Origin of the sequence: Pseudomonas sp. ok272 (assembly GCF_900109995.1) — a bacterium.
In the GTDB taxonomy this organism is placed as follows: Bacteria; Pseudomonadota; Gammaproteobacteria; order Pseudomonadales; family Pseudomonadaceae; genus Aquipseudomonas.
The window spans coordinates 57,672-286,524 of sequence record NZ_FOCB01000005.1; the positions used below are offsets into that span (position 1 = coordinate 57,672).

Here is a 228,853-nt window from a genome sequence, read left to right on the forward strand (position 1 = left end):
GCGAATACCATTACCGTGGCCTGGTAGAAAGCCTATCCGCGATTGCCTGGGAAGCGCGCATCAGCGATTTCACCTACAGCTACGTTTCCCCCCACGCCGAAGACCTGCTGGGTTATCCCCTGTCCCATTGGCTGATTCCGGGCTTCTGGCGCAACATCATTCACCCCGCCGATCTGACGCGCGCCCAGAGCTTTTGCGATCACGAGGTGCTCGCCGGGCGTGACCACAGCCTCGACTATCGAGTCATCACCGCCGATGGCCGCTGCCTCTGGGTACGCGATATCGTCAGCCTGATCGAGCACGGCCACGAACCGGTGCTGCGCGGGCTGATGATCGACATCAGCGATGCCAAGCACACCGAGGAAGCCCTGCGCCTATCGGAGCAAAAGTTCGCCTCGGTGTTCCAGCAATGCCCGGACATCCTGGTGATCGCCCGCCTGTCCGACGGCTGCCTGCTGGAGGTCAACAAAGCGTTCGAGGAGCAGATCGGACTCAGCGCCGAACAAGTCATTGGCCGGACAGCCACCGACCTCAACATCTGGGGCATCGCCGGCGTGGGTCCTGGCCTGCTGCAACGCCTGCAGGCCGGCAGTATCCGCAACCTGGAGATGCCCTTTCGCCGCAGTAATGGCCATGTGTTCACCGGGCTGATTTCCGCCGAGCCCTTCGAGCTCGACACCACCCCGGCCCTGGTGGTCGCTGTACGCGACATCAGCCAGCTCAAGGAGACCCAACAGCAGCTGCAGACCTCCGAGGAGAAGTTTGCCAAGGCCTTCCACGCCTCGCCGGACGGCTTGTTGCTGTCACGGGTCAGTGATGGCCTGCTGCTGGAAGTCAACGAAGGCTTCAGCCGCATTACCGGCTTCAACAGCGCAATGTCACTGGACCGCTCCACCCTGGACCTGGGCATCTGGGTCAATCTCAACGAGCGCAAGCAAATGCTCGACCTGCTCAAGCGCGACGGCTTTGTCCGCGACTTCAGTTGCCACATCCGCCGCAGCGATGGGCAGGTTCGCTTGTGCGAAATGTCCAGCCGACCGCTGCCTATCGGCGATGACGAATGCATGCTGACCATCGCCCGGGACATCACCGAGCGCCACCTGATGCAGGAAAAACTGCAACAGGCCGCCACCGTATTCGAGAGCACCGCCGAAGGCGTGCTGATCACCGATACGCAACAGCACATCAGCGCCGTCAACCGCGCATTCACCGAGATCACCGGCTACAGCGAGACCGAAGCCCTGGGCCATACCCCCCGACTACTGGCCTCAGGCCTGCACGACAGCGCCTTCTACGCGGCCATGTGGCATCAGTTGACCGACGAAGGCCATTGGCAGGGCGAGATCTCCAACCGGCGCAAGAACGGCGAGGTCTATCCCAGCTGGCTGACCATCAGCGCCGTGCGCAACAAGGACCGCTTCATCACCCACTTCGTGGCGGTGTTTGCCGACATCTCCAGTCTCAAGCACGCCCAGGCCAAGCTCGACTACCAGGCGCACCACGACCCACTGACCGGCCTGCCGAACCGTACGCTGTTCGAAAGCCGCCTGCTGGGCGCCCTGAACGCCCAACAGGACAACGGCAGCCAGGGCGCGGTGCTGTTTCTCGATGTCGACCGCTTCAAGCACATCAACGACAGCCTTGGCCATCCGGTGGGCGATCTGTTGCTCAAAGGCATCGCCGTGCGCCTCAAGGAACAAGTGCGCGACATCGATACCGTCGCCCGCCTGGGGGGCGATGAGTTCATTATCCTGCTGCCCGGCCTGCAGCAGGCGAGCGATGCCGACCATATCGCCAACAAGTTGCTGAACTGCTTCGGCGCACCGTTTCAGGCCGGCGAACACGAGTTTTTCATCAGCGCCAGCATCGGCACCAGCCTCTACCCCAAGGATGGCCGCGATGTCGCCACCCTGGTCAAGAACGCCGATGCGGCGATGTACCGCTCCAAGGCCAAAGGGCGCAACCGTGTTGAAAGCTATACCCGCGACCTCACCGCCCAGGCCAGCGAACGTGTCGCCCTGGAGCATGAACTGCGCCGCGCCATCGAACGCAATGAACTGACCCTGTTCTATCAGCCCAAAATCAGCCTCATCCACCCACAACTGGTCGGAGCCGAGGCCCTGATCCGCTGGCATCACCCCGTCTTTGGCGATGTTCCGCCCGAGCACTTCATCGCCCTGGCCGAAGAGAACGGCATGATCCTGCAAATTGGCGATTGGGTGCTGGAACAGGCTTGCCTGCAAATGCAGGCATGGCAAAGGTGCTACGAAGGTTTTGGCTCACTGTCGGTCAACCTGGCCGGTGCACAGCTACGCCAACCCAATTTGCTGGCGCGTATCGAGCAACTGCTCAAGGACAACCACCTCAATCCAGGGCTGTTGCAACTGGAGATCACCGAAAACTTCATCATGAGCCAGGCCGAAGAGGCCCTTGAAGTCCTGCACCAACTCAAACACCTCGGGGTACAACTGGCGATTGATGACTTCGGCACCGGCTACTCGTCCCTGAGCTATCTCAAGCGCCTGCCGCTGGACTACCTGAAAATCGACCAGTCCTTTGTTCGCGGCCTGCCGGATGACCCCCACGATGTGGCGATCGTCCGCGCCATCATCGCCCTGGGCCGCAGCATGCAGTTCACGATCATCGCCGAGGGGGTCGAGAGCCAGGCACAACAACAATTCCTGGCGGGCGAAGGCTGCGAACAGATCCAGGGCTACATCGTCAGCCTGCCACTGCCCGCCGACGAATTCGCCGCAACGTTTCTTCGTATCGCAGTTTCAGACTTTTCGGATAGCACAGCCGAGAAACCGTCGCTATAATCCGCGACCTACTGAGGGCCTATAGCTCAGTTGGTTAGAGCAGAGGACTCATAATCCTTTGGTCCACGGTTCGAGTCCGTGTAGGCCCACCACATTGAAAGCCGCGCATTGCGCGGCTTTTGCTTGTCTGACGGTTCACGTCTCTAGCCCCACCTCCAGAAAGTGTCCACCGCCCCATTAATAACAAACCCGGCCAAGGGCTGGGTTTGTAGAGAGTGGTATGGACATCGGGCGGTGCGGCTCAGTCAGCGAAGTTCTCGATCTTGACCTGCCCTTCGGGGAAGGTCGCGATGATTTCCAGCTCGCCCCCCATGGCGCGGATGTAGTTGCGCAGGGTGCTGATGTACATGTCAGTGCGGCGTTCCATTTTGGAGATCGCCGCTTGGTTGATGTGCAGGGTTTTGGCCAGGGTTGCCTGACTCAGCTCCTGAGCCTTGCGCAACTCATGCAAAGGCATTTCCTTAAGGTGTTGCTGGAACAGTTGCTGCGCCTCGGCGCGGGACTCTGGTGACATGCGAGCTTGAAGTTCAGCAAATTTCTTAGCCATTGTTACGGCCCTCTTTACGCAGTGTTTCCAAGTGTTCGTCGTACAACTTTTCCGCCAGCGGGACATAGTCCTCATACCAGCGGCCTTGACCCGTTTTATCGCCGCCAATCAGCAGTAACGCACAGCGGCGTGGATCAAACGCATACAGCACACGATAAGGCCGGCCTGCATGTTGCACGCGCAGCTCTCGGAGGTTGCCATGCCGCGAGCCTCTGATGTCCGAGCAGTGGGGATAACGCAGACCGGGGCCAAGCACGCCCAGCAGGTCTACGCTAGCCGACACGCTGGCCTGCTCTTTGGCCTCCAGGCCTTCCCACCAGCCTCCAAATTCGTCGGTGTACTCAATATCCCAACTCACGCCAATATTCCACCCAAGGAATATGACCTCAAGGGAATTATTCTATGAGCTTCAGCGGCCGCCCTACCACGCCGGTTAGCCAGGAAATTGTTAACGGTGGTTTCTGGCCAAGGCAGCCCCGCACACTATTGGACAGCTTTTGTCCTGCTGCCAGCAGGGCAGCGCGGACCGTCACCCCAACCTAGCAACGCGCCGGCGACGGTTCTTCACTTCGGATTGATCATCGTGACATGCCGGGTATAGCAACTGCTGTTATCCGGGATGTCCTTGTTGATAAAGGCCATCGCCCCGACGGTGACATTGTCGCCAATGCGCAGGTCGTCGCCGATGATGCACACGTTGGCGCCCAACTCGACGTTGTTACCGATGTAGATCAACCCCTTCTGGCCCGTAGCCCTGACACCGATGGTGGTGTTCTGGCGGATAAACAGGTTGTCACCGATGCGCGCCGCATCCGCAATAACGATCCCGACACGGTGCGCGAAGTTCAGGCCGGGGCCTATCTCTGCTGCCAGCATGATGTCGATCCCGTGGGTACGTACCAGGCGTGCGTGGATCCGTCGGGCGAGCTTGGGGTAGTTGAGCAGTCCCTTGGGACGCCGGTAGAAGTGCTGGGCCAGCCGGAACCAGAACAGGTAGTGCTCTTGTTCTTTCAGGCGGATCCGGTGAAGCATTTTCTTGAGCTTGAGGGGCTTGTGCTCACCGCCCATTACTTCGATGCGCCAGAATCTTTTTAGATTCTCCCAGTCCATGTATTCCACTTGCGGCGTTCTCCTGGATGGATGTGCAGCCCATCCGTTTAAGCTGTTTTAAAGAAACATGACACCACTCGGCGCGACTTGCATTGAGTCCAGCTAAATGGCTAGCGTTGCTCACGAGCCACCAATAATACGTGCAAATACGGCAGCGGCCGCATAGCCCCTCATTTCTGTGCTCGCATCACTGAGTCATCAGGATCACGCGGGCAGCAGGCGAGTCAGGTCGGATGCATACGCCCACCCCCAACCTGACACGACCGTCGCGAGCGCCAACCCGGATGAGTCTGTAACATGCTCGCCCATTGACGCCCGCGCCGGAGAACACCTTGCCCGCCACACGCCCGCCTGTCCTCGATGAAATCGACCACCAGTTGATTGCCGCCCTGCAGCTCAACGCCCGTGAAAGCGTGGCCATGCTGGCTCGGCAACTGGGCATCGCCCGCACCACAGTGACCTCTCGCCTGGCCCGGCTGGAGAAGAGCAAGGTCATCACCGGCTACGGCGTACGCCTGGGCCAGCGCGTGGTGGATGGCGGCTTGCAGGCCTATGTCGGGATCACCGTGCAGCCGCGTTCGGGCAAGGAAGTGTTGCGCCGGCTCAGCACCATGGCCCAGGTCCAGCAACTGTGCGCGGTGAGTGGCGAGTTCGATTACGTGGCCTGGCTGCGCACCGACTCACCGGAACAGCTGGATCAACTGCTCGACCAGATCGGCAGCGTCGATGGCGTGGACAAGACCACGACCTCGATCATCCTCAGCAGCAAAATTGATCGCGGTCAGCCAGTCTGACCACCAGCTTCGTCATATCGCATTAAAACCACACAAAACGACGACACATTGCGTCTTATTAACGTACGTAACGCTCCCTAGAATGGCGACAGTCTTTTCCTATACTCAGCACCTCGGTGCCAGTCGCCAGCAAGGTCAGCCATGAACAACAATAATCGCCATCCTGCAGACGGTAAAAAACCAATCACCATCTTTGGCCCGGACTTTCCTTTCGCCTTCGACGACTGGATCGAGCACCCGGCCGGCCTGGGCAGCATCCCCGCGCACAACCACGGGGCGGAAGTGGCGATTGTCGGGGCTGGCATCGCTGGGCTGGTCGCCGCCTACGAACTGATGAAGCTGGGCCTCAAGCCCGTGGTCTACGAGGCCTCGAAAATGGGCGGGCGCCTGCGCTCCCAAGCGTTCGAGGGGGCCGAAGGGATCATCGCCGAGTTGGGTGGCATGCGTTTCCCGGTGTCCTCCACCGCCTTCTATCACTACGTCGACAAGCTGGGCCTGGAGACCAAGCCCTTCCCCAATCCGCTGACCCCGGCCTCCGGCAGCACGGTCATCGACCTCGAAGGCCAGACCCATTACGCACAAAAGCTCGCCGACCTTCCCGCACTGTTCCAGGAAGTGGCCGACGCCTGGGCCGATGCCCTGGAGGACGGCTCGCGCTTTGGCGAGATCCAGCAAGCCATTCGCGACCGCGACGTGCCACGCCTCAAAGCGCTGTGGAACACCCTGGTGCCGCTGTGGGATGACCGCACGTTCTACGATTTTGTCGCCACCTCAAAGGCGTTCGCCAAGCTGTCGTTCCATCACCGCGAAGTGTTCGGCCAGGTCGGTTTCGGCACCGGCGGCTGGGATTCGGACTTCCCCAATTCGATGCTGGAAATCTTCCGCGTAGTGATGACCAACTGCGACGATCACCAGCACCTGGTGGTCGGCGGCGTCGAGCAGGTGCCGCTGGGCATCTGGCGCCATGCGCCGCAGCGCTGCGCCCACTGGCCTGAAGGCACCAGCCTGAGCTCGCTGCACAACGGCGCGCCACGCACCGGCGTCAAGCGCATCGCCCGCGCCGCCGACGGGCGCTTCAGTGTCACCGACAACTGGGGCGACACCCGCGAATACGCCGCCGTGCTGACCACCTGCCAGAGCTGGCTGCTGACCACCCAGATCGAGTGTGAAGAGTCGTTGTTCTCGCAGAAGATGTGGATGGCCCTGGATCGCACCCGCTACATGCAATCGTCGAAGACCTTCGTCATGGTCGACCGGCCGTTCTGGAAGGACAAAGACCCGGAGACTGGGCGCGACCTGATGAGCATGACCCTCACCGATCGCCTGACCCGTGGCACTTACCTGTTCGACAATGGCGACGATAAGCCCGGGGTGATCTGCCTGTCGTACTCGTGGATGAGCGATGCGCTGAAAATGCTCCCGCAACCCATCGAAAAACGCGTGAAGCTGGCCCTCGACGCCCTGAAGAAAATCTACCCGAACGTCGACATCGCGGCGCGGATCATCGGCGATCCGATCACCGTGTCCTGGGAAGCCGACCCGCATTTCCTCGGCGCGTTCAAGGGCGCCCTACCCGGCCACTACCGCTACAACCAGCGCATGTACGCGCACTTCATGCAGCAGGAGATGCCGAGCGAGCAACGCGGGATCTTTATCGCCGGTGACGATGTTTCCTGGACCCCGGCCTGGGTCGAGGGTGCGGTCCAGACCTCGCTCAACGCGGTGTGGGGCATCATGAATCACTTTGGCGGCGCCACCCACGCCGAGAACCCCGGCCCGGGCGATGTGTTCAATGAGATCGGGCCAATTGCCCTGCCCGAGTAAGAGGAGTCCGACATGCGCGTAGCTCTTTACCAATGCCCTCCGTTGCCACTGGACGTTGCCGGCAACCTGCAACGCTTGCAGCAACTCGCGACCGAGGCCAGCGACGCTGACCTGCTGGTGTTCCCGGAGATGTTCCTGACCGGCTACAACATTGGAGTCGAAGCGGTCGGGGCCTTGGCCGAAGCGCAAGACGGCGACTGCGCGCAACGCATCGCCGACATCGCCAGGGCGCACGACATCGCCATTGTCTACGGCTATCCGGAACGGGCCGAGGATGGGCAGATCTACAACGCCGTGCAGTTGATCGACCGCCATGGGCAGCGCCTGGCCAATTACCGCAAGACCCACCTGTTCGGCGACCTCGACCATTCAATGTTCAGCGCCGGGGCCGATCAGTTCCCGCTGGTGGAGCTCAACGGCTGGACCCTCGGGTTTCTGATCTGCTACGACCTGGAGTTCCCGGAGAACGCCCGGCGCCTGGCGCTGGCGGGCGCCGAACTGATCCTGGTGCCGACGGCCAACATGATCCCCTACGACTTCATCGCAGACGTCACCGTGCGCTCGCGGGCCTACGAGAACCAGTGCTACGTGGCCTACGCCAACTATTGTGGCCACGAAGGCGATATCCACTATTGCGGCCAGAGCAGCATCGCCGCCCCCGATGGCACTCGCATTGCCCAGGCCGGGTTGGACGAAGCGCTGATTGTCGGCACCCTCGACCGGCAGGCAATGCGCGATTCCCGCGCGGCCAATCGCTACTTGATCGACCGCCGCCCAGCGCTCTACGGCGCGCTGAACAAGCACTGACCCGGGCTTTTCGCTAGCATGAGCGCTTCCTCTGTAGCGGAAGTGCTCATGCCTGCGCCGACCCACCTTCATCCCCACACCGCAACCCTGGCCAACGGCCTGCGGGTTGCCCTTCGCCATGCCCCCGGTTTGAAGCGCTGCGCCGCCGTGTTGCGCGTGGCCGCCGGCAGCCACGACGCCCCACACGCCTGGCCCGGGCTGGCGCACTTGGTGGAGCATTTGCTGTTTCTCGGCACCCCGCGGTTTCCCGCAGGCGATGGACTGATGGCCTACGTGCAGCAACACGGCGGGCAGTTGAACGCCAGCACCCGCGAGCGCCACACCGACTTTTTCTTCGAACTGCCACCCCACGCCTTCGCCGGCGGGCTTGAGCGTCTCCAGGACATGCTCGCCCAGCCACGCCTGGACCCGGACGATCAACGGCGCGAACGGGAAGTGCTGGAGGCCGAATTCATCGCCTGGTCCCAGGATGCCTCGGCGCAGCAGCAACACGCGTTGTTCGCGGGATTGGCGGCGGATCATCCGCTGCGCGGCGTGCACGCCGGCAACCGCGACAGCCTGAAAGTCGAGCAGCCCGCGTTTCAACAGGCGCTACGGGCCTTCCACCAACGCTTCTACCACAGTGCCCGGATGAGCCTGAGCCTGGTCGGCCCGATGCCGCTGGATGAACTGCACACCCTGGCCAACAGCTTTGGCGCCGCCTTCATCAGCAAAGAGACGTCAGCCCAGGACACGCCACCGGCGCTGATGACCGGCGCCAGCGCTCACTACCAACAGGCCAGTGAGCGTCGCCTCGACCTGCTGTTTACCCTGGAAGCGCTGCCCGATGCCTCCCGCGAAGCCCTGGACTTTCTCTGTACCTGGGTCAACACCACAAAGCCCGGGGGCCTGCTGGCCGAACTGCGCCAGCGCCATCTGATCGAACAGCTCAAGGCCACGCCGCTGTATCAGTTTGGCGGACAGGCGCTGCTGCACGTTGCCTTCACCCTGACCGATGCCGCAGCCGCCGCGCCAACCATCACGGCGCTGTTCCACGACTGGCTGCACTTCTTCGCGCAGCAGGCCGACTGGTCGGCACTGCGCGCGGAGTACGCCTTGCAGCAACAGCGCAAGCGCCAATCCAGCCAGGCCTTGACCCTGGCCCGACTGGACAGCGAGTCATTGGCGCCCCAACTGCCGGAGTCGGGCGTGATCGCCCTCAAGGCGATCTTGCAGCAAATGGCCGCCCCACCAGCGAACCACCTGGGGGTCGCCTGGCAATTGCCCGCGGCCAACCCGTTCCTGCGCAGTGCCGAAGAGCCGGCACCTGCCGGGCTGATCCGTGGGCAGACCAGCGCCCACCGCGGCCTGCGCACCTTCGCCCAGGATCGTACCCGGGGACGGCGCGAGCGCTCATCGATGCAGTTCAGCCAGGCCTTGAGCGACAACTCGGGGGACTCGGTGCTGTGCCTGCGCTGGTGCCTCGACGCGCCAGCCCCCGCCAACCTGGCACCGGTGCTGCGCCGCAGCCTGCAGAGCCTGAGTGACGATGCCCTACAGGCGGGTGTCGCGTTGTCCTTCAACGAAACCGGCAATCAATGGCGGCTGACACTCAGCGGCTGGCATGAGCCGATGCCGGCGATTCTCGAACAGGCGCTGCACTGCCTGGCCAGCCCACAGGCCGAGGCCTGGCAAGGCGGCGATCGGGCGACGCCGCCGATCGCCATCCGCCAACTGCTCAAGGCGCTGCCCGTCCATTGCCTGGGGCAAAGCTCAGCCCCGGCACTCGGCAGCGCCACCCTCGAGGACCTGCAACAACGCTGGGCCGGCGCCCATTGGGACGGACTGGCCGCAGGCCTGTCCGCCACCGCGCAGAGCGCCATCACCCGCGCCCTGAGCCGAGCGCCGGGCAGCCCCGACGGCCCGTTCAGCGCCCCCTTGTCGATTGCCGGCTGCCGACTCTGGTCGCACGTGCCGTGCACCGGCAGTGAGCATGCCGTGCTGCTGTTCTGCCCGGCACCGAGTCTGGAACTGGCCGACGAAGCCGCCTGGCGCATGCTCGGGCATATCTGCCAGACGCCGTTCTATCAGCGCCTACGGGTTGAACGGCAACTGGGCTACGCCGTGTTCAGCGGTATCCGACAGATCAACGGGCAGACCGGGATGCTGCTGGGCGTGCAATCGCCGCACGCGCCGGTCAAGGAACTGCTTGAGCATGTGGAACGCTTCCTCCAGCAACTGCCCGAGCTGATCGCCGCCCTCGATGACGCGACGCTACGCCTGCAGCAACACGCCCTGGCGCAGCAACTCGACACCCAGGCCATGCCACTGCCGCAGGCCTTTGAACTGCTTTGGCAGGGCAAGCTGGCGGGCCATTCGTCGGATTACCTGATTGAACTGCAGCAGGCGGTGTCACGCCTGGACCGCCGTGCCTTGCTGGAGGCGGCAAGCCGCTTGATCCAGCTGGACGGTGGCCGCCGGTGCCTGGCCAACAGCCCTCCAGAGGGCGGCTGGCAACGGGCCGATTGATCATTACCGGGGCTGTAATGGGCTTTCTTCAATCGATATCTCCTTTTTGCGGAAACGTTTCAGTAACATAGTCCTCCCCGCACCTGACCACCTCCCCCGGGGAGGTGGACTATATGTATAGGGTGAATGTTCTCACCCACCCGAAGGAGGTTTTCTATGACGTGGTCCAAACCCGCTTACACCGACCTGCGCATCGGCTTTGAAGTCACCATGTACTTCGCCAGCCGTTGATTTTGCCTCCGGGTAAAAACCGCAGTGCAACGCCTCGGCCGGTCCGGGGCGTTTTTATTTTCAAGCGTTGAGGTAAGGGAGCAGACATGTTCGTCCAGATTCTAGGTTCCGCCGCCGGCGGTGGTTTTCCGCAGTGGAACTGCAACTGCGTGAACTGCGCGGGGTTTCGTGATGGCAGCCTGAACGCCAAGGCACGGACCCAATCGTCCATCGCGATCTCCGATGACGGCGTGAACTGGATCCTGTGCAACGCCTCGCCCGACATCCGCGCCCAGCTCCAGGGCTTCGCGCCCCTGCAGCCAGGCCGCGCCCTGCGGGACACCGGGGTGCAGGCGATCATCCTGATGGACAGCCAGATCGACCACACCACCGGCCTACTCAGCCTGCGCGAAGGCTGCCCGCATCAGGTGTGGTGCACCGACATGGTCCACGAAGACCTGAGCACCGGCTTCCCGCTGTTCACCATGCTCAGCCACTGGAACGGTGGCCTGCAGTGGAATCCCATCGAACTGGACCAGCGCTTCAGCATCCCGGCCTGCCCGAACCTGCGCTTCACCCCACTGCCGCTGCGCAGCGCGGCACCGCCCTACTCGCCGCACCGCTTCGACCCGCACCCCGGTGACAACATCGGCCTGATCGTCGAAGACCTGAACACCGGCGGCAAGCTGTTCTACGCGCCGGGGCTGGGCAAAGTGGATGGGCCGCTGCTGCAGATCATGGCCGGCACCGACTGCCTGCTGGTGGACGGCACGCTGTGGGACGACGACGAAATGCAGCGCCGCGGCGTCGGCACTCGCACCGGCCGGGAAATGGGTCACCTGGCACAGAATGGCCCCGGCGGTATGCTTGAAGTGCTGGAGCAACTCCCCACGCAACGCAAGGTGCTTATCCACATCAACAACACCAACCCGATCCTCGATGAAGACTCGGCCGAGCGCGCCGAACTGGTACGACGCCAGGTTGAAGTGGCGTATGACGGCATGAATCTCGTGCTGTAGCCGATCCACAGGGATTTGCGAGCGCCATAGATCCCATGTGGGACTGGCCGCATTTGAAAGGTCGTACCCAGGAGAGCCCAGATGACCCACACCCCAATGTCCCCCACCGAGTTCGAAGCCGCGCTGCGGGCCAAAGGCGCCTACTACCACATCCATCACCCCTACCACGTGGCGATGTATGAAGGCCGGGCCAGCCGTGAACAGGTCCAGGGCTGGGTCGCCAACCGCTTCTACTATCAGGTGAACATCCCGCTCAAGGACGCCGCCATCCTCGCCAACTGCCCGGACCGGGAGATCCGCCGCGAGTGGATCCAGCGCCTGCTCGACCACGATGGCGCACCGGGCGAGGACGGTGGCATCGAGGCCTGGCTGCGCCTCGGCCAGGCCGTGGGCCTGGACCCGGATCAGCTGCGCTCTCAGGAGCTGGTGCTGCCCGGCGTGCGTTTCGCCGTCGACGCCTACGTCAACTTCGCCCGTCGCGCCAATTGGCAGGAAGCGGCCAGCAGCTCGCTGACCGAGTTGTTCGCCCCGCAGATCCACCAGTCGCGCCTGGACAGTTGGCCGCAGCATTACCCGTGGATCGACCCGGCCGGCTACGACTACTTCCGCACCCGCCTGGGCCAGGCCCGGCGCGATGTCGAGCACGGGCTGGCGATCACCCTGCAGCACTACACCACCTACGAAGGCCAGCAGCGCATGCTGGACATTCTCCAGTTCAAACTGGACATACTTTGGAGCATGCTCGACGCCATGAGCATGGCCTATGAACTGAACCGCCCGCCTTATCACAGCGTGACCGGGCAGCGGGTCTGGCACAAAGGGATCGTCCTATGAGTTTCGACCGCAGCAAGACGCCACGCTGGCGCCCCGGCTACCGCTTCCAGTACGAACCGGCGCAAAAAGGCCACGTGCTGCTGTACCCCGAAGGCATGATCAAGCTCAACGAAAGTGCCGCGCTGATTGGTGGCCTGATCGATGGCCAGCGTGACGTTGCGGCGATCATCGCGGCGCTGGATGCCCAGTTCCCCGGCGTGCCGCAGTTGGCTGAAGACATCGAGCAATTCATGGAGGTCGCCCGTGCAGAGCACTGGATCGAACTCGGTTGAGTCACCGCACATCCCGCCCACGCCCGAGACCGGCCTGCCGCTGTGGCTGCTGGCCGAGCTGACCTACCGCTGCCCGCTGCAATGTCCGTACTGCTCCAACCCCCTGGACTTCGCCGCGCAAGGTCAGGAACTGACGACCGAGCAGTGGTTCAAGGTGTTTCGCGAGGCCCGGGAAATGGGCGCCGCGCAACTGGGCTTCTCCGGCGGCGAGCCGCTGGTGCGCCAGGACCTCGCCGAGCTGATCGCCGAGGCCCGCCGGCTGGGGTTCTACACCAACCTGATCACCTCGGGCATCGGCCTGACCGAACAGAAGATCAGCGACTTCAAGCAGGCCGGGCTCGATCACATCCAGATCAGTTTCCAGGCCAGCGACGAACAGGTGAACAATTTGTTGGCCGGTTCCAAAAAGGCCTTCGCGCAGAAGCTGGAGATGGCCCGTGCGGTGAAGGCCCACGGCTACCCGATGGTGCTGAACTTCGTCACCCATCGGCACAACATCGACAAGATCGACCGGATCATCGAGTTGTGCATCGCCCTTGAGGCCGACTTCGTCGAACTCGCCACCTGCCAGTTCTATGGCTGGGCCCAGCTCAACCGGGTCGGCCTGCTGCCCACCCAGGAGCAGTTGATCCGCGCCGAACGCATCACCAACGAGTACCGCGCCAAACTTGCGGCCCAAGGGCATCCGTGCAAGCTGATCTTCGTCACCCCGGACTACTACGAAGAACGCCCCAAGGCCTGCATGAACGGCTGGGGCAGTGTGTTCCTCACCGTCACCCCGGACGGCACCGCGCTGCCGTGCCACGGTGCGCGGCAGTTGCCGGTGCAGTTCCCCAACGTGCGCGAGCACAGCATGCAGCACATCTGGTACGACTCGTTCGGCTTCAACCGCTTTCGCGGCTACGCCTGGATGCCCGAGCCCTGCCGCTCGTGTGACGAAAAGGAAAAGGACTTCGGCGGCTGCCGATGCCAGGCATTCATGCTCACGGGCGACGCGAGCAATGCCGATCCGGTGTGCAGCAAGTCAGCCCATCACGGCGTGATCCTCAAGGCCCGCGAAGAATCCGAGCATGCCACCCAGACCATCGAACAATTGGCCTTTCGCAATGAACGAAACTCACGCCTCATCGTTAAAGGCTGAACCCCTGAGCGCCCTCAAGGCCGTGGCCGCCGGCATCGATTTCACCGACCTGCAGGTCGGCGCCCACGGCCTGTTCTGGAACGAGTACCGCCCCGAGGACGGCGCCTGCCGGATCTGGCACTGGCGCGACAACGCGGCTCACTGCCTGACCCCCGCGGGGTTCAGCGTCAGCAGCCGGGTCTATGAGTACGGAGGTCGATCGTTCTGCCTGAGCGATGACGGCCTGGTTTTCGTCAATGAGGCCGATCAACAGCTGTATCGACAAGCCCTCACCGGCGCGCCCCAGGCACTGACTTCGGGGGATTGCCGCTATGGCGACCTGCAATGGGCCAACGGCCAGGTGCTGGCGGTCGAGGAACACGGCGATCAACACCGGCTGGTGGCCATCGACCTGAACGACGGCCAGCGCCATTTGCAGGTGCAAGGCGCGGACTTCTACGCGGCCCCGACCTTGAGCCCGGATGCCACGCGACTGGCCTGGATCGAGTGGAGCCGCCCCCACCAACCCTGGACCGCGACGCGCCTGATGGTCGCCGAGCGCGACGACCGGAGCGGTTTTGCCGCGCCGCGCTGCGTGGCCGGTGACGACCTGGAGGAATCCCTGCAACAACCGCGCTTCGACGCGAACGGGCGCTTGTACTGCCTGACGGATCGCGGCGGGTTCTGGCAGCCGTGGGTCGAATCCGCCAGCGGCCTGCAACCCTTGCCCAGCGCTCGCGCCGATCATGCGCCGGCGCCCTGGCAATTGGGCGGCTGCACCTGGCTGCCGCTGGGGGATGAGCGCTACCTGGCGAGCTGGACCGTGGACGGATTTGGCCGCCTGGGCATTTGCGCAGGCGCGGCGGTGGAAGATTTCACCGGCCACTACAGCCGTTTTCGCGGCCTGGCGTTCGATCAACAGTGCATTTTCGCGATTGCCGCCTCACCGAACGCACCCTCGGCGGTGATCGCCATCGACCGTCGTACCCATCACGTCAACGTCCTGGCCGGCGGCATCGCATTGCTGCCCGCGGATCAGATCAGCCAGCCACAACCCCTGCGCTACCCCAGCGGCACGGGCGAGGCCCACGGCTTCTTTTATCCGGCCTTGGGCAACGTCAGCCAACCGCCGCTGGTGGTGTTCATTCATGGCGGCCCCACCTCGGCCTGCTATCCGATGCTCGACCCGCGCATCCAGTACTGGGCGCAACGTGGCTTTGCCGTCGCCGACCTCAACTACCGTGGCAGCAGCGGCTATGGCCGGGCTTATCGACACGCCTTGCACTTGCGGTGGGGCGAGGTGGATGTCGAAGACGCCTGCGCAGTCGTCGCCCACTTGGCCGGGCGGGGTTTGATCGATGGCGACTGCGCGTTCATTCGCGGCGGCAGCGCGGGCGGCTACACCACCCTCTGCGCCCTGGCGTTGCGCGATGTGTTCTGCGCGGGCGCCAGCCTGTACGGGGTCAGCGACCCACTGGCGCTGGCCCGCACGACCCACAAGTTCGAAGGCGACTACCTCGACTGGCTGATTGGCGACCCGCACGTCGATGCCGAACGCTACGCGGCGCGCACGCCACTGCGGCACGCGAGCAACATCCGTGTGCCGGTGATCTTCTTCCAGGGCGAACTCGACGCCGTCGTGGTCCCGCAACAGACCCGCGACATGCTCAAGGCCCTACAAGACAACGGCATTGCGGCCCAGGCCCATTACTACCCGGACGAACGCCACGGCTTTCGCAAGGCCAGCAACCAGGCCCATGCGCTGGAGCAAGAGTGGTTGTTCTATTGTGGGGTGATGGACCGCCAGGGCAACTGAGCGGCGCAACGGCGGCGTCGCCCAGCAGCGCCCACGCAAAAAAACGCCCCATGCCAAAAGGATCAGGCATGGGGCGCTGCGTTATACCGCGAGACGGTTCGGGAATTCAGTGAGAGGGGGTCGTTCAGACCGCGATGCCTTTGCGGCATTGCAGTTGCGCCGTGCGCACCCGGGAGAAGGCACGGGCCAGGCGCAGCAGCATTTCGTCGACGTTGGCCTGGCTGACCGTCAGCGCCGGGGTAAACCGCAGGCAGTCCGGTTGCGTGGCGCTGAGCAGCAGGCCTTCGTACAGCGCGGCCTTGATGACTGCGTCGGCCGAGTCGTCACTGAGGGTTAGTCCCCAGAGCAATCCTTGGCCTCGCAGCTCGCCATGCCCGTAGCGGTTGGCCAGGCGGGCCAGGCCTTCGCCCAGGTACTGCGCGGTTTCGCCTACGTGTTCAAGGAAGCCGTGATCCAGCACGCTGTCGAGTACCGCAAGCCCTGCCGTGGCCATCAAGGCATTGCCATGATGGGTGCCGGCCAGCTCGCCCGGCTCGAAGCAACAGGCGTAACCACGAGCCAGAAGCGCCGCGACCGGCAAACCGCCACCCAGGCCTTTGCCCAGCACGACAATGTCGGCCCGCACGCCGTAATGCTGCTCGGCGAGCAAACGCCCACAACGGCCGATGCCGGTTTGCACTTCGTCGAGGATCAGCAGAATCCCCAACTCCCGGCACAACCGCTCGACGCCTTTGAGGTAATGCTCGGTCGCCGGCACCACCCCGGCGGCGGACTGGATCGGCTCCAGCATGATCGCCACGGTCTGCTCATCCACGGCCGCATGCAGCGCCGGCAAGTCATTGAACGGGACGTGGCTGAACCCTGGCAGTTGCGGCTCGAAGCGATTGTTCTGACCGTCCGAGGCGGACAGGGCCGCAAAGCCGTGGCCATGACAGCTACCGCCTGCGGTGATGATTCGCGAGGCGCCGCCGCGATGCAACTGACCCCACTTGCGCGCCAGCTTGATCGCCGCTTCGCATGCCTCGCTGCCACTGTTGAGCAGGTAAGCCTGGTCGCTGCCGGTGCTGTGGCACAAACGCTCGGCCAGGTTGAGTTGGCCACGGTTCAGCAGACCTGCCCCGGGATTGATCAGCGCTTGTGCCTGGGCCGCAATGGCCCTGACCAGCGCCGAGGGGCTATGGCCAAGGCTGTTGGCGCCGGCGCCCTGGGCAAAGTCCAGGTAGGCGCGGTCGGCACTGTCCCACAACCAGGAGCCCTGGCCACGGACAAAAATCTGTGGGGGTCGCTCGACACTCGGCATCAGGCACTCACTGGAAAGGTTGTCGTGCCGTGTTTGCTGGCGATGATCGACGGTCAGGTCATCCAGGTTCGGTGGCGGGCGACGCAGGTTGAACAGGTTCATCCGCGCAGTCCCTCCAGGGCCAAGCCCGGCAAGCGTGACGAGCAATCCTCGACCCGACCGGTACATGTCCGCTCTTTGTCGCTATTGCCGATCAAACCCTGCCCAAGGTTTTTTGACTTGCCTATGTAAACACCTTCGAGGTAAACGGTATTCATCGCGTTCTCTGGCCCTGTAAGCCCTGTGAATACGGTTAGACTAGGCTTCTGCCAGGCGCTCAGCCATTTCGATTTCCCAGCTTTTTCAATAAGAATTACTTATGGATTTTAAGCAACTGCGTTATTTCGTCGCGGTGTACGAAGAAGGCCATGTCGGGCGGGCCGCCGAACGCTTGTCGATCTCCCAACCGGCCCTGTCACAGCAGATCCGCCACCTGGAACAGCACCTCGACGTGAACCTGTTCGAGCGCAGCAGCAAACGGCTGCTGCCGACCCTGGCCGCGCACACGCTGTACAACCACGCCTTGCCCCTGCTCGACGGTATGCAGCGGGCACGCGAGGCCCTGGGCAACTTCAAGGGCCAGGCCCTGCGCACCCTGGCCATCGGCGTGCTGCAAACCGTGCACACCAGCCTTGTACCGAAAATGCTTGAACGGGTTCGCACCGCACAGCCCCACCTCGTCGTGCAGATCTACGAACTGACCGGACTGGAAATCGAACGGCGCCTGCTCAATGGTTCACTGGACATTGGCATCAGCTATCTACCGCCGCGCCAGCCGGGACTCCATGGTGTGCTGCTGTACGAGGACGAACTGACCCTGGTCATCCCCGCCGATCATCCCTTGCGCGAATTCAAGAAGGTCTCCATGAGTCAGGCCGCCGAGTTGCCCATGTTGCTGCTGGGCGAGGAGTTCCAGATCCGCCAGATCTGGCAGGGGCAACTGGCCAATCTCGGACGCCGCCCGCAGGTACAGGCGGAACTGAACAATATGGCGGGGATTCTCGACAGCCTGCCGCACACCCGATTGGCCACGGTCCTGCCCGGTCGCTCGCAGCAGGCGCACGGCAACAAGGCACTGTTGTGGAAACCCTTGAGTGAGCCACGGGTGCCACTGAAGGTTGGGTTGGTGTGTCGAGACGTGCAGCGCCAACAGGCAACGCTGGAGTTGCTGCGCAATCTGCTGGAGGACGTGATGAATGGCCCGGATGGGCGGCTGACAAGCCCCACGGTACTGGATGTACAGGGCTGAACGGCAAAAAACAAAAAACGCAGGCAAAGAAAACCCCGCCGAAGCGGGGCTTTGCAGACTGTTTCCCTGACATCCATTTCACTCCGCCATCCTGGCAGAATCCTACGTGTCCATGTTGTAGCTTGGCGCTTCCTGCGCGACGTCCATGGGCAGTAGAGTAGCCGTGGATCCAATCCTGGCATAGGGGAGAACAGCAGCACGCCCTGTAAGCATTTGCTTACAAAACGTGACAATCATCAAAATTGTGCGGCATCCAGCAGGAACAACGACTCGCTACCGGCCTTCACTGAAGCACTCAGCGAATGAATCCGCGGCAGCAGACGGGCGAAGTAGAAGCGCGCAGTCCCGAGTTTGCTGGCATAGAAGTCGTCCTGCGTTTCTTTGCCGAGCGCAGCCTTGGCCATCAGCGCCCACATGTAGGCGTAGGACACGTAGCCAAACACCTGCAGGTACTCGACCGAGGCCGCACCGATTTCGTTCGGGTTGCCTTGCACTCGATCCAACAGCCAGGCGGTCAGTTCGTCCAGCGTATCCACCGCACGGTTCAACGGGCGGACGAATTCGCTCAATTCAGCACCGGCGGTGGCGGTGAAATGACGAATCTCATCGGCGAACAGCTTGTAGTACGCCCCGCCACTGCCCACGATCTTGCGCCCGACCAAGTCCAGCGCCTGAATGCCGTTGGCGCCTTCGTAAATCTGCGTGATGCGGATGTCACGCACCAGTTGCTCCTGGCCCCACTCGCGGATGTAGCCGTGGCCGCCAAAAACCTGCTGGCCGTGCACCGTGGTTTCCAGGCCCAGGTCCGTGAGGAACGCCTTGGCCACCGGCGTCAGCAAGGCCACCAGGTCCTCGGCACGCTTACGCGTGGCCGGCTCTTCGCTGAACTTGGCCGTGTCCAGTTGCATCGCCACATAGGTGGAGAAGGCTCGGCTACCTTCATTCGAAGCCTTCATGGTCAACAGCATGCGACGCACATCCGGGTGGACGATGATCGGGTCGGCGATCTTGTCCTTGTACTGCGCCCCCGTCGACGAACGGCCTTGCAGGCGATCGCGGGCGTACTCGACAGCGTTCTGGTACGAACGCTCGCCCGTGGCCAGGCCCTGGATACCAACGCCCAGGCGCTCGTAGTTCATCATGGTGAACATGGCCGCCAGGCCCTTGTTCGGTTCACCAACCAGGTAACCCACCGCGTCATCGAAGTTCATGACGCAGGTAGCCGAAGCCTGGATGCCCATCTTGTGTTCAATCGAGCCGCAGTTGACCGGGTTGCGCGCACCGAGGCTGCCGTCGGCGTTGACCATGAACTTGGGCACCAGGAACAGCGAAATGCCTTTAGGGCCCGCCGGGGCATCCGGCAGCTTGGCCAGCACCAGGTGAATGATGTTTTCGGTCAGGTCGTGTTCGCCACCGGTGATGAAGATCTTCGTGCCGCTGACCTGGTAGGAACCGTCCGCTTGCGGCTCGGCTTTACTGCGAATGATCCCCAGGTCGGTGCCAGCATGGGGTTCGGTCAGGCACATGGAGCCCGCCCAGAGACCGGCATACATGTTCGGCAGGTAGGTCGCCTTCAGCTCTTCGCTGGCGTGAGCATTGATCGACAGGCAAGCCCCGGCCGTCAGCATCGGGTACAGGCCGAACGACAGGCTGGCGGAGTTGACCATCTCCTCGACCTGGGCCGAGACCACCTTGGGCATGCCCATGCCGCCGAACTCAGGATCACCACCGACACCGACCCAGCCGCCTTGCGCATAAGTCTGATAGGCCTGTGGGAAACCGGCAGGCGTCGTGACGACACCGTCGTGCCAATGGCAGCCTTCTTCGTCGGCAGCACGGCTCAATGGCGCGATGCTTTTGCTGGTGACTTTACCGGCTTCCTCAAGGATTGCCTCGACAGTCTCGGCGTCAACGGTGTCAGCCAAAGCCGGCAGTTCAGCCCAAAGCTTGGCCACCTCAAAGACTTCGTTGAGGACGAAGCGCATATCGCGCAGGGGCGCTTTGTAGTCAGCCATGGCAAACCTCTGAGAACGTGAAAAGTAATTCGTGGGATCGAGCATCAGCAAGCACTCGAGTGTACCCGAACAACTTTTGAGACACATAGCGTCAGCTCATGACTTATTTGTTATTTTTAGTCACAAAGGCAATCATCCTGACATCATTCGATGATCACTGACCGCTTCGCTGGGCTCGCTCACTTCACCACTCAGACGCCAAATGCGCCATCGTCCTTAACCCGCCGCCTCTTCCATGCGCACCGCTCCCCGGCGGTTCTGCCCGTATGCCATCACACAGTTTCGTCCCGCGCCCTTGGCGCTGTAGAGCGCCTGGTCGGCGGACTTGAGGACTTCTTCCGGGGTGCGCTGCTCCAGGCGCTCGGCCACGCCGATACTCATCGTCACCGAGACACTTGAAACCCCTGGACCTGAGCGACGCTGACGACCTTGCTGGTCGTCCTGCGGCCGGTTGTCCCGATTGCGCAACTGGATGTTGTACGTGGCAATCGCCTCGCGGATGACCTCCAGGTGCGGCAGGCACTCTTCCAGGGTCTTGGCGGCGAACACCAGGGCAAACTCCTCGCCCCCATAGCGATAGGCCCGGCCACCGCCACCGATCTTCGACAGTTTGCTGGCAACCAAGCGCAACACCTGATCGCCCACATCGTGACCGTGGGTGTCGTTGAATTTCTTGAAGTGATCGACATCGCCCATGGCCAGCACGTAGTTGCGACCCAGGCGCTGCATCCGCTCGTTCAACGCACGACGCCCCGGCAAGCCGGTCAACTCATCACGAAACGCCATTTGGTAGGCCTCATGGGCAACCGCGGCGGCGATCATCAGCATCACTTGGCTGCACATGATGTTCAGGGTAAAGGGCAGGATGAAGGTCTTGGGCAACATCCAGAACAACCCGAGCAGGCCCACCAATTGCGCCGCATGCAGGGGCCGGGGGTTACGCCAATACTGGTAGACCAGCAACAGGAAAGCCCCGATGAACACCGGGTATGACAGCTGGATCAAGCTCATCCACGAACCGTGCAGTGCCGGCCAGCGGATCTCTGCCAGCCAGTTCAGGAGCGCCTGGGGATAACTCTGCTCCAGCCCCAAGGCGACACTGCCAAAGGCCAGCAACACGGCGAAGCGCGCAACCATGTCCTGGAACAGGTGCGTACGCTCCTGCCACGCAGCGAACAACCCGTACAACAAGGGCAGCAGCAGGCAGCACAGATGGAAGATGACGGCGGCGTCATCACGCACACTCCCGTTATCACGGTAGTAATCGGTCTGGGTATCGAGCAAAAAGTAGGCGATGTACACCGTGACCATCAGAAACAGTTCGCGCTGGCGTCGGTAAACCGCGCAATACGCACCGCCGAGCAACAGCACCAAGGTGGGAAGCACGTTGAACAGCGAGGTGAAGAAGACGTTGAGGTCCTTGACGTAGGCAGCCGCAAGCCCCGCGAACAACAACAGCAGTGAAGGTACAAAGTGACTGAAACGTACAGCGGACGAACGCGGCAAGGGTAGAGCTCCGGCCTGGCAAATCAACGAATGGCATTGTGCCTGCATTGTGAGCAGTTAAGCACACGCAGTGTGATGCACATCACACTGCACACTCTTTAACGGCAGCAAAGGCGTTCTACTTAGCGTTTTAGTCGGGAATATTTGTTTCGGTTTGCGCCAAACAAAAAAAGCCGCTGTTCCCGAAGGAACCGCGGCTTTTTCAAGAGATAACGCGGGGGTTTAGTAACCCAGCGCGAAGTCTTCTTCTTTCATGTCCATCAGGTTATTGGCGCCCGACAGCATGGTTGCCACGTGGGTGCGAGTACGCGGCAGGATGCGCTGGAAGTAGAAGCGCGCGGTCTGCAGCTTGGCGGTGTAGAACGCCTCTTCGGTGGTGCCGGCAGCCAGCTTCTCGGCAGCCAGGCGTGCCATGTCGGCCCAGAAGTAGGCCAGGCAGGCGTAACCGGAGTACATCAGGTAATCCACGGACGCCGCGCCGACTTCTTCGCGGTCCTTCATGGCGGCCATGCCGACCTTCATGGTCAGTTCGCCCCATTCCTTGTTCAGTGCCGCCAACGGCGTGACGAACTCTTGGACCGCCTCATTGCCTTCGTTGGTCTGGCAGAACTTGTGGACGATCTTGGTGAAGCCTTTCAGGGCCTCGCCTTGGGTCATCAGCACTTTGCGGCCCAGCAAGTCGAGTGCCTGGATGCCCGTGGTGCCTTCGTACAGCATGGAGATACGGCTGTCGCGTACGTTCTGCTCCATGCCCCACTCGGCGATAAAGCCGTGGCCGCCATAGATCTGCACACCGTGGTTAGCGGATTCAAAACCGACTTCCGTCATGAAGGCCTTGGCAATCGGCGTCATGAACGCCAGCAGTGCGTCGGCTTTCTTCTTCTCTTCTTCGTCCACGCCGTACTTGACGATATCGACCAGCTTGGCGGTGAAGTAGACCATCGCACGGTTGCCTTCGGCGAAGGCCTTCATGGTCAACAGCATACGACGTACGTCAGGGTGCACGATGATCGGGTCTGCGGCCTTGTCCGGCGCTTTCGGGCCAGTCAGGGAACGCATTTGCAGGCGATCACGAGCGTATTTCAAGCCGCCCTGGAAGCCGATCTCGGCGTGAGCCAGGCCTTGCAGCGCCGTACCCAGGCGGGCGGTGTTCATAAAGGTGAACATGCAGTTCAGGCCTTTGTTCGCCGGGCCGATCAGGAAACCAGTGGCCTCGTCGAAGTTCATCACGCAGGTGGCGTTACCGTGGATGCCCATTTTGTGTTCCAGGGAACCACAGGTCACGGCGTTGCGTGCACCTACGCTGCCATCGGCGTTCGGCATGAACTTGGGAACGATGAACAGGGAAATGCCTTTGGTGCCAGCCGGTGCATCCGGCAGGCGGGCCAGAACGATGTGGACGATGTTATCGGCCATGTCGTGCTCACCGGCCGAGATGAAGATCTTGGTGCCGGAAACCTTGTAGGAACCATCAGCCTGAGGCTCGGCCTTGGTGCGCAACATGCCCAGGTCGGTGCCGCAGTGAGGTTCGGTCAGGCACATGGTGCCGGTCCACTCGCCGGAAACCAGTTTGGTCAGGTAGGCGTCGCGCTGCTCTGGGGTGCCGTGCTCGGAGATGGTGTTCATCGCGCCGTGCGACAGGCCAGGGTACATGCCCCACGACCAGTTGGACTCGCCGACCATTTCGCTCACCGCCAGACCCAGGGACTCCGGCAGGCCTTGGCCACCGTGCTCTACGTCGTGCGCCAGGCTAGGCCAGCCGCCTTCTACGAATTGCTTGTAGGCTTCCTTGAAACCGGTCGGCGTCTTCACGCCCGACTCACTCCAGGTACAACCTTCGATGTCACCCACGCGGTTCAGCGGAGCCAGCACCTGCTCACAAAACTTGGCGCCTTCCTCAAGAATGGCGTCAACCATGTCCGGGGTAGCGTCCTGGCAAGCCGGAAGGCTCTGATAGTGCGCTTCGTAGCCGAGCAGTTCGTCACGAACGAAGCGAATATCACGCAAGGGGGCCTTGTAGTCAGGCATAGCGATAAACCTCTGCTGATGTAACCGGGAATGAGCGACCGCAAAAAAATTGTTGTGACGGTCAAACAGTTGTTTGAAACATACGTTTACGCCGAAATCTTGTCAAGCATCGTTCCGTCACCATTCGTCATCAACTGCGTCAAAAGCGCACAGGCACAGCTTCACCGCCGATGCACAAAGCATCAGAGTGATCAGGAAAGATTAGTTGAGCGAGCAGGATATGCCTGAACGCCACATGGGTGGCGCTCAGGCACAGGGATCAGCGAGGAATCAAGCGTAGGTGTCGATCAACGTCCCGAGGGCTTCATCAGAGGCCTTGGCGACATTGACGCCCAGTTCCACCTGCAGTTTGCCCTGGGCCATTTCGACCCGGTTACTGGCCACGTCCGACTGTTGGCTGCGATCAACCGAACGCATGCGATCGACCTGAGCCTCGGAAGACTGGCTGCTGACCGCGCGTTCGACGGTGGTGTTGGCGATCTGGCTAGCGGCCTGATCGACACGGCTCTGACCGGCACTCATGGTGCTCAAGCCAGCGTAAAAAGCGGTGCTTCCCGAGATTTCCATGGGATCACTCCATCCTGCAAAGGGTAACCAGGGCTCATTGAAGCAGAGCCCCCCGGAAAACACCCGACAAAAACACTAATGGCACAGTGCCTTGCCATAGGCAAAACCTAGTCCAGCAAATCCAGTTCAAGGTATTCGGCCACTGATTGTGCCGTGACTGCCTTGAGTTTCGGTACCCGGCCCAGGCACGGCGCCGGCAGACGCTCGGCCAGGGTCGCCAGGTTCTCCTCCAGCCGCGATGTCTTGGGATCGATGATATTGGCCACCCACCCCGCCAACTGCAGACCATCCCGGGCAATCGCCTCGGCGCTGAGCAGCGCATGATTGATGCAGCCCAACCGCATGCCGACCACCAGGATCACCGGCAACCCCAATGCCATCGCCAAGTCCGAAAGGTTGTCCTGACCCGCCAGCGGCACTCGCCAGCCACCGGCCCCTTCGATCAAGGTGAAATCGGCCTGCTTGTCCAGGATGTGGCGCATCGGTACCAGCAACGACTGCACCGTCAGCGCGACGCCCGCCTCACGGGCCGCCAGGTGCGGGGCGATGGCCGGCTCGAACGCCAACGGATTCACCTCGGCGTAGGTCAGCGGCAACGAACACTGCGCCAGCAACGCCAGGGCATCGCTGTTACGCAGCCCTTGGGGGGTCATCGCGCAACCCGAGGCCACGGGCTTGCCGGCCGCGGTACTCAGCCCCGCCATCTTCGCGGCGTGCAACAGGCCTGCAGCAATGGTGGTCTTGCCCACGTCGGTATCCGTGCCGGTGATGAAATACGCTGCGCTCATCATGGTTTCTCCAACACGGCGTAGACCACCTGGTAAGTCGCGGGCAGCCCTTGCGCCTGACGAAACTGCTCATAGGCGTCGATCAACGCCAGGATCCGTGCCCGACCGGTCAACCCTCCCGGTCGCCCAGGATTCAGATTGTGTGCGCCCAGGGCCTTGAGTTCATGGGTCAGGCCACGCACATCCGGATAGTGCAGGACATGCGGGCAGCGCTGCAGGCTCAGGACCTTCAGACCACTGTCCGCGCACAGCTGTTGATAGGTACTGAACCCGCGAAAGCGATTGACGTGGACCATACCGTCCACCTCACGCCAGCTGTCGCGCAACTCATACAGCGTCCCCGCGCACAGGCTGGCAAACGCCAGCACGCCACCGGGCTTGAGCACCCGATAGGCCTCGCTCAACACCGCGGCAAAATCGACACACCATTGCACTGCCAGGCTGGAAAACACCAGGTCGCAACTGGCATCGCGCAACGGCAGGCTCTCAGCGTCGCCCGCCATGAAATGGTGCGCGCCGCCCAGGGGCCGAGCGTGATTGAGCATGCCTTCGGCGATGTCCAGCGCCAGCCCTTCACTGCGCTGAAAGCGCTGCGCCAAGGCCCGACTGAAATGCCCGGTGCCACAACCCACATCCAGCCAGCGATCAGGCGCATGCCCTGTTGGCAGCCGCGCCATCAACTCCGCGCCGACCGCCCGCTGCAACTCGGCAACGCTGTCATAGCTGGCCGCCGCCCGGGAAAAAGACGCCGCCACCTGGCGCTTGTCGGGCAGGCGATTGGGCAAGGGAGGAAAAGACAAATCAGTCATCACGGCACTCATGCAAAAAGGCCTGGATCGCCCCCGCCACTCCATGGGGGTCTTCCAGAAGAAACGCATGGCTGGCCTGTTCAATCAGACCAACTTCGATATCGGGGAGTAACGCCAGCAGCTCACTGGCCGCCTCGGCAGGGACCAAGCCATCAAGCCCGGCGAACAGATGCAACTGTGGTCCGCGAAAAGCCAGCAAGGCCTGGCGGGTGTCGAGTTGGGCCAGCAACTCCAGGCCGCTCATCAGCACCGCGCTCGCCGTATGGGGCGCACCGCCCAGCAACAGCCGCGCAAGCCCGCGCGGGTCTTCGGCGCCCTGGGCACACAAGAGACTGAAGCGCTTGAGGGTCATGCGCGGGTCGGCACTGCAGCCCGCCAGAAAACCATCGAAGGTTTCATTCGGCATGGCGCATGCCCACGGGTCCTGAGCAACAAAGGACGGATTGCTCGCCAGGGTCAGCAGCCCGCAGCAGCGCTCGCCCCGGCGTGCCGCCAACTCGGAGGCCAGCATCCCGCCGAGCGACCAGCCGCCCAGCCAGGTGTCGGGCGGCACGCGGGCGTCCAACTCATCGAGCCATTGCTCAAGGTCGCTCGACTCCAGTTCCGGCAACGGCTCGATCTCGACCCGCAGGTGTTCGTCCAACCCTTGCAAGGCGGCGGCCAGGGGCTCCAACGGCGATACGCCGAGCCCCCAACCCGGCAACAGCATCAGACGATTACGCATGGTTCGGCACCGCCCTTAGTTGCTGAACACAATCGGCCAGACCTTCTAACAATAGCTGCACCTGAGCTTCGCTGTGGGCGGCGGTCAAGGTCACGCGCAACCGAGCACTGCCGGCCGGCACGGTGGGCGGACGAATGGCCGTGACCATCAGCCCGCGCGCGCGCAGCATCTGCGAAAAAAGCACGGCACGCCCGGCATCGCCGATCATGATCGGTTGAATCGGCGTGGCGCTGTCCATCAGCGCCAGGCCAATCTGCTCGGCGCCGTGACGGAACTGGCGGATCAGCGCCTGCAAATGCTCACGCCGCCAATGTTCGGTGCGCAGCAGTTCAAGGCTTTTAAGGGTGGCACAGGCCAGCGCGGGGGGCTGGCTGGTGGTGTAGATGTAGGGCCGGGCGAACTGGATCAGGCTCTCGATCAGGTCATCGCTGCCCGCCACAAATGCCCCAGCCGTGCCGAACGCCTTGCCCAGGGTGCCGACCAACACCGGCACATCCTCCAGGCTCAAGCCAAAATGCTCGACGATCCCGCCACCGTTGGCCCCCAACGGGCCAAAACCATGGGCATCGTCGACCATCAGCCACGCGCCCTTGGCCCGGGCTTCCAGGGCCAAGGCCGGTAGATCGGCGATATCGCCGTCCATGCTGAACACCCCATCGGTCACCACCAGCGTATTGCCGGTGGCGTTCTCCAGGCGCTTGGCCAGGCTGACGGGGTCGTTATGCAGATAACGCTGGAACCGCGCACCGGAGAGCAAGCCGGCGTCCAGCAGCGAGGCGTGATTGAGGCGGTCTTCGAGCACCGTGTCGCCCTGCCCGACCAGCGCCGTGACCGCGCCGAGGTTGGCCATGTAACCGGTGGTAAACAACAGCGCCCGTGGGCGACCGGTCAGGTCGGCCAAGGCCTCTTCAAGGGCGTGGTGCGGGCTGCTATGGCCGATCACCAGGTGCGAGGCGCCGCCGCCGACACCCCAGCGGGCAGCGCCGGCACGCCAGGCTTCGATCACCTGCGGGTGATTGGCCAGGCCCAGGTAATCGTTGTTGCAGAACGCCAGCAACGGCTGGCCATCGACCACCACCTTCGGCCCCTGGGGGCTTTGCAGCAAGGGCCGTTGGCGATAGAGGTGTTCGGCACGACGGGCAGCAAGGCGTGCAGCGAGATTGAAGGACATGCAGGCCTCGGCAGTCAGATCACATAAATCGGGGTAGGCACACAATCCAATGTGGGAGCGGGCTTGCTCGCGAAGACGGACTGACATTCAACATCGATGTCGACTGAACCGACGCTTTCGCGAGCAAGCCCGCTCCCACAAGGGGTTGAGTCCATCCACTCAGAGGAATCAGTGGATGGGCTCAAACCGCAGCGTTATAGAACTGCTCGCTGCTCTTTTGCTCCACCAGCGCCTGCTCAATGGCCGCCTGGTGCACCTCATCGGCGTGACCTTCGCCCGCTTCGGGCTGGATACCCAAGCGCGCGAACAGTTGCATGTCCTGGTCCGCCTGAGGGTTGGACGTGGTCAGCAACTTGTCGCCGTAGAAAATCGAGTTGGCACCGGCGAAGAACGCCAGGGCCTGCATCTGCTCGTTCATCGCTTCGCGGCCAGCGGAGAGGCGCACGTGGGATTGCGGCATCAGGATCCGCGCAACCGCGAGCATGCGGATGAAGTCGAACGGGTCGACGTCGTCGGCGTTTTCCAGCGGTGTGCCGGCGACCTTGACCAACATGTTGATCGGCACCGACTCCGGGTGCTCCGGCAGGTTGGCCAACTGGATCAGCAGGTTGGCGCGGTCGTCCAGCGACTCGCCCATGCCCAGGATGCCGCCCGAGCAGATCTTCATCCCCGAATCACGCACGTACGCCAAGGTCTGCAGGCGCTCGCCATAGGTGCGGGTGGTGATGATGCTGCCGTAGAACTCCGGCGAGGTGTCGAGGTTGTGGTTGTAGTAGTCCAGGCCAGCGCTGGCCAGCGCCTCGGTCTGGTCCTGGTCGAGCCGGCCGAGGGTCATGCAGGTTTCCAGGCCCATGGCCTTCACGCCCTTGACCATCTCCAGCACGTAGGGCATGTCCTTGGCCGACGGATGCTTCCAGGCCGCGCCCATGCAAAAACGGGTCGAACCAATGGCCTTGGCACGCGCGGCCTCTTCGAGGACCTTCTGCACCTCCATCAGCTTTTCTTTTTCCAGGCCGGTGTTGTAGTGACCGGACTGCGGACAATATTTGCAATCTTCCGGGCAAGCGCCGGTCTTGATCGACAGCAGGGTCGACACCTGGACCCGGTTTGCGTCGAAATGCGCACGGTGCACCGTCTGCGCCTGGAACAACAGGTCGTTGAAGGGCTGGGTAAACAGCGCCCGTACTTCGGCCAAAGACCAATCGTGACGCAATTTGGCGGTGATGCTGGCGCTCATCGGCTAATTTCCTTTCTTATGCTTGATACACGCTCGGGACAATGGCGTTCCCACAGGCGCTACACGGATGTTTCGGCATATTTAAGGAAGAGTCATGCGCTGTCAACCACGATACGAAGGACCGGTTTACATCTGGCTAAAAAACATACAGCAGTGTTTGCTCTGCGATGAAGCCACCGACACCCCTCAGCCTATTTGCACCCCCTGCGAGACCGAACTGCCCTGGCTCGGCGATCATTGCCAGATATGTGCCGTGCCGCTGCCCATGTCCGGTCTGACCTGCGGCCAATGCTTGAAGGCGCCGCCGGCGTTCGAGCAGGTGATCGCGCCCTGGACCTACAGCTTCCCGATCGACAGCCTGATCACCCGCTTCAAGCATTCGGCAAACTGGCCCTACGGCCACCTTTTGGCCGAACTTCTCGCACAATCGCTGCAACATCGCTTCAACGAAGGCCTGGCGCAGCCCGACGCGCTGGTGCCGGTCCCGCTGGCCCGCAAACGCCTGCGCGCGCGGGGTTTCAATCAAGCGGCGATGCTTGCCCATTGGCTGCGCGAGCGGTTGCTGATCCCGTGCGACGAACACCTGGTACAGCGCATCCACCACACCCCCACGCAACAGGCCCTGACCGCCGACGCTCGCCAACGAAACCTGCGCAACGCCTTCGCGCTGACGACCACCGCCCAGGTTGCGGGGCGCCACCTGGCGCTGGTCGACGATGTGCTCACCACTGGCGCCACCGCCCGCAGCCTCGCCCGCCTGTTGTGCAATGCCGGCGCGGCGCGGGTCGATGTCTATTGCCTGGCCCGCACGCCAAAAACCGCCGCCTCGACTTGACGCAAGCCAACGAAGCCGCCAACGTCCACTTCCATCACCCCCGCTTGCAGCCCCGACCATGCCCCTGTCCAGCTTGTTGTCCCAACACATCGTCCGGCGCCCGCAACGCATCGCGCTGCTGCAACACATCGCCGAACAAGGCTCGATCACCCGTGCCGCGAAGAGCGCCGGGATCAGCTACAAAGCGGCGTGGGATGCCATCGACGAGTTGAACAACCTGGCGCAAAAACCGCTGGTGGAACGCAGCATCGGTGGCAAGGGCGGCGGCGGCGCCAAGCTGTCCGCTGAAGGGGAGCGGGTGCTGCGCCTGTATCAACGTTTGCAAGCCTTGCAGGCCCAAGTGCTGGAAGCCGCCGAAGATGCCAGCGATCTCGACCTGCTCGGCCGCCTGATGCTGCGCACCAGCGCCCGCAACCAACTGCATGGCCAGGTCACCCACATCGAAGCCCAAGGGCACAACGACCTGATCACCCTGACCCTGGCCGGCGGGCTGGCCCTGCACGCACGGATCACCCACGACAGCACCCAACACCTGGAGCTGCGCCCCGGCACCGAAGTGGTGGCCTTGATCAAGGCCGGATGGCTCGAACTGCTCGGCCCGGACCAGGCGGCCAGCGCTGGCTACAACTGCCTGCAAGGGACGGTCGATGAAATCCTCGATGCCCAGGACGGTCCCAGTGAAGTGCGTATCGCACTGCCGTCGGGCCAGACGCTGTGTGCGCTGGCCGAGCCCATCCAGTTGAGAACCCTGGGCCTGGACGCGAAAAAGCCCGTCCGGGTGCAGTTCGCCCCGACCAACGTCCTGCTCGGCACGCCGCTGTAGCTGCCTCGCGCCCAGGTGCAACATAAGCGTCATAAACCCGCTTTAAGGTGACTGCAAAAACCAGCAGGAAGCCTGATGTGAGCCTATTAGAAGAAAACCAAGCCACCGACCTCGAAACCATGGTCGGCCTCAGCCGCCGTCGCTTCATCAGCGCCGGAGCCTTGTGCGGCGCCGCGATGTTCCTGGGGGGCAACCTGCTGAGCCGCAGCGTGCTGGCCGCCAGTGTCAGCGCCGCCAACAGCAACCTGCTGGGGTTTGCCAGCATCCCCGCTGCCACCCACGACACCCTCACCTTGCCGCCCGGCTACCGCGCGTCGGTGTTGATCAGTTGGGGCCAGCCGCTGCACGCCCAAGGTCCGGCCTTCGACCCCAGCGGCAACGGCAGCGCCGAGCACCAGGAACTGCAGTTCGGCGACAACAACGACGGCATGAGCCTGTTCCCCTTCCCCGGCGACGACAACCGGGCGCTGATGGCCATCAACAACGAATACACCAACTACCGCTACCTCTACCCTCATGGCGGCATGCCGCAGTCGGCCGCCGACGTGCACAAGGCACAGGCCTGCGAAGGGGTGTCGGTGATCGAAGTACAGCGCAAGGGCGACCAGTGGCAGTTCGTCCAGGGTTCGCCCTACAACCGGCGCATCCACGGCAACACACCGATTCGCGTCGCCGGCCCGGCCGCCAGCCATGCGCTGCTCAAGACCAGTGCCGATCCCAAGGGCCAGACAGTCCTGGGCACCTTCCAGAACTGCGCCAACGGCAAGACGCCGTGGGGCACTTATCTGACCTGCGAAGAGAACTTCACCGACTGCTTCGGCAGCAGCGACCCACAGCAAACGTTCGATGCCGCGCAAAAACGCTACGGCGCCGTGGCCACCAGCAAAGAGATCAACTGGCACCCGCACGACCCGCGCTTTGACCTGGCGCACAACCCCAACGAGCTCAACCGCCACGGCTGGGTGGTGGAGATCGACCCGTTCGATCCAACGTCGACGCCGGTCAAGCGCACCGCCCTGGGGCGCTTCAAACACGAGAACGCGGCCCTGGCCGAAACCCATGACGGCCGCGCCGTGGTGTACATGGGCGACGATGAGCGCGGCGAGTTCATCTACAAATTCATCAGCCGCGACAGAATCAATCACACGGATGCCAAGGCCAATCGCGACCTGCTGGACCACGGCACCCTGTACGTGGCGCGCTTCGACGCCGGCGACAACAACCCCGACCACCCCAAGGGCCAGGGCCAGTGGATCGAGCTGACTCACGGCCAGCACGGCATCGATGCCAGCGCCGGCTTCGCCGACCAGGCCCAGGTGCTGATCCAGGCGCGCCTGGCCGCCAGCGTGGTCGGCGCCACGCGCATGGACCGCCCCGAGTGGATCGTCGTCAGCCCCACCGACGGCCAGGTCTATTGCACCCTGACCAACAACGCCAAGCGCGGCGAAGATGGCCAACCGGTGGGCGGCCCCAACCCTCGGGAGAAAAACGTCTACGGGCAGATCCTGCGCTGGCGCACCGAAGGTGATGACCATGGCGCAGACACCTTCGGCTGGGACCTGTTCGTGGTCGCGGGCAACCCCGCCGTGCATGCCGGCACCGCCAAGGCCGGCTCGTCGAACATCAACCCACAGAACATGTTCAACAGCCCCGATGGCCTGGGCTTCGACGACGCCGGGCGCTTGTGGATCCTCAGCGACGGGGACTACAGCAACGCAGGCGATTTCGCCGGCATGGGCAACAACCAGATGCTCTGCGCCGACCCGGCCACCGGCGAAATCCGCCGATTCATGGTCGGTCCGGTCGGCTGCGAAGTGACCGGCATCAGTTTCTCCCCGGACCAGAAGACCCTGTTCGTCGGCATCCAGCACCCGGGTGAAAACGGTGGATCGACCTTCCCCGAACACTTGCCCAACGGCAAGCCGCGCTCTTCGGTGATGGCGATTTCCCGGATCGATGGCGGGATCGTCGGCGCCTGATACGCCGCCCTTTCGCGAACGGGCTCGCTCCCACAGGGTCATGCGGTTCACTTAAGCTCGCCACGGACTGTTTGAATGTCGAGATGACCTTAAGTGAACAGTATTGCGTTCCCACAGGGGGTCTGTGACACAAGCAGAGGCTGTGTTCACTGAAGATCCAATGTGGGAGCGAGCCTGCTCGCGATGACGTCAGCGCAAACGCCTCCCAGCTCAAGCCGAGCCCCTTAATCCCTGTCATCTGCGCTACCATGCCCGGTCGGACGCGGCAGCCTGCTGCGCGCAGGAGTCAGCATGTCCCACCCGTTTGAAACACTTACCCCCGATCTGGTGCTCGATGCTGTCGAAAGCATCGGCTTTCTCAGCGATTGCCGTGTCCTGGCGCTCAACAGCTACGAAAACCGCGTCTACCAAGTGGGCATCGAAGACGGCGAACCGCTGATCGCCAAGTTCTATCGCCCGCAGCGCTGGACCAACGAAGCGATCCTCGAAGAGCACCGTTTCACCTTCGAACTGGCCGACTGTGACGTGCCGGTCGTGGCGCCGATGATCCACAACGGCGAAAGCCTGTTCGAACACGCCGGCTTTCGTTTCACCCTGTTCCCCCGCCGTGGCGGCCGGGCGCCGGAGCCGGGCAACCTCGATCAACTCTATCGCCTGGGCCAACTGCTCGGCCGCTTGCATGCCGTGGGCGCCACCCGCCCCTTCGAGCACCGCGAAGCGTTGGGCGTGAAGAACTTCGGCCATGACTCGCTGACGACGCTGCTCGAAGGCAATTTCATCCCGCGCAGCCTGTTGCCGGCCTACGAGTCAGTGGCACGCGACCTGCTCAAGCGTGTGGAAGAGGTCTACAAGGCCACGCCCCACCAGAACATCCGCATGCACGGTGATTGCCACCCCGGCAACATGATGTGCCGCGACGAAATGTTCCACATCGTCGACCTCGACGACTGTCGCATGGGGCCTGCCGTGCAGGACCTGTGGATGATGCTGGCCGGTGATCGCCAGGAATGCCTGGGCCAGTTGTCGGAACTGATGGACGGTTACCAGGAGTTCCACGACTTCGACCCGCGCGAACTGGCGCTGATCGAACCGCTGCGCGCCTTGCGCCTGATGCACTACAGCGCCTGGCTGGCCCGACGCTGGGACGACCCGGCGTTCCCCCACAGCTTTCCGTGGTTCGGCACCGAGCGTTACTGGGGCGACCAGGTGCTGGCCCTGCGCGAGCAATTGTCGGCGCTGAATGAAGAGCCGCTGAAGCTGTTTTGACTCAGCCCGCACCCCACCATTCCCTGTGGAAGCGAGCCTGCTCGCGATGAGGCCGTCTCAGTCAACATCTATGCTGACTGAGATGTCGCCTTCGCGAGCAGGCTCGCTCCCACAAGGTTTGCGAACACACTTGGACAAATCTCCTTACAATCGCCCTTTGTTAGCTGCCTAAGCAAGGACTCTGCATGCAAGCCGCCAACCCCCGTCGCGGGTACATTCTGGGCCTGAGTGCCTACATCATCTGGGGATTGTTCCCGCTCTACTTCAAAGCCATTGCCAGCGTCCCCGCCGTGGAAATCATCATCCATCGGGTACTCTGGTCCGCGCTGTTCGGCGCGTTGCTGCTGATGGTCTGGAAGCACCCCGGCTGGTGGCGCGAACTGCGTGAGAACCCGCAACGCCTGGCCGTCCTCGCTCTGAGCGGCACGTTGATCGCCGCCAACTGGTTGACCTACGTCTGGTCGGTGAACAACGGGCGCATGCTCGAAGCCAGCCTGGGCTACTACATCAACCCGCTGGTGAATGTGCTGCTGGGCATGTTGATTCTCGGCGAACGCCTGCGCCGCTTGCAGTGGGTGGCGGTTGGCCTGGCGACCGTGGGTGTCGCGCAACAGGTGTGGCAAGTCGGCAGCCTGCCGTGGGTGTCGCTGGTGCTGGCGCTGACGTTCGGCTTCTACGGCCTGATCCGCAAACAGGCGCCGGTCAAGGCCCTGCCAGGGCTGGTGGTGGAAACCTGGATGCTGGTCCCGATCGCCGTCGCCTGGTTGCTCTTCAACCCGACTGCCAGCACTGCCCAGGCCGAATTCTGGACCACTTCCCAAGCCTGGTGGCTGGTGGCCGCCGGGCCGATTACGCTGGTGCCGCTGGTGTGTTTCAACGCCGCTGCCCGGCACTTGCCCTACACCACCCTGGGCTTCCTGCAATACCTGGCACCGACCCTGGTGCTGCTGCAAGCGGTGCTGTTGTTCGGTGAACACCTGTCGTCCAGCACCCTGGTGGCCTTCATGTTTATCTGGGCCGGCCTCGCGGTCTACAGCATCGATGCCTGGATGAGTTTGCGTCGCCGTCGCTGATCAAAAAACGCACAACTGCGTGCAGGCCCTGCCCCCCGTGGCCTGCACGCATCCTTCCCAAGGTTATCCACAGCCTGGTCCCCACCGTTTGTGCACAACCCCTTGAAACTGCTGGTTTTTTGATCAAGCGCTGAAGCGCTATGCGCCCCGTGGCCTGGCGCACTGTCTCTACAGGTTATCCACAGGCAGGTGCACGCTTTACTGGGATAACCCGTCAACGCCCGGCGGGTCGCTGCGCAGCACCAACTCCACCATCAAATCATCGGCCAGGGTTTCCAGGCGCGCCTGCAAGTCATCCAGGGACAAGGTCAGCGGCACCGCGAGAATCGCTTCGGCGTGGAACAGCGACTCGCTGCTCATCGGTGCCAGGCGGACCTCGGTCACCAGGCGCTCCAGGTTGACCCCTTGTTCGCTGAGCAGGCGGGTGATGTCGCGCACGATCCCCGGACGGTCGTTTCCCACCAACTCCATGGCAATCGGCTTCCACGTGCAGGCTTGCTCGATGCCACTTTCGGCGATCAACACGCGAATCCCTTGTGCGGACAATGCCTGCAGCGCCGCCACCAGTTCGTCATAAGCCTCGGCGGGCACGCCGACGCGCAGGATCCCGGCGAACTGCCCGGCCATGCGCGACATGCGGCTCTCCAGCCAGTTGCCGCCATGCTCGGCAATGCATTGGGCGATGCGCTCGACCTGCCCTGGCTTGTCAGGGGCAAAGACAGTGAGTACGAGATGGTCCATGGCGCAGCCCTCTTTGTGATGAGAGAAGCAAGTATAGGCAAGGGGTGGAGGGTCACCGGCTGGCGTTGGTTTCGATGTTGACAGAACCATCGTTTTCGCGAGCAGGCTCGCTCCCACAGGGACAGCGGATCGTCTGTGGGAGCGAGCCTGCTCGCGAATGGCAGCACCACCGCTCGAGCAAAACCACAAATTGTGTACAAGCTCCAAGATTTATATGGAACAACCCATTGGTTTTTTGAGAACATCCAGGCCCGCAATATGACCGCAATGCGTCATGAGGTCGCAGAGCGACGCAATTAGTCTGATGTTCACAACCGCAACTCATCATGTAGTATGCCGCCGCGCGCACTACATAAATGTGAATCGATGTCTGCCCAGGCGCCATCGCAACCTCTCAAAGCCCCGTCAGCAAGGCTCTTGTCCGTTGATTGGAACAACCCAGGCGCCCGTGATGGCATGTACTGGCCGAGAGGTTTGTGGTTTAAATGGCCAGAGGTTTCATTGTCATAAATACAAGAGCTGAAAAGCGATTTAGCTGAGCAGAGTGAGGCAAGCAATGACTGAACACGTTCAAGTCGGTGGCCTGCAGGTCGCCAAAGTCCTGTTCGACTTCGTGAACAACGAAGCCATTCCCGGTACCGGCCTCACCGCCGATAAGTTCTGGGCCGGTGCCGACAAGGTCATTCACGACCTGGCTCCGAAGAACCAAGCCCTACTCGCCAAACGCGATGACTTCCAGGCCCGTATCGACGCCTGGCACCAATCGCGTCAAGGTTCGGCGCATGACGCCGTGGCCTACAAAGCCTTCCTGCAAGACATCGGTTATCTGCTGCCAGAAGCGGCCGATTTCCAGGCGACGACGCAAAACGTCGACGACGAAATCGCCCGCATGGCCGGTCCCCAGTTGGTGGTGCCGGTGATGAATGCCCGCTTCGCCCTCAACGCTTCGAACGCCCGCTGGGGTTCGCTGTACGACGCGCTCTATGGCACGGATGCCATCAGCGAAGCCGATGGCGCGGAAAAAGGCAAAGGCTACAACAAGGTGCGCGGCGACAAGGTCATCGCCTTCGCCCGCGCCTTCCTCGACGAAGCCGCGCCACTGGCCGCGGGCTCCCACGTCGACGCCACCAGCTACAAAATCGTCGGCGGCAAGCTGGTCGTCGCGCTCAAGGGCGGCAGCAACAGTGGCCTGCGCAACGATGCGCAACTGATCGGCTTCAACGGTGATGCCACAGCCCCCACCGCGGTGCTGCTCAAGCACAACGGCCTGCACTTCGAGATCCAGGTCGACGCCAGCACCCCAGTCGGCCAGACCGACGCGGCCGGTGTCAAAGACGTGTTGATGGAAGCCGCGCTGACCACCATCATGGACTGCGAAGACTCGGTTGCCGCCGTCGATGCCGACGACAAAGTGGTGATCTACCGCAACTGGCTGGGCCTGATGAAGGGCGACCTGAGCGAAGAAGTGTCCAAGGGCGGCAAAAGCTTCACCCGCACCATGAACGCCGACCGCACCTACACCGCCCCCGACGGCAGTGACGTGAGCCTGCACGGTCGCTCGCTGTTGTTCGTGCGCAACGTGGGCCACTTGATGACCATCGACGCGATCCTCGACAAGGACGGCAACGAAGTCCCCGAAGGCATCCTCGACGGCCTGATCACCAACCTGGCGGCGATCCACAGCCTCAACGGCAACACCACCCGCAAGAACAGCCGCACCGGCTCGGTCTACATCGTCAAGCCGAAGATGCACGGCCCCGAAGAAGCCGCGTTCACCAACGAGCTGTTCGGGCGCATCGAAGAGGTCCTTGAGTTGCCGCGCAACACCCTCAAGGTCGGCATCATGGACGAGGAGCGCCGCACCACAGTCAACCTCAAGGCCTGCATCAAGGCCGCGAGCGAGCGCGTGGTGTTCATCAACACCGGCTTCCTCGACCGGACCGGCGATGAAATCCACACCTCGATGGAAGCCGGCGCCATGGTGCGCAAGGCTGACATGAAGGCCGAGAAGTGGATCGGCGCCTACGAGAACTGGAACGTCGATATTGGCCTGTGCACTGGCCTGCAAGGACGTGCCCAGATCGGCAAGGGCATGTGGGCCATGCCTGACTTGATGGCCGCCATGCTGGAGCAGAAAATCGCCCACCCGCTGGCCGGTGCCAACACCGCCTGGGTGCCGTCGCCGACCGCCGCCGCCCTGCACGCGCTGCATTACCACAAGGTCGACGTGTTCGCCCGCCAGGCCGAATTGGCCAAGCGCCCTCGCGCTTCGGTGGACGACATCCTGACCATTCCACTGGCGGTCAACCCGCAGTGGAGCGCCGAGCAGATCAAGAACGAACTGGACAACAACGCCCAGGGCATTCTGGGCTACGTGGTGCGCTGGATCGACCAGGGCGTGGGTTGCTCGAAAGTGCCGGACATCAACGACATCGGCCTGATGGAAGACCGTGCGACGCTGCGTATCTCCAGCCAGCACATCGCCAACTGGCTGCGCCACGGTATCGTCACCGAGGCGCAAGTGATGGAAAGCCTCAAGCGCATGGCGCCGGTGGTCGACCGCCAGAACGCCAACGACCCGCTGTACCGTCCGTTGGCTCCCCACTTCGACAGCAACATCGCCTTCCAGGCGGCGGTCGAGTTGGTGGTCGAAGGCACGAAGCAGCCGAACGGCTACACCGAGCCGGTCCTGCACCGTCGTCGTCGCGAGTTCAAGGCCGCCAACGGCCTGTAACCGAGCGCTGGCGCCGGACATGAAAAAGCCCTGATCGAAAGATCAGGGCTTTTTCGTTTCAAGGCCCGGCGAGTGCGATTCAGTCGTCCATGCCCAACTCATGCTTGACCAGCGCCAGTAACTTCTGGGTATCGATGGGCTTGAGCAGGAAGTCCACCACGCTCAAGTGCATGGCCTCAATCGCGTCCTTCACCCCGGCATCACCGGTAACAATGATGATCGGCAGCGCCGCCCAGACCGATTCGCGCACCTGGCGAACCAGCTCCAGCCCATCGACATGGCCCATGCGCAGATCGGTGATCACCAAGCCGATCGAGGGTTTGCTCGCCAACAGCTTGAGTGCACTTTCGCCACTGGCCGCCGTCATACAACGCACACCCCCCAGCGCCAGCACCTCTGACAGCAACTCCCGGGCATCCTTGTCATCATCGACGATCAGCACCCGCTGAGGTGGTAGATCTGGTGCCTGCATGATGGTGCTCAATGCTTCACGTTCGGCATCGCTCAAAATATCGTGGTCGGACATAGGTCTCTCTACAGGTCAGATCAATTCCCTACCTACGTCAGACATCACTAGGCAGCGCGTAAATGTGCACTTCGTCGGATAGTTTTCCAAGGGGGCGAACTATCGGCGTTATGGACGCGTCGCGTAGGGCATCTCCTAAATTTGATTGCAGCGCTACTCACTAGACTTACGTCCAATGGGCACCCCGCGCGTGGGGGCCGACCATGGTCAACACTCCTACAACAACAAAATGAAAAGTCTGCGGTCATGGTTATGAGTAAAACGGATGCCTTCACCCAGGCAGGAAAAACCGCGGTGTTGCAGAACATCCAGGGCACCTTGCAGTTCCTGCAACGGTTCCCGCCGTTCAACCAGATGGAACACGCTCACCTGGCGTACCTCGTCGAGCAATGCCAACTGCGCTTCTACGGCCCGGGCGACAGCATCATCAAGCCCGCTGACGGTCCGGTCGAACACTTCTACATCGTCAAGCAGGGCCGGGTGGTGGGCGAACGCCCGCACACGGCCAAGGGCGGCACCGAAACCACCTTCGAAATCACCACCGGCGAGTGCTTTCCCCTCGCCGCGCTGCTGGGCGAGCGGGCGACCCGCACCGAGCACAAGGCCGGGGAAGACACCTTTTGCCTGCAACTGCACAAGCTGGCTTTCATCAAGCTGTTCGCGCTGTCCAGCACCTTCCGCGACTTTGCCCTGCGCGGCGTCAGCAGCCTGCTGGATCAGGTCAACCAGCAGGTCCAGCAAAAAGCCGTGGAAACCCTCGGCACCCAGTACTCGCTCAACACCCGCCTGGGCGAACTGGCCATGCGTCACCCGGTGATGTGCCCTCCCGCCACCGCGCTGCGCGAGGCCGTGAGCCTGATGCACGAGCAACAGGTCGGCAGCATTGTGGTGGTCGATGAGCAGCAGGCGCCGCTGGGGATCTTCACCCTGCGTGACTTGCGCCAGGTGGTGGCCAACGGCAACAGCGACTTCACCCAGCGCATCGAACAGCACATGACCCCGGCGCCGTTTGCCCTGACGCCGGACCACAGCGCCTTCGATGCCGCCATTGCCATGACCGAACGGCACATCGCCCACGTCTGCCTGGTCAAGGACCGACGCCTGTGCGGCGTGGTGTCCGAACGCGATCTGTTCTCCCTGCAGCGGGTCGACCTGGTGCACCTGGCACGCACCATCCGCAGCGCGCCACGCCTGGACAACCTGGTGGCGCTGCGCGGGGAGATCGGCCAACTGGTCGAACGCATGCTCGCCCACGGTGCGTCCTCGACCCAGATCACCCACATCATCACCCTGCTCAACGACCACACCGTGTGCCGGGTGATCGAGCTGACGCTGGCCGACAAGGGCGACCCCGGCATCCCGTTCAGTTGGCTGTGTTTCGGCAGCGAAGGCCGCCGCGAACAAACCCTGCACACCGACCAGGACAACGGCATCCTCTTCGATGCCCGCGACGCCGCGCATGCCGCCGAGATTCGCGGCCAGCTACTGCCCATCGCCCAGCAGATCAACCAGAGCCTGGCGCTGTGCGGCTTTACCCTGTGCAAGGGCAACATCATGGCCGGCAACCCCGAGCTGTGTTTGTCGCGGGCCGAATGGGCACGCCGCTTTGCCGCGTTCATTCGCGAAGCCACTCCGCAGAACCTGCTGGGCTCGAGCATCTACTTCGACCTGCGCGTGGTGTGGGGCGATGAAACAAGCGCTGAGCAACTGCGCCGAGGAATCCTCGAGCAAGTGGCCGACAACCGGCTGTTCCAGCGCATGCTGGCCGAGAACGCGTTGCGCCAGCGTCCACCCGTGGGGCGCTTCCGCGACTTCGTGCTGGCCAGGAAGAACGGCGAAAAGGCCACCCTCGACCTCAAGGTCCAGGGCCTCACCCCGTTTGTCGACGGCGCGCGTTTGCTCGCGCTGGCCAACGGCATCGACAGCAACAACACCCTGGAACGCTTCCGTCAACTGGTGGCCAAACAGGTCATCGACCCGCTGGATGGTGCCGCCTATGAAGAGGCCTACCACTTCATCCAGCAAACTCGCATGCAGCAACATCAACGGCAAACCCGCGAGAACCTGCCCTATTCCAACCGGGTCGACCCCGACAGCCTGAACCACCTGGACCGGCGCATCCTGCGGGAATCGTTGCGCCAGGCCCAGCGCCTGCAAAGCAGCCTGAGCCTGCGGTATCAGCTATGACGTGGTTTGCCTGGCTGCGCCCGGCCGCCCGCCCGTCCCTGTCCAGCGAGCAGCAACAGCGCCTGGACCAACTGGGCGCCGCGCCAGCGCTGGGCGAATCCAGCCTGCGCGAGCAACGCTGGGTGGTCCTCGACCTGGAAACCACCGGGCTGAACCTCAATAAGGACCAGGTGCTGTCCATCGGCGCGGTGGTCATCGAAGACGGCGCCATCGACTTCAGCCAGCAGTTCGAACGCACCCTGCACCGCCGCGAACACACCTTGGCGCCTAGCGTGTTGCTCCACGGCCTGGGCCCCAGCGCCATTGCCGCTGGCACTGACCCGCGGGACGCCCTGCTCGACTTCATGGCCTTCGTCGGGGACAGCCCGATCCTCGCGTTCCACGCGCCGTTCGACCAACACATGCTGATGAAGGCCCTGAAAGACAGCCTGGGCTACCGCCTGCAGCATCCATTCCTCGACGTGGCCGACATGGCGCCGCTGCTGTGCCCGCAGGCCAACATCCGCGAGGCCGGGCTGGATGACTGGATCGACTGCTTCAAGCTGCACATGGGCGAGCGCCACAACGCCAGCGCCGACGCCATGGCCACCGCCGAGCTGGCGTTGATCCTGTTCCATCGCGCCCGGGCGCAGCAGATCCACAGCCCACGGGACCTGCAACAGCGGTTGAGCCAGTGGAAGCGGCGGCAGCAGGTGCATTCGTTCTAAAACACCACAAAACACTGTGGGAGCGGGCTTGCCCGCGAAAGCGTCGGCACCGCCAGCGCTGATATTGAAGGTGATGGCCACTTCGCGAGCAAGCCCGCTCCCACAGTGGTTGCTGGTGCTTGGAAGAAAGTCCCCACCCGACCAACGCCAATTGCGCAGACTCCCGGCCTCTGACACAATCGCGAATAATTCTCGTTAGTTTAAACATCTGGTCGGTGAAACCCCTTGTCGTCAGTCCAAAGCCCGCACACTGAGTTGGTGGGCGCGTTGTATCGCGACCATCGCGGTTGGCTATTGGCCTGGCTGCGGCGCAATATCGCCTGCCCCTCCAAGGCCGAAGACCTGAGCCAGGACACGTTCCTGCGCCTGCTGGGCCGTGACGAACTGAAGGCGCCCCGCGAGCCGCGCGCATTCCTGGCGGCCATCGCCAAGGGCCTGCTGTTCGACCATTTCCGCCGCGCCGCGTTGGAGCAGGCCTACCTCAGTGAACTGATGCTGATCCCCGAAGCCGAACAGCCGTCGGTGGAGGAACAGCAACTGATCCTCGAAGACCTCAAGGCCATCGACCGCCTGCTCGGCAAGCTGTCGAGCAAGGCCCGCGCCGCCTTCCTCTATAACCGCCTCGATGGCCTGGGCCACGCCGAAATCGCCGAGCGCCTGGGCGTCTCCGTGCCCCGCGTGCGCCAGTACCTGGCCCAAGGCATCCGCCAGTGCTACGTGGCGCTGTACGGCGAGCCGGTATGAACCCGGCCAGCAGCAAGCCCGTCTCGGCGCGGGTGCTGGATGCCGCCATCGCCTGGCAACTGTCCCTCGACTCGGGCAGCGACAGTTCGCTGGCGCGCGAGGAGTTCGCCCAGTGGCACGCCGCCGACGAAGAACACGCTCGGGCCTGGCGCCAGTTGGGCATGCTCGATGCGCGCTTCAGCATCGCCACCGGCCCCGCCCGCGTGGCCCTGCTGCAATCGCGCGAAGGCCTGCGCCGGCGCGTGCGCCAGCTCGGCAGCGGCCTGGCCAGCGTGATGCTGGTGATCGGCCTGGCGCTGTTCACCGGCGAGCGCTACCTGCCTGTCGATTACTGGCTCGCCGACCACCGCACCGCAACCGGCGAGCAGCGGACCCTGCGCCTGGCCGATGGCACGCTGATCAACCTCAACACCCACAGCGCGCTGGATGTGCGCTTTGACGAGACACAACGGCGGATCGTCCTCCAGGAAGGCGAGATCCTCATCGAAACCGGGCACAACGACGCTCGTCCGTTCATCGTCGAAACCCGTGACGGCCAGATGCGTGCCCTGGGCACCCGCTTCGTGGTCCGGCGCGAAGACCACGGCACGCGGCTCAGCGTCCTCCAGTCCGCGGTCGCCGCCCGGCCGCAGACGCGCCCCGACGAGCAGGTCCTGCACGAAGGCCAGCAAGTGTTGATGCGCCGCGATGGCCTCGGCCCGCTGCTGGCGACCAACGCCGCCACCGATGCCTGGACCCGCGGCATGCTGGTGGTGGACAACGCCCGCCTGGAAGACCTGATCCACGAACTCGGGCGCTACCGCCCGGGGCACCTGGGCGTCGACCCCGGCATCGCCGACCTGCGCATCACCGGCAGCTTCCCGCTGCACAACACCGACCTGGCCCTGACCGCCCTGCTGCCAACCTTGCCGGTGCAGATCGAGAAGCACACGCCGTGGTGGGTCAATGTGGTGGCCAAGGCCGATCCCCAACCGTAAAACCACCGGTATCCCCGTGGGAGCGAGCCTGCTCGCGAAAAAGGTGTGTCAGTCGCCATTGATGCTGCCTGATAGACCGATTTCGCGAGCAGGCTCGCTCCCACAAGGGTTCTGCGGCCTTCATCGCTTGTGAATCGAAATTATTTTCATCCAGCCCTATCACTTTTCAACTCTCATTCGGCACATAGGCAATTGAGAAATATTTCCATTCAGGAGACGCCATATGTCCCGTTCGCTAGACACCTTGTTGCGCCCCCGCCTGTTGGCTCTCGCCATTGCCTTCGGCCTGCCGCTGACCAGCACCGCGCTGATAGCCGCCGAACAGACGTCCAGCGTGCGCGCCTACGATCTGCCGGCCGCGCCGTTGGCCAGCACCCTGAACCAGATCGCCAGCCAGGCCGGCCTCGCCATGAGCCTCGACCCGGCGCTGGCAGCCGGTAAGACCTCGGCCCCGGTCAAGGGCCAGTTCGACGCCCCCGGCGCCCTGCGCCAAGCCTTGCAAGGCACCGGCCTGCAACTGGAACAAAGCAGCGCCGGCACCTACAGCCTGGTGGGCACCCCCGATGGCGTGATGGCCCTGCCGGAAACCAACGTGATCGGCGTCGAGAACAGCGAAAGCGCCTGGGGCCCGGTGGATGGCTACGTCGCCACCCGCACCGCGTCGGGCACCAAGACCGACACCGCCATCGTCGAAGCCCCGCGCTCGATGTCGGTGATCACCCGTGCGCAGATGGAAGACCGCGGTGTGCAGAACCTCGACGACGCCGTGCGCTACATGCCCGGCGTGATCGCCAGCAGCTACGGCAGCGACTCACGCGCCGACTGGCTGCGGGTGCGCGGTTTCGAACCGAGCCAATTCCTCGACGGCTTGCCGTTGCCCAAGGGTTCCTACGCCAACCCGAAAGTCGAAACCTGGGACCTGGAGCGCATCACCCTGCTGCGTGGCCCGGCCTCATCGGTGTACGGCCAGACGCCGCCCGGCGGCATGCTCGACATGGTCAGCCGCCGCCCGGAGGCCTTCGCCAGCCACGAAGTGCGCGCCGAGGCCGGCAGCAACAACCGTCGGCAGATCAGCTTCGACAGCACCGGCAAGATCGACGACGAAGGCCAGTTCCTGTACCGCATCGACGGCGTGGTCCGCGATGGTGGCACCCCCATCGACCATGTCGACGACAAGCGCTACAACATCGCCCCCAGCCTGACGTGGAACATCGGCGACGACACTCACCTGACCTTCCTCTCGCAGTTCACCCGCGACGATACCGGGGTCAGTGGCCAGTTCCTGCCGTTGCAGGGCACCAAGCTGCCTTCGCCCAATGGTGATATTTCCCACCACAAGAACCTCGGCGAGCCGGACCAGGACTACTACGACCGCACCTATTACGCCCTGGGCTACGCCTTCGACCATCGCCTCAACGATGTCTGGCAGTTCAAGCAGAACCTGCGCTACACCAAGAGCGAACTGGCCTTCCACACCACCTATGCCAGCTACGGCGACAGCGCCGTCAGCCCCGACGGCATGCTGGCGCGGATCTACGACAAGGTCGACGAAGACATCTCGCAACTGGCCGTGGACAACAACTTCCAGGCCGACTTCCAGACCGGCGCCCTGAGCCACACCCTGTTGCTGGGTCTGGATCACCAGCGCAGCGACACGCGTTACCACTGGATCGAAGGCTCGGCGTCGAGCATCAACCCCAACCACCCGATCTACAACCAGCCGCGCCCTAACGAATCGTTCATGACCTTCTACGACTACAACCAGAAGACCAACCAGACCGGCCTCTACGTCCAGGACCAGATCGCCCTGGATCAATGGCGCCTGACCCTCGGCGGGCGTGAGGACTGGATTCACACCGGCACCACCTTCTTCAACAACAAGGACGCCACCAACACCCAGCGCGACAAGGCCTTCAGCGGCAACGCCGGCCTGAGCTACGTGTTCGATTCGGGCATCACCCCGTACATTTCCTACACCGAGTCGTTCCAACCGAGCGCCGGCGCCAACGCCAGTGCCACCGAGTCGCTCAAGCCCACCGAGGGCAAGCAGACCGAAGTCGGCGTGAAGTACCAGCCGCCGGGCAGCAAGACCCTGCTGACCGCTGCCGTCTTCGACCTGAAGCAGGAAAACGTCTCCGTCAGCCAGAACAACATCACCCGCCAGATCGGCAAGTTGCAAGTGCGCGGCCTTGAGCTGGAAGCGACCTCCGAGGTCACCGACAACCTCAAGCTGGTGGGTTCCTACACCTACACCGACACCGAAATCCTCAACGGCGACGACAAGGGCAACCGGATGAAACTGGTGCCACGCAACCAGGCCTCGTTGTGGTCCGACTACACCTGGCGCGCCGGCCTGCTCGACGGCTTTGGCGTCGGCGCGGGCGTGCGCTATGTCGGCGACACCTACGGCAACACCAGCAACACCGCCAATGGTCACGTCGGTTCCTACACCGTGTACGACGCCGCCGTGCACTACGACCTCAGCCGCGTGAACCCGGCACTCAAGGGCGTCTCGGTGGAAGTGACCGCCAAGAACCTCTTCGACAAGGACTACCTGTCGACCTGCGACGGCGCCTGGTGCTACTACGGTGACGAGCGCAACGTCGTGGCAGCGGTGAACTACAAGTGGTAAACGACTGACCCCCGTCGGTTCGAAACAAGGGTCACGGTAGAGCCGTGGCCCTTTTGCATTTGGATGATCCATGAAAAGTAAAACCATCCGCCGCTGGTCCTTCGTCCACACCTGGACCAGCCTGATCTGCACCGTGTTCCTGCTGATGCTGGCGCTGACCGGCCTGCCGCTGATCTTTCATCACGAAATCGATCACCTGCTGGGCGACGCGCCGCAACTGGCGCAGTTGCCGGCCGACACCCCGCAACTGGACCTGCAGCAACTGGTGGCCAAGGCCCAGGCCCATCGCCCCGACGAGGTCATGCAGTACCTGGCCTGGGACGAAGAGGACGCCAATGGCGTGATCGCGATCATGGCCAGGACCGCCGGCACCGAGCCCAACTCGTCCTACACCTTCATGCTCGACGCCCGCACCGGCGACGCCCTGCCAGTGCCCTCGGCCAATGGCGGCTTGATGATGTTCATCCTGCGCCTGCACGTCGACCTGTTCGCCGGCCTGCCGGGCAAACTGCTGTTGGCGTTCATGGGCCTGCTGTTCGTGGTGGCGATTGTCTCCGGCGCGGTGCTGTACCTGCCGTTCATGCGCCGGTTGAAGTTCGCCACCGTGCGCCAGGACAAATCCACCCGCCTGCGCTGGCTCGACCTGCACAACCTGATCGGCATCGTCACCCTGACCTGGGCCTTGGTGGTGGGGGTGACCGGCGTCATCAGCGCCTGCGCCGACCTGATCATCGCCGCCTGGCGCAGCGAAAGCCTGAGCGCGATGGTCGAACCCTATCGCGGCGCGCCACCGCTGATCCACCTGGCCCCGGCCAGCCGCCTGATCGACATCGCCCAGCACGCGGCGCCCGGCATGCAACCGGACTTCATCGCCTTCCCCGGCACCCGCTTCTCCAGCGAGCACCATTACGCGGTGTTCATGAAAGGCAGCACCCACCTCACCTCGCACCTGCTGACCCCGGTGCTGATCGACGCCAGCACCCTGCAGGTCACGGCCATCGGCGAACGGCCGTGGTACATGGACGCCATGGGCATGTCGACGCCGCTGCACTTCGGCGACTACGGCGGTATGCCGATGAAAATCCTCTGGGCGGTGCTGGACGTGCTGACCATCATCGTCCTGGCCAGCGGCGTTTACCTGTGGATCGTGCGGCGCAAGGCGGCCAAGCCATGAGGCCCCGTCAGTCGAGCTTCTGGAAAGTCTTCGCCACCCCCACCGTCATCGCCCTGCTGAGTGCGGCGGGGTTGTTCGCGGCGTTGCTGGGGGATGGGCTCTGGGATGGCCTGAGCTGGATTGGCCTGGGTGTGCCGGCGGTGCTCGGGGTGTGGGGGTTGGTCAAGCGGGGTTGAGGGCCTCGTTGTCTGGGCGGACGCGTTCGCGGGCAAGCCTCGCTCAGATGATCGTATTGTTCCTGGAGGAACTCGGTCACCACAAGGAGCGAGGCTGCCCGCGAAGGCAATCTCATGACCTCACCCTACCCCTCGCCAGCCACGGTGAAACTGATCTAGGCTAAGCCCCTGCTCTTTCGCCGACTGCCGAGGAATGCCCATGTCCACGCCCAGCATGACCCTGTTCCACAACCCGGCCTCGCCCTTCGTCCGTAAAGTACGGGTGCTGTTGCACGAAACCGGGCAGCAGGACCGCGTCGCCCTGCAACTGAGCCAGCTCAGCCCCATCCACCCCGACACCGCGTTGAACCAGGACAACCCGCTGGGCAAGATCCCCGCCCTGCGCCTGGCCGATGGCAACGTGCTGTACGACAGCCGAGTGATCCTCGACTACCTCGACCAGCAACACGTCGGCAACCCGCTGATCCCCGCCGAAGGTTCGGCCCGCTGGCGACGCCTGACCCTGGCGGCACTGGCCGACGGGATCATGGACGCCGCGGTGATGATCCGCTACGAACTCGCCTTGCGCGCCCCGGAGAAACACTGGGAGCAGTGGCTCGACGCCCAGCGCGACAAAATCCGCCGCGCCCTCGCGGTGCTGGAAGCGGACGCCATTGCCGAGCTGACCTGCCACTTCGACATCGCCGCCATCAGCGTCGCCTGCGCCCTCGGTTACCTGGACCTGCGCCACCCCGACCTCAACTGGCGCGAGGCCCAGCCGCAACTGGCCGCCTGGTACGCCGAGGTCAGCCAGCGCCCGTCGATGCTGGCGACCGTGCCGAAGGTCTGACACCGCCCCCACTCTGTGGGAGCGAGCCTGCTCGCGATGACGTCCTGTCAGTCAACGCTGAAGGTGTCTGACTCAGCGCTTTCGCGAGCAGGCTCGCTCCCACAGGGGACCTCCGGGGTTTTGCACGCGCCTACCCGCTACAGCCTCGCCCCGGTCCAGGGCAAACAACCCGGCGATCTGCCGCGCCAGCCGTTGCCCCTGACACCGATCCTCGCGCAACCCCAGCGACCTACTCACCGGCCACCGCCACCGTGCCCCGGCCAATCCCATACCAGTCCAACTTGCGGGTCAGCACCATGAACACGCCCAGCAGGCCGAACAGCAGCACGGAACCCATCAACAACGCATAGTCCTCGGCGCTCAACAGCCCGTAGAGCAAGCCATACAACGCCGCCAGCCCAGCCGAGAAACTCAGCCCGTGCAGGGCACTGTGCAACACGTGACCCACATAAAAACCGACCAACAGCACACAGGCACTGGCCGATATCAGGTACGCCAGGGCAAAGCCGATGTGCTCGGACAGCGACAACAGCAGCAGGTAGAAGAACGCCAGCGCCACCCCGACCAGGGCGTATTGCACCGGGTGCACCGCCAGGCCCTTGAGCACCTCGAAGAGGAAGAAACCGGCGAAGGTCAGCACGATAAACAACAGCGCATACTTGATCGCCCGATCGCTCTTGAGGTACTGGTCCACCGGCTCGATGAAGCTCACACCGAAACTGCGACTCTTGAACTCCTCGCAGCTCGAACGCTCCAGGCAACTGCCCAGGGCTTCTTCCAGGTTGGTGGAGAAAAATGACGTCTGCCAGTGCGCGGTGAACCCACTCGCGCTGACCTCGCGCTGCGCCGGCAGGTAGTTACCGATAAAGCTGGGGTGCGGCCAATTGGCCGCCAGGCTCACCTTGCTGGCCTTGCCCACCGGGGTGATCGTCAGTTGACCGGTGCCCTGCAAGCGCAGGTCGAAACCGAAGTCCACCTCAGAGGCCTTCAGCGCATTCAACGCCGGCAGCACCACGTGCACCCCCTCACCCAGCCACTCCTCTTGCGTACCGGGCTCGAAGTCCAGGCGCTGGCCATTGAGTTCCAGTTGCAGGGCGTTTTCGATGCCTCGAATATCACTGATACCCACCGCCAGGTAAGGCGCATCGAACGTGTAATCGGCAAAGTCCTCCTTGATGCCCAAGTGCTCGGGAACCGAGAACCCGCCGCTGATGCGGCTGTCGGCATGGAACAAACGCGCCTGGTAAATACCCCGCGTCCGCAACTCGGTTTGCGCTTTGCCGTCCAACTCGAAACGGTCGGGCAGGAAGTACAACTTGCCCCGCTCCTGGGACGTCACCTGATACCGCGCGTTGGTCTTTTCATTGAGCTTCCAGCTCCGCACCACCTTGCGGTACGGCACCACCATCAGCGGGCCGGTCACTTGCTGGCTGTAGCTGGAACTGCGGGCAATGTCCTCAAGGACACCGTCACGCAACTGCTGACGGTCGAAAATCATGCTGCCAATCATCAGCAACGGAATCATCAACAACACAATCAAGAGGGCAATCGCCCCTAGTTTTATCGCCAAGCTTCGGTTCATGGGTCTCTCCCTGTTCGAATGAGAGAGAGTCTGGGGCCGGCCTGTGGAGGGTTTATGGGGACAGCATGGAGAGTGTGTGAAGAATGGAGTTTTTCGCGAGCCCGCTCGCGAAGCACTAAGGCAAGCACACCTTCGCTTCAACGCCGCCCGGTACATTGCCGACCACCAGCGAGCCACCGTGCAACTTCACCACCTCTTCGACGAAGTTGAGCCCCAGCCCCGTGCTCTTGCGCCCGCTGTCAGGCCGCGGCAGGGAATAAAAACGCTCACTCAAGCGCCCCAAGGCATAGTCGGGAATCGGCTCACCCTGATTGAACAACCGGCACTCAACCAGCGTCCCCACACGCCCAGCACTAAAGCGCAACACACCGTGGGACGGGGTGAAATCCAGCGCATTCTCCAACAGATTGCCCAACGCCTGACGCAGCAGGAACGGCTCACCCGTCAGCTTCAGATCGGCATCGATGGATTTTTCGACCCGTAACTGCTTTCGCTCAATGCGCGCCTGTTGCGCATCAAGCAACTCATCCACCAACGCCGCCAATGGCACCGCCACCCGCGCCTCCAGGCCCTGGCGCTGCTCGACCTGGGCCAGGGTCAGCAGGCGCTCGATCAACTGCTGCATCCGCGCACTTTCAGCGTCGATATTGCTGACAAAACGCTGGCGCTGACCCTGTGGCATCTCATCCTGGAGCAACTCGGCGGCACCACGGATCGCCGCCAGCGGGCTCTTCAACTCGTGGGTCAGGGTGTGCACATAACGCTCGACGTAAGCCTTGCCTTCCAACTGCGTGCGCATGTGCTCCACCGCCGTGGCCAGTTGGGCCAGCTCGCCGCCGCGATAGTGCGGCAACTCGGCACGGCGGCCCTCGCTGACCGCCTGGGCGTAGGCGGTCAGCCGCCCCAGCGCACGACTGAGCCACCACGACAACAGCGCGCCGAGCAACAAGCCCAGGCCAATGAAACCGGCGCCGAACCACAGCAGCCGGCGCTCGATCCGATCGACATACGGTTGCAACGAGCTATTGGGCTTGGCCACGGTCACCACACCGATGATCGTGCCGTTGTCACGAATCGGCGCACCGACGTGCATCACCGATGAACTGGCGTCGGCGAGGTCACTGCGGGTCGAGCGCGCCCCGTACTCACCGCGCAAGGTCAGGTAGACGTCATTCCAGCGCGAGTAATCCTGGCCCACCGCCGTATCGCTGGAGTCCAGCACCACGATGCCTTCGGCGTCGGTGACATAGATGCGGTGGTTGACCTGATTCTTCGGCAAGCCCCAGATCGTCGCCTGCGGTTGCCGCTCGCCATAGGCCTTGAGCAACTGCGGCCAGTGATTTTGATTGAGGGTGCCGGCCTTGAAGTCATCGCGCAGGATCTCGGCCAGCAGGTTGGCGGTGTCCACCAGGGTTTCTTCGGTGGACTGGCGCACACCGGGGCGGATCTCTTTCATCACCGTGCTCAGCACGAAGTAACCGGTCAGGCCGATAAACAGCGCATACACCAGGAAGATCCGCAGCCCCAGGCGCATCAGCTATGCCCTGGGCTGTAGCTGTAACCCAGGCCACGGTGGGTCTGGATCGGCTCGGCATTCGCCGCCACCAGCCGCATCTTGGCGCGCACGCTCTTGATGTGGCTGTCGATACTGCGCTCATAACCGGCGTCGCACGCCACGCCCAGGGCATCGAGCAACTGCTCGCGGCTGAACACCCGCTCGGGCTGCTCCAACAGGCAATGCAGCAAGCGGAACTCATGACGGGTCAGGCTCAGGGCGTGGCCACGGTAGGTGATCAGCACCCGTTCATTGTCGACCACGAACAGCGCGCTGGTGGCCTGGATCCCCGGCCGGGGTGCCATGCGCTTGAGAATGGTGCGCACGCGCGCGACCACTTCGCGCGGGCTGAACGGCTTGACCACGTAATCGTCGGCGCCGATCTCCAGGCCCACTACCCGGTCGATCTCCCCGTCGCGGGCGCTGAGAAAGATCACCGGCACCTCGCTGAAACGGCGCAACGCCTTGCAGGCCTCAAAGCCACTGATGTCCGGCAGACCAATGTCCAGGATGATCAGGTCAGCCGGCGTTGCGCGCTGATACTCAAGCGCGGCTTCGCCCAGGCTCACCCAGGTCGTGGTGAAGCCATCGCCTTGCAAGGCAAAGATCAACGTATCGGCAATCGCCGCTTCGTCTTCGACAATCAGAATATGAGGCATCAGCAGAGTCTGGCAGTTAAGTGCGCAAACGGTGCACCAGGGCGTAATCACCGTCAATCTGACGTCAACGAATCAGAGGCGTTTTCTGTAGTCCCCAAGCACACCGCCCCGTAGGCAATGGATGAAACACACCGGAGCAGAGTGTTTCCACGTGTTAACAGTCCGGTTTGTCCGCCACAAAGCGCCGCGCCGGGTTCACCGCCGCGCCAAATTCACGCAGTGCCTTGGCACCGATCAGCAACGGATAGTTGAAGCTGCTGCGGTCGGTCAGGTTGACCTCCACCGTGCGCTTGATGCTACCCAGGCACAGCTCCAGATCAACCACCGGGCGCTTGGCGACTTCGGCCACGTCTTTCTCGTCGCCCTCGTCGGCCCGGCCCTTGATCTTGCTGATGCGCGAGACCTTGTGCTCATACACCTTGTCGCTCGCGTCCTTGGTGCCGAGGCGAAAGCGCACCCACTCCTCGCCATCGCGGGTGAACGTCTCGATGTCCTTGGCCGACAGCGACGCCGTCAGCGCCCCGGTGTCCATCTTGGCCTTGAGCACTTGCCCGCCGATTTCCGGCAGCTTGATGTATTCGTAACGGCCATACAGGGTCGGCTCGGCGGCCATGACCGGCAGGGCCAGGAGGGATAACAGCGCCAGGACGGATTTCACGTGGACAATTTCCTTGCTTGAGTAGGACAGCGGAATTTTAGACCGTTAGCCGGCAAATCGTTCGGTCTTCAGATAGCAATCGCGGGCAAGCCCACCCTGGTCCACGACGAACACACCTCCAGTGCCAAGCCCGGATCTGTAGGAGCGAGGCTTGCCCTAATGCCAGTCAGTTAAGCGAAACCCACGTGGGAGCGAGCCTGCTCGCGATAGCAGTAGGTCAGTCAACGGAGATGTTGGCTGTGTTGCCGTCTTCGCGAGCAGGCTCGCTCCCACAGGTTTGGCGCCTTAACTGACTGGCATTAAGGCTTGCCCGCGAACGCGGTAAGTCTGGCGACATCGATGTTGAATGGGCTGGCCTCTTCGCGGGCTTGCCCGCGATGAGGCCAGAACCTTCAACTCATAACCCCACAGGACAGCCACCCTACCGCGCCACAGGTGAAACATTCGTCACCGTCGATTTGGCCTTCACGCCGAAGCTGCTTATCATGGCCCGTCCACCTGCTTGCAAGAGTTCCTTATGCGCCGCCTGCTCACCGGCTGTTTCGTCACCCTGCTGCTGTTGCTCAACACCCTGGTCCTGATCGGGCCATTGATGGTATTCGCCCTGCTCAAGCTCCTGCTGCCGGGGCGCTATCGCGACGCTGCTAGCCGGGCCGTGATGTGGATCGCCGAGACCTGGGCCGAGATCGACAAACGGATCTTCGCCCTGTGCATCCCCACCCAGTGGGACATTCGTGGTGGCGAAGGCCTACGGCTCGACACCTCGTACCTGGTGGTCAGCAACCACCAATCCTGGGTTGATATCCCGGCCCTGATCCAGGCCCTCAACCGGCACACGCCATTCTTCAAATTCTTCCTCAAGCGCGAGCTGATCTGGGTGCCGTTCCTGGGCCTGGCCTGGTGGGCGCTCGACTACCCCTTCATGAAGCGCTACAGCAAGGCGTTCCTGGCCAAGCACCCGGAACGGGCGGGCCAGGACCTGGCAATCACCCGGCGCGCCTGCGAGCTGTTCAAGCGCCAGCCGGTGACCGTGGTCAACTACCTGGAAGGCACCCGTTTCACCCAGGCCAAGCGCCAACACCAGCAAGCGCCGTTCAAGTACCTGCTCAGGCCCAAGGCCGGTGGCGTGGCGTTTGTCCTGGCCGCACTGGGCGAACAGCTGGACGCCATGCTCGACGTCACCGTGGTGTATCCACAGGAGAAGATTCCGGGGTTCTGGGATTTGATCAGTGGTGCGGTGCCACGGGTGATCATCGACATCAAGACCCGCGAGCTGGACCCGGCCTTGTGGCAGGGCGACTACGAAAACGATCCGCTGTTTCGTCAATACGTCCAGAGCTGGGTCAACCAGCTCTGGACCGAGAAGGACTCACGCATCGACGCCTTGCGCGCCGGGCGTGATTGAAGGCGCGTTAAGCGCCCCAGATCCCGCCCAGGGACTTGAGCAGTGGACCGCCAACACCCTGCTCGCCCAAGTACTTGAGGATCACTGGGGCAAACTGGCCGACCATGCCGCTGTCCATGCCCAGGGCCCCGAAGGCGCTGTCCAGGTCGCCGGTGGTCTTGACGTTGCTGCCCAGCGAGTTCTGCAGGCCCGACAGTTTGTTCGACGAACCGAGCAAGGCGCCCAACCCTGACAGCTGGCTGCTGTCCGTCAACTTGTCGACCCCCGGCACGCTCTTGGTCAGCGCCGAGTAATCGGTGCCGCTCAGTTGGTTCTTCGCCAGACCCAGCATCGCACTGGCGCCGCCAATGGCTTGCTCCGGCTTCACGTTCAACTTGTTCAGGTCGCCCAGCAGGCCGATCGCTTGGGAATTGGCGGAGTTCCCACCCTGCATGCCGGACACCGCGCCGGCAACCTGGCTCAGGTCAAAACCGGCGAACACCGGGCTGGCTGCCAGGGTCATGAGCGAAGCCAAGGCAAAACCACGTGCAATTTTCATCGAAAAACTCCTGAGCTATAAAAACCACCCGCAACCGGGCGGTGAAAACCAGCCGTTTGACTGGCCATGTCCCTCATTGTTCCCGGCCAGGCTTCGGCACACCTGTGTGCGTGCCCCCGGCAACAAAACAATTGTACTGCGCTGCATCCAATCCTTGCCTGTCTGCGTATACCCCACACGGACAGATACTCCTGGCCGATTCCTCACAAGGACCCTCACCATGAAGCGCACTTCGATGAAAACCCCGTTGATCGCCACGCTGTTGAGTCTGGCAGTAACCTGCGGTTTTGCCCTGCACACGGTGCAAGCCGCCACGATGAGCCACGACGATGTGGTGGTCGGTGGCCAGGCCATGATGCCCAGCAAGGACATCATCGACAACGCCGTCAACTCGGCCGATCACACCACCCTGGTCGCTGCCGTCAAGGCCGCGGGTCTGGTCGATACCCTCAAGGGCAAAGGTCCGTTCACCGTCTTTGCCCCGGTCAACTCAGCGTTCGCCGCTCTGCCGGCCGGTACGGTCGACACCCTGCTCAAACCCGCCAACAAGGCAACCCTGACTCACATCCTGACCTACCACGTGGTGGCCGGGAAACTCGACATGATGACCCTGGCCGAGAAGATCAAGGCCGGCGGCGGCAAGGCCGAACTGACCACCGTCGCCGGGGGCAAGCTGTGGGTCATGATGAACGGCCCGCACAACATCGTGATCAAGGATGAAAAGGGCAACGTCGCCGACATCACCACCTATGACGTGTACCAATCCAACGGCGTGATCCAGGTCATCGACAAAGTGCTGATGCCAAAAGGCTGAAGGCCTGAACCGGCCCCGCGCACCGGGGCCGGTGTTTGCCAGAGGGCCTGTCACCGTGAATGGAACAACCGCCCAGCGTGAACTACCCTCAGCCTGCGTTCGGCACATTATCGTGCCGGGCACTGCCTGGAGCACGGTCATTTCCACCGCCGACACCGATCCCCTCAGACAGCTGCTGGCCCAGTGCGCCCTGGGCGAGCGTCGTGCATTCGAGACCTTGTACCGCAGCGTCGCACCACGCCTGCACGGTGTGGCTCTGCGCTTCATGGGACGCAAGGACCTGGCCGAAGACGTGCTGCAAGAGAGCTTCGTGCGCATCTGGAACAACGCCTCGCGTTACCAGCCGCACTTGTCGGCACCCATGACCTGGATGATCAACATTACGCGCAACCAGGCCATCGACCAGTTGCGCCGGCAGCGCGACCGGCCCCTGAGTGACCTGCAAGCGCAAGCCCTGGAGGACACCGCTCCCAGCGCCCACGAACAGATGAGCCGCGAGCGCGAGGCCAGTGCCCTCAACCGCTGCCTGGACAGTCTGGAGGATAGGCAGCGCCAATCGATCACCGTGGCCTACTTCCAGGGCCTGTCGTGCTCGGAACTGGCGCAGCACCTGGCCGCGCCCCTGGGCTCGGTCAAGTCGTGGATCCGTCGTGGCATGGAGCGCCTGCGCAGGTGCCTTGAACCATGAACTATCAAAACCGCCGCCTGCGCCGGGCACTTGCCGCCGACTATGCCATCGGCCTGATGTCCTCCGCCGCCCGCCGTCGCTTCGAGCAGCTACTGCTGGACGATGCCGACCTGCGCCAAGAGCTGGCCATGTGGCAGGAAAGCCTGGCCCGTCTCAATGAACCGCTGGTGGAGGTGCCCGTGCCCGATCGGGTGTGGACCGCCATCACGGCGCGCATCGAGCCGCAAGCACTGCACGTGCCCGCCAAGCGACCGTTCTGGAACTGGCTGCGCATCACCGCAGCCGCGTGCTCGTTGCTGGTGGCCCTGACCCTGGGCATCCTCTACCAGCGCGACAGCGCCCAGTACAGCGCCACCCTGCTGGCCGTCGACGCGCAACCGGCGCTGCGCATCAAGGCCCACGATAACTACCTGCAAGTCGAACCCCTGACCCTGGCCGCCGTCGACCCGGGGCGCAGCCTGGAACTGTGGGCGATCCCCGCCGACGGCAAGCCGGTGTCCCTGGGCGTGATCCCGGCCGGTGGCAAAGGTCGAGTCGCCTTGAGCCCGGCGCAACACGCCCTGCTGGGTCAACCGATTGCCCTGGCCGTCAGCCTCGAACCCGAAGGTGGCTCGCCCACCGGCCAGCCGACCGGGCCGGTGCTCTACCAAGGGGCGTTGGCGGGGCTCTAACTCACGACACGCTCCCACAGGGATTTCAGGGATTTGAAGCACAAAAAGGGCGACCTCAAGTCGCCCTTCTCTTTGCACTGCCTCGCTTACCCCGCACTGAACATCTTGTGCGGATCGATCACAAACTTCTTCGGCACGCCGGCATCGAACTCGCCGTAGCCACGTGGCGCGTCGTCCAGGCTGATGACCTCGACCCCGACGATGTCGGCAATGTGAATGCGGTCCCACATGATCGCCTGCATCAACTGGCGGTTGTACTTCATCACCGGGGTCTGGCCGGTGTGGAAGCTGTGGGACTTGGCCCAGCCCAGGCCAAAGCGGATGCTCAGGCTGCCCATCTTCGCGGCGGCGTCCACCGCGCCTGGGTCTTCGGTGACGTAGAGGCCGGGGATGCCGATCTTGCCGGCCACCCGTACCACGCCCATCAAGGAGTTGAGCACGGTGGCCGGGGCTTCGTGCTTGACCCCGGCGTGGCCGTGACCACGGGCTTCGAAGCCCACGGCGTCGACGGCGCAGTCGACTTCCGGCTCGCCCAGCAGCGCGGCAATCTGCTCATGCAGCGGGGTGTCCTGGGACAGGTCGGCGATCTCGAAGCCCTGGGCCTTGGCGTGGGCCAGGCGGACCGGATTGACGTCACCGATGATCACCACCGCCGCGCCCAGCAGGCGCGCCGAAGCGGCTGCAGCCAGGCCGACCGGGCCGGCGCCGGCGACATATACGGTGCTGCCCGGCCCGACGCCAGCGGTCACGGCGCCGTGGTAGCCGGTCGGCAGGATGTCGGAGAGGCAGGTCAGGTCGCGGATTTTCTCCATCGCCCGGTCACGGTCCGGCAGCTTGAGCAGGTTGAAGTCGGCGTACGGCACCATGGCGTACTCGGCCTGGCCACCGGTCCAGTCGCCCATGTCGACGTAACCGTAGGCGCCGCCGGGGCGGGCCGGGTTGACCGACAGGCAGACGCCGGTGTGCATCTCTTTACACGAGCGGCAGCGCCCGCACGCGACGTTGAACGGCACCGACACCAGGTCGCCGATCTTCAGGTTCTCGACGTCACTGCCCTTCTCGATCACTTCGCCGGTGATCTCGTGCCCCAGCACCAGGCCGGTCTGGGCCGTGGTGCGGCCGCGCACCATGTGTTGGTCGGAGCCACAGATGTTGGTCGACACCACGCGCAGGATTACCCCGTGCTCGATCTTCTTGCCGCGTGGGTCCTGCATTTTCGGATAGTCAATCTTTTGCACCTCGACCTTGCCCGCGCCCAGATACACCACACCACGATTGCCAGACATGCTTGTCACCTCGTTCGTTGTTGTTATGAAAGCGCGTTGCCCAGGCAGGCAGCGCGTTGATTGCTCCGATTGTTGCCTGTGTGTCCTGTGTTTTTTGTTCTGGCCTCTTCGCGAGCAGGCTCGCTCCCACAGCTCAATCGCGCTCCCCTGTGGGAGCGAGCCTGCTCGCGAAAGCGATCTAGAGCACAACGGTGCGATTGGCATTCAAGAACACCCGCCGCTCAATGTGATACCCCACCGCCCGCGCCAGGGTCTGGCCCTCGATGTCGCGGCCCTTGGCGATCAAGTCCTCGGGGTAGTGGCTGTGGTCCACCGCCTCCACGCCCTGGGCGATGATCGGGCCCTCGTCCAGGTCGTTGTTGATGTAGTGCGCCGTGGCGCCGACCAGTTTCACGCCCTTGTTGTAGGCCTGGTGATACGGCTTGGCCCCCTTGAAACCGGGCAGCAGCGAGTGATGGATATTGATCGCCTTGCCGTCCAGCTTGCGGCACAGCTCGGGCGACAGCACCTGCATGTAGCGCGCGAGGATCACCAGCTCGGCGCCGCAGTCTTCGATCACTTGCCACACCTGGCGCTCTTGCGCGGGCTTGTCGTTGGGGTCCAGCGGGAAATGGTAGTAGGGAATCTGGTGCCAGTCGGCCAGGGGTTTCAAATCCGGGTGGTTGGAGACCACGGCCGCCACGTCCATCGACAACTGGCCGATGCGCTGGCGATAGAGCAAGTCGTTGAGGCAATGATCGGCCTTGGAGACCATGATCACCACTTTGGGCCGGTAGTGCGGCGCGGTCAGCTCGAAGACCATGCCGAAGGCGGTGCCGCGCTCCTCCAGGCCGGCGCGAAAGGCCTGCTCGTCGAAGCCTTCGGGCTGGCGGAACTCCACCCGGATGAAGAAGCGGGCCGACAGCCGGTCGTCGAAGGAGTGGTGCTCGGTGACGTAGCAACCCTGCTCGAACAGGAACCGCGTCACCGCGTCCACGGTGCCGAGGACGCTGGGGCAGTCGGCGGTCAGAATCCATGTGTCTGGGGCGCGGCTCATTGCGGTGACTCCTTAAACATTCGTCGGCGAAGTGGTCTCTTGTGGGAGCGAGCCTGCTCGCGAAGAGGGTGCCTCAGCCGACATTGATGGCGCTTGATACATCGTCTTCGCGGGCAAGCCTCGCTCCTACAGTTTTGGGGGCGTTCGCGAAGGCGATCTCACGCCTGCACACTCAACCCATACTCACCCGCCGCATCCTGTAACCACAGCCACCAGTAATCGGAGAAGCTGCGGCGGATCAGCAGCTCCCAGGTGTCCTCGGCGGTGTGGCGAATCATCAGCTGGGACTTGGCGAACACCGTGCCCACCGCCTTGCCCACCGGGAAGTTGTTGGGGTGCACGTCGTAGCTGGTGGATTTCATCAGCACCTGGCGCACGTTCGGCCCGCTCAGTTCGAGCAGTTGCTGGCCGCCGCTGACGTTGATGATCGCAACGTGCAACTCGCCCAGGGCGGCTCGCAGCTTTTGCTCGCTCGCCAGCTCTTCGCCGCCGGGCACGATCAGCAGCCACTCGTCCGGCCCCATCCATTGCAGGCTGGTTTCACCCTTGACGATGACCCGCAAGGCACCCGGCAATTCAATACCCAGGGCCTTGTGCACGCCCTCGGCGAACGCCGCATCGTGGCCATCGCCACGGATCGTCAAATGGCCCAGGAGTTTCTTTTCGCGCACGGTGACACCGGCGTTCTTGCGGCCCTTGCCCACCAGGCTGGCGAGGTCGGCATGCTGCAGCGACGACTCGGCGCGAGCCCCGGTGGTGGGGCGTTGTGGGTATACGTTGGCTGTGGTCATGTGGAGCACCTGTTCTAAATTCTGATGTGCAATTAACCTCAATTTCAGTGGTGACCGAACCGCCGTCTTCGCGGGCAGGCCCGCTCCCACATGAATTGATGCCTGACTCAAATCCCCTTGGCGACTTCGACCCTGTGGGAGCGAGCCTGCTCGCGAAAGCGACAGCCGCCACCCCACAGGCACTGCAGCCCTCAAACGTTCTGGCGATCACCCTTCGGATCAAAAAACACCGAAGACACAATCTCGGCCTCGATCACGCGGCCATCGGCCAGCGGCGCGAACACCCGCTCGCCGATGCGCTTCAAGCCACCCTTGACCACGCCCATGGCAAACGAATAGCCCAGGGAGTTGTGGGCATAGCTGGACGTGACGTGGCCGACCATCTTCATCGGGATCGCCTGCTTGGCATCGAACACCAGCTGTGCGCCTTCGGGCAGCCACACCGTTGGATCGAGCGGCTTCAAGCCCACCAGTTGCTTGCGCTCTTCACGCACGCAGTCTTCGCGGTTCATCCCGCGCCAGCCGATCCACGAGAACGGCTTGGTACGGCCCACGCACCAGCCCATGTTCAGGTCGTCGGGGGTCATCGAGCCGTCGGTGTCCTGGCCGACGATGATGAAACCCTTCTCGGCCCGCAGCACGTGCATGGTCTCGGTGCCATACGGGGTCAGGTTGTAGGCCTTGCCCGCCTCGACGATCTGTTCGAGCACGCCCATGGCGTAGTCGGCCTGCACGTTGACTTCGAAGGACAGCTCGCCGGTAAACGAGATGCGGAACACCCGCGCCGGCACGCCGCCCACCAGGCCTTCTTTCCAGGTCATGAACGGGAACGCTTCATTGCAGAGATCGATGCCGGTGACCTGGCTGAGCAGCGCGCGGCTGTTGGGGCCGGACAGGGTCAGCGTTGCCCAGTGGTCGGTGACCGAGGTGAAGTACACCTTCATCTCGGGCCATTCGGTCTGGTGGTACAGCTCCAGCCATTGCAGCACGCGGGCGGCGCCGCCGGTGGTGGTGGTCATCACGAAATGCTGGTCGGCCAGGCACGCCGTCACCCCATCGTCGAAGACCATGCCGTCTTCCTTGCACATCAGGCCGTAGCGGGCCTTGCCCACGTCGAGCTTGGTCCAGGCGTTGGTGTAGACGCGGTTGAGGAATTCGCGGGCGTCCGGGCCCTGGATATCGATCTTGCCCAGGGTGGACGCATCGAGCAGGCCGACGCTTTCGCGCACCGCCAGGCACTCGCGCTTGACCGCCGCATGCAGGTCTTCGCCGTTGCGCGGGAAGTACCACGGGCGCTTCCACTGGCCGACGTCTTCAAACTCGGCGCCGTTCTTCACATGCCAGTGATGCAGCGCGGTGTGGCGCACCGGTTCGAAGATGTGCCCGCAGTGCCGGCCCGCCACCGCGCCGAACGTCACCGGCGTGTAGTTGGGGCGGAACATGGTGGTGCCCATCTGCGGGATTGTCACGTTCAGCGAACGGGCCGCAATGGCCAGGCCGTTGACGTTGCCCAGCTTGCCCTGGTCGGTGCCGAAGCCCAGCGCGGTGTAGCGCTTGACGTGTTCCACCGACTCGAAGCCCTCGCGGGTCGCCAGTTCGATGGCGGCGGCGGTGACGTCGTTCTGCAGGTCGACGAATTGCTTCGGTGCCCGTGCCGTGGCTTTTTCGTGGGGCACCTGGAACAGCGCCAGCGTTGGTTCTTCATGGCGGCTCAGGGCCTTGGGCAGCACGCCTTCGACCACGCCGAAGCCGGCTTCACTGGCCGCGCGGGCGCCGCCTTCAAAGCCGTCGGCCAGGGAGTCACCGAGGCCGTAGACGCCGTTGATGCCCCCCACGCACACGCGTTTCTGCGGCGCTTGGCCGGGGACAAAGCCGAGGATGTCGTCACGCCAGGTCGGCTTGCCGCCCAAGTGCGAGGCCAGGTGCACCACCGGGCTGTAGCCACCCGAGCTGGCAACCACATCGCACTCCAGCCATTCGCCGGGACTGGTGACGGCATGGGCCTTCACATCGATCGCCGCGACGCGGGCAGCGGTGACGCGCTTGCTGCCACGGGTCTCGATCACCGCGCTGCTGGTGAGGATGCGAATGCCCTTGGCCCGCGCCTCTTCCACCAGCGCGCCGCGCGGGTTGCTGCGGGCATCGGCGATGGCCACGACCTGCAGGCTGGCGTCGAGCCAATCCAGGGCGACGCGGTAGGCATGGTCGTTGTTGGTCGACAGCACCAGCTTTTTACCCGGCGCCACACCGTAGCGGCGCACGTAGGTGGAAACCGCGCCGGCCAGCATGTTGCCCGGCACGTCGTTGTTGCCGTAGACCAGCGGACGCTCGCACGCGCCGGTCGCCAGGACCACGCGGTTGGCGCGCACCCGGTGGATCCGCTGGCGCACCTGGCCAATCGGCGCACGGTCGCCGAGGTGATCGGTGAGGCGCTCGTGAATGGTCAGGAAGTTGTGGTCGTGGTAGCCGTTGACGGTGGCGCGGGGCAGCAGCAACACGTCCGGGGTGTCCTTGAGTTCGGCAATGACGCTGGCGACCCACTCTGCCGCGGGCTTGCCGTCGAGGCTTTCACGCGAATCGAGCAGGCTGCCGCCGAACTCTTCCTGCTCATCGGCCAGGATCACCCGCGCACCGCTGCGCGCCGCCGCCAATGCAGCGGCCAGGCCAGCAGGACCGGCGCCGACGATCAGCACGTCGCAGTGCTGGTTCATGTAGTCGTAGGTGTCCGGGTCGTTCTCGGTGGGCGAGCGGCCCAGGCCCGCGGCCTTGCGGATGTACTTCTCGTAGGTCATCCAGAACGACTGCGGGTACATGAACGTCTTGTAGTAGAAGCCCGGCGGCATCAGCGTGCCGCCGACCTTGCCGAGGATGCCCATCACGTCGTTGTTGACGCTCGGCCAGCCGTTGGTGCTGGTGGCGACCAGGCCCTGGTACAACGCCTGTTGCGTGGCGCGCACGTTGGGGATTTGCGTGGCTTCGGTGGCACCGATCTGCAGCACCGCGTTGGGTTCCTCGGCGCCCGCGGCAAAGATGCCGCGCGGGCGCGAGTACTTGAAGCTGCGGCCGATGATGTCGACCCCGTTGGCCAGCAGCGCGGCGGCCAGGGAGTCGCCTTCAAAGCCTTTGTAGGCCTGGCCATTGAAGGTGAAGCTCAACACTTTGTTGCGGTCGATCCGTCCACCGTTGGACAGGCGATTGATCTGGCTCATACCTTGGCTCCCAGCGCCTGTGGGGTGGTTTTCGGGCTGTCAGCCTGATCGGTGAACTGCGGCTTGGTGCCGATCTTGTAGGTTTCGAGAATCTCGTAGGTCACGGTGTCGCGGGTGACGTTGAAGTACTGGCGGCAACCGGCAACGTGGTCCCACAACTCGTGGTGCAGGCCCCGTGGGTTATCGCGGAAGAACATATAGTCGCCCCACTGCTCGTCGGTGCAGGTGTTGGGGTCCAGGGGCCGCGGGATATGGGCTTGGCCGGAGGCATGGAATTCCTCTTCGGAGCGCAACTCGCCGCAGTGAGGACAGAAGATATGCAACATAGGAATTTCTCCTGTTAGTGGGCGACGGCCGCAGCGCCGTGTTCGTCGATCAGCGCACCGTTGTGGAACCGGTCGATGGAGAACGGCGCGGCCAATGGGTGCATCTCGCCCTTGGCCAGGCTCGCGGCAAACACGTTGCCCGAACCCGGCGTGGCCTTGAAGCCGCCCGTGCCCCAACCGCAGTTGAAGAACATGTTCGGCACCGGGGTCTTGGAGATGATCGGGCAGGCGTCGGGGGTGGTGTCGACGATGCCGCCCCACTGGCGGTTCATCCGCACGCGGGACAGCACCGGGAACATCTCGACGATGGCCTGGATGGTGTGTTCGATCACCGGGTAGGAACCGCGCTGGCCGTAGCCGTTGTAGCCGTCGATGCCGGCGCCGATGACCAGGTCGCCCTTGTCGGACTGGCTGATGTAGCCGTGCACCGCGTTGGACATGATCACGCTGTCGATGATCGGCTTGATCGGCTCGGACACCAACGCTTGCAGCGGGTGGGATTCGATCGGCAGGCGGAACCCGGCGAGCTTGGCCATGTGCCCGGAGTTACCGGCCGTGACCACGCCGACGCGCTTGGCGCCGATGAAGCCCTTGTTGGTCTCGACGCCGATGCACACGCCGTTTTCCTTGCGAAAGCCGATCACTTCGGTCTGCTGGATCAGGTCCACGCCCAAGGCATCGGCGGCGCGGGCAAAGCCCCAGGCCACGGCATCGTGACGGGCCACGCCGCCCCGCCGTTGCACAGTGGCGCCCAGCACCGGGTAGCGGGTGTTCTTCGAGCAATCGAGGTACGGGATCTCGTCGGCCACTTGCTGGGCGTTGAGCAATTCACCGTCGACGCCGTTGAGGCGGTTGGCGCTGACCCGGCGCTCGGAGTCGCGGATGTCCTGCAGGGTGTGGCACAGGTTGTAGACCCCACGCTGGGAGAACATCACGTTGTAGTTCAAGTCCTGGGACAGGCCTTCCCAGAGTTTCATCGCGTGTTCGTACAGGTGCGCCGACTCATCCCACAGGTAGTTGGAACGCACGATGGTGGTGTTGCGCGCCGTGTTGCCACCGCCCAGCCAGCCCTTCTCGACCACGGCCACGTTGGTGATGCCGTGCTCCTTGGCCAGGTAGTAGGCGGTGGCCAGGCCATGCCCGCCGCCGCCGACGATGATCACGTCGTAGACCTTTTTCGGGGTCGGCGTGCGCCACATCTTCTGCCAGTTTTCGTGGTGGCTGAGTGAGTGCTTGAAGAGGCCGAAGCCCGAGTAGCGTTGCATAGTCATTACTCCAAAACCGCGCTCAGCGATAAACCGGGAAGTCCGCGCACAGGGCCGTCACGTGCTTGGCGACATTGGCCTCGACATCGGCATCGCCGAGGTTGTCGAGGATGTCGCAGATCCAGCCCGCCAACTCGCTGCACTGGGCAACCTTGAAGCCGCGCGTGGTCACCGCCGGGGTGCCGATGCGCAGGCCCGAGGTGACGAACGGCGACTGCGGATCGTTGGGCACGGCGTTCTTGTTGACGGTGATGTGGGCACGCCCCAGGGCGGCGTCGGCGTCCTTGCCGGTCAGGCCCTGGCGGATCAGGCTGACCAGGAACAGGTGGTTATCGGTGCCGCCGGACACTACATCGTAGCCACGTTTGATAAAGACGCCGGCCATGGCCTGGGCGTTGTCGATCACCTGTTGCTGATACGCCTTGAAGCCGGGCTCCAGCGCTTCCTTGAAACACACGGCCTTGCCGGCGATCACGTGCATCAGCGGGCCGCCCTGGCCGCCGGGGAACACCGCGGCGTTGAGTTTTTTCTCCAGGGTTTCGTTGGCGCGGGCCAGGATCAGCCCGCCGCGTGGACCGCGCAGGGTCTTGTGGGTGGTGGTGGTGACCACGTCGGCGTAAGGCAGAGGGTTCGGGTACAGGCCGGCGGCCACCAATCCGGCCACATGCGCCATGTCAACGAACAAATAGGCGCCCACCTTGTCGGCGATTTGCCGGAAGCGTGGGAAGTCCAGGGTCTTGGAGTAGGCGGAGAAGCCGGCGATGATCATTTTCGGCTGGTGTTCCACGGCCAGGCGCTCGACTTCGTCGTAGTCGATCAAGCCGGTGGCAGTGTCGATGCCGTACTGCACGGCGTTGTAGAGCTTGCCGGAGAAACTCACCTTGGCGCCGTGGGTCAGGTGGCCGCCGTGGGCCAGGCTCATGCCCAGCACGGTATCGCCGGCATTGAGCAGCGCCAGGTAGACCGCGGCGTTGGCCTGGCTGCCGGAGTGCGGCTGGACGTTGGCGTAGTCGGCGCCGAACAGTTGCTTGGCGCGCTCGATGGCCAGGGCCTCGACCTTGTCCACGTGTTCGCAGCCGCCGTAATAGCGCTTGCCCGGGTAGCCTTCGGCGTACTTGTTGGTCAGGCCGCTGCCTTGGGCCTGCATCACGCGCTTGCTGGTGTAGTTCTCGGACGCAATCAGCTCGATGTGATCTTCCTGGCGTTGCTCCTCGGCATTCATCGCCGCCAGCAATGCATCGTCGTAGCCCTGGATCTGGTCTTGCTTGCTGAACATCGCGTCTCTCCCAGCGGCGGCGGTGCGCCATTCGTCTCGGTCAGGCAGTTGCCCTTTGGATGCGATGGTAGGGCCGGGGCAGACCGGCCAAATGCCTATGGGCGCCACGCAAAGGTGCGTTTACGACATGGGCACAAAGAGTCAGCTTGATGAGGATCTCTGCGGCATCGCGAGCAGGAATCTGGGCTGAGCCCGTAGGAGCGAGGCTTGCCCGCGAACCGGCCAGCCCATTCAACATCGATGTCGTCAGGCTTACCGCCTTCGCGGGCAAGCCTCGCTCCAAGGAATTGAGCTGGTCCCCGGATGTGTGTTCGCCGTGGACCAGGGTGGGAGCAACTGTCTTAACCCACCGCCCGTCAGCGGCAGTGATGCCGACTGGCACGACCTCATCGCGGGCAGGCCCGCTCCCACAGTGATCGCCAGTGGGCACAAGACCTGTACCCAACCCAAATCCCCGGTGGGCACAAGACCTGTGTCCAGCCCACAGGGACAGCTGTTGTGTGGGAGAGTGAGTGCATAAATCGCCAGCAAACTGGTAACGTCCTGAAAACGACCGACCGTGTGCCCGGCGAATGATCTTCGCTAAGGTGCACCTCACATTGACCAAGAAGCGCCACAAGCGCCTCGACCACGGAAAACCCGGGCCATGACCGACAAGAGCCAACAATTCGCCAGCGACAACTATTCCGGTATCTGCCCTGAGGCCTGGGCCGCCATGGAGCTGGCCAACCAGGGCCACCAACGCGCCTACGGCGACGATGAATGGACCGCCCGCGCCTCGGACCATTTCCGCCAACTGTTCGAAACCGACTGCGAAGTGTTCTTCGCCTTCAACGGCACGGCGGCCAACTCCCTGGCGCTGTCGTCGCTGTGCCAGAGCTACCACAGCGTGATCTGCTCGGAGACCGCCCACGTCGAGACCGACGAATGCGGCGCGCCGGAGTTCTTCTCCAACGGCTCCAAGCTGCTGGTCGCGCGCACCGAAAACGGCAAGCTGACACCGGAGTCGATCCGCGAGATCGCCCTCAAGCGCCAGGACATCCACTACCCCAAGCCCCGCGTCGTGACCCTGACCCAGGCCACCGAAGTCGGCAGCGTCTACACCCCGGAAGAAGTCCGCGCCATCAGCGTCACCTGCAAGGAACTGGGGCTGAACCTGCACATGGACGGCGCCCGCTTCTCCAACGCCTGCGCGTTCCTCGGCTGCTCGCCGGCCGACCTGACCTGGAAAGCCGGCGTCGATGTGCTGTGCTTCGGCGGCACCAAGAACGGCATGGCCGTGGGTGAAGCGATCCTGTTCTTCAACCAGAAGCTGGCCGAAGACTTCGACTACCGCTGCAAGCAGGCCGGGCAACTGGCGTCGAAGATGCGTTTCCTCTCGGCCCCCTGGGTCGGCATCCTGGAGACCAACGCCTGGCTCAAATACGCCCGCCACGCCAACCACTGCGCGCAGTTGCTGGCCGAGCTGGTCAGCGACATTCCGGGCGTCGAGCTGATGTTCCCAGTGCAGGCCAACGGCGTGTTCCTGCAACTGTCGGAATCGGCCGTCGCCGCCTTGACCGCCAAGGGCTGGCGCTTCTACACCTTCATCGGCAAGGGCGGCGCACGCTTCATGTGCTCCTGGGACACCGAAGAAGAACGGGTGCGCGAGCTGGCGGCGGATATCCGTGAGGTGATGTCGGCCTAAGGCGCGTCACCCCTGTGGGAGCGAGACCGGCTTGCCGGCAATGGCGTCGGCACAATCAACCTCAAGGTTGACTGACCTACCGCTTTCGCGAGCAGGTTCGCTCCCACACAGTCGTGGGCCCTCGCCCAAACAACACTCAGCAGGAGCTCGCGCATGTCACTCAAAGGTAAAACCCTGTTCATCACCGGCGCCAGCCGCGGCATCGGCCGTGAGATTGCCCTGCGCGCCGCGCGGGATGGGGCCAACATCGTGATCGCGGCCAAGAGCGCCGAACCCCACGCCAAGCTGCCCGGCACCATCTTCAGCGTTGCCGAGGAAGTCCGGGCCGCCGGCGGCCAGGCCCTGGCCCTGCAACTGGACGTGCGCGAGGAAGACGCCGTGCGGGCCGCGCTGGCCCAGGCCAATGAACACTTCGGCGGCATCGACGCGCTGGTCAACAACGCCGGGGCGATCAAGCTGACCGGTGTGGCCCACATCGAGCTCAAGCGCTTCGACCTGATGCACCAGATCAACACCCGCGCCGTGCTGCTGTGCAGCCAGGCCGCCCTGCCGTACCTGAAAAAGTCCGGCGGGCACATCCTCAACCTGTCGCCGCCGCTGAACCTGGCGACCCAGTGGTTCGCCCAGTACAGCCCCTACACCGTGACCAAGTACGGCATGAGCATGCTGACCCTGGGCATGAGCGAAGAATTCAAGGCCCACGGCATCAGCGTCAACTCGCTGTGGCCACAGACCATGATCGCCACCGCCGCCATCGAGTTCCAGCTGGGCAACCGCGAGTCGTTCAAACATGCGCGCCTGCCCACGATCATGGCCGACGCCGCCCACGCGATTCTCAGCAGCAGCGGGCGCAGCATGACTGGGCGCTTGCTGATTGATGAGCAAATACTTCGTGAACAGGGCATCACCGAGTTCGCGCACTACCGGTTTGCGCCGGACAGCGATGCGCCGTTGATGACGGATTTGTTTGTCGACTGACCGGTGACCCCGCCCGGGTAGATACCGCTGTGGGAGCGAGCCTGCTCGCGAAGGCGATGGGCCAGTCAACATTGATGTTGAATGTACCGTCCTCTTCGCGAGCAGGCTCGCTCCCACACGCCTGTCAGAACTCAATCCGCACATCGCCCTTCGGCACGCTGCAGCACGACAGGATGTACCCCTCGGCCTCGTCGTCCTCGGTGATCCCGCCGTTGTGCTCCATCTCCACTTCGCCCCCCAGCTTCAACACCTTGCACGTCCCGCAGATGCCCATGCCGCAGGCCTTGGGGATCAACAGGCCGAGCTTGGCCGCGGCGGCGTGCACGGTTTCGCCCGGGGCCACGCGGATGCTCTTGCCCGAGGCGGTGAATTCCACCTGGTGCAGGTCGGCCACGTCGATTTCCGGGGCCTCGGCCGCTTGCTCGGCTTGCTCCACCGCATCGGCGCGGGCTTCGGGGGGCGTCGCGCCGAAGGATTCCTCGTGATAGCGGGTCATGTCGAAACCGGCCGCTTCCAGCAGGCGCTTGACCGCCGTCATGTACGGCGTCGGGCCGCAGCAGAACACTTCGCGCTCGAGGAAGTCCGGGGCCATCAGCTCGAGCATCTTGTGGTTCAGGTAGCCACGATAGCCGGCCCAGGGTTCACCCAGGCCATGCTTCTCGCAGATCAGGTGCAGGCTGAAGTTATCGATGCGCGAGGCCATGTGTTCCAGCTCGCGGTGGTAAATGATGTCCTTGGGCGAGCGGGCGCTGTGGATAAACACCATGTCGACATTGCCGTTGGTGTCGTAGAACCAGCGGGCCATCGACATCACCGGGGTGATCCCCACGCCGCCGCTCAAGTACAAGACTTTCGGCGCGGTGAAGTCCATCGCATTGAACAGCCCGACCGGCCCGTGCACCGCCAGTTCCTGGCCTTCCTGCAGGGTGTCGTGCAGCCAGTTGGAGACCTTGCCGCCCGGCACGCGCTTGATGGTCACCGAAAAGCTGTAGGGCACCGACGGCGAGCTGGAGATGGTGTACGAACGCATGATCGGCTGGCCGTCGATTTCCAGCTCCAGGGTGACGAACTGCCCCGGTTTGAAGAAGAACATGATCGGCTGGTCGGCCATGAAGCAGAACGTGCGCACGTCCCAGGTTTCCTGGATGACTTTGACGCACCGCACGATGTGCCGGCCATTGGCCCAGGTCTGGGTGCTTACCGGGTTCAGGAAACTGTTGGACATGCTGATCTCCACGGCCGACGGTCGGCCTCATGCTGGCGATTCTGCGTATAGCGCAGGGCGCCCATTTACCTATCTGCGACATTCACATGCTTATCGCGACCAGCCCCCTGTTACCGGGGCTGGCGCGTCGGGAACAGAGTGGGCCATGTCGCCCATGGATAAGGTTCCCGCCCGCATCGGCCCCACACTCGCTGCACATGAAGACGCTTTCTTTATGCCTTGCGTAGTAAACCTGATCAGCCACTTTCGCGGCCACGCAGATGGCCATGAGGACACACACGATGGACGTCACCACCCCCCTGAGCCTGGGCGATCCACTGGAACCCGCACGCAAGGCCACCGCCCAGATGCTGCAGGAGCGCGAACGTACGTTCTCGCTGCCACAACCGTTCTACTCCGATGAGCGGCTGTTCGATATCGACATGCAAGAGATCTTCCAAAAGGAGTGGTTGATCGCCGGGATGACCTGCGAGATCCCGGCCAAAGGCAACTACCTGACCCTGCAAATCGGCAAGAACCCGATCATCGTGATTCGGGGCGCCGAGGGCGTGGTGCATGCCTTCCATAACGTCTGCCGGCACCGTGGCTCGCGCCTGTGCACCAGCGACAAGGGCAAGGTCGCCAAGCTGGTCTGCCACTATCACCAGTGGACCTACGAGCTGGACGGGCGCCTGCTGTTCGCCGGCACCGAGATGGGCGCCGACTTCGACATGAAGCAGTACGGCCTCAAGCCGGTGAACGTGAAGACCGCTGGCGGCTACATCTTCATCAGCCTGGCGCAAAACCCGCCGGCCATCGATGACTTCCTGTCGACGCTCGACCACTACATGGAACCCTACGACATGGAGAACACCAAGGTGGCGGTGCACACCACCTTGATGGAGAAGGCCAACTGGAAGCTGGTGCTGGAGAACAACCGCGAGTGCTACCACTGCAACGCCTCGCACCCGGAGTTGCTCAAGACCCTGCTGGAGTGGGACGACGTCACCGACCCGCGCGCCGACCAGGCGTTCAAGGACCACGTGGCCGCCTCCGCCGCCGCCTGGGAAGCCGAGAAGATCCCCTACGCCCACGCCAGCTTCGGCCTGCGTAACCGCATCGTGCGCATGCCGCTGCTCAAGGGCACCGTGTCGATGACCCTCGACGGCAAGCAAGGCTGCAAGAAACTGATGGGCCGGATCCAGAACCCCGACCTGGGTTCGATGCGCATCCTGCACCTGCCGCACTCGTGGAACCACTGCATGGGCGATCACATCATCGTGTTCACCGTGTGGCCGATCAGTGCCCAGGAAACCATGGTCAGCACCAAGTGGATCGTCCACAAGGACGCGGTCGAAGGCGTGGACTACGACGTGGAACGCATGCGCGAAGTGTGGGATGCGACCAACAACCAGGACCGCCGCCTGGCCGAAGAGAACCAGCGCGGGATCAACTCCGATGCCTACCAGCCCGGGCCGTACTCCAAGACCTATGAGTTTGGCGTGGTGAATTTCGTCGATTGGTACAGCGAACGGCTGCTGAACAACTTGGGGGCCGAGCCTGCGCCGTACCTCAAGGGCGTGCCGGTCTCCGGATAACCGACACAGCGCCGAGGTGGAGCGGGCTTGCTCGCTCCCACACCAAGGCCCACGGATGTACAAAAAACATCCAACCACCGTGCAGGCCGCCCCGGGCCTGCCCCGCAGCCATCGCCTAACAACTTATCCACAAGACAGCCCACAGTAAATGTGCGCAAGTCGTCCATCGCGCTGAAAGAAACTGAATAAAAACCGTGACTTATTCAAATCGGCCGATCCCGCGCAAGCCTGATCAATATTTGATCAAGCTCTTACAGATCACGGTCTACGTGGCCTGCAGCGGATAGCGAACACCTTATCCACAGAAGCACCAACAGACTTTGGGGGCAACTTGCGCACAGCCCACCGGCACTGTGGAAAACCACCTGAAAGCCGCTTATTTCCTGGCATTGAGCGATCAACCAAGGAGCAACAGGCTGATTTGGTTAATTATTGATCAGAAGCCCGCACGCACCGTTCTATAAGGCCTGCAGCCGACAGCAAACATCTTATCCACAGAAGCGCCAACAGAGATTGGGGGCAAGTCGTGGCCTCACCCTCGTAAAAACCCCAGTAAAAACCGTAGGTTAGGTTGGTTGTTTTTTGTACCAGGCCGCGCAGGGCTTGCCGGGCGGGGGCTGTAGCGATGGGCGAACACGTTATCCACAGAAGCACGCACAGGGATTGTTGATAACCTTCGCAATCGCCACCTCGCTCCTACAGGGGCTGTTTCAGCGCACGCCACCTTGTGGGAGCGAGCCTGCTCGCGAAGAGGTCCTGCCAGCCGACATCGAGGGTGACTGACCCACCGCGTTCGCGAGCAGGCTCGCTCCCACAGGGCAAATGGGTTCGACGTCTCAGCGCACCACACCCTCTTCGATCAGCAGCTTGAGAATCGCCTGGGCGCCCTCCTCGGCGCTCACGCCCTTGAGCACGTGCCCCGCACCGCCGCTGGCCTTGGCCGTGGCGGCTTTCATGCGGTCGGCGCCGTTCTTGGCCTTGATCACTTTCAGGCGCTTGGGCCGGGGCTTGGCCGGTTGCAAGGTGGCGACGGCCAGCAACTCGTCGTCGACCACTTCCACGTCCTCGGCCTGCAACACCCCGCGCCGGGCCGGGCCGAACGCGCTTTGCCGGGGCTTGGGCGCGGCGTTATCCACCGTGGCCAAGAACGGCAAACGCACCTTCAGGCGTCGACGCTGGCCACGGGGCAACGCTTGCAGCACCAGCGCCGTGCTGCCATCAATGGACTCGACCTGCGCCAGCCCCACCACCAGCGGCCAGCCGAGGCTCTCGGCCAGCAGGAACGGGAGCATCCCCGACCCCTCGCCGGTTTCCGCCTGGGTGCCGGTCAGCACCACCTGGGCCCCGGCATCGCGCAGGTACTCGCTCAGTGCCGGCAATGCGTCGGCGCCCGCCGGCTGTTCCAGCACGTGCAGTTGCGCCAGGCCCATCCCCAGGTAGGCCCGCAGCGCCGGCTCGGCGATGTCCCCGGCGTGCAGCACGCGCAGGTTATCCCCCGCCAGTTGCAGGCCCAGCTCCACGGCGCGGGCGTCCTGTTCGGCGCGCCGTGGCCGACCCGAGGTCGGGTGGGCGCCGATGGACACCAGGCTGATGACGTGTGTATTCATGAGCGTTCCCTTCCCTTAAGCCGCATCGCGCTTGGCATCGTTGCGGTACGCCTGGACCGCGTCGATCAAGGCTTGAAGAATCCCGGCACTTTCGCCGATGACCGACAGGTCGGCCCGTTTGATCATGTCGCAGCCGGGGTCGAGGTTGATCGCCACCACCTTGTCGCAGGCGCCGATGCCTTGCAGGTGCTGGATCGCCCCGCTGATCCCCACGGCCACGTAGACCCGCGCCGTGACCCAGGTGCCCGACGCGCCCACCTGGCGGTCGCGGGCCATGAAGCCGTCGTCCACCGCCACCCGCGACGCGCCTTCGGTAGCGCCCAGGGCCGCTGCGGCCTGGTGGAACAGCGCCCAGTCCTTGACCCCGTTGCCGCCCGAGACGATGAACTCGGCCTCGGCCATGGGAATGGCTGCCGGGTCCACCGCCACCGCGCCCAAATCCTCGATCCGCGACAGACTGCGGGCCACGGTTGTGGATAACTCCACGGGCAAAGCTGCATGCCGCGTCTCGCTGACCGGCTCGGCACACTCCACCGCCGCCAGGATCAAGCGCGCCAATGGCCGCGCCAGGTCCTGCAAGCCGGCGCCGGCACGGCCGATGCAGTGCTCGTCGGTGACCTGCCAGACCCGTGTGGCCGGGCGTTCGCCCAGGGTCGCGGCGAAGCGCCGACCCAACTCACCGCCGCCGGTGCGGCTGTCGGGCAGCAACCAGTGGCGTGGGGTGAATTGGTTATCCACAGCCCGCAGGCCCTGCACCCGTTGCTCCGGTGCATAACCGTCGAACTCATCCCCCGTGAGCACTAACAGGCGGTCGACGCCGGCCGCGCTGAAGGCCGTCTCCTTGTGTTCGCCAAACACCACCGCCAGCACCGCGCCGTCCTTGCCCGCCAATTGGTGAGCCAGGCCCAGCAGGTCGCGGTCGTGGCTGCTCAGGCGCCCGCCGACCATGTCCGGCACCACGCCGATGTAGAACGCCGGCGCCGGCACCTGATGCAACGGCAGTTGCACCGCAACCGCCGCCGTACGCTTGGCCGCCCCGCCTTGCTGGGCGCCGCTGCGGTCGATGCGCTTGAGGCCGTTGGGGCCGATGAAGCCGACACCGTGGACGTTCTTGCGCAGGACGCCGTTGGGCCCCATCCAGCTCTGTTGGTGTGGTTGCATGGCCGCGTGCAACGGGTGCAAGCGGTTGCGGGCGATCCATTCGGCCCGCGGGTCGCGGCGGATTATGTCGCTCATCAGTGCACCTCCACGGTTTCACGCGGGTTGGCGGTCTTGGCCGGTGAGGCCTCTTCCAGCAAGGCATCGGCCACTAGCTCGGCAATGTCCTTGATCAACGGCCGGGGCTCGACCACCCCTTCGAGCATCGCCGTGCACTGTGGGCACCCCACGGCCACCAGTTCGGCGCCGGTCTCGCGGATGTCGTCCATGCGCATGTCGGGGATGCGTTGCTTGCCCGGGATGTCGGTGATCGGCGCCCCGCCCCCGCCCCCGCAGCAGCGTGAACGAAAGCCCGAGCGCTGCATTTCCTTGACCTCGATCCCCAGCGCGCGCAGCACCTGGCGCGGCGCCTCGTATTCGCCGTTGTAGCGCCCCAGGTAGCACGGGTCGTGGTAGGTCACGCTGCTGCCAGTGTGCTGGCCGAGGTTGAGGGCACCGGCCTCGATAAGTTGCGCCATGTAGGTGCTGTGGTGCTGCACCAGGTACTGGCCATCGAAGGCGCCGTATTCGTTCTTCAGCACGTGGAAGCTATGGGGGTCGCAGGTGACGATGCGGTTGAAGCGGTACTTGGCCAGGGTCTGGATGTTGCGCCGGGCCAGCCGCTGGAACGTCGCCTCATCGCCCAGGCGCCGGGCGACGTCGCCGCTGTCACGCTCCTCAAGCCCCAGCACGGCGAAGTCGACCTTGGCCGCCTTCAGCACTTTGACGAAGGCGCGCAGGGTCCGTTGGTTGCGCATGTCGAAGGCGCCGTCGCCGACCCAGAACAGCACGTCGCAGGCTTTCTGCTCGGCCAGCAGCGGGAGGTTCAAGTCCGCCGCCCAGTTCATCCGTCCGCCCGGCGCAAAGCCGCCCGGGTTATCGGTGGCGATCAGGTTCTCCAGGACTTCGGCGCCCTTGTTCGGCGTCGCGCCTTTCTCCAGGGTCAGGTGCCGGCGCATATCAACGATGGCGTCCACGTGCTCGATCATCATCGGGCACTCTTCGACGCAGGCCCGGCAGGTGGTGCACGACCACAGTGTGTCAGCGTCCACCAGGCCGTTGACGATCGGTTGATGGGGATTGCCCGCGTGCTCGCCCACGGCCTTGCCCGGATAAGGGCTGCCGGCGAACGCGGCATCGGTGCCACCGGCCAGGCCGACCACCATGTCCTGGATCAGCTTTTTCGGGTTCAACGGCTGGCCGGCGGCGAACGCCGGGCACGCGGCTTCGCACTTGCCGCACTGCACGCAGGCATCGAAGCCCAGCAGTTGGTTCCAGGTGAAATCCTTGGGTGTCTCCACCCCCAGCGGCGCACGCGGATCATTCAGGTCCAAGGGCTTGAGGCCGGTCGAGCGACCGCCACCAAACCGCTCGGCACGGCGGTGCCAGGCCAGGTGCAGGGCGCCGGCGAACGCGTGTTTCATCGGCCCGCCCCAGGTCATGCCCAGGAACAGTTCCGACACGCCCCACAGCACGCCGACCCCGAGGATCGTCGCCAGCAACCAGCCGCCGAAGTGCTCCGGGAGCAGGCCGGCGACCGGCAGCGTCACCACAAAGAAACTCGCGGCGAACGCCAGCAGGCTCTTGGGCAGGCGCATCCACGGGCCTTTGGACAAGCGCGCCAGTGGGTTGCGCCGGCGCCGGTAGACGAAGACCGCGCCGACGAACATCACCGCGGTCATCAGCAACAGCGCGTAGCCGAGCCAGCGGTTATGCAGGCCGAAACCGTGCACGACAATCGCCAGCACGATGGACGCCACGGCCCCGCCCGCCGTGGCGACGTGGGTGTTGGCGATGTACCGGTCCCGCGCCACCACGTGGTGCAGGTCGACCATGTAGCGCTTGGGCATGGCCAGCAGGCCGCCGATCAGATCGACCGGGGACGCTCGGCCCCGACGCCACATGTTCATCCGCCGCAGCGCGCCGAGGACCGCGAGGCCCAGGGCGGCAAACAGCAGGAGGGGAAGCAGGGTGTTCAACATAGGTGAAGCTCCCAAAGACCTCGGGCTTATGCCGGTCTAGATGCCTGACTCGGTCCCTGTGGGAGCGGGCTTGCCCGCGAATGCATGCTGTCAGCCACCGTTGAGTCGACTGATCCACCGCTTTCGCGGGCAAGCCCGCTCCCACAAAGGTTGTGTGCAAGCCGTTAGAAGTCTTTACACAGTCTGAGTGCGTCATAGATCGCCGCGTGGGTATTGCGCTGGGCCACGCAGTCGCCGATGCGGAACAGCAAGTAGCCCTCGCCCTCCTCGCTCAGGCACGGTTGCGGCTTGATCGCGAACAGCGCTTCGACGTCCATCTGGCCCTTGTTGCGCGAGCCCGGCTTGAGCGCGTAGTAGATCTCCTCGTCCGGGCGCACGCCGTTCTCCACCACCACCTGGTCGACCACCCGTTCTTCCTGGGCGCCGGTGTATTCGTTCTCCAGCACGGCAATCAGCTTGTCGCCTTCGCGGTAGACCTTTTCCAGCATCATGTCGCCGGTCATGATCACTTCCTTGGGGTACATGCTGCGGTAGTAGGTCGGGAACGAGGTGCCGCCAATGGCCACGCCCGGCTTGATGTCGTCGGTGACGATTTCGACCTGACAGCCCTTGTCGGCGAGGAAGTCGGCCACCGACATCCCGGTGAACTCGCAGATGGTGTCGTAGACCAGCACGTTCTTGCCGGGCGCCACCTTGCCGTCGAGCACGTCCCAACTGCTGACCACCAGCCCTTCGGCCGCGCCCCAGTGTTCGTTCTGCTCCACGAACGGATGCCCACCCACCGCCAGCACCACCACGTCGGGGCGCAGGTCGAGGATGGTCGGCGCATCCGCCGCTACCCCCAGGCGCAGGTCGACCTTCAGGCGCGCCAGCTCCAATTGATACCAGCGCGTGATACCGGCGATCTGGTCGCGCTGCGGGGCTTTGGAGGCGGTGGTGATCTGCCCGCCGATGAAGTCCTTTTTCTCCAGCAGGGTCACGTCATGCCCGCGTTCGGCGGCAACCCGCGCCGCTTCCATCCCCGCGGGACCGGCGCCGACCACCACCACCTTGCGCTTGATGCCGGTGGTTTTCTCGATGATGTGCGGCACGCCCATGTACTCGCGGGACGTCGCGGCGTTCTGGATGCACAGCACGTCCAGGCCCTGGTACTGGCGGTCGATGCAGTAGTTGGCGCCGACGCACTGCTTGATCTGGTCGATCTGGCCCATCTTGATCTTGGCGATCAGGTGCGGGTCGGCAATGTGGGCGCGGGTCATGCCGACCATGTCGACATAGCCGCCTTCGAGGATGCGCGTGGCCTGGTTCGGGTCCTTGATGTTCTGCGCGTGCAGCACCGGGACCTTGACCACTTCCTTGATCCCGGCCGCCAGGTGCAGGAACGGCTCCGGCGGGAAGCTCATGTTGGGGATCACGTTGGCCAGGGTGTTGTGGGTGTCGCAGCCCGAACCGACCACGCCGATGAAGTCGAGCATGCCGGTGTCGTCGTAGTACTTGGCGATCTGCTTCATGTCCTCGTGGGACAGGCCGTCCGGGTGGAACTCATCCCCGCACAGGCGGATGCCGACGCAGAAGTCCGGGCCCACTTCGGCCCGTACCGCCTTGAGCACTTCCAGGCCGAACTTCATCCGCCCTTCGAAACTGCCGCCCCATTCGTCGGTGCGCTTGTTGACGCGTGGGCTCCAGAACTGGTCGATCATGTGCTGGTGCACCGCCGACAGCTCCACGCCGTCCAGCCCGCCGGCCTTGGCCCGGCGCGCGGCCTCGGCGTAGTTGCCGATCACCCGCCAGATTTCTTCCGGCTCGATGGTCTTGCAGGTGGCGCGGTGCACCGGCTCGCGAATGCCCGACGGCGACATCAGGGTCGGCCAGTTGAAGCCGTCCCAACGCGAGCGGCGGCCCATGTGGGTAATCTGGATCATGATCTTGGCGCCATGCTTGTGCATCGCATCGGCCAGGTTCTGGAAGTACGGGATGATGCGGTCGGTGGACAGGTTGACCGAGGCCCACCACTCCTGCGGGCTGTCGATGGCCACCACCGAGGAGCCGCCGCAGATCGCCAGGCCGATGCCGCCCTTGGCTTTTTCTTCGTAGTACTTCACGTAGCGGTCGGTGGTCATGCCGCCGTCGGTGGCGTAGACCTCGGCGTGGGCGGTACTGAGCACGCGGTTGCGGATGGTCAGCTTGCCGATCTGGATCGGCGCGAACATTGCTTCGAAAGCCATGGCAGGATCCTCGACTTACAACGGCTTGACGATGAACAAACCGTCGTCGTGGCCTGCTTCGGAGCCACCGTAGACTTGTTCGGCAACGGTGCGGATCTGACTGCCGCGGGCGGCCAGGATCTGGTCCATGGCCCCGGCGAACCATCCGGTGAACATGTAGTCGACCTTGCGCCCGACCTTGCCGTAGACGTAGACGAACGCCGAGTGTTCGAGCTTGATGCTGGCGGTGCCTTTATCCAGGTCGATGTCCTGGATCTTGAACAGCCCCCAGCCACGTTGCGACAGGCGCTTCATGTAGTGCTCGAACACCGCGACCCCTTCCAGGCCGTGGCATTCGGCTTCTTTTTCGCACCAGTGCCACGCGGACTTGTAGCCGGCCTTGTAGAGGATCGCGGCATAGGCCTCGGCCCCCAGCACTTCCTCGATGCCCATGTGGTTGTTGACGAAGAAATGCCGGGGCACGTAGAGCATCGGCAGGGCGTCAGAGGTCCAGACACCGGTCTCGCTGTCGACTTCGATAGGCAATTGCGGGGCGATCTTGGCCATGGAAACTTAACTCCGGAAAAATGTAGATTCAGTGTTGGCCGCAGCCCTCACCCCAGCCCTCTCCCACAGGAGAGGGGGCAGATCGGCGGCGGTCTTGAGTCCGCGTTACTCGCCCCAGACGTCCTTCAGGACATTCACCCAGTTCTCGCCCATGATCTTGCGCACCACGCGCTCGGGATGGCCGCGCTTGAGCAGGGTCTCGGTGAGGTTGGGGAACTCGCCCACGGTGCGGATGCCCAGCGGGTTGATGATCTTGCCGAAACTGGTCAGGCGGCGGGCGTAGCCCTTGTCGTGGGTCAGGTACTCGAAGAACTCCTGGCCATGGCCCTGGGTGAAGTCGGTGCCGATACCGATGGCGTCTTCGCCGACGATGTTCATGGTGTACTCGATGGCTTCGGCGTAGTCGTCGATGGTCGAGTCGATGCCCTTGGCCAGGAACGGCGCGAACATGGTCACGCCGACAAAGCCGCCGTGGTCGGCGATGAACTTGAGTTCTTCATCGGACTTGTTGCGCGGGTGCTCCTTGAGCCCCGACGGCAGGCAGTGGGAGTAGCACACCGGTTTCTTCGATTCGAGGATCACCTCCTCGCTGGTCTTGGAGCCGACGTGGGACAGGTCGCACATCACGCCCACCCGGTTCATCTCGGCGACGATCTCGCGCCCGAACCCCGACAGCCCGCCATCACGCTCGTAGCAGCCGGTGCCCACCAGGTTCTGGGTGTTGTAGCACATCTGCACGATGCCCACGCCCAGCTGTTTGAACAGCTCGACGTAGCCAATCTGGTCCTCGTAGGCATGGGCATTCTGGAAGCCGAAGAAGATCCCGGTCTTGCCCTGTTCCTTGGCCTTGCGGATGTCCGCCGTGGTTTTCACCTGGAGCACCAGGTCGCTGTTGTCGCGGATCAGCTTCTGGCTGGAGGCAATGTTGTTGGCCGTGGCCTGGAAGCCTTCCCAGACCGACACGGTGCAGTTGGCGGCGGTCAGGCCGCCCTTGCGCATGTCTTCAAACAGCTCACGGTTCCACTTGGCAATGATCAGCCCGTCGATAACGATGCTGTCGGCGTGCAGTTCGGCTGGGCTCATCAGGCGGTCCCCTTATGGTCGATTCATGCGCCGAATCGTCTGCCGGCGCTTTGGGGCCAGCATATGCTTCGGTGCCCGGGCAGCCGGGTGCAAAAACGACAGGGGGTTTGCCGAAAGCGTCAAGCAACGACAAAGGCTTACCGCCGGTGCCTCCCGCCCGCCTGTTCTTTAGTGCGCGCTTGCGCCAGAATCCGCCGCATCATTGGATGCAGGGCGGCGCACATGAAATCGATCCTCTTGGCTTTGGCACTGGTTGCCAGCGGCGTACAGGCCGCTGAAGACACGGACAACAACCCGTGCGACGCGGTCGAAAACGACATCCAGACCCTGACATGCTCGGTCTACAGCAAAACCACCGCCGAACAGTTGCTCAAGGACAACCTCGACGGTCTGCTTGAGCGCGTCAAAGCCCAGGCCGGCAGCGACAAGGCCAAGCTCGCCGACATCACCGCCAAGCTCAACACCGCCCAACAGCTGTGGGTGGCCTCGCGCGACGCCGATTGCGCGATTGCGCCCTTCCCCGCCGCCGTCGGCAGCAAGACCTACGCCATCGACCTCAACGACTGCCTGGCGAGCAAAAGCGACGAGCGGTCGGAGTTTCTTGAGTCGATTGCCCAGGACTAAAGTGCCCGCCAAGACACTGAACCTGTGGGAGCGAGACCGGCTTGCCGACGGAAGCGATAGCCGCGTCGACCGTGGACGTCTTCGCGAGCAGGCTCGCTCCCACAAAAGCCGCGCATCGTGATGGCTTACCCTCTCCTTATTTCCCCCAAGGCATCTCCCCATGAACATCTGCGGTATCGAAATCAAAGGCAGTGAAGCGATCATCGCCCTCGCCTCCCTCGACGGCCAGGCGCTGGGCCACCTGCCCCTGGCCACCAAGAAAATCGCCCTCGACGATGACGATGACGCGAACAACGTGCGCCGCTTCGCCGCCCAGGTCGCCGCCTTTGTCCGCGAACAAGGCATCGAGCGGATCGCCATCAAGAAGCGCAGCAAGAAGGGCGAGTTCGCCGGCGGCCCGACCACGTTCAAGATCGAAGGGGTGTTGCAGTTGCTGGACGGCTGCGAGGTGAGCCTGCTGTCGCCGCAAACCCTCAACGCGCAGTACAAGAAACACGCCTTTGACCTGCCGGCGACGCTGAACAAGTACCAGCATGAGGCCTACAAGACGGCGTGTGCGGCGTTGATCAAGCAGTAAACCCGCTCGCCCAGCCACCACTCCCCCTCTGTGGGAGCGAGCCTGCTCGCGAAGGCGTCGGTACATCCACCACCGTTTTCGCGGGCAAGCCTCGCTCCTACGGGGCCGGGGTGCTCAGGCCAGCTCGCGTCCATCCCCCAGTCGTCGCCGGTCCTCGCGCGGGCACTGGGCAAACTTCGCCCGGTAGCTGCGGGTGAAGTAGGACGGTGATTCAAAGCCGCAGGCGATGCTCACTTCCAGCACGCTCATGTCGGTCTGGCGCAGCAGTTTGCGGGCCTTTTCCAGGCGCAGGCCGAGGTAGAAATTGCTTGGGGTGGCGTGCAGGTGCAGGCGGAACAGGCGCTCCAGCTGGCGACGCGTGACCTTGATCGCGTCCGCCAGCGCCAGGGTACTCAGCGGCGGCTCGCTGTGCTGCTCCATCTCGCCGATCACCTGCACCAGTTTCTTGTTGCGGACGCCATAACGCGTGGCGACCTCCATGCGCTGGTGGTCCTGGCGCGGGCGGATGCGCCCGAGCACAAATTGCTCGCTGACCTGGATCGCCAGTTCCGGGCCATGGGCCTGGGCGATCAGGTCGAGCAACAGGTCGATGGAGGCCGTGCCGCCCGCCGAGGTGATGCGCCGACGGTCGATCTCGAACAGTTCCTGGGTCACGCTCAACTGTGGAAACGACTCCTTGAACGCATCGATGGCTTCCCAGTGCAACGTCAGCCGATAACCCTCGAGCAGACCCGCCTGGGCCAGGACAAAACTGCCGGTGTCGATCCCGCCCAGGGTCACGCCCTCGTGATCCAGACGCCGCAGCCAGTGCACCAATGGCGGATTGACGAACTTCAAGGGTTCGAAGCCGGCGACCACCAGCAAGGTGGCGCCTTTGTCCAGCGACTCCAGCGCCGCATCGGCGTTGATCGACATGCCATTGCTGGCCAACACCGGGCCGCCGTCCGCACTCAGCACATGCCAGCGGTACAGCTCGCCGCGAAAGCGGTTGGCCACCCGCAGCGGTTCGATCGCCGAGATAAAGCCGATGGCCGAGAACCCCGGCATCAACAGAAAGTAAAAATCCTGGGACATGGAGCGCACTCCGAAGGACGGGCAGCGTGGGGACGTTGATAGCGCACTTGCAGGCCCCGGACAAGCGCACAGGTCGCTACTGTGCAAGAGCGGGTCGCCACTGTGCGCTTTCTGGCATGTTGACCTGCGTAACGTGACAGCACCGACGCAACAGACGCCGGAACCGACAATAACGACCTGCCGAGGAACCCACCATGAAACGACTGTTCAGCAGCTGTGTTCTTGCACTCAGCGGTACCGCTTTCTTGAGCTCCGGCGCCATGGCCGCCGACCCTGCCGCCTGCCAGAACGTGCGCATGGGGGTGGTGAACTGGACCGATGTCATCGCCACCAGCGCCATGACCCAAGTGCTGCTCGATGGCCTCGGCTACAAGACCAAACAAACCAGCGCCTCCCAGCAAATCATCTTCGCCGGCATCCGCGACCAGCGCCTGGACCTGTTCCTGGGCTACTGGAACCCGCTGATGACCCAGACCATCACCCCGTTCGTCACCGCCCAGCAGGTCACCGTGCTCAGCGCGCCCAGCCTCAAGGACGCCCGCGCCACCCTGGCCGTGCCGACCTACCTGTACGACAAGGGCCTGAAGACCTTCGCCGACATTGCCAAGTTCCAGAAGGAACTGGGCGCCAAGATCTACGGCATCGAGCCAGGCTCGGGCGCCAACACCCAGATCAAGGCAATGATCACCAAGAACCAGTTTGGCCTGGGCCAATTCCAGCTGGTCGAATCCAGCGAGGCCGGGATGCTCGCGGCGGTGGATCGCGCGGTGCGCCGCAACGAGGCCGTGGTGTTCTTCGGCTGGGCGCCGCACCCGATGAACGTCAACGTCAAGATGACCTACCTCACCGGCAGCGACGACGCCCTGGGCCCGGACGAAGGCTCGGCGACCGTCTGGACCGTGACCTCGCCCAACTACGCGCAGCAGTGCCCCAACATCCACACGCTGCTGACCAACCTGACCTTCACCGCCGAGGACGAGAGCCGGATGATGCAACCGCTGCTCGACCACAAGGACGCCTTCGCATCCGCCAAGCAGTGGCTCAAGGATCACCCACAGGACCAGCAGCGCTGGCTGCAAGGCGTGACCACCTTCGACGGCAAGCCGGCCGCCGAGCACCTGCAACTGACCAGCCAGTAACCCTGCGCACACAACACCGCGCAGCCAATTGTGGCTGCGCGCTGAATCACTACGCCTGAAGGAAGCCGCCCCATGAACCACGACGTCATCATCACCTGCGCACTCACCGGTGCTGGCGACACGACCGCCAAGAGCCCGCACGTACCCATCACCCCCAAGCAGATCGCGGCCGCCGCCGTGGAAGCCGCCAAGGCCGGGGCCACCGTGGTCCACTGCCACGTGCGCAACCCCGAGACCGGCCAGTTCAGCCGCGACGTGGCGCTGTACCGCGAGGTGATGGAGCGCATTCGCGAGGCGGACGTCGACATCATCGTCAACCTCACGGCCGGCATGGGCGGCGACCTGGAGATCGGTGGCGGCGAGCACCCGATGGAGTTCGGCCCCAACACCGACCTGATCGGCCCGCTGGCCCGCCTGGCCCACGTAGAGGCCCTGCTGCCGGAAATCTGCACCCTGGACTGCGGCACCCTGAACTTCGGCGACGGCGACACCATCTACGTGTCCACCCCGGCCCAACTGCGCGCCGGCGCCAAGCGCATCACCGAACTGGGGGTAAAGGCCGAGCTGGAGATCTTCGACACCGGCCACCTGTGGTTCGCCAAGCAATTGATCAAGGAAGGCTTGCTGGAGGACCCGCTGTTCCAGCTGTGCCTGGGCATCCCCTGGGGCGCGCCGGCCGACACCACCACCATGAAAGCCATGGTCGACAACCTGCCCGCGGGCGCGGTGTGGGCCGGCTTCGGCATCGGCCGCATGCAAATGCCAATGGCCGCCCAGGCCGTGTTGCTCGGCGGTAACGTGCGGGTCGGGCTGGAAGACAACCTCTGGCTGGACAAGGGCGTGCTGGCCACCAACGGCCAACTGGTGGAACGCGCCGGCGAAATCCTCAGCCGCCTCGGCGCCCGCGTCCTGACCCCCGCCGAAGGGCGGGTGAAGATGGGTCTGAGCAAGCGCGGCTAACCCACACCGAACACTAAACCTGTGGGAGCGGGCTTGCCCGCGAAGCGGTGGTTCTACCCCTGAAGAAGCGTCGAATGTACCGGCCTCTTCGCGGGCAAGCCCGCTCCCACAAGGGATCATCGACCTCTTTCAGGACATCACCATGAGCTTCATCACCGAGATCAAAACCTTCGCGGCCCTGGGCAGCGGTGTCATCGGCAGCGGCTGGGTGTCCCGCGCCCTCGCCCATGGCCTGGACGTGGTGGCCTGGGACCCCGCGCCCGGCGCCGAAGCGGCCCTGCGCAAGCGCGTCGCCAATGCCTGGAGCGCCCTAGAGCAACAAGGCCTGGCGCCCGGCGCATCGCAGGACCGGCTGCGCTTTGTCGCCACCATCGAAGCGTGCGTTCGCGAAGCCGACTTCATCCAGGAAAGCGCCCCGGAACGCCTCGATCTCAAGCTCGAACTGCACGGCAAAATCAGCGCGGCGGCCAAGCCCGACGCACTGATCGCCTCCAGCACCTCGGGCCTGTTGCCCAGCGAATTCTACGAGGGTGCGACCCACCCGGAGCGCTGCGTGGTCGGGCATCCATTCAACCCGGTCTACCTGCTGCCACTGGTGGAAGTGGTCGGCGGCAAACACACCGCCCCCGAGGCCGTGCAGGCGGCGATCAAGGTCTACCAATCATTGGGCATGCGACCTTTGCATGTGCGCAAGGAAGTCCCGGGGTTCATCGCCGACCGCCTGCTCGAAGCCTTGTGGCGCGAAGCCCTGCACCTGGTCAACGACGGCGTGGCCACCACCGGCGAGATCGACGATGCGATCCGCTTTGGCGCCGGCCTGCGCTGGTCGTTCATGGGCACCTTCCTCACCTACACCCTGGCCGGCGGCGATGCCGGCATGCGCCACTTCATGGCCCAATTCGGCCCGGCCCTGCAACTGCCCTGGACCTACCTGCCGGCGCCGCCACTGACCGACAAACTGATCGACGATGTGGTCGACGGCACCACCGAACAACTCGGCAGCCATAGCATCGCGGCGCTGGAGCGCTATCGTGATGATTGCCTGCTGGCCGTGCTGGAAGCGGTGAAGACCACCAAGGCCAAGCATGGGATGAGTTTCAGCGAGTAGCCTGGCCAGCAGCGTTGGCGCCTTCGCGAGCAGGCTCGCTCCCACAAGGAATCTTCTGTGTACGCACGATATGTGTACGACGCTGACCTATTGTGGGAGCGAGCCTGCTCGCGAAAGGAACAGACCCGTCACCCCCTTTTCTGGATCACTCTTGATGCCCACCCTCACCACCTACCAAACCACCATCCACCCCGACTGGGTCGACTACAACGGCCACCTGCGCGATGCCTTCTACCTGCTGATCTTCAGCTACGCCACCGACGCGCTGATGGATCGGCTAGGGCTCGACGCCCACCACCGCGAAGCCTCAGGCCACTCACTGTTCACCCTCGAAGTGCACCTCAACTACCTGCACGAAGTGAAGCTCGGCGCCGAGGTCGAAGTGCGGACCCAGATCATCGGCTTTGACCGCAAACGCCTGCACCTCTATCACAGCCTGCATCGGGTGGGTGACGACCAGGAACTGGCGGGCAACGAGCAAATGCTGCTCCACGTCGACCTCGCCGGACCGCGCTCGGCACCGTTCGGGTCGGTGGCGCTGAATGCCTTGCAAGCGATCCGCGAACAACAGCGGGACTTGCCGGTGCCGGCGTATGTGGGGCGGGTGATTGCCCTGCCCGTGGAAAAGAACTAGACCGCGTCATCGTTCTTCGCGAGCAGGCTCACTCCCACCGGTACTCCCATGTGGGAGCGAGCCTGCTCGCGAAGGCACCCGCCCAGGCACCCAAAAAACACCTGCCTCACACAGCAAAAAAAGCCCCGATCCAGCCGTGACGGGAGCGGGGCACAATGTACGCTTGAGGAGCCCATGCACGAGGGCGACCAAACCTTCGCCATGCGAGCTGGGACCAGTGTGCCCACTCACCCACCGGGCCAGTTAGCCGAAAACGACCTGTTCATAGGTATCGCGGACATCCAGGCAAAACATCCTTGCCCCCGCCCCGCCCCACCACCAGAATCCAGGCAGACACCATTCCCTTGAAGAAGGATTGCGCCATGATGTTCGCCGACTTGATCGACCAGGAAGACCTGTTGGGCCAGCTCAAGGCGCTGGGCTTCGACGTGCCCAGCGGCGCCACCGCCGAGCAAGCCTGCGAGTGCGCGGTACGCGGCTTGAACGACGTGCGGGCCAACAGCCTGCGCACCCTGGTCAAGCAGATGTACACCAGCAGCGCAACCATCTTGCCGGCCGTGCGCCAGGCCATCGACAAGCAGCTGTTGCCGGCGCTGGCGCAGTACCAGCAATCGCGTAGCGCCTGAGAGAACCCTTTCGCGAGCAGGCTCGCTCCCACGGGAATCCAGGGTGTTCACACCTGTTGTGCCCACCAACGATCCCCTGTGGGAGCGAGCCTGCTCGCGAATGAAGGCGCCTGGGTCTACAACCTCACACTGGCAAACGTCGACTCATTGCGCGCCTGGCTCAGCGCCGACATCGGCCCGGACAATGGTGCCAGCACCATGGCCTGCGGGATCGGCATCATTGCCACCTGCTGGGAGTTGTTGGAGCCCACGCGCTCGTCACGCGGCGGGATGCCGAAGTATTCGCGGTAGCACTTGGAGAAGTGCGGCGTGGAGACGAAGCCGCAGACCGACGCCACTTCGATGATCGACATCGGCGTTTGCTTGAGCAACTGCCGGGCACGGATCAGGCGCAGCTTGAGGTAGTAGCGCGACGGCGAGCAGTGCAGGTACTTCTGGAACAGCCGCTCCAACTGCCGACGGGACACCGCGACATACACCGCCAGCTCATCCAGGTCGATGGGCTCTTCGAGATTGGCCTCCATCAGCGCGACGATTTCCTGCAGCTTCGGCTGGTTGGTGCCCAGCATGTGCTTGAGCGGCACGCGCTGGTGATCCTGTTCGTTGCGGATGCGCTCGTAGACGAACATCTCGGAGATCGCCGCCGACAGCTCGCGGCCGTGATCGCGACTGATCAGGTGCAGCATCATGTCCAGCGGCGCGGTGCCGCCGGAGCTGGTGAAACGGTTGCGGTCGAGGGTGAAAAGGCGAGTGCTCATGGCCACGCGAGGGAAGGCTTCCTGCATCGAGGCCAGGCATTCCCAGTGCACGCTGCAATCAAAGCCATCGAGCAAGCCGGCACAGGCCAGGGCCCAACTGCCGGTACACACCGCGCCCAGGCGACGCGACTGGCGGGCCTGACTTTGCAGCCAGGACACGTGGTCGCGGGTCACGGTACGTTGGATGCCGATGCCGCCGCAGACAATCACGGTGTCCAGGGCCGGAGCCTTGTGCATGGAAGCATCAGGGGTGATCTGCAGCCCGTCACTGGCCCAGACCTGGCCGCCATCTACGGTGAGGGTGGTCCAGCGATACAGCTCGCGTCCGGACAATTGATTGGCCATGCGCAGGGGTTCTACGGCAGAGGCCAGGGAAATCAGCGTGAAATTGTCCAGCAGCAAAAAGCCGATGGATTGAGGCGCACGGTTCTGGGGTTGGGCCCCGGAGTTGAACGACGTCATCGCGGTATCTCCTCACACAAAGCGGGTGATGGCCTCAGGCGGAGGCTCTTGTTATGGCCATCGTTCTCGTACCGTGAGACGGGGCTTTGTGATGACAGAGCAATTGCCATGCCTAAATTTGAATGTGCGTTCAATAACTCCTGAAAACGACGTCGCGATGTGTCTATCTAAGCCCGCGCATTCAGTGCAGGCTCTGTCTCCCGGCCGACACGGAAATGTCCGGCACCGTCACCTGTGAGCAAATCGGTAGCACTCATGGGAAGCCCCTTGAACCGCGCAGGGCCAGAGTGTCACCCCTGGCACGGCATCGAGGGATCTGAAAACGACGCGCCAAAAGGTGGCAGGCCCGAGAGTGACTGTTCACTTAGCGCGCAGGCCGGCAAGCCGCGCTCGCTCCCACAGAGGGGAATTGGCTCCAGACACAGCCTTTGTGTCCACTGAATCCAATGTGGGAGCGAGCCTGCTCGCGAAAGCCGCGTCCCGGCCTCAGCACTCAACCGCACTCACCGCCAAGCCACCACGCGACGTCTCTTTGTACTTGTCATGCATATCCGCCCCCGTATCACGCATGGTGCGGATCACCCGGTCCAGCGAAATAAAATGCTGGCCATCACCGCGCAAGGCCATTTGCGCCGCGTTAATCGCTTTCACCGCCGCAATCGCATTGCGCTCGATACACGGCACTTGCACCAGCCCACCCACCGGGTCGCAGGTCAGGCCGAGGTTGTGTTCCAGGCCAATCTCGGCGGCGTTGCACAGCTGCTCGGGGGTGGCCCCGAGGATCTCCGCCAACCCCGCCGCCGCCATCGCGCACGCCGAGCCGACCTCGCCCTGGCAGCCCACTTCGGCCCCGGAGATCGAAGCGTTCTTCTTGCACAGGATGCCCACCGCCGCCGCACTCAGGAAGTAGTCGACCACGTTGGCCTCGGTCACCACCTCGCTGAACTTCATGAAGTAGTGCAACACCGCCGGAATGATCCCCGCCGCGCCATTGGTCGGGGCCGTGACCATGCGCCCGCCGGCAGCGTTTTCTTCGTTGACCGCCAGGGCGAACAGGTTGACCCACTCCATCGCACTCAGGGTCGAGCCGATCACATTGGGCTTGCCCAGTTCGACCAGGCTGCGGTGCAACCGGGCGGCACGACGGCGCACATTGAGACCACCGGGCAGGATGCCTTCGTGCTTGAGGCCCTGCTCGACACAGTCCTGCATCGCCCGCCAGAGCGTCATCAAGCCACTGCGGATGTCGTCTTCCGAGCGCCAGGCCTTCTCGTTGGCCAGCATCAACTCCGCCACCCGCAGGTGATGCGTCTGGCACAGTTCCAGCAGTTGCTCGGCACTGGAAAACTCATAAGGCAACACCGTGCGGTCCAGGTCCACCACGCCGCTTGACGCCTGGGCCTGGTCGACGACAAACCCGCCGCCGACCGAATAGTAGGTGTCGCGGTGCAGCTCGCCGTGGTCATCGAACACCACCAGCGTCATCGCGTTGGGGTGGAACACCAGGTTCTCGTCGATCAGGCGCATGTCCCGCGCCCAGACAAAGGGCACCGGCAGTCGACCGTCGAGCAGCAGGGTGTCGGTGCCGCGCAGGGTGTCGATGCGCAGGCCGATCAACGAGGGGTCGATTGCATCCGGCCATTCCCCCATCAGGCCCATGATCACCGCGTTGTCGCTGCCGTGGCCGATGCCGGTGGCCGACAACGAACCGAACAGTTGCACCTCGACCCGTCGCACCTGTTCCAGCAGGCGTTTGTCACGCAACGCCTCGACGAACAGCGCCGCCGCGCGCATCGGCCCCACCGTGTGCGAACTGGAAGGGCCGATGCCGATTTTGAACAGGTCGAAAACGCTGATAGCCATGACGTGCGAAACCCCTCTTGAGCGAATTCCAGGCCGCGAAGCAGGCGTTGAAGCACCTGCTACGCTCAAGCAGCGAACCTGGGAGATGGCCGCATCATCAGGCTTTTGCCCGCTCACTCGACGTCTCACACCGACGCACCCATGCCCATCAACGTCGCAGGCCGCAGACGACACATCCAGCGCCATTTTTTACGGAGCAGAAGGCGAAAAAGCTCCGAAAAAAGCTGTAAGCGACCTCGCCGGCACTGGATGCGACCCTCCCTGTACTGGATACGACCCACCCTGTAGGCGTCAGATTTTCACTGGTACATGATCGGTTACGACTCGATTGCGAAGCGCCGGGGTAGAGCTGTCCCCATACGCCCATTCACCGCAACACCTATAAGCGCGGCTGTCCGGTCGGAACACCGCCAAAAAAACACCAAGGAGTCCACCCATGAACGTGAAAGGTTCCCCGTCGTTGTTATTGTTGGCCGCAACCTTGAGTCTGCCGCTGCTGGCTCAAGCCGCAGAGCCCGCACAATGCCACACCGTTAACTTCTCCGATGTTGGCTGGACCGACATCACCGTGACGACCGCCACCACCAGCGTCATCCTCGACGCCCTGGGCTACAAGACCAAGACCACCATGATCTCCGTGCCCGTGACCTATAAGTCCCTGGCCGACGGCAAGAACATGGACATCTTCCTCGGCAACTGGATGCCGACCATGGAAAACGACATCAAGCCGTACCGTGATGCCGGCACCGTGGAAACCGTGCGCGCCAACCTGGAGAACGCCAAGTACACCCTGGCGGTGCCCGAAGCGCTGTACAACAAAGGCCTGAAAGACTTCGCCGACATCGTCAAGTTCAAGAAGGAACTGGACGGCAAGATCTACGGCATCGAGCCGGGCAACGACGGCAACCGCACGATCCAGACCCTGATCGACAAAAACGCCTTCGGCTTGAAGGACGCCGGCTTCAAGGTGGTCGAATCCAGCGAAGCGGGGATGCTGTCGCAAGTGGCCCGCGCCGAGAAGCGTGACCAGGCCGTGGTGTTCCTGGGCTGGGAACCGCACCCGATGAACACCCGCTTCAAGATGAAATACCTCACCGGCGGTGACGACTCCTTCGGCCCCGACTACGGCAAGGCGACCATCTACACCAACACCCGCAAGGGCTATTCCGAGGAATGCAGCAACGTCGGCCAACTGCTGAAAAACCTGGTGTTCACCCTGAACATGGAAAGCACCCTGATGGGCAACGTGCTGGACGACAAAATGAAGCCCGAAGCGGCCGCCAAGGCCTGGTTGAAGAACAATCCACAGGTGCTCGATACCTGGCTCGCCGGCGTTACCACCATTGATGGCAAACCAGGCCTGGACGCCGTGAAAGCCAGTCTCGCGAAGTAGAAAGTCGTTGATGCCGGGCGGGCTTGCTCGCCCGGGCTGTTAATTTCCTTGCATGCGGACGTTCACTACCATGCTGATTGATCAGAAAATCCCTTTAGGCCAGTACATCGCCGGTTTCGTCGAATGGCTGACGCAACACGGCGCCAGTACCTTCGACGCCATCGCGCTCACCCTGGAAACGATGATCCATGGCGTGACGTTCGCGCTGACCTGGTTCAACCCCTTCGTCTTGATCGGCCTGATCGCACTGCTGGCTCACTTTATCCAACGAAAGTGGGGGCTGACCGTCTTCGTCATTGCTTCCTTCCTGCTGATCCTCAACCTGGGGTACTGGCAGGAAACCATGGAAACCCTCGCCCAGGTGTTGTTCGCCACCCTGGTCTGCGTGGTCATCGGCGTGCCGTTGGGCATCCTCGCCGCGCACAAACCGCTGTTCTACACCATGATGCGTCCGGTGCTCGATCTGATGCAGACCGTACCGACGTTCGTGTACCTCATTCCGACCCTGACCCTATTCGGTCTGGGTGTTGTCCCGGGGCTGATCTCCACGGTGGTGTTCGCGATTGCCGCGCCCATCCGCCTGACCTACCTGGGCATCCGCGACGTCCCCCAGGAACTGCTGGACGCCGGCAAGGCCTTCGGCTGCTCGCGCCAGCAGTTGCTGTCGCGCATTGAACTGCCCCACGCCATGCCGAGCATCGCGGCGGGGATCACCCAGTGCATCATGCTGTCGCTGTCGATGGTGGTGATCGCCGCGCTGGTCGGCGCCGATGGCCTGGGCAAGCCGGTGGTCAACGCACTCAACACCGCCGACATCGCCCTGGGCTTCGAAGCCGGCCTGGCGATTGTGTTGCTGGCCATCATGCTCGACCGCATCTGCAAACAACCCGACGCCAAAGTAGGGGGTGACGCATGAGCATCATTCGATTCGAAAACGTCGACGTGATCTTTTCCAAGGACCCGCGCGAGGCGCTCAAGCTGCTGGACCAGGGCATGACCCGCAACGAGATCCTGAAGAAGACCGGGCAGATCGTCGGCGTCGAGAACGCCAGCCTGGACATCGAGAAAGGTGAAATCTGCGTGCTGATGGGCCTGTCCGGCTCGGGCAAGTCCAGCCTGCTGCGTTGCATCAACGGTTTGAACACGGTGAGCCGGGGCAAGCTGTTCGTCGAGCATGAAGGCCGGCAGATCGACATCGCCACCTGCACCCCCGCCGAGCTGAAGATGATGCGCACCCAGCGCATCGCCATGGTGTTCCAGAAGTTCGCCCTGATGCCCTGGCTGACGGTGCGCGAGAACATCAGCTTCGGCCTGGAGATGCAGGGCCGTCCCGAGAAGGAACGGCGCAAGCTGGTGGACGAGAAGCTGGAGCTGGTGGGCCTGACCCAATGGCGCAACAAGAAGCCCGATGAGCTGTCCGGCGGCATGCAGCAGCGAGTCGGCCTGGCCCGGGCGCTGGCGATGGACGCCGACATCCTGCTGATGGACGAACCCTTCTCGGCCCTCGACCCGCTGATCCGCCAGGGCCTGCAAGACGAGTTGCTGGAGCTGCAACGCAAGCTGAACAAGACCATCGTGTTCGTCAGCCACGACCTCGATGAAGCGCTGAAACTGGGGAGCCGTATCGCCATCATGAAAGATGGGCGGATCATCCAGTACAGCAAGCCGGAACAGATCGTCCTCAACCCGGCCGACGACTACGTGCGCACCTTCGTCGCCCACACCAACCCACTGAACGTGCTGTGCGGGCGCAGCCTGATGCGCACCCTGGACAACTGCAAGCGCATCAACGGTTCGGTGTGCCTGGACCCGGGCGGCGACTCGTGGCTGGACCTGGCCGAGGGCAACACCATCAAGGGCGCCCGGCAGAATGGCGCCAGCCTGGACCTGCAGAACTGGGCCCCGGGCCAAGCCGTGGAAGCGTTGGAGCGGCGGCCGACCCTGGTGGACTCGAACATCGGCATGCGCGATGCGTTGCAGATCCGCTACCAGACCGGCAACAAGCTGGTGCTGCACGACAACCAGCACGTGGTCGGGATCCTGGGCGACAGCGAGCTGTATCACGCGTTGCTGGGCAAGAACCTGGGATGAACGCCCCGCCGCGAAAGCACCACAAGCCCAATGTGGGACCTGCGGCGCTTGATCGCCCCCGACCGGGCGTCCGGGACCAGGAACCACACGCAGCCGACCGACGGGTGATATAAAGGCCCCCCGAAAACAGCCAGAACCCCCAGGAGCGCCGTGGCGCCTGGGTTTCGAGCTGTTTCGGAGGTCGGTTTGTCGCCGTTTATGCAGAGGAAAAAACCCATAGGTGGCGACGACTTTTCAGAGCACGATTTTTTATTGATTGAACGTTCAATAAAAACAAAATAGACTGGCCCTCATACCAGTAGCTGCCTGTCGGCTGCTGGAAGGCCCAAGGAGATGTGCAAGATGCCCAAGGTCGGTATGCAACCCATCCGCCGTCAGCAGTTGATCGAAGCCACCTTGCAGGCTGTCGATCAGGTCGGAATGGGGGACGCCAGCATTGCGCTGATCGCCCGTCTGGCCGGGGTCTCGAATGGCATCATCAGTCATTACTTTCAGGACAAGAACGGCCTGATTGCCGCCACGATGCGCTACCTGATGAACGTCCTCAGCGAGAACGTCACCACGCGCCGCCAGGCACTGAGCGATGACAGCCCACGGGCCCATCTGCAGGTGATCATCGAAGGCAACTTCGACGCCAGCCAGGTCAATGGCCCGGCGATGAAAACCTGGCTGGCCTTCTGGGCCACCAGCATGCACCAACCGTCTTTGCACCGGTTGCAGCGGATCAACGATCACCGCCTGTATTCCAACCTGTGCTGCGAGTTCCGCCGCGTGCTGCCACTGGATCAGGCACGCAACGCGGCCCGCGGACTGGCGGCGCTGATCGACGGTTTGTGGCTGCGCGGCGCGCTGTCCGGAGACGCTTTCGACACCGAGCAGGCGCAACAGATCGCTTACGAATACATGGACTTTCAGCTGGCCAAGCAGGTGAGTTAGCGCACACCTGGACGGTCGCTGACCGGTGCTGCCACGTCCCTGATGGCCCCCACCCCAGCGGCCAACGCCCATTACTTAATGCACTTGCGAGGACTTCATGGCCCGTTTCGAACTGCAAAAACTCTACATCGATGGCGGCTACACCGACGCGGGTGGCGATGCCATCTTCGAAGCCATCAACCCGGCCAACGGTGAAGTGCTCGCTAACGTGCAGCGCGCCACCCAGGCAGACGTCGAGCGGGCCGTGGTCAGCGCCGAAAAGGGCCAGAAGATCTGGGCCGCGATGACCGCCATGGAGCGTTCGCGCATCCTGCGCCGTGCCGTCGACATCCTGCGCGAGCGCAACGATGAACTGGCCGCCCTGGAAACCCTGGACACCGGCAAGTCGTTCTCCGAAACCAAGTACGTCGACATCGTCACCGGCGCCGACGTGCTGGAATACTACGCCGGCCTGGTGCCCGCCATCGAAGGTGAGCAGATCCCGCTGCGCAGCACCTCGTTCGTCTACACCCGCCGCGAGCCGCTGGGCGTGGTCGCCGGGATCGGCGCGTGGAACTACCCGATCCAGATCGCCCTGTGGAAATCCGCCCCGGCCCTGGCGGCCGGCAACGCGATGATCTTCAAGCCCAGCGAAGTCACCTCCCTGACGACCTTGAAGCTGGCCGAGATCTACACCGCGGCCGGCCTGCCGGACGGCGTGTTCAACGTCTTGACCGGCAGCGGCCGTGAAGTCGGGACCTGGCTGACCGAGCACCCAAGGATCGAAAAAATCTCCTTCACCGGCGGCACCGACACCGGCAAGAAGGTCATGGCCAGCGCTTCGGCGTCGTCCCTCAAGGACGTGACCATGGAACTGGGCGGCAAGTCGCCGCTGATCATCTTCGACGACGCCGACCTCGACCGCGCCGCCGACACCGCGATGATGGCCAACTTCTACAGCTCCGGCCAGGTCTGCACCAATGGCACCCGCGTGTTCGTGCCCAAGCACCTGCAAGCGGCGTTCGAAGCCAAGATCGCCGAGCGCGTGGCCCGTATCCGCGTCGGCAACCCAGAAGACGAGCACACCAACTTCGGCCCGCTGGTCAGCTTCGCCCACATGGAAAGCGTGCTGGGCTACATCGCCAAGGGCAAGGCCGAGGGCGCTCGCGTGCTGTGCGGCGGCGAGCGGATGATGGACGGTGAATTCGCCAAGGGCGCGTTCGTGGCACCGACGGTGTTCACCGACTGCACCGACGACATGACCATCGTGCGTGAAGAAATCTTTGGCCCGGTGATGAGCATCCTCACCTATGAAACCGAAGAAGAAGTGATCCGCCGCGCCAACGACACCGACTTCGGCCTGGCCGCGGGCGTCGTGACCCGCGACCTGAACCGCGCCCACCGGGTGATCCATCAACTGGAAGCCGGGATCTGCTGGATCAACGCCTGGGGCGAGTCCGACGCCAAGATGCCGGTCGGCGGCTACAAGCAATCGGGGGTGGGCCGTGAAAACGGCATCAGCTCGCTGAACAACTTCACCCGCATCAAATCGGTACAGGTCGAGCTGGGCGACTACGTCTCGGTGTTCTAACCCCGAGTTGTGTATTGCCCGTGAGGCCGTCTTCGCGAGCAGGCTCGCTCCCACCAGAGCAATGTGATTCCTGTGGGAGCGAGCCTGCTCGCGAACCGAGTGCAGCGCACTCACCTTGGCCCGACCTGACCACCATCAAAGAGGGTGCATTCAATGTCCCAAGAATACGACTACATCATTGTGGGTGCCGGCTCGGCCGGTAACACCCTGGCGACCCGTCTGACCGAAGACGCCGGCGTCACCGTCCTGCTGCTCGAAGCCGGTGGCCCGGACTACCGCTTCGACTTCCGCACGCAAATGCCGGCCGCCCTGGCGTATCCGCTGCAAGGCCGTCGCTACAACTGGGCCTATGAAACCGATCCAGAGCCGCACATGGACGGACGCCGGATGGAATGCGGTCGCGGCAAGGGCCTGGGTGGCTCTTCGCTGATCAACGGCATGTGCTACATCCGTGGCAACGCCATGGACTACGACGGCTGGGCCAAGTTGCCCGGCCTGGAAGACTGGAGCTACCTGGACTGCCTGCCGTATTTCCGCAAAGCGGAAACCCGTGACATCGGCCCGAACGACTACCACGGCGGCGCAGGCCCGATCAGCGTGACCACGCCCAAGGCCGGCAACAACCCGTTGTTCCACGCCATGGTGGAAGCCGGCGTGCAAGCCGGTTACCCGCGTACCTCCGACTTGAACGGCTACCAGCAAGAAGGCTTCGGCCCGATGGACCGTACCGTCACGCCCAAGGGCCGTCGCGCCAGCACCGCGCGCGGTTACCTGGACACCGCCAAGCAGCGTTCGACCCTGAGCATCGTCACCCACGCCCTGACCGAGAAGGTCCTGTTCGAGGGCAAGCGCGCCGTGGGCGTGCGTTACCTGGTGGGCAGCGCCGAGGAACGCGTCGAAGCCCGCGCGCGCAAGGAAGTGCTGGTGTGCAGCGGCGCCATTGCCTCGCCGCAACTGCTGCAACGCTCCGGCGTGGGCCCGGCCAAACTCCTGCAAAGCCTGGACATCCCGGTGGTTCACGACCTGCCGGGCGTCGGTGAGAACCTGCAGGACCACCTGGAGCTGTACCTGCAATACGCGTGCACCCAGCCGGTCTCGCTGTATCCGTCGCTGCTCTGGTACAACCAGCCGGCGATTGGTGCGCAGTGGCTGTTCAACGGCACCGGGATCGGCGCCAGCAACCAGTTCGAGGCCGGTGGGTTCATCCGCACCCGCCCGGACTTCGAGTGGCCGAACATCCAGTATCACTTCCTGCCGGTGGCAATTAACTACAACGGTAGCAACGGGGTGAAAGAGCACGGTTTCCAGGCGCACATGGGCTCCATGCGGTCGCCCAGCCGTGGGCGGATCCAGGTCAAATCCAAGGACCCGCGCCAACACCCGAGCATCCTGTTCAACTACATGGCCAGCGAGCAGGACTGGCAGGAGTTCCGCGACGGCATCCGCCTGACCCGTGAAATCATGCAGCAGCCGGCCCTGGACGCCTTCCGTGGTCGCGAACTGAGCCCGGGCATCGAGGTGCAGACCGACGCGCAACTGGACACGTTCATCCGCGAGCACGCCGAAACCGCGTTCCACCCGTCCTGCTCGTGCAAGATGGGCACCGATGACATGGCCGTGGTCGATGGCCAGGGTCGCGTCCACGGCATGCAGGGCCTGCGCGTGGTCGATGCGTCGATCATGCCGCTGATCACCACCGGCAACCTGAACGCGCCGACGATCATGATCGCCGAGAAAATCGCCGACAAGATCCGCGGCCGCCAGCCGCTGCCACGCAGCCAGGCCACGTACTACGTGGCCGGCGATGCGCCGGTGCGGGGCAAGCCGCTGCGTGCAGTGGGGCCGAGCGCGCAGTAACCGTTACACCGAGGTGCGGCCTTCGCGAGCAGGCTCGCTCCCACAGTGGTTCAGCGGTGAACACAGATGTTGTGAGCACCAAGGAACACAGGTGGGAGCGAGCCTGCTCGCGAAAGCGCCCGACCACACGACACACTTCTCCCGCCATGGCACCCTTTCCTATACCTCCCCAACCCTTGCTCCCACACCCTGCACCGGCCTACTCTAGAGCCCGCGCAACCGTTTCACCTCCGCCCCCACCGACAAGCAGCCACCAGGCTGGCCACGAGGCTTACTCATGTTTGATGTCGTGTCTTCGAGCAAATGGCCCACCGGCTACCTGATCAATCCCAACGTAGAACCCCTCGATCCAAAATGGCTTCAAGCATTCAGCCAGATCCCGGCCGCCGCCGTCAGTGACTGCCTGGGCCGCAACGTCGGTGGCCTGGGCTTGAAAGCCTTCCACGGCAACGCGCCGATGCTCGGCAGCGCGCTGACCGTACGCGTGCGCCCCGGCGACAACCTGATGATCCTCAAGGCCATGCAAATGGCCCGTCCCGGCGATGTACTGGTGATCGACGGCAGCGCCGACCTGACCCGTGCGGTGTTCGGCGGCATCATGCGCGCCATGGCCCTCAAGGCCGGGATCGTCGGCGTGGTGATCAACGGCGCCCTGCGCGACCTCGATGAGTGGCAGACCGGCGAACTGCCGGCCTACGCCATCGGCGGCGTGCACCGTGGCCCGAGCACCGATGGCGGCGGTGAGATCAACGTGCCGATCTCCTGCGCCGGTATGCTGGTGGCCCCGGGCGACCTGATGATTGGCGACGGTGACGGCGTGGTCGCCGCGGCCCGCGCCGAACTGCCGGAGTTGCTGGTGCGCTGCCACGACCTGCTGGCCCGCGAACAGGCAACACTGGCCGCCATCGAAGCCGGCACCCTGGACCCGGATCGCTTCGATGCCATCCTGCGGGCCAAGGGTTGCCCGGTTTAATCGCCAGAAGCTTCGCGAGCAGGCTCGCTCCCACAATCACTGTAGTAGCGAGGCTTGCCCGCGAAGAGCCCCTCACGGTCACCGCCACTCACCAGGAGGCCCGCATGTTCGATTTCCACCCCCAGCTCAAACAGCGCTTCGCCGCGCTGCGCACCGGCGCCGAATTCTTTTCCCTACGTTATGTGCGTGACTCGGGCCAGTTCCTGTCGGTGCGCAAGAATGTCGCCGAGCCGCCGCGCCTGAGCCGTGACGAAGGGGCGATGCTGACCGCCCGGGTCAACGGCGTCGAAGCCTATGCCGCGACCAACGACCTGTCGCCCAGCGGCCTGCAGGCGGCCCTCGACCGCGCCGAGCAACAGGCCCGTTTCCTCGCCGCCCACGCCTTGCTCGACCTGCGCCAGCAACCGGTGTCCAGCGACCGTGCCGACTACCTGTCACCGAACCTGCAACAGCCCTTCCCCTCCCTCAGCGAATGCCTTGAGCTGCTCGGCGCCGAATCGGCCGCCGTGCCCAAGGACGAGCGCCTAGTGAGCTGGGAAGTCAGCCTGGGCCTGGCCCACGTCGAACAGATCTACCTCAACAGTGCCGGCGCCGAACTGCGCCAGGCCCAGCGTTTTGTCTACCCGGGGCTGGACGTCACCGCCTATGACGGCCACGACAGCCAGACCCGCAGCCTGGGCCGCGAGAACTTCGGCCAGCAGGGCAGCGGCGATGTGATCAGCCGCTGCGGCTTGATCGGCGCCGCCCCGACCGTCGCCGACCAGGCCCTGCAACTGCTGCTGGCGCCCAACACCCCCAACGGGGTGCGCGACCTGCTGCTGATGCCCGACCAGATGATGCTGCAGATCCACGAATCCATCGGCCACCCGCTGGAGCTGGACCGTATCCTCGGTGACGAGCGCAACTACGCCGGCACCAGCTTCGTCAAAGCCGCAGACTTCGGCCACCTGCAATACGGCTCCGAGCTGCTCAACGTGACCTTCGACCCGGACATCCCCGAAGAACTGGCCAGCTACGGCCATGACGACGACGGCACGCCCGCGAGCAAGCAGTTCCTGATCCGCCAGGGCTTGCTGGTACGTCCGTTGGGCGGCGCCCTGTCGCAGTTTCGCGCAGGCATGAGCGGCGTGGCCAACAGCCGCGCCTGCGGCTGGAACCGTCCGCCCATCGACCGCATGGCCAACCTCAACATCGAACCGGGGGATCAGTCCCTCGACCAGTTGATTGGCGGTATCGAGCACGGCGTGCTGATGTCGACCAACCGTTCATGGTCCATCGACGATGCGCGCAACAAGTTCCAGTTCGGCTGCGAATGGGGCCAGTTGATCGAAAACGGCGCGCTCAAGGGCGTGGTCAAGAATCCCAACTACCGGGGCATCAGCGCCCAGTTCTGGCGCAACCTCAGCGCGGTGGGCGACGCCGGCACCTTCAAGGTGCTGGGCACGCCCAACTGCGGCAAGGGCGAGCCCAACCAGGTGATCCGCGTCGGCCATGCATCGCCGGCCTGCGTGTTCAGCAACATTGACGTGTTTGGGGGAGACGCCTGATGACGACAGCATTGAGTCAGGTCGAGCAATTCAAGGCCCTGGTGGGCGAGCTGCGCGCAGCCCTGCGCGCGCCCGAGCAGTTCACCGCGAGCTACGCGGCCGAGACCTCGGCCTTCGTGCGCTTCAACCACGCCAAGGTGCGCCAGGCCGGCGAAGTGCAGCAGGCGAGCATCGGCCTGAAGTTGATCCATGACGGGCGCCACGCGGACCTGCACATTACTCTGGCCGGCGACCCCGGGGTCGACCGCCAGCGCGTGGCCGAGGGCCTGGCACAGTTGCGCGAGACCCTGCCCCTGCTGGCGCCGGACCCGTACTTGTTGCTCAATCACAACGGCTGGCAGAGCAAGAACCTGCAGGACCATCCCCTGCCCGACACCGCCCAGGCCGTGGCCGAAATCACCCGCGCCGCCGAGGGCCTGGACCTGGTGGGCTTCTATGCGGCTGGCCCCATCAGCCGGGGCTTTGCCAGCTCGTCCGGGGCCTTTGGCTGGCATCAGGCCAACAGCTTCAACTTCGATTTCAGCCTGTTCCACGCCAACGGCCAGGCGGTAAAAGCCAGCTACGCCGGGCACCAGTGGAGCAGCGCAGACTTCGCCAAGCGCTTCGAACAGGCCCGCCAGCAGCTTGAGCACCTGGGGCGTCCGCTCCTGACCCTGGCGCCGGGGCACTACCGCGCCTACCTGGCACCGGCCGCGATGGACGAGATTGTCGGCCTGCTCAGTTGGGGCGGTTTCTCGGCGCAGTCGATCGCCAGCAAAAGCAGTCCGCTGCAAAGGCTCTTCGCCGGCGACAGCGCGTTCAGCCCGCTGCTGTCGCTGGATGAACAGGTCAGCGGTTCCCTGAGCCCGGCGTTCTCCGGCGAAGGCTACCCGCGCAGCGACCTGGCCCTGATCGTGGCCGGCCGGGCAGGCGCGCAACTGGTCAGCTCGCGCAGCGCCGCCGAATACGGCCTGACCGCCAACGGCGCGGACGGCGGCGAGTCGCCCAACGCGCTGAACATGGCCGCCGGCGATCTGCCCGAGGCCGAAGTGCTCAAGCAGTTGGGCACTGGCCTGTACATCAGTAACCTGTGGTACTTGAACTACTCTGACCAACCCGCCGCCCGCCTGACTGGCCTGACCCGCTTCGCCACGTTCTGGGTCGAGAACGGTGAGATCCAGGCGCCGGTGAGCACCATGCGTTTCGATGACAGCGCCTACAGCTTGCTCGGTTCGCAGCTGGAGGCCCTGACCCGGGAGCGGGAACTGATCCTGTCCGCCAGCACCTACAACCAGCGCGCCACCGCGTCGGCGTGGTTGCCGGGGGCGTTGGTCAAGCGGTTGACCTTGACCCTGTAGAAAGCACCTCTACACCCTGTGGGAGCGGGCTTGCTCGCGAAGGCGCACTGACATTCAACACGGATGTCGACTGACCCACCGCTTTCGCGAGCAAGCCCGCTCCCACAGGTAGTGCAACCCACGATGGCCCGGCATTAACACACTGACTCGAGGTCCTATGCCCAACCGCCCGGTTCTAGACGCTGTCACCGCCCGCTGGATCCCGTGGGTGGTCGCGATTGCGTTTTTCATGCAGTCCCTGGACGGAACCATCCTCAATACCGCCCTGCCCGCCATGGCCGGCGACCTGGCCGAAAACCCGTTGCGCATGCAGGGCGTGATCATTGCCTACATGCTCACCGTGGCGTTGCTGATTCCGGCCTCGGGCTGGATTGCCGACCGCTTTGGCACCAAGAACATCTTCTTCAGCGCGATCCTGCTGTTCAGCTTCGGCTCGTTGCTGTGTGCGATGTCGAGCACCTTGACCCAGTTGATCGGCGCCCGGGTGATCCAGGGCCTGGGCGGCGCGCTGATGCTGCCAGTGGGGCGGCTGGTGGTGCTGCGCGCCTACCCGCGTTCGGAACTGGTGCGGATCATGGGCTTTATCACCATCCCCGGCCTGCTCGGCCCGCTGCTCGGGCCGACGATGGGCGGCTGGATGGTGCAATACCTGACCTGGCACTGGATCTTCCTGATCAACCTGCCGGTGGGGCTGATCGGCTGCTACGCGGTATGGAAGTTCATCCCCGACCTGCGCGGCAGCGAGCGTACACGCTTCGATGGCCTGGGCTTCGTGCTGTTTGGCGCGGCGATGATCCTGATCACCATTGCCATGGAAGGCCTGGGCGAACTGCACTTGCCGCACCTGCGGGTGATGCTGTTACTGTTTGGCGGCATGGCCTGCCTGGCGGCGTACTGGCTGCGGGCCGGGCATATCGATAACCCGCTGTTCGCCCCGTCGCTGTTCAAGACCCGGACCTTTGCCGTGGGCATCCTCGGCAACCTGTTTGCGCGCCTGGGCAGTGGCGCCCTGCCGTTCCTGGTGCCGTTGCTGCTGCAGGTGGCGCTGGGCTACTCACCGGCCGAAGCCGGGATGAGCATGTTGCCGCTGGCGGCGGCGGCGATGCTCGCCAAGTGGATCGCCCGGCCGTTGATCGAACGCCTGGGCTACCGCACCGTCCTGACCGGCAACACCCTGGCGCTGGGGATCATGCTGGCGAGCATGGGCCTGGTCAGCGAGCAGACGCCGTACTGGCTGCTGCTGGGGTTGCTGGCGGTCCTCGGGGCGATCAACTCCTTGCAGTTCACGGCAATGAACACCGTGACCCTGATCGACCTCGACGACGCCAGCGCCAGCAGCGGCAACAGCCTGCTGTCGGTGGTCGCGCAGTTGTCCCTGAGCCTGGGCGTGGCCTGTGCCGGTGCGCTGCTCGGTGGCTTCACCGCCGAGGTCGGCAACGATGGCGTGGAGACCGTCCTCGGCGCCTTCCAACTGACGTTCGTCACCGTGGGGATCATGGCGATGCTGGCCGCGGCAATCTTCCTGCAGCTCTCGCCCAAGGACGGCGTGCGGGTCAAACCCGTGGAGGAGCACATCGAGCATTGACCCCTTGGCCACTGCCCCTCGTCCAGAATTTGCAGGTTGATGGCGCGGGGCTGGTACACTGCGCGACATTTTGTTTTGCAGGCCAGTCCCGTGACCACCATCGCCACCGCTTTTAATACTTTGCCGCTGTCCGCCGCCATGCTGGCTAACCTCGACTCCCTCGGTTATGCCCAGATGACGCCGATCCAGGCGCAAAGCTTGCCGGTGATCCTCAAGGGGATGGACCTGATCGCCCAGGCCAAGACCGGCAGCGGCAAGACCGCCGCCTTTGGCATCGGCCTGCTGAACCCGATCAACCCGCGCTTCTTCGGTTGCCAGGCGCTGGTGATCTGCCCGACGCGCGAGCTGGCCGACCAGGTCGCCAAGGAAATCCGTCGCCTGGCCCGTGCCGAAGACAACATCAAGGTCCTGACCCTGTGTGGCGGCGTGGCGTTCGGCCCGCAGATCGGCTCGCTGGAGCACGGCGCGCACATCATCGTCGGCACCCCGGGGCGTATCCAGCAGCACCTGCGCAAGGGCTCGCTGATCCTTCACGGCCTGAACACCCTGATCCTCGACGAAGCCGACCGCATGCTCGACATGGGTTTCTACGATTCGATCGAAGAAATCATCGCGCAGACCCCGGAGCGTCGCCAGACCCTGCTGTTCTCCGCCACTTACCCGTCGAGCATCAAGCAGTTGGCGGCCAAGTTCATGCGCAACCCGCAGCAGGTGAAGGCCGAGGCGTTCCACGACGACAGCCAGATCGAGCAGCGCTTCTTCGAGATCTCCCCAGAAGAGCGCATGGACGCCGTGACCAAGGTCCTGGCGCACTACCGCCCGGCGTCCACCGTGGCGTTCTGCTACACCAAGCAGCAAGTACAGGAAACCGTCGACCACCTGAGCGCCAAAGGCATTTCGGCCGTCGGCCTGCACGGTGACCTGGAACAGCGTGACCGCGACCAGGTCCTGGCGATGTTCGCCAACCGCAGCACCTCGGTGCTGGTGGCCACCGACGTCGCGGCCCGTGGCCTGGACATCGATGCCCTGGACATGGTGATCAACGTCGAGCTGGCCCGTGACTCGGAGATCCACATCCACCGCGTCGGCCGTACCGGTCGTGCCGGTGAGAAAGGCCTGGCGATCAGCCTGGTCGCACCGCCCGAAGCCCAGCGCGCCCAGGCCATCGAGCACCTGCAAAAGACCCCGTTGATCTGGGATCACCTGCACAACCTGACCTCCCAGGGCGGTGGCCCGTTGCTGCCGGCCATGAGCACCCTGGTGATCGGCGCGGGTCGCAAGGACAAGGTTCGCCCCGGCGACATCCTCGGCGCCCTGACCGGCGACGCCGGCGTGCCAGGTGCCCAGGTCGGCAAGATCGCGATCTTCGACTTCCAGGCCTACGTGGCCGTCGACCGCAGCGTGGCCAAGCAGGCCGCACAGCGCTTGAGCGAAGGCAAGATCAAAGGCCGGACATTGCGGGTGCGGGTTCTGTAAGAACCCTTCGCCCCTACGAAGATCCCCTGTGGGAGCGAGCCTGCTCGCGAATGCAACCTGTCAGCCACCCTTGAGGGTGACTGATACACCGCCTTCGCGAGCAGGCTCGCTCCCACCGTTCGTTTTGTAGTGACATTCATGAGGACACCGTTTTGCGCTCTACCGAAGTCGTGATCATTGGCGCTGGCGCCGCCGGGTTGATGTGTGCGCTGACCGCCGCCGGGCGCGGGCGCAAGGTGCTGTTGCTGGACCACGCCAACAAGGCCGGCAAGAAAATCCTCATGTCGGGCGGCGGACGCTGCAATTTCACCAACATGTACACGGAACCGAGCAATTTTCTCTCGCAGAACGCGCACTTCTGCAAGTCCGCGCTGGCGCGCTACACCCAGTGGGACTTCATTGGCCTGGTGGCCAAGCACGGCGTGCCGTACCACGAGAAGAAGCTCGGCCAACTGTTCTGCGATAACAAGTCCAGCGACATCCTTGAGCTGCTGCTCAGCGAGTGCCAGCAAGCCGGCGTCGGCCTGCACCTGGACACCTCGATCCAGACCATCGAGAAGCTCGAAAGCGGCTACCTGCTGGACACCACCCTCGGCCAGTTGACGTGCGAATCGCTGGTGATCGCCACCGGCGGCCTGTCGATCCCGACCCTGGGCGCCACCGGCTTCGGCTATCAGGTGGCCAAGCAGTTCGGCCATACGCTGCTGCCGACCCGCGCCGGCCTGGTGCCGTTCACCATCACCGACCAACTCAAGGAGCTGTGCGGCGAGCTGTCCGGCACCTCGGTCGATTGCCTGGTGAGCTGCAACGAGCAGAGCTTTCGCGAGAACATCCTGTTCACCCACCGCGGCCTCAGCGGCCCGGCGATCCTGCAGATCTCCTCGTTCTGGCAGTCGGGGGACACGGTCGAGATCAACCTGATGCCCGACCACGACGTCGCAGCCTGGCTGCAACAGCAACAAGCCGAACGCCCGAACAGCGAGCTCAAGACCCTGCTGGGTGAGGTCTTCACCAAAAAGATGGCCAACCTGCTGGCCGACAACTGGTTCGTCTCCAAGCCGATGAAGCAGTACACCCACGCCGAGATCGCCGAGATCGCCGACCGGCTGGCGAGCTGGCAGCTGGTCCCGGCCGGTACCGAGGGCTATCGCACCGCCGAAGTGACCCTGGGCGGCGTCGACACCCACGAAGTGTCGTCCAAGACCATGGAGTCGCTGAAGAGTCCGGGGCTGTACTTCATCGGTGAAGTGCTGGACGTCACCGGCCACCTGGGCGGCTTCAACTTCCAGTGGGCATGGGCCTCGGGCTACGCGGCGGCGCAGTACGCCTGAGCAATACACACAAAACCCTGTGGGAGCGAGCCTGCTCGCGAAGACGGCAACACAGCCAACATCTCCGTTGACTGACCTACTGCTATCGCGAGCAGGCTCGCTCCCACGCGGGTTTCGCTTAACTGACTGGCATTAGGGCTTGCCCGCGAAGGCAATCGGTCAGTCAACAGGGTGAGTGGCTGACACACCGCTTTCGCGAGCAAGCCCGCTCCCACAGTCGGTCGATGACGACGTTGCGGAACAGATTTTGCCCCCCGATGTGCTCGGCCCCATTGCGTCGACGTCATTACTGGCTCAATTTAGCGGCATCGCCCTGGAAGGCCTTCGCACTTCATGTCATCGACTCCATTCAAGCAATCCCTGCGACGCCTTTGGGCGCTGGATAAGTTCAGCTACAGCGTGCGGGTGTTCATCGCGCTGACCGGCAGCATGGCGCTGTGTTGGTATCAGGATGAAATGGGCCTGCTGATCCCGCTGTTCCTGGGGATTATCGCCAGTGCCCTGGCCGAGACCGACGACAGCTGGCAAGGCCGCCTCAATGCGCTGGCCGTGACCCTGGTGTGCTTCAGCGTGGCCGCCTTCTCCGTCGAACTGCTGTTCCCCTACCCCTACATCTTCGTGTTCGCCCTGGCCTTCGCCAGCTTTGGCCTGACCATGCTCGGGGCCTTGGGCGAGCGCTATGGCGCGATTGCCTCCGCCACCTTGATCCTGTCGGTGTACACCATGATCGGCGTCGACCAGCGCGGCGGTGCGGTCACCGATTTCTGGCACGAGCCGGTGCTGCTGGTCGCCGGCGCCGCCTGGTATGGCTTGCTCTCGGTGGTGTGGCAGGCGTTGTTTTCCAACCAGCCGGTGCAACAGAGCCTGGCGCGGCTGTTCCGTGAATTGGGGCTGTACCTCAAGCTCAAGTCGGCGCTGTTCGAACCGGTCCGCCAGATGGACGTCGAGGCCCGGCGCCTGGAGCTGGCCCAGCAGAACGGCCGGGTGGTGGCGGCGCTCAATGCCGCCAAGGAAATCATCCTGCACCGCGTCGGCAATGGCCGGCCGGGGTCGAAAGTCAGTCGCTACCTCAAGCTGTACTTCCTGGCCCAGGACATCCACGAGCGCGCCAGCTCCTCGCACTACCCGTACAACGCCCTGACCGACGCGTTCTTTCACAGTGACGTGCTGTTCCGCTGCCAGCGCCTGCTGCGCCAGCAAGGCAAGGCCTGCCGGGCGCTGGCCGAGTCGATCCAGATGCGCCAGCCCTTCGTCTACGACGCCAGCTTTGCCCAGGCCCTGAGCGACCTGGACGCCTCCCTCGAATACTTGCGCATCCAGAGCAATCCGGCCTGGCGCGGCCTGCTGCGCTCGCTGCGGGCGCTGGCGGCCAACCTCGGCACCCTCGACCGCCTGCTCAGCGACGCGAGCAACCCCGACGCCCTGGCCGACGCCACCGACAGCAGCCTGCTGGACCGTTCGCCGCGCAACCTCAAGGACGTCTGGACCCGCCTGCGCACCCAACTGACGCCGACCTCGTTGTTGTTCCGCCATGCCCTGCGCTTGCCCCTGGCGCTGACCATCGGCTACGCCATGGTGCATTTGATCCATCCTTCGCAAGGCTACTGGATCATCCTCACCACGCTCTTCGTCTGCCAACCGAACTACGGCGCCACACGGCGCAAGCTCGGCCAGCGGATTATCGGCACGGCGATTGGCCTGACGGTGGCCTGGGCGCTGTTCGACCTGTTCCCCAACCCGCTGGTGCAATCGTGCTTCGCCATCGCCGCCGGGGTGGTGTTCTTTATCAACCGCACCACCCGCTACACCCTGGCCACGGCGGCGATCACCCTGATGGTGTTGTTCTGCTTCAATCAGGTGGGGGATGGCTACGGGCTGTTCCTGCCCCGGTTGTTCGATACTTTGCTGGGCAGCCTGATCGCCGGCCTGGCGGTGTTCCTGTTCCTGCCCGACTGGCAGGGCCGCAAGCTGAACAAGGTGCTGGCCAATACCCTGACCTGCAACAGCATCTACCTGCGCCAAATCATGCAGCAGTACGCCGCCGGCAAGAGCGACGACCTGGCCTACCGACTGGCCCGGCGCAACGCGCACAACGCCGACGCGGCGCTGTCGACCACCCTGGCCAACATGCTCATGGAGCCAGGGCACTTCCGTAAGGAAGCCGACGTCGGGTTTCGGTTCCTGGTGCTGTCCCACACGCTACTGAGTTACCTGTCAGGCCTGGGCGCGCACCGTGACATGCCGCTGCCGGACGAGGTCCGCGAACAGTTGATCGAAGGCGCGGGCGTCAGCCTCGCCGCCAGCCTCGACGAAATCGCCCAGGGCCTGGCGAGCAAGCAACCGATTGCGATTCAGAGCGACACCGAGGAAGCCCTGGCGGCAGAGCTGGAGCAGATGCCCGATGAAATCGACGAAGGCCAGCGCCTGGTACAGACGCAGTTGGGGCTGATCTGCCGGCAGTTGGGGCCGCTCAGGACACTGGCGGCGCATCTGATCAAGGACACGAGCCAGGATTGAGGTGACCGCTTCGCGAGCAGGCTCGCTCCCACAGAGTTGTGTGTAACCCTGTGGGAGCGAGCCTGCTCGCGAAGCGGCCCTCACCCACACCCCACACACCGCCCCCCTTACATCCCATGCTGCCTGAGCAACCGGTCATAGCTGCCATCGGCCTTCATCTCGGCAATTTCCCGGTCGAATCCGGCCACGATCTTCGCGTGATCGGGGTTCTTCAGGCTGACCAGGATATGCAGGCTGTTTTCGCTCAAGGGCTTGGGCAGGAACTCCACGGCGTTGCGCACCCTGGGTGACTCGCGCGCCAGGTAGTAGCGGGCGACATACTCGTCTTCCAGCGTCAGCTTGACCCGGTCGGCGGCGAGCATGCGCACCGCCATGGCAAAGTTGTGCACCAACACCTTCTGCATCGCCGGATCGGCGTCGAACGCCGGCGAATAGGCGTAGTCCCGCACCACGGCAATCGGATAGCTGTGCAACTGCTGCAGGTCGTTGTATTCGATGTGGGTATCTTTGCGCTTGATAAAGCGAATGCGGTTGAGCAGGTACTCGGTGGAGAACTGCCCCAGCCGGGTGCGGTCCTCGTTGTACCAGGCGTTGACCAGCACGTCGTAGCGCCCATCGCCCACGCCCATCAAGGCCCGCGCCCACGGCACCTGTTCGAACTCACTGGCATAGCCTGCCCGGGCCAGCGCGGTGCTGACGATATCGGTCGCCAGGCCGCCATTGACCAACGTGGCATCGGTGAACGGCGGCCAGGCATCGGCCACCAGCCGCAACGTTTGCGCGGCGGCACCCTGGCTCAGCACCAGCCATCCGATCAACGCCAACGCTCGATGCCATCGCAGCATGCCAAACAATCCTTAGTGGGCCAGCAGCCCAGCGGTAGGTCCAGCCGAACACGATAACCCGCGTACCCTTGGGCGACCCTAAACCCGGGCTTTAACAGTAGCTCATCGACGCCACTGCAAACGCCCGAATCCACCTTACACAAAGATGACAAGCGCAACCGAAATGAATGATGGCATTTTGGCCTTTATCACAGATTTTCAGGTAACCGAGACAACGTGACGCAGGACGCTTAGTATCCCGAGCAGGCTTTCTAATGGAATTGGAAAATGACAGTCGATTGGGTCTGCAAACACCACAGTGAACTGGGCAAGGAACAGCTCTACGCGATTTTGCGCCTGCGCTCGCAGGTGTTCGTCGTTGAACAGAATTGCGTCTATCAAGACATCGATGGCCAGGACATGGAAGGCGACACTTGCCACCTGATGGGCTGGGACGGTGACCAGTTGGTGGCGTACCTGAGGTTGCTCGATCCACTGTTGAACGGCAACGACGTGGTGATCGGTCGGGTACTCATCGCCCCCGAGGCACGTGGCCAGGGCTTGGGGCATGCGTTGCTAGGCGAAGCGCTGGAGAAAGCGCAGAAGTATTGGCCCGACGTGCCGATCTTCCTCTCGGCTCAGGCCCACTTGCAGGGTTACTACGCCCGCTATGGGTTTGTCGTGGTGGGCGAACAATACCTGGAAGACGACATTCCCCACATTGGTATGCGCCGGGCTTGAGGGCCGCTTCGCGAGCAGGCTCGCTCCCACAGTCGACCGCGTTCCCTTGTGGGAGCGAGCCTGCTCGCGATGGCACCAGCCCAATCACCACAACGCTCAGGGATACCCCAGCACCGCCTTGATCTGGCGCAGGTGCTGTTCGATCCAGCGCGGATCGATCGCGCCCCAGCTCAGGATCCGATAGCGCCCGGCATGGTTGCGGGCGCCGTCTTCTTGTTCGAACTCGCAGACCACATCCAGGTCCGCCAGCGCCGCGATGGTGTCCTGGGCGGTGCGCCGGGGCATGCCGGTGAGTTCGGTGAGCGCCGGCACGCTGCTGGCCAGCCCACTGTCGATCAGGTAGGCCACGTACAGGCGGCGATAGAAACTGCTCTTGGTCTTGCTGACGTCCATTGCCCTGCTCCCGGTTGATAACGCTTGAAGGTCACTGCTTGCCCTGGAGATCGCGCCAGGTGAGGTACACCCGCAAGTCGAATTCCAGTTGGTGATAGCCGGGCAGCATGTGTTCGCACAGCTTGTAGAACGCCTTGTTGTGGTCGGACTCTTTGAAGTGCGCCAGTTCATGCACCACGATCATCCGCAGGAACTGCGGCGCGGCGTCCTTGAACAGCGAGGCGATGCGGATCTCTTTCTTGGCCTTGAGCTTGCCGCCTTGTACCCGGGAAATCGCCGTGTGCAGGCCGAGCGCACGGTGGGTCAAGTCCAGGCGATTGTCGAACAGCACTTTGTCGATGGCTGGGGCATTGCGCAGGTATTCCTGCTTGAGCTCAAGGGCAAAGCTGTACAGCGCCTTGTCGCTCTGCACCGCATGCTTGTCCGGGTAGCGTTGGCTGAGGTAGTTGCCCAGTTGATCCTGCTCGATCATCTGGCGCACTTGCGCCTGCAAGGTGGCGGGGTATGCCTGGAGGTACTTGAGTGCGGTCATGGCCTTTGATAAGCGGGACGAAAGGTCGCCAGTGTAGCGAATTCAGGCGCTTAACGCGCTCCAGTCGAACGGCTGCGCAAAGCCCGCGACATCCTCGGCCATCAACGGCCGCGCCACCAGGAACCCTTGCACGTACTCACAGCCATTGGCTTGCAGCCACAGGTACTGCTCGAGTGTTTCCACGCCTTCGGCAATCACCAGGATGCCGAATTGCTTGCACAACGCGATGACGCTGCGCGCCAATGCCTCATCCCGGGGTGAGTGCAGGACCCGGGCGATCAGGTGGCGATCAAGCTTGAGCGTGTCCAGGTCCAGGTCGCGCAAATGGGCCAGGGCACAGGGCCCGGCGCCAAAGTCATCGAGCGCCACCCGCACCCCGAGGTGATGCAGCAGGCGCAGTTGCTTGTGCGACTCCTGGACATTCTGGGTCAGCGCCTCTTCGGTGATCTCCACTTCCAGTTGCCCGGGCAGCAGCTGATGACGCTCCAGGGCCTTGCGCAATTCAGTGGCCAGGTTGGGCAGGCCGAACTGGGTGGCGCTCAGGCTGATGCACACCACCAGGTCCTCGGCGAACAGGGTTTCCCAGGCCTTTCGCTGCTTGGCACTGCGATGGTAGATCCAACTGCCCAGGCGGCTGATCAGCCGCGCCTCTTCCAACAGCGGCAGGAACAGCCCCGGCGGCACATCGCCAACACTGGGGTGCTGCCAGCGCAGCAAGGCCTCAAAACCGCGCACCCGGCCGTCGCTGATCGACACCTGGGGTTGATAGACCAGGTTGAAGTCCTTGTGCTCAATGGCCGTGCGCACGCTTTCTTCGAGCATCAACCGCGAGCGTGCCCGACCATTCATGTCGTGGTCATAGAACCGATACTGCTGGCGCCCGGCGCGCTTGGCCTCGTACATCGCGATGTCGGCGGCACGCAGCAAACCGTCGAGGTTGGCGCCGCAGTCGGGAAAGGTGGCGATGCCAATGCTGGCGCCCAATGCCATGTCCAGGCCTTCGATCTGCTGGCAGATCGACACCCGTTCGATGAGTTTCTCTGCAATCTTCGCCGCCTGCTCCGGGAACTCCAGGTCCAGCAGCGCGGTGAACTCATCGCCGCCCATGCGCGCCAGGACATCGAACGGGCGCAAGCTGGCCTTCAACTGTTCGGACACCCAGCGCAACACCCGATCGCCCGCATCGTGGCCCAGGGAGTCGTTGACCCGCTTGAAACCATCCAGGTCCAGGTACAACAACACCCACGTCCTGGCGCTACGCTCGCCGCGCACCAGCAGGTTTTCCGCGGCCTGATAGAAACCTCGGCGGTTCAGCAACCCGGTCAGGGGGTCGGTGACGGCCTGGAACTCCAGTTGCTGGTGCAGGTGGCGCACCACCGACATATCCAGCACGGTCACCACCATCGCCTTCTGCTCGGCGGGCAACGGTGCACAGGACAAGGCGACCGGCACCTGCTGGCCAGGAGCGGTGCGCAAAATCGCATCGTGGGCGCGCCAGGTCTCGCCACGGCGATAACCGGCAACGATCTCGCAATCGTCCCACCGCGCAATGTGCGGCTTTTGTAGGAAGTCGATGAACGGCGCCCCGCAAAGCTCTTGCACCGTGGCGTTGAGCAGGCGCGAGATGGCCGGATTGGCGAAGCGCACCAAGCCGCCCTCGCCGACGACCAGGATGCCCTCGGCGGCATTCTCCAGCACCGAGGCGTTGAAGGCCCGGGCGGCTTCCAGGTCCTGGGTCAGGCGCTGCAAGGCCCGGCGATTGCGCTGGTGCTCCAGCAGGGCCTGGACCTTGGGCTTGAGGATTTGCGGGTCGAAGGGTTTGAACAGGTAGTCCACCGCGCCACTGGCATAGCCCTTGATCACGGCATCCTGGGACTGCTCGTTGGCGGTGAGGAAGATAATCGGGGTCAGGCGGGTACGCTGGCTGCCGCGCATCAGGCGCGCGACTTCAAACCCGTCCATGCCGGGCATCTGCACGTCCAGCAACACCAGGTCGACTTCATGCTCCAGCAGCAGGCTCAAGGCTTCGAAGCCCGATGTGGCGGTCACCACCTGCCAGTCCTGGCGTTGCAGCAACGCGCGCATGCTGACCAGGTTTTCAGGGTAGTCATCAACGATCAAGAGGACTGAGCGGCCGTCTCCTGCCTGATTGTGCGCGCATTCCATGCTGCTTCTCATCGTGTTGGGGCGTTACCGATTAACCGGACAAATACTAAGCCTTCACTCTAGACCCGCTTCTGCAAAGCAGTAGGTGTCCAGAGGCCATCACCCAGACAAACGGCCAGGCTCCCGACTAACGGTCGGTGTCCGCGCCCCAGGCCAAGGCCAGCCAGCAACACGCAGGCGAAAAAAAGCCCGCATCGCTGCGGGCTTCTTCGCGATCAGGCAAACGCTACAGGCTTAGTTGACCTTGGCGTTCAGCTCACCCTTGAGGTAACGCTGGTACATCGCTTCGAGGGAGATCGGCTTGATCTTCGAGGCGTTGCCGGCGGTGCCGAAGGCTTCGTAGCGGGCGATGCACACGTCGCGCATGGCGGTCACGGTCGCGCCGAAGAACTTGCGCGGGTCGAACTCGCTCGGGTTGGTGGCCATCAGGCGACGCATCGCCCCGGTGGACGCCAGGCGCAGGTCGGTGTCGATGTTGACCTTGCGCACGCCGTGCTTGATCCCTTCGACGATTTCTTCAACCGGCACACCGTAGGTTTCTTTGATGTCGCCGCCGTACTGGTTGATGATCGCCAGCCACTCTTGCGGCACCGAGGAAGAACCGTGCATCACCAAGTGGGTGTTGGGGATGCGCTTGTGGATTTCCTTGATGCGGTCGATGGCCAGCACGTCGCCAGTCGGTGGCTTGGTGAACTTGTAGGCGCCGTGGCTGGTGCCGATGGCGATGGCCAGGGCGTCGACCTGAGTGCGCTTGACGAAGTCAGCCGCTTCTTCCGGGTCGGTCAGCATCTGGCTGTGATCCAGGATGCCTTCGGCGCCGATGCCGTCTTCTTCACCGGCCATGCCGGTTTCCAGCGAACCCAGGCAGCCCAGCTCGCCTTCTACCGAGACGCCGCAGGCGTGCGCCAAGGCCACGGTTTGTTGGGTCACGCGCACGTTGTAGTCGTAGTCGGTCGGGGTCTTGCCGTCTTCACCGAGGGAACCGTCCATCATCACCGAGCTGAAGCCCAGTTGGATGGAGCGCTGGCACACGTCAGGGCTGGTGCCGTGGTCCTGGTGCATGCACACCGGGATGTGCGGGAATTCTTCGATGGCTGCCAGGATCAGGTGACGCAGGAACGGCGCGCCCGCGTATTTGCGTGCACCGGCCGAAGCCTGGACGATCACCGGGGAGTCAGTCTTGTCAGCGGCTTCCATGATGGCGCGCATCTGCTCAAGGTTGTTGACGTTGAAGGCTGGAACGCCGTAGCCGAATTCGGCTGCGTGGTCCAGCATCTGACGCATGCTGATAAGTGCCATTGTGTGGGTCTCTCCCGGTTCAGGGTCGTTAATCGTGCAAGCCTGCCGTAGCGGCGGCTGCGATTCAAGTTATTGCAGATCGGGGGTTGAGGCCGACCGGCGAATGGGGTACTGCAACCTTTCACTGACCTACACAGAATCCCTGTGGGAGCGGGCTTGCTCGCGAATGCGGTTCAACATTCAACATAGATGCAAGCTGTCCTCACGCCTTCGCGAGCAAGCCCGCTCCCACAAGGGGTTCTGCGTAGGCCAAAAATCGTATTACTTGGCCTTACAGCCACGGCCAATCAAATCGTTGGTGGCGACCCAGTACACCAGGCCTTCCTCACCTTTCATGTGAAACGCCAGCTGGCTATCGCTGTACAGCTCGCCACTACCGCTCGGCTCGGCGTTCAAGCGGTGCACCTGATCGTCGCTCAGGCGCACGTCCACGGTGTTCTTGGTGCTGTCGGTGTAGCGCCAGTGCACCTGGGCCTGGCTGTCGCAGACCCAGTCGGTCCAGGTGTCGGACGTGGCAGGGGCGGAGCCCAACAGGTTCACATTGACGCAACCGGCAAGCACGGCCAGGGACGCTACAACGATCAAGCCTTTCATCCATCTTCCTCGGCGGGCGGCACGCGCCTCCCGCACTGGGCGTTAGTGAGTCAGACCGGTCAGGGACAACCCTGTTCCCTGGCCGGTGTATGTGTCTCGTATTTATCCAGGCCCTCGGGCCCGGAACGCTTGTTCAGCACCGGATTGGTTTCCGCCTGCCAGTCCGCCTGGTAGCAGCCTTTTTCCGGTGCGCCGGGCGCCGGCGTCGACGCGGCGGTGGGATGACTCCCACAGCCGGCCAACACTGCCGCCGCGAACAGCGTCGCTAACGTCTTGACCATGTGAACACTCCTTTGCCTGGCCAACGGGGGCGGCTTTAGGCCTTGGCCCGGCTTTCCAGGACTTCAACGGCGGGCAGCACCTTGCCTTCGACGAATTCGAGGAACGCGCCACCGCCGGTAGAAATGTAGGAGATTTGCCCAGCAACGCCATATTTGTCGATGGCCGCCAGGGTGTCGCCACCACCGGCGATGGAGAACGCCGAGCTGTCCGCGATGGCCTGGGCCAGCACTTGGGTGCCGTTGCCGAACTGGTCGAACTCGAACACGCCCACCGGGCCGTTCCACAGGATGGTCTTGGACGACTTCAACAACTCGGCGAAGTGCGCGGCCGTCTGCGGCCCGATGTCCAGGATCATGTCGTCATCGGCCACGTCAGCGATCAGCTTGACGGTGGCGGCAGCGCTTTCGGCGAATTCCTTGGCCACCACCACGTCCACCGGCAGCGGCACGCTGACTTTGGCCGCGATAGCGCGGGCGGTGTCCAGCAGGTCCGGCTCGTACAACGACTTGCCCACCGGGTGACCGGCCGCCGCCAGGAAGGTGTTGGCAATGCCGCCGCCGACGATCAACTGGTTGCAGATCTGGCTCAGGCTGTTCAACACGTCCAGCTTGGTCGAGACCTTGGAACCGGCGACGATCGCCGCCATTGGCTGGGCCGGAGCGCCCAGGGCCTTGCCCAGTGCATCCAGCTCGGCCGCCAGCAACGGGCCTGCCGCCGCCACCTTGGCGAACTTGGCCACGCCATGGGTCGAACCCTCGGCACGGTGCGCGGTGCCAAAGGCATCCATCACGAACACGTCGCACAGGGCGGCGTACTGCTTGGCCAGTTCGTCGGCGTTCTTTTTCTCGCCCTTGTTGAAGCGCACGTTCTCGAACAGCACGATGTCGCCGGCCTTGACGTCGACGCCGTCCAGGTAGTCCGCGACCAGCGGCACGTCACGGCCCAGCGCCTTGCTCAGGTAGGCAGCCACCGGAGCCAGGCTGTTCTCGGCCGAGAACTCGCCTTCGGTCGGACGGCCCAGGTGCGAGCAGACCATCACGGCCGCGCCTTTTTCCAGGGCCAGCTTGATGGTCGGCAGCGAGGCCAGGATACGCGCATCGCTGGTGACAACACCGTCCTTGACTGGGACGTTGAGGTCTTCGCGGATCAATACGCGCTTACCTTGCAGATCGAGGTCGGACATCTTCAACACGGTCATGGGTCGCACTTCCTGGATTACGGTTCTTGAGTGGCAGAGGGTGGAATCGCTGTGTGCAGATAGTGTTCCGCAACATCGAGCATTCGGTTGGCAAACCCCCATTCGTTGTCGAACCAGGCCAGCACATTCACCAGCCGAGGGCCGGAAACGCGGGTCTGACTGGCATCGACAATGGCCGAATGGGGGTCATGGTTAAAATCGCAACTGGCGTGGGGCAGCTCGGTGTACGCCAGCAGGCCCTTGAGTGGACCGCTCGTCGCGGCCTCGCGCAGGACCCGGTTGACCTCGTCGGCGTTGGTGTCGGTCACCGTTTGCAGGGTGATGTCCAGGCACGACACATTGACCGTCGGCACCCGCACGGCCTTGGCCTGGATGCGTCCAGTCAGTTCCGGCAGCAGGCGCTCGATACCCCGCGCCAGCCCGGTCGACACCGGGATCACCGACTGGAACGCCGAACGAGTACGGCGCAGGTCTTCGTGGTGGTAGGCATCGATCACCGGCTGGTCGTTCATCGCCGAGTGAATGGTGGTGATCGACACGTAGTCCAGGCCAAACGCCTGGTCCAGCAGGCGCAACAGCGGCACGCCGCAGTTGGTGGTGCAGGAGGCGTTGGACACCAACAGCTCATCGCCGGTCAGGCCATCCTGGTTGACGCCAAAGACGATGGTGGCGTCGACGTCGGCCTCGCTGGCCATTGGCTGGGAAAACAGCACCCGCGGCGCGCCGGCGTCGAGAAACCGCTGGCCGTCGGCGCGGGTGTTGTAGGCACCGGAGCATTCGAGCACCAGATCGACGTCCAGCGACGCCCAATCGATGCCTTCGGGGGTGGCACTGCGCAGGACCTTCACGCAGGTGCCATTAATCTGCAGACAATCGCCGTCGACCTTCACCTCACCGGGAAAACGCCCGTGGGTGGAGTCAAAGCGTGTCAGGTATTCGATGCTGGGCATGTCGGCCAGATCGTTGATCGCGACAATCTCAAACCCGGCCGCCGAGCCCCGCTCAAACAAAGCACGCAAGACGCAACGACCAATCCGGCCGTAGCCGTTGAGTGCAACTTTGTAAGGACGCGGTTGAGGCATGGGGTTCTCGATCAGCGTGGTGATTCAGGTACAGCAACATTGCCCGAACCACCGCGCTCGCGAGCAGGCTCGCTCCCACAGGGTCTGTGCAGATCCTTGTGGGAGCGAGCCTGCTCGCGAACACGGCAGCCCGAACGACGCAACGTCTGGATCAGTCTTCCAGCAACTCTTCAGCCTGGCCCAGGATGTTTTCCAGGGTGAAGCCGAACTCTTCGAACAAGGCAGGCGCAGGCGCCGACTCGCCGTAGGTGGTCATACCGATGACGCGGCCTTCCAGGCCCACGTACTTGTACCAGTAGTCCGCGTGAGACGCTTCGATGGCGATCCGCGCGCTGACCTGCAACGGCAGGACGGCTTGCTTGTAGCCAGCGTCCTGGGCGTCGAACACGCTGGTGCAGGGCATGGACACCACGCGCACCTGGCGGCCTTGCTCAGTCAGCTTGTCGAAGGCTTGCACGGCCAGGCCCACTTCCGAACCGGTGGCGATCAGGATCAGCTCGGGCTCGCCCGCGCAATCCTTCAACACATAGCCACCACGGCTGATGTCGGCGATCTGCCCGGCATCACGGGTTTGGTGCTGCAGGTTCTGGCGCGAGAAGATCAGCGCCGAAGGGCCGTCGCGGCGCTCCAGGGCGTGCTTCCAGCACACGGCCGATTCCACGGCGTCGGCGGGACGCCAGGTGTCCAGGTTCGGCGTGCAGCGCAGGCTGGCCAGTTGCTCGATCGGCTGGTGCGTCGGGCCGTCTTCGCCCAGGCCGATGGAGTCGTGGGTGTAGACGTGGATCACCCGCTGCTTCATCAGGGCCGACATGCGGACCGCGTTGCGCGCGTATTCCATGAACATCAGGAAGGTCGCGCCGTAAGGCACCAGGCCGCCGTGCAGGGCAACACCGTTCATGATCGCGGTCATGCCGAACTCACGAACGCCGTAGTACATGTAGTTGCCGCTGGCGTCGTCGGCGGTCACGCCCTTGCACCCTTTCCACAGGGTCAGGTTGGAGCCGGCCAGGTCCGCCGAACCACCGAGGAACTCCGGCAGCAACGGGCCGAACGCGTTCAGCGCGTTCTGGCTGGCTTTACGGCTGGCGATGGTTTCGCCCTTGGCCGCGACTTCGGCGATGTAGGCCGAGGCTTTTTCGCTGAAGTCAGCCGGCAGGTCGCCGGACAGACGACGAATCAGCTCGTTGGCTTCGGTCGGGAAGGCTGCGGAGTAGGCCGCGAAACGCTGGTCCCACTCGGCCTCGGTCGCCTTGCCGGCTTCCTTGGCATCCCACTCGGCGTAGATGTCGGCCGGGATTTCGAACGGGCCGTGGTTCCACTTCAACGCTGCGCGGGTCAGGGCGATTTCCGCGTCACCCAATGGGGCGCCGTGGCAGTCTTCCTTGCCTTGCTTGTTCGGCGAGCCGAAGCCGATGGTGGTCTTGCAGCAGATCAGGGTCGGCTGGGCGCTTTTGCGGGCCGTCTCGATCGCGGTCTTGATCTCTTCCGGGTCGTGACCGTCAACGTTGCGGATCACTTGCCAGTTGTAGGCTTCAAAACGCTTGGGGGTGTCATCGGTGAACCAGCCTTCGACTTCGCCGTCGATGGAGATACCGTTGTCATCGTAGAAGGCAATCAGCTTGCCCAGGCCCAACGTACCGGCCAGGGAGGCGACTTCGTGGGAAATGCCTTCCATCATGCAGCCATCACCCAGGAACACGTAGGTGTGGTGATCAACGATGTTGTGCGCCGGACGGTTGAACTGCGCCGCCAGCACTTTTTCCGCCAGGGCAAAACCCACGGCGTTGGCCAGGCCTTGGCCCAGGGGACCGGTGGTGGTCTCCACGCCAGGGGTGTAGCCCAGCTCCGGGTGACCCGGGGTGCGGCTGTGCAGTTGGCGGAAGTTCTTCAGGTCGTCGATCGACAGGTCGTAGCCCGTCAGGTGCAGCAACGAATAGATCAACATCGAGCCATGGCCGTTGGACAGCACGAAGCGGTCACGGTCGGCGAACGATGGGTTGCTCGGGTTGTGCTTCAGATAGTCACGCCAAAGCACTTCGGCGATATCCGCCATGCCCATCGGGGCACCGGGATGGCCGCTGTTGGCTTTTTGCACGGCATCCATGCTGAGGGCACGAATGGCGTTGGCACGCTCACGACGGCTGGGCATCGCTGTTCTCCTGCGGGTACTGAATCGAGAGTGAATAAAACGGAACGCAAAAAAGGCGAGCATTTTCCCTCAGCGCACCGCCTCGGGGCAATGACAGATAGTCGATCCACCCGGTTTTTCCTGTGGATATCTGCCCATTGGCCTGCTGAAACCTTTATGTAGTTCGTATGAAGACCCTCGCGAGGCGCTGCAAGTGCCATCCATCGAGCAATATCAAAACTTTTTGATATTGCTCTTGCGGTGCTTTCGAGGCGTGACTAGACTCCCGTCCTTATGAATTTACGTGTGCCTTCCATTCGCCATGACGATTGCGATGAGCTGGCGGCCCTATGCAAGGCCGGCGGCGACCCGTTGCGCCTGAATGTATTGCGCGCCCTGGCCAACGATTCGTTTGGTGTACTGGAACTGGCGCAGATCTTTGCCACCGGCCAATCCGGCATGAGCCATCACCTCAAGGTGCTCGCCCAGGCCGAGTTGGTGGCCACCCGGCGCGAAGGCAATGCGATTTTTTATCGCCGCGCCCTGCCCCACACCGAACGCCTGGGCGGCAAGCTGCACACCGCCCTGCTCGAAGAAGTGGACGAACTGACCTTGCCCGGCGACGTCCAGGCACGCATCAGTCAGGTCCACGGACAACGCGCGGCGGCCAGCCAGGACTTTTTCTCACGGGTGGCGGACAAATTCCGCGCCCAGCAAGACTTGATCGCCGGCCTGGCGCAGTACCGCGAAAGCGTGCTGGCCCTGCTCGACAAGCTGAGTTTCAACGAAGGTGCCACGGCGATTGAAGTCGGCCCCGGCGACGGCGGGTTTCTGCCGGAACTGGCGCGCCGCTTCCAGCAAGTCACGGCACTGGACAACAGCCCGGCGATGCTGGAGCTGGCGCGCCAGGTGTGCGAGCGCGAAGCGCTGGGCAATGTCAGCCTGCAACTGGCCGACGCCTTGAACGGTGTCAGCCTGACGGCTGATTGCGTGGTGTTGAACATGGTCTTGCACCATTTCGCCGCACCGGCCGATGCGCTCAAGCACATGGCCGGCTTGCTGCAACCAGGCGGTAGCCTGCTGGTGACAGAGTTATGCAGTCACAACCAAAGTTGGGCCAGGGAGGCCTGCGGTGATCTTTGGTTGGGGTTTGAACAGGACGATCTGGCCCGTTGGGCCACCGCTGCGGGACTCGTTCCCGGGGAAAGCCTCTATGTAGGCTTACGTAATGGTTTCCAGATCCAGGTCCGCCATTTTCAGCGGCCATCTGGCGACACTCACCATCGGTAACTACTCAGGAAACCATCGAGATGAGCGAATACTCCCTTTTCACCTCCGAGTCCGTGTCTGAAGGGCATCCGGACAAAATCGCCGACCAGATTTCTGATGCGGTGCTGGACGCCATCATTGCTGAAGACAAGCACGCCCGTGTGGCCTGCGAGACTCTGGTGAAAACGGGCGTGGCGATCATCGCCGGCGAAGTCACCACCACCGCTTGGGTCGACCTGGAACAGATCGTCCGTGACGTGATCACCGACATCGGCTACACCAGCTCCGACGTCGGTTTCGACGGTGCGACCTGCGGCGTGATGAACATCATCGGCAAGCAGTCCCCCGACATCAACCAGGGCGTCGACCGTGCCAAGCCTGAAGACCAGGGCGCCGGTGACCAGGGCCTGATGTTCGGCTACGCCAGCAACGAGACCGACGTGCTGATGCCAGCACCGATCACCTTCTCCCACCAACTGGTACAGCGCCAGGCCGAAGCCCGTAAATCCGGCTTGCTGCCATGGCTGCGTCCGGACGCCAAGAGCCAGGTGACCTGCCGTTACGAAGGCGGCAAGGTGGTGGGTATCGACGCCGTCGTGCTGTCGACCCAGCACAACCCGGAAGTGTCCTATAAAGACCTGCGCGAAGGCGTGATGGAGCTGATCGTCAAGCACGTGCTGCCTGCCGAACTGCTGACCAAGGACACCCAGTTCCACATCAACCCGACTGGCCAGTTCATCATCGGTGGCCCGGTAGGCGACTGCGGCCTGACCGGTCGCAAGATCATCGTCGACAGCTACGGCGGCATGGCCCGTCACGGTGGCGGCGCGTTCTCCGGTAAAGATCCGTCCAAGGTTGACCGCTCGGCGGCCTACGCCGGGCGCTACGTGGCCAAGAACATCGTTGCGGCCGGCCTGGCCGAGCGTTGCGAGATCCAGGTGTCCTACGCCATCGGTGTCGCTCAGCCGACGTCGATCTCGTTGAACACCTTCGGCACCGGCAAGATCAGCGATGACAAGATCGTCAAGCTGGTGCGCGAAGTGTTCGACCTGCGCCCTTACGCCATCACCAAGATGCTCGACCTGCTGCACCCGATGTACCAGGAAACCGCAGCCTACGGCCACTTCGGTCGTACGCCGCAGACCAAGACCGTGGGCAACGACACCTTCACCACGTTCACCTGGGAAAAAACCGACCGCGCCGACGCCCTGCGCGACGCTGCCGGCCTGTAAGCCTCCCCAGCGACAAAAAAGCCCCGCACGGTTCGCCCTGCGGGGCTTTTTCATGGCCGCTCGATCGGCGCCGGACACACCCTGAAAAGCAACCGTGCGCGCACCGCCGACACCCGGTCTAGGCTTCGGTGACCACCCTGCGAGCAAGGACGCTCACCATGTTCACCCCCCTGCGCCTGCTGATCGGTTTGTCACTGCTAGCCTTTTACCCCAACACCCATGCCAGCCCCTGTCCCGACTGGCCACCCCGCCAACTGCACGATGAAATCAACGCCCTGCAACAGCAGGTCGAGCACTGGGACGATGCCTATCATCGCCAAGGCCGCTCACTGATTGCCGATGAGCTTTACGATCAGGCCCGCACCCGCCTCGCCGACTGGCGCACCTGCGCGCGCCTCGAACCCCTTGCAGCAAATCCACCCCCCGGCCCCCGGGCGACCCTGGCCCACCCGATTGCCCACACCGGCCTTGAGAAGCTGCGAGACGATCCGGCTGCCCACGCCTGGCTCAGCTCACGCCACGACGTGTGGGTCCAGCCCAAAGTGGACGGCGTGGCCGTCTCGCTGATTTATCAGCAGGGCCGTCTGGCGCAAGCCATCAGCCGTGGCGATGGTGTCCAGGGCCAGGACTGGACCGCCTCGGCGCGCTTGATCGACGCGATCCCGCAACGACTGGCGCAACCGCTGGACCTGCAGGTGCAAGGCGAACTCTATTGGCGCCTGAGCGATCACATCCAGGCCAACGCCGGCGGCCTCAATGCCCGCAGCCTGGTGGCAGGGTTGATGGCGCGCAAAGCGCTGAGCCAGGAGGATGCCACGCGCATCGGCTTTTTCGCCTGGGACTGGCCCCAAGGCCCGGCCAGCTTGCCGGCGCGTGCAGTGGCACTGACCGCGCTGGGCTTTGCCGACACCCTGGCCTTCAGCAAACCCGTCGGCACACTGGCCGACGCCGGGCACTGGCGACATCACTGGTACCGCGCGCCACTGCCCTTCGCCACCGATGGCGTGGTCCTGCGCCAACAGGCACGGCCGGCCGTCGAACGCTGGCAGGCCAAGCCTCCGCACTGGGCGGTCGCCTGGAAATACCCCCATGCCCAGGCGTTGGCCCAGGTGCGCAAGGTGCAGTTCAAGGTCGGCCGGACCGGGCGCATCACCCCAATGCTGGAGTTGCTGCCGGTGACCCTGGATGACCGGCAGATCAAGCGGGTCAGCGCCAGCTCGCTGCAACGCTGGCAGCAACTGGATATCCGCCCCGGCGACCAGGTCGCCATCAGCCTGGCCGGTCAGACCATCCCGCGCCTGGACGGGGTGATCCTGCGCAGTGCCGAGCAGGTCGATGTCAGCGCACCGAACCCGAATGACTTCCACGCCTTGAGCTGCTGGCAACCGGCACCCGGCTGTGAAAGCCAATTCCTCGCGCGCCTGACCTGGCTCAGTGGCAAGCATGGGCTAGCCCTGCATCATGTCGGCCCTGGCACCTGGGAACGCCTGGTCCGCAGCGGCCGTATCAAAGGGTTACTGGATTGGTTGACCCTTGATGCGGCAGAGCTTGCTACCATTGATGGCTTCGGCGAGCGCAGTGCCGCCCGCCTTCTGAACAGTTTTGATCGCGCCAGGCAACAATCCTTTGCACGCTGGCTCAAAGCCTTGGGACTCCCACCCACAGGCGAGGCCAGGCTGGATCGAACCTGGCAACTGCTGGCACAACGCGACACCGAACAATGGCAAGCCGAAGCGGGTATCGGCCCGGGACGCGCCGCGCAGCTAAGCGCATTTTTTCGCGACCCGCAGGTACTGGCCTTGAGCAAACAACTGCACGCAGCCGCTATTGATGGGTTCTAGCCCCCCCAGCGAACCGGTAGCGTGGAACCCAAGGGCTGTCGATGCGCTCCAATCGCCCATCGTCATGCCGAATTGATTACGTGTTCAACGGAGCCTTCATGAAACGTCTTGCACCCTTCGCCCTGCTAGCCCTGTGCAGCGCCTTCGCCGCCCCATTGATGGCGGCCGAGCCCACCCCGGAACTGACCGGCTGCGCCGCCAAGCGCCAGGCCATCAGCCTCCAGATCGAACAGGCCAAGGCCCACGGCAATGCCGAACAACAAGCCGGCCTGGAAAAAGCCCTGAGCGAAGTCACCGCCCACTGCACCGATGCCTCCCTGAAGAAAGAACGGGAGAACAAGGTGCTCGACGCCAAGCACGAAGTCAGCACACGCCAGGCCGACCTCGAAAAGGCCATGAAAAAGGGCGATCCGGACAAGATCAACAAGCGCAAAGAGAAGCTCGCCGAGTCGCGCAAGGAACTGCAACAAGCGCTGGATGACCTGGACAAGTAAAAACCAGATGCACAATCTGTGGGAGCGAGCCCGCTCGCGAAGACGGAGTGTCAGCCGACAGCAATGCTGCCTGATGCCTCGCTATCGCGAGCAGGCTCGCTCCCACAGGGTTGCGCGCCAAACGCAAGATGTATCAGTGATCACGAAACTGCTTATGGCACGCGCTGCACGCGTCTTCGACTTTTTGCACCGCAGGCCCCAGGTTGCTCGCCTTGTAAGGCTGGACCTGGCTGGCAAGCACCAATTCACCGGTGGCGGTTTCAAGCGTGCGGGCCATTTCCTGGAAGCGGGCCTGTTGCTGCCAGACACCGTCCTTGGCGCTGGTGTGATCTTCTTCACGCACCTGCGGGAAGTGTTTCCACGGCTCTTTGGACAGCGCGTCGAGCTTGACCGCGCCCTCGGCAAACTTGGCGCCGTCGAACGGCACTCGTCCACGCAGCATGCCGCCCAGCTCTTCGCTGGTCTTGAGCATTTGCTTGAAGATCGCCTTGCGCTGGCCCAACGGCGAGTTCGGATCGACGCCGCCGCAGGCAGACAGCGCCAGGCAGGCCAGCAATACAACGGAAATTCTTTTAAGAGTCATGGTGGCTCACGTCACGGGAAACGGCGGCCAGTATCCTCGCCTGACCTGCAAAGACCAATAGCCCTATTAACAACAAGGGTTGCCTGAATGGGCTCGCCCCCAGGCAATCGGCAAAGGATGTACCCATGAACAAGCGTTTCAAGGCCTGGCGCCACACCCTGGCCTGGACCCTCCCTGCGGTTGCCCTGCTGGCAGGCTGCAACGGCGGCGACAACACCAAGCCACAAACCCACGCCATCGCCACGTATACCAGCGCAACCTGGGATGCGTTGCCGGCGGTTGCCGACAGCGACCTGCTGGCCGGTTTCACCTCGTGGCGCAGCGCGTGCCAACGCCTCAAGGCCGACCCGGTCTGGGGCCCGACCTGCGCACAGGCGAGCGACGTGCCGCAGGACGCACCGTCCGTGCGCGGTTTTCTCCAGCAACACTTGCAGGTCTACGGCCTGCGCTCGTCCACGGGCGATGCCAACGGCTTGATCACCGGTTACTACGAGCCGGTGTACCCGGGCAGCCTGGTCCAGACCCCAGCAGCCAACGTGCCGGTCTACGGCGTGCCGGAGGACATGATCATCGTGTCCCTGGAAAGCCTCTACCCAGAACTCAAGGGCAAACGCCTGCGCGGCCGTCTTGAGGGTCGAGTGCTCAAGCCTTACGACGACGCCGCGACCATCGAGACCCAAGGAGTCAAGGCACCGATCGTGGCCTGGCTGACCGACCCGATGGACCTGCAGTTCCTACAGATCCAGGGCTCGGGCCGGGTGCAAATTGAAGGCGGCCGGCAACTGCGCATCGCCTATGCCGACCAGAACGGCCACCCCTACCGCCCAATCGGCCGCTGGCTGGTGGAACAGGGCGAGCTGAAGAAAGAAGACGTGACCATGGGCGCCATCAGCGCCTGGGCCAAAGCCCACCCGACACGCATTCCCGAACTGCTGGGGAGCAACCCGAGCTACGTATTCTTCACCCGCAACCCCGACAGCAACGAAGGCCCGCGCGGCTCGCTGAACGTACCACTGACCGCCGGCTACAGCGTGGCCGTGGACCGCAAGGTCATTCCACTGGGCAGTCTGTTGTGGCTGTCCACCACCCGCCCCGACGGCACCACACTGGTACGGCCCGTGGCCGCCCAGGACACCGGCGGCGCAATCACCGGCGAAGTCCGCGCCGACCTGTTCTGGGGCACCGGCGAAGCCGCTGGAAACCTCGCCGGCGACATGAAACAACAAGGACAGATCTGGATGCTGTGGCCCAAAGGCATGCCCTTGCCGGCGCTGCCACAGGTGGCGGATAGCGTTAAACCCTGAGCCTTGCTTCGCCGGCTGGATAGCCTTCGCCGGCAAGCCGGTCTCGCTCCCACAATGGATCGAGTACAGCCGCCCGAGACAGGCCGGCTGTCAGGCCGTTTTCGCGACGGTGCGGCGATCCGACAAGCCCACCTGGTCTGAGGCGAACACACATCCCGTGTCAGGCCCGGATCCTTGGAGCGAGGCTTGCCCGCGAAGGCGGTAAGCCTGGCGACATCAATGTTGAATGGGCTGGCCTCTTCGCGGGCAAGCCTCGCTCCTACGGGCTCAACCCAGAGCAAGAGCGAGGCCAGCCGCCAGCCTCAGATCGAGACAAAAAAGAAACTGATGATCAACCCCATCCCCACGAACCACACGAGCGACCGCAAAATCCCCCAGTCCGCCAGGTAGCAAATGATGTAGAGCAGACGACTGGTGATAAACAGCACCGCCAGCACATTAATCGTCACCAACTCCGCGTTACCCGCCAGGTGAGCGACGATCACCGCGGCCGCAAACGCCGGCGTTACTTCGAAGCTATTGAGCTGGGCCGCATGAGCGCGCTTGGCGAACCCTTCCAGGGTTTGCTCGAACCCCCGGGGGTCACGGTTATGACGAAGACGGTAGCCACCCCCGGCCTTGGCGATACCGATACACAGGTACGGCAGGAAGATAGCGATCAAGATGCACCACAGAGCAACAGTCATAGCGAACTCCTTTCTTTTTAGTTGTTAGAACTTCATCACCAGCATGCCAATCAGCACCAACCCACACGCCAGCAGCCGTGGTCCGCCGAAAGGCTCTTTGAGGTAGCGCATGCCAAACAGCACCACCAGGATCACGCTCACCTCACGCAGCGCCGCCGCCTCGGCAATCGAGCCCAGCTGCATCGCCCACAGCACCAGAGCGTAACTCAGCAGCACGCAGAATCCGACTGCCAACCCCAGCCGCCACTGCTCACGCCAGAACAGCATGAACGCCGGACGCTTGCGCACCAGCGCCAACAGCGGGAATGGCCAGGCACTGAGCAACGTCACCCAGACCAGGTAATCCAGCGGGTGCGACCAGCGCCGTATCGCCTGGCCGTCGATGAAGGTGTAGCAGCCGATGCACAAACCGATCAGCGCCACCACCGGCAGCATCGACCACGGCAAGCGGTCGCCACCACCGCCCTGCCACAACAGGCACAGCATGCCGAACGGGATCAACAGGATGCCCAGGATCTGCTGGGTGCTCAGCACTTCGCCGGCAAAGACCAGCGTCAGCGCCAACACCACCAACGGCGACAGACCACGCATCAGCGGATAGACCAGGCCCAGGTCGCCGACCCGATAGGCCTGGATCAGCAGGTAGCGATAGAGCAACTCGAAAGCCGCCGACGCCAGGATCCAGGGCCAGATCTCCACGGGCGGCACGTCAACGAACGGCAGCATCACGGCGACAAACAGCATCGCCACCGAATCCATGCAGGCCACCACCAGCAAGCGTTCGGCGCTGAACTTGATCAAGGTATTCCAGGCCGCGTGCAACAGCGCCGCCACCAACACTAGAACTGTCGCGAGCACACCTGTCTCCCCATAGAATTGATTCGCCATGCCTGCGCAGCTGTTTATACTGCAACCGAACACGCCGTACTCACTTGCGCACAGACTAATTCCAATAAATGTTGCTGCTCCCGGCTCTGCATCGAGCGGGAGGCTGGCATGCGTTCGCCTGATCAAAGCGTCAAGACTACCGACAGAGACCTTGCGCATGCCACTGGCCTTGCTTGCTTTAGCCGTTGCCGCGTTTGGCATCGGCACCACTGAATTCGTAATCATGGGCCTGTTGCCCGATGTCGCCCGCGACCTTGGCGTCAGCATCCCCGACGCCGGCCTGCTGATCACCGGCTACGCCCTGGGCGTGGTGTTTGGCGCTCCAATCCTGGCGGTCGGCACCGCCAACATGCCGCGCAAGGCCACCTTGCTCGGCATGACCCTGATGTTCATCCTCGGCAACGTGCTCTGCGCCCTGGCACCGAACTACGCCACGCTGATGGCCGCGCGGGTGGTCACAGCACTGTGCCATGGTGCGTTCTTCGGGATTGGCTCGGTGGTGGCCGCCGGACTGGTCGCACCCAACAAGCGCGCCCAGGCGATTGCGCTGATGTTCACCGGCCTGACCCTGGCCAATGTGCTCGGCGTGCCACTGGGCACCGCGCTGGGCCAATACGCCGGCTGGCGCTCGACCTTTTGGGCGGTGTCGGTGATCGGGGTGATCGCGGCGTTTGCCCAGTGGCGCTGGTTGCCCAGGCACATCGCCATGGACAAGGCCAACCTGGCCAGTGAGTTCAAGGTGCTGGGCAAGGCCAACGTGCTGCTGGCCCTGGGCATGAGCGTGCTGGCCTCCACCAGCCTGTTCAGCGTGTTCACCTACATCGCGCCGATCCTGCAGGACATCACCGGCGTCAGCCCCCATGGCGTGACGCTCATGTTGTTGCTGTTCGGCGTAGGCCTGACGGCAGGCAGCGTGCTCGGCGGCAAGCTGGCCGACAGCCGCCTGCTGCCGTCACTGGTGGGCATGGCCCTGGCGGTCGTCGTGGTGCTGGCGGCGTTCAGCCAGACCAGCCATTCGGTGATCCCAGCGGCGATCACGCTGGTGCTGTGGGGGATTTTTGCCTTCGCGCTGTGCCCGATCCTGCAACTGCTGATCATCGACCAGGCCCACGAGGCACCCAACCTGGGCTCGACCCTCAATCAGAGCGCCTTCAACCTGGGCAACGCGGCAGGCGCCTGGATCGGCGGACTGGTGGTCGCCAGCGGCGCCGACCTGGCTGACCTGCCCTGGACGGGTTCGCTGGTCAGCGGCTTGACCGTGCTGGCGGCGCTGTTCTTTATCTACCTGCAACGTCGCCGCGCGACCACCACAACGGTCCCCGGCTGAGCCTTGCGCTGGGTTCTTGTGCCGAGGGCGCCATCGTCTTCGGCACAAGGACAGCCGTCATTCCTGGCCGTCTTCTTCCTGGAACTGATCCTTCACGTACTTGATCTCGGTCCGGCCATGGGGCGCGGGCAGGCCGTCTTCACCCAGATTGACGAAGACCATTTTCTCCACGGTCAGGATGCTCTTACGGGTGATCTTGTTGCGCACTTCGCACGTCAGGGTGATCGAGGTGCGACCGAACTCGGTGGCGGTGATCCCCAACTCGATAATGTCGCCCTGGCGCGAGGCGCTGACGAAGTTGATCTCGGAAATGTACTTGGTGACCACGCGCTGGTTGCCCAGTTGGACGATGGCGTAGATCGCCGCTTCCTCGTCGATCCAGCGCAGCAGGCTACCGCCGAACAGCGTGCCATTGGGGTTGAGGTCTTCGGGTTTTACCCATTTGCGGGTGTGGAAGTTCATGCTCACTCCTGACCATCTTGGCGATTGATGGCGGCCATCATGGCAGACCACACGTCCAGGCTCCATGAGCCTTAGACTATGGTCCCGATAAGGGAAGTTCATGTAACCGACAGAAACCCTTTGGCAGATCAGCCTGGCCCGCTATAATCGCCCCCGTTTCAAAACGGTCATCTTCACTTGATACCGTTTTCCCGCCACCTGTCCGAGGGGCGCTGCAGCAGGTCAACCCTGTCAGGCTCGGATGGGGCGTTGCCTGGCTCACGTGGCCAGACTCTAAACGCACAACGGCGCCCATTCGCATCCTTACGAATGGAGGCTCTTCATGAGCGCTGTCAACACGCCTGCAGATTTCAACGATTACAAAGTCGCCGACATGTCCCTCGCTGCCTGGGGCCGTCGCGAAACCATCATCGCCGAGTCGGAAATGCCGGCACTGATGGGCCTGCGCCGCAAGTACGCGGGCGAGCAGCCGCTCAAGGGCGCAAAAATCCTCGGCTGCATCCACATGACCATCCAGACTGCCGTGCTGATCGAAACCCTGGTTGCCCTGGGTGCCGAAGTGCGTTGGTCGTCCTGCAACATTTTCTCGACTCAAGACCAGGCCGCAGCGGCCATCGCGGCTGCCGGCATTCCGGTATTCGCCTGGAAAGGTGAAACCGAGCAAGAGTACGAGTGGTGCCTGGAGCAGACCATCCTCAAGGACGGCGCACCGTGGGATGCCAACATGATCCTCGACGACGGCGGCGACCTGACTGAGCTGCTGCACAAGAAATACCCGGCCATCCTGGACCGCGTCCACGGCGTGACCGAAGAAACCACCACCGGCGTACACCGCCTGCTGGACATGCTGGCCAAGGGCGAGCTGAAAATCCCGGCCATCAACGTCAACGACTCGGTGACCAAGAGCAAGAACGACAACAAGTACGGCTGCCGTCACAGCCTGAACGACGCGATCAAGCGCGGCACCGACCACCTGCTGTCCGGCAAGCAAGCGCTGGTCATCGGCTACGGCGACGTGGGCAAGGGTTCGGCCCAGTCCCTGCGCCAGGAAGGCATGATCGTCAAGGTTTCCGAAGTTGACCCAATCTGCGCCATGCAGGCGTGCATGGACGGTTTCGAACTGGTTTCGCCGTTCATCGACGGCATCAACACCGGCACCGAAGCGAGCATCGACAAGGCATTGCTGGGCAAGATCGACCTGATCGTGACCACCACCGGCAACGTCAATGTGTGCGACGCCAACATGCTCAAGGCCCTGAAGAAGCGTGCTGTTGTCTGCAACATCGGCCACTTTGACAACGAAATCGACACCGCTTTCATGCGCAAGCACTGGGCATGGGAAGAAGTGAAGCCTCAGGTGCACAAGATCCACCGCACCGGCGCTGGCGACTTCGACCCACAGAACGACGACTACCTGATCCTGCTGGCCGAAGGCCGCCTGGTTAACCTGGGCAACGCCACTGGCCACCCAAGCCGCATCATGGACGGCTCGTTCGCCAACCAGGTACTGGCGCAGATCTTCCTGTTCGGCCAGAAGTACGCCGACCTGTCGCCGGCCCAGAAAGCCGAACGCCTGACCGTTGAAGTACTGCCTAAGAAGCTCGACGAAGAAGTGGCCCTGGAAATGGTCCGCGGTTTCGGTGGCGTCGTGACTCAACTGACCAAGACCCAGGCCGACTACATCGGCGTGACGGTCGAAGGTCCGTTCAAGCCGCACGCTTACCGCTACTGATCGGCCCTGCTGCCTGCTCTCCCTGTGGGAGCGGGCTTGCCCGCGAAGGCGTTGGCACATTCAACCTCAACGTTGGCTGTTGCACCGCGTTCGCGAGCACCCCCGCCTCCACACAGACGGTGCATGCCTTACAGGCTTTTGAGTTTCCAAGGATCCGACCATGTCCCAAGACCGTCGCTACAGCTTCGAGTTCTTCCCGACCAAGACCGATGCTGGGCATGAAAAACTGCTCGCCACTGCCCGTCAACTGGCGACCTACAACCCCGACTTCTTCTCGTGCACCTACGGTGCCGGCGGCTCGACACGTGATCGCACGATCAACACCGTGTTGCAGCTAGAAAGCGAAGTCAAAGTACCGGCCGCACCGCACCTGTCGTGCGTGGGCGACAGCAAGGACGACCTGCGCAGCCTGCTGAACGAGTACAAGGCGGCGGGCATCAAACGTATCGTCGCACTGCGCGGTGACCTGCCTTCAGGCATGGGCATGGCCAGCGGCGAGTTGCGCTACGCCAATGACCTGGTTGAATTCATCCGCGAAGAAACGGCTGATCATTTTCACCTCGAAGTCGCCGCTTACCCGGAAATGCACCCACAAGCGCGCAACTTCGAAGACGATCTGGCCAATTTCGTGCGCAAGGCCAACGCTGGCGCCGACAGTGCGATCACCCAGTACTTCTTCAACGCCGACAGCTACTTCTACTTCGTTGAACGTGTACGGGCGCTGGGCGTCATGATTCCGATCGTGCCGGGCATCATGCCGATCACCAACTACACCAAGCTGGCACGCTTCTCCGATGCCTGTGGTGCAGAGATCCCCCGCTGGATCCGTAAGCAGCTGGAAGCCTACGGCGATGACTCCGAGAGCATCCAAGCGTTCGGCACCCAGGTGATCACGGAAATGTGTGAACGTTTGTTGCAGGGCGGCGCACCGGGGCTGCACTTCTATACCCTGAACCAAGCTGAACCTAGCCTGGCTATCTGGAACAATCTGAAGCTACCTCGTTAACGCAGGTGTAGCATTCAGGAAAACAGGCTCTGGAGAAAACCAGGGCCTTTTTTTATTCTCCCTCACCCGGAAACGCAATAAATGTCGACCCCGCGCGCCACTCCTACCCCGCAACTGATCTATCTGGTGTACGGGGCCAATACCTACCACCAGGAGGCGGTGTTCAGTATCGCCAGTGCGCTGGCGGGTATGCGCAAGACACCGGGGCAGGCACTGGACATCCAGGTCTTCACCGACAACCCGGCGCCTTATCGCGATTTGCCGGTGCGGGTCCGCGAGTTCGACGAAAGCACGCGCCAGCAATGGATCGCCCCCCACGGCTATCACTTCCGGGCCAAGCACGTGGTCATGCAACAGGTCCTGGCCGAGTCCGAACTGGCCCTGCTGATCGACACCGACACGTTCTTCCAGTGCTCGCCGCTGGAGCTGTTCCAACGCGTGGCCCCTGGCACGCTGCTGTGCAACGCCATCGGCGCGCCCTATGGCATCGACCAGCAGGCGCTGCTCTACCGGACCCTGGCGACGCAGCTTCAAGCGCGGCAACTGGCGGACGACCAGATGCCGATGCTCAATTCCGGGGTAATCGGGCTTTATCGCGAGGATGCCGACGTCCTCGAACAATCGATTGCCTTGATGGACGAGTTCTACCCCCTGGCCAAGGGCGCCTACACCCTCGAAGAGTTTTGCCTGGCCGTGGCCGCCTACCGCACCAAGCAGGTGCGTGAATGCACCGACCTGATCCACCACTACTGGAGCCGCAAACAGCTGTTTCGCGCCAAGATCCAGGCCTGGCTGGACAAGCACGGCGCCGATCCGATCAGCGCCCTGGCCCTGGACGAGACCGCCCTGGTCACGCCAACCCTGCCGCGCCCGCCCACCTTCCAGCGCCTGCTGTTCAAGTTGGCAACCCTGGCCTTGCCCCGCCAGCAGCGCCAGTTCATGCGCGAAATCCTCTACGGCTGCTACCGCCATCCCAACCCGTTCGACCAGGCGTGTACGCCGGTCTGGTGGGAAAAAGCCCGCGAGAACCTTGAGAAGCGTCTCAAGCGGCCGCTGCCGAACCCGCAACTGGAACGCTGGTTCAACCACCCGATCAATCGGCTGGTGCTGGGGCAACGCCGCAAGGCTATCTACCTACACCTGGCGCAGGGAAAAGACGACTGAAGCTCGGGCTAGAGCGCCTCTAGCTATTTCATCGAGTCTCGTCGTAATCTCCAGCGATGCCCGCCATTGCCCAACTGCTGACCGCCCTGCTTGTCCTGTGCCTGAGCCTCACCGCCCGGGCCGAGAAGCTGCGCATTGTCACCGAGCCCTGGGCACCCTACGTCTACGAAGAAAACGGCCAGGCACGCGGGCTGGACTATGAAGCCACGGCGATCGTCTTCCAGCGCCTGGGGATCGAAGTCGAATGGCAATTCCTGCCCTGGAAGCGCTGCCTGCAGATGCTCGACCAGGGCCTGGCCGACGGCGCACTGGACATCTTCCACAGTAATGAACGCGAAGTCACCCTGCTCTATCCCAGCGAACCACTGTCGCACGTCGAGTTCGTGATGTTCTACGCCAATGCCCGGCCGCACCCCTTCCGCACCCTCGAAGACCTGCGCGGCCTGACCATCGGCACCTCGCCCGGCTACCTGTACAGCGAGGATTTTCGTGACTCGACGCTATTCACCCGCGAGCCGGCGCCGACTCACGAAGCCAACTTCGGCAAGCTGGCCCTTGGACGTATCGACCTGCTGATTACCGATCGCCGGGTGGGCCAGACCTTGCTCGACAGCCTGAAGCTACGCGACCAGATCAGCGAAAGCCCCACCCTCATCAGCCATGAAGCCCAGTTCCTGGCCGTACGCCGCCGGGCTGGCATGGACCTGCTGGTGCAACGCTTCGCTGCCGAGCTCAAGCGCTTCAAGCGCGAGCCGGCGTATGCCCAACTCAGCGCCCGGTATGGCGCAACGCCTGTCGTTGCCGCCCAATCGACACCGGTTCAAGCCAGCAAAGAAAAAACCGTTGAGCAGCAGGAAAGCAGCGCGCAGTGATTGCTCTGTTATACTCCGGCCTTCCCGCCAGGCTTACGCCCGGACGCTCGGTACGATTAAAGGCATCCCGACTCGCTACAGCGCAGCTTTTCAGCCCGCGCGGGCACTCGACGATGAACCTTGCGGCCCCAGCAGGACCGGACGCGATTGCGCTCATTCTTAAACGCCATTCGCGCCAGGCAAGACTATCCCATTGGGCCAAGCCCTAACTAAAACAGGATTACTCATGTCCTTTGCTTCCCTCGGTCTCTCCGAGGCTTTAGTCGGCGCCATCGAAGCCGCCGGCTACACGCAGCCTACTCCAGTGCAACAGCGGGCCATTCCCGCCGTGTTGCAAGGTCGCGACCTGATGGTTGCGGCGCAGACAGGTACTGGCAAGACCGGCGGCTTTGCCCTGCCGATCCTTGAGCGTCTGTTCCCCAACGGTCACCCGGACAAGTCCCAGCGCCATGGCCCACGCCAACCGCGCGTACTGGTCCTGACCCCAACCCGCGAACTGGCCGCCCAGGTGCACGAGAGCTTCAAGCTCTATGCCCGCGACTTGAAGTTCGTCAGTGCCTGCATCTTCGGCGGCGTTGGCATGAACCCCCAGGTTCAGGCCATGGCCCGTGGCGTCGACGTACTGGTAGCCTGCCCGGGTCGTTTGCTCGACCTGGCCGGCCAAGGCAGCGTCGACCTGTCCCATGTGGAAATCCTCGTCCTCGACGAAGCCGACCGCATGCTCGACATGGGCTTTGTCCATGACGTGAAGAAGGTCCTGGCGCGCTTGCCTGCCAAACGGCAGAACCTGCTGTTCTCGGCGACGTTCTCCAAGGACATCACCGACCTGGCCGGCAAGCTGCTGCACAACCCGGAACGCATCGAAGTCACCCCGCCCAACACCACGGTCGAGCGTATCGAACAGCGTGTGTTCCGCCTGCCTGCCGCCCACAAGCGCTCGCTGCTGGCCCACCTGATCACCGCCGGTGCCTGGGAACAGGTGCTGGTGTTCACGCGGACCAAGCACGGCGCCAACCGCCTGGCCGAGTACCTGGACAAACACGGCCTGAGCGCCGTGGCGATCCACGGCAACAAGAGCCAGAACGCGCGCACCAAAGCCCTGGCCGACTTCAAGGCCGGTCAGGTGCGCATCCTGGTCGCCACCGATATCGCCGCCCGCGGCCTGGATATCGACCAGTTGCCCCACGTGGTCAACTTCGAGCTGCCGAACGTCGATGAAGACTACGTGCACCGTATCGGCCGTACAGGCCGCGCCGGGCGTTCGGGCGAGGCGATCTCGCTGGTTGCCCCGGACGAAGAAAAACTGCTGAAAAGCATCGAGCGCATGACCAAGCAGAAGATCGCCGATGGCGACCTGATGGGGTTTGACTCCAGCGCCGTAGAAGCCGAGAAACCCGAAGTGCGCGAGCGTCCGGATGTGCGTAACCCGCGCAATCCTCGTGGCCCGCGTGGTGACGGCCCGAATGGCGGCGGCGGTGGTGGCGGTCGCAAGGACAAAGGCAAGGACAAAGGCGGCAAGGAAAAACCTGCCGCCAGCCGTGGCGAACGCCCTGCGCAAAAACCTCGTGAAGGCACTCCGGCCCGTGAACAGCAGCGCCCGGCGCCACGCGCCACCGCTGACCGCGCACCGGACGAGTTCCTCGACGACGACGTCGACAACTTCGGCAACCGCGTCGACTACGTACCCCAGGCCAAGCCGGCCCAGGGTCGCGGCCGTCGCCCGGGCGCTCCGGCGCAAGGTGCAGGCGCAGGTGCACCACGCACCGGCCAGCCACAAGGTCGCCAGAACGGTCCACGCAACAGCAGCGGCGCCAGCACCGGCACCCCGCCGGCCAAGCGCAGCGGTCCTCGCAATGGTGCCCCGCGTGACGGCCAGGCCCGTCGCGAAGAGTCGCGCAATCGCCGCCCGGCCCGTGACGATCAGCCGCTGCAGGAGCCTGCGGTACAAAACCCGCGCGGCGGCCCGGCACCGAAGATCATCCACAAGGAGTCGAAGACCGACCGTTTTCCGACACCTGAGCAGCTCGATCAACTGCCAAGCCGCCCACGCGGTGAAAAACCAGCCTTGCTAACCCGCAACCGCTGATTTTTCAAGCGCCATGAAAAACGCCCCGGACTCTCACGAGCCGGGGCGTTTTTTTATGCGCTTTGGGTAGGCGCGAGGCTTGCCTGCGATGGGTTCACCCTGTTGACGGCGGCATTACCCATGCAGCCTTCGCGCCTACAGGCGAAGCATTACTTGGCTTTCACGCCTTCGAACGTCACGTACAGTTCAACCTGGTCGGACTTTGGACCCAAGTCTTTCTGCTTGCCGAAATCGGAACGTTTGATGACGGTGGTGCCTTCGAAGCCGGCACGGTAGCCGCCCCATGGATCCTTGCCTTCACCCAGGAAGGTGGCCTTGACCACGACGGGCTTGGTCACGCCGGCGATGGTCAGGTCACCCGCCACATCGGCAGTGGCCTCGCCAGCCGCGTTCTTGCCTGTCGGCTTGACGCTGGTGGAGACGAACGTGGCCTTGGCGAACTTGCCTGCATTCAGGAAGTCCGCGCTGACGATGTGCTTATCGCGCTCGGCATGGTTGGTGAACACGCTGGCGGTGTTCACGTTGAACGCGATCTTGGCGTCTTCCGGCTTGGCAGCGTCGAAGCTGAAGGTGCCGTCGATGTCCTTGAAGGTACCGGTAATGAAGCTGTAGCCCAGGTGGCTGACCTTGAAGTCAACGAAAGCGTGCTGGCCTTCCTTGTCGACAACGTAGTCAGCGGCCATTACCTGGCCAGCCGACAGCAGCGCAGTACCAATTGCCAGAGCGGCGAGAGTCTTCTTCAACATACTTTCTATTCCTTGGAGTCGAGGTTGAACTTCAGGCTTTGCGGCCCAGCATTCGCGCCAGGGTCGCATCACGGTCGATAAAGTGGTGCTTCAATGCTGCCAGCGCATGGAGACCGGAACCAATCACCAGTGCCCACGCCAGGTACAGATGGATCGCACCCGCTATGTCTGCCTGCTCCGGTAGACCGGAAATCAGCGCAGGTACTTCAAACAGGCCAAACACCGGGATCCCGACACCGTCTGCGGTGGAAATCAGGTAACCGGCAATCATCACCGCGAACAACGCGATGTACAGGAACCCGTGACCGAGCTTGGCACCCAGGCGAGTCATGCGGCTGTAGCTGGCCAGGGTCGGCGGCGGCGGACTGATCCAGCGCCACAACACCCGCAGCAGCATCACGGCAAAGAGCACCAGGCCCATGCTTTTGTGCAGGTCCGGGGCGTCTTTGCGCCAGGTGCTGTAGTAATCCAGCCCGACCATCCACAAACCCAGGGCGAACAGACCGATCACCACCAAGGCCACGCCCCAGTGCATAAAAATACTGATCCAGCCGTAGCGAGATGGAGCGTTACGTAGCTGCATTGCTTAGACCCTGTAAGAACTGCGACCAAGACTAACCCGTTATCTATCGAATTAAAGCGGAATTTTTCGCTTTGAACTATCGAGAAAACCGATAAATAGTCTGAAGCCCGATGGTTAAGGAAAGATTAACCATTGGGCAGACTTACCGTTCAGCCCACCGGCCGTGCCCCCCAGCGTGGCACGCTCGTCACTGCAGGCACGTGAAAACACCACAATAGGTTGTCCGCATCCCTTTGATTGCATAGGCTTGCGCGATTGTTTGCCCGCGCGCGTCGCGAGCGGTCTCGAGGAGAATAGACATGGGCTTGAATAACCAGTGGATGCAGCGCGATCTCGCGGTGTTGTGGCATCCCTGCACCCAGATGAAAGACCACGAACAGCTGCCATTGATTCCGATCAAGCGCGGTGAAGGCGTGTGGCTCGAAGACTTCGAAGGCAAACGCTACCTCGACGCCGTCAGCTCCTGGTGGGTCAACGTGTTTGGCCACGCCAACCCGCGCATCAACCAGCGGATCAAGGACCAGGTCGATCAACTGGAACACGTGATCCTCGCCGGCTTCAGCCATCAGCCGGTGATCGAGTTGTCCGAGCGCCTGGTCAAGATGACGCCCGAAGGCCTGACCCGGTGCTTCTACGCCGACAATGGCTCATCGTGCATCGAAGTCGCGCTGAAGATGAGCTTCCACTACTGGCTCAACCGCGGCCAACCGAACAAGAAGCGCTTCGTCACCCTGACCAACAGCTACCACGGCGAAACCATGGCCGCGATGTCGGTTGGTGACGTGCCCCTGTTCACCGAAACCTACAAGGCGCTGCTGCTGGACACCATCAAGGTGCCGAGCCCCGATTGCTACCTTCGCCCCGAAGGCATGGGCTGGGAAGAACACTCGCGCCATATGTTCACGGCGATGGAGGCAACCCTGGCCGAGCACCACGACACAGTCGCGGCCGTGATTGTCGAACCGCTGATCCAGGGCGCCGGCGGCATGCGCATGTATCACCCGGTGTACCTGAAGTTGCTGCGCGAGGCCTGCGACCGTTACGGCGTGCACCTGATCCATGACGAGATCGCTGTCGGTTTCGGCCGCACCGGGACGATGTTCGCCTGCGAGCAGGCCGGGATCCGTCCAGACTTCCTGTGCCTGTCCAAGGCCCTGACCGGCGGCTATCTGCCGCTGGCGGCCTGCGTCACCACGGACGAGGTGTACAGCGCGTTCTATGACGACTACCCGACCCTGCGGGCCTTCCTGCATTCGCACAGCTACACCGGCAACCCGCTGGCGTGTGCGGCGGCGCTGGCGACCTTGGATATTTTCGAGCACGACAACGTGATCGAAAACAACAAGGCCCTGGCCCAGCGCATGGCCACCGCCACCGCGCACCTGGTCGATCACCCGAATGTCTCGGAAGTGCGCCAGACCGGCATGGTGCTGGCCATCGAGATGGTCAAGGACAAGGCTAGCAAAGAGGCCTATCCCTGGCAGGAGCGCCGTGGCCTGAAGGTGTTCCAGCACGCCCTGGAACGTGGCGCGCTGTTGCGCCCCCTGGGCAGCGTGGTGTATTTCCTGCCGCCGTATGTCATTACCCCCGAGCAGATCGATTTCCTGGCCGAAGTGGCCAGCGAAGGCATCGACATCGCCACCCGTGACTCGGTCAGCGTCGCGGTGCCGAAGGACTTCCACCCGGGGTTCCGCGATCCGGGCTAACCGTCGCAGTTACTCCCTAATGTGGGAGCGGGCTTGCTCGCGAAAGCGCAGTGTCAGTCAGCATCAATGTCGGCTGAGACGACCTCTTCGCGAGCAAGCCCGCTCCCACAGGGGTCGTGCCGTCAGACAACCGATTCAGATGATTCACACCCTTTACAGAGACCCCGCATGAGACTGTCCCGCTTCTTTATCGATGCCCCCTTGAGCCTTGGCGAGCATGAGCTGCCCGAGGCCCAGGCGCACTACATCAGCCGCGTGCTGCGCATGGCCGAAGGCGATGCGTTGCAGGTGTTCGACGGTTCCGGCCAAGAGTTTCGCGGCACGCTGGCGGAGGTGGGCAAGAAGCGCGTGCGCGTGGCGCTGACCGAAAGCTTTGCCGGGCAAGTGGAGTCGCCGCTGCAGATCCACCTCGGCCAGGGCTTGTCCCGGGGCGAGCGGATGGATTGGGCGATCCAGAAAGCCACGGAGCTGGGCGTGAATGAGATCACCCCGATCTTCAGTGACCGCTGCGAAGTGCGGCTCAAGGACGAGCGCGCCGACAAACGCCTGCAGCACTGGCGCCAGGTGGCCATCAGCGCCTGCGAGCAATGCGGTCGTTCACGGGTGCCGGTGATTCATCCGCCGCTGCTGCTCGCCGATTGGCTCAAGCAGGCCGACGCCGACCTCAAGCTGGTGCTGCACCCGGTGGCCGAGCCGCTGGTGAGCCACGCCAAGCCGGCAACGTTGGCGTTCCTGATCGGCCCGGAAGGTGGGTTGAGCGAGGGTGAAGTCGAACAGGCCCAAGGCGCCGGCTTCCATGCCGCCCGCCTCGGCCCACGGGTGCTGCGCACCGAGACCGCGCCGGTGGTGGCGCTGGCGGTGGCCCAGCAGTTGTGGGGCGACTTCTAACCCCACCTGGCAAACCCAATCAAAACGGTGGGCGCGGGCAAGCCCGCACATGGGGATTGGTGGCTTACTCCACCGGATCACTCGTCGGCTTGGCGATGATGGCCTTGAGTTCGGCGGTCATCGGGAACTCCAGGTTCAAGCCTTTCGGTGGGATTGGCTGCTCGAACCAGCGCTGGTAGATGCTGTTGATTTGCCCCGAGCTGTACAGGTCGGCCAGCGTGCCGTTGACCAGCGCGAGGAACTGCGGATCATCCTTGCGCACCATGCAGCTGTAGATTTCACGCGACTGTTCTTGCCCCACCACCACCCACTTGTGCGGGTCGCGGGCCTTGGCGCGTTCGCCGTAGAGCAGCGCGTCGTCCATGTAGAACGCCGCGGCCCGGCCGGTCTCCAGCATCTTGAAGGCTTCGCCGTGGTCCTTGGCGCTGATCACGAACATGTTGACCTTGTTCTCGACGTTGTAGCTCTTGAGGTAGCGCTCATTGGTGGTGCCGGCAGTGGTCACCACGTTCTTGCCGCGCAGGTCGTCAAAGCCCTTGATGCCGCTGTCGTTGGCGGTCAGCAACTGGCCCTTGACGTAGATGAAGCCGTAGGAGAACGCCACCTGCTTCTGGCGTTCGGCCGTGACCCCGGTGGAGCCACATTCCAGGTCGACGGTGCCGTTCTGCACCAGCGGGATGCGGGTTTGCGAGGTCACCAGGTTGTACTTCACCTTGAGCTCGGGCAACGCCAGCTTCTGCTGGATCCGTTCGACGATCTTTGCCGCCAGCTCCACCGAATAGCCCATCGGCCGACCCGAGTTATCCCCCACGTAGGAGAACGGCACCGAGGCGTCGCGATACCCCAGGGTGATGGCGTGGCTACCGGCGATTTTACTCAAGGTAGGCCCCAGCGACGCCTCATTGGCCTGGGCGTGAGCGCCTAGCAGCAGGCCCAGGGTGCAGCCGAGCAACGTGATCTTATGCATTGTTATTCTCCGTTGTGGGTAAGTGTTCAGCGGCGTACGGCAATGACGGTGATTTCCACCAACACCTGCGCACGGGCCAGTTCGGCCTGTACGGTGGTGCGGGTCGGTGCCTGGCCCGGCGACAACCACGCGGACCAGACGTCGTTCATCGCGGCAAAATCCCGGCCAATGTCTTTGAGGTAGATCGTCGCACTGAGCAGATGATCCTTGTCGCTGCCGGCTTCGGCCAACAGGGCGTCGATCTTGGCCAGCACTTCGCGGGTCTGCTGGTGGATATCGACGCTGTCCCCCGGCACCTGGCCGGAGAGGAAGACCAGGTCCGCCAGGGTCACGGCCCCCGACAGGCGCGGATTGACGTTGATACGGGTGATGTTCATGGGACGCTCCAGATTAAGGGGAAAAAGTCAGGCCACGCGCGGCATCAGGCCATCGAGGCCAATGGACGGTGGACGCTGGCTGATCAACTCGCCCAGCACCTGCGCACTGCCGCAGGCCAGGGTGAACCCCAGCGCACCATGGCCGAGGTTGAGCCACAGATTGCTGTAGGCCGTGGCCCCGACCAGCGGCACGCCGCTCGGCGTCGCCGGACGCATGCCGGCCCACTCGACGGCGCCGTCGTAGTCGCCGGCCAGGGGAAAGGTGTCGCGGGCCTGGCGCTTGATCAGGGCCAGGCGCTTGGGGTCCAGGGAGGGGTCGAAGCCAACAATGTCGACCATCGCCGCCACGCGCAGTTGCTGGCCCAGGCGGGCAAACACAATCTTGCGGTCATAGTCGGTGATGCTCAGCTCCGGCGCCCGGTGTTCAGGGCCAATCGGTACCGTCAGGCTGTAGCCCTTGAGCGGATACAGCGGCAACTTCAGCCCCGGCAAGGCCAGCGCGCCGCTGCGGTAACCGGCCGCGATCACCAGCTTTTCCACGGGCACGACCTGCGTGCCCAACTCAATGGCCTGCACCGTGCGGTTGGCATGGCGAATGCCGGTCACGGCGCGCCCAAGCAGGAACTGGCAACGCCCCGAAGCCTTGAGTTGTTCGACCAGGCGCAGGCAGAAGGCATGGCAATCGCCAACTTCTTCATCGGGCGTGTAGATGCCGCCCACCAGCCCCGCGCCGGCCAGTACCGGCTCCAGGCTGGCGCACTCGGTTTGCGACAACACCAACTGCAACCGGGAGTCGGCCAGGCTCTGGCGTGCATGTTCAAAGCTGTAGGGGTCGCGAAAGGTCACCAGCTTGCCGTTGCACCGCCAGGCGAAGTCACCGAACCCGGGCTCTTCGCGCCAGTGCGCGAGGGTGCGCTGGCTCAACAACGCCAGGCGCAGCAGATGCGCGGCGTTCTGGCGGTTGACCGAACGGCGGCAGGCGCCGAGGAAGGCCGCCATCCAGCGCCATTGCGCCGGGTCGAACCGCGGGCGCAGCTTCAACGGCGAATCACCGCGCAGCATCCAGCCGAGGGCCTGCTTCGGCACGCCGGCATCGGCCAGCGGCGTTACATAGCGGTAGGACAACTGCCCGCCGTTGGCGAAGCTGGCCTCACTGCCCAGGTCATCGCGGGCGTCCACCAGCGTAACCTCGAAACCCTCGCGCACCAGCGCATAGGCCGACGCCAGGCCGATCACACCACCGCCGATGATACAAACTCGCTGAGCCATGTCAGTCCTTAAAGCGTTGTTTAGACATGTCCGAGATTAGGGCCAGGTGACAGGTGGCGAACAATGAATAAAGATGGCTAACCCATAAACAAAGGTTATGGACTGCTCATGCGCCTTCGCCACATCGAGATCTTCCAGGCCATCCGCCAGACCGGCTCCGTCAGCGCGGCCGCGCAATTGCTCCACGTGTCCCAGCCGGCCGTGACCAAGGTCCTGCAGCACGCCGAGCAACAACTGGGGTTCCCCTTGTTCTTGCGGGTGCGGGGCAAGTTGCAGGCAACGCCCGAGGCGCTGGAGCTGGAGCGCGAAGTCGACAAAGTCACCGAAAGCCTGCAAGGGGTGCGGCGCCTGGCCCAGAGCCTGCGCCGCGCACCGGGCCACAGCGTGCGCCTCGGCGCGACACCGGCGCTGGCCCTGTCGCTGCTGCCACCGGCGATTCATGAGTGGACCGGGCGTTACCCCGATATCGTCTGCGAACTGTCGAGCGCCCACAGCCGCGAACTGGTGCAGAACCTGTTGATGCGCGAAATCGACGTCGCCCTGACCCTGCAATTGCCCGATCACCCGGGGCTCAAGGCCCAGGCGCTGGCATCCGGGGTGCTGGTGGCCCTGGCGCCAATCGGCTATTGGCCGGATAAAGACGTCGGCACGCCACTGCCGTTGATGGCCCTGAGCGACGCGCCGTTCATTGGCCTGTCCAGCAGCGATCCGCTGTCGACGCGCCTGGACCGCTACTTGGAAAACGTCCAGCCACCGCCCCGGGTGAGCATCGCGGTGCAGACCTACTCACTGGCCAGGGCCATGGTCGAATCCGGCGCCGGGCTGACGGTGATCGACCCGTTCACCGCCCTCGGCGCCTCGCCCGGCACCACCGCCATCCGCCCCCTGGCGCCACCGCTGCCGATCACCTTGTACGCGATCACCCGCGCCGATGAGCCACCGCCCCACACCGTGAGCGAGCTGATGGCCATTTTCAGCCGTCGCGCGCAGGAGCAGTTGGATCGGTTGCTCGGGCATACCGGGTAATCATTGTGGGAGCGGGCTTGCTCGCGAAGACGTCAGCACAGTCGACGACGAAATTGACGGCGCTGACGCTTTCGCGAGCAAGCCCGCTCCCACAAGGGGTTGGGGTTACAACACGTAGTACAAGATCGCGACGAAGTGCAGTAGGCTGCCGGCGATCACGAACAGGTGCCAGATCCCGTGGGCATGGCGCAGCCGGCTGTCGAGGGCAAAGAAGATGATGCCCACGGTGTAGAACACCCCACCCGCCGCCAACCAGATAAAGCCGGCCATCCCCAGCGCCGCGATCAACGGCTTGATCGCCACCAGCACGATCCAGCCCATCACCGCGTAGATCACGATCGACAGGATCCGCGCCTCGGACCGTGGCTTGATCTCCTGCAGCATGCCGATCAGCGCCAGCCCCCAGACAATCCCGAACAGCGTCCAGCCCCACGGCCCGCGCAGGGTCACCAGGCAAAACGGCGTGTAGCTGCCGGCGATCAGCAGGTAGATCGACAGGTGATCGACCTTCTGCATGATCACCTTCGCCCGCCCGCGCACGCTGTGATACACCGTCGACACGCTGTACAGCGTCAACAACGTCACCCCATAGATCGCCACGCTGACAATCTTCCAGGGGTTAGCGTCCAGGCTGGCAATCACCAGTAACCACACCACCCCGACAAACGCCGCCACCGCCCCGAGCAAATGGCTCCAGGCGTTGAATCTTTCCCCGTGATACATCTGCCTTCACCTCCGGATCACTGCAACGGCCTGCAAGGCTCAGGCTTGCAGCGTGAAAGCGCATTTCCAATCGTTCCCCAAAAGGGACTGATAGGTCCCTTTTGGGGGCTTATCAAGACAACCCCGTTTCCACCACCAGCCCGGCGTCTACCAACAACGCCTCCAGCGCCAGCAAGTCCGGGACTTTGGCCACCTGTTCCGCCACTTGCACGGCGGCCTTTTCCAGGGCGCACAGCGGCACGTCGACGTAGCTCAACTGGCTGTCGAGCTTGCACGAGCGCGGGATGCCCTGGACCAGCAGGGCGATGAACTTGAGGTCCGGGCGGCCGCTGAGGGTGTTGAGGATGACGATGCGGGCGCGTTCGCCGATCACGGTCTTTTGCCCGCACGCCGACTCGAAGCTGAGCAGCGGGATCTGCCGGTCGCGCCAGTTCACCAGGCCCAGGTACCAGGGCGGCGAGTCGAGGTCGAAGGTGCTGCGCTGGTAGTCGATCAGCTCGGCGACCGCGACGTTGGGCAGGATCAGGGTGCGGTCGGCCAGGGGCAGCAGCAGGCCGGTCAGGTTGCTGGCGCGATGCTCAAGCATGGGAGTTGCTCCATAGGGCGATGCTTTCGAGCAACACCGATTCCTGGTAGGGCTTGCCGAGGTAGTCGTTGACGCCAATGGCCATCGCCCGGTCGCGGTGTTTCTGGCCGGTGCGCGAGGTGATCATGATGATCGGCAGGTGCTGCAGGCGCGGGTCGTTGCGCACCTGCGTGGCCACCTCGAAGCCGTCCATGCGCGGCATTTCGATGTCCAGCAGCATCAGGTCGGGCGTGTGTTCCTCCAGCAACAACATGGCGTCCACTCCGTCCTTGGCCGTCAGCACGCGCATGCCATGGCGTTCCAGCAGGCGGCTGGTGACCTTGCGCACCGTGACCGAATCGTCGACCACCAGCACCAGCATCGAGCGCTTGGCCTCGGCCTCCGGCACCGATTCGCGCACCGGTTGGGTCGGCGCCTGCATCGCCCGCAGCGGGGCCAGCAGGTCGAGAATCAACACCACGCGTCCGTCACCGAGGATGGTCGCGCCGGACAACCCCGGCACCGCTGCGAACTGCGGGCCGAGGCTCTTGACCACGATTTCCCGGGTGCCAGCCATGGCGTCGACCTGCACCGCGATGTGCCGCTCGTTGCACTGCACCAGCAGCACCGGCAACGGCAGGCTCTGGCCCAGCAGGTTGGGGCGCACGCTGGTTTTCAGCAGCTCGCCCAGGTAGCACAACGCATACCGCTGCCCGGCGTACTCGTAGGCCGGCGATTCGAGCTGGTAGTAGCTCTCCAGCTCGTTGGGCAGGACCCGCACGATACCTTCGATGGTGTTCAGCGGGATCGCGTACTGGTCCTCCAGGCACTGCACCATCAGCGCGCGGTTGACCGAGACGGTGAACGGCAAGCGGATGCGAAAGTGCACGCCCTGGCCCGGGGTCGAGTCGATGCTCATCGAGCCGCCCAACTGACGCACTTCCTCGTGGACCACGTCCATGCCCACCCCGCGCCCGGAGATCTGGGTGATCTTCTCGGCCGTGGAAAAGCCCGGTTGCAGGATGAACTGCAACACGTCGCGGTCGCTGATGTCGCTGTCGTCGGCCAACAGCCCGCGCGCGATCGCCTTGCGTCGTACGGCCGCGAGCGGCACCCCGGCGCCGTCGTCGCGGATATCGAAAATGATGTCGCCACCTTCCCGGGACAGGTCCAGGGTGATCCGGCCCTGCTCGGGCTTGCCCGCCGCACGGCGCACCTCGGCCGACTCCAGGCCGTGGTCGACGGCGTTGCGCAGCATGTGTTCCAGGGGTGCGGCCATGCGTTCCAGGACGTTGCGGTCCATCTCGCCTTCGGCGTTGCCAACCACGAACTCGACGTCCTTGCCCAGCTCGCTGGACACCTGGCGCACGATGCGCTTCAAGCGCGGCAGCATGCGCTCGAACGGCACCATGCGCGTGCGCATCAGGCCCTCTTGCAGCTCGGTGTTGATCCGCCCCTGTTGTTGCAGCAGGTTCTCGGCGTCGTGGTTGCGTCGATCCAGGGTTTCCTTGAGGTCGAGCAGGTCCGAGGCGGACTCGAACAACGCCCGCGACAGCTGCTGCAACTGCGAATGGCGGTCCATTTCCAGCGGGTCGAACTCTTCGTTGCCCAGGTGCTCGGCCTCGACCTGCTGGCGACTGAGAATCCGCCCCTGAGTCTCGGTGTCCAAGCGCCGCAGTTGGTCGCGCATGCGCTCGAGGGTGGTTTCCATCTCGCCCAGGATCACCCGGCCATCGTTGACCTGTTGTTCGATACGGCCCCGCAGGATCGAGGTTTCCCCGGCCAGGTTGACCAGTTCATCGAGCAGTTCGGCCGACACCTTGACCATGTCCGCGCCCGCCTCTGCCGGCGCTGTCGCGGGTTCGGGCTTGCTCGCGGCGGCCACCTCGACAGCCGCCACGGGCGCCACCGGGCCGGGCGTGGCCGGGTGACTGAACCCCCGGATCGCCTCGATCAGGTCGTCGGCCGGCAGCACGGGCTGGCCGGCGCGGCTGGCATCGAGCATGTGTGCCAGGCGGTCATGGCTGCGCTGCAACAGATCGAACAAGGCCGGGGTGGCCTGCAACTGGCCACTGGACAAGCCTTCGTAGAGAAACTCCAGCTCATGGGCCAGGTCGCCAATCGGCGCAATCTCCACCATCCGCGCCCCACCCTTGAGGGTGTGCAGGTCGCGCAGCAGGGTTTCCATCTCCTGGCGGCTGTGCGGCTCGGCCTGCCAGCGGGCCAACGCCGCGCCCGAGCTGTCGATGATGTCGAAACCTTCTTCGAGGAAGATCTCCAGCAACTCCGGGTCATGGCTCACCGCCTCATGGGCGAGCGCCGGCTCAGCAACGTCGACCGTGCCGGCACTGCGCTGGCGCCAGTGCTGGAGCGCCTCGATCAGGGCCACGCCATCGCCCAGGGGTTGTTGCTGTTGCAGCTGTTCAAGCAGTTGCGCGAGGCGTTCGTGGCTCTGTTGCAACAGGTGCCCCAACTCGGCCGAGTAGCTGAGGCGCCGGTCCACCAGGCCTTCGTAAAGGTTTTCCAGCTCATGGGCCAGGTCGCCCACCGGCACGATGCAGGCCATCCGCGCCCCGCCCTTGAGGGTATGCAGGTCACGTTGCAGTGACGACAACGGCGCGCTGTTGTCCGGATCTGCCAGCCAGCGCTGCAAGGCTTGCCCGGCGCTTTCGAGGATGTCCACCGCCTCTTCGAGGAAGATCGCCACCAGTTCGTCGTCGATGCTCGTCGGCACGGACTGTTCCAGCGCGGCAGTGGCGCTGCCCAGCTCACTGATGCTCAGGACACGGCTGCCGTCGCTGCGGATCAGCCCCAGGGCCTGCGGATCGAGGCCCTCGTTGAGCAGGTCACGCAAGGCCCGGACCCGCGCTGGCTGGTGGCTGACTTCCTGGCCGGCGGCCAGTTCGTCGAGCATGTCGATCAAGGCTTCGTGGGCACGTTGCGCCTCATGGAAGAAGCGCTCGCTGACTGCCAGGCTGCTTTCCTCCACGGCGCCGTAGAGGTCGAGCAAGGCTTCGCACAGTTCATCCACCGGGTGCAGGTCGGCCAGGTGGGCGTTTTCCCCCAGGGTGGTCAATTCGTCCAGCAGCGCGCTGAGTTCCTGACGCTCGCCGGGGTGCTGCTGCCAGCGTTGCAACAGGCTTTCGGCGTCCAGCAGGATGTCCATGCCCTGGGCCAGGAAGTTGTTGATCAGCTGCGGGTCACGTTTGATGCGCACGCCGCTGCTGGGCGAGTTGTGCACCGCCACCAGGCGCTCGGCGAGCAGTGCGTGGGTGCGTTCGATCAGCGCGTGGGCGCCGTCGATGGCCCGTGACGGGTCGTCCTTCGACTGCCTCAGGCCCCGGCGCAGCAGGCCTTCGGCTTCGAGCAACAGTTCGACTTCATCCAGGTCCAGTGCCAGCCGGTGCGCCTTGTACTCACGCGCCAACTGGTCGAGGGCCGCCGCCAGTTCGGCAATCGGTACCACCCCGGCCACCGAGGCGCTGCCCTTGAGGGTATGCAAGGCGCGCTGCAAGTCATCGCTGGCCGCCAGTGGCACGTGTTCGGCGGCCAAGTCGAGAAAGCGGTTGAGGCTGGCCAGGTGGGTCTCGGCCTCGTTGCGGAAGATCTCCAGCAACTGCGGGTCGGCGCCGCTGTCATCCGCCGTCGGCGAATCGGGCATGCCCTTGGCCAGGCCGTGGGCGCGGGCGGCCAGGCGGTCGACGTCATCGCGCTGGCGCTGGGCATTGGCGGCGAACTCGGCGATCAGCTCAGGCAGCAAGGCCACGACCTCGGCGAGCAAGCCCTGGACCGGCGGGTCGGGCTCGACGCTACGCTCCAGCACGCGGTTGAGCAGGTTTTCCAGCGCCCAGGCCAGTTCGCCGAGCACCAGCGCGCGAACCATCCGGCCGCTGCCCTTGAGGGTGTGGAACGCCCGGCGCAGTTCGCCCAGGGCCGTGAGGTCGGCAGGGTTGGCGACCCACAGCGGCAGTTGTTCACGCAGGACCTGCAACACCTCATCGGTCTCTTCCAGGAACACTTCGCGCAGTTCGTCATCCACCGGGGTTTCATCCCGCGGTGGCGGCAGCAGGCTACCGGGGGTGATGCGCGCCGGCGGGTTGAGCGCCGACACCGGGCTGGCCAGCACCTCGGCCAGCGATTGCAGCGCCTGCGGGTCGTCCCATTCATCGTGTGCCTGCGCGGCCTCGGCGGGGCTGAGCACCTCGTCGAGCAGCGGCACCTGCACCGCATCCGGCAAATAGCCCAGGCTCGCCAGGCTGCGCTCGGCCACATCCAGTACCGGCTCGCCCTGGGCCTGGGGGTCTTCGCTCAAGCGCTCCAGGTAGTACTCGATGGCGCTGAGCGCGTCGGCCAGGTTGTCCAGGTGCTGCCAGTCCGGCGGGCTCAGATCCACCAGCAAATGCTCGCGGATGTACCGGTTGCAGGCGTCCAGCAGGCTGGCGGCGCGGTTCAGCGGGATCATCGCCAGCGCGCCCCGGACCTGGGTCAACACGGCCGGCAGGGGCAGCAGCGCCTGGCGATCCCACTCGGCGTCGATGTACTCGACGATCATGTCCTTGGCCTGTTGCAGGCACAGGCGAGCTTCCTTGATCACGATCTGGTGGATCTGGGTCAGGTCGGTGGTCGGCAGCCGACTTTCTTCGCGGCTTTCTTCGACGATGCCGACCATCCCCGCCAGGGTCGCCTCGACGTAGAGCAAGGCGCCGGCGACGTCCATCAGGATCGCGTCATTCGGCTCCCGTTGGCCCTGGGCCAGGCTCAGCACCACGCCAAGCTGATCGATGATGACCTTGCGCGGCTGGCCGAAACCCAGCACTGCCAGGGTGTCGGCGATTTGCCGCAGCGGCGCCAGCAGGCTGTCCAGGTCGGAGGCGTGCTGGCGGTCGCTGCGCACGAACAGGTCCAGGCGCTCCTTGACCCGCACCAGCTCCTCGCACAACGCAGCCAGCACCGAGCGCATCGCATCGCGGTCCGGGCCGGCGAGGCGCGCCCGCTCTTCATCGAGCAGGGCACTGTCGGGCAAGGCTTCATCGAGTCCGTAGCGATCTTTCATGGTTTGCATCCGGGCGCTGGGGTGTTGCGCCTTGGCGATATAGAACAGCAGGCTTTTGAGCAACTCCGGGGGCGCCGCCTGGTTGACCCCCGGCATGCCTTGGTCGAGCAGGCGCTTGAGCTCTTTGTCGGCATCCTTGAACAGGCTGCGCAGCGCCGGGCTGTGGCCGATGCGGCCTTCCTGCATGCCTTCGATCAGCGCCGAGGCGACCTGCCACAGCGGGCTCAAGGGCGCATCGCCACAGATCGCTTCCAGGCGGGCAAAGACCTTGGCCAGGTAGCCGAGGTTCGTTGCGTCATCCTGTTCGCGCATCAACCCCACCAACCCCATCTGCAGCATCTGGCGCAGCTTGCGCAACACCGTGGGCAGGTCGGCCGGATCCAACTGCGCCAGTTGCGCGGGGTCCAGCGGCGCCAGGTCGTGCAGTTGCGGGCTGAACAGGCTGGTTTCCGAGAGCAGGCTTTCGCCACGGGCACTGCGCAGGTCGTTGATCAGCGGCAACACCACCAGCGGCAGGTCGCGCCGGGCGCTTTGCACGCGGTCGAGGTAGATCGGCAACTGGCTGATGGCCTGTTGCAGCAGGGCGATGGCTTCGTCGCGGTGGCTGACGCGGTTGTGCTGCAGCGCCGCGGCCAGTTGCTCCATCTCTTCGGCCAGCAGCGCCGCGCCGTAGAACTCGACCATCTGCAGGCTGCCATGCACCTGATGGATCCCCGCCAGGCACGCGGCAATCGCGTGGGCCGCGTGCGGCTGTTCGACCCGGCTGTCGAGCACCATGCTTTCAAGGGCGGCAAACGCCTGCTTCAGCGTTTCGGCAATTTCGCCCTTGACCCATTCGAGGGCCACATAGTCGTGCCGATCACCCATAACCACTCCCCTCAAAACCCATGACGTGCTGTGTTGCCCGTACTGAATAACTACCCACTTCCGAGCGCTGCAGATCCCCCTGTGGGAGCGGGCTTGCTCGCGAAAGCGCTGTATCAGGCAACATCAGGATTGACTGACAAGGCCTATTCGCGAGCAAGCCCGCTCCCACAGGGGATCTGCGGTGTCTCAGAGTTCATCCGCCTTCTTCACCGGCAAGGTAAACCCGGACACCGAGCGCCGCAGCTGGCTGGCCATCTTGGCCAGGTTGCCGATGCTCTCGGCGGTGGCCGTGGAGCCCGACGAGGTTTGCGTGGTGATCTGCTGGATCACGTTCATCGTCAAGGAAATCTGCCCCGCCGACGTGGTCTGCTGTTGCGCCGCGTTGGAGATGCTCTGGATCAACGCCGCCAGGGTCTTGGACACCCCTTCGATTTCCTCCAGGGCCACCCCGGCATCCTGCGCCAGCCGGGCGCCACGCACCACTTCGGTGGTGGTCTGCTCCATGGAGATCACCGCTTCATTGGTGTCGGCCTGGATCGCCCGCACCAGGGTCTCGATCTGCCGGGTGGCGGCCGAGGATCGCTCGGCCAGGCGCTGCACTTCATCGGCGACCACCGCAAAACCACGCCCGGCATCCCCGGCCATGGACGCCTGGATCGCCGCGTTGAGGGCCAGGATGTTGGTCTGATCGGCAATGTCGTCGATCAAGCTGACAATGTCGCCGATTTCCTGGGAAGACTCGCCCAGGCGCTTGATGCGCTTGGCGGTATCCTGGATCTGCTCGCGGATGTTGTCCATGCCGTGGATGGTGTTGTGCACCACCTCGTTGCCCTTGTTGGCGATGTCCACCGACCGCTCGGCCACGGCCGAGGATTCGGCGGCGTTAGCCGAGACCTGGTCGATGGACTGGGCCATGTCGTTGATCGCAGTGGATGCTTCGCTGATCTGCTGGGCCTGATGCTCCGAGGCCTGGGCCAGGTGCATGGCGGTGGCCTGGGTTTCCTGCACGGCGGCGGCGACCTGGCCGGCGGTGAGGTTGATGGTGGCGACCAGCTCACGCAGCTGGTCGACCGAATAGTTGATCGAGTCGGCGATGGTGCCGGTGAAGTCTTCCGTGACCGAGGCGGTCACCGTCAAGTCGCCATCGGCCAGGTCTTCGATTTCATCGAGCAGGCGCATGATCGCGTTCTGGTTGCGCTCGTTCTTCTCGGCGGTCTCACGCAACTGGCGGTTGGTTTCACGCACCATCACCAGGCCGATCAGGATGATCGAGGTCAGCGCCAGCAACCCCAGCACGTAGCCGCCGATGGTGTCGGTGGAGCGCCCGCCCATCAGGTTCTCGAACCCGGTGGCCAGGAACGACGCTTCATCGAGCAGGGTTTGCGACAGGTTGAAGATGTTGCCCGCCGACTCGCGGACCTTGAACAACTCCGGCGAGGTTTCGAGGATTTCGTCCACCGAGCCCGAGACGAACTCGAACAACTCGGCGATCTCGCTCAGGCGCGCCCGGGCGTCACGGTCTTCGACCTGGCTGATCTTCAGTGCCGGATTGCCCTGGAGCATGCCATTGAGCACCAGGCCAAAGCGCTCGGCATCACGCCCGAACACCTCGGCGGCCTGCTGGGCATTCTCATCGCCGGCCAGCACCGTGTTGACCGCGCCGAGGATGCGCTCGGCCAGCAGCGACTGACGCTGGGCCAAGACGACCTGGGCCGCCGGGGCGCCGCGCTGCAGGAGGGTCTCGACCACCTTTTCGTATTCGATCTGCAGCTGCGGCACGGTCTCAGCCAGCGTCGCGGCCACCTGGTGCAGGGACAGCACGGTCTGCTCGCTGGAGAGGATCGCGTCGGTGTTGCTCAGCAGTTTGTCCCAGTCCAGTTGCACCGCGCGCATTTGCGGGCGCACCGCCGCGGGTGCAGGGGGCAGGCCGGTGGCCGGGTCGCCTTTTTTCAGGTAGCCCCAACGCCTGGCGAAGTCATTGCGCGCATCGCTGAGCAACTTGAACGCCGCCGCCTTGCCGGCCGCCGCTTCGGTGGCGTTCTTGGCAATGCGCTGGGACAGCACGCGCAACTCGCCCGCATGGCCGATGTACTGCTTGTCGTAGGCTGCCTGCGTATTGAGGTAGGCGAAATTGGCGAACAGCAACACGATGAACACGATCAGCGCGAGAAACAAAACGATGATCTGTGAGCGACTGCGCGAACCTTCCGTGGGTGTGCCTGCTTTTGCTTTTATCATCGATCCTCGCCTGTTAACCCACATCCTGGGTTTACCGAATTACCTGTGGGAGCGGGCTTGCTCGCGAAAGCGCTGTGTCAGGCAACATCAGGGCTGACTGACAGGTCCTATTCGCGAGCAAGCCCGCTCCCACAGGGGGCCGCGTCATTTTCGTTAAAGCACCACATCCATAAACCGTGGTGACTGCGCCAGCGCGAACGGGCTGAACACCTGCCAGCGTTGTTCGCGCTCGAACTGGCCCTTGATGAACGCCCCGGCCGGACCATCCCGGGTATCGCGTGATGCCGCTTCGAAGCGCGCCTGGTCAAAGTGCTGCATGCCCAGCACTTCATCGACCATCAGGCCGACGAACAGCTCTTTGTACTCGACGACCAGCACCCGCCGCTGCTTGCGCTGCGCCGATGACTCGCCCCCCAGGAACCCACACAGGTCCATGATCGGCAGCAGGCTCCCGCGCAGGTTGGCCACGCCCCGGACCCACGGCTTGACCCCCGGCAATGGGGTCAGGCGCGGCTCGTGCAGCACTTCGCTGACCTCGCCCATGGGCGCCACGTACCAGCGCTCGCCCAGGCGAAAGCCAATCCCGCTCCACCCATGGTGGCGGGTGGGCTGGGACGGCAAGTCCGCCGCCAGCAGGCGGCAGCGTTGGTCGATCTGCAGCAGCAGTTCGAAGGCAGTCAGCGACTCGGCCATGGCCCGGACGTCAGCCGGCCAGCACAGCGTTCAGGGTCTTGATCAGGGTTTCTTCGTCCACCGGCTTGGTCAGGTAATCCTTGGCGCCCTGGCGGGTGCCCCAGACCTTGTCGGTTTCCTGGTCCTTGGTGGTGATGATGATCACCGGGATGTGGCCGGTGTCCGGGTCCTTGGTCAACTGGCGGGTCGCCTGGAACCCATTGAGGCCGGGCATGACGATGTCCATCAGCACCGCGTCGGGTTTCTCCTGGCGCGCCAGGGCCACGCCATCGGCACCGTTTTCAGCCTTCAACACCTGGTGGCCGTGCTTCTCCAGCATGCCGGTCAGTTTGTACATTTCAGTCGGTGAGTCATCGACGATCAGGATACGAGCCATGGTCTTCCCCATTGTTCTGGTCGACGCCGGGCCGGCTGGCCAAGCATCTGAATGCTGTTCTAGTGCGCCGTAGCGGCCGTGAACCCCGGTACGTGAGCCTGGATCGCGCTGAGCAGTTCTTCCTTGCTGAACGGCTTGGTCAAAAACTGATCAGAGCCGACGATACGCCCCTTGGCCTTGTCGAACAGCCCATCCTTGGAGGACAGCATAATCACCGGCGTGGCCTTGAACGCACTGTTGTTCTTGATTAAAGCGCAGGTCTGATAACCATCCAGGCGCGGCATCATGATGTCGACAAAGATGATCCGCGGGTGATGGTCGGCAATCTTGGCCAGGGCATCGAACCCGTCGATGGCCGTGATCACCTCACAACCGGCATTGCGCAGCAACGTTTCGGCGGTGCGGCGAATCGTCTTCGAATCGTCGATCACCATGACCTTCAAGGCGTTGGGATGCTGTTCCATATCTGCTCTATCATCGCCACGGCGAATCGATTTTGCCGGCGCACCGGTGTTCCACGCTGCAGAGCCCGATGTGCAAGGCCCAGCGCGACATGGCAGCCTTTTTAGCACAGTCGCCTGCGCCAATCTATCGAGGCGGTTTTTCCTTGACCGCGAATGCACTGGGCGCCACTCTGACGCCACTTTTGCACATCATTTTTCGCCCATCTTCGAGGAAACCCCCATGAGCGTTCGCGTCGGGATTGTCATGGACCCTATCGCCAGCATTTCCTACAAAAAGGACAGCTCGCTGGCCATGTTGCTGGCCGCCCAGGCGCGCGGCTGGGAACTGTTCTATATGGAGCAGCGCGACCTGTACCAGGGCGAGGGCCAGGCCCGCGCACGCATGCGCCCGCTGCAGGTGTTCGCCAACCCGGAACACTGGTTCGAGCTGCAAGCCGAAGTCGATGCGCCCTTGAGCGACCTGGACGTGATCCTGATGCGCAAGGATCCGCCGTTCGACATGGAGTTCGTCTACAGCACCTACCTGCTCGAACAGGCCGAGCGCGCGGGCGTGCTGATCGTCAACAAGCCGCAGAGCCTGCGCGACTGCAACGAAAAGCTGTTCGCCACGCTGTTCCCCCAGTGCACGCCACCGACCGTGGTCAGCCGCCGCGCCGACGTGCTGCGTGAATTCGCCGCCCAGCACGGCGACGTGATCCTCAAGCCCCTGGACGGCATGGGTGGCACCTCGATCTTCCGCCACCGCGCCGGCGACCCGAACCTGTCGGTGATCCTCGAAACCCTGACCGCGCTAGGCACCCAGCAGATCATGGGCCAGGCCTACCTGCCGGCGATCAAGGACGGCGACAAGCGCATCCTGATGATCGACGGCGAGCCGGTGGATTACTGCCTGGCGCGCATTCCCGCCGCTGGTGAGACCCGTGGCAATCTGGCCGCCGGTGGCCGTGGCGAAGCCCGTCCGCTGAGCGACAAGGATCGCTGGATCGCCGCCCAAGTGGGCCCGACCCTGCGCGAAAAAGGCCTGCTGTTCGTCGGCCTCGACGTGATCGGCGAGCACCTGACCGAAATCAACGTCACCAGCCCCACCTGCATCCGCGAGATCGACAATGCCTTCGGCACCAACATCGGCGAAATGCTGATGGCGGCCATCGATCAGAAGCTCCAGGCCCGTTGATATAGATCCACCAAGAGACGACCCACATTGCGTTATCATGCGCGGCCTGTGAAAGACGCGATGTTGGTTCGTTTGCCATGACCTTACCCTCCGATCTGCCCCCCGAACTCGCCCAGCGTGGCGTGCGTGCGGCCGATCGCCTGGGGTTTACCCTGTTACTCGCGGCGCTGATCCACCTGGCCCTGCTGCTGGGTGTCGGGTTCAGCATGGTCGAGCCCAAGCAGATCAGCCGGACCCTGGAAATCACCCTCGCCACCTTCAAGAGCGACACCAAGCCCGAGAAGGCCGACTTCCTGGCCCAGGAAAACCAGCAGGGCAGCGGCACCCTGGACAAGAAGGCCATCCCCAAGACCACCGAGGTCGCGCCGTTCCAGGACAACAAGGTACGCAAAGTCACCCCGCCGCCGTCGGTCAAGCCTCAGGTTGAAGAAGCCGCGCCCAAGGCCGCGGTGACCACCGTGGCGCCCGCGCCGAAAAAAGCCGCGACCAAGAAACAAGAGATCAAGAGCGAGCCCACGCCCAAGGCCGTGGCCCCGACCTTCGACAGCTCGCAACTGTCCAGCGACATCGCCAGCCTGGAGGCCGAGCTGGCCAACGAACAACAGCTGTACGCCAAGCGCCCACGCATCCACCGCCTGAGCGCCGCCTCGACCCAGCGCGACAAAGGCGCCTGGTATAAGGACGAATGGCGCAAGAAAGTCGAGCGCATCGGCAACCTGAACTACCCCGACGAAGCCCGGCGCAAACAGATCTACGGCAACTTGCGACTGATGGTCTCGATCAACCGCGATGGCTCGCTGTACGAAGTGTTGGTACTCGAATCCTCCGGCCAGCCGCTGCTGGACCAGGCAGCGCAGCGCATCGTGCGCCTGGCGGCGCCGTTTGCCCCGTTCACCGGCGACCTGGCGGACTTCGACCGACTGGAAATCATCCGCACCTGGAAATTCGCTCGCGGCGATCGACTGTCCAGTAATTGACTAACATTCAGGGTGAATGAACCGACGCCTTCGCGGGCAAGCCTCGCTCCTACAGGACATACCGGAGCCTGTAGGAGCGAGGCTTGCCCGCGAAGAGCCCCTCAAGCAAACCCAACGTCAAAAGACACCCGCGCAAGGATTTCCTACACATCCCCAGCTTGTCAGTTTGCCCCTCCAGCGCCACACTAGCGCACATGAAAAACGTCAGCCCCAGCTACCTCAAGCATCACTTCCTGATCGCCATGCCCCACATGGCCGACCCGAACTTTGCGCACACCTTGACCTACATCGTCGAGCACACCGCCAATGGCGCCATGGGGCTGGTGGTCAATCGCCCGCAAGACCTGAGCCTGGCCGACATCCTTGAGCAACTGCGCCCGGACATCGACCCGCCTGCGCTGTGCCAGCATGTGCCGGTCTTCGTGGGCGGCCCTGTACAGAACGACCGGGGCTTTGTCCTGCACCCGTCGGGGCAATCGTTCCAGGCCACCGTCGAACTGGAAGGCGAACTGTCCTTGTCCACCTCCCAGGACGTGCTGTTTGCCATCGCTGACGGCGTGGGGCCGGCCAAGAGCCTGATCGCCCTCGGCTACGCTGGCTGGGACGCCGGGCAACTGGAAGCGGAGCTGGCCGACAACGCCTGGCTGACCTGCCCGTACGACGCCGACATCCTGTTCAACACCCGCAGCGATCTGCGCCTGGAAGCGGCCGCCCGGCACCTGGGCGTCAACCTCAGCCTGCTCACCAGCCAGGCGGGACACGCCTGATGGCCCTGCGTCTGATCCTCGGTTTTGACTACGGCACCAAGCAGATCGGCGTTGCCGTCGGCCAGGTGATTACCGGCCAGGCCCGCGAGCTGTGCACCCTCAAGGCCCAAAACGGCATTCCCGACTGGAATCAGGTCGAAGCCCTGATCAAGGAATGGAAACCCGACGCCGTGGTCGTCGGCCTGCCGCTGAACATGGACGGCACCCCCAGCGACATGTGCCTGCGGGCCGAAAAGTTCGCCCGCCGCCTCAATGGCCGCTACAACCTGCCCTTCTATACCCACGATGAGCGCCTGACCACCTTCGAGGCCAAGGGCGAGCGCCTGGCCCGTGGCGGGCAGAAAGGCAGTTACCGCGACAACCCGGTCGACGCCATCGCCGCCGCCCTGCTGCTGCAGGGCTGGCTCGATGAAAACGGCGCCCTGTTCGAATCCTGACGAGCCGCCACTGGCGTCTGTCTTCGCTACAACCCGAGCCACACCCGGTCTGACCCGGCTCGGGCCCAAGAAGGAGCAACCATGAGCCTGCCCAATCCCGCCGAACTGATCAGCCAGATCGCGATCCGGCTTGACGCCTACCTGGCCCAACGTGGCATCAGCGAACCGCGCTACATCGGCATCCGCAGCGGTGGCGTGTGGGTTGCCCAGGCCTTGCTCGCCGAGCTGGGCAGTGATGCGCCATTGGGCACCCTGGATGTGTCCTTCTACCGCGACGATTTCAGCCAGAACGGCCTGCACCCGCAAGTACGGCCCTCGGCCCTGCCCTTCGAAATCGAAGGCCAGCACCTGGTGCTGATCGACGACGTGCTGATGAGCGGGCGGACCATCCGTGCCGCCATGAATGAACTCTTCGACTACGGGCGCCCGGCCAGCATCACCCTGGTGTGCCTGCTGGACCTGGACGCCGGCGAACTGCCGATCCGCCCCAACGTGGTTGGCGCCACGCTCAACCTGGCGCCCCATGAGCGGGTCAAGCTGTCCGGCCCTGAACTGGCGCTGGAACTGCAAGACCTCGCCCTCTAATTCGCCCTTTTAAAGAGTCCATTGCGATGACGCCTCTAGACACCAAGCGCCCGCTGCAGCTCAATGACCAGGGCCAGCTGCGCCATTTCCTCTCGCTCGACGGCCTGCGCCGCGAGCTGCTGACGGAAATCCTCGACACCGCCGACTCCTTCCTCGAAGTCGGCGCCCGGGCCGTGAAGAAAGTCCCGTTGCTGCGCGGCAAGACCGTGTGCAACGTGTTCTTCGAAAACTCCACCCGCACCCGCACCACCTTTGAACTGGCGGCCCAGCGGCTGTCGGCGGACGTGATCACCCTGAACGTGTCGACGTCTTCGGCCAGCAAGGGCGAAACCCTGCTCGACACCTTGCGCAACCTCGAAGCCATGGCCGCCGACATGTTCGTCGTGCGCCACGGCGACTCCGGCGCGGCGCACTTCATCGCCGAGCACGTGTGCCCGCAAGTGGCGATCATCAACGGTGGCGATGGCCGCCATGCCCACCCGACGCAGGGCATGCTCGACATGCTGACGATTCGCCGGCACAAAGGCAGCTTCGAGAACCTCTCGGTGGCCATCGTCGGCGACATCCTGCACTCACGGGTCGCGCGCTCGAACATGCTGGCACTCAAGACCCTCGGTTGCCCGGACATCCGCGTGATCGCGCCCAAGACCCTGCTGCCCATCGGCATCGAGCAATACGGGGTCAAGGTCTACACCGATATGACCGAAGGCCTCAAGGACGTCGACGTGGTGATCATGCTGCGCCTGCAACGCGAGCGCATGGCCGGCGGCCTGCTGCCCAGCGAAGGCGAGTTCTATCGCCTGTTCGGCCTGACCACCGCGCGCCTGGCCGGCGCCAAGCCGGACTGCATCGTCATGCACCCCGGCCCGATCAACCGCGGCGTGGAGATCGAATCGGCGGTGGCCGACGGTCCGCACTCCGTGATTCTCAACCAGGTGACCTACGGGATCGCCATTCGTATGGCCGTGTTGTCCATGGCCATGAGCGGGCAAACGGCCCAGCGCCAATTCGAGCAGGAGAACGCCCAGTGAAGCTCAGCATCCTCGGCGCCCGCGTCATCGATCCAAGCAGTGGCCTGGATCGCGTCACCGACATTCATATCGAAGCCTGCAAGATCGTCGCCCTCGGCGCCGCCCCGGCTGGTTTCGTCGCCGTTGAAACGATCGAGGCCAACGGCCTGGTGGTCGCGCCCGGGCTGGTGGACCTCAACGTCGCCCTGCGCGAGCCGGGCTATAGCCGCAAAGGCTCGATTGTCAGCGAAACCCACGCCGCCGCGGCCGGTGGCGTCACCAGCCTGTGCTGCCCACCGAACACCAAACCGGTGCTGGACACTTCGGCCGTGGCCGAACTGATCCTCGACCGGGCCCGCGAGGCCGGCAACGCCAAGGTGTTCCCGATTGGTGCCCTGAGCAAAGGCCTGGACGGCGAACAACTGGCCGAGCTGATTGCCCTGCGCGACGCCGGCTGCGTGGCCTTCGGCAACGGCCTGGAGAGTTTTCGCAACACCCGCACCCTGTGCCGGGCGCTGGAGTACGCGGCGACCTTCGACCTGACGGTGATCTTCCACTCCCAGGACCACGACCTGGCGGAAGGCGGCCTGGCGCACGATGGCCCCACCGCCGCCTTCCTCGGCCTGCCGGGCATCCCGGAAACCGCCGAGACCGTGGCCCTGGCCCGTGACCTGCTGCTGGTGGAGCAAAGCGGTGTGCGCGCGCACTTCAGCCAACTCACCAGCGCCCGCGGCGTGGCCTTGATCGCCCAGGCGCAGGCTCGGGGCTTGAACGTGACGGCGGATGTCGCCTTGTACCAGTTGATCCTCACCGACGAGGCGCTGATCGACTTCAACAGCGTGTATCACGTGCAACCGCCGCTGCGCACCCGCGCGGACCGCGACGGCCTGCGTGCAGCCGTGAAGTCGGGGGTGATCTCGGCCATCTCCAGCCACCACCAGCCCCACGAACGCGACGCCAAACTGGCACCGTTCGGCGCCACCGAACCGGGCATCAGCAGCGTTGAACTGCTGCTGCCGCTGGCGATGACCCTGGTGGAAGACGGCCTGCTCGACCTGCCGACGCTGCTGGCACGCCTGAGCAGTGGCCCGGCCGAGGCGTTGCGCCTGCCGGCGGGCAAGCTGGCGGTCGGTGCGCCAGCGGACCTGGTGGTGTTCGACCCTGCCGCGTCCACCGTGGCCGGGGAGACATGGCGGTCCAAGGGTGAGAACTGCCCATTCCTCGGCCATAGCTTGCCGGGCGTGGTGCGCTACACCCTGGTGGACGGGCGGATCAGTCACCAGGCTTGAGACCGCGTTGCCTGCTTTTTTCGCGAGCAGGCTCGCTCCCACAGGGTCGATGCGGACTGACTGTGGGAGCGAGCCTGCTCGCGAATAGCCGTTAGCCTTAGAACGCGCCCCGGCTCTGCGCGTTGCGGATCGACACCTGGGTGTTCAACGTCCAGAAGTCATACAGCACCCCCACCAGGAACAAACCACCGGTCACCAGGTAGATCAGCCCGGTGATCCATTTGCCCTGGTACATGCGGTGGATGCCGAACACCCCGAGGAAGGTCAACAGGATCCACGCCACGCTGTACTCGATCGGCCCGGAGGTAAACCGTAGGTCCGCTTCGCGGTCCATGGCCGGGATCAGGAACAGGTCGATCAACCAGCCAATGCCCAACAGGCCGAAGGTAAAGAACCAGATCGTGCCGGTCACCGGCTTACCGTAATAGAAGCGGTGTGCGCCAGTGAAACCGAAAATCCACAACAGGTAACCAATCACCTTGCTGTGGGTGTCATGGTGCGGAGCATCCTGACGATAGGTGTTCATGGGTTCCCTCATTTGCCTTGATAGATAAATATTGTTGAATTCTTTGTGACTTTTTTACAGGTTGCCGACGTACGGCAAATGCTCCCTTGACTCCCGTCAAAGCCCTATACCACCTGACTTGTGTCGGACAATCGGGCCAATTTGCCGCCGCCTCAGCGATTTTCACCCCCGGGTTGAATCGACCAACGGCCCAGGAAGTGACAAAAAAGCTGCTATAAAGTTGCGCGCTTCCCTTACTAGAGCCTTGCCTAATGCGTCCATTTTTCAAGACATGGCTAACCATTTGCCTTTTGATGCCACTGGCCGCCCACGCCACCAATCGTGAGCAACGTCTTCCCAACGTTAATGGTTACACCCCTAAATCCCATGTTTCTGCTGCTACCAGCAAGAACAAACACAGCGTCAAACGCCCAGTATTGCTGAGCAAAGCCAACAGCTCGCTGGTTCCGCCCATGGCGACCAAGCAGAGCAGCGACGTATTGAGCCGCGCCGTGAACGTGCTCGGTACTCCTTATCGTTGGGGCGGCAGCAGCCCAAGTAAAGGCTTTGATTGCAGCGGCCTGGTGAAATACGCCTTCAATGACGTCGCCGCGGTCGACCTGCCACGCACCTCCAACGCCATGGCGGCTGGCCACGGGCTGAAAGTCGAGCGCAAGGACCTCAAGCCCGGCGACCTGATCTTCTTCAAGCTCAAGAGCCGCAAGGTCAACCACGTGGCCATCTACCTGGGCAACGACCGCTTCATCCACGCCCCACGCCGTGGCAAGTCGGTGACCATCGACACCTTGAAGAAACCGTACTGGGAAAGCCACTACGTGGTTGCCAAGCGAGTGCTGCCCAAAGAATCGACGCCGTTGCGGGTTGCCCAGCGCTGAGTTGATCCGCCCTCTTCGCGAGCAGGCTCGCTCCCACATTAGCGTCCCGTGGGAGCGAGCCTGCTCGCGAAAGCGTCCTCAAGACCGCTAAAATCCCTCCGGCGAATGCGCCACCGCCCGCGCCTGCTCGCGACTGATCAAACCCTGGCCCAGCAGCGCCTTCAGGCTCATGTCCAGGGTCTGCATCCCCAGCGCCCCACCCGTCTGAATCGCCGAATACATCTGCGCCACCTTGTCCTCGCGGATCAGGTGACGGATCGCCGCGGTGCCCAACATGATTTCGTGGGCCGCGACCCGGCCACCGCCGATGCGCTTGATCAGCGCCTGGCACACCACCGCCTGCAGTGATTCCGACAGCATCGAACGAACCATCGCCTGCTCCTCTCCCGCAAATACGTCCACCACCCGGTCAATGGTCTTGGCCGCCGAAGGGGTGTGCAGCGTGCCGAACACCAGGTGCCCGGTTTCCGCGGCCGTCAGGGCCAGTCGGATGGTCTCCAGGTCACGCAACTCCCCCACCAGGATCACGTCCGGGTCTTCCCGCAGGGCCGACCGCAACGCGGCCGCGAAACTGTGGCTATCGCGGCGTACCTCACGCTGATTGATCAGGCACTGGCGCGGCCGGTGGATGAACTCGATAGGGTCTTCGAGGGTGAGGATATGCTGTTGCCGATGGCGATTGAGGTGGTCGATCATCGCCGCCAGGGTGGTGGACTTGCCCGAACCCGTCGCCCCGGTGACCAGCACCAGGCCTCGCGGCAGCTCAGCAATCCGCCGAAACACTTGCCCCAGGCCCAATTCATCCAGGCTCGGCACCTGCGCCGGGATGGTGCGAAACACCGCACTCAGGCCACGATGCTGCTGGAACGCGTTGACCCGAAACCGCGCCACCTCGGGCGCCGCATAGGAAAAATCGAGTTCCAGGTGCTGCTCGAACGCGCTCCACTGCTGGCCGCTCATGACCTGTTGGATCAGTGCCTTCACCTGCGCGGCATCCTGCGCGGGCAGGTTGAGCGGTCGCACCTCGCCATCGACCCGGATCATCGGCGCCAACCCGCTGGACAGGTGCAAGTCCGAAGCCCCGTGCTTGACGCTAAAGGCCAGTAGCTCAGTGATATCCATACCACTCCTCAATTCCAGTAGAATGCGGCCAACCTCAGACTGCCGGCGTCCTTTGCATGTCAACGATAGCAGACAACATTTCCCAGGTAGCGGCCCGCATCCGCGCCGCGGAACACGCCGCCCAGCGCGCCGAACACAGCGTCCACCTGCTGGCCGTGAGCAAGACCAAGCCCGCCGCCGCCGTGCGCGAGGCCTACGCCGCCGGGGTCCGCGACTTCGGCGAGAACTACCTGCAAGAAGCCCTGGGCAAACAGCTTGAGCTGACCGACCTGCCCTTGATCTGGCACTTCATCGGCCCCATTCAATCGAACAAGACGCGCGCGATTGCCGAGCACTTCGCGTGGGTGCACTCGGTGGACCGCCTGAAAGTCGCCCAGCGCCTGTCCGAGCAACGCCCAGCCGACTTGCCGGCGCTGAACATCTGCATCCAGGTCAACGTCAGCGGTGAGGCCAGCAAGTCCGGCTGCACCCCGGCCGACCTGCCGGCCCTGGCCCATGCGATCAACGCGTTGCCACGCTTGACGTTGCGCGGGTTGATGGCGATTCCCGAGCCCACCGACGACCGCGCGGCCCAGGACGCGGCCTTTGCCGCGGTGCACCACCTGCAAGCCAGCCTGGGCCTGGGGCTCGACACACTGTCCATGGGCATGAGCCACGACCTTGAGTCGGCGATTGCCCAGGGCGCTACCTGGGTCCGTATCGGTACGGCGCTGTTTGGCGCGCGCGATTACGGCCAGCCGTGAAATGACTGACACACTTGTGAACAAGGACCTGACATGAGCAAGACACGCATTGCCTTTATCGGTGCCGGGAACATGGCCGCCAGCCTGATCGGCGGCCTGCGGGCCAAGGGCCTGGACGCCTCGCAGATCCGTGCCAGCGACCCCGGCGAAGAGACCCGCGCGCGCGTCGCCGCCGAACACGGCATCGCGGTGTTCGCCGACAACGCCGAGGCGATAAAAGACGCTGACGTGGTGGTGCTGGCGGTCAAGCCCCAGGCCATGAAAGTGGTGTGCGAGGCCCTGCGCCCGCACCTGGCGCCCAACCAATTGGTGGTGTCGATTGCCGCGGGCATCACCTGCGCCAGCCTGAACCACTGGCTCGGTGCCCAGCCGCTGGTGCGCTGCATGCCCAATACCCCGGCGCTGCTGCGCCAGGGTGTCAGCGGCCTGTACGCCACCGCCCAGGTCAGCGCCGCCCAACGCGAGCAGGCACTGGATCTGCTGTCCGCCGTGGGCATCGCCCTGTGGCTTGAAGAAGAACAGCAACTGGATGCGGTCACCGCCGTGTCAGGCTCGGGCCCCGCGTATTTCTTCCTGCTGATCGAAGCAATGACCGCCGCCGGGATCAAGCTCGGCCTGCCCGCCGACGTCGCCGCCCAACTGACGGTCCAGACCGCCCTGGGCGCCGCCCACATGGCCGCGGCCAGTGATGTCGAGGCGGGCGAACTGCGCCGTCGCGTGACCTCGCCGGCCGGCACCACGGAAGCGGCGATCAAATCGTTCCAGGCCGACGGCTTCGAAGCCCTGGTAGAAAAAGCCCTCGGCGCCGCCGCACACCGCTCGGCCGAGATGGCCGAGCAACTTGGCCGCTAATCCGCTCTTACAAAGGAATCCATGATGCTCGGACTCAATGACGCTGCCATTTTCATCATCAAGACCCTCGGTAGCCTGTACCTGCTGATCGTAATGCTGCGCTTCATCCTGCAAGTGGTACGGGCGAACTTCTACAACCCGCTGTGCCAGTTCATCGTCAAAGCCACTCAGCCGCTGCTCAAGCCGCTGCGCCGGGTCATCCCGAGCATGTTCGGCCTGGACATGTCGTCCCTGGTCCTGGCGCTGCTGGTCCAGATGGTATTGGTCGCGGTGATCCTCGCGCTCAAGGGCGTCATCGTCGACTGGGTGCTGCTGGTGCCGTGGTCGCTGATCGCGATCTTCTCGTTGTTCTTGAACGTGCTGTTCTACGCGATGATCATCAGCGTGATCCTGTCGTGGGTCGCTCCGGGGAGCCAAAACCCGGGCGCCGAACTGGTCCAGCAGATCACCGAGCCGGTACTGGCCCCGTTTCGCCGGATCATTCCGAACCTGGGCGGCCTCGATATCTCGCCGATCTTCGCGTTCATCGTGATCCAGTTGCTGCAAAGCTGGCTGATCCCGCGCTTGGCGTACTACGCCCTGATGCCGCCGAGCCTGCTCGGCCTGATCTGATCCGTGAGTTACTTTCGCTGGGACGGCGAGGACCTGATCCTCGAATGTCACCTGCAACCGGCGGCCCGCAGCGATGATTTCGCGGGCCTGCACGGTGACCGCCTGAAGATCCGCCTGACTGCCCCGCCCGTCGAAGGCAAGGCCAACGCCTACCTGATGGCCTTCCTGGCCAAGGCGTTTGGCGTGTCCAAGAGCCAGGTCAGCCTGGTCAGCGGCGAGCTGAACCGGCAGAAACGGGTGCGCATCAGCGCGCCGAAGAAGCTGCCGGACCTGCCTGATTTGGTGCGCCCAACCTAACACCCTGTGGGAGCGGGCTTGCTCGCGAAAGCGGTGTGCCAGACGACATCACCAACAACTGGTTCACCGCATTCGCGAGCAAGCCCGCTCCCACAGTTGACCTGCGCAGTTTTAAGCCTTGCGGCTGCTTGCCGCTGACCCCAGCGGTCTTTAGACTTACGCCTCATTTAAATGAGAGCAGGGTCGATGCCAACTGCCTTTCCCGCCGATTCCGTTGGCCTGGTGACGCCCCAAATGGCGCACTTCAGCGAGCCCCTGGCCCTTGCCTGCGGCCGCTCCTTGCCAGCCTATGACCTGATCTTCGAAACCTACGGCACGCTGAACGCCAGCGCGAGCAACGCCGTACTGATCTGCCACGCCCTCTCGGGCCACCATCACGCCGCCGGCTTTCACAGCGTCGACGACCGCAAGCCGGGCTGGTGGGACAGTTGCATCGGCCCAGGCAAGCCCATCGACACCCACCGCTTCTTCGTGGTCAGCCTGAATAACCTGGGCGGCTGCAACGGCTCCACCGGCCCCAGCAGTCTCAACCCGGACACCGGCAGGCCGTTTGGCGCCGAGTTCCCGGTACTGACCGTGGAAGACTGGGTCCACAGCCAGGCCCGCCTGGCCGACCGCCTCGGCATCGCACAGTGGGCCGCCGTGATCGGTGGCAGCCTGGGCGGCATGCAGGCGATGCAATGGAGCATCACCTACCCCGAGCGCATCCGTCACTGCCTGGCCATTGCCTCGGCGCCCAAGCTGTCGGCGCAGAACATCGCCTTCAACGAAGTGGCGCGCCAGGCGATCCTCACCGACCCCGAGTTCCACGGTGGCTCGTTCCAGGAAGCGGGTGTGATCCCCAAGCGCGGGCTGATGCTGGCGCGGATGGTCGGGCACATCACCTACCTGTCGGACGATTCGATGGGCGAAAAATTCGGCCGCGGCCTCAAGAGCGAAAAGCTCAACTACGATTTCCACAGCGTCGAGTTCCAGGTCGAAAGCTACCTGCGTTATCAGGGTGAAGAGTTCTCCGGGCGTTTCGACGCCAACACCTACCTGTTGATGACCAAGGCACTGGACTACTTCGATCCAGCAGCCAACTTCGGCGATAACCTGGCGAAAACCTTTGAAGCGGCGACGGCCAAGTTCTGTGTAATGTCGTTCACCACCGACTGGCGCTTCTCCCCGGCCCGTTCGCGGGAGTTGGTGGATGCGCTGATGGCCGCCAGGAAAGACGTGTGCTACCTGGAGATCGACGCACCGCAAGGCCACGACGCCTTCCTGATTCCGATCCCGCGCTACTTGCAGGCGTTCAGCAATTACATGAACCGAATTACGGTGTGAGAAAGCCATGAGAGCTGATCTGGAAATCATCCAGGAATGGATCCCCGCCGGCAGCCGCGTGCTCGACCTGGGCTGCGGCGATGGCGAGCTGCTGAGCTGGCTGCGCGACCACAAGCAAGTCACCGGCTACGGCCTGGAAAACGACGCCGACAACATCGCCGAGTGCGTGGCCAAAGGCATCAATGTCATCGAGCAGGACCTGGACAAGGGCCTGGGCAACTTTGCCAGCAACAGCTTCGACATCGTGGTCATGACCCAGGCCCTGCAAGCCGTGCACTATCCGGACAAGATCCTCGACGAAATGCTGCGGGTCGGCCGCCAGTGCATCATCACCTTCCCCAACTTCGGCCACTGGCGCTGCCGCTGGTACCTGGCGAGCAAGGGCCGGATGCCGGTTTCCGAGTTCCTGCCGTACACCTGGTACAACACGCCGAACATTCACTTCTGCACTTTCGAAGACTTTGAAGCCCTGTGTCGCGAACGTGAAGCCAAGGTCATTGATCGCCTTGCCGTGGATCAACAGCACCGCCACGGGTGGGCCAGTAAGCTATGGCCTAATCTATTAGGTGAGATTGGCATCTACCGCGTCAGTAGCCCCGGGCTGCAGGATCACCAGATCGCGGTCTGAACCACGACATATCAAGGAGAACCACCATGGGACGTCTAGCCCTGCTTGCACTAACCGCCTGCCTGAGCATCAACGCCATGGCCGCCGACGCCATCAAAGGCGAGCGCCAGGAAACCTTCGGTGACGTGACGGTGCACTACAACACCTTCAACTCCACCTTCCTGCAACCGGACATCGCCAAGGCCGCCGAGCTGATCCGCAGCAAGAACCAGGGCGTGATCAACGTCTCGGTGATCAAGGACGGCAAACCATTGGTCGCCAACGTCACCGGCACCGTGAAGGACCTGACCAGCAAAAGCGTGACCCTGAGCTTCAAGCAGATCACCGAACCCGGTGCGGTCTATTACATCGCCCAGTACCCGGTGGACCAGCAAGAGATCCGCACCTTCGAGGTCAACGTGCAGAGCGGTGACAAGATCAACACCATCAACTTCAACCAAGAGCTCTTCCCCGGCGAATGATCAACTTCACCCAACTCGTACTGGCCAGCCATAACGCCGGCAAACTCAAGGAACTCCAGGCCATGCTCGGTGGTTCGGTGCAACTGCGCTCGATTGGCGAGTTCAGCAGCGTCGAGCCCGAGGAAACCGGCTTGTCGTTCGTCGAGAACGCCATCCTCAAGGCCCGCAACGCCGCGCGCATCTCCGGCCTGCCGGCGCTGGCCGACGATTCGGGCCTGGCGGTGGACTTCCTCGGCGGCGCGCCGGGCATCTACTCGGCGCGGTATGCCGATGGCCAGGGTGATGCGGCAAACAACGCCAAGCTGCTCGACGTGCTCAAGGACGTCCCTGAAGCCGAGCGCGGTGCCCAGTTCGTCTGCGTGCTCGCCCTGGTGCGACATGCCGACGATCCGCTGCCGATCCTCTGCGAAGGCTTGTGGCACGGGCGCATCCTGACCCAGGCCAGCGGCGCGCACGGCTTCGGCTACGACCCGTTGTTCTGGGTCCCGGAGCGCAACTGCTCCAGCGCCGAGCTGGGCCCGGCCGAGAAGAACCAAATCAGCCACCGCGCCCGCGCAATGGCATTGCTGCGCCAACGCCTGAGCCTGAAATGACCCACGACTCATCCGCTTCGCCGCTGATCTTCGGCGGCGAGGCTCCATCGCCTCGGGCAGCCCTGCCGACACTGCCGCCCCTGGCGCTGTACATCCATATCCCGTGGTGTGTGCGCAAATGCCCGTATTGCGACTTCAACTCCCACACCGCCAGCCCGGTGCTGCCGGAAGAAGAGTACGTCGACGCGCTCTTGGCTGACCTGGACCAGGACCTGCACGCGGTGTACGGCCGCGAGCTGAGCTCGATTTTCTTCGGCGGCGGCACCCCCAGCCTGTTCAGCGCCCAGGCCCTGGGCCGGCTGCTCAAGGGCGTGGAGCAACGCATCCCGTTCGCCAGTGACATCGAGATCACCCTGGAAGCCAACCCGGGCACCTTCGAGCAGGAAAAATTCATCGCCTACCGCGCCCTGGGCATCAATCGCCTGTCGATTGGCATCCAGAGCTTCCAGCAGGAGAAGCTCCAGGCCCTGGGGCGCATCCACAATGGTGACGAAGCCATACGCGCCGCCGGCATGGCGCGCCAGGCCGGGTTCGACAACTTCAACCTGGACCTGATGCACGGCCTGCCCGATCAGTCCCTGGACGACGCCCTGGACGACCTGCGCCAGGCTATCGCGCTGAAGCCGACCCACTTGTCCTGGTACCAATTGACGCTGGAGCCGAACACGGTGTTCTGGAACCAGCCGCCGACCCTGCCCGAAGACGACACCTTGTGGGACATCCAGGAGGCCGGCCAGGCCTTGCTCGCCGAACACGGATACGCCCAGTACGAAGTCTCGGCCTACGCCCAGCCCGGCCGCGCGGCGCGACACAACCTCAATTACTGGAGTTTTGGCGACTTCATCGGCATCGGGGCCGGCGCCCACGGCAAGCTCAGCCACCCGGACGGGCGCATCGTGCGCACCTGGAAGACCCGGCTGCCAAAGGACTACCTCAACCCGGCCAAGCAGTTTCAGGCCGGCGCGAAAGACCTGACCAACGATGAACTGCCGTTCGAGTTCCTGATGAACGCCCTGCGCCTGACCGACGGCGTCGAGGCCCGGCTGTACGCCGAACGCACCGGCCTGGACCTGGCCAGCCTCGACGCAGCCCGCCGCGAAGCCGAACAAAGTGGCCTGATGCAGGTCGAACCGTCACGCCTGGCGGCCACCGCCCGCGGGCAACTGTTTCTCAATGACCTGCTGCAGAAGTTTTTGAGCTGATCAGCTCTAAGGAAATCGAATGGATTTGGTACTCGACCTGCTGGCGACCGTGTCTCGCTGGAGCCGCAGCAACCTGTCGGAAATATCCCTGGCCTTGATGGGCTGCTTGCTGGTGCTGTTTGGCGCCGACTTCAAGGGCTGGGTGGAACAACGCCTGGGCAACTTCGCCGGCGCCTTGCGCGTCCCGCTGATGGCCCTGCTGTGCGTGATCGGCAGCGGCGCGGCCCTGATCTACGCCACGCCCTGGATCGTCAAGGGCCTGAGCCAGTTCAACAACTACAGCCTGGCGCCGGTGCTGTTGGTGGTGCTGGTGCTGATCGGCGTGATCGCCGACCGCCGCTGAACCCACCTACCACCTAACACCTGTGGGAGCGGGCTTGCCCGCGAAGAGGCCATAACATTCAACATCTCTGTTGGTTGTTACGCCGCCTTCGCGGGCAAGCCCCCACATTGTCTTGCGTTATGGCTTAGGACTGCTTCTCGAACTTCAAGTCCCAGACGCCATGCCCAAGCCGTTCGCCGCGGCGTTCGAACTTGGTGATCGGGCGCTCGGCCGGGCGCGGGACGCATTTACCGTCTTCGGCCAGGTTGCGGTAACCCGGCGCGACGTCCATCACTTCCAACATGTACTCGGCGTACGGTTCCCAGTCGGTGGCCATGTGCAGCACACCGCCGACCTTCAACTTGCTGCGCACCAGCTCGGCGAACGAGGCCTGGACGATGCGGCGCTTGTGATGGCGGCTCTTGTGCCACGGGTCCGGGAAGAACAGCATCAGGCGATCCAGGCTGTTGTCGGCCACGCACCGGTTGAGCACTTCGATCGCGTCGCAATCGTAGACCCGCAGGTTGGTCAAGCCTTGCGTCAGCACGCCATTGAGCAGTGCGCCGACACCTGGACGGTGCACTTCGACGCCAATGAAGTCCTGCTCCGGCGAGGCGGCTGCCATTTCCAGCAGCGAGTGGCCCATGCCAAAGCCGATTTCCAGCGAGCGTGGGGCCGAGCGGCCAAACACCTGGTCAAAATCCACCGGTGCATCGGCCAGCGGCAGGACGAACAGCGGCGTGCCCTGTTCCAGGCCCTTTTGCTGGCCTTCGGTCATGCGCCCGGCGCGCATCACGAAACTCTTGATGCGGCGGTGTTGGCGCTCTTCGCCTTCTTCCGTCTGGATTGGCGTGTCGTTCGATTCAGTCATCAATGGCTCTTACTTGATCAGACCATCCAGCGGCGAGGAGGCGCTGGCATAGAGTTTCTTCGGCATACGGCCGGCGAGGTAGGCCAGGCGGCCCGCGACGATGGCGTGTTTCATGGCCTCAGCCATCATCACCGGCTGCTGGGCATGGGCGATGGCCGAGTTCATCAGCACCGCTTCACACCCCAGTTCCATGGCAATGGTGGCATCGGACGCGGTACCGACGCCCGCATCCACCAGCACCGGGATCTTGGCTTCTTCGAGGATAATCTGCAGGTTGTACGGGTTGCAGATGCCCAGGCCCGTACCGATCAGGCCGGCCAGCGGCATGACCGCGATGCAGCCGATTTCCGCCAGTTGACGGGCAATGATCGGGTCATCGCTGGTGTACACCATCACGTCAAAACCTTCCTTGACCAACACTTCGGCGGCCTTGAGGGTTTCGATCACGTTCGGGAACAGGGTCTTCTGGTCCGCCAGCACTTCCAGCTTCACCAGGTTGTGGCCGCCGAGCAGCTCACGGGCCAGGCGACAGGTGCGCACCGCCTCGATGGCGTCGAAGCAACCGGCGGTGTTCGGCAGGAAGGTGTAGCGCTCGGGCGACAGGACGTCGAGCAAGTTCGGCTCACCCGGGTTCTGACCCAGGTTGGTGCGGCGCACGGCGAACGTGACAATCTCGGCACCCGAGGCTTCGATGGCCAGGCGGGTTTCTTCCATGTCACGGTACTTGCCGGTGCCGACCAGCAGGCGCGACTGGTAAGTACGGCCAGCCAGGACGAACGGCTTGTCGCTGCGAACGTTACTCATCGAAAATCCTCTGTTGGGGTGAGGTGCTTGCTCAATACGTGTAGGGCGCAGGCGGGGGGTTAGCCGCCGCCGATGGCGTGCACCACTTCCACCGAGTCGCCTTCATTCAGGGTGGTCTCGGCATGCTGGCTGCGCGGGACGATATCCAGGTTGAGTTCGACCGCCACCCGGCGCCCGGTCAAGTCCAGGCGGGTCAGCAGGGCCGCGACGGTTTCACCGTCGGGCAGTTCAAGGGATTCGCCGTTCAACTGAATGCGCATGCCGAATGCCGCCATCATTTTTAGGGGCCCGCATTCTAGCCCGATCATGACCTAAAGGTCAGCTACAAGCGTCAAGCGGTCGGTTGCAGGCGCCAGGCGGCAAGCCCCAACAGCAGCCAGCCGGCGAGGAACGCCAGGCCACCGAACGGGGTGATGATCCCCAGCTTGCCGACCCCGCTCAGCGTCAGCAGATAGAGGCTGCCAGAGAACAACAGGATGCCGATGACAAAGGCCGCGCCCGCCCACGCGACCAAACGGCCGGGAACCTGGGCGGCCAGCAGGGCCACGCCCAGCAATGCCAGGGTATGCACCAGTTGGTAGGTGACGCCGGTATGAAAAATCGCCAGGTACTCGGCGCTCAGGCGACCCTTGAGGCCATGGGCGGCAAAAGCCCCCAGGGCAACACCGGTAAAGCCGAAAAAGGCAGCCAGCATCAAAAAGCCACGCAGCATGGGAACTCCAGTCAGAATCATCGGGCAGGGTCTGTATAATGGCCCGCTCAACGGGTTCGGCCAAGCCATCTCTATGCTGCGTTTAATCTTCCGCCGCGTCACAAAAGCCCTGCTCTGGTTCGCGGGTGGCAGCGTATTGCTGGTCCTGGTGTTGCGTTTTGTGCCACCGCCGGGAACCGCGTTGATGGTCGAGCGCAAGATCGAATCCTGGATCGATGGCGAACCCATCGACCTGCAGCGCACCTGGCAACCCTGGGATAACCTCTCCGACCACCTGAAAGTCGCGGTCATGGCCGGCGAGGACCAGAAGTTTCCCGAGCACTGGGGCTTCGACTTCGGCGCGATCCAGGCGGCATTGGCCCATAACGGGCGCGGCGGCTCGATCCGCGGCGCCAGCACGCTGAGCCAGCAAGTGTCGAAGAACCTGTTCCTGTGGTCCGGCCGCAGTTGGCTGCGCAAGGGCCTGGAAGCCTGGTTCACCGCACTGATCGAGGTTCTCTGGCCCAAACAGCGGATCCTTGAGGTGTACCTCAACAGCGCGGAGTGGGATGAGGGGGTGTTTGGCGCCGAAGCGGCAGCCCGCCATCACTTCGGCGTCGGCGCCCGCGCCCTGAGTCGCCAGCAGGCCAGCCTGCTGGCCGCCGTCTTGCCCAACCCCCGGGTGTGGAGCGCCAGCCATCCGACCGCCTATGTACAACGGCGCGCCGGCTGGATTCGCCAGCAAATGAACCAACTGGGGGGCAGCAGCTACCTGATCGGGCTCAATGATTCGCGCAAGGTACCTTGGGCCCCCTAACCACAACACTGAAGGCTCGCTCCCACAGGGACCTAGACTGAAAATACGCCCAAACAAAAACGCCCCGATCATTGATCGGGGCGTTTTTTATTGCCAGGTTGCAGGTTACGCCGCAATCGACAACTTGAGCTTGTTCATCGCGCTCTTTTCGAGCTGACGGATCCGCTCGGCCGACACGTTGTACTTCTGTGCCAGGTCGTGCAGCGTGGCTTTTTCTTCTGCCAGCCAGCGCTGGTAGAGGATGTCACGGCTGCGGTCGTCCAGGACTTCCAGCGCCTCGTGCAAGTTGCTGTTGGCGTTGTCACTCCAGTCGGCATCTTCCAGTTGACGGGCCGGATCGTACCGGTGGTCTTCCAGGTAGTTGGCAGGCGACTGGAATGCACTGTCGTCGTCTGCTTCGGCTGCCGGGTCGAACGCCATGTCATGGCCGGTCAGGCGGCTTTCCATCTCGCGGACTTCCCGAGGCTCTACACCCAGGCTTTCAGCCACGCGATGGACTTCTTCGTTGTTCAGCCAGGCCAGGCGTTTTTTCTGCCCGCGCAGGTTGAAGAACAGCTTGCGCTGGGCCTTGGTGGTCGCCACTTTCACAATGCGCCAGTTGCGCAGGATGAACTCGTGGATTTCCGCCTTGATCCAGTGCACGGCAAAGGACACCAGGCGCACACCCATTTCAGGGTTGAAACGTTTGACCGCTTTCATCAGACCCACGTTGCCTTCCTGAATCAGGTCAGCCTGGGCCAGCCCGTAGCCGCTATAGCTACGCGCGATATGCACAACAAAACGCAGGTGGGCGAGCACCATCTGCCGAGCCGCCCCCAGATCCTGCTCATAGTAGAGACTCTCGGCCAGTTCACGCTCCTGCTCCGGTGTCAGCAATGGAATGCTGTTCACCGTGTGCACATAAGCCTCCAGGTTTGCGCCTGGGACCAGAGCATAGGCAGGTTGCAAAGAAGTGGTCATACGAAAAAACCTCCGACTTACAAAACTCGTGCAGTTCAGCACTGCGAAAATTGACCGGAAACCGTAAGACAAGTTCCCCTACACGCTGAAAGGTCATACACAACAAAACACTACTTCGGAGCAAGCTCTCTCAAATGACGTGCTACCGCAATCCAGGCACCGATATACCCCAATAGCACCGCACCTAGCAAGAGAGACAGACCATCGGCTACCGGCACACCGGCCAAGGCAAAATTGCTGCCATACAAACCGGCCAGTCCGACGACCGCGCCGTTCAGCCAGTTCAGGCCGAACGCCAGGACACCCCAGGACAAAATCCCCGCACCAAAGCCATACAGCGCCCCCATGTACAGAAAGGGCCTACGCACATAGCTGTCAGTGCCGCCGACCAGTTTAATCACTTCTATCTCGGTGCGGCGGTTTTCAATATGAAGACGAATGGTATTGCCTATCACCAAAAGTAATGCAGAAACCAGCAACACGGTCAGCCCGAAGACAAACCGCTCGCCCAGCTTGAGTATGGCCGCCAAACGCTCGACCCAGACTAGATCAAGTTGCGCCTGCTGTACCTTGGGCAATTCGGAAAGTCTTTGTCTTAATGCTTCAAGCGTTGCCTTGTCGACTTCGTTCGGCGTCACCAACACCACGCCCGGCAGCGGGTTTTCCGGCAGTTGCTTGAGCGCCTCGCCCAGGCCGGACTGTTGCTGGAACTCTTCCAGCGCCTGCTCGCGGCTGATGTACTCAGCCTCGGCCACGCCCGGCATGTTGTTGATTTGCTCGCGCAGGCTCTCGCCTTCCTTAGCACTGGCATCGAGCTGCAGGTACAGCGAGATCTGCGCCGCCCGTTGCCAGGAGCCGCCCAGGCGCTCGACGTTGTTGAGCAACAACGACAAGCCCATCGGCAAGCTCAGCGCCACCGCCATCACCAGGCAGGTAAAGAAGCTGCCAATCGGCTGCTTGCCCAGGCGACGCAGGCTATCGAGCAAGCTGGCGCGATGACTTTCGATCCAGGCGCGCAGCAAGGTGCTGAAGTCCGGACCGTCATCTTCGTCGTGTTTTTTCTTCGATGGCTGCGGATCGGCGGCCTTGGGGGCCACGCGCTCGGAAACCTTCGGGCTGCGTGTCGCACTCATACCCCAGCCTCCCCGTCGCCGATCAATCGGCCGCGCTGCAGGGTCAGCATGCGGTGGCGCATGCGGGCGATCAAGGCCAGGTCGTGACTGGCGATCAGCACGCTGGTGCCCAGGCGGTTGATGTCTTCGAACACGCCCATGATCTCGGCCGCCAGGCGCGGGTCGAGGTTACCGGTCGGCTCGTCCGCCAGCAGCAGGGCCGGGCGATGGACGATGGCGCGGGCGATGCCGACGCGCTGTTGCTGACCGGTGGACAGGTCGCCCGGGTAGAGGTCGGTCTTGTCCGACAGCGCCACGCGCTCCAGGGCCGAGTCCACGCGCTTGGTGATTTCGGCCTTGGACAGGCCAAGGATCTGCAACGGCAAGGCGATATTGTTGAACACCGTGCGGTCGAACAGCAGTTGGTGGTTCTGGAACACCACGCCGATCTGCCGCCGCAGGTACGGGATCTGCGCGTTGCTGATCGTCGCCAGGTCCTGGCCGGCCAGCAGCAGCTTGCCGGTGGTCGGGCGTTCCATAGCCAGCAGCAGGCGCAGCAAGGTGCTCTTGCCGGCGCCCGAGTGGCCGGTGACAAATAGAAACTCGCCCCGACGAACTCGAAAGCTCAGCTCATGCAAGCCGACGTGACCGTTCGGATAGCGCTTACCGACCTGTTCGAAACGAATCATGAACGCTCCCGCTCGGCAAACAGTGCCTGGACAAAGGGTTCTGCTTCAAAGTCGCGCAAATCATCGATGCCTTCACCGACACCGATGTAGCGAATCGGCAAGCCAAACTGCTTGGCCAGGGCAAAAATCACCCCGCCCTTGGCGGTGCCGTCGAGTTTGGTCAGGGCCAGGCCGGTCAGTTCGACGGTCTGGTTGAATTGCTTGGCCTGGCTGATCGCATTCTGGCCAGTCCCGGCATCAAGCACCAGCAACACCTCGTGGGGCGCGTCGGCATCGAGCTTGCTGATGACCCGGCGCACTTTCTTCAACTCTTCCATCAAGTTGTCTTTGGTGTGCAGGCGACCGGCGGTGTCGGCGATCAATACGTCGATGCCCCGGGCCTTGGCGGCCTGTACCGCGTCGAAGATCACCGAGGCCGAGTCGGCGCCGGTGTGTTGGGCAATCACCGGGATTTTGTTGCGCTCGCCCCACACCTGCAACTGCTCGACCGCGGCCGCCCGGAAGGTGTCGCCGGCGGCGAGCATGACTTTCTTGCCTTCCAGCTGCAGCTTCTTGGCCAGCTTGCCGATCGTCGTGGTCTTGCCCGCGCCGTTGACGCCCACCACCAGGATCACGAATGGCTTGTTCTGCGCGCCGATGACCAGCGGTTGCTCGACGGGCTTGAGCATTGCCGCCAGTTCGGCCTGCAGTGATTTGTAGAGGGCATCGGCATCGGCCAATTCCTTGCGCGCCACCTTCTGGGTCAGGCGCTGGATGATCACCGAGGTCGCTTCGACGCCAACGTCGGCGGTCAGCAGGCGGGTCTCGATGTCTTCGAGCAGTTCGTCATCGATGATTTTCTTGCCCAGGAACAGGCTGGCCATGCCTTCGCCGATGCTGGCGCTGGTTTTCGACAGGCCTTGCTTGAGGCGGGCGAAGAACCCGGCCTTGGTCTCGGCGGGTGGCGCAGGCACTGCCGCCACAGGCTCAGGCTCAGGCACGGCTTCAGCCACCACCGGCAGCGGTTGCGGCGCCACAAAGGCGGCAATCACCGGTTCTGGCAGGTCGGGCTCTTCGATGATCGGTTCGACAACGACGCGCTTGGGCTCGACCACCAGCTCTACTGCTTGCTGGAGCACCGTGGGCGCGGGAATCGGCGGGGTGATGTGGGGCGCGTCTTCGTCCTCGACCAGGGCGACCGGCTCTTCCGGCACGGGCAGGGTCAACCACGGCGTGGAGACGGTTTCAACGACAGGCGGTTGCGTCGCCGCTTCGGACTGCGGCTCGACCCGGGGTTGCTGCACCGGCTCTGCCAGTGGCAACACCTCGGGGGCCGGCGCCTCGACGACGGGGACAGCCTCGATGACGGGCACAGCCTCGGGCAGTGGCTGTGGCTGTTCGACGACGGTTTCCTGCGGCTTTTTGCGCAGCCATCCGAACAGGCCTTTCTTCTCGCCAGCCGCAGCTGGGTTCTTCTTGTCGTCGTTGGAACCAAACATGGAGGACGGCTATCTCACGGTAGCGACGCGCCAATGGCGCCTCGGCAAATAAATATTCGATGCAGAACAGACTGCGATTCACCCAGCTTGTTCACGCGCAACATTTTGTCGAGGCACCTAAACGGCACCTCAAAGGTCGACTAATACGAAGGACTGAGCGACATCTTCGGCGAAAACGCAGAGTCTAGCTGATAAACCCAGCGCTTCCGCCGCAAACCCATTCAACCTGATCAAGCGCAAAGGCCTGATAGGCGTGGCCGCCAGTAAAACGGATCAGTATCCTAGCACCTCCTCACCCGTACAGGCTAAGACCAAGCGGGTAGCCCAACAGGTTAAAAAACGAATGAATGCTCTTGCCCGCCGCGCCGCTGGCCTGCTGCTCAGCACAGTTTGTCTGCCCCTGGCCGCCTTGGCCGCCGCCCCGCAACCGACCCACGAATTCACCCTCGACAATGGCTTGAAGGTCATCGTGCGTGAAGACCATCGCGCGCCCGTGGTGGTCTCCCAGGTTTGGTACAAGGTCGGCTCCAGCTACGAAACCCCGGGCCAGACCGGTTTGTCCCATGCCCTGGAACACATGATGTTCAAGGGCAGCGAGAAAGTCGGCCCCGGCGAAGCGTCGTTGATCCTGCGTGACCTGGGCGCCGAAGAGAATGCCTTCACCAGCGACGACTTCACTGCCTACTACCAGGTCCTGGCCCGCGACCGCCTGGCGGTGGCCTTTGAACTGGAAGCCGACCGCATGGCCACCCTGCGCCTGCCGGCCGACGAGTTCAGCCGCGAGATCGAGGTGATCAAGGAAGAGCGCCGCCTGCGCACCGACGACAAGCCGATGTCCAAGGCCTACGAGCGCTTCAAGGCCATGGCGTTCCCGGCCAGCGGCTACCACACACCGACCATCGGCTGGATGGCCGACCTGGACCGCATGAAGGTCGAGGAGCTGCGACACTGGTATGAGTCCTGGTACGCACCGAACAACGCCACGCTGGTGGTGGTCGGCGACGTGACCCTGGATGAAGTCAAGACCCTGGCCCAGCGCTACTTCGGCCCGGTTGCCCAGCGCGAGGTGCCGGTGGCGAAGATTCCCCTGGAGCTGGCCGAGCCCGGTGAGCGCCTGCTCACCCTGCACGTGCAGACCCAGCTGCCGAGCCTGATGCTGGCGTTCAACGTCCCAAGCATCGCCACCGCCGAGGACAAACGCTCGGTCAACGCTTTGCGGCTGATTTCCGCCCTGCTCGACGGCGGCTACAGCGCGCGCATCCCGGCGCAACTGGAGCGCGGTGAAGAACTGGTCGCCGGCGGCTCGTCGGACTACGACGCCTATTCCCGTGGCGACAGCCTGTTCACCCTCTCGGCCACCCCCAACACCCAGAAGCACAAGACCATCGCCCAGGCCGAAGCCGGCCTGTGGAAGCTGCTTGAGCAACTGAAAACCACCGCACCCTCGGCCGACGAACTGGAGCGCGTGCGCGCCCAGGTGATCGCCGGCCTGGTCTACGAGCGCGATTCGATTACCAGCCAGGCCACCGCCATCGGCCAACTGGAAACCGTCGGCCTGTCATGGAAGCTGATGGACACCGAACTGGCCGAGCTGCAAAGCGTGACCCCGCAAGACATCCAGAACGCCGCCCGCACCTATTTCACTCGCGAACGTCTCAGCGTTGCGCATGTATTGCCACTGCTCCCGGAGACCACTCATGAGTGAAGGTAAAAACAATCGCCTGTTGCTGATCGGCCTGGTCCTGGTGGCACTGGTCGCGTCCCTCGGCGCCTACTTCGGGCGCACCAGCGACACCCGCGCCAGTGAAGCACTGGACCAGGCCAAGGCCAGCAAGAAGCTGCAATCGCTGGCCGAGCTCGATGGCAAGGCCCCGAGCCACCGCGCCCTGGACGTACAGACCTGGACCACCGCCGAAGGCGCCAAGGTGCTGTTCGTCGCCGCGCCCGAACTGCCGATGTTCGACCTGCGCCTGATCTTCGCCGCCGGCAGCAGCCAGGACGGCGACACGCCGGGCCTGGCGACGCTGACCAACGCCATGCTCAACGAAGGCATCGCCGGCAAGAACGTCAGCCAGATCGCCGAAGGCTTCGAAAGCCTGGGCGCCGGCTTCAGCAATGGCGCCTACAAAGACATGGCCATTGCCTCGCTGCGCAGCCTGAGTGCGGTGGACAAACGCGAGCCGGCACTCAAGCTGTTCGCCGAGGTGGTTGGCAAGCCGACCATTCCGGCCGACTCCCTGGCGCGCATCAAGAACCAGATGCTCGCCGGCTTCGAGTACCAGAAGCAGAACCCGGGCAAACTGGCGAGCCTGGAACTGATGCGCCGCCTGTACGGCGAGCACCCTTACGCGCACTCGAGCGACGGCACCGCGCTCAGCATTCCCGGGATCAGCGTGGCGCAAATCAAGGCATTCCACGCCAAGGCCTACACCGCCGGCAACGTGGTGATTGCCCTGGTCGGCGATCTGTCGCGCCCTGAAGCCGAGGCCATCGCCGCCCAGGTCTCCGCCGCCCTGCCAAAAGGCCCGGCCCTGGCGAAGATCGCACCGCCGAGCGAGCCCAAGGCCGGCAGCCACCACATCGACTTCCCGTCCAAGCAGACCAACCTGCTGCTCGCGCAACTGGGCATCGACCGCGACGACCCGGACTACGCCGCGCTGTCGCTGGGCAACCAGATCCTCGGTGGCGGTGGTTTCGGCACCCGCTTGATGAGCGAAGTCCGCGAGAAGCGTGGCCTGACGTATGGCGTGTACTCGGGCTTCTCGCCGATGCAGGCCCGCGGCCCGTTCATGATCAACCTGCAAACCCGCGCCGAAATGAGCGAAGGCACGCTCAAGCTGGTGCAGGACGTGCTGGCCGATTACCTGCAGAGCGGCCCGACCCAGAAGGAACTCGACGACGCCAAGCGCGAGCTGGCCGGCAGTTTCCCGCTGTCCACCGCCAGCAACGCCGATATCGTCGGCCAACTGGGCGCCATGGGCTTCTATAATCTGCCGTTGAACTACCTTGAAGACTTCATGAAGCAATCCCAGGACCTGACCGTCGACCAGGTCAAGGCCGCCATGAACAAACACTTGAGCACGGACAAGATGGTCGTCGTGACCGTCGGCCCGACCGTGCCGCAAAAGCCGTTACCGGCCCCCACTGATAAACCTTCCGAGCAACCGCTCGGGGTTCCGGAGCATTAATGGCCACTCGCCCGAAAAAACCCGTTCACAACGTCCACAACGGCGTGAACCAACTGCGCATCATTGGCGGCGAATGGGGCAGCCGCAAGCTGAGCTTCCCCGACGCCCCGGGCCTGCGCCCGACGCCCGACCGCGTGCGCGAAACCCTGTTCAACTGGCTCGCACCGTACGTCGAGGGGGCCAAGGTCCTCGACCCGTTCGCCGGCAGCGGCGCGCTGTTTCTTGAGGCGCTGTCCCGTGGCGCCGCCATGGGCCAGGCCCTGGACGCCAGCAACCTGGCGGTGTCCAGCCTGAAAGAGCACCTGGGCACCCTGCGCTGCACCGTCGGCCAGGTCCAGACCGCCGACGCCCTGCGCTACCTGGAGACCCAGCCGGCAACCGCCTACGACCTGGTCTTCCTCGACCCACCGTTCAATCAAAACCTGCTGCCGACCGTCTGCACCCTGCTGGAAGAGCGCCAGTGGCTGGCCGACGACGCCTGGATCTACACCGAAAGCGAAAACGCACCCTCGACCCTCGGCCTGCCCGGCGCCTGGCGCCTGCACCGCGAGCAGAAATCCGGGCGGGTGTACTACGCGCTGTGGCATCGCCTGGTCGAAGTCGCCGGTTAATCCGGCCTGAACGCGCGGCGTCGCCCATCGACGCCGCCGCGCTGCCATGAGAACAACCGTGTCCCCACTGCCAGAACACTTCACCCCCGCCTTCGGCCTCGGCAACCCGCACCTGCAAACCTTGTGGGGCCCGCTGTGGCGCAAGACCACGCACCTGGTGCGACAACGCGAACGCCTGTGGATGGACGATGGCGACTTTCTCGACCTCGACTGGCATGGCCCGCATCGTGCCGAAGCGCCTTTGGTGCTGGTGCTGCACGGACTGACCGGTTCGTCCAACTCGCCCTACGTGGCCGGCCTGCAACAGGCCTTGGGCGCACAAGGTTGGGCGAGCGCGGCGCTGAACTGGCGTGGCTGCTCGGGCGAGCCCAACCTGTTGCCCCGCAGCTATCACTCCGGCGCCAGCGAAGACCTCGCGACCGCGATCCAACACCTGCGCCGCAAACGCCCCCTCGCACCGCTGTACGCCGTGGGTTACTCCCTGGGCGGCAACGTACTGCTCAAGCACCTGGGGGAAGCCGGCAGCGACAGCCAGTTGCAAGGCGCGGTAGCGGTGTCGGTACCCTTTCGCCTCGACCAGTGCGCCGACCGCATCGGCCAGGGTTTCTCCAAGGTCTACCAGGCGCACTTCATGCGCGAAATGCTGGCCTACATCAAGACCAAGCAGCGGCGCTTCCTCCTCGACGGCCGCCACGAAGGCCTGGCGACCCTGGCCCGGCTCGGCTCCCTGGACAACATGCGCACCTTCTGGGACTTCGACGGTCGGGTCACCGCGCCACTGCATGGCTTCGAGGACGCCCAGGACTACTACCGCCGCGCCTCCAGCCGCTACTTCCTCGGAGAAATCCGCACCCCGACCCTGATCATCCAGGCCGCCGACGACCCCTTCGTCTTTGCCCACAGCCTGCCGCAACCCGAGGAGCTGTCGCCCTGCACCCAGTTCGAACTACAGACCCACGGCGGACACGTCGGCTTTGTCGACGGCACGATGCGCAACCCGGGTTACTACCTGGAGCGGCGGATTCCACAGTGGCTGAGCCAGGTGGCCCACACACCGCTGTAAGCCCTGCATACCCCCTCATCTGAAAGTCAGCTCGTCTGGTCGGCCGCCTTTGCGACGGTGCGGCGATCCAACAAGCCCGCCTCCACCCTGGTCCACGGCGAACACACATCCGGGGCGCAGCGCAATTCCTTGTAGGAGCGAGGCTTGCCCGCGAAGGCGGTACGTCTGGCGACATCGATGTTGAATGGGCTGGCCGGTTCGCGGGCAAGCCTCGCGCCTACGGGCTCAACCCAGGTTCCTGCTCGCGATGGCGGTGACAAGCGGCATGGCTAAGACAGTTGCTCCCACTCGCCCTGCACCCGGCTCGAGCTACAGACCCACAGCGAACATGTCGGCTTTGTCGACGGCACGATGCGCAACCCTGGTTACTACCTGGAGCAACAGATGCTCGTCAAAAAGGTAACGTATTTCCAAGACAGGACACTAGGCTCTTACCCCGATAAACATGTCCAACTCCATTGGTAACTTTTCATTCAATGCGAGGGATATCTTTCTGACCTGTTCACGGGTTAGTTCAAGTTCGCCATCACATTCAGCTGCCAGATTTTTCCAACCAAGAATATCCATTACCATCTGCTCAAATTCCGGCAGAACGGTTAGTGAGTATTTCAACGAGTCATCCTCGTTATCCTCTGCTAAGAAACCGCTGATCCACAAATGCATAAATCTTCCTCTCTATCTATTTTGGAGTAGTTCTTCCTGGCTTTGCTGGTTTGATTTGGACGCCTGTTTCCGGGTCGAACTCCCCTAAGTGAATTCCTTGTTTGTCATACATTTCAACCGCTCCATGCTGGCTGTCCCACTCGTAAATACGACCCTTTTTATCCTTCCAACGGGGACGTTTTTTGCCGCCGCCTTGAACCGCGCTCTTACTTCTTGTGCTGACCGCATCAGGAAAGGCAGTTAGTCCGCCAGTAGGCACAGGGTAATAACGATGATCCCCCATCATTCCCAGCGAGATATAAATCGGCTGAATACCCGTATTGGGGAACCAGATGATCGCATCCTGGTAATCAGGCGGGTGTACCGGATTGACCAAGATACGATCAGCCTTTTCGGTTGGCGGATACACCCACGCCGTGGGTCTTAGCGAACTCCCCTCCAACGCAGGAATCCCCAGCACCGCGTCGGGGTCAGTTGCCGGAGTCCAGATGACCTCGATGCCCTCCCCCATATCCGCCACAAGCTGCTCCCCGCGAGCCTGCGCGGTGATCACCGGAACCTTTTGCCACTCTCGCCGTGTCCCGGTATAGAACCCGTACACACTCACGGAGTTGTCCGGCAGGTACTTAACGTTCACTCGCACCCGGGTATTGCCTTCGGTGAGCTGTGCGTACTGATCAGAGGTATAGAACGCACTGTCGGTAGTGGTCGTGTTTGGTAGCACCACACCAATGACGACCTTTACATGGGGGGAGCCAGCGTCGATAGGAAGCCACCCAAGCGCTTAGCCAACTCCACGGCGCTACCAGAGCCGCCAATCCACTCCAGCACTGTCCCAGCCGCAGAAACACTCGTCCCCATGCCCAGCACCGCATACGCGCCGTATTGGGTGAGCGACTCCACAGGTACAAACCCGAATGGATCGCTGTGGTTGACAACCCCATTGGGCAACGCGCACGACTTGGCGAAAACGTACCCTCTGAGCGGGGGCAAGGGGGCTTTCTTTACTGGAGGTGGAGGGGGCTCGGGGCGGGGCGGCGGCTCGATCAGCCGTCGATTGCGCTCCAAAATCAACTGCATGTCCAGGCGCGCTTTTTCCTGCTTCGCCCGTTCGTAGCACACCTTGCAGTGGTGCCCTGCCCAGCTCTCTTCGACCATCTCGATTCTTATCCTAACTATTCAGGTCAGGCGATAAGTTTACGAACGAGGGAGAAAGAGAGGCCATAGCCATTCACATGTGGAATCACAATCGCTGCGCCCCGGGAACTTAGTCCCCCGTGGCAATCGCCCGCGTGGGATCAGTGATCCACTCACTCCAGGAGCCGGCATACAACGTCCCCAACGGATAACCCGCCAGGCACAGGGCAAACAAATTGTGGCAGGCCGTCACCCCCGAACCGCAGTAGGCCACCAACTCGGTGGGCGAACGACCGGCCAGCTTCTCGGCAAACCGCTGCTTGAGCTGCTCCGCCGGCAGGAAGCGTCCATCCGCGCCCAGGTTGTCGGTGAAGGCCGCACACTGCGCCCCCGGAATATGCCCGGCCACCGGGTCGATCGGCTCGACCTCACCGCGAAAACGCGGCAGCCCACGGGCGTCGAGCAACGTAAGGGTCGGCAGGGCGAGGCGCTTTTGCAGGTGCTCGGCATCGAGCAGCAAGGCATGGTCCGGCGTACCGTTGAAGGTGCCACGGGAAAGGGACGACGCATCCAGGCTCAGCGGCAACCCCGCCGCGTGCCAGGCCTTGAGCCCGCCATCGAGGATGAACACACCGTCGCGCTTGCCCAGCCAGGCCAGCAACCACCACGCCCGTGCGGCAAAGGCGCCGGGGCCGTCGTCATACAGCACGATGTCGCTGTCCGGGTGGATGCCCCAGGCCTGCAAGCGCTCGTTCAACGCCGGCGGTGTCGGCAGCGGATGGCGGCCCGTCACGCCCTTGACCACGGGACCACTGAGGTCGCGTTCCAGGTCGGCGAACGCAGCCCCGGCAATGTGCCCTTCGGCATAGCTGCGCTGGCCGTAGTCCGGGTCTTCCAGGGCAAAACGACAATCCAGGATCACCAGACCGGGCTGGTCCTTCTTGCGGTCCAGGTCGGTAGGGCTGATCAGTTGGGCAATGGGCATGGCGGGCTCCGGCGATTCTAGTCTGGGTCGATCCTACTGCACTTCTTCCAGTGCCTGGGTCAACGGCACGTAAAACTCCTGGTACAAGGCATCGACGGCCTCGCGGGCCTGCTCGGTGACGTAGCCACCTTCCAGCACCAGCACCTGGTACACGCCGCGCTTGATCGCTTGTTCGCTGAGGTGGCTGGAGTTTTCCCGCGTGGTGCACAGAAAGCGCACCCAGGACGTGAGGATGATCCAGGCGTTGAGGGTCAGGGACTCGATCTGCACCTTGTCCATGCGCAAGATCCCGGCATCGACGAAACCTTCATAGATCGCCGAACCCTGGATCAGGCAGCGCTGGGAAAAACGCCGGTAGCGGGCGGCCAGTTCCGGATCGTTATCGAGCAGGTGCTCAAGGTCACGATGCAAGAAGCGGTAGCCCCACATGGCGGTCAGCAGCTCCTGCAAGTAGAAGCGCTTGTCTTCGACCGTGGCCGCGCGCCCCTGGGGCGGGCGCAGGAAGCTCTCGACCAGGGTCTCGTACTCACTGAACAACACCGCGATGATCGCCTGCTTGTTGGGGAAGTGGTAGTACAGGTTGCCCGGAGAAATCTCCATGTGCGCGGCGATATGGTTGGTACTGATACTGCGTTCGCCCTGCTGGTTGAACAGCTCGAGGCTGTTCTGCACGATGCGCTCGCTGGTTTTTATTCGTGGGGCCATGGCTTGAGCTTTAATTCTTCTGTGCGTTATCGGGCATCTTACGGCCTATCCGCCAACGGATAAATAAACCCGGGATCGGATGCCTGTTGACTTTTTAGAGCATAGACTCTAAAAACTTCTTCATTCTAAAAAAACTGGAGCTACCATGACTGCCGACATTGCCTACTTGCAGAACGCTCAGCAGCCATTGAGCGAGCTCCAGGACCTGTTCGCGATCCAGCGCCAGGCGTATGCCGCCAACCCGATGCCACCGCTGGCCCAGCGCCAACAATGGCTCAAGGCCCTGCGCGAGATGCTACGCGACGAACGCCAGGGCCTGGTCGAGGCCATCAGCCAGGACTTCAGCAACCGCAGCGCCGATGAAACCCTGCTCGCCGAGCTGATGCCCAGCCTGCACGGCATCCACTACGCCAGCAAACACCTCAAGGGCTGGATGAAAGCCTCCCCGCGCAAGGTCGGCGCCGCGTTCCAGCCGGCCAAGGCCAAGGTGGTGTATCAACCGCTGGGCGTGGTCGGGATCATCGTTCCGTGGAACTACCCACTGTACCTGGCCATCGGTCCGCTGGTCGGTGCCTTGTCGGCCGGCAACCGGGTGATGCTCAAGCTCAGCGAATCCACGCCCGCCACCGGGCAGTTGCTCAAGACCCTGTTGGCCAAGGTGTTTCCCCAGGACCTGGTGAGCGTGGTACTGGGCGAGGCCGACGTGGGCATCGCCTTTTCCCGCCTGCCGTTCGATCACCTGCTGTTCACCGGCGCCACCAGCGTTGGCAAACACGTGATGCGGGCAGCGGCCGAACACCTGACGCCGGTGACCCTGGAGCTGGGCGGCAAGTCCCCGGCCATCGTCTCCCTCGACGTGCCGCTCAAGGACGCCGCCGAACGTATCGCCTTCGGCAAGACCCTCAATGCCGGGCAGACCTGCGTCGCCCCGGATTACGTGCTGGTGCCGGAGGAGCGCGTCGGCGCCTTCGTCGAGGCCTATCGCCAGGCCGTTCGCGGGTTTTATCCGACCCTGGCAGACAACCCGGACTACACCGCCATCATCAATGGCCGCCAACTGGCGCGGCTGCGCAGCTACCTCAGCGACGCCACCAGCAAGGGCGCGTTGCTGGTGCCGATGTTCGAGCAGGACCAGGACCGGCGCATGAGCCACAGCCTGCTGCTCAATGTCAGCGATGACATGACCGTGATGCAGGACGAAATCTTCGGTCCGATCTTGCCGATCGTGCCCTACAAGACCCTGGATGAAGCCTTCGCCTACATCAACCAGCGGCCCCGTCCGCTGGCGCTGTACTACTTCGGCTACAACAAGGCCGAGCAAAATCGCGTGCTGCATCAGACCCACTCCGGCGGCGTGTGCCTGAACGACACCTTGCTGCACGTGGCCCAGGATGACCTGCCGTTCGGCGGCATTGGCGCCTCGGGCATGGGCCATTACCACGGCCACGAAGGGTTCCTGACCTTCAGCAAGGCCAAGGGCGTGCTGATCAAGCAACGCTTCAATGCCGCGAAACTGATCTACCCGCCTTACGGCAAGTCAATCCAAAGGCTGATCCAGAAGCTGTTCATCCGCTGATCCAAAGAACCGGGTAATAACAATAATGAGCCCCAGCTTTCCCGATACTCCCGCGCTGTCACGTCGTGGCCTGCTCAAGTTCAGTCTGGGCGCTAGCGCGTTCCTCGCCACCGCCGGCCTGGGCGCCAGCCTCAGTGGCTGCTCGGCCGCAAGTCCGGCCAGCGGCTTTGCGGTGCTGCGCAGCAGCGATTTGCCGTGCCTGCGCGCGCTGATCCCGGTGATGCTCGACGGCGCCGTCGCCATTGAGAAAACCCCGACAGCCCTCGAAGACGCCCTCAAGTCGCTGGACTACAGCCTCAATCACCTGTCGCCGGAAATGCTCAAGCTGACCCAGCAACTGTTCGACGTGCTGGCGATGGCCGTCACCCGCGGTCCACTGACCGGTATCTGGGGCCGTTGGGAAAACGCCAGCGGCGACGACATCCGCCACTTCCTGCACCGCTGGGAGAACAGCTCGCTGAGCCTGCTGCGCATGGGCCACAGCTCGCTCCTGCAGTTGGTGATGATGGCCTGGTACACCCGCGCCGAGTCATGGGCGCATTGCGGCTATCCCGGGCCGCCGACGGTTTGAGGCCAACGTGCGGCCTTGTGGGAGCGAGCTTGCTCGCGATAGCGGCCTGACAGCCACTACAAGGGTGCCGGTCACACTGCTTTCGCGAGCAGGCTCGCTCCCACATTGGAATGCATAGCCAGCCGCGTCACCACAACACGAATAATCAAGAGAGTGCCTGAAGATGCCCGTACCCGATCCGTTTCGCGAAGGCATGGCCCGCGGCTGGAAAACCCACGACGGCTCGCAACTGACCAGCGACCTGACCCTGGAAGCCGACATCGCCATCATCGGCAGCGGTGCGGGCGGCGGTACCACGGCTGAAATTCTCAGCGCCGCTGGCTACAAAGTGCTGCTGATCGAAGAAGGTCCGCTCAAGACCAGCAGCGACTTCAAGATGCTCGAAGACCAGGCCTACGCCAACCTCTATCAGGAAGGCATCGGCCGCATGAGCAAGGACGGCGCCATCACCATCCTGCAAGGCCGGGCGGTTGGCGGCACGACGCTGATCAACTGGACCTCCAGCTTTCGCACCCCCGAGCCGACCCTCGAACACTGGGCCAAGGAACATGACGTCAAGGGCCACAGCCCGGCCGACATGGCGCCCTGGTTCGACCTGATGGAGCAACGCCTCGGTGTCGCGCCGTGGCGAGTGCCGCCCAACGCCAACAACGACGTGATCAGAAAAGGCTGTGAGCAACTGGGCTATAGCTGGCACGTGATCCCGCGCAACGTGCGCGGCTGCTGGAACCTGGGTTACTGCGGCATGGGCTGCCCGACCAACGCCAAGCAATCGATGATGGTCACCACCATCCCCGCCACCCTGGAACAGGGCGGCGAGTTGTTGTACCTGGCCCGCGCCGAACAGTTGCTGATCAAGGACGACCAGGTCACCGGCCTGACCTGCGTGGCCATGGACGAACGCTGCGTGGCGCCCACCGGGCGGCGCATCACGGTCAAGGCGCGGCATTACGTGCTGGCCGGCGGTGGCATCAACAGCCCGGCGCTGCTGCTGCGCTCCAAGGCCCCGGATCCCCATGAGCGCGTGGGCAAGCGCACGTTCCTGCACCCGGTGAACATGTCGGCCGCCCTGTTCGACGAGGTGGTCAATCCGTTCTATGGCGCACCGCAGTCCATCTACTCCGATCACTTCCAGTGGCTCGACGGCACCAGCGGCCAGATGTCGTTCAAGCTCGAAGTGCCGCCGCTGCACCCGGCGCTGGCCGCCACCCTGCTCGGCGGCTTTGGTACCGAAAGCGCCCAGCACCTGCAGCAGTTGCCGCACACCCATGCCATGCTCGCGCTGATGCGCGACGGTTTTCACCCGGACAGCCCCGGCGGCAGCGTCGAGTTGCGTGGCGATGGCACCCCGGTGCTCGACTATCACGTCTCGCCCTATGCCTGGGATGGCCTGCGCCGGGCGTTTCACACCATGGCCGAGATCCAGTTCGCCGGTGGCGCCAAGGCCGTGATGCCGATGCACGCCGACGCTCGCTATGTGAAGACCCTGGCCGAGGCCCGCACGCTCATCGACGGGCTGAGCCTTGAGCTGTACCGCACACGCCTGGGCAGCGCCCACGTGATGGGCGGGTGCGTCATGGGCGAGGACCCGAAAAACGCGGTCACCGACAGCCTTGGCCGGCATCATCAACTGCGGAACCTGTCGATCCATGATGGCTCGTTGTTCCCCACCAGCATTGGCGCCAACCCGCAACTGTCGGTCTACGGGCTCACGGCGCAACTGGCCACAGCGCTGGCGACGCGTTTAAAAAACCCATGAAAAAAAAGACTATTCGCACCCGCGATAGTGGCGCTTTAGCCTAAAGGCGACTTGGCCGACCGGGAATGCTGCGATACCATCCGACTCCCCAACGGACTCCCGCCAGGACGACGCGATGAACCGAGTGTTGTACCCAGGTACCTTCGACCCTATTACCAAGGGCCATGGCGATCTGGTCGAGCGCGCCTCACGCCTGTTCGACCACGTGATCATCGCCGTCGCCGCCAGCCCCAAGAAAAACCCGCTGTTCCCCCTGGAACAGCGCGTGGAGCTGGCCCGCGAGGTCACCAAGCATTTGCCGAACGTCGAAGTCGTCGGCTTCTCGACGCTGCTGGCGCACTTTGCCAAAGAGCAGAGCGCCAATGTATTCCTGCGTGGGTTGCGTGCGGTATCGGACTTCGAATATGAGTTCCAGCTGGCCAACATGAACCGCCAACTGGCCCCGGATGTCGAGAGCCTGTTTCTCACGCCATCGGAGCGCTACTCGTTCATATCCTCGACGCTGGTCCGTGAAATTGCGGCCCTGGGTGGCGATATCACCAAGTTCGTCCACCCTGTCGTGGCCGATGCCCTGACCTTGCGCTTCAAGAAGTAAGGCCTGCCAGGGCTGCAATCACTTGCAGCCCATCGCGCCCGGCGTGCACTGCGCGCCTCAATGCGGCACAATTGCGCGCATTAGTTTTCAGATGCTAGGGCCGATCGCCCTGGCAGGAGTCCCCAATGTCCCTGATCATCACCGACGATTGCATCAACTGCGACGTCTGCGAACCCGAGTGCCCGAACGCGGCCATCTCCCAAGGCGAAGAGATCTACGTGATCGACCCGAACCTATGCACCCAGTGCGTGGGCCACTACGACGAGCCGCAATGCCAGCAAGTCTGCCCGGTGGATTGCATTCCACTGGACGAAGCCCATCCAGAGACGGAAGAACAGTTGATGGCCAAGTACCGGATCATTACCGGTAAGGCCTGAAAGGCCCTCATCGCGAGCAGGCTCGCTCCCACAGTTGATCGAGAACCCTGTGGGAGCGAGCCTGCTCGCGATGAGGCCATCAACCCACTCACCGACTAGCGCTGACACCGTGGGCAAAACACACTCGCCCGCTGCCCCAGCTTCACCTCGCGAAGCTCGGTGCCACACACCTTGCAGCCCTCCCCGCCGCGGCCGTAGACGAACAGCTCCTGCTGGAAGTAGCCCGGCTGGCCGTCGCCGCCGATGAAATCACGCAGCGTGGTGCCGCCGCGTTCAATGGCCGCGGCCAGGATGCGTTTGATTTCGATGGCCAGCCGCAGGTAGCGCGCCCGGGAAATGCCCTTGGCTTCGCGACGCGGGTCGATCCCGGCGGCGAACAGTGCTTCGGTTGCGTAGATATTGCCCACGCCCACCACCACCGCGTTGTCCATGATGAACGGCTTGACCGCCATCGAGCGTCCACGGGACCGCTGGAACAAGCGCTCGCCATCGAACAGCTCGGTCAACGGCTCCGGCCCCAGGCGTGCCAGCAGTTCATGATTGAGCGGATCCAGGCTCCAGAGCATCGCACCAAACCGGCGTGGGTCGGTGTAGCGCAGGGCCAGGCCGGACTCCAGTTCGATGTCCACATGCTCATGCTTGGCCACCGGCAAGCCGACCTCCACCAACCGCAGGTTCCCCGACATCCCCAGGTGGCTGATCAAGGTGCCGACCTCGGCGTTGATCAGCAGGTACTTGGCACGCCGCTCCACCCCGACGATGAGCTGCCCGGACAACCGCACGTCAAGGTCCTCGGGGATCGGCCAGCGCAGGCGCCGCTCGCGCACGATGACGCGGCTGACACGCTGGCCTACCAGGTGCGGGGCGATACCGCGGCGCGTCGTTTCGACTTCGGGTAATTCAGGCATGGTGCACTCGGCTCCGGGAACGCAGCGGCACTCAGTGGTGAGCGCCGAGCTCGCGAATCGTCTGTTTGAGGTTCTCGAAGTCGTAGTCCGAGAGGCCGACATAGTCGAGCACCAGGTGCCCGATGCTATTCCACTCGTGGTCTTCGCCCTGGTTGCCCAAGACCCGATAGGACGCACAAATGTGCTCGGCCATCTTCAGGATCGACAACAGGTTCTTCAACTGGCTGTTGTGCGATGACTCGTCGCTGAAAATCGTCAAGGCATTGTGATGATTGGCGATGGCGACGCTCACATGTTCCGGCAGGCGCCAGGACTTGGCCGTGTAGTAACCGACCACCGCATGGTTGGTATTGAACGCCTGGTTCTCGGTGTCCACCACCCGGCACTCAGAGCCGGCCTTGGCGTAGGCCTGCTCCAGCACCGACATGTAGTCGGGGAAGCGCTTGAGCATCAGCGGCACGCCGCAATCATGGAACAAGCCCAAGGCATAGGCCTCATCCACCGCCTGCGAGCCGATGCGCTTGGCCAGGCTCAGGCTGGTCATCGCCACATCCTGGGCGGTATCCCAGAAACGGTTGAGGGTGACGATGGTGTCGTCGGTCATTTCGCCCTTGATCGACTGCGCGTTGATCAGGTTGATGATCGAGCGACTGCCCAACAGCCGCACCGCGCGCTGGATCGACGCGATCTTGTTGCTCAGCCCGAAATACGGCGAGTTGACCAGCTTCAACAGCGCACCCGACAGGCCCGGATCCTGGGCGATCAACTTCGCGATCACATCCAGGTCTGGGTCCGGCATGTACTGCTCCATCTGCAAATCCACCATGATTTGCGGTTGAGGCGGAATACTGATGCCTTGCAGGGCCTGCTGGATCTGTTCGGACGATAGCTCTTGGGACATAAGGACTCACTCTGGGCGAGCGTGGATTCTAACCGCTTAAAAGCATCATCCGACACCACTGGCTACGTTTCATCCGGCACGCCGCATTCCTTGGGGTACAACGCGCTATACTCCCGCTCTTTTTTTCACCTGGAGCGACGTCATGTCCCTGCCAAGCTTGCGCCTCAAAGCCAACGCCGACCGTCGCCTGCGCGCCGGTCACCTGTGGGTCTACAGTAACGAAATCGACGTAGCCGCCACCCCACTGCACGGCTTCAAGGCGGGCGACCAGGCCATCCTGGAAGCCGCCGGCGGCAAGCCGCTGGGCATCGTCGCCATGAGCCCGAACAACCTGATCTGCGCCCGCCTGCTGTCGCGCGACGTCAAGTTGCCGCTGGACAAATCGCTGCTGGTGCACCGCATCAACGTCGCCCTGTCACTGCGCGACCGCCTGTTCGACAAGCCGTTCTACCGCCTGGTCTACGGCGATTCCGACCTGCTGCCGGGCCTGGTGGTCGACCGTTTCGGCGACATCCTGGTGGTGCAGATCGCCTCGGCCACCATGGAAGCCCATAAGGACGACGTGATCGCCGCGTTGACCCAAGTGCTCAAGCCAAGCGGCATCCTGTTCAAGAACGACTCCGCAGCCCGCGACGCCGAAGGCCTCAACCGCTACGTCGAGACCGTGTTCGGCCTGGTGCCGGAATGGGTCGCCCTGGAAGAAAACGGCGTGAAATTCGAAGCGCCGGTGATCCAGGGACAAAAGACCGGCTGGTTCTACGACCACCGCATGAACCGCGCACGCCTGGCCCCGTACGCCAAAGGCAAGCGCGTACTGGACCTGTACAGCTACATCGGCGGCTGGGGCGTGCAAGCGGCCGCATTCGGTGCCAGTGAAGTGTTCTGCGTCGATGCGTCGGCCTTTGCCCTCGACGGTGTCGAGCGCAACGCCGCGCTGAACGGCGTCGCCGACAAGATGACCTGCATCGAAGGCGATGTGTTCGAAGCCCTGAAAGAGCTCAAGGCCAGCGAAGAGCGTTTCGACGTGATCGTGACCGACCCACCGGCCTTCATCAAACGCAAGAAAGACATGAAGAACGGTGAAGGTGCCTACCGTCGCCTGAACGAACAAGCCATGCGCCTGCTCAACAAGGACGGCATCCTGGTGAGCGCGTCGTGCTCGATGCACCTGCCTGAAGATGACCTGCAGAACATCTTGCTCACCAGCGCCCGCCACCTGGACCGCAATATCCAGTTGCTGGAACGTGGCGGTCAAGGCCCGGACCACCCGGTGCACCCGGCCATCGCCGAAACCCGCTACATCAAGAGCATCACCTGCCGCCTGCTGCCTAACAGCTAAGGGTGCCGGCTTGGCGCGGGGCCCGACGGCCCTGCGCCACGTCTTGACGGCCCCTCGCTCATCACCTGCATGCCACTTTCAACAGACAAAACCTGAATCCTCCTACTCTTGCAGTCCAATCAACTTGCAGGATGTTTCCTCGTGCCTGTCAGATAGACATTGTACTTATTACATACAACTTAAAAAGCTAGATCCCTCCTACAACCTTACTAGAGAAGTCCTACTCGTTTTCGCCTTGATGTAAGTTAAAACCAAACTACGCTGTAAAAAGCCGTCATCCTGTGGCGACACGGACTGCCAAACATACACTTACAGAACCTTACAAGGAGTTACTGCCATGAACGCTATTTATCTGGAAGCCAACACGATCGCCAACCTGGCCCTTCTGGTAACACCAAAAGCCCGCTAAGCGACCGAGGCGCTGGGGAGCGCCGGCCCTCCAGCGCCTTCATGGCCCAACTTCAGAGTCCTGCCCCTACACCATGCATATAAACCCGCACTTATTCATGCTCGCCCGCCCCCCCTATTTGGTTGTCTGGAACTACAAGGATCACACCCAGTACGAACTTGACCCGCAACATTCCCGTCGACTCCTGCAACTAATAGAACACCCCAAGGCTTACCGCCCCCTCGATGAAATCGATGACAACTTCATCAACAGCAACATACTGACCACGAGCAAAACACCCGACACCGAGTGGGGATGGGATGAACTTTCAAAGATCTTTCATATCGGCACCAAGAACATTCCCTGCGCACACCGCCCCAACGATGCGCATGAATGGTCAAGGCAGTACCTGGATCATTGCAATGAGGTCCTGGCCACGCCCGCCCCCATCGCCCGGCGCGGAACATGGCCGGCATCCGAACTGATCGCGTTGCCTGCACCCAACGACACCCAGGGACATACCCTGGTCAACACCCTGCTGCACCGCAAGACCAGCCGCACCTTCAGCGGTGACGCGCTGTCGCTCACCGACCTCGGCACCCTGCTGTATTTCTCCCTGGGCCACCTCAAGGAACGCGAGTGCGAGGCGGCCAGCCCGCATGGGCTTGGTGCCCGGCGCAGCAGCCCTTCAGGCGGTGGACTGAACGCCTGTGAAGGCTTCATCTATGTGCGCAATGTCAATGACCTGGCGCCAGGCCTCTACTGCTACCACAGCGCAGAGCATGCCCTGAGCCTGGTGAACCCACTGCCTGAGGACCCGCTGGGGCAACTGCTGTGTGGCCAACACTTCATCAATGAACTGCCCTTGGGCCTGTTCATCAGCGCCCGCTTCGATGCGCTCTGGTGGAAATATGCCCACTCGCGAGCCTACCGCATGGCGTACGTCGAAGCGGGCCACATCTCCCAGACGTTTCAACTGATTGCCACTGCACTCGGGCTGAGTACCTGGCTGACCGGCGCCCTGATGGACGATCGGATCGAAACCCTGCTGGGGTTGCAGCGCAGCACCGAGCAAGTGCTGTTCTTTGTCGGCTGCGGCCGGGGGGACGGGCAGGCCTTGAGCAAGGAACTCCAAGCCCTGATCGACATCGAGGACCTTCGCTGATGAGCACCCCCCTCAATGCGCCAGACGACTCGTCGCCGGCCACGACCCATCGCTTCACCCTCGGCGACTGGCACCATAAAGCCTCGGTGAGAAGCAGCCCGTCCACCTACCAACTGGAAGACGACATCGAACGGCAACTGGAAACACGGGACTGGTTTCCCCCGGCCTTCCTGCCCTACCTCAGACACCCGACCCTCGCTGGCGCCGCCCCATCGATCCGGCACCGGCTGACCGCCAATCACCTGGTGTACTTCCTCGACTACACCACCGTGCTGGAACTGCAGGTCGTCAACCGCTCGGTCGCCACCCTCATCCATCGCCAACTCGGCATCATCATCCCGGAACGAATGAAAACCGCCGCCCTCCAGCTATATACCGACGAGGGCTACCACGCGTTGTTTTCCAATCAGTTGGCCGAGCAGATCGCCCGGCGCTACGCGATTGCCTATCGCCCCGCCACACCACGCCGGATCGAGCGCCTGCTGGCCCTGATCGAGAACATCCATGAGTCCTATAAAGCCCATGGCTGGTTCCTGCTGGGATTCATCTCGGAAACCATCATCGCCAGGGAGCTGCTGAGTGTGCCCCGCGACAGCCTGGTTTCCAGCGTGCAACAGATGCTCACCGATCACCTGGCGGACGAGGCGCGGCACAGTCGCTATTTCTGCGAGGTGTTCAGCTACCTGTGGCTGACGCTGAACAACCGGCAACGCCTGTTCACCGCCAGATTCCTGCTGGACGCCATCCAGGTGTTTTTCGAGATCGATGAGCAATGGCTGAGCAAGAGCCTGCAAAGCGTCAATCTGCCCTCAGCCTCGATCACCGAGATCATCAATGCCCATGCCGGAGAAGACATGATGCTCCAGCGTGCCCGCTCGGGTGCGGAGGCGACGCTGGGGGCGCTGAAAAAAGCCGGCTTCTTCAACCTGCCCTACAACCAGCGGCTCTTTATCAAGGCCGGGCTGATCGATGGCTAGGCGTACACCCGCCCCCCAGGACCAGAGACGCCGGGGCGTGGTCGGCCTGCTGCTGAGCATGACCGTGCTCGGGGTGTTTCCCCTGGATGTCCTGCTGCCTTCGTTCCCCGCACTCGGTGAGCACTTTCGCGTCGAGCCGGGCGACATCGCGTTCTCCATCAGCCTGTTCGCCGTCGGGATTGCCGTCTCCCAACTGTTGATTGGCCCACTGTCGGACAGCCTCGGACGCAAGCGCCTGCTGCTGGCCGGCCTGCTGGTAGCGATGATCGGGGCCCTGGGGTGCGTGCTATCGACCGAGTACGCCGGGTTCCTGCTGTTTCGCCTGATCCAGGCGCTGGGCTGCGGCTGCTTCGTACTGTCCCAGGCGCTGGTGCAAGACCTGTTCGAAGGGCGCGAGCGCGAGCGCCTGCGGATCCTGATGGTGACCGCCTCCGGTCTGTTCATCTCGTTGTCGCCGCTGGCCGGGAGCGTGCTGCAGGCGTGGCTGGATTGGCCGGGCAGCTTCCTGGTGTTCATCGCGCTGGCGCTCGCGGTACTGCTCAACGCCTGCCGCCTTCTGGAGCACCCGCCGGTGCAGGCCACGACGTCGCCTGCGAACCTGTTCCAGGCCTACCGAAGGCTGTGCGGCGACTGCAATTTCATCGCCTGGTGGCTGATCGCGGCCCTGGCCTTCGCCTGCCACTTCGCCTTCATCGTTGTTTCACCGCTGTTGCTGATGGGGCACCTGGGCCTCACGACCTACGCGTTTTCCCTGATCTTGCTGGCCTATGGCGCCGCCTACATGGGCGGCGGCCTGCTGGCCGCCTTGCTCGCCAGGCGCGTCCAGGCCGACACCCAGATTATGCTCGGCCTTGGCCTGATCTTCCTGTCCGGCGCGGTGATGCTCTACCTGTCCCAACACGGGGGCCTGTCGGCCCTCACGGTGTTGCTGCCGATGATCATCTGCACCGCCGGCACCACCCTCGTCCGCCCCGCGGCGACGTCCAAGGCCATGGACCTGTTCAGCGACAATGCCGGGGCAGCGGCCGCGGCCGGCAACACGCTGGTCTTGCTCGTCGGTGGTTTGATCAGCGCATTGATCAACCTGGCCGGCGCCAACCTGTACGTTTCCCTGGCGGTGTGTTTCATCGTCCTGAGCCTCATCGCCCTGGCGCTCAACGCCCTGACCCGCCGACACGCGACCGGTTTGTTGCGTGATTGAGCCCCGCCAAGCCCTGGTTCGGCATTTCCCGGCATTCCTTCCTGGCGCCAGCGGTGTAGAATCGAGCGATTCATCGCCAGTCATCCCCCGGCGGGTTTATGAGCTCAAGCTGAGTCACGCGGCGATCCCGTACTGTCATCGGCAACTTTCGGACACACGGCCATTTCTGAGTGTTCCCAAGGTCAATAGAAGCTCACTCCCCTTTTGACACCTGATTTGCCGCCCGGAGTGCTCCATGCCTGATTACCGCTCGAAAACATCCACCCACGGCCGCAACATGGCCGGCGCCCGCGCACTGTGGCGCGCCACGGGGATGAAAGATGACGACTTCAAAAAGCCGATCATCGCCATTGCCAACTCGTTCACCCAGTTCGTTCCGGGCCACGTCCACCTCAAGGACCTGGGCCAACTGGTCGCCCGCGAGATCGAACGCGCCGGTGGCGTCGCCAAGGAATTCAACACCATCGCGGTCGATGACGGCATCGCCATGGGCCACGACGGCATGCTCTATTCGCTGCCCAGCCGCGAGATCATCGCCGACTCCGTCGAGTACATGGTCAACGCCCACTGCGCCGACGCCATCGTCTGCATCTCCAACTGCGACAAGATCACCCCAGGCATGCTGATGGCCTCGTTGCGCCTGAACATCCCGGTGATCTTCGTGTCCGGTGGCCCGATGGAAGCGGGCAAGACCAAACTGGCCAGCCACGGCCTGGACCTGGTCGACGCCATGGTCATCGCCGCCGACGCCAGCGCTTCTGACGAGAAAGTGGCCGAGTACGAGCGCAGCGCCTGCCCGACGTGCGGTTCGTGCTCCGGCATGTTCACCGCCAACTCGATGAACTGCCTGGTCGAAGCCCTCGGCCTGGCACTGCCGGGCAACGGTTCCACCCTGGCCACCCACAGCGACCGCGAGCAACTGTTCCTGCAAGCCGGCCGCACCATCGTCGAGCTGTGCAAGCGCTACTACGGCGACAACGACGAGTCGGTGTTGCCGCGCAACATCGCCAACTTCAAGGCGTTCGAAAACGCCATGACGCTGGACATCGCCATGGGTGGCTCGACCAACACCATCCTGCACCTGCTGGCCGCCGCCCAGGAAGCCGAGATCGACTTCGACCTGAAGGACATCGACCGCCTTTCCCGTCACGTGCCGCAACTGTGCAAGGTCGCGCCGAACATCCAGAAGTACCACATGGAAGACGTGCACCGCGCCGGCGGGATCTTCAGCATCCTCGGCTCCCTGGCCCGTGGCGGCCTGCTGCATACCGACCTGCCCACCGTGCACAGCGCGACCATGGCCGAAGGTATCGCCAAGTGGGACATCACCCAGACCACCGACGAAGCCGTGCATCACTTCTTCAAGGCGGGCCCTGCCGGCATCCCGACCCAGACTGCGTTTAGCCAGTCGACCCGCTGGGAAACCCTGGACGACGACCGCGAAAACGGCTGCATCCGCAGCGTCGAGCACGCCTATTCCCAGGAAGGCGGCCTGGCCGTGCTGTACGGCAACATCGCCGTGGACGGTTGCGTGGTGAAAACCGCCGGCGTCGACGAGTCGATCCACGTGTTCGAAGGCAACGCCAAGATCTTCGAAAGCCAGGACAGCGCCGTGCGCGGCATCCTCGCCGACGAAGTGCAGGCCGGCGACATCGTGATCATCCGCTACGAAGGCCCGAAAGGCGGCCCGGGCATGCAGGAAATGCTCTACCCGACGTCTTATCTCAAGTCCAAGGGCCTGGGCAAAGCCTGCGCCCTGCTCACCGACGGCCGTTTCTCGGGCGGCACCTCGGGCCTGTCCATCGGCCACGCTTCCCCGGAAGCCGCCGCCGGCGGCGCGATTGGCCTGGTGCAGGACGGCGACAAGGTCCTGATCGACATCCCGAATCGCTCGATCAACCTGTTGGTCAGCGACGAGGTGCTGGCCGTGCGCCGCGCCGAGCAGGACAAGAAGGGCTGGAAACCGGTTGAAGTGCGTCCGCGCAAAGTGACCACCGCCCTGAAAGCCTACGCCCTGCTGGCCACCAGCGCCGACAAGGGTGCCGTGCGCAACAAGGCGATGCTCGACGGGCTGTAAGCCGCGATTGCCGCCATAAAAAATGCCCCGCCAAGTGCGGGGCATTTTTATGGCCGACCCAATAACCTGTGGGAGCGAGCCTGCTCGCGAAGCGCTCAGTCAGCCGACATCACTATCGACTGATGCGCCCTCTTCGCGAGCAGGCTCGCTCCCACATTGGACCTGGCTGGTTTCCTGATTGGACCTGGCTGGTTTACTGAATGTCTTCAGGCTTGACGATCACCCAGTTCTTGTCCGCGGTCACCGGCAGACCTTCCTTGGCCTGGGCCGCCGCGTTCTTGGCGATCATGCCGTTGAGCTGGGTCATGTACTTGTCCTTGCGATTGACCCACAGGTGAATGCCACCCTTGGCCACATCGACGCCGTGGAACAGCATGTAGCCGTCGCTGGTCGGGGTGTCACCGCCGACCAGCACCGGCTTCTTCCATTCATCGATGTAGGTCAGGATCGCCGCCTGCTTGCCAGCCATCCAGGTTGCCGGTGTCCACAGGTACGGGGTCAATTCCAGGCCCAGGTTAGCTTTCTCGTCATACTTGCCGGCGGTGACCTGCTTGCGGGCCGTGGTCAACTCGCCGCTCTTGCGGTCCTTGAGCAACAGGCTCACGCCGATCACGTTCTGCGGCTTGACGTTGTAGCCGTACTTCGGATCGGAGGCGACCATGCGCACCAGCTCTTCAGAGGCGGCGGTCATGACATAGACTTCGATGCCGTTTTCCATCAGCTTGTTGAACAGCTCGGCCTGCCCGGTGAAGATCTTCGGCGGGTTGACGTCGATTTTCTTGACCACATCGCCTTCGTAGTAGGTGCTCGGCACCGGCTTGCCCGAGGCCATCAGCTCATCGACGTGGCCCTTGAGTTCCTTGAGGGTGAAGCCCGAGAACACCTGGGCGACCCACGGATAGCAGACCATGTCGTCGACTTCGCAGAGGCGGTAGTAATAGCTGAACAGGCTTTCCTTGTGGTCGGCGGTGTCCTTGAACGGCATCAGTTTCAGGGAAGGGTCGAGGCTGTCCCGGGTGATCAGGCCCTTGTTCTCCATGTACGGCAACAACGACTCTTCCAGGTCGTAGCGGTAGCTGGTGTTGTCCATGTCGAACACCGCGTAGTTGCCTTTGTTGGCGTTGGCCGCAATCATCGCGTCCAGTTGCTTGGCCTGCGCTTCGGGCCAATGTTTGAGATCGGTGGCGAACACCTGGCTAGCAAAGCCCAGGCACATGGCGACGGCTAACACTTTCGTGGCGACTTTCATGTGCGTTTCTCCCTGAATGAAAGTCATCGACGCTAACAAATTAGTGTGACGCTCCTCGTCTGAGGACGACCGCCTGCGTGCTGATTCCGTCACCGGCATAACCCACAGCGTCACCGCCTTATTCCAAAAACGACAGTTGTCATGCGTTTTTGGTATTAAATCATTGGATATCAAGCTGTTAGGCTCGCCGGTTCGCAATCGCCGCGCCACGCGATTGGCACACACCTTTTTTGGAGTCTCGATGAATCTGCCGCTGATCCTCAATCTGCTGGTGTTCCTTGCCTTGCTGCTGGGCCTGGCACAGGCCCGCCACACCACCTGGAGCCTGGCCAAGAAAGTCCTGCTGGCACTGGTTATGGGCGTGGTGTTCGGCGTTGCCCTGCACACGGTCTACGGTGCCGGCGATCCGGTGCTCAAAGCGTCCATCGGCTGGTTCGACCTGGTGGGCAACGGTTATGTGCAACTGCTGCAAATGATCGTGATCCCGCTGGTGTTCGCCTCGATCCTCAGCGCCGTGGCCCGCCTGCACAACGCGACGTCGCTGGGCAAGATCAGCTTCCTGACCATCGGCACCCTGCTGTTCACCACCGCCATCGCGGCGCTGATCGGCATCGGCCTGACCAACCTGTTCGGCCTGACCGCCGAAGGCCTGGTGGCCGGCACCCAGGAAATGGCGCGCCTGCAAACCATCCAGAGCGACTACGCGGGCAAGGTCGCGGACCTGAACGTGCCGCAGCTGCTGCTGTCGTTCATCCCGCAGAACCCATTCGCCGACCTGGCCCGGGCCAAGCCGACGTCGATCATCAGCGTGGTGATCTTCGCCGCGTTCCTGGGGGTCGCGGCCCTGCAACTGCTCAAGGATGATGTCGAAAAAGGCCAGAAAGTGATCAACGCCATCGACACCCTGCAAGCCTGGGTGATGCGCCTGGTGCGCCTGGTGATGAAGCTGACCCCCTACGGCGTGCTGGCGCTGATGACCAAGGTGGTCGCCGGCTCCAACCTGCAAGACATCATCAAGTTGGGCAGCTTCGTGGTGGTGTCGTACCTGGGCCTGGGCCTGATGTTCGTGGTGCATGGCCTGCTGCTGTCGCTGGCCGGGATCAACCCGCTGCGCTTCTTCCGCAAGGTGTGGCCGGTGCTGACCTTCGCCTTCACCAGCCGCTCCAGCGCCGCCAGCATTCCACTGAGCATCGAGGCACAAACCCGTCGCCTGGGGATCCCGCAGTCCATCGCCAGCTTCGCCGCCTCGTTTGGCGCGACCATTGGCCAGAATGGCTGTGCCGGTCTGTACCCTGCCATGCTGGCCGTGATGGTAGCGCCAACCGTCGGCATCAACCCGCTGGACCCGCTGTGGATTGCGACCCTGGTGGCGATTGTGACCTTGAGCTCGGCCGGTGTTGCCGGCGTGGGTGGGGGTGCGACCTTCGCCGCGCTGATCGTGCTGCCGGCCATGGGCTTGCCGGTGTCACTGGTGGCGCTGCTGATCTCGGTCGAGCCGCTGATCGACATGGGCCGCACGGCATTGAACGTCAATGGTTCGATGACCGCTGGCGCGATCACCAGCCAGATCATGCAGCAGACCGACAAGGCGCTGCTGGATGCCGATGAGCATGAGGCGTTGGCGCACGCTTGATCCTGGCGTCGTCAGATAAGTCACTTTCGCGGGCAAGCCTTAATGCCAGTCAGTTAAGGCGCCAAACCTGTGGGAGCGAGCCTGCTCGCGAAGACGGCAACACAGCCAACATCTCCGTTGACTGACCTACTGCTATCGCGAGCAGGCTCGCTCCCACGCGGGTTTCGCTTAACTGACTGGCATTAGGGCAAGCCGCGCGCCTACGGGTTGATGTCATTTATCCGTAGGCGCGAGGCTTGCCCGCGAAGCGTTTAAGCTTTCTCCCACACCTCAAAGCTATAGGCCGGCTTGTCGCCCTCGGCCGCCACCGGCGTATTCGACACCCGCTTCCACTGCGCCAGATCAAACTCCGGAAACCACGCATCGCCTTGCGGGCTCAATGCCACGCGGGTCAGGTACAGCCGGTCAGCCTGCGCCAGGGCCTGGGCATACAACTGCGCGCCGCCAATCAACATCAGCTCATCGACGCCCTGTTCCAGGGCCCACGCCTGCGCCCGCGCCACGGCGGCGTCCAGCGAGGGATAGACTTCCGCGCCGTCGAGCACCAGGCCCGCCTGGCGGCTGACCACGATGTTCAAGCGGCCCGGCAGCGGGCGCCCCAGGGAGTCCCAGGTCTTGCGCCCCATGATGATCGGCTTGCCGAGGGTGGTCGCCTTGAAGTACTTGAAATCCCCCGGCAAGTGCCAGGGCATGCTGTTGTCGACGCCGATCACGCGGTTTTCACCAAGGGCTGCGATCAGGCTGAGGGGGAGTGTATTGTTCATGCCGGCGAGGATACCAGAGCCGCGCATACCCCGATAACCGCCACAGCGGTTATGCTCAGCACTCACACAAGCGACGGGATCACGCGTGACCGACCTGCACACACTCTGGCTGACTGAGACCATCCGCCTGCGCGAGGAACACGCCGGTGCCTTGGAGGATGCCGAAGCCAATCGCCTGGCCCGCAACGCGGGCGGTGATCTGCCCAGCCGGATCAAGGCGCGCGCCCTGTGGCTGGCCGAGCGCGACGGCCTGACCCGCGCCCTGCAGCACTGGCTGCAAGGGGCACGCCTGGCGCTGATCGTGTTGGCGGCATTGGCGCTGATCAGCGGCGCCGGCCTGGGGTTCGCCGCGCTGGGCGATGGCCTGGCGCCGGTCAATGTGTTCTGGGCCCTGGGCAGCCTGCTGGGGTTGAACCTGATTCTGCTGCTGAGCTGGGCCAGCGGCCTGGTGTTCGCCGGCGACTACGGCGCGACGCTGGGGCGCCTGTGGTTGTGGCTCAGCGAGAAGCTCGCCCGCGACGCCAAGGCCGCGCACCTGGCGCCGGCCCTGTTGCTGATGCTGCAACGGCGCAAGCTCAATCGCTGGGTCCTTGGTCTGCTGATCAATGGCCTCTGGCTGCTGGCGATGCTCAGCGCCCTGGCCATCGTGCTGACGCTGATGGCGACACGGCGCTACGGATTTGTCTGGGAAACCACCCTCCTGACCAGCGACACCTTCGTCGCCATGACCCAGGCCCTCGGCGCCTTGCCGGCCCTGCTGGGGTTCAATGTGCCGAGCGTGGAGATGATCCGCGCCAGTGGCGACAGCGCCCTGAACATCGAGAGCGCCCGGCACGCCTGGGCCACCTGGCTGGTGGGCGTGTTGCTGGTGTACGGCGTGCTGCCGCGCCTGCTGCTGGCGCTCTGGTGCCTATGGCGCTGGCACGCCGGCAAGGGTCGCTTGGGCCTGGACTTGAACCTGCCGGGCTACGCCCAACTGCGCGAACCGCTGATGCCCAGCAGCGAGCGCCTGGGGGTCAGCGACGTCGCGCCGCCCCAGTTGCATCAGGTCGAAAGCGCCAGCAGCGCGCAACACAGCGACGGCGCGTTGCTGGTGGCCATCGAGCTGGACGACCAGCGCCCCTGGCCGCCGCCCTTGCCCAATGGGGTGAAAGACGCGGGCATTCTCGACAGCCGCGAGTCCCGGCACACCCTGCTGGAACAACTGACCCGCTTCCCGCCGGCACGCCTGGCCATTGCCTGCGACCCGCGACGTTCGCCGGACCGTGGCAGCCTGGCGCTGATCAGCGAACTCGCCCGCTGCGCCGGCGCCACGCGCATCTGGCTGTTGCAAGCACCGCCCGGCCAGGCCCTGGACGCCGAGCGCCTGGGTGACTGGCATGCCGCGCTGCATCAACTGGAGCTGCCCTTCGCCGATTGCGCGCCACTGAACTGGTTGGAGACGGGCCATGACTAAACCCTTGAAACTCGCGGTGGTCGGCCACACCAACGTCGGCAAGACTTCGTTGCTGCGCACCCTGACCCGGGACGTGGGCTTTGGCGAAGTGTCCCATCGCCCCAGCACCACGCGCCATGTCGAAGGCGCCCGGCTCTCGGTGGAGGGTGAAGCCCTGCTGGAGCTCTATGACACCCCGGGCCTGGAAGACGCCATCGCCCTGCTCGACTACCTCGAACGCCTGGACCGCCCCGGCGAACGCCTCGATGGCCCGGCCCGGCTGGCGCGCTTTCTGGAGGGCAGCGAAGCACGCCAACGCTTCGAGCAAGAAGCCAAGGTGTTGCGCCAGCTCCTGGCCTCCGACGCCGGGCTGTATGTGATCGATGCCCGTGAGCCGGTGCTGGCCAAGTACCGCGACGAACTGCAAGTGCTGGCCAGTTGCGGCAAGCCCCTGTTGCCGGTGTTGAACTTTGTCAGCAGCGCCAACCACCGCGAACCCGACTGGCGCGAAGCCCTGGCGCGCCTGGGGCTGCATGCGCTGGTGCGCTTCGACAGCGTCGCCCCACCCGAAGATGGCGAGCGCCGGCTGTACGAAAGCCTGGCGTTGATGATGGAGAGCGCACGCGAGCCACTGGAACGCTTGATCGCTGACCAACAGGCGCAACGCCAGGCACGCCAGCAAAGCGCAGCGCGGTTGATCGCCGAGCTGCTGATCGACTGCGCCGCCTGCCGACGCAGCGTGGCCAGCGATGCCGAACAAGAGCAGCAAGCGATCAACGACCTGCGCAAGGCCGTGCGCCAGCGTGAACAACGCTGTGTCGAGGCGCTGCTCAAGCTCTACGCCTTCCGCCCACAGGACGCCGCCGCCAGCGACTTGCCGTTGCTGGATGGCCGTTGGGGCGATGACCTGTTCAACCCCGAGACCCTCAAGCAACTGGGGGTGCGGGTCGGCGGCGGGATAGCGGCCGGGGCGGCGGCCGGCGCGGGCGTCGATCTGTTGGTGGGCGGCCTGACCCTCGGTGCAGCGGCACTGGCCGGGGCGATTGCCGGTGGCGCCCTACAAACCGCGCGCAGCTATGGCAGCCGTCTACTGGGCAAGATCAAGGGCCAGCGCGAGCTGACCGTCGATGACAGCGTGCTGCGCCTGTTGGCATTGCGTCAGCGGCAACTGGTGCAGGCGCTGAACCAACGCGGGCATGCGGCGATGGACAGCGTCCAGGTCGCCACCCCACAAGACAAGAGCTGGCGCGAAGGCAAGTTGCCCGAAGCCTTGGTCAAGGCCCGGGCGCATCCGCAATGGTCGTCACTCAATCCCCAGCCGAAGTTGAGCCAGGCCGAGCGGCAAGAGCAGATCGAAGGATTGGCGCAGCAGTTGTAGCGCCTGGGGTTCAGTACCAGCGAAACTTCAAGTAGGTCGCGGCCAGGACGCGGACCAGTTTCTCGTCGGCCTTGTCGATCAGCCCGTCGTGGTTCACATCGCCTTGGACACTGGCGTCGATCTCGCCGTCATTGTTGCTGTCGAAGGCCGCATGCCAGGCGCTGAGGGTTCGTTCGCTGGTCATGCCGCTGCCTTCGTGCAACTGCAGGCGCACCACGTTGGGGGCACCATCGTCATGGAAGTCCTCGGCGATGACCTTGAGATAACGACCCCACGCGGCCCCCCGGTTGAACCAACGCAGCTTCAGGTAGTTGTTGGCGAAGCGGTACAACAAGCGTTGGTCGGCGGAGTTTTCCTTACCGTTGTGGGTGACATCGCCCATTTTGTAATCGACCTTGCCGTCCGCATCGAAATCGACGGCGAAGGCTTTGTTCACCAGCCTGTCTTCGCCGGGGCGGCCGACCTGCTCGTAAAACTCCAGCAGAACCGAGTCCGCCCGACCATTGCCGGTCCTGTCCTGGGCAGTGACTTTTAAGTAGCGCATCAGCAGCATTCCTTGCCAAGTTGAGTGAGCCTTGGACATTAGCGATCCACGGCCCCGCGTTCCATGACCTGCGTCAGGCGCACCCTGTCAGGACTTTCCCAACGTCCCTCGGGCTTAATCGCGTTACGCCAGTTGAATCCGCTCCTTGGCCAGCAGGGCCAGTGCCTTGGCCTTCAGCACGGCCAGGTCGAGCAGCGGCACGCCGGTGTCCTTGGCCTGTTCATCCCAGTGGCGCATGCGCACGCTCACCGCGCACAACGGGTCCTGGGCAAACGCCAACGCCTCGGCCGCCGTCATCACGCCGCCCTGGTACTCCAGCGTCCGGCGGCTGGCTTCACTCAAGCGTTCGTAGTAGCCCGGCTCGGTCAAGGTCAGGTAGCGCTTGGCTTGCACGTGGTATTCCACCAGCCGCGCCAGGCGCTCGCCAAAGCCCATCCGCCGCAGGTAATCGGCGCCCAGGCGTTCGTGGCTGACCACCCCGAAGCCGTCCATGTGCGCGGCGCCCTCGGTGCAGATGTGCCCGATGTCATGGAAGAACGCCGCCAACACCACTTCATCGTCGAAGCCTTCGGCCATGGCCCGCTCGGCGGCCTGGGACATGTGCTCGATCTGTGACACCGGCTCGCCAATGTAATCGCTGGCGCCGAAACGTTCGTACAAGGCAAAGACCTCGGCGACGACCTGTGCGCTGTGCTCCATCAATGCTCTCCCAACAAAGTCCTGATATTGCGTTCGGCCATCGCCGGCCCGACGCTCATGCCCACGCCGCTGTGCATCAGCGCGGCATGGACGCCCGGGGCCGCCTGTAAGAAGGAAAACGGCTGCGCCCCCCGGGCACCATAGACCCCCTGCCAGCGTTCGACCACTTGCACCTTGCAGCCCAGGGTGTGCTCGGCCAGCTCGATCATCCAGTCATCCACCTGCTCGGCATTGAACGGCGAGGGATCGCTGGCGTAATGATGGGAGTCGCCGATGATCAGCTCGCCGTGGGGCGTGGGGCTGATCAACAGGTGAATCCCGTGTTCGTGCAGGTGCGGTGTCTCCCGCAGGATCTGCGCCTGCACCGCCGCCGCCTCGGGCAAGTCGGCGAAGGCGCCGTAGTGCACGCAGCTCAAGCCGGTGAGCAGCGCGTGTTGCAGATTGAGGTCGAGCACTGGCTTGGCGCGCAGCATCTGCAAGCGACAGGTCTGCGGCGTGAGCGCGGCGATGGGTTCGGCCAGCAGGGTCTGATAGTCGTGGCCGGAGCAGACGATGATCTGTTCGCCGCTGAAGCTGCCCGCCGTGCTGTGCACCCGGCCGGGTTCGACATCGCGCACCAGGGTCGAGAAGTGGAACGTCACGCCCAGTTCGCGGCGCAGGTAGTCGATCAGGGCCGGGATCGCTTCCCGGGAATACAGTTGCTGGTCGTCCAGCCCATGCAAGGCCGCCCGGTGATGGCTGAACTGGCCGCCGTACAGGTCGCGCAGGGCTGCACCACGCAGCAACTCGACACGGTAGCCGTGCTCGATGGCCCGGCCTTCGCAGAAGGTGTGTAGCAGGTGTTCTTCGGCCTCGGTGCGGGCGAACAGATAGGAGCCGTTGCGCTTGAGCTGCACGCCGGCCCGTTGTGCCCATTGGCCCCAGATCTCGCGGCTGGCCTTGGCCAGTTCGAGCATCGGCCCCGGCGGTTGGCCGGTGACCAGGGCCTGGCCGAAGTTGCGCACCGACGCGCCCAGGGGCGTGGCCGTGCGCTCGAAAACCGTGACCTTCAAACCGCGCCGGGCCGCCGCGTAGGCGTGGGACAGGCCGAGGATGCCGGCGCCGATGATCAATAGGTCGCTGTGGTGAGTCATGAAGTGATGTCCTGAGTTCGAGACCGCTTTCGCGAGCAGGCTCGCTCCCACAGGGAAAATGCATTCCAACGGTGGGAGCGAGCCTGCTCGCGAAGAGGCCTGTCAGCCAATAGAGACCTTACTTGGCCGCGACTTTCTCGGACTTGCCGTCATAGCGCTTGCGCCATTCGCTGAGGATCTCGTCGCGGTGCTTCGAGGCCCAGGCGAAGTCGTTCTTGATCAGGCGTTGCTCGTAGTCGGCCGGCAGCTCGGTCTGCGGCTTGGCGATGCCCGGTTGGGCGAGGACCGCGAAGTTTTCCTTGTACAGGTCCATCGCCGCCGCGCTGGCGGAGAAGTCAGCCAGTTTCTTCGCGGCTTCTGCATGCGGGGTGCCCTTGATCACGGCGGTGGCTTCGATTTCCCAGCCCAGGCCTTCCTTCGGCAGGATGATGTCCAGCGGCGCGCCCTGGCGCTTCAACTGCACGGCCGGGTATTCGAAGGAGATACCAATCGGGAACTCACCGGCGGCCGCCAGCTTGCACGGCTTGGAACCGGAGTGAACGTACTGGCCGATGTTCTGGTGCAGCCCGTCCATGTAGGCCCAGCCCTGCTGCTCGCCGAAGGTTTGCAGCCAGGCGCTGACGTCGAGGAAACCGGTGCCGGACGACGCCGGGTTCGGCATCACGATCTTGCCCTTGTACTCAGGCTTGGTCAGGTCCTGCCAGCTCACGGGCTTGCTCAGGCCTTGTTTCTCGGCTTCCACGGTGTTGAAGCAGATGGTCGCGGCCCACACGTCCATGCCAACCCAGGCCGGCGGATTGGCGGCGTCGCGGTAGTTGGCGCCGATCTTGTCCAGGTCCTTGGGCGCATAGCTTTGCAGCATGCCTTGCTGGTCGAGGATCGCCAGGCTGGAGGCGGCCAGGCCCCACACCGCGTCGGCTTGCGGGCGCGCTTTCTCGGCCAGCAACTTGGCGGTGATGATGCCGGTGGAATCACGCACCCACTTGATCTCGACGTCCGGATTGCTCTTCTCGAACGCTTCCTTGTAGGTCTTCAGTTGCTCGGCTTCGAGGGCGGTGTAGACGGTCAACTCGGTTTTCGCGGCAAACGCATTCAGGCTGAAAGCAGTGAGGACGGCAGCGGCAAGAGCCAGGGGCTTGAACATGGTGCGGTTCCTTTTAAGTGCGGATCAGAGGGGTGGTTGGATGAGTTCTCAGTTGCCGGGCGCGGTCTGCCGCCAGGCCTGGGAGCGACGCAGCAAGCCGCGCGAGGCCCAGGCCAGCAGCAGGGACACGCCCGCCGAGGTGAACAGAATCAGGGTCGACATGGCCGCCGCGCCGCCGACGTTGCCGGCGTCGTCCATGTTCAGCACCGCCACCGCCGCGAGGATGGTGTCGGGGCTGTAGAGGAAGATCGCCGCCGAGACGGTGGTCATGGCCGAGACGAACAGATAGCGCACGATGTCCAGCAGCGCCGGCAGGCAGATCGGCACGGTGACGCGCAGGTAATGGCGGTACAGCGGCGCCTTGAGCGACAACGCGGCGGCCTCGAACTCGGCATCGAGTTGGCGCAGCGCGGTGGTGGCGGTCATCTGCGCGGTGGTCAGGTAGTGGGCGATGGTGCACACCACCAGCAGGGTCATGGTGCCGTAGAGCACATGCAGCGGGTTGCCGTTGAGGTTGAAGAAGAACACGTAGCCCAGGCCCAGGACCAAGCCCGGCACTGCCATCGGCACGAAGCTGAGCATGCGCAGCACCAGGTTCAGGCCCCGCTGCCCACGGGTTTTCTCCATCAGGTAGGCGCCGGTGAAGATCAGCACGCTGCCGATCAACGCCGTGCACAACGCCATCCGCACACTGTTGCCGTAGGCCAGCCAGCCACCGCCGGCGGTGTCGCCGAACTGGTAGTGCTTGAGCGACAACGACAGGTTGTACGGCCAGAACTTCACCAGCGATGAGTACACCGCCATGCCGAATACCAGCAGCAGCGCGGCGCAGATCAACAGGACGATGGCCAGGTAGCAGCCGTCGCGCAACCTGGAAGGCGCCGGCTGGAACACTTGGGCGCGGCCGCTCATCGAATCGCCATGGCGGCGGCGCAACCAGGCATCGACGCCAAAGCTCAACAGCGCCGGCACCAACAGCACCATGCCAATCAGCGCACCGCGACCGAACTGCTGCTGGCCGACCACCGCCTTGTAGGCTTCCAGCGCCAGCACTTGATAGTCGCCCCCGACCACCACGGGCACACCGAAGTCGGTGATGGTCAGGGTGAACACCAGGCAGAACGCGGCGAACACCGCCTGGCGCGTCGCCGGCCAGGTGATGCTGCGAAACGCCTTGGCCGGACTGGCGCCCATGCTGGAGGCGGCATCGAACAGCCGCGCATCGGCCAGGGACAGGGCCGAGAGCAAAATCATCAGGGCGTGGGGAAAGGTGTAGATCGCCTCGCCGATCACGATGCCCCAGAAGCCGTAGATGTTGTCCGACAGCCACCCGCGCAACAGGCCCTGGTTACCGAACAGGTAGACCAGCGCAATGCCCGGCAACATCGACGGCGCCATCAACGGCAACAGCGACAGGCCGCGCCAGATCGACTTGCCGGGAATCAACGTACGTTGCAGGGCGTAGGCAAACAGGTAGGCCAGCGGGACGACGATGGCCGCCACGCTGAGGGACACTTTCAGGCTGTTGCCCAACAGCCAGTGGAAGTTGGCGCTGGTCACCAGCTCGCGCGCCGCGACCAGGCCACCGCCCTGCCCCGCGTCACTGCTCAAGCCACGCCAGAAGATCGCCAGCAGCGGCATCAACACCGCGACACTGAGCAGGCCCAGCAGCAACAGCTTGCCGCCGACCACGAACACCCGGTCACCGATCTCGGCGCGGGTGGTCTGCCGAACCTGCTTGTGCGGTATCGGCAGGGCGATCTGCGCGCTCATCAGGCAAACACCTGCAGGCTGCGCGGCGGCAGGGCGACCATGATGTCCTGGGCACCGAGGCGCGGCATGGCTTCGGGCGCCAGTTCGGCGAGCAAGGCGTGGCCTGGCAGGTGGTTGAGTTCAAAGCTCATCCGGCAGCGATTACCGAGGAAGGTGATTTCGCGAACCTTGGCCGGGAACAGGTTTTCCTCATGCACCAGCGGGTTGACGCTGATTGCTTCCGGGCGGCAGAACAGCCTGCCCGAGGCCGCCTTGGCGCTGTTGTCGGCCAGGCGCACGTGCATCCCGCCGACCTTGGCGTGACTGTCGCTGCTGCGCTGGAACGGCAGCCAGTTGCCCTGGCCGACGAACTCGGCAACGAACGGGGTCGCCGGGCGGTTGTAGATGTCTTGCGGGGTGGCGTACTGCTCGACCTTGCCGTTGTTCATCACGGCGATGCGGTCGGCCATCAGCATGGCCTCGTCCTGGTTGTGGGTGACCATCAGGGTGGTGATGCCCAGGTTGCGCTGCAGTTGGCGCAGCTCGGTGCACAGGTGCTCGCGGACCCGGGCGTCGAGGGCCGACATCGGCTCATCCAGCAATAACAGCGAGGGCGCCGGCGCCAGGGCCCGGGCCAGGGCCACGCGCTGTTGCTGGCCGCCGGACAATTGGCCGGGGTATTTCTTCTCGCTGCCGATCAGGCCGACCAACTCCAGCATCTGCCCGACGCGCTTACGCACTTCATCGCGACCGCTGCCGGCCAGGCCGTAGGCAATGTTGGCTTCGACGCTGAGGTTGGGGAACAGCGCGTAGGACTGGAACAGAATCCCGTAGTCCCGCGCCTGGGGGGCCAGCCGGGAAACATCGCGCTCGCCCAAGTACAGTTCGCCACGATCCTGGCGCTCAAGGCCGGCGATGCAGCGCAGTAAGGTGGTCTTGCCGCAGCCCGATGGCCCGAGCAGGCACACCAGCTCGCCAGCGCTGACGTCCAGCGACACGTTGTCCAGCGCGGTAAAGGCACCGAAGCGTTTCTCGATACCGCGCACCCGCATCGGGATGCCGGGGTTGGTCAGGGCAGTGGCGATGGAACTGTTCATGGACGCACCTCATCAAGCAGATGACGGCCATGCTAGGGTGCGAATGCGTCCGTCATGTGGCAGTGAGGCAAAAACGGCCGATAGTGGTATTGGGGGATTTGGGTTGGGGTGAAGCTCAAGCCATGGCTTGACGCCTTCGCGAGCAGGCTCGCTCCCACGGTGGATCTGGGTACATCCACCAGAGAATGGTTGGCTAAGACCGTTGCTCCCTCAGATTTTGCTGGGCGCCACAGATCACATTGACACCACAGACCCTTGTGGGAGCGAGCCTGCTCGCGAAGAGGCCGGAACAGCCACTGAAAGTCTCAGACCGGCGCCATTTCCTGGGCCAGGCCGAGGAAGGCGGCGGTCAGCCGGGCGTTCTTGCGCTCCTTGAGGCAGTACAGGTACTCACAGATCTGCGGGGCATTTTCCAGGGTCAGCACCCGCAACTGCGGATCATGGGGCACTTCCTGGCGGGCGATGATGCTGATGCCGATGTTGCGCAGCACCGCCTCGCGGATGGACTCGCGGCTGCCGATCTCCAGCAGCGGGCCGAAACTCACCCCGGCACCGGCCAGCAGCTCTTCGGTCAGGCGTCGGGTGGTGGAGCCGGTTTCGCGCATCAGCAAGGTATGGCCGACCAGGGCGCTCAGCGGCACGTGATCGTGAGCCGCCAGCGGATGATTGCGATGCACCGCCAACACCAGCGGGTCGCTGCCCAGCACCCGGCGAACCAGGCGCGCATCCTCGACCCGTTGCGATGACGCGGCCAGGTCGACCCGGTAATCCTCCAGCGCTTCGAGCACCTGCTGGGAGTTGCCGATGTCCACCGAGACCTCGACCTGGGGCAAGCGCTCGCGGAAGGTCTTGACCAGGTCGAGGATGTAATACGGTGCGGTCGCGGCGATGCGCAAAGCGCCCTCGTTCTGGCCGCTGTTGCGCAGGAAGAATTCGATGTCGGCCTCTTGCTGCAACAGCGCCTTGACCATCGGCAGCAGGCGCGCCCCTTCGTCGCTGAGGGTCAGCCGGCGCCCGCCACGGTAAAACAGCTCCACCGAGTACTGGCTCTCCAGGTTGCGGACCTGGGTGGTCACCGTCGGCTGGCTCAGGCCGAGCTTCTTCGCTGCCAGGGTGATGCTGCCCAGTCGCGCGACCATGAAAAAAGCCTTCAGCTCGGCACTCAGCACATCACCCTCTCTTCATCGATTTTATTTGCGCAGCAGGCGCAGTCCATTGAACACCACCAGCATGGCCACGCCCATGTCGGCAAACACCGCCATCCACATGGTGGCAAGCCCGAAGAAGGTTACCCCAAGAAAGATCGCCTTGATCACCAAGGCCAGGGCGATATTTTGCGTGAGGATACTGGAGGTCTGGCGTGACAGGCGAATGAATGCCGGGATCTTGCGCAGATCGTCGTCCATCAGGGCGACGTCGGCGGTCTCAATCGCGGTATCGGTGCCGGCCGCCGCCATGGCAAAGCCGATCTCGGCCCGCGCCAGGGCCGGCGCATCGTTGATCCCGTCGCCGACCATGCCGACCCGATGCCCCTGGGCGTACAGGGCTTCGATCGCCTTGAGCTTATCGGTCGGCAGCAAATCGCCCTGCGCCTGGTCGATGCCCACCTGGGCGGCAATCGCCTGGGCGGTGTGCGGGTTGTCGCCGGTCAGCATCAGGGTCTTGATCCCTAGTGCGTGGAGCTGCGCGATGGCTTCGCGGCTGGTTTCCTTGACGGTGTCGGCGACGGCGAACAGCGCCAGCGGACCGCGGCTGTCGAGCAACAACACCACGGTCTTGCCTTGCTTCTCCAGGGCGAACAGTTTTTCCTCCAGGGCCGGCGAGCACAGGCCCAACTCCTCCACCAGGCGGTGATTGCCCAGGTGGTAGACCTGGCCGTCGATCTCGCCACGGACACCGCGACCGGCCAGGGCTGCGAAGTTATCCACAGTCCGCAGGGTCAACTGCTTATCCACCGCCGCGTTGGCGATGGCCAGCGACACCGGGTGATCCGAACGCCCCGCCAGGCTGGCGGCGAGCACGTGCGCGCTGGCGTCGGCCGTGGGCTCGAGTGACAGGTAATCGGTCTGCACCGGCTTGCCGTGGGTCAGGGTGCCGGTTTTGTCCAGCGCCAGGTAGTCGAGCTTGTAACCGCCCTCCAGGTATACGCCGCCCTTGATCAGGATGCCTTTGCGCGCGGCAGCCGCCAGGCCACTGACGATGGTCACCGGGGTGGAAATCACCAGGGCACACGGGCACGCCACCACCAGCAGCACCAGCGCACGGTAGATCCAGTCGAACCACGCCGCGCCCATGAACAGCGGCGGAATCAGCGCCACGCCGAGGGCGAAAATGAACACCACTGGGGTGTAGATCTTCGAGAACGCGTCGACGAACCGCTGGGTCGGTGCCCGCGCGCCCTGGGCCTCTTCCACGGCGTGGATGATCCGCGCCAGGGTCGAGTTGTTGGCCACCGCCGTGACGGTGTACTCCAGGGAACCGGACTGGTTGATGGTGCCGGCGAACACCTTGTCGCCGACGGTCTTTTCCACCGGCAGGCTTTCCCCGGTAATCGGCGCCTGGTCGATGGTCGAGTTGCCGGACACCACTTCGCCGTCCAGGCCGACGCGTTCACCGGGACGCACCCGCACCAAGGCGCCCAGTTCGACGCTTTTCGCTTCGCGTTCGACCCAACTGCCGTCCGCCAACTGCACGGTGACCTGTTCCGGGGTCATCTGCATCAGGCCGCTGATGGCGTTGCGCGCACGGTCCAGGGACTTGGCCTCGATCAACTCGGCCACGGTGAACAGGAACATCACCATCGCCGCTTCCGGCCACTGGCCAATCAGCACCGCACCGGTGACGGCGATGCTCATCAGCGCATTGATGTTCAGGTTGAAGTTCTTCAGGGCGATCCAGCCCTTTTTATAGGTGCCCAGGCCGCCGCTGAGGATCGAGACCAGCGCGACAAGCGCAATCACCCAGGTCGGCGCGACGTTGGTGAAGTGCAGCACTTCGGCACCCAGGGCGCCCAGGCCCGACACCGCCAGCGGCCACCAAGGTTTCTTCGCCGGGGCCGGACGCTTGTCATCGGCGCCCTCCTCGATCGGCTCGGCGACCATGCCAATCGCCTTGATGGCCTCGACGATGGGCGCGGTGGTCGGCAGGTCGTGGGTCACCGCCAAGACGCGGTTGATCAGGTTGAATTCCAGTTGCTGCACACCGGCCAGCTTCCCCAGCTTGTTCTGGATCAGCGTCTGCTCGGTCGGGCAATCCATGGCTTCGATCCGAAAACGGCTCAGGCGGGCGCCGGCGCTCAGTGTGTCACTGAGCTTGAACACCGCCGGACCGGCAGCGCTGGAGCAGCAAGCCCCCGCGTGGCTGGCGTGGTCGTGTGCCGTGACCGGCGCCGGGTTGCTCCCGTGGCTGTGGTCGTGGTCGTGCCCGGCGCCGGGCTTGTGGATGTGCTGTGAGTCGCTCATAAGGTCGCGTCCATGAAGGTGCCTGTTGCCAAGTAAAGACCCTGTAGCCACTATAGGGTCAAGCCCTTATTTGGAGATTGCAGCGATGAAGATTGGAGAGCTGGCCAAACTGACCGACTGCGCGGTCGAAACCATCCGCTACTACGAGCGCGAAGGACTGCTGCCGGAGCCGGCCCGCAGCGACGGCAACTACCGCGTCTACACCCAGACCCACGCCGAGCGCCTGACCTTCATCCGCAATTGCCGCACCCTGGACATGACACTGGAAGAGATCCGCAGCCTCCTGGCCTTGCGCGACAGCCCCCAGGACCAGTGCGAAAGCGTCAACGCGCTGATCGACGAGCACATCCACCACGTCAAGGCACGCATCGACGGCCTGCTGGCCTTGCAGGCACAGTTGCTCGACCTGCGCCAACGCTGCAGCGAAGGGCCGGATATCGAACAGTGCGGGATTTTGCAGCGACTGGAGGTCAGTGGTGGGGTGGTGGCCAGTGAGACCGAGCCTTCCCATGTCGGGCGTAGCCACGGGCACTGATAACACCACAAAACAACTGTGGGAGCGGGCTTGCTCGCGAATGCGATTTGTCAGCCGACATTGATATCGACTGATCCACCGCCTTCGCGAGCAAGCCCGCTCCCACAGGGTATGGGCGTGTGACTCAGACCGCCATCGGCGCCGTCATTGGCGCGTGGTGCTCGTAGCCTTCGAGCGAGAAATCACTCGGCTCGATCAGCTCCAGCCACTCGGGCTGGTAGACGCCGGTCTTGGCGAACTCTGGCACGCGGTCGCCGATCGCCAGCTTGGGCATGGCGAACGGCTCGCGGGTGAGCTGCTCGTTGAGCATGTCCAGGTGGTTTTCGTAGACGTGGGCATCGCCGATGAAATAGGTGAACCAGCGCGGCGTGTAGCCGGTCAGTCGACCAATCAGGCTCAGCAGTGCGGCGCCCTCGGTGAGGTTGAACGGCGTGCCCAGGCCCAGGTCGTTGGAGCGGATGTAGAGGGTCAGGGAGATTTCCTTGGTCTCGACATTCGGGTGGAACTGGTACAGCAGGTGGCACGGCGGCAGGGCCATTTCATCGAGCTGGGCGCAGTTCCAGCCGTGGAACAGGATCCGCCGGCTGCCCGGGTCCTTGATGATGGTGTCGACGCACTGGCGAATCTGGTCGATGGCCTTGTACAGCACCACGTAGGCCTGGCCGTCCTCCTCGCCTTCGGCGATCTGCCGGTAGCCCTGGGCCAGGGTCTGCGCGATGGCGGCCGGGTTGCTCGCCGGGATCTGCTTGTACGCCGGCCACTTGCGCCATTGCACGCCATAGATCTCACCCAGGTCGTCTTCGCCCTGGCGGAACGGGTTGGCCAGCCATTGCGCGTTTTCGTTGGCGTTCTGGTCCCAGACCTTGCAGCCCAGGGCGCGGAACTCGGCGGCGTTGTTCACCCCGCGCAGGAAGCCGCACATCTCGCCGATGGCCGACTTGAATGCCATCCTGCGGGTGGTAATCGCCGGGAAACCTTCTTGCAGGTCGAATCGCAGCATCGCGCCGGGGAAGCTGATGGTGTTCACGCCGGTACGGTTGGCTTGCTTGGTGCCGTGCTTGATGACGTGGGCGACCAGTTCGAGATATTGCTTCATGAATTACCTGTGTCCTTGAAGGCAGGGCTCGTGACCCTGCGCTTCGAATGTAAAGCGTCAGGCGCCCGGGACGACCGGAGCCTTGGATGCGCGGTGATAGGCCAGCCAGATCAGCAGCAGACCGCCGACGATCATCGGGATGCACAGGACCTGGCCCATGGTCAGCCAGTTCCAGGCCAGGTAGCCCAACTGGGCGTCCGGCACGCGGTAGAACTCGACGATGAAGCGGAAGATGCCGTAGAACAGCGCGAACATCCCGGAGACCGCCATGGTCGGGCGCGGCTTGCGCGAGAACAGCCAGAGGATGGCGAACAACGCCACGCCTTCGAGGGCGAACTGGTACAGCTGCGACGGGTGGCGCGCCAACTGGGCCGGGTCGCTGAATGGCGGGAAGACCATGGCCCACGGCACGTCGGTCGGCTTGCCCCACAACTCGGCGTTGATGAAGTTGCCGATGCGCCCGGCACCCAGGCCAATCGGCACCATCGGCGCGACGAAGTCCATCAACTGGAAGAACGACTTGCCGTTCTTCTTGCCGAACCACAAGGCTGCCAGCATCACGCCGATGAACCCGCCATGGAACGACATGCCGCCCTTCCACACCTCGAAGATCAGCGTCGGGTTGGCGAGGTAGGCACTCAGGTCGTAAAACAGCACATACCCCAGGCGCCCGCCGACGATCACGCCCATGGACATCCAGAAGACCATGTCGGAGAGCTTCTCCTTGGTCCAGGTCGGATCGAACCGGTTCAAGCGGCGCGATGCCAACAGCCAGGCGCCACCGATGCCGACCAGGTACATCAGGCCGTACCAGTGGATTTTCAGCGGGCCAATGGCCAGGGCCACCGGGTCAATCTGCGGGTAAGGCAGCATTGCGACTCCTCGTTAGAGTTGAAACCTAAAATGCCTGGCGCGACCGTGTCACGCCGGGATTAAGCCAGGATTGCGTCGCGCGTCAGACCAGGAAACTCACGCCCACGCACAACAGCAAAGCGGCAAACAGCCTTTTGAGCAATCGCGGCGACAACCGATGCGCCAGCCGGGCACCAAAGCGGGCGAACACCATGCTGGTCAGGGCAATGCCCAGCAGCGCCGGCAGGTACACAAAACCCAGACTATGGGCCGGCAGCAGGGGATCGTGCCAGCCCAGAATCATGAAACTTAATGCACTGGCCAACGCGATGGGCAGGCCGCACGCCGAGGACGTGGCCACGGCCTGCTGCATCGGCACGCTGCGCCAGGTCAGGAACGGCACGGTCAATGAGCCGCCGCCAATCCCGAAGATCGCCGACGCCCAGCCAATCACACTGCCCGCCAGGGTCAGGCCGACCTTGCCGGGGACCGTGCGGCTGGCCTTGGGCTTGAGCTCCAGGGCCATCTGCAGGGCGATCACCAGGGCGAACACGCCGATGATCTTTTGCAGGTGCGGGCCGGAAATCGCCTCGGCCGTCAGCGCGCCAAAACCGGCACCGATGAGAATCCCCAGGGTCATCCAGGCAAAGATCGGCCAGCGCACCGCGCCTTTGCGCTGATGCTCGCGCACCGCATTGATCGAGGTGAAGATGATCGTCGCCAACGACGTGCCAACGGCCAGGTGGGTCAGCACCGAGGGCTCGAAGCCCTGCAAGGTGAAACTGAACACCAGCACCGGCACGATGATGATCCCGCCACCGACCCCGAACAGCCCGGCCAACACGCCTGCACAGGCGCCCAGCAGCAGATAGAGCACAAATTCCATGATCGTCCTTGTCCGCGTCTGAAAAATAGCTGGCGCATGGTAACGGATGCAGCCCCCCCGGCTCTACTGCGCAAGGCGATGGATCGACGAGCGATGTCTGCGTACAGTGAGCAAAAAACGCACAAGGACCCTCTTATGTGCCTGATTGTCTTTGCCTGGCGACCCGGCCACCCCCAGCCCCTGATCGTGGCCGCCAACCGCGACGAATTCTACGCCCGCCCCAGCCTGCCGCTGGCGCCGTGGCCCGAGGCCCCGCAGGTGCACGCCGGGCGCGACCTGGAAGCTGGCGGCACCTGGCTGGGGATCGGACCCGGCGGGCGCTTCGCGGCACTGACCAATATCCGCAACCCGCACCAGCCGCCGGCACGCAAGTCCCGGGGTGAACTGGTGGCGCGGTTCCTCACGGGTGAACGGCCGATTGCCGAGTATCTGGACGACGTTATCGGGCGGTCCGTGGACTATGCCGGCTTCAACCTGTTGCTCGGCGACCCCCATGAGCTGTGGTACTACAGCGCCCAGCACACCTCGGCGCGCAAGCTGCACGCCGGGACCTATGGCCTGTCGAACGCCGGCCTCGATACGCCGTGGCCCAAGTTGCTCAAGGCCAAGGCGGCCTTGCTTGAGGTGCTGCAGGACCCACAACCGCAGGCGCTGCTGGCCCTGCTGGGCGACCCGCAGACCGCACCGTTCACTGACCTGCCGGACACCGGCGTGGGCCTGGCGACCGAGAGCCTGCTGTCGAGTGTGTTCATCGCCAGCCCCACCTACGGCACCCGGGCCAGCACCGCGCTGATCGTCCAGGCCGATGGCTCACGGCAGATGGTCGAACGCAGCTTCGGCCCGTATGGCGGGCATTTGGGAGAGGTTGAGGTCAGGGTTTAGCGTTCGCGGGCAAGCCTTAATGCCAGTCAGTTAAGCGAAACCCACGTGGGAGCGAGCCTGCTCGCGATAGCAGTAGGTCAGTCAACGGAGATGTTGGCTGTGTTGCCGTCTTCGCGAGCAGGCTCGCTCCCACAGGTTTGGCGCCTTAACTGACTGGCATTAGGGCAAGCCTCGCGCCTACAGGTGCGTAGGAGCGAGGTTTGCCCGCGAACAGGTCTAGAGGGTCTTGACCGACGCCGGATTGATCATCCGCGTCAACCCGAGGTTGCGCAGCGCCAGTTGCAGCGAGCTGTGGATAACGTGCGGGTTGTCGATGGTCATCAGCTCGGCCAACAGGTCCTTGGCCCAACTGAGGTTGATCTGGCGCAGCATCCACTTCACTTTCGGCAAGTTGGTGGAGTTCATCGACAGGCTGTCGAACCCCATCGCCATCAACAGCACGGCCGCCGCCGGGTCGCCCGCCATCTCGCCGCAGATGCTCACCGGCTTGCCTTCGGCATGGGCGTCGCGTACCACATTTTGCAGGGCTTGCAGCACCGCCGGATGCAGGTAGTCGTAGAGGTCGGCCACCCGCGGGTTGTTACGGTCCACGGCCAGCAGGTATTGGGTCAGGTCGTTGGAGCCGACGGACAGGAAGTCCACCTGGCGCGCCAGTTCCCTGGTCTGGTAGACCGCCGCGGGGATTTCGATCATCACCCCGACCGGGGGCATCGGCACGTCAGTGCCTTCGTCGCGCACTTCGCCCCAGGCACGGTGGATCAGGTGCAGGGCTTCTTCCAGTTCATGGGTGCCGGAGATCATCGGCAGCAGGATGCGCAGGTTGTTCAGGCCTTCGCTGGCCTTGAGCATGGCGCGGGTCTGGACCAGGAAGATCTCGGGGTGGTCGAGGGTGACGCGGATCCCGCGCCAGCCGAGGAACGGGTTGTCTTCTTTGATCGGGAAGTACGACAGTGACTTGTCGCCGCCAATGTCCAGGCTGCGCATGGTCACCGGCTGCGGATGGAAGGCGGCGAGTTGCTCGCGATAAATCGCCAGCTGCTCCTTTTCGCTCGGAAAGCGCTGATTGATCATGAACGGCACTTCGGTGCGGTACAGGCCCACCCCTTCGGCGCCACGCTTTTGCGCCCGTGCCACGTCCGCCAGCAGGCCGGTGTTGACCCACAGCGGCATGCGGTGGCCATCGACCGTCACGCACGGCAGGTCGCGCAGCGCGTCCAGGCCCAGGGCCAGTTGTTTCTCTTCCTCGACCACCTCGGCGAACTGCTTGCACAGCCCTTCGCTGGGGTTGGTGAAGACCTCGCCGTGGTAGCCGTCGACGATCATCTTGATCCCGTCGACCTTGGAGTACGGCAGGTCGACCAGGCCCATCACCGTCGGGATGCCCATGGCCCGCGCCAGGATCGCGACGTGGGAGTTACCCGAGCCGAGTACCGACACCAAGCCCACCAGCTTGCCTTCCGGCACCTCGCCGAGCATCGCCGGCGTCAGTTCTTCGCTGATCAGGATGGTGTTGTCGGGGTAGACCAGGGTTTGCTGGCGTTCTTCCTGGAGATAGGCCAGCAGGCGGCGGCCCAGGTCCTTGACGTCCGAGGCCCGCTCGCGCAGGTAGGCGTCATCCATCAATTCAAAGCGGTTGACGTGATCGGTGACCACCTGACGCAACGCGCCCTGGGCCCACTGGCCGGTCTTGATCACCGTGGTCACTTCGCTGCCCAGCGAGGCGTCGTCGAGCATCATCAGGTAGACATCGAACAGCGCCCGCTCTTCGGGACGCAGTTGGGTCGCCAGCTTGGCCGACAACGCGCGCATGTCGGCGCGCACGCCTTCAATGGCAGTCTTGAACAGCCCGAGTTCGGCCTCGATGTCGCTGATGCTCTTGTCGGGCACCACGTCGAGGTCGGCCGGCGGCAGCATGACCACGGCCGTGCCCACCGCCGCGCCGGGCGAACCCGGCACACCGACGAACTTGGCTTCCTGGATGCCCTTGCCCTGGCGGCCCAGGCCACGGATCGAACCGGTGGCCTCGGCATGGGCGATAACGCCGGCGAGCTGGGCGCTCATGGTCACGAGGAAGGCTTCTTCACCTTCATCGAACTGGCGACGTTCTTTTTGCTGGATGACCAACACGCCGACCACGCGACGGTGGTGAATGATCGGCGCCCCGAGGAACGAGGCGTAGCGCTCTTCACCGGTCTCGGCGAAGTAGCGATAACGCGGGTGATCGGCGGCGTTTTCGAGGTTGAGCGGTTCTTCTCGCGTACCGACCAGGCCCACCAGACCTTCGTTGGGCGCCATGCTGACCTTGCCGATGGAGCGCTTGTTCAAGCCCTCGGTGGCCATCAGCACGAAACGGTTGGTCTCGGGGTCGAGCAGGTAGACCGAACAGACCTGGCTGCCCATGGCCTCTTTGACGCGCAATACAATAATGCCCAACGCCGCCTTGAGATCCTTGGCGGAGTTAACTTCCTGGACGATCTTGCGCAGCGTATTGAGCATGGCTCGGGGTCGAACTCCGTCGTCAGTCGCGCGCTAGAAGGCGCGGGGCAAGCTCTTTGAGGGCGCGGCGATAGACTTCGCGCTTGAATGTCACCACCTGGCCCAACGGGTACCAATAACTGACCCAGCGCCAGCCATCGAACTCCGGTTTACCGGTCAAATCCATCCGCACCCGCTGCTCGTTGGAGACCAGGCGCAGGAGAAACCACTTCTGTTTCTGGCCGATACACAGCGGTTGGCTATGGGTCCTGACCAGGCGTTGCGGCAAACGATAGCGCAACCAGCCGCGCGTGCAGGCGAGTATTTCAACATCTTCGCGCTCAAGGCCGACTTCTTCGTTCAACTCCCGATACAAGGCGTCTTCCGGCGTCTCCTGCGGGTTGATACCCCCTTGAGGAAACTGCCAGGCATCTTGATTGATACGGCGAGCCCATAGCACCTGGCCGGCATCATTCGTCAGAATGATCCCGACATTGGGGCGAAAACCATCGGGGTCGATCACGGCAACAACCTCGCAAACGCATGTCGGGGCATTGTTCCACAAAGGTTGTTAACGCGGCAACGAAGCTTCCTACCTTATGTGCACTCTTGTGAAAAGACCGTATTCTTATCGCCTTTTTACAGACAACTGAGCGAGTCATTGCAATGCGCCTGGCTTTATTCGACCTGGACAACACGCTTTTGGGCGGCGACAGCGATCACGCATGGGGCGATTACCTGTGCGAACGCGGCATCCTCGACACTGTCGCCTACAAGACCCGCAACGATGAGTTCTATCAGGACTACCTGGCGGGCAAGCTGGACAACGCCGCGTACCTGAACTTCTGCCTGGAAATCCTCGGCCGCACCGAGATGGCCCAGTTGGACGAATGGCACCGCGACTACATGCGCGATTGCATCGAGCCGATCCTGCTGCCCAAGGCGCTCGAACTGCTGGCCAAGCACCGCGCAGCCGGCGACAAGCTGGTGATCATCACCGCGACCAACCGCTTCGTCACCGCCCCGATTGCCGAGCGCCTGGGCGTCGAGACCCTGATTGCCACCGAATGCGAAATGCACGATGGCCGCTACACCGGGCGCAGCACCGATGTACCGTGCTTTCGTGAAGGCAAGGTGACGCGCTTGAATCGTTGGTTGGAAGAAACCGGCCTGTCGCTCGACGGCAGCTATTTCTATAGCGACTCGATGAATGACCTGCCGCTGCTGGAGCAGGTGGCGAACCCGGTGGCAGTGGACCCGGACCCGAAGCTACAGGCTGAAGCCCAGAAGCGGGGTTGGCCGGTGATGTCGTTGCGCGGCTGATAACGCCATCGCGAGCAGGAATCTGGGTTGAGCCCGTAGGGGCGAGGCTTGCCCCATTCAACATCGATGTCGTCAGGCTTACCGCCTTCGCGGGCAAGCCTCGCTCCTACAAGGAATTGAGCTGGTCCCCGGATGTGTGTTCGCCGTGGACCAAGGTGGGAGCGGGCTTGCCCGCGAAGAGACCAGCACAGTCAACATCATCATTGACTGACCCACCGCTTTCGCGAGCGGGCTCGCTCCCACGGGGATCCGTGTCGAGCGCCGGATTTGCATTCGCTGAGGACCCGCGTGGGAGCGAGCCCGCTCGCGAAGGCGCTGTATCAGTCGGCATCTCAGTCAACTGACAGGCTGCATTCGCCGACAAGCCGGTCTCGCGCCCACCTTGGTCGACGCCGGACACAAAGCCTGCACCCAGCTCAGATCCTTGTGTGCAGGCTTGCCCGCGATTGGGGAGACCCGGTTTAAAGCCTCAGACCGGCTTGGCGCCCATCAACCCGGCAATGGCGATAAAGCAGGCCAAGCTGACCAGCGCCAGAGCGAAGGTGAACGTGCCCCCGCCGCCCGCTGCCTTGCGCAGTTTGTTCAGCCGCACCAGCAACCAGAACACCGCCAGCGACCCCACGGCATAGAGCACGCTGGACGCCAGCAGCCAGGTTTGCCCCAGCGGCCAACCCACCCGGTGCACCATGCCCCAGCCGGTAAACGGCAGGCTCAGCAGTGCCAGCCCGACCACCAGCCACACGAACACCCATGGCCGTTGCAGGGTGCGCGCCGGCGCGCTGGCATCGCCCCCGCGCGCTGTGCGCCAGACCCACACCGCCAAGGCCAGCGCCCCGACCAGCAGTAACATCGTTGCCACCCTATGCGCCATTTTCAGGGCAATTAACGTATCCATGGTTCGCTTTCCTTAAAGTCTGCCCATCAGCGTAGCCGTTCAGCCAAGAAACAACTGATAGGCCGGGTTGTCACTTTCATCCCAATACGGGTAGCCAATCTGTTCCAGCGCCGCCGGCACCAGGTGACGCTCGTCGCGCGGCACTTGCAAGCCGGCGACCACCCGACCGTCCGCCGCACCGTGGTTGCGGTAGTGGAACATCGAGATGTTCCAGCGCCCGCCCAACTTGTGCAGGAAGTTGAACAACGCCCCCGGACGCTCCGGGAACTCGAAGCGCAGCACCATTTCATCGATGACATGGGCCGCACGGCCGCCGACCATGTGGCGAATGTGCAACTTGGCCAATTCGTTGTCGGTCAGGTCGAGCACCGGGAAGCCCTGCTCGCTCAGGCTGGCGATCAGCGCGCTGCGCGGGTCGTTTTCCGGGTGGGTCTGCACGCCAACGAAGATGTGCGCCTCGCTGCCGGTGTTGTAGCGGTAGTTGAATTCGGTGATCTGGCGCTTGCCGATGGCCTCGCAGAACGCCTTGAAGCTGCCCGGTTTCTCGGGGATGGTCACGGCGATGATCGCTTCGCGGCCTTCACCCAGTTCGGCGCGCTCGGCCACGTGGCGCAGGCGGTCGAAGTTGACGTTGGCACCCGAGTCGATGGCCACCAGGGTCTGGCCGGTGATGCCCCGCGACTCCACGTACTTCTTGATCCCGGCCACGCCCAGGGCGCCGGCAGGCTCGGTGATCGAGCGGGTATCGTCGTAGATATCCTTGATCGCCGCGCAGATCTCGTCGGTGGTGACGGTGATCACTTCGTCCACGTAGTCCTTGCAGATGTCGAACGTGTGCTGGCCAATCTGCGCCACCGCCACGCCGTCGGCAAAGATGCCCACGGCCGGCAGGACCACGCGTTCACCGGCGGCCATCGCGGCTTGCAGGCAGTTGGAGTCGTCCGGCTCGACGCCGATGACCTTGATCTCGGGACGCAGGTACTTCACGTACGCGGCGATCCCGGCGATCAGGCCACCGCCACCCACCGGCACGAAGATCGCGTCCAGGTGGCCAGGGTGCTGGCGCAGGATCTCCATCGCCACAGTGCCTTGCCCGGCAATGGTGTGTGGGTCGTCGTACGGATGGATATAGACGTAGCCTTTTTCGTCGACCAGCTTCAGCGAATAGGCCAGGGCTTCGGGGAACGAGTCGCCGTGCAGCACCACTTTGCCGCCACGCGAGCGCACGCCTTCGACCTTGATCTCGGGGGTGGTCTTGGGCATCACGATGGTGGCCTTGACCCCGAGCACCTTGGCCGCCAGGGCCAGGCCCTGGGCGTGGTTACCCGCCGAGGCCGTGACCACGCCGCGGGCGCGTTCCTCGGCGCTCAACTGGGTCAGCTTGTTGTAGGCACCACGAATCTTGAACGAGAACACCGGCTGCAAGTCTTCGCGCTTGAGCCAAATGTTATTGCCCAGCCGCTCGGAGAGCTGGCGGGCAGTCTGCAATGGGGTTTCTACGGCAACGTCATAAACGCGCGAGGTGAGGATCTTTTTGACGTACTGTTCGAGCATCGGAAAGCATCACTGGGCGGGTTGGGCAAGGCCGACGAGTCTAACCCGGCTTTCGGCCAGGCGACCACACGATTGAAGAGGTTTTGCCCAGGCGAAGGGCTATAATGCCGGCCTTCCCGTTCTCCCCTCGCCCGCATCCGGAGCCCGCATGACCCAGGATCAACTCAAACAGGCAGTGGCCCAGGCCGCCGTCGACTTCATCCTCCCGAAACTCGACGACAAGAGCATCGTCGGTGTGGGCACCGGCTCCACCGCCAACTGCTTCATCGATGCGCTGGCCCAGCACAAGGGCGCGTTCGATGGCGCGGTCGCCAGTTCCGAAGCCACCGCGGCACGCCTCAAGGGCCACGGGATCCCGGTGTATGAGCTCAACACCGTCAGCGACCTGGAGTTCTACGTCGACGGCGCCGATGAAAGCGACGAGCACCTGAACCTGATCAAGGGCGGCGGCGCCGCCCTGACCCGCGAGAAGATTGTCGCGGCCGTGGCCAAGACGTTCATCTGCATCGCCGACGCCAGCAAGCTGGTGGCGGTGCTAGGCGAATTCCCGCTGCCGGTGGAAGTGATCCCGATGGCCCGCAGCCACGTGGCACGCGAGCTGGTGAAGCTGGGCGGCGACCCGGTGTACCGCGAAGGCGTGTTGACCGACAACGGCAACATCATCCTCGACGTGTTCAACCTGCAGATCGTCAACCCGGTGGAACTGGAGCGGCAGATCAACGCCATCGTCGGCGTGGTCACCAACGGCCTGTTCGCGGCGCGCCCGGCGGACGTGCTGCTGCTGGGGACCAGCGAAGGGGTCAAGACCCTGCGGGCCGAGTAAGGCTGTCGGCACGTAATCCTGGACCCTGTGGGAGCGGGCTTGCTCGCGAATGCGTCAGATCGGTCGGCATCATCGCTGACTGACCGGCCGCTTTCGCGAGCAAGCCCGCTCCCACAGTCGTTTCAAGGTGTTGATCAGGGCGCGGTCGGTTTCTTGAACACGTAGAACAGGTTCGGCTCGCTCACCAGGTACAACGTGCCGTCATCGTCCATGGCGATGCCTTCTGCTTGCGGCACGGTCTTTTGCAAGCCCTGGCGCCCCTTGCGCAATGACAGGGTACTGAGCGGTCGA

206 protein-coding genes, 1 tRNA gene and 1 riboswitch (2 of these 208 only partly in view) are annotated in these 228,853 nt (G+C 63.6%); of the genes, 109 read left to right on the forward strand and 98 right to left on the reverse strand.

Features of this window, described 5'->3' with window-relative positions:
• Positions 1-2,819, forward strand: partial view of a bifunctional diguanylate cyclase/phosphodiesterase gene (locus tag BMW74_RS09750; RefSeq protein ID WP_093417660.1) — the 3' portion only. It extends 925 nt beyond the left edge of the window; 2,819 of the gene's 3,744 nt are visible here — the last part of the coding sequence; its start codon lies beyond the left edge, outside the window; the stop codon is at positions 2,817-2,819.
• Positions 2,820-2,834: 15 nt separating this feature from the next.
• Positions 2,835-2,911 (forward strand) — tRNA-Ile (locus BMW74_RS09755).
• Positions 2,912-3,060: 149 nt separating this feature from the next.
• Here BMW74_RS09755 and BMW74_RS09760 read toward each other — a convergent pair.
• From BMW74_RS09760 to BMW74_RS09770, 3 genes are all read right to left on the reverse strand, one after another.
• Positions 3,061-3,366, reverse strand: coding sequence for an XRE family transcriptional regulator (locus BMW74_RS09760; RefSeq protein WP_093417666.1), 306 nt, complete (start codon positions 3,364-3,366; stop codon positions 3,061-3,063).
• Entirely contained in the window at positions 3,359-3,724 is a 366-nt protein-coding gene (locus BMW74_RS09765; protein WP_093417671.1) for a type II toxin-antitoxin system RelE/ParE family toxin, read from the reverse strand. The genes BMW74_RS09760 and BMW74_RS09765 overlap by 8 nt, the downstream gene beginning before the upstream one ends.
• Before the next feature lie 206 nt (positions 3,725-3,930).
• A complete protein-coding gene (locus tag BMW74_RS09770) occupies positions 3,931-4,476 on the reverse strand; it encodes a serine acetyltransferase (RefSeq protein WP_093417675.1) in 546 nt (181 codons plus the stop codon).
• A gap of 332 nt (positions 4,477-4,808) precedes the next feature.
• Here BMW74_RS09770 and BMW74_RS09775 point away from each other — a divergent pair, with 332 nt between their 5' ends.
• From BMW74_RS09775 to BMW74_RS09820, 10 genes are all read left to right on the forward strand, one after another.
• Positions 4,809-5,270, forward strand: a complete 462-nt coding sequence (locus BMW74_RS09775; protein WP_093417681.1) for an Lrp/AsnC family transcriptional regulator — start codon at positions 4,809-4,811, stop codon at positions 5,268-5,270.
• Positions 5,271-5,411: 141 nt separating this feature from the next.
• The gene (locus BMW74_RS09780) at positions 5,412-7,094 is read left to right on the forward strand and encodes a flavin monoamine oxidase family protein (RefSeq protein WP_093417686.1); all 1,683 of its coding nucleotides are present in this window, start codon (positions 5,412-5,414) and stop codon (positions 7,092-7,094) included.
• A gap of 12 nt (positions 7,095-7,106) precedes the next feature.
• Positions 7,107-7,901: a carbon-nitrogen hydrolase family protein gene (locus tag BMW74_RS09785; protein ID WP_093417690.1), complete on the forward strand. Its 795-nt coding sequence runs from the start codon at positions 7,107-7,109 to the stop codon at positions 7,899-7,901.
• 48 nt (positions 7,902-7,949) lie between these two features.
• Positions 7,950-10,409, forward strand: a complete 2,460-nt coding sequence (gene pqqF, locus BMW74_RS09790) for a pyrroloquinoline quinone biosynthesis protein PqqF (RefSeq protein ID WP_093417693.1) — start codon at positions 7,950-7,952, stop codon at positions 10,407-10,409.
• Positions 10,410-10,565: 156 nt separating this feature from the next.
• Complete coding sequence (pqqA, locus tag BMW74_RS09795) at positions 10,566-10,640, forward strand: pyrroloquinoline quinone precursor peptide PqqA (protein ID WP_003194766.1); 75 nt, start codon at positions 10,566-10,568, stop codon at positions 10,638-10,640.
• 86 nt (positions 10,641-10,726) lie between these two features.
• Positions 10,727-11,638, forward strand: a complete 912-nt coding sequence (gene pqqB, locus BMW74_RS09800) for a pyrroloquinoline quinone biosynthesis protein PqqB (protein WP_093417696.1) — start codon at positions 10,727-10,729, stop codon at positions 11,636-11,638.
• 81 nt (positions 11,639-11,719) lie between these two features.
• A complete protein-coding gene (gene pqqC / locus BMW74_RS09805) occupies positions 11,720-12,472 on the forward strand; it encodes a pyrroloquinoline-quinone synthase PqqC (RefSeq protein WP_093417700.1) in 753 nt (250 codons plus the stop codon).
• Positions 12,469-12,744, forward strand: a complete 276-nt coding sequence (gene pqqD, locus BMW74_RS09810; protein WP_093417703.1) for a pyrroloquinoline quinone biosynthesis peptide chaperone PqqD — start codon at positions 12,469-12,471, stop codon at positions 12,742-12,744. Before pqqC ends, pqqD begins: the two co-directional genes overlap by 4 nt.
• Positions 12,745-12,754: 10 nt before the next feature.
• A complete protein-coding gene (gene pqqE / locus BMW74_RS09815) occupies positions 12,755-13,885 on the forward strand; it encodes a pyrroloquinoline quinone biosynthesis protein PqqE (protein WP_175479191.1) in 1,131 nt (376 codons plus the stop codon).
• A complete protein-coding gene (locus BMW74_RS09820; RefSeq protein ID WP_093417713.1) occupies positions 13,851-15,680 on the forward strand; it encodes a S9 family peptidase in 1,830 nt (609 codons plus the stop codon). Before pqqE ends, BMW74_RS09820 begins: the two co-directional genes overlap by 35 nt.
• A gap of 124 nt (positions 15,681-15,804) precedes the next feature.
• Here BMW74_RS09820 and BMW74_RS09825 read toward each other — a convergent pair whose 3' ends face one another.
• Positions 15,805-17,082, reverse strand: a complete 1,278-nt coding sequence (locus BMW74_RS09825; RefSeq protein ID WP_093417718.1) for an aspartate aminotransferase family protein — start codon at positions 17,080-17,082, stop codon at positions 15,805-15,807.
• Positions 17,083-17,338: 256 nt separating this feature from the next.
• On the opposite strand from BMW74_RS09825, the gene BMW74_RS09830 reads away from it, so the two are divergent.
• On the forward strand, positions 17,339-18,268 hold the full coding sequence (locus BMW74_RS09830; RefSeq protein ID WP_093417722.1) for a LysR family transcriptional regulator: 930 nt from the start codon (positions 17,339-17,341) through the stop codon (positions 18,266-18,268).
• A 236-nt stretch (positions 18,269-18,504) separates the two neighbouring features.
• On the opposite strand, the gene BMW74_RS09835 is transcribed toward BMW74_RS09830, so the two are convergent.
• From BMW74_RS09835 to bioB, 9 genes are all read right to left on the reverse strand, one after another.
• A complete protein-coding gene (locus tag BMW74_RS09835; RefSeq protein WP_093417726.1) occupies positions 18,505-20,283 on the reverse strand; it encodes an acyl-CoA dehydrogenase C-terminal domain-containing protein in 1,779 nt (592 codons plus the stop codon).
• Between the two features lie 216 nt (positions 20,284-20,499).
• Positions 20,500-21,789, reverse strand: coding sequence for a GGDEF domain-containing protein (locus BMW74_RS09840; RefSeq protein WP_093417730.1), 1,290 nt, complete (start codon positions 21,787-21,789; stop codon positions 20,500-20,502).
• A gap of 222 nt (positions 21,790-22,011) precedes the next feature.
• Positions 22,012-23,817, reverse strand: coding sequence for a phenylacyl-CoA dehydrogenase (locus BMW74_RS09845; RefSeq protein ID WP_093417735.1), 1,806 nt, complete (start codon positions 23,815-23,817; stop codon positions 22,012-22,014).
• Between the two features lie 270 nt (positions 23,818-24,087).
• Positions 24,088-24,384, reverse strand: coding sequence for a pyrroloquinoline quinone biosynthesis protein PqqE (locus tag BMW74_RS09850; protein ID WP_093417739.1), 297 nt, complete (start codon positions 24,382-24,384; stop codon positions 24,088-24,090).
• Between the two features lie 107 nt (positions 24,385-24,491).
• Positions 24,492-25,172, reverse strand: a complete 681-nt coding sequence (gene bioD, locus BMW74_RS09855; RefSeq protein ID WP_093417744.1) for a dethiobiotin synthase — start codon at positions 25,170-25,172, stop codon at positions 24,492-24,494.
• On the reverse strand, positions 25,172-25,981 hold the full coding sequence (gene bioC, locus BMW74_RS09860; RefSeq protein WP_093417749.1) for a malonyl-ACP O-methyltransferase BioC: 810 nt from the start codon (positions 25,979-25,981) through the stop codon (positions 25,172-25,174). Before bioC ends, bioD begins: the two co-directional genes overlap by 1 nt.
• Positions 25,974-26,705: an alpha/beta fold hydrolase gene (locus tag BMW74_RS09865; RefSeq protein ID WP_093417754.1), complete on the reverse strand. Its 732-nt coding sequence runs from the start codon at positions 26,703-26,705 to the stop codon at positions 25,974-25,976. The genes bioC and BMW74_RS09865 overlap by 8 nt, the downstream gene beginning before the upstream one ends.
• Positions 26,698-27,876 carry an 8-amino-7-oxononanoate synthase gene (gene bioF, locus BMW74_RS09870; protein ID WP_093417758.1) on the reverse strand — a complete coding sequence of 393 codons (1,179 nt, stop codon included), beginning with the start codon at positions 27,874-27,876 and terminating at the stop codon, positions 26,698-26,700. Before bioF ends, BMW74_RS09865 begins: the two co-directional genes overlap by 8 nt.
• 181 nt (positions 27,877-28,057) lie before the next feature.
• Positions 28,058-29,113, reverse strand: a complete 1,056-nt coding sequence (bioB, locus tag BMW74_RS09875; protein ID WP_093417762.1) for a biotin synthase BioB — start codon at positions 29,111-29,113, stop codon at positions 28,058-28,060.
• 94 nt (positions 29,114-29,207) lie between these two features.
• Between bioB and BMW74_RS09880 the strand changes: the two genes are divergently transcribed.
• The 5 genes from BMW74_RS09880 (at position 29,208) to rarD (ending at position 35,089) form a co-directional block, all read left to right on the forward strand.
• The gene (locus tag BMW74_RS09880; RefSeq protein WP_093417766.1) at positions 29,208-29,948 is read left to right on the forward strand and encodes a ComF family protein; all 741 of its coding nucleotides are present in this window, start codon (positions 29,208-29,210) and stop codon (positions 29,946-29,948) included.
• 58 nt (positions 29,949-30,006) lie between these two features.
• Complete coding sequence (locus BMW74_RS09885) at positions 30,007-30,771, forward strand: TOBE domain-containing protein (RefSeq protein WP_093417770.1); 765 nt, start codon at positions 30,007-30,009, stop codon at positions 30,769-30,771.
• A gap of 77 nt (positions 30,772-30,848) precedes the next feature.
• Positions 30,849-32,750, forward strand: a complete 1,902-nt coding sequence (locus tag BMW74_RS09890) for a PhoX family protein (protein WP_093417774.1) — start codon at positions 30,849-30,851, stop codon at positions 32,748-32,750.
• Between the two features lie 291 nt (positions 32,751-33,041).
• Positions 33,042-34,016 (forward strand): serine/threonine protein kinase, encoded by a 975-nt coding sequence (locus tag BMW74_RS09895; RefSeq protein WP_093417778.1) that lies wholly within the window; start codon positions 33,042-33,044, stop codon positions 34,014-34,016.
• A 185-nt stretch (positions 34,017-34,201) separates the two neighbouring features.
• Positions 34,202-35,089, forward strand: a complete 888-nt coding sequence (gene rarD / locus BMW74_RS09900; RefSeq protein ID WP_093417783.1) for an EamA family transporter RarD — start codon at positions 34,202-34,204, stop codon at positions 35,087-35,089.
• 198 nt (positions 35,090-35,287) lie between these two features.
• Here the strand turns inward: rarD and BMW74_RS09905 are convergent, their stop codons facing one another.
• Positions 35,288-35,830, reverse strand: coding sequence for a glycine cleavage system transcriptional repressor (locus BMW74_RS09905; RefSeq protein ID WP_093417788.1), 543 nt, complete (start codon positions 35,828-35,830; stop codon positions 35,288-35,290).
• A 556-nt stretch (positions 35,831-36,386) separates the two neighbouring features.
• Between BMW74_RS09905 and BMW74_RS09910 the strand changes: the two genes are divergently transcribed.
• Positions 36,387-38,564 carry a malate synthase G gene (locus tag BMW74_RS09910; RefSeq protein WP_093417791.1) on the forward strand — a complete coding sequence of 726 codons (2,178 nt, stop codon included), beginning with the start codon at positions 36,387-36,389 and terminating at the stop codon, positions 38,562-38,564.
• A gap of 79 nt (positions 38,565-38,643) precedes the next feature.
• Here BMW74_RS09910 and BMW74_RS09915 read toward each other — a convergent pair whose 3' ends face one another.
• Positions 38,644-39,090, reverse strand: coding sequence for a response regulator (locus BMW74_RS09915; protein ID WP_093417795.1), 447 nt, complete (start codon positions 39,088-39,090; stop codon positions 38,644-38,646).
• Positions 39,091-39,336: 246 nt separating this feature from the next.
• On the opposite strand from BMW74_RS09915, the gene BMW74_RS09920 reads away from it, so the two are divergent.
• The 8 genes from BMW74_RS09920 (at position 39,337) to BMW74_RS09955 (ending at position 48,516) form a co-directional block, all read left to right on the forward strand.
• Positions 39,337-41,277 (forward strand): putative nucleotidyltransferase substrate binding domain-containing protein, encoded by a 1,941-nt coding sequence (locus BMW74_RS09920; RefSeq protein WP_093417798.1) that lies wholly within the window; start codon positions 39,337-39,339, stop codon positions 41,275-41,277.
• A complete protein-coding gene (locus BMW74_RS09925; RefSeq protein ID WP_093417801.1) occupies positions 41,274-41,984 on the forward strand; it encodes a 3'-5' exonuclease in 711 nt (236 codons plus the stop codon). Before BMW74_RS09920 ends, BMW74_RS09925 begins: the two co-directional genes overlap by 4 nt.
• 225 nt (positions 41,985-42,209) lie before the next feature.
• A complete protein-coding gene (locus BMW74_RS09930; RefSeq protein ID WP_093417804.1) occupies positions 42,210-42,728 on the forward strand; it encodes an RNA polymerase sigma factor in 519 nt (172 codons plus the stop codon).
• A complete protein-coding gene (locus BMW74_RS09935; protein WP_093417807.1) occupies positions 42,725-43,705 on the forward strand; it encodes a FecR domain-containing protein in 981 nt (326 codons plus the stop codon). Before BMW74_RS09930 ends, BMW74_RS09935 begins: the two co-directional genes overlap by 4 nt.
• A gap of 223 nt (positions 43,706-43,928) precedes the next feature.
• Complete coding sequence (locus BMW74_RS09940; protein WP_093417810.1) at positions 43,929-46,337, forward strand: TonB-dependent siderophore receptor; 2,409 nt, start codon at positions 43,929-43,931, stop codon at positions 46,335-46,337.
• Positions 46,338-46,407: 70 nt separating this feature from the next.
• Entirely contained in the window at positions 46,408-47,511 is a 1,104-nt protein-coding gene (locus tag BMW74_RS09945) for a PepSY-associated TM helix domain-containing protein (protein ID WP_093417813.1), read from the forward strand.
• On the forward strand, positions 47,508-47,687 hold the full coding sequence (locus BMW74_RS09950; RefSeq protein ID WP_093417816.1) for a hypothetical protein: 180 nt from the start codon (positions 47,508-47,510) through the stop codon (positions 47,685-47,687). Before BMW74_RS09945 ends, BMW74_RS09950 begins: the two co-directional genes overlap by 4 nt.
• A gap of 199 nt (positions 47,688-47,886) precedes the next feature.
• Positions 47,887-48,516 (forward strand): glutathione S-transferase, encoded by a 630-nt coding sequence (locus tag BMW74_RS09955; RefSeq protein WP_093417819.1) that lies wholly within the window; start codon positions 47,887-47,889, stop codon positions 48,514-48,516.
• Between the two features lie 229 nt (positions 48,517-48,745).
• On the opposite strand, the gene creD is transcribed toward BMW74_RS09955, so the two are convergent.
• The 4 genes from creD to BMW74_RS09975 form a co-directional block, all read right to left on the reverse strand.
• Entirely contained in the window at positions 48,746-50,098 is a 1,353-nt protein-coding gene (creD, locus tag BMW74_RS09960) for a cell envelope integrity protein CreD (protein ID WP_093417822.1), read from the reverse strand.
• Between the two features lie 115 nt (positions 50,099-50,213).
• The gene (gene creC, locus BMW74_RS09965; protein ID WP_093417825.1) at positions 50,214-51,632 is read right to left on the reverse strand and encodes a two-component system sensor histidine kinase CreC; all 1,419 of its coding nucleotides are present in this window, start codon (positions 51,630-51,632) and stop codon (positions 50,214-50,216) included.
• A complete protein-coding gene (gene creB, locus BMW74_RS09970; RefSeq protein ID WP_093417830.1) occupies positions 51,632-52,312 on the reverse strand; it encodes a two-component system response regulator CreB in 681 nt (226 codons plus the stop codon). The genes creC and creB overlap by 1 nt, the downstream gene beginning before the upstream one ends.
• 154 nt (positions 52,313-52,466) lie before the next feature.
• Positions 52,467-52,970 carry a retropepsin-like aspartic peptidase RloA2 gene (locus tag BMW74_RS09975; protein ID WP_093417835.1) on the reverse strand — a complete coding sequence of 168 codons (504 nt, stop codon included), beginning with the start codon at positions 52,968-52,970 and terminating at the stop codon, positions 52,467-52,469.
• Positions 52,971-53,487: 517 nt separating this feature from the next.
• Between BMW74_RS09975 and BMW74_RS09980 the strand changes: the two genes are divergently transcribed.
• Positions 53,488-54,375, forward strand: a complete 888-nt coding sequence (locus BMW74_RS09980) for an acyltransferase (protein WP_093417839.1) — start codon at positions 53,488-53,490, stop codon at positions 54,373-54,375.
• Between the two features lie 7 nt (positions 54,376-54,382).
• Here BMW74_RS09980 and BMW74_RS09985 read toward each other — a convergent pair whose 3' ends face one another.
• Entirely contained in the window at positions 54,383-54,913 is a 531-nt protein-coding gene (locus BMW74_RS09985) for a DUF2780 domain-containing protein (RefSeq protein ID WP_093417841.1), read from the reverse strand.
• Between the two features lie 220 nt (positions 54,914-55,133).
• Here BMW74_RS09985 and BMW74_RS09990 point away from each other — a divergent pair, with 220 nt between their 5' ends.
• The 3 genes from BMW74_RS09990 to BMW74_RS10000 are packed head-to-tail and all read left to right on the forward strand — an operon-like array spanning position 55,134 to position 57,086.
• Positions 55,134-55,727 (forward strand): fasciclin domain-containing protein, encoded by a 594-nt coding sequence (locus BMW74_RS09990; RefSeq protein WP_093417844.1) that lies wholly within the window; start codon positions 55,134-55,136, stop codon positions 55,725-55,727.
• A gap of 55 nt (positions 55,728-55,782) precedes the next feature.
• Entirely contained in the window at positions 55,783-56,415 is a 633-nt protein-coding gene (locus BMW74_RS09995) for an RNA polymerase sigma factor (protein ID WP_093417848.1), read from the forward strand.
• Positions 56,412-57,086, forward strand: coding sequence for an anti-sigma factor (locus BMW74_RS10000; RefSeq protein WP_093417853.1), 675 nt, complete (start codon positions 56,412-56,414; stop codon positions 57,084-57,086). Before BMW74_RS09995 ends, BMW74_RS10000 begins: the two co-directional genes overlap by 4 nt.
• A gap of 86 nt (positions 57,087-57,172) precedes the next feature.
• Here the strand turns inward: BMW74_RS10000 and fdhA are convergent, their stop codons facing one another.
• From fdhA to glyA, 7 genes are all read right to left on the reverse strand, one after another.
• Entirely contained in the window at positions 57,173-58,372 is a 1,200-nt protein-coding gene (fdhA, locus tag BMW74_RS10005; RefSeq protein ID WP_093417857.1) for a formaldehyde dehydrogenase, glutathione-independent, read from the reverse strand.
• Positions 58,373-58,550: 178 nt separating this feature from the next.
• Entirely contained in the window at positions 58,551-59,408 is an 858-nt protein-coding gene (gene purU / locus BMW74_RS10010; RefSeq protein ID WP_093417861.1) for a formyltetrahydrofolate deformylase, read from the reverse strand.
• A 158-nt stretch (positions 59,409-59,566) separates the two neighbouring features.
• Positions 59,567-60,199: a sarcosine oxidase subunit gamma gene (locus tag BMW74_RS10015; protein ID WP_093417864.1), complete on the reverse strand. Its 633-nt coding sequence runs from the start codon at positions 60,197-60,199 to the stop codon at positions 59,567-59,569.
• Positions 60,200-60,390: 191 nt separating this feature from the next.
• Positions 60,391-63,408 carry a sarcosine oxidase subunit alpha gene (locus tag BMW74_RS10020; protein WP_093417868.1) on the reverse strand — a complete coding sequence of 1,006 codons (3,018 nt, stop codon included), beginning with the start codon at positions 63,406-63,408 and terminating at the stop codon, positions 60,391-60,393.
• Positions 63,405-63,734, reverse strand: coding sequence for a sarcosine oxidase subunit delta (locus tag BMW74_RS10025; protein ID WP_093417872.1), 330 nt, complete (start codon positions 63,732-63,734; stop codon positions 63,405-63,407). Before BMW74_RS10025 ends, BMW74_RS10020 begins: the two co-directional genes overlap by 4 nt.
• Positions 63,735-63,748: 14 nt before the next feature.
• Positions 63,749-64,999: a sarcosine oxidase subunit beta gene (locus BMW74_RS10030; RefSeq protein ID WP_093417875.1), complete on the reverse strand. Its 1,251-nt coding sequence runs from the start codon at positions 64,997-64,999 to the stop codon at positions 63,749-63,751.
• A gap of 22 nt (positions 65,000-65,021) precedes the next feature.
• Positions 65,022-66,275, reverse strand: a complete 1,254-nt coding sequence (gene glyA, locus BMW74_RS10035; protein WP_093417878.1) for a serine hydroxymethyltransferase — start codon at positions 66,273-66,275, stop codon at positions 65,022-65,024.
• 646 nt (positions 66,276-66,921) lie between these two features.
• Between glyA and BMW74_RS10040 the strand changes: the two genes are divergently transcribed.
• Entirely contained in the window at positions 66,922-67,962 is a 1,041-nt protein-coding gene (locus tag BMW74_RS10040; protein ID WP_093417881.1) for a threonine aldolase family protein, read from the forward strand.
• 153 nt (positions 67,963-68,115) lie between these two features.
• Positions 68,116-68,940, forward strand: a complete 825-nt coding sequence (locus BMW74_RS10045) for an SDR family oxidoreductase (protein ID WP_093417885.1) — start codon at positions 68,116-68,118, stop codon at positions 68,938-68,940.
• Positions 68,941-69,064: 124 nt separating this feature from the next.
• Here the strand turns inward: BMW74_RS10045 and gbcB are convergent, their stop codons facing one another.
• A complete protein-coding gene (gene gbcB / locus BMW74_RS10050; RefSeq protein WP_093417890.1) occupies positions 69,065-70,165 on the reverse strand; it encodes a glycine-betaine demethylase subunit GbcB in 1,101 nt (366 codons plus the stop codon).
• A gap of 281 nt (positions 70,166-70,446) precedes the next feature.
• Here gbcB and gbcA point away from each other — a divergent pair, with 281 nt between their 5' ends.
• Positions 70,447-71,742 (forward strand): glycine-betaine demethylase subunit GbcA, encoded by a 1,296-nt coding sequence (gene gbcA, locus BMW74_RS10060; RefSeq protein ID WP_093417896.1) that lies wholly within the window; start codon positions 70,447-70,449, stop codon positions 71,740-71,742.
• Positions 71,743-72,578: 836 nt separating this feature from the next.
• Here the strand turns inward: gbcA and BMW74_RS10065 are convergent.
• From BMW74_RS10065 to BMW74_RS10090, 6 genes are all read right to left on the reverse strand, one after another.
• Positions 72,579-73,349, reverse strand: a complete 771-nt coding sequence (locus BMW74_RS10065; protein WP_093417899.1) for an electron transfer flavoprotein subunit beta — start codon at positions 73,347-73,349, stop codon at positions 72,579-72,581.
• Positions 73,350-73,364: 15 nt separating this feature from the next.
• Positions 73,365-74,585 carry an electron transfer flavoprotein subunit alpha gene (locus tag BMW74_RS10070; RefSeq protein ID WP_093417902.1) on the reverse strand — a complete coding sequence of 407 codons (1,221 nt, stop codon included), beginning with the start codon at positions 74,583-74,585 and terminating at the stop codon, positions 73,365-73,367.
• Positions 74,585-76,528, reverse strand: coding sequence for a dimethylglycine demethylation protein DgcB (gene dgcB / locus BMW74_RS10075; protein ID WP_093417905.1), 1,944 nt, complete (start codon positions 76,526-76,528; stop codon positions 74,585-74,587). Before dgcB ends, BMW74_RS10070 begins: the two co-directional genes overlap by 1 nt.
• Positions 76,529-76,692: 164 nt before the next feature.
• A complete protein-coding gene (gene dgcA / locus BMW74_RS10080) occupies positions 76,693-78,753 on the reverse strand; it encodes a dimethylglycine demethylation protein DgcA (protein ID WP_093417908.1) in 2,061 nt (686 codons plus the stop codon).
• Between the two features lie 15 nt (positions 78,754-78,768).
• Entirely contained in the window at positions 78,769-79,299 is a 531-nt protein-coding gene (locus tag BMW74_RS10085; protein ID WP_093417911.1) for a 4-vinyl reductase, read from the reverse strand.
• A gap of 105 nt (positions 79,300-79,404) precedes the next feature.
• On the reverse strand, positions 79,405-80,382 hold the full coding sequence (locus BMW74_RS10090; protein ID WP_093417914.1) for a dipeptidase: 978 nt from the start codon (positions 80,380-80,382) through the stop codon (positions 79,405-79,407).
• Between the two features lie 222 nt (positions 80,383-80,604).
• Here BMW74_RS10090 and BMW74_RS10095 point away from each other — a divergent pair, with 222 nt between their 5' ends.
• Complete coding sequence (locus tag BMW74_RS10095; RefSeq protein WP_093417917.1) at positions 80,605-81,006, forward strand: lysozyme inhibitor LprI family protein; 402 nt, start codon at positions 80,605-80,607, stop codon at positions 81,004-81,006.
• Between the two features lie 160 nt (positions 81,007-81,166).
• On the forward strand, positions 81,167-81,583 hold the full coding sequence (locus BMW74_RS10100; RefSeq protein WP_093417921.1) for a DUF3010 family protein: 417 nt from the start codon (positions 81,167-81,169) through the stop codon (positions 81,581-81,583).
• 114 nt (positions 81,584-81,697) lie between these two features.
• Here BMW74_RS10100 and BMW74_RS10105 read toward each other — a convergent pair whose 3' ends face one another.
• Positions 81,698-82,657: a GlxA family transcriptional regulator gene (locus tag BMW74_RS10105; protein WP_093417924.1), complete on the reverse strand. Its 960-nt coding sequence runs from the start codon at positions 82,655-82,657 to the stop codon at positions 81,698-81,700.
• A 194-nt stretch (positions 82,658-82,851) separates the two neighbouring features.
• On the opposite strand from BMW74_RS10105, the gene choX reads away from it, so the two are divergent.
• From choX to BMW74_RS10130, 5 genes are all read left to right on the forward strand, one after another.
• Complete coding sequence (gene choX, locus BMW74_RS10110; protein WP_093417927.1) at positions 82,852-83,796, forward strand: choline ABC transporter substrate-binding protein; 945 nt, start codon at positions 82,852-82,854, stop codon at positions 83,794-83,796.
• A gap of 72 nt (positions 83,797-83,868) precedes the next feature.
• Positions 83,869-84,756, forward strand: coding sequence for a 3-dehydrocarnitine:acetyl-CoA trimethylamine transferase CdhC (locus BMW74_RS10115; protein ID WP_093417932.1), 888 nt, complete (start codon positions 83,869-83,871; stop codon positions 84,754-84,756).
• Positions 84,757-84,898: 142 nt separating this feature from the next.
• Entirely contained in the window at positions 84,899-85,864 is a 966-nt protein-coding gene (locus BMW74_RS10120; RefSeq protein ID WP_093417936.1) for an L-carnitine dehydrogenase, read from the forward strand.
• Between the two features lie 154 nt (positions 85,865-86,018).
• Positions 86,019-86,498 (forward strand): thioesterase family protein, encoded by a 480-nt coding sequence (locus BMW74_RS10125; protein WP_093417941.1) that lies wholly within the window; start codon positions 86,019-86,021, stop codon positions 86,496-86,498.
• A 362-nt stretch (positions 86,499-86,860) separates the two neighbouring features.
• Positions 86,861-87,124 carry a hypothetical protein gene (locus BMW74_RS10130; RefSeq protein WP_093417943.1) on the forward strand — a complete coding sequence of 88 codons (264 nt, stop codon included), beginning with the start codon at positions 86,861-86,863 and terminating at the stop codon, positions 87,122-87,124.
• Positions 87,125-87,240: 116 nt separating this feature from the next.
• Here the strand turns inward: BMW74_RS10130 and BMW74_RS10135 are convergent, their stop codons facing one another.
• Positions 87,241-88,344, reverse strand: a complete 1,104-nt coding sequence (locus BMW74_RS10135; RefSeq protein ID WP_093417946.1) for a choline metabolism transcriptional regulator GbdR — start codon at positions 88,342-88,344, stop codon at positions 87,241-87,243.
• 486 nt (positions 88,345-88,830) lie between these two features.
• A complete protein-coding gene (locus BMW74_RS10140; protein WP_093417949.1) occupies positions 88,831-90,207 on the reverse strand; it encodes an L-serine ammonia-lyase in 1,377 nt (458 codons plus the stop codon).
• A 442-nt stretch (positions 90,208-90,649) separates the two neighbouring features.
• On the opposite strand from BMW74_RS10140, the gene BMW74_RS10145 reads away from it, so the two are divergent.
• From BMW74_RS10145 to yccS, 13 genes are all read left to right on the forward strand, one after another.
• Complete coding sequence (locus tag BMW74_RS10145) at positions 90,650-91,600, forward strand: choline ABC transporter substrate-binding protein (protein WP_093418508.1); 951 nt, start codon at positions 90,650-90,652, stop codon at positions 91,598-91,600.
• A 70-nt stretch (positions 91,601-91,670) separates the two neighbouring features.
• Positions 91,671-92,516 (forward strand): choline ABC transporter permease subunit, encoded by an 846-nt coding sequence (choW, locus tag BMW74_RS10150; RefSeq protein ID WP_093417952.1) that lies wholly within the window; start codon positions 91,671-91,673, stop codon positions 92,514-92,516.
• Complete coding sequence (choV, locus tag BMW74_RS10155) at positions 92,513-93,691, forward strand: choline ABC transporter ATP-binding protein (RefSeq protein WP_093417955.1); 1,179 nt, start codon at positions 92,513-92,515, stop codon at positions 93,689-93,691. The genes choW and choV overlap by 4 nt, the downstream gene beginning before the upstream one ends.
• Before the next feature lie 342 nt (positions 93,692-94,033).
• Positions 94,034-94,627, forward strand: coding sequence for a transcriptional regulator BetI (gene betI / locus BMW74_RS10160; protein WP_093417958.1), 594 nt, complete (start codon positions 94,034-94,036; stop codon positions 94,625-94,627).
• A gap of 97 nt (positions 94,628-94,724) precedes the next feature.
• Entirely contained in the window at positions 94,725-96,197 is a 1,473-nt protein-coding gene (gene betB, locus BMW74_RS10165) for a betaine-aldehyde dehydrogenase (protein ID WP_093417961.1), read from the forward strand.
• Between the two features lie 153 nt (positions 96,198-96,350).
• The gene (gene betA / locus BMW74_RS10170; protein ID WP_093417964.1) at positions 96,351-98,054 is read left to right on the forward strand and encodes a choline dehydrogenase; all 1,704 of its coding nucleotides are present in this window, start codon (positions 96,351-96,353) and stop codon (positions 98,052-98,054) included.
• A gap of 277 nt (positions 98,055-98,331) precedes the next feature.
• On the forward strand, positions 98,332-99,027 hold the full coding sequence (locus tag BMW74_RS10175; protein ID WP_093417967.1) for an RraA family protein: 696 nt from the start codon (positions 98,332-98,334) through the stop codon (positions 99,025-99,027).
• A gap of 104 nt (positions 99,028-99,131) precedes the next feature.
• Entirely contained in the window at positions 99,132-100,574 is a 1,443-nt protein-coding gene (locus tag BMW74_RS10180; RefSeq protein ID WP_093417970.1) for a TldD/PmbA family protein, read from the forward strand.
• Entirely contained in the window at positions 100,574-101,911 is a 1,338-nt protein-coding gene (locus BMW74_RS10185) for a TldD/PmbA family protein (protein WP_093417974.1), read from the forward strand. The genes BMW74_RS10180 and BMW74_RS10185 overlap by 1 nt, the downstream gene beginning before the upstream one ends.
• 157 nt (positions 101,912-102,068) lie before the next feature.
• Positions 102,069-103,496 (forward strand): multidrug transporter subunit MdtD, encoded by a 1,428-nt coding sequence (gene mdtD, locus BMW74_RS10190; RefSeq protein ID WP_093417978.1) that lies wholly within the window; start codon positions 102,069-102,071, stop codon positions 103,494-103,496.
• A 138-nt stretch (positions 103,497-103,634) separates the two neighbouring features.
• The gene (gene dbpA / locus BMW74_RS10195; protein WP_371911747.1) at positions 103,635-104,972 is read left to right on the forward strand and encodes an ATP-dependent RNA helicase DbpA; all 1,338 of its coding nucleotides are present in this window, start codon (positions 103,635-103,637) and stop codon (positions 104,970-104,972) included.
• A gap of 152 nt (positions 104,973-105,124) precedes the next feature.
• Positions 105,125-106,303, forward strand: coding sequence for a BaiN/RdsA family NAD(P)/FAD-dependent oxidoreductase (locus BMW74_RS10200; RefSeq protein ID WP_093417981.1), 1,179 nt, complete (start codon positions 105,125-105,127; stop codon positions 106,301-106,303).
• A gap of 333 nt (positions 106,304-106,636) precedes the next feature.
• Positions 106,637-108,820 (forward strand): YccS family putative transporter, encoded by a 2,184-nt coding sequence (yccS, locus tag BMW74_RS10205; RefSeq protein ID WP_093417984.1) that lies wholly within the window; start codon positions 106,637-106,639, stop codon positions 108,818-108,820.
• A gap of 107 nt (positions 108,821-108,927) precedes the next feature.
• Here yccS and BMW74_RS10210 read toward each other — a convergent pair whose 3' ends face one another.
• A complete protein-coding gene (locus BMW74_RS10210) occupies positions 108,928-109,665 on the reverse strand; it encodes a substrate-binding periplasmic protein (RefSeq protein WP_093417987.1) in 738 nt (245 codons plus the stop codon).
• Between the two features lie 267 nt (positions 109,666-109,932).
• Here BMW74_RS10210 and BMW74_RS10215 point away from each other — a divergent pair, with 267 nt between their 5' ends.
• Positions 109,933-110,385 carry a GNAT family N-acetyltransferase gene (locus tag BMW74_RS10215; protein WP_093417990.1) on the forward strand — a complete coding sequence of 151 codons (453 nt, stop codon included), beginning with the start codon at positions 109,933-109,935 and terminating at the stop codon, positions 110,383-110,385.
• Positions 110,386-110,481: 96 nt separating this feature from the next.
• On the opposite strand, the gene BMW74_RS10220 is transcribed toward BMW74_RS10215, so the two are convergent.
• The 9 genes from BMW74_RS10220 to tkt all read right to left on the reverse strand — a co-directional run bounded on the left by BMW74_RS10220 (position 110,482) and on the right by tkt (position 120,080).
• The gene (locus tag BMW74_RS10220) at positions 110,482-110,778 is read right to left on the reverse strand and encodes a winged helix-turn-helix domain-containing protein (RefSeq protein WP_093417994.1); all 297 of its coding nucleotides are present in this window, start codon (positions 110,776-110,778) and stop codon (positions 110,482-110,484) included.
• A 31-nt stretch (positions 110,779-110,809) separates the two neighbouring features.
• Positions 110,810-111,310 carry a YgjP-like metallopeptidase domain-containing protein gene (locus BMW74_RS10225; RefSeq protein WP_093417998.1) on the reverse strand — a complete coding sequence of 167 codons (501 nt, stop codon included), beginning with the start codon at positions 111,308-111,310 and terminating at the stop codon, positions 110,810-110,812.
• A 42-nt stretch (positions 111,311-111,352) separates the two neighbouring features.
• Entirely contained in the window at positions 111,353-113,476 is a 2,124-nt protein-coding gene (locus BMW74_RS10230; RefSeq protein ID WP_093418003.1) for a putative bifunctional diguanylate cyclase/phosphodiesterase, read from the reverse strand.
• Between the two features lie 234 nt (positions 113,477-113,710).
• A complete protein-coding gene (gene fba, locus BMW74_RS10235; RefSeq protein ID WP_093418006.1) occupies positions 113,711-114,775 on the reverse strand; it encodes a class II fructose-bisphosphate aldolase in 1,065 nt (354 codons plus the stop codon).
• Positions 114,776-115,036: 261 nt separating this feature from the next.
• Complete coding sequence (locus BMW74_RS10245) at positions 115,037-115,369, reverse strand: MliC family protein (RefSeq protein ID WP_093418013.1); 333 nt, start codon at positions 115,367-115,369, stop codon at positions 115,037-115,039.
• A gap of 59 nt (positions 115,370-115,428) precedes the next feature.
• Positions 115,429-115,650 carry a hypothetical protein gene (locus tag BMW74_RS10250; RefSeq protein WP_093418018.1) on the reverse strand — a complete coding sequence of 74 codons (222 nt, stop codon included), beginning with the start codon at positions 115,648-115,650 and terminating at the stop codon, positions 115,429-115,431.
• A gap of 35 nt (positions 115,651-115,685) precedes the next feature.
• On the reverse strand, positions 115,686-116,849 hold the full coding sequence (locus BMW74_RS10255) for a phosphoglycerate kinase (protein WP_093418021.1): 1,164 nt from the start codon (positions 116,847-116,849) through the stop codon (positions 115,686-115,688).
• Positions 116,850-116,866: 17 nt separating this feature from the next.
• Positions 116,867-117,931: an erythrose-4-phosphate dehydrogenase gene (gene epd / locus BMW74_RS10260; RefSeq protein WP_093418025.1), complete on the reverse strand. Its 1,065-nt coding sequence runs from the start codon at positions 117,929-117,931 to the stop codon at positions 116,867-116,869.
• A 151-nt stretch (positions 117,932-118,082) separates the two neighbouring features.
• Complete coding sequence (tkt, locus tag BMW74_RS10265; RefSeq protein ID WP_093418029.1) at positions 118,083-120,080, reverse strand: transketolase; 1,998 nt, start codon at positions 120,078-120,080, stop codon at positions 118,083-118,085.
• Positions 120,081-120,353: 273 nt separating this feature from the next.
• On the opposite strand from tkt, the gene BMW74_RS10270 reads away from it, so the two are divergent.
• The 4 genes from BMW74_RS10270 to BMW74_RS10285 all read left to right on the forward strand — a co-directional run bounded on the left by BMW74_RS10270 (position 120,354) and on the right by BMW74_RS10285 (position 124,895).
• Positions 120,354-121,349 carry an ArsR/SmtB family transcription factor gene (locus tag BMW74_RS10270; RefSeq protein ID WP_093418032.1) on the forward strand — a complete coding sequence of 332 codons (996 nt, stop codon included), beginning with the start codon at positions 120,354-120,356 and terminating at the stop codon, positions 121,347-121,349.
• A gap of 20 nt (positions 121,350-121,369) precedes the next feature.
• Positions 121,370-122,560 (forward strand): methionine adenosyltransferase, encoded by a 1,191-nt coding sequence (gene metK, locus BMW74_RS10275; protein ID WP_093418036.1) that lies wholly within the window; start codon positions 121,370-121,372, stop codon positions 122,558-122,560.
• A 158-nt stretch (positions 122,561-122,718) separates the two neighbouring features.
• Complete coding sequence (gene ligB, locus BMW74_RS10280) at positions 122,719-124,401, forward strand: NAD-dependent DNA ligase LigB (protein ID WP_093418040.1); 1,683 nt, start codon at positions 122,719-122,721, stop codon at positions 124,399-124,401.
• A 98-nt stretch (positions 124,402-124,499) separates the two neighbouring features.
• Entirely contained in the window at positions 124,500-124,895 is a 396-nt protein-coding gene (locus BMW74_RS10285) for a DUF1090 domain-containing protein (RefSeq protein WP_093418045.1), read from the forward strand.
• Between the two features lie 133 nt (positions 124,896-125,028).
• Here BMW74_RS10285 and BMW74_RS10290 read toward each other — a convergent pair whose 3' ends face one another.
• Positions 125,029-125,478, reverse strand: coding sequence for a c-type cytochrome (locus BMW74_RS10290; protein WP_093418049.1), 450 nt, complete (start codon positions 125,476-125,478; stop codon positions 125,029-125,031).
• 125 nt (positions 125,479-125,603) lie between these two features.
• Between BMW74_RS10290 and BMW74_RS10295 the strand changes: the two genes are divergently transcribed.
• A complete protein-coding gene (locus tag BMW74_RS10295) occupies positions 125,604-126,782 on the forward strand; it encodes a murein transglycosylase A (protein WP_093418054.1) in 1,179 nt (392 codons plus the stop codon).
• A 302-nt stretch (positions 126,783-127,084) separates the two neighbouring features.
• Here BMW74_RS10295 and BMW74_RS10300 read toward each other — a convergent pair whose 3' ends face one another.
• Together BMW74_RS10300 and BMW74_RS10305 are read right to left on the reverse strand one after the other, a co-directional pair.
• Positions 127,085-127,468, reverse strand: coding sequence for an MAPEG family protein (locus BMW74_RS10300; protein WP_093418059.1), 384 nt, complete (start codon positions 127,466-127,468; stop codon positions 127,085-127,087).
• Positions 127,469-127,492: 24 nt separating this feature from the next.
• Positions 127,493-128,326 (reverse strand): EamA family transporter, encoded by an 834-nt coding sequence (locus BMW74_RS10305; RefSeq protein WP_093418064.1) that lies wholly within the window; start codon positions 128,324-128,326, stop codon positions 127,493-127,495.
• Between the two features lie 187 nt (positions 128,327-128,513).
• Between BMW74_RS10305 and BMW74_RS10310 the strand changes: the two genes are divergently transcribed.
• Positions 128,514-129,683 (forward strand): MFS transporter, encoded by a 1,170-nt coding sequence (locus BMW74_RS10310; protein WP_093418068.1) that lies wholly within the window; start codon positions 128,514-128,516, stop codon positions 129,681-129,683.
• Between the two features lie 57 nt (positions 129,684-129,740).
• Here BMW74_RS10310 and BMW74_RS10315 read toward each other — a convergent pair whose 3' ends face one another.
• Positions 129,741-130,145 (reverse strand): acyl-CoA thioesterase, encoded by a 405-nt coding sequence (locus tag BMW74_RS10315; protein ID WP_093418072.1) that lies wholly within the window; start codon positions 130,143-130,145, stop codon positions 129,741-129,743.
• A 198-nt stretch (positions 130,146-130,343) separates the two neighbouring features.
• A riboswitch (S-adenosyl-L-homocysteine riboswitch) is annotated at positions 130,344-130,445 on the forward strand.
• 22 nt (positions 130,446-130,467) lie between these two features.
• On the opposite strand from BMW74_RS10315, the gene ahcY reads away from it, so the two are divergent.
• From ahcY to BMW74_RS10340, 5 genes are all read left to right on the forward strand, one after another.
• On the forward strand, positions 130,468-131,877 hold the full coding sequence (gene ahcY, locus BMW74_RS10320; RefSeq protein WP_093418077.1) for an adenosylhomocysteinase: 1,410 nt from the start codon (positions 130,468-130,470) through the stop codon (positions 131,875-131,877).
• Between the two features lie 160 nt (positions 131,878-132,037).
• Positions 132,038-132,883, forward strand: a complete 846-nt coding sequence (metF, locus tag BMW74_RS10325; protein WP_093418082.1) for a methylenetetrahydrofolate reductase [NAD(P)H] — start codon at positions 132,038-132,040, stop codon at positions 132,881-132,883.
• Positions 132,884-132,964: 81 nt separating this feature from the next.
• Positions 132,965-134,047, forward strand: coding sequence for a hypothetical protein (locus BMW74_RS10330; RefSeq protein WP_093418086.1), 1,083 nt, complete (start codon positions 132,965-132,967; stop codon positions 134,045-134,047).
• 56 nt (positions 134,048-134,103) lie between these two features.
• A complete protein-coding gene (locus tag BMW74_RS10335) occupies positions 134,104-134,919 on the forward strand; it encodes a substrate-binding periplasmic protein (RefSeq protein WP_093418091.1) in 816 nt (271 codons plus the stop codon).
• Between the two features lie 226 nt (positions 134,920-135,145).
• Complete coding sequence (locus BMW74_RS10340; RefSeq protein WP_093418097.1) at positions 135,146-137,005, forward strand: RNA helicase RhlE2; 1,860 nt, start codon at positions 135,146-135,148, stop codon at positions 137,003-137,005.
• A 149-nt stretch (positions 137,006-137,154) separates the two neighbouring features.
• Here the strand turns inward: BMW74_RS10340 and BMW74_RS10345 are convergent, their stop codons facing one another.
• Positions 137,155-137,751, reverse strand: coding sequence for a YceI family protein (locus BMW74_RS10345; protein ID WP_093418101.1), 597 nt, complete (start codon positions 137,749-137,751; stop codon positions 137,155-137,157).
• Between the two features lie 31 nt (positions 137,752-137,782).
• Positions 137,783-138,334, reverse strand: coding sequence for a cytochrome b (locus BMW74_RS10350; RefSeq protein ID WP_093418106.1), 552 nt, complete (start codon positions 138,332-138,334; stop codon positions 137,783-137,785).
• A gap of 299 nt (positions 138,335-138,633) precedes the next feature.
• Here BMW74_RS10350 and BMW74_RS10355 point away from each other — a divergent pair, with 299 nt between their 5' ends.
• Complete coding sequence (locus BMW74_RS10355) at positions 138,634-140,040, forward strand: adenosylmethionine--8-amino-7-oxononanoate transaminase (RefSeq protein ID WP_093418111.1); 1,407 nt, start codon at positions 138,634-138,636, stop codon at positions 140,038-140,040.
• Positions 140,041-140,208: 168 nt separating this feature from the next.
• Positions 140,209-140,928: a 16S rRNA (uracil(1498)-N(3))-methyltransferase gene (locus BMW74_RS10360; protein WP_093418116.1), complete on the forward strand. Its 720-nt coding sequence runs from the start codon at positions 140,209-140,211 to the stop codon at positions 140,926-140,928.
• Between the two features lie 64 nt (positions 140,929-140,992).
• Here BMW74_RS10360 and BMW74_RS10365 read toward each other — a convergent pair whose 3' ends face one another.
• The 3 genes from BMW74_RS10365 to BMW74_RS10375 are packed head-to-tail and all read right to left on the reverse strand — an operon-like array spanning position 140,993 to position 143,541.
• Entirely contained in the window at positions 140,993-141,895 is a 903-nt protein-coding gene (locus tag BMW74_RS10365) for a transporter substrate-binding domain-containing protein (protein WP_093418119.1), read from the reverse strand.
• A gap of 26 nt (positions 141,896-141,921) precedes the next feature.
• Entirely contained in the window at positions 141,922-142,272 is a 351-nt protein-coding gene (locus BMW74_RS10370) for a RidA family protein (protein WP_093418124.1), read from the reverse strand.
• A 27-nt stretch (positions 142,273-142,299) separates the two neighbouring features.
• A complete protein-coding gene (locus tag BMW74_RS10375) occupies positions 142,300-143,541 on the reverse strand; it encodes a D-amino acid dehydrogenase (protein WP_093418130.1) in 1,242 nt (413 codons plus the stop codon).
• 108 nt (positions 143,542-143,649) lie between these two features.
• Between BMW74_RS10375 and BMW74_RS10380 the strand changes: the two genes are divergently transcribed.
• On the forward strand, positions 143,650-144,567 hold the full coding sequence (locus BMW74_RS10380) for a LysR family transcriptional regulator (protein ID WP_093418135.1): 918 nt from the start codon (positions 143,650-143,652) through the stop codon (positions 144,565-144,567).
• Between the two features lie 105 nt (positions 144,568-144,672).
• Here the strand turns inward: BMW74_RS10380 and BMW74_RS10385 are convergent, their stop codons facing one another.
• The 7 genes from BMW74_RS10385 to pilG form a co-directional block, all read right to left on the reverse strand.
• On the reverse strand, positions 144,673-145,290 hold the full coding sequence (locus BMW74_RS10385) for a PAQR family membrane homeostasis protein TrhA (RefSeq protein ID WP_093418139.1): 618 nt from the start codon (positions 145,288-145,290) through the stop codon (positions 144,673-144,675).
• A 112-nt stretch (positions 145,291-145,402) separates the two neighbouring features.
• Positions 145,403-145,876, reverse strand: a complete 474-nt coding sequence (locus tag BMW74_RS10390) for a chemotaxis protein CheW (RefSeq protein WP_093418144.1) — start codon at positions 145,874-145,876, stop codon at positions 145,403-145,405.
• Entirely contained in the window at positions 145,869-151,775 is a 5,907-nt protein-coding gene (locus BMW74_RS10395) for an Hpt domain-containing protein (RefSeq protein ID WP_093418149.1), read from the reverse strand. Before BMW74_RS10395 ends, BMW74_RS10390 begins: the two co-directional genes overlap by 8 nt.
• 186 nt (positions 151,776-151,961) lie before the next feature.
• A complete protein-coding gene (locus tag BMW74_RS10400) occupies positions 151,962-154,013 on the reverse strand; it encodes a methyl-accepting chemotaxis protein (protein ID WP_093418153.1) in 2,052 nt (683 codons plus the stop codon).
• A 153-nt stretch (positions 154,014-154,166) separates the two neighbouring features.
• Positions 154,167-154,706: a chemotaxis protein CheW gene (locus tag BMW74_RS10405; RefSeq protein ID WP_093418158.1), complete on the reverse strand. Its 540-nt coding sequence runs from the start codon at positions 154,704-154,706 to the stop codon at positions 154,167-154,169.
• 10 nt (positions 154,707-154,716) lie between these two features.
• On the reverse strand, positions 154,717-155,082 hold the full coding sequence (pilH, locus tag BMW74_RS10410) for a twitching motility response regulator PilH (protein WP_093418163.1): 366 nt from the start codon (positions 155,080-155,082) through the stop codon (positions 154,717-154,719).
• Between the two features lie 59 nt (positions 155,083-155,141).
• Positions 155,142-155,546 carry a twitching motility response regulator PilG gene (gene pilG / locus BMW74_RS10415; RefSeq protein WP_093418168.1) on the reverse strand — a complete coding sequence of 135 codons (405 nt, stop codon included), beginning with the start codon at positions 155,544-155,546 and terminating at the stop codon, positions 155,142-155,144.
• Between the two features lie 220 nt (positions 155,547-155,766).
• Between pilG and gshB the strand changes: the two genes are divergently transcribed.
• The 7 genes from gshB (at position 155,767) to BMW74_RS10450 (ending at position 161,785) form a co-directional block, all read left to right on the forward strand.
• The gene (gshB, locus tag BMW74_RS10420) at positions 155,767-156,720 is read left to right on the forward strand and encodes a glutathione synthase (protein ID WP_093418173.1); all 954 of its coding nucleotides are present in this window, start codon (positions 155,767-155,769) and stop codon (positions 156,718-156,720) included.
• Positions 156,721-156,797: 77 nt separating this feature from the next.
• Positions 156,798-157,697, forward strand: coding sequence for an energy transducer TonB (locus tag BMW74_RS10425; protein WP_093418178.1), 900 nt, complete (start codon positions 156,798-156,800; stop codon positions 157,695-157,697).
• Positions 157,698-157,891: 194 nt separating this feature from the next.
• The gene (locus BMW74_RS10430) at positions 157,892-158,464 is read left to right on the forward strand and encodes a YqgE/AlgH family protein (protein WP_093418183.1); all 573 of its coding nucleotides are present in this window, start codon (positions 157,892-157,894) and stop codon (positions 158,462-158,464) included.
• Positions 158,464-158,901, forward strand: coding sequence for a Holliday junction resolvase RuvX (gene ruvX, locus BMW74_RS10435; protein WP_093418187.1), 438 nt, complete (start codon positions 158,464-158,466; stop codon positions 158,899-158,901). Before BMW74_RS10430 ends, ruvX begins: the two co-directional genes overlap by 1 nt.
• An 81-nt stretch (positions 158,902-158,982) precedes the next feature.
• Positions 158,983-159,486 (forward strand): bifunctional pyr operon transcriptional regulator/uracil phosphoribosyltransferase PyrR, encoded by a 504-nt coding sequence (gene pyrR / locus BMW74_RS10440; protein WP_093418191.1) that lies wholly within the window; start codon positions 158,983-158,985, stop codon positions 159,484-159,486.
• A 26-nt stretch (positions 159,487-159,512) separates the two neighbouring features.
• Complete coding sequence (locus BMW74_RS10445; protein ID WP_093418196.1) at positions 159,513-160,517, forward strand: aspartate carbamoyltransferase catalytic subunit; 1,005 nt, start codon at positions 159,513-159,515, stop codon at positions 160,515-160,517.
• Positions 160,514-161,785 (forward strand): dihydroorotase, encoded by a 1,272-nt coding sequence (locus BMW74_RS10450; protein WP_093418201.1) that lies wholly within the window; start codon positions 160,514-160,516, stop codon positions 161,783-161,785. Before BMW74_RS10445 ends, BMW74_RS10450 begins: the two co-directional genes overlap by 4 nt.
• A 97-nt stretch (positions 161,786-161,882) precedes the next feature.
• Here the strand turns inward: BMW74_RS10450 and BMW74_RS10455 are convergent, their stop codons facing one another.
• Positions 161,883-162,311 (reverse strand): NINE protein, encoded by a 429-nt coding sequence (locus BMW74_RS10455; protein WP_093418205.1) that lies wholly within the window; start codon positions 162,309-162,311, stop codon positions 161,883-161,885.
• A 251-nt stretch (positions 162,312-162,562) separates the two neighbouring features.
• Here BMW74_RS10455 and BMW74_RS10460 point away from each other — a divergent pair, with 251 nt between their 5' ends.
• Positions 162,563-163,186 carry a C40 family peptidase gene (locus BMW74_RS10460; protein ID WP_093418210.1) on the forward strand — a complete coding sequence of 208 codons (624 nt, stop codon included), beginning with the start codon at positions 162,563-162,565 and terminating at the stop codon, positions 163,184-163,186.
• An 87-nt stretch (positions 163,187-163,273) separates the two neighbouring features.
• On the opposite strand, the gene BMW74_RS10465 is transcribed toward BMW74_RS10460, so the two are convergent.
• Positions 163,274-164,308 carry a type IV pilus twitching motility protein PilT gene (locus BMW74_RS10465; protein WP_093418215.1) on the reverse strand — a complete coding sequence of 345 codons (1,035 nt, stop codon included), beginning with the start codon at positions 164,306-164,308 and terminating at the stop codon, positions 163,274-163,276.
• 56 nt (positions 164,309-164,364) lie between these two features.
• On the opposite strand from BMW74_RS10465, the gene BMW74_RS10470 reads away from it, so the two are divergent.
• The 10 genes from BMW74_RS10470 (at position 164,365) to BMW74_RS10515 (ending at position 171,365) form a co-directional block, all read left to right on the forward strand.
• Entirely contained in the window at positions 164,365-165,051 is a 687-nt protein-coding gene (locus BMW74_RS10470; protein ID WP_093418220.1) for a YggS family pyridoxal phosphate-dependent enzyme, read from the forward strand.
• Positions 165,052-165,084: 33 nt separating this feature from the next.
• Complete coding sequence (gene proC, locus BMW74_RS10475; RefSeq protein ID WP_093418225.1) at positions 165,085-165,903, forward strand: pyrroline-5-carboxylate reductase; 819 nt, start codon at positions 165,085-165,087, stop codon at positions 165,901-165,903.
• A 24-nt stretch (positions 165,904-165,927) separates the two neighbouring features.
• Complete coding sequence (locus BMW74_RS10480) at positions 165,928-166,515, forward strand: YggT family protein (protein ID WP_093418230.1); 588 nt, start codon at positions 165,928-165,930, stop codon at positions 166,513-166,515.
• 3 nt (positions 166,516-166,518) lie between these two features.
• Positions 166,519-166,812, forward strand: a complete 294-nt coding sequence (locus BMW74_RS10485) for a DUF167 domain-containing protein (RefSeq protein WP_093418234.1) — start codon at positions 166,519-166,521, stop codon at positions 166,810-166,812.
• 186 nt (positions 166,813-166,998) lie between these two features.
• Complete coding sequence (locus BMW74_RS10490; RefSeq protein ID WP_093418238.1) at positions 166,999-168,138, forward strand: homoserine O-succinyltransferase MetX; 1,140 nt, start codon at positions 166,999-167,001, stop codon at positions 168,136-168,138.
• A gap of 7 nt (positions 168,139-168,145) precedes the next feature.
• Positions 168,146-168,766, forward strand: coding sequence for a methionine biosynthesis protein MetW (metW, locus tag BMW74_RS10495; protein ID WP_093418242.1), 621 nt, complete (start codon positions 168,146-168,148; stop codon positions 168,764-168,766).
• Between the two features lie 26 nt (positions 168,767-168,792).
• Positions 168,793-169,227 (forward strand): DUF4426 domain-containing protein, encoded by a 435-nt coding sequence (locus BMW74_RS10500; RefSeq protein WP_093418248.1) that lies wholly within the window; start codon positions 168,793-168,795, stop codon positions 169,225-169,227.
• Positions 169,224-169,820 carry an RdgB/HAM1 family non-canonical purine NTP pyrophosphatase gene (gene rdgB, locus BMW74_RS10505; protein WP_093418253.1) on the forward strand — a complete coding sequence of 199 codons (597 nt, stop codon included), beginning with the start codon at positions 169,224-169,226 and terminating at the stop codon, positions 169,818-169,820. Before BMW74_RS10500 ends, rdgB begins: the two co-directional genes overlap by 4 nt.
• Positions 169,817-171,022: a radical SAM family heme chaperone HemW gene (gene hemW / locus BMW74_RS10510; protein ID WP_093418257.1), complete on the forward strand. Its 1,206-nt coding sequence runs from the start codon at positions 169,817-169,819 to the stop codon at positions 171,020-171,022. The genes rdgB and hemW overlap by 4 nt, the downstream gene beginning before the upstream one ends.
• Positions 171,023-171,041: 19 nt before the next feature.
• Entirely contained in the window at positions 171,042-171,365 is a 324-nt protein-coding gene (locus BMW74_RS10515) for a DUF3392 domain-containing protein (RefSeq protein WP_093418261.1), read from the forward strand.
• A 124-nt stretch (positions 171,366-171,489) separates the two neighbouring features.
• Here BMW74_RS10515 and trmB read toward each other — a convergent pair whose 3' ends face one another.
• The 4 genes from trmB to BMW74_RS10535 all read right to left on the reverse strand — a co-directional run bounded on the left by trmB (position 171,490) and on the right by BMW74_RS10535 (position 173,731).
• Complete coding sequence (trmB, locus tag BMW74_RS10520; protein ID WP_093418266.1) at positions 171,490-172,215, reverse strand: tRNA (guanosine(46)-N7)-methyltransferase TrmB; 726 nt, start codon at positions 172,213-172,215, stop codon at positions 171,490-171,492.
• Between the two features lie 9 nt (positions 172,216-172,224).
• Complete coding sequence (locus BMW74_RS10525) at positions 172,225-173,019, reverse strand: thiazole synthase (protein WP_093418271.1); 795 nt, start codon at positions 173,017-173,019, stop codon at positions 172,225-172,227.
• A 59-nt stretch (positions 173,020-173,078) separates the two neighbouring features.
• Positions 173,079-173,279 carry a sulfur carrier protein ThiS gene (thiS, locus tag BMW74_RS10530; RefSeq protein WP_175479188.1) on the reverse strand — a complete coding sequence of 67 codons (201 nt, stop codon included), beginning with the start codon at positions 173,277-173,279 and terminating at the stop codon, positions 173,079-173,081.
• 71 nt (positions 173,280-173,350) lie between these two features.
• Positions 173,351-173,731 carry a DUF423 domain-containing protein gene (locus tag BMW74_RS10535; RefSeq protein WP_093418275.1) on the reverse strand — a complete coding sequence of 127 codons (381 nt, stop codon included), beginning with the start codon at positions 173,729-173,731 and terminating at the stop codon, positions 173,351-173,353.
• A 73-nt stretch (positions 173,732-173,804) separates the two neighbouring features.
• Here BMW74_RS10535 and mtgA point away from each other — a divergent pair, with 73 nt between their 5' ends.
• Positions 173,805-174,527: a monofunctional biosynthetic peptidoglycan transglycosylase gene (mtgA, locus tag BMW74_RS10540; RefSeq protein ID WP_093418280.1), complete on the forward strand. Its 723-nt coding sequence runs from the start codon at positions 173,805-173,807 to the stop codon at positions 174,525-174,527.
• A gap of 105 nt (positions 174,528-174,632) precedes the next feature.
• On the opposite strand, the gene rpoH is transcribed toward mtgA, so the two are convergent.
• From rpoH to ftsY, 4 genes are all read right to left on the reverse strand, one after another.
• Complete coding sequence (gene rpoH, locus BMW74_RS10545; RefSeq protein WP_093418284.1) at positions 174,633-175,487, reverse strand: RNA polymerase sigma factor RpoH; 855 nt, start codon at positions 175,485-175,487, stop codon at positions 174,633-174,635.
• Between the two features lie 110 nt (positions 175,488-175,597).
• Complete coding sequence (gene ftsX, locus BMW74_RS10550; protein WP_093418289.1) at positions 175,598-176,620, reverse strand: permease-like cell division protein FtsX; 1,023 nt, start codon at positions 176,618-176,620, stop codon at positions 175,598-175,600.
• Complete coding sequence (gene ftsE / locus BMW74_RS10555; protein WP_093418294.1) at positions 176,617-177,288, reverse strand: cell division ATP-binding protein FtsE; 672 nt, start codon at positions 177,286-177,288, stop codon at positions 176,617-176,619. The genes ftsX and ftsE overlap by 4 nt, the downstream gene beginning before the upstream one ends.
• Positions 177,285-178,766, reverse strand: a complete 1,482-nt coding sequence (ftsY, locus tag BMW74_RS10560; protein WP_093418299.1) for a signal recognition particle-docking protein FtsY — start codon at positions 178,764-178,766, stop codon at positions 177,285-177,287. Before ftsY ends, ftsE begins: the two co-directional genes overlap by 4 nt.
• A gap of 343 nt (positions 178,767-179,109) precedes the next feature.
• Between ftsY and BMW74_RS10565 the strand changes: the two genes are divergently transcribed.
• The 4 genes from BMW74_RS10565 to BMW74_RS10580 are packed head-to-tail and all read left to right on the forward strand — an operon-like array spanning position 179,110 to position 183,628.
• Positions 179,110-180,471: a M16 family metallopeptidase gene (locus BMW74_RS10565; protein ID WP_093418305.1), complete on the forward strand. Its 1,362-nt coding sequence runs from the start codon at positions 179,110-179,112 to the stop codon at positions 180,469-180,471.
• Positions 180,464-181,954: a M16 family metallopeptidase gene (locus BMW74_RS10570; protein WP_093418309.1), complete on the forward strand. Its 1,491-nt coding sequence runs from the start codon at positions 180,464-180,466 to the stop codon at positions 181,952-181,954. The genes BMW74_RS10565 and BMW74_RS10570 overlap by 8 nt, the downstream gene beginning before the upstream one ends.
• On the forward strand, positions 181,954-182,565 hold the full coding sequence (gene rsmD, locus BMW74_RS10575) for a 16S rRNA (guanine(966)-N(2))-methyltransferase RsmD (RefSeq protein ID WP_093418314.1): 612 nt from the start codon (positions 181,954-181,956) through the stop codon (positions 182,563-182,565). Before BMW74_RS10570 ends, rsmD begins: the two co-directional genes overlap by 1 nt.
• 46 nt (positions 182,566-182,611) lie before the next feature.
• Entirely contained in the window at positions 182,612-183,628 is a 1,017-nt protein-coding gene (locus tag BMW74_RS10580; protein ID WP_175479189.1) for a hydrolase, read from the forward strand.
• A 423-nt stretch (positions 183,629-184,051) separates the two neighbouring features.
• Here BMW74_RS10580 and BMW74_RS10585 read toward each other — a convergent pair whose 3' ends face one another.
• The 5 genes from BMW74_RS10585 to BMW74_RS10600 form a co-directional block, all read right to left on the reverse strand.
• On the reverse strand, positions 184,052-184,291 hold the full coding sequence (locus BMW74_RS10585; RefSeq protein ID WP_093418323.1) for a pyocin S6 family toxin immunity protein: 240 nt from the start codon (positions 184,289-184,291) through the stop codon (positions 184,052-184,054).
• 16 nt (positions 184,292-184,307) lie between these two features.
• Positions 184,308-185,018, reverse strand: coding sequence for a colicin E3/pyocin S6 family cytotoxin (locus BMW74_RS10590; RefSeq protein ID WP_256562555.1), 711 nt, complete (start codon positions 185,016-185,018; stop codon positions 184,308-184,310).
• 14 nt (positions 185,019-185,032) lie between these two features.
• Positions 185,033-185,449 carry a hypothetical protein gene (locus BMW74_RS25460; RefSeq protein ID WP_256562556.1) on the reverse strand — a complete coding sequence of 139 codons (417 nt, stop codon included), beginning with the start codon at positions 185,447-185,449 and terminating at the stop codon, positions 185,033-185,035.
• Between the two features lie 109 nt (positions 185,450-185,558).
• Positions 185,559-186,413, reverse strand: coding sequence for a sulfurtransferase (locus BMW74_RS10595; RefSeq protein WP_093418326.1), 855 nt, complete (start codon positions 186,411-186,413; stop codon positions 185,559-185,561).
• 33 nt (positions 186,414-186,446) lie between these two features.
• The gene (locus tag BMW74_RS10600; RefSeq protein WP_093418329.1) at positions 186,447-187,118 is read right to left on the reverse strand and encodes a TetR/AcrR family transcriptional regulator; all 672 of its coding nucleotides are present in this window, start codon (positions 187,116-187,118) and stop codon (positions 186,447-186,449) included.
• A 145-nt stretch (positions 187,119-187,263) separates the two neighbouring features.
• On the opposite strand from BMW74_RS10600, the gene BMW74_RS10605 reads away from it, so the two are divergent.
• From BMW74_RS10605 to BMW74_RS10625, 5 genes are all read left to right on the forward strand, one after another.
• Positions 187,264-188,694: a coniferyl aldehyde dehydrogenase gene (locus tag BMW74_RS10605; protein ID WP_093418334.1), complete on the forward strand. Its 1,431-nt coding sequence runs from the start codon at positions 187,264-187,266 to the stop codon at positions 188,692-188,694.
• Between the two features lie 25 nt (positions 188,695-188,719).
• The gene (locus BMW74_RS10610) at positions 188,720-189,265 is read left to right on the forward strand and encodes a twin-arginine translocation pathway signal protein (RefSeq protein WP_093418339.1); all 546 of its coding nucleotides are present in this window, start codon (positions 188,720-188,722) and stop codon (positions 189,263-189,265) included.
• A gap of 163 nt (positions 189,266-189,428) precedes the next feature.
• Complete coding sequence (locus BMW74_RS10615) at positions 189,429-191,024, forward strand: GMC family oxidoreductase (RefSeq protein WP_093418343.1); 1,596 nt, start codon at positions 189,429-189,431, stop codon at positions 191,022-191,024.
• A 115-nt stretch (positions 191,025-191,139) separates the two neighbouring features.
• Entirely contained in the window at positions 191,140-191,619 is a 480-nt protein-coding gene (gene coaD / locus BMW74_RS10620) for a pantetheine-phosphate adenylyltransferase (protein ID WP_093418347.1), read from the forward strand.
• A 125-nt stretch (positions 191,620-191,744) separates the two neighbouring features.
• Positions 191,745-191,996: a YfhL family 4Fe-4S dicluster ferredoxin gene (locus tag BMW74_RS10625; RefSeq protein WP_010466792.1), complete on the forward strand. Its 252-nt coding sequence runs from the start codon at positions 191,745-191,747 to the stop codon at positions 191,994-191,996.
• 95 nt (positions 191,997-192,091) lie between these two features.
• Here the strand turns inward: BMW74_RS10625 and mutM are convergent, their stop codons facing one another.
• Together mutM and BMW74_RS10635 are read right to left on the reverse strand one after the other, a co-directional pair.
• A complete protein-coding gene (mutM, locus tag BMW74_RS10630; RefSeq protein WP_093418353.1) occupies positions 192,092-192,904 on the reverse strand; it encodes a bifunctional DNA-formamidopyrimidine glycosylase/DNA-(apurinic or apyrimidinic site) lyase in 813 nt (270 codons plus the stop codon).
• A 31-nt stretch (positions 192,905-192,935) separates the two neighbouring features.
• Positions 192,936-193,751: an HDOD domain-containing protein gene (locus tag BMW74_RS10635; RefSeq protein ID WP_175479193.1), complete on the reverse strand. Its 816-nt coding sequence runs from the start codon at positions 193,749-193,751 to the stop codon at positions 192,936-192,938.
• 196 nt (positions 193,752-193,947) lie between these two features.
• On the opposite strand from BMW74_RS10635, the gene BMW74_RS10640 reads away from it, so the two are divergent.
• The 5 genes from BMW74_RS10640 to ilvD all read left to right on the forward strand — a co-directional run bounded on the left by BMW74_RS10640 (position 193,948) and on the right by ilvD (position 200,952).
• Complete coding sequence (locus BMW74_RS10640) at positions 193,948-195,144, forward strand: class I SAM-dependent rRNA methyltransferase (protein ID WP_093418361.1); 1,197 nt, start codon at positions 193,948-193,950, stop codon at positions 195,142-195,144.
• Positions 195,145-195,626: 482 nt separating this feature from the next.
• The gene (locus BMW74_RS10645) at positions 195,627-196,697 is read left to right on the forward strand and encodes a SagB family peptide dehydrogenase (RefSeq protein WP_093418365.1); all 1,071 of its coding nucleotides are present in this window, start codon (positions 195,627-195,629) and stop codon (positions 196,695-196,697) included.
• A complete protein-coding gene (locus tag BMW74_RS10650; protein WP_093418368.1) occupies positions 196,697-197,674 on the forward strand; it encodes a diiron oxygenase in 978 nt (325 codons plus the stop codon). The genes BMW74_RS10645 and BMW74_RS10650 overlap by 1 nt, the downstream gene beginning before the upstream one ends.
• Positions 197,667-198,875 (forward strand): MFS transporter, encoded by a 1,209-nt coding sequence (locus BMW74_RS10655; RefSeq protein WP_093418373.1) that lies wholly within the window; start codon positions 197,667-197,669, stop codon positions 198,873-198,875. The genes BMW74_RS10650 and BMW74_RS10655 overlap by 8 nt, the downstream gene beginning before the upstream one ends.
• A gap of 235 nt (positions 198,876-199,110) precedes the next feature.
• Entirely contained in the window at positions 199,111-200,952 is a 1,842-nt protein-coding gene (ilvD, locus tag BMW74_RS10660) for a dihydroxy-acid dehydratase (protein WP_093418378.1), read from the forward strand.
• A gap of 193 nt (positions 200,953-201,145) precedes the next feature.
• On the opposite strand, the gene BMW74_RS10665 is transcribed toward ilvD, so the two are convergent.
• Positions 201,146-202,201 carry an HAD family hydrolase gene (locus tag BMW74_RS10665; protein ID WP_093418382.1) on the reverse strand — a complete coding sequence of 352 codons (1,056 nt, stop codon included), beginning with the start codon at positions 202,199-202,201 and terminating at the stop codon, positions 201,146-201,148.
• Between the two features lie 241 nt (positions 202,202-202,442).
• Here BMW74_RS10665 and BMW74_RS10670 point away from each other — a divergent pair, with 241 nt between their 5' ends.
• The gene (locus tag BMW74_RS10670; protein ID WP_093418386.1) at positions 202,443-203,834 is read left to right on the forward strand and encodes an L-cystine transporter; all 1,392 of its coding nucleotides are present in this window, start codon (positions 202,443-202,445) and stop codon (positions 203,832-203,834) included.
• A 251-nt stretch (positions 203,835-204,085) separates the two neighbouring features.
• On the opposite strand, the gene BMW74_RS10675 is transcribed toward BMW74_RS10670, so the two are convergent.
• Positions 204,086-204,598, reverse strand: a complete 513-nt coding sequence (locus BMW74_RS10675) for a dihydrofolate reductase (RefSeq protein ID WP_093418522.1) — start codon at positions 204,596-204,598, stop codon at positions 204,086-204,088.
• Positions 204,599-204,683: 85 nt separating this feature from the next.
• On the opposite strand from BMW74_RS10675, the gene BMW74_RS10680 reads away from it, so the two are divergent.
• Together BMW74_RS10680 and BMW74_RS10685 are read left to right on the forward strand one after the other, a co-directional pair.
• Positions 204,684-206,054 carry a DUF2868 domain-containing protein gene (locus BMW74_RS10680; protein ID WP_093418391.1) on the forward strand — a complete coding sequence of 457 codons (1,371 nt, stop codon included), beginning with the start codon at positions 204,684-204,686 and terminating at the stop codon, positions 206,052-206,054.
• Positions 206,047-207,411, forward strand: a complete 1,365-nt coding sequence (locus tag BMW74_RS10685; RefSeq protein ID WP_093418397.1) for a GTPase/DUF3482 domain-containing protein — start codon at positions 206,047-206,049, stop codon at positions 207,409-207,411. The genes BMW74_RS10680 and BMW74_RS10685 overlap by 8 nt, the downstream gene beginning before the upstream one ends.
• Positions 207,412-207,421: 10 nt before the next feature.
• On the opposite strand, the gene BMW74_RS10690 is transcribed toward BMW74_RS10685, so the two are convergent.
• The 8 genes from BMW74_RS10690 to BMW74_RS10725 all read right to left on the reverse strand — a co-directional run bounded on the left by BMW74_RS10690 (position 207,422) and on the right by BMW74_RS10725 (position 217,241).
• The gene (locus BMW74_RS10690; protein ID WP_093418400.1) at positions 207,422-207,955 is read right to left on the reverse strand and encodes a hypothetical protein; all 534 of its coding nucleotides are present in this window, start codon (positions 207,953-207,955) and stop codon (positions 207,422-207,424) included.
• 123 nt (positions 207,956-208,078) lie between these two features.
• The gene (locus tag BMW74_RS10695) at positions 208,079-208,654 is read right to left on the reverse strand and encodes a phosphonate degradation HD-domain oxygenase (RefSeq protein ID WP_093418405.1); all 576 of its coding nucleotides are present in this window, start codon (positions 208,652-208,654) and stop codon (positions 208,079-208,081) included.
• On the reverse strand, positions 208,654-209,787 hold the full coding sequence (locus tag BMW74_RS10700; RefSeq protein WP_093418410.1) for a TIGR03364 family FAD-dependent oxidoreductase: 1,134 nt from the start codon (positions 209,785-209,787) through the stop codon (positions 208,654-208,656). The genes BMW74_RS10695 and BMW74_RS10700 overlap by 1 nt, the downstream gene beginning before the upstream one ends.
• A 118-nt stretch (positions 209,788-209,905) precedes the next feature.
• Positions 209,906-210,931, reverse strand: a complete 1,026-nt coding sequence (locus BMW74_RS10705; protein WP_093418413.1) for a putative 2-aminoethylphosphonate ABC transporter substrate-binding protein — start codon at positions 210,929-210,931, stop codon at positions 209,906-209,908.
• Positions 210,932-210,979: 48 nt separating this feature from the next.
• Positions 210,980-212,704, reverse strand: a complete 1,725-nt coding sequence (locus tag BMW74_RS10710) for a putative 2-aminoethylphosphonate ABC transporter permease subunit (protein WP_093418416.1) — start codon at positions 212,702-212,704, stop codon at positions 210,980-210,982.
• Positions 212,704-213,780, reverse strand: a complete 1,077-nt coding sequence (locus BMW74_RS10715) for a putative 2-aminoethylphosphonate ABC transporter ATP-binding protein (RefSeq protein ID WP_093418420.1) — start codon at positions 213,778-213,780, stop codon at positions 212,704-212,706. Before BMW74_RS10715 ends, BMW74_RS10710 begins: the two co-directional genes overlap by 1 nt.
• 305 nt (positions 213,781-214,085) lie before the next feature.
• Positions 214,086-214,949, reverse strand: coding sequence for a LysR family transcriptional regulator (locus tag BMW74_RS10720; RefSeq protein ID WP_093418424.1), 864 nt, complete (start codon positions 214,947-214,949; stop codon positions 214,086-214,088).
• Positions 214,950-214,970: 21 nt separating this feature from the next.
• Positions 214,971-217,241 (reverse strand): heavy metal translocating P-type ATPase, encoded by a 2,271-nt coding sequence (locus tag BMW74_RS10725; protein ID WP_093418427.1) that lies wholly within the window; start codon positions 217,239-217,241, stop codon positions 214,971-214,973.
• Between the two features lie 85 nt (positions 217,242-217,326).
• Between BMW74_RS10725 and cadR the strand changes: the two genes are divergently transcribed.
• Positions 217,327-217,776 (forward strand): Cd(II)/Pb(II)-responsive transcriptional regulator, encoded by a 450-nt coding sequence (gene cadR / locus BMW74_RS10730; protein ID WP_093418430.1) that lies wholly within the window; start codon positions 217,327-217,329, stop codon positions 217,774-217,776.
• Positions 217,777-217,900: 124 nt separating this feature from the next.
• Here cadR and BMW74_RS10735 read toward each other — a convergent pair whose 3' ends face one another.
• The 3 genes from BMW74_RS10735 to BMW74_RS10745 form a co-directional block, all read right to left on the reverse strand.
• Positions 217,901-218,872, reverse strand: a complete 972-nt coding sequence (locus BMW74_RS10735; protein WP_093418433.1) for a thymidylate synthase — start codon at positions 218,870-218,872, stop codon at positions 217,901-217,903.
• Positions 218,873-218,929: 57 nt separating this feature from the next.
• Positions 218,930-219,745: a prolipoprotein diacylglyceryl transferase gene (gene lgt / locus BMW74_RS10740; protein ID WP_093418436.1), complete on the reverse strand. Its 816-nt coding sequence runs from the start codon at positions 219,743-219,745 to the stop codon at positions 218,930-218,932.
• An 82-nt stretch (positions 219,746-219,827) separates the two neighbouring features.
• A complete protein-coding gene (locus tag BMW74_RS10745) occupies positions 219,828-220,610 on the reverse strand; it encodes a sulfite exporter TauE/SafE family protein (RefSeq protein WP_093418441.1) in 783 nt (260 codons plus the stop codon).
• A gap of 135 nt (positions 220,611-220,745) precedes the next feature.
• Here BMW74_RS10745 and BMW74_RS10750 point away from each other — a divergent pair, with 135 nt between their 5' ends.
• Entirely contained in the window at positions 220,746-221,492 is a 747-nt protein-coding gene (locus BMW74_RS10750) for an NRDE family protein (protein WP_093418444.1), read from the forward strand.
• 216 nt (positions 221,493-221,708) lie between these two features.
• On the opposite strand, the gene ptsP is transcribed toward BMW74_RS10750, so the two are convergent.
• Both ptsP and BMW74_RS10760 read right to left on the reverse strand, forming a co-directional pair.
• Positions 221,709-223,988 (reverse strand): phosphoenolpyruvate--protein phosphotransferase, encoded by a 2,280-nt coding sequence (ptsP, locus tag BMW74_RS10755; protein ID WP_093418447.1) that lies wholly within the window; start codon positions 223,986-223,988, stop codon positions 221,709-221,711.
• A gap of 22 nt (positions 223,989-224,010) precedes the next feature.
• Positions 224,011-224,490: an RNA pyrophosphohydrolase gene (locus BMW74_RS10760; RefSeq protein WP_008064982.1), complete on the reverse strand. Its 480-nt coding sequence runs from the start codon at positions 224,488-224,490 to the stop codon at positions 224,011-224,013.
• Positions 224,491-224,633: 143 nt separating this feature from the next.
• On the opposite strand from BMW74_RS10760, the gene BMW74_RS10765 reads away from it, so the two are divergent.
• Positions 224,634-225,290 (forward strand): histidinol-phosphatase, encoded by a 657-nt coding sequence (locus BMW74_RS10765; protein WP_093418451.1) that lies wholly within the window; start codon positions 224,634-224,636, stop codon positions 225,288-225,290.
• A 469-nt stretch (positions 225,291-225,759) separates the two neighbouring features.
• On the opposite strand, the gene BMW74_RS10770 is transcribed toward BMW74_RS10765, so the two are convergent.
• The gene (locus BMW74_RS10770) at positions 225,760-226,185 is read right to left on the reverse strand and encodes a DUF2269 family protein (RefSeq protein ID WP_093418454.1); all 426 of its coding nucleotides are present in this window, start codon (positions 226,183-226,185) and stop codon (positions 225,760-225,762) included.
• A 39-nt stretch (positions 226,186-226,224) separates the two neighbouring features.
• Complete coding sequence (gene ilvA, locus BMW74_RS10775) at positions 226,225-227,739, reverse strand: threonine ammonia-lyase, biosynthetic (protein ID WP_093418457.1); 1,515 nt, start codon at positions 227,737-227,739, stop codon at positions 226,225-226,227.
• A 148-nt stretch (positions 227,740-227,887) separates the two neighbouring features.
• Here ilvA and rpiA point away from each other — a divergent pair, with 148 nt between their 5' ends.
• Complete coding sequence (gene rpiA / locus BMW74_RS10780) at positions 227,888-228,562, forward strand: ribose-5-phosphate isomerase RpiA (protein ID WP_093418460.1); 675 nt, start codon at positions 227,888-227,890, stop codon at positions 228,560-228,562.
• Positions 228,563-228,696: 134 nt separating this feature from the next.
• Here the strand turns inward: rpiA and BMW74_RS10785 are convergent, their stop codons facing one another.
• Positions 228,697-228,853, reverse strand: partial view of an SdiA-regulated domain-containing protein gene (locus BMW74_RS10785; protein ID WP_093418463.1) — the 3' portion only. 761 nt of this gene lie beyond the right edge of the window; only the last 157 of its 918 coding nucleotides appear in the window; its start codon lies beyond the right edge, outside the window; the stop codon is at positions 228,697-228,699.

Excerpts from the sequence above, each read along its gene's own strand:
- BMW74_RS09760 (WP_093417666.1), bottom strand. The coding sequence starts at position 3,366 with ATGGCTAAGAAATTTGCTGAACTTCAAGCTCGCATGTCACCAGAGTCC.
- BMW74_RS09770 (WP_093417675.1), bottom strand. The coding sequence starts at position 4,476 with ATGGACTGGGAGAATCTAAAAAGATTCTGGCGCATCGAAGTAATGGGC.
- BMW74_RS09780 (WP_093417686.1), top strand. The coding sequence starts at position 5,412 with ATGAACAACAATAATCGCCATCCTGCAGACGGTAAAAAACCAATCACC.
- BMW74_RS09785 (WP_093417690.1), top strand. The coding sequence starts at position 7,107 with ATGCGCGTAGCTCTTTACCAATGCCCTCCGTTGCCACTGGACGTTGCC.
- pqqF (WP_093417693.1), top strand. The coding sequence starts at position 7,950 with ATGCCTGCGCCGACCCACCTTCATCCCCACACCGCAACCCTGGCCAAC.
- pqqB (WP_093417696.1), top strand. The coding sequence starts at position 10,727 with ATGTTCGTCCAGATTCTAGGTTCCGCCGCCGGCGGTGGTTTTCCGCAG.
- pqqC (WP_093417700.1), top strand. The coding sequence starts at position 11,720 with ATGACCCACACCCCAATGTCCCCCACCGAGTTCGAAGCCGCGCTGCGG.
- pqqD (WP_093417703.1), top strand. The coding sequence starts at position 12,469 with ATGAGTTTCGACCGCAGCAAGACGCCACGCTGGCGCCCCGGCTACCGC.
- BMW74_RS09820 (WP_093417713.1), top strand. The coding sequence starts at position 13,851 with ATGAACGAAACTCACGCCTCATCGTTAAAGGCTGAACCCCTGAGCGCC.
- BMW74_RS09825 (WP_093417718.1), bottom strand. The coding sequence starts at position 17,082 with ATGAACCTGTTCAACCTGCGTCGCCCGCCACCGAACCTGGATGACCTG.
- BMW74_RS09830 (WP_093417722.1), top strand. The coding sequence starts at position 17,339 with ATGGATTTTAAGCAACTGCGTTATTTCGTCGCGGTGTACGAAGAAGGC.
- BMW74_RS09835 (WP_093417726.1), bottom strand. The coding sequence starts at position 20,283 with ATGGCTGACTACAAAGCGCCCCTGCGCGATATGCGCTTCGTCCTCAAC.
- BMW74_RS09845 (WP_093417735.1), bottom strand. The coding sequence starts at position 23,817 with ATGCCTGACTACAAGGCCCCCTTGCGTGATATTCGCTTCGTTCGTGAC.
- BMW74_RS09850 (WP_093417739.1), bottom strand. The coding sequence starts at position 24,384 with ATGGAAATCTCGGGAAGCACCGCTTTTTACGCTGGCTTGAGCACCATG.
- bioD (WP_093417744.1), bottom strand. The coding sequence starts at position 25,172 with ATGAGCGCAGCGTATTTCATCACCGGCACGGATACCGACGTGGGCAAG.
- bioC (WP_093417749.1), bottom strand. The coding sequence starts at position 25,981 with ATGACTGATTTGTCTTTTCCTCCCTTGCCCAATCGCCTGCCCGACAAG.
- BMW74_RS09865 (WP_093417754.1), bottom strand. The coding sequence starts at position 26,705 with ATGCGTAATCGTCTGATGCTGTTGCCGGGTTGGGGGCTCGGCGTATCG.
- bioF (WP_093417758.1), bottom strand. The coding sequence starts at position 27,876 with ATGTCCTTCAATCTCGCTGCACGCCTTGCTGCCCGTCGTGCCGAACAC.
- bioB (WP_093417762.1), bottom strand. The coding sequence starts at position 29,113 with ATGAGCGCCAGCATCACCGCCAAATTGCGTCACGATTGGTCTTTGGCC.
- BMW74_RS09880 (WP_093417766.1), top strand. The coding sequence starts at position 29,208 with ATGCGCTGTCAACCACGATACGAAGGACCGGTTTACATCTGGCTAAAA.
- BMW74_RS09885 (WP_093417770.1), top strand. The coding sequence starts at position 30,007 with ATGCCCCTGTCCAGCTTGTTGTCCCAACACATCGTCCGGCGCCCGCAA.
- BMW74_RS09895 (WP_093417778.1), top strand. The coding sequence starts at position 33,042 with ATGTCCCACCCGTTTGAAACACTTACCCCCGATCTGGTGCTCGATGCT.
- rarD (WP_093417783.1), top strand. The coding sequence starts at position 34,202 with ATGCAAGCCGCCAACCCCCGTCGCGGGTACATTCTGGGCCTGAGTGCC.
- BMW74_RS09905 (WP_093417788.1), bottom strand. The coding sequence starts at position 35,830 with ATGGACCATCTCGTACTCACTGTCTTTGCCCCTGACAAGCCAGGGCAG.
- BMW74_RS09910 (WP_093417791.1), top strand. The coding sequence starts at position 36,387 with ATGACTGAACACGTTCAAGTCGGTGGCCTGCAGGTCGCCAAAGTCCTG.
- BMW74_RS09915 (WP_093417795.1), bottom strand. The coding sequence starts at position 39,090 with ATGTCCGACCACGATATTTTGAGCGATGCCGAACGTGAAGCATTGAGC.
- BMW74_RS09920 (WP_093417798.1), top strand. The coding sequence starts at position 39,337 with ATGGTTATGAGTAAAACGGATGCCTTCACCCAGGCAGGAAAAACCGCG.
- BMW74_RS09925 (WP_093417801.1), top strand. The coding sequence starts at position 41,274 with ATGACGTGGTTTGCCTGGCTGCGCCCGGCCGCCCGCCCGTCCCTGTCC.
- BMW74_RS09935 (WP_093417807.1), top strand. The coding sequence starts at position 42,725 with ATGAACCCGGCCAGCAGCAAGCCCGTCTCGGCGCGGGTGCTGGATGCC.
- BMW74_RS09940 (WP_093417810.1), top strand. The coding sequence starts at position 43,929 with ATGTCCCGTTCGCTAGACACCTTGTTGCGCCCCCGCCTGTTGGCTCTC.
- BMW74_RS09945 (WP_093417813.1), top strand. The coding sequence starts at position 46,408 with ATGAAAAGTAAAACCATCCGCCGCTGGTCCTTCGTCCACACCTGGACC.
- BMW74_RS09950 (WP_093417816.1), top strand. The coding sequence starts at position 47,508 with ATGAGGCCCCGTCAGTCGAGCTTCTGGAAAGTCTTCGCCACCCCCACC.
- BMW74_RS09955 (WP_093417819.1), top strand. The coding sequence starts at position 47,887 with ATGTCCACGCCCAGCATGACCCTGTTCCACAACCCGGCCTCGCCCTTC.
- creD (WP_093417822.1), bottom strand. The coding sequence starts at position 50,098 with ATGAACCGAAGCTTGGCGATAAAACTAGGGGCGATTGCCCTCTTGATT.
- creC (WP_093417825.1), bottom strand. The coding sequence starts at position 51,632 with ATGCGCCTGGGGCTGCGGATCTTCCTGGTGTATGCGCTGTTTATCGGC.
- creB (WP_093417830.1), bottom strand. The coding sequence starts at position 52,312 with ATGCCTCATATTCTGATTGTCGAAGACGAAGCGGCGATTGCCGATACG.
- BMW74_RS09980 (WP_093417839.1), top strand. The coding sequence starts at position 53,488 with ATGCGCCGCCTGCTCACCGGCTGTTTCGTCACCCTGCTGCTGTTGCTC.
- BMW74_RS09985 (WP_093417841.1), bottom strand. The coding sequence starts at position 54,913 with ATGAAAATTGCACGTGGTTTTGCCTTGGCTTCGCTCATGACCCTGGCA.
- BMW74_RS09990 (WP_093417844.1), top strand. The coding sequence starts at position 55,134 with ATGAAGCGCACTTCGATGAAAACCCCGTTGATCGCCACGCTGTTGAGT.
- BMW74_RS10000 (WP_093417853.1), top strand. The coding sequence starts at position 56,412 with ATGAACTATCAAAACCGCCGCCTGCGCCGGGCACTTGCCGCCGACTAT.
- fdhA (WP_093417857.1), bottom strand. The coding sequence starts at position 58,372 with ATGTCTGGCAATCGTGGTGTGGTGTATCTGGGCGCGGGCAAGGTCGAG.
- purU (WP_093417861.1), bottom strand. The coding sequence starts at position 59,408 with ATGAGCCGCGCCCCAGACACATGGATTCTGACCGCCGACTGCCCCAGC.
- BMW74_RS10015 (WP_093417864.1), bottom strand. The coding sequence starts at position 60,199 with ATGACCACAGCCAACGTATACCCACAACGCCCCACCACCGGGGCTCGC.
- BMW74_RS10020 (WP_093417868.1), bottom strand. The coding sequence starts at position 63,408 with ATGAGCCAGATCAATCGCCTGTCCAACGGTGGACGGATCGACCGCAAC.
- BMW74_RS10025 (WP_093417872.1), bottom strand. The coding sequence starts at position 63,734 with ATGTTGCATATCTTCTGTCCTCACTGCGGCGAGTTGCGCTCCGAAGAG.
- BMW74_RS10030 (WP_093417875.1), bottom strand. The coding sequence starts at position 64,999 with ATGCAACGCTACTCGGGCTTCGGCCTCTTCAAGCACTCACTCAGCCAC.
- glyA (WP_093417878.1), bottom strand. The coding sequence starts at position 66,275 with ATGTTCAGCAAGCAAGACCAGATCCAGGGCTACGACGATGCATTGCTG.
- BMW74_RS10040 (WP_093417881.1), top strand. The coding sequence starts at position 66,922 with ATGACCGACAAGAGCCAACAATTCGCCAGCGACAACTATTCCGGTATC.
- BMW74_RS10045 (WP_093417885.1), top strand. The coding sequence starts at position 68,116 with ATGTCACTCAAAGGTAAAACCCTGTTCATCACCGGCGCCAGCCGCGGC.
- gbcB (WP_093417890.1), bottom strand. The coding sequence starts at position 70,165 with ATGTCCAACAGTTTCCTGAACCCGGTAAGCACCCAGACCTGGGCCAAT.
- gbcA (WP_093417896.1), top strand. The coding sequence starts at position 70,447 with ATGGACGTCACCACCCCCCTGAGCCTGGGCGATCCACTGGAACCCGCA.
- BMW74_RS10065 (WP_093417899.1), bottom strand. The coding sequence starts at position 73,349 with ATGAATACACACGTCATCAGCCTGGTGTCCATCGGCGCCCACCCGACC.
- BMW74_RS10070 (WP_093417902.1), bottom strand. The coding sequence starts at position 74,585 with ATGAGCGACATAATCCGCCGCGACCCGCGGGCCGAATGGATCGCCCGC.
- dgcB (WP_093417905.1), bottom strand. The coding sequence starts at position 76,528 with ATGTTGAACACCCTGCTTCCCCTCCTGCTGTTTGCCGCCCTGGGCCTC.
- dgcA (WP_093417908.1), bottom strand. The coding sequence starts at position 78,753 with ATGGCTTTCGAAGCAATGTTCGCGCCGATCCAGATCGGCAAGCTGACC.
- BMW74_RS10085 (WP_093417911.1), bottom strand. The coding sequence starts at position 79,299 with ATGGCCAAGATCGCCCCGCAATTGCCTATCGAAGTCGACAGCGAGACC.
- BMW74_RS10090 (WP_093417914.1), bottom strand. The coding sequence starts at position 80,382 with ATGAGCCCAGCCGAACTGCACGCCGACAGCATCGTTATCGACGGGCTG.
- BMW74_RS10095 (WP_093417917.1), top strand. The coding sequence starts at position 80,605 with ATGAAATCGATCCTCTTGGCTTTGGCACTGGTTGCCAGCGGCGTACAG.
- BMW74_RS10100 (WP_093417921.1), top strand. The coding sequence starts at position 81,167 with ATGAACATCTGCGGTATCGAAATCAAAGGCAGTGAAGCGATCATCGCC.
- BMW74_RS10105 (WP_093417924.1), bottom strand. The coding sequence starts at position 82,657 with ATGTCCCAGGATTTTTACTTTCTGTTGATGCCGGGGTTCTCGGCCATC.
- choX (WP_093417927.1), top strand. The coding sequence starts at position 82,852 with ATGAAACGACTGTTCAGCAGCTGTGTTCTTGCACTCAGCGGTACCGCT.
- BMW74_RS10115 (WP_093417932.1), top strand. The coding sequence starts at position 83,869 with ATGAACCACGACGTCATCATCACCTGCGCACTCACCGGTGCTGGCGAC.
- BMW74_RS10120 (WP_093417936.1), top strand. The coding sequence starts at position 84,899 with ATGAGCTTCATCACCGAGATCAAAACCTTCGCGGCCCTGGGCAGCGGT.
- BMW74_RS10125 (WP_093417941.1), top strand. The coding sequence starts at position 86,019 with ATGCCCACCCTCACCACCTACCAAACCACCATCCACCCCGACTGGGTC.
- BMW74_RS10130 (WP_093417943.1), top strand. The coding sequence starts at position 86,861 with ATGATGTTCGCCGACTTGATCGACCAGGAAGACCTGTTGGGCCAGCTC.
- BMW74_RS10135 (WP_093417946.1), bottom strand. The coding sequence starts at position 88,344 with ATGACGTCGTTCAACTCCGGGGCCCAACCCCAGAACCGTGCGCCTCAA.
- BMW74_RS10140 (WP_093417949.1), bottom strand. The coding sequence starts at position 90,207 with ATGGCTATCAGCGTTTTCGACCTGTTCAAAATCGGCATCGGCCCTTCC.
- choW (WP_093417952.1), top strand. The coding sequence starts at position 91,671 with ATGCTGATTGATCAGAAAATCCCTTTAGGCCAGTACATCGCCGGTTTC.
- choV (WP_093417955.1), top strand. The coding sequence starts at position 92,513 with ATGAGCATCATTCGATTCGAAAACGTCGACGTGATCTTTTCCAAGGAC.
- betI (WP_093417958.1), top strand. The coding sequence starts at position 94,034 with ATGCCCAAGGTCGGTATGCAACCCATCCGCCGTCAGCAGTTGATCGAA.
- betB (WP_093417961.1), top strand. The coding sequence starts at position 94,725 with ATGGCCCGTTTCGAACTGCAAAAACTCTACATCGATGGCGGCTACACC.
- betA (WP_093417964.1), top strand. The coding sequence starts at position 96,351 with ATGTCCCAAGAATACGACTACATCATTGTGGGTGCCGGCTCGGCCGGT.
- BMW74_RS10175 (WP_093417967.1), top strand. The coding sequence starts at position 98,332 with ATGTTTGATGTCGTGTCTTCGAGCAAATGGCCCACCGGCTACCTGATC.
- BMW74_RS10180 (WP_093417970.1), top strand. The coding sequence starts at position 99,132 with ATGTTCGATTTCCACCCCCAGCTCAAACAGCGCTTCGCCGCGCTGCGC.
- BMW74_RS10185 (WP_093417974.1), top strand. The coding sequence starts at position 100,574 with ATGACGACAGCATTGAGTCAGGTCGAGCAATTCAAGGCCCTGGTGGGC.
- mdtD (WP_093417978.1), top strand. The coding sequence starts at position 102,069 with ATGCCCAACCGCCCGGTTCTAGACGCTGTCACCGCCCGCTGGATCCCG.
- dbpA (WP_371911747.1), top strand. The coding sequence starts at position 103,635 with ATGCTGGCTAACCTCGACTCCCTCGGTTATGCCCAGATGACGCCGATC.
- yccS (WP_093417984.1), top strand. The coding sequence starts at position 106,637 with ATGTCATCGACTCCATTCAAGCAATCCCTGCGACGCCTTTGGGCGCTG.
- BMW74_RS10210 (WP_093417987.1), bottom strand. The coding sequence starts at position 109,665 with ATGCTGCGATGGCATCGAGCGTTGGCGTTGATCGGATGGCTGGTGCTG.
- BMW74_RS10215 (WP_093417990.1), top strand. The coding sequence starts at position 109,933 with ATGACAGTCGATTGGGTCTGCAAACACCACAGTGAACTGGGCAAGGAA.
- BMW74_RS10220 (WP_093417994.1), bottom strand. The coding sequence starts at position 110,778 with ATGGACGTCAGCAAGACCAAGAGCAGTTTCTATCGCCGCCTGTACGTG.
- BMW74_RS10225 (WP_093417998.1), bottom strand. The coding sequence starts at position 111,310 with ATGACCGCACTCAAGTACCTCCAGGCATACCCCGCCACCTTGCAGGCG.
- BMW74_RS10230 (WP_093418003.1), bottom strand. The coding sequence starts at position 113,476 with ATGGAATGCGCGCACAATCAGGCAGGAGACGGCCGCTCAGTCCTCTTG.
- fba (WP_093418006.1), bottom strand. The coding sequence starts at position 114,775 with ATGGCACTTATCAGCATGCGTCAGATGCTGGACCACGCAGCCGAATTC.
- BMW74_RS10245 (WP_093418013.1), bottom strand. The coding sequence starts at position 115,369 with ATGAAAGGCTTGATCGTTGTAGCGTCCCTGGCCGTGCTTGCCGGTTGC.
- BMW74_RS10250 (WP_093418018.1), bottom strand. The coding sequence starts at position 115,650 with ATGGTCAAGACGTTAGCGACGCTGTTCGCGGCGGCAGTGTTGGCCGGC.
- BMW74_RS10255 (WP_093418021.1), bottom strand. The coding sequence starts at position 116,849 with ATGACCGTGTTGAAGATGTCCGACCTCGATCTGCAAGGTAAGCGCGTA.
- epd (WP_093418025.1), bottom strand. The coding sequence starts at position 117,931 with ATGCCTCAACCGCGTCCTTACAAAGTTGCACTCAACGGCTACGGCCGG.
- tkt (WP_093418029.1), bottom strand. The coding sequence starts at position 120,080 with ATGCCCAGCCGTCGTGAGCGTGCCAACGCCATTCGTGCCCTCAGCATG.
- BMW74_RS10270 (WP_093418032.1), top strand. The coding sequence starts at position 120,354 with ATGAATTTACGTGTGCCTTCCATTCGCCATGACGATTGCGATGAGCTG.
- metK (WP_093418036.1), top strand. The coding sequence starts at position 121,370 with ATGAGCGAATACTCCCTTTTCACCTCCGAGTCCGTGTCTGAAGGGCAT.
- ligB (WP_093418040.1), top strand. The coding sequence starts at position 122,719 with ATGTTCACCCCCCTGCGCCTGCTGATCGGTTTGTCACTGCTAGCCTTT.
- BMW74_RS10285 (WP_093418045.1), top strand. The coding sequence starts at position 124,500 with ATGAAACGTCTTGCACCCTTCGCCCTGCTAGCCCTGTGCAGCGCCTTC.
- BMW74_RS10290 (WP_093418049.1), bottom strand. The coding sequence starts at position 125,478 with ATGACTCTTAAAAGAATTTCCGTTGTATTGCTGGCCTGCCTGGCGCTG.
- BMW74_RS10295 (WP_093418054.1), top strand. The coding sequence starts at position 125,604 with ATGAACAAGCGTTTCAAGGCCTGGCGCCACACCCTGGCCTGGACCCTC.
- BMW74_RS10300 (WP_093418059.1), bottom strand. The coding sequence starts at position 127,468 with ATGACTGTTGCTCTGTGGTGCATCTTGATCGCTATCTTCCTGCCGTAC.
- BMW74_RS10310 (WP_093418068.1), top strand. The coding sequence starts at position 128,514 with ATGCCACTGGCCTTGCTTGCTTTAGCCGTTGCCGCGTTTGGCATCGGC.
- BMW74_RS10315 (WP_093418072.1), bottom strand. The coding sequence starts at position 130,145 with ATGAACTTCCACACCCGCAAATGGGTAAAACCCGAAGACCTCAACCCC.
- ahcY (WP_093418077.1), top strand. The coding sequence starts at position 130,468 with ATGAGCGCTGTCAACACGCCTGCAGATTTCAACGATTACAAAGTCGCC.
- metF (WP_093418082.1), top strand. The coding sequence starts at position 132,038 with ATGTCCCAAGACCGTCGCTACAGCTTCGAGTTCTTCCCGACCAAGACC.
- BMW74_RS10330 (WP_093418086.1), top strand. The coding sequence starts at position 132,965 with ATGTCGACCCCGCGCGCCACTCCTACCCCGCAACTGATCTATCTGGTG.
- BMW74_RS10335 (WP_093418091.1), top strand. The coding sequence starts at position 134,104 with ATGCCCGCCATTGCCCAACTGCTGACCGCCCTGCTTGTCCTGTGCCTG.
- BMW74_RS10340 (WP_093418097.1), top strand. The coding sequence starts at position 135,146 with ATGTCCTTTGCTTCCCTCGGTCTCTCCGAGGCTTTAGTCGGCGCCATC.
- BMW74_RS10345 (WP_093418101.1), bottom strand. The coding sequence starts at position 137,751 with ATGTTGAAGAAGACTCTCGCCGCTCTGGCAATTGGTACTGCGCTGCTG.
- BMW74_RS10350 (WP_093418106.1), bottom strand. The coding sequence starts at position 138,334 with ATGCAGCTACGTAACGCTCCATCTCGCTACGGCTGGATCAGTATTTTT.
- BMW74_RS10355 (WP_093418111.1), top strand. The coding sequence starts at position 138,634 with ATGGGCTTGAATAACCAGTGGATGCAGCGCGATCTCGCGGTGTTGTGG.
- BMW74_RS10360 (WP_093418116.1), top strand. The coding sequence starts at position 140,209 with ATGAGACTGTCCCGCTTCTTTATCGATGCCCCCTTGAGCCTTGGCGAG.
- BMW74_RS10365 (WP_093418119.1), bottom strand. The coding sequence starts at position 141,895 with ATGCATAAGATCACGTTGCTCGGCTGCACCCTGGGCCTGCTGCTAGGC.
- BMW74_RS10370 (WP_093418124.1), bottom strand. The coding sequence starts at position 142,272 with ATGAACATCACCCGTATCAACGTCAATCCGCGCCTGTCGGGGGCCGTG.
- BMW74_RS10375 (WP_093418130.1), bottom strand. The coding sequence starts at position 143,541 with ATGGCTCAGCGAGTTTGTATCATCGGCGGTGGTGTGATCGGCCTGGCG.
- BMW74_RS10380 (WP_093418135.1), top strand. The coding sequence starts at position 143,650 with ATGCGCCTTCGCCACATCGAGATCTTCCAGGCCATCCGCCAGACCGGC.
- BMW74_RS10385 (WP_093418139.1), bottom strand. The coding sequence starts at position 145,290 with ATGTATCACGGGGAAAGATTCAACGCCTGGAGCCATTTGCTCGGGGCG.
- BMW74_RS10390 (WP_093418144.1), bottom strand. The coding sequence starts at position 145,876 with ATGCTTGAGCATCGCGCCAGCAACCTGACCGGCCTGCTGCTGCCCCTG.
- BMW74_RS10395 (WP_093418149.1), bottom strand. The coding sequence starts at position 151,775 with ATGGGTGATCGGCACGACTATGTGGCCCTCGAATGGGTCAAGGGCGAA.
- BMW74_RS10400 (WP_093418153.1), bottom strand. The coding sequence starts at position 154,013 with ATGATAAAAGCAAAAGCAGGCACACCCACGGAAGGTTCGCGCAGTCGC.
- BMW74_RS10405 (WP_093418158.1), bottom strand. The coding sequence starts at position 154,706 with ATGGCCGAGTCGCTGACTGCCTTCGAACTGCTGCTGCAGATCGACCAA.
- pilH (WP_093418163.1), bottom strand. The coding sequence starts at position 155,082 with ATGGCTCGTATCCTGATCGTCGATGACTCACCGACTGAAATGTACAAA.
- pilG (WP_093418168.1), bottom strand. The coding sequence starts at position 155,546 with ATGGAACAGCATCCCAACGCCTTGAAGGTCATGGTGATCGACGATTCG.
- gshB (WP_093418173.1), top strand. The coding sequence starts at position 155,767 with ATGAGCGTTCGCGTCGGGATTGTCATGGACCCTATCGCCAGCATTTCC.
- BMW74_RS10425 (WP_093418178.1), top strand. The coding sequence starts at position 156,798 with ATGACCTTACCCTCCGATCTGCCCCCCGAACTCGCCCAGCGTGGCGTG.
- BMW74_RS10430 (WP_093418183.1), top strand. The coding sequence starts at position 157,892 with ATGAAAAACGTCAGCCCCAGCTACCTCAAGCATCACTTCCTGATCGCC.
- ruvX (WP_093418187.1), top strand. The coding sequence starts at position 158,464 with ATGGCCCTGCGTCTGATCCTCGGTTTTGACTACGGCACCAAGCAGATC.
- pyrR (WP_093418191.1), top strand. The coding sequence starts at position 158,983 with ATGAGCCTGCCCAATCCCGCCGAACTGATCAGCCAGATCGCGATCCGG.
- BMW74_RS10445 (WP_093418196.1), top strand. The coding sequence starts at position 159,513 with ATGACGCCTCTAGACACCAAGCGCCCGCTGCAGCTCAATGACCAGGGC.
- BMW74_RS10455 (WP_093418205.1), bottom strand. The coding sequence starts at position 162,311 with ATGAACACCTATCGTCAGGATGCTCCGCACCATGACACCCACAGCAAG.
- BMW74_RS10460 (WP_093418210.1), top strand. The coding sequence starts at position 162,563 with ATGCGTCCATTTTTCAAGACATGGCTAACCATTTGCCTTTTGATGCCA.
- BMW74_RS10465 (WP_093418215.1), bottom strand. The coding sequence starts at position 164,308 with ATGGATATCACTGAGCTACTGGCCTTTAGCGTCAAGCACGGGGCTTCG.
- BMW74_RS10470 (WP_093418220.1), top strand. The coding sequence starts at position 164,365 with ATGTCAACGATAGCAGACAACATTTCCCAGGTAGCGGCCCGCATCCGC.
- proC (WP_093418225.1), top strand. The coding sequence starts at position 165,085 with ATGAGCAAGACACGCATTGCCTTTATCGGTGCCGGGAACATGGCCGCC.
- BMW74_RS10480 (WP_093418230.1), top strand. The coding sequence starts at position 165,928 with ATGCTCGGACTCAATGACGCTGCCATTTTCATCATCAAGACCCTCGGT.
- BMW74_RS10490 (WP_093418238.1), top strand. The coding sequence starts at position 166,999 with ATGCCAACTGCCTTTCCCGCCGATTCCGTTGGCCTGGTGACGCCCCAA.
- metW (WP_093418242.1), top strand. The coding sequence starts at position 168,146 with ATGAGAGCTGATCTGGAAATCATCCAGGAATGGATCCCCGCCGGCAGC.
- BMW74_RS10500 (WP_093418248.1), top strand. The coding sequence starts at position 168,793 with ATGGGACGTCTAGCCCTGCTTGCACTAACCGCCTGCCTGAGCATCAAC.
- rdgB (WP_093418253.1), top strand. The coding sequence starts at position 169,224 with ATGATCAACTTCACCCAACTCGTACTGGCCAGCCATAACGCCGGCAAA.
- hemW (WP_093418257.1), top strand. The coding sequence starts at position 169,817 with ATGACCCACGACTCATCCGCTTCGCCGCTGATCTTCGGCGGCGAGGCT.
- BMW74_RS10515 (WP_093418261.1), top strand. The coding sequence starts at position 171,042 with ATGGATTTGGTACTCGACCTGCTGGCGACCGTGTCTCGCTGGAGCCGC.
- trmB (WP_093418266.1), bottom strand. The coding sequence starts at position 172,215 with ATGACTGAATCGAACGACACGCCAATCCAGACGGAAGAAGGCGAAGAG.
- BMW74_RS10525 (WP_093418271.1), bottom strand. The coding sequence starts at position 173,019 with ATGAGTAACGTTCGCAGCGACAAGCCGTTCGTCCTGGCTGGCCGTACT.
- thiS (WP_175479188.1), bottom strand. The coding sequence starts at position 173,279 with ATGCGCATTCAGTTGAACGGCGAATCCCTTGAACTGCCCGACGGTGAA.
- BMW74_RS10535 (WP_093418275.1), bottom strand. The coding sequence starts at position 173,731 with ATGCTGCGTGGCTTTTTGATGCTGGCTGCCTTTTTCGGCTTTACCGGT.
- mtgA (WP_093418280.1), top strand. The coding sequence starts at position 173,805 with ATGCTGCGTTTAATCTTCCGCCGCGTCACAAAAGCCCTGCTCTGGTTC.
- rpoH (WP_093418284.1), bottom strand. The coding sequence starts at position 175,487 with ATGACCACTTCTTTGCAACCTGCCTATGCTCTGGTCCCAGGCGCAAAC.
- ftsX (WP_093418289.1), bottom strand. The coding sequence starts at position 176,620 with ATGAGTGCGACACGCAGCCCGAAGGTTTCCGAGCGCGTGGCCCCCAAG.
- ftsE (WP_093418294.1), bottom strand. The coding sequence starts at position 177,288 with ATGATTCGTTTCGAACAGGTCGGTAAGCGCTATCCGAACGGTCACGTC.
- ftsY (WP_093418299.1), bottom strand. The coding sequence starts at position 178,766 with ATGTTTGGTTCCAACGACGACAAGAAGAACCCAGCTGCGGCTGGCGAG.
- BMW74_RS10565 (WP_093418305.1), top strand. The coding sequence starts at position 179,110 with ATGAATGCTCTTGCCCGCCGCGCCGCTGGCCTGCTGCTCAGCACAGTT.
- BMW74_RS10570 (WP_093418309.1), top strand. The coding sequence starts at position 180,464 with ATGAGTGAAGGTAAAAACAATCGCCTGTTGCTGATCGGCCTGGTCCTG.
- rsmD (WP_093418314.1), top strand. The coding sequence starts at position 181,954 with ATGGCCACTCGCCCGAAAAAACCCGTTCACAACGTCCACAACGGCGTG.
- BMW74_RS10580 (WP_175479189.1), top strand. The coding sequence starts at position 182,612 with ATGAGAACAACCGTGTCCCCACTGCCAGAACACTTCACCCCCGCCTTC.
- BMW74_RS10585 (WP_093418323.1), bottom strand. The coding sequence starts at position 184,291 with ATGCATTTGTGGATCAGCGGTTTCTTAGCAGAGGATAACGAGGATGAC.
- BMW74_RS25460 (WP_256562556.1), bottom strand. The coding sequence starts at position 185,449 with ATGGTCGAAGAGAGCTGGGCAGGGCACCACTGCAAGGTGTGCTACGAA.
- BMW74_RS10595 (WP_093418326.1), bottom strand. The coding sequence starts at position 186,413 with ATGCCCATTGCCCAACTGATCAGCCCTACCGACCTGGACCGCAAGAAG.
- BMW74_RS10600 (WP_093418329.1), bottom strand. The coding sequence starts at position 187,118 with ATGGCCCCACGAATAAAAACCAGCGAGCGCATCGTGCAGAACAGCCTC.
- BMW74_RS10605 (WP_093418334.1), top strand. The coding sequence starts at position 187,264 with ATGACTGCCGACATTGCCTACTTGCAGAACGCTCAGCAGCCATTGAGC.
- BMW74_RS10610 (WP_093418339.1), top strand. The coding sequence starts at position 188,720 with ATGAGCCCCAGCTTTCCCGATACTCCCGCGCTGTCACGTCGTGGCCTG.
- BMW74_RS10615 (WP_093418343.1), top strand. The coding sequence starts at position 189,429 with ATGCCCGTACCCGATCCGTTTCGCGAAGGCATGGCCCGCGGCTGGAAA.
- coaD (WP_093418347.1), top strand. The coding sequence starts at position 191,140 with ATGAACCGAGTGTTGTACCCAGGTACCTTCGACCCTATTACCAAGGGC.
- BMW74_RS10625 (WP_010466792.1), top strand. The coding sequence starts at position 191,745 with ATGTCCCTGATCATCACCGACGATTGCATCAACTGCGACGTCTGCGAA.
- mutM (WP_093418353.1), bottom strand. The coding sequence starts at position 192,904 with ATGCCTGAATTACCCGAAGTCGAAACGACGCGCCGCGGTATCGCCCCG.
- BMW74_RS10640 (WP_093418361.1), top strand. The coding sequence starts at position 193,948 with ATGTCCCTGCCAAGCTTGCGCCTCAAAGCCAACGCCGACCGTCGCCTG.
- BMW74_RS10645 (WP_093418365.1), top strand. The coding sequence starts at position 195,627 with ATGCATATAAACCCGCACTTATTCATGCTCGCCCGCCCCCCCTATTTG.
- BMW74_RS10650 (WP_093418368.1), top strand. The coding sequence starts at position 196,697 with ATGAGCACCCCCCTCAATGCGCCAGACGACTCGTCGCCGGCCACGACC.
- BMW74_RS10655 (WP_093418373.1), top strand. The coding sequence starts at position 197,667 with ATGGCTAGGCGTACACCCGCCCCCCAGGACCAGAGACGCCGGGGCGTG.
- ilvD (WP_093418378.1), top strand. The coding sequence starts at position 199,111 with ATGCCTGATTACCGCTCGAAAACATCCACCCACGGCCGCAACATGGCC.
- BMW74_RS10665 (WP_093418382.1), bottom strand. The coding sequence starts at position 202,201 with ATGAAAGTCGCCACGAAAGTGTTAGCCGTCGCCATGTGCCTGGGCTTT.
- BMW74_RS10670 (WP_093418386.1), top strand. The coding sequence starts at position 202,443 with ATGAATCTGCCGCTGATCCTCAATCTGCTGGTGTTCCTTGCCTTGCTG.
- BMW74_RS10675 (WP_093418522.1), bottom strand. The coding sequence starts at position 204,598 with ATGAACAATACACTCCCCCTCAGCCTGATCGCAGCCCTTGGTGAAAAC.
- BMW74_RS10685 (WP_093418397.1), top strand. The coding sequence starts at position 206,047 with ATGACTAAACCCTTGAAACTCGCGGTGGTCGGCCACACCAACGTCGGC.
- BMW74_RS10690 (WP_093418400.1), bottom strand. The coding sequence starts at position 207,955 with ATGCGCTACTTAAAAGTCACTGCCCAGGACAGGACCGGCAATGGTCGG.
- BMW74_RS10695 (WP_093418405.1), bottom strand. The coding sequence starts at position 208,654 with ATGGAGCACAGCGCACAGGTCGTCGCCGAGGTCTTTGCCTTGTACGAA.
- BMW74_RS10700 (WP_093418410.1), bottom strand. The coding sequence starts at position 209,787 with ATGACTCACCACAGCGACCTATTGATCATCGGCGCCGGCATCCTCGGC.
- BMW74_RS10705 (WP_093418413.1), bottom strand. The coding sequence starts at position 210,931 with ATGTTCAAGCCCCTGGCTCTTGCCGCTGCCGTCCTCACTGCTTTCAGC.
- BMW74_RS10710 (WP_093418416.1), bottom strand. The coding sequence starts at position 212,704 with ATGAGCGCGCAGATCGCCCTGCCGATACCGCACAAGCAGGTTCGGCAG.
- BMW74_RS10715 (WP_093418420.1), bottom strand. The coding sequence starts at position 213,780 with ATGAACAGTTCCATCGCCACTGCCCTGACCAACCCCGGCATCCCGATG.
- BMW74_RS10725 (WP_093418427.1), bottom strand. The coding sequence starts at position 217,241 with ATGAGCGACTCACAGCACATCCACAAGCCCGGCGCCGGGCACGACCAC.
- cadR (WP_093418430.1), top strand. The coding sequence starts at position 217,327 with ATGAAGATTGGAGAGCTGGCCAAACTGACCGACTGCGCGGTCGAAACC.
- BMW74_RS10735 (WP_093418433.1), bottom strand. The coding sequence starts at position 218,872 with ATGAAGCAATATCTCGAACTGGTCGCCCACGTCATCAAGCACGGCACC.
- lgt (WP_093418436.1), bottom strand. The coding sequence starts at position 219,745 with ATGCTGCCTTACCCGCAGATTGACCCGGTGGCCCTGGCCATTGGCCCG.
- BMW74_RS10745 (WP_093418441.1), bottom strand. The coding sequence starts at position 220,610 with ATGGAATTTGTGCTCTATCTGCTGCTGGGCGCCTGTGCAGGCGTGTTG.
- BMW74_RS10750 (WP_093418444.1), top strand. The coding sequence starts at position 220,746 with ATGTGCCTGATTGTCTTTGCCTGGCGACCCGGCCACCCCCAGCCCCTG.
- ptsP (WP_093418447.1), bottom strand. The coding sequence starts at position 223,988 with ATGCTCAATACGCTGCGCAAGATCGTCCAGGAAGTTAACTCCGCCAAG.
- BMW74_RS10765 (WP_093418451.1), top strand. The coding sequence starts at position 224,634 with ATGCGCCTGGCTTTATTCGACCTGGACAACACGCTTTTGGGCGGCGAC.
- BMW74_RS10770 (WP_093418454.1), bottom strand. The coding sequence starts at position 226,185 with ATGGATACGTTAATTGCCCTGAAAATGGCGCATAGGGTGGCAACGATG.
- ilvA (WP_093418457.1), bottom strand. The coding sequence starts at position 227,739 with ATGCTCGAACAGTACGTCAAAAAGATCCTCACCTCGCGCGTTTATGAC.
- rpiA (WP_093418460.1), top strand. The coding sequence starts at position 227,888 with ATGACCCAGGATCAACTCAAACAGGCAGTGGCCCAGGCCGCCGTCGAC.